A 200,254-nucleotide genomic window follows, 5' to 3' on the forward strand; every position below is an offset into this window, starting at 1 on the left:
GCCGCTGTTCGCTGGATCCGTGCGTCCAGGCCTCGGGCGAGACCTGTCCGGTGGCGGCTTCCTGGATCCGGTCGTCGCCCACCGCTGACGCTGCGGACAGGGCATCGTTCAGGTCCTGCTGGGTGATCGGTTCCAGGAACGGCTGGCCGTCGGGTCCGGGCTGGGTTGAGGCGTGCTTTACCCAGAGGCCGGCATAGCAGTCGGCCTGAAGTTCCACGCGGACGGCACCGGACTCGGGCCCCTGCGGGTCCTGCTGCGCGCGGTCGATGTACCCCAGCACGTTCTGGATGTGGTGGCCGAATTCGTGTGCCACCACGTACTCCTGCGCCAGGGGACCGCCCGAGGATCCGAAGCGGTCCACGAGATCCTGGAAGAACCCGGGATCGAAGTAGGCGGTGCTGTCAGCCGGGCAGTAGAAGGGGCCCACCGCACTGGAAGCCGTCCCGCACGCGCTGTTGACGGCCTGGTCGAAGATCACCGTTTCCGGCTGCGGGTACTGCACGTTGTATTGCTGGAGATACGCCGGCCAGAACGCGTTCAGGCTGTTCACCGTGCCGGTGATCCGGCAGTCCAGCCGCGCGTCGGCGTCGGCCCCCGTGGTGCAGGCCGGCGCCGTGCCCTGGTTCTGATCAGCCGTGCCCGCCCCGCCGGTCAGGCCTTCGAGCAAGGCGGGGTTGACGCCGAGGAGCACAGCTATCAGCAGGACGATTCCGCCACCGATGCCGCCGCCGACCTTGGCCCCACGGCCCATGCCACGCCGGTCCTGGACCTGGGAAGGGTCCAGCTGCACGTTGTCATTGAAGCTCATGAAGTCACAATAGCCCTTAGCGGCACCACCGAAGCGGAGTCCGGCCGGTAAAGTTGGGACGATGCCTTTTCTCGATAGAATCCAGCGCTGGGCCGAAGAACGCCCCCATGACACCGCCGTCGTAGTGGCGGGCAGGCGCCTGCGCTGGGCTGAGCTCCGGGACGCCGCCGCAGCCGCCCTTCCGGAGACAGCTGCCGTCACCGTCCTTGCGGAGGCCAACTCCGTCGACTTCGCCGCAAGGTTCGCCGCAGCCGTTGCCGGCCGGCGGCAATGCGCCGTCCTGGACCCGACCTGGCCGGAGTCCCTGCACCAGGAGATCGTTCAACGGCTGGCAGAGTCGGCCAAGCCCGGCATGGTTTCCGCAGCGGATGCCTTGGCGGACGGGCCGCCGGACTCGACGTTCCTGATCGGACTCACCTCCGGCACCACGTCAGTGCCCAAGGCGTTTACCCGGTCCAGGCAGTCCTGGCGGCAGTCCTTTGACGCGTCCGTTGCGTTCTTCGGCCTCGCCCAGGACGACGTCACGCTCGCGCCCGGGCCCTTGGCCGCCAGCCTTAACCTCTATGCCCTGGCTGAGTGCCTCTACGCCGGCTCCGAATTCCAGACGCTGGAGAGTTTCGACGTCGGTGATGTCCACGCCGCCATTACGCACGACGGCGTGACCCGGCTCATCCTCGTGCCCACCATGCTGCGGCTGCTCAGTGAGCGCGGCCTGACCGGCGGCGTGGATGCCTCCGGCATCCGTACCATCATCTGCGCCGGCTCGAAGCTGGACGCACGCACCCTCGAAGCGGCACGGCGCTGGGCGCCGAACGCCACCATCTTCGAGTACTACGGCGCGTCCGAACTGAGCTTTGTCTCCGGTGTGGGGCTGGCGGCGGGGGAGGTCCTGGACGCCGGGGGAACAGGCATCGGACACCCGTTCCCGGGCGTGGACGTCAGAATCCTGGATGATGAGGGTTCCGAACTGCAGGACGGCGAAGCCGGCAATATCTGTGTCCGCAGCGGCATGGTGAGCAACGGCTACCTGTGGGGTGACGACGGCCAGGCGCTGCGCTCCTTCAACGGCTGGTTCACGGTGGGGGACCAAGGCTACCTCGCCGACGGCGAACTGCACATCCTTGGCCGGCGCGCCGACATGATCCTGACCTCGGGAAAGAACGTCTATCCGCACGAAGTGGAACTCGCCCTGGCGGCCGTGCCGGGGGTGGCTGCTGCGGTGGCCGCCGGAATACCCGATGATCTCCGCGGCCAGCGGGTGGTCGCCGGCGTCGTTCCGTCCCATGGCGGAGTCACGGCCATGCAGCTGAAGGCCGGACTCGAAAACATCCTGCCGCGGGACAAGCGGCCCCACCAGTACTTCGCGCTCTCCGAACTTCCCATCACGGACCGTGGCAAGGTCAGCCGGAACATCCTGCTCGACTGGATCGGCTCCCAGGATCCCAGGGCGCGGCACCTTGACCGCTGACCTGCGGCCCCATGGCATGCCGCCCGGCGACGTGCTGCCTGCGGACCGGCAGCCCGTGATCATAGCGGCGCGGCGTACCGCGGTCCGGCGCGCCAACGGTGCACTGAAGGAACTGCGTGCGCACCAGCTTCTCGCACCGGTCCTGGTCAACCTCCTGGCAGACTCCCACGTGCCGGCCGAAGAAGTCACGGATGTGGTGATCGGCAACGCCGTGGGCGGCGGCGGCAACGTGGCCCGCCTGGCCCTGCTCGAGGCGGGCCTGCCGGTCGGTGTGCCGGGACTGACCGTTGACCGCCAGTGCGGGTCAGGCCTGGATGCCATCGTTCTGGCCGCCCGGCTGGTTGCTGCCGGCGGCAAACCCGTGTATCTAGCCGGGGGAGTGGAGAGCATCAGCACGGCTCCGCTGCGGGCCCACCGGAACGACGACGGCGAGCCTGACTTTTTTGCCCGGGCCCAGTTTGTGCCGCACAGCTTCGGCGACCCGGATATGGGGGTCGCCGCCGAGAATATAGCGGCCCGGTTCACGGTCAGCCGGGAGCGGCAGGATGCCTCCGCGCTGCGCAGCCACCAGCGGGCGCTGGCCGCGGCTAAAGCAGGCTTCTTTGCCGGCGAGATCACCACCCTGGAGACGTCCGCTGGACCCATCAGTGCCGACGACGGCCCCCGCCCTGGCCTGTCCGCCGCGGTTCTCAAGCGGTTCCCGCCCGCCTTTGTGCCGGGGGGCACTGTCACCGCCGGGAACTCATGCTTCGACGCGGACGCCGCTTCCGCCGTCGTCGTTACTTCATTGCAGCGGGCACGGGAACTGGGAGCCACAGACGGGCTCCTGGTGCTGGCCACGGACACTGCCGGTGTGGACCCGGAGCTGCTGGGGATCGGCGCAGCAGTTGCCGCGGCGCGGCTCCTGCAGGCGAGGGGGCTGTCAGCTGCCAGCGTGGACCTGGTGGAATTCAACGAAGCCTTCGCGTCCCAGACCCTGGCCTGCCTGGACCAGTTGGGCATTGATCCGGACCGGGTCAACGTCGACGGCGGGGCGCTGGCATTGGGCCACGCCTACGGGGCGTCCGGTGCGGTGCTGGTGACCCGGCTTCTCGCCCAGGCACGGCGGGCCGGGAACCATGGCTCCCTGGCGCTGGCCCTGATCAGTATTGCCGGCGGCATGGGCACGGCGGCGCTGCTGCGGTATGAGTTGCTGGCCGGAGACCACCTAGACTCCTAAGCCGCACACGACGGACCAAAGACCCGTCAGTCTTCCGCGTCGCCCAGCCCGCGGGCAGCCAGCGCTTCGCCGGTCTGGCGGGCGAAGGCCACGGTGGTGATGAAGACAGGCAGCACGAGGGCACGCGGGTTGCGCTCAAGCCCGCGGGCCCGGGCGGAATCCCTGACGTCTGCAAAGGCGCCGGCGATATACGGGATGCTGCGGAGCATGATGGCGATGGTCAGCGCAAAACGTTCAGGGTCCGCGCCGAAGCGGCGGAATGGCGTGGCCAGCGACACCACGCCGTCCAGGATCCGCTGCATGGGCGTGGTGGCCATCAGCAGGGATGCCGCCACCACGCAGACCAGGATGTTCAGGACAATCCGGGCGGCTGTGGGTCCGCCGAGCTGCCACCACTGGAACAGGCCGATGACCACCAGCACCAGCGCAACAGGACGGACAGCACTCACGAGGCGCCGGGCTCCGGCGCCGGTCAGGAGAAAAAGTGCGCCGAGCGCGGCCAGGACCGCGGCGGAGACCAGCCAGTCGACCACCAGGAAAGACACCAGGCCGCAGCCCACCACCAGCAGGAATTTCAGTGCCAGCGGCGTCCGGTGGATGATCGAATTCCCCGGGACGTAGTTGGCCAGCAGGAAGCCGTGCCCTCTCACGACGCAGCCACTCCGTTGGTGACCAGCGCCCGGTACGCCTCGACTGCCGCCGCCGCGCCGCCGTCGAACACTACGCGCCCTGCCTCCACCACCAGCACGCGGTCCATCTCCAGGGCGAGGTCGAGGTCGTGTGTGGACATCACGATCTGCTGGTCGAGGACGGACAGCGTGCGGCGCAGGAGTTCTCGGTTCCGGAGGTCCAGGAGGGTGGACGGTTCATCCAGCACCAGGACAGCGGGGTTTACGGCCAGCACAGCGGCGAGGGCCATCAGCTGGCGTTCGCCGCCGGAGAGTTCGTAGATGCTTTGGTCCGCGAGCGGCAGCAGGCCGAGGCGCTCCAGGGCCGCTTCAGCCAGCTGGCGGCGCTCCGCCCCGTTGCGGACCGGGCGGCGCAGCGAAAGCTCCACGTCCTCGCGCCCAGTGGGCATCACCAGCTGCGTCAAAGGATCGGTGAAGACGAACCCCACTTGCCTGCGGACCGCACGCACAGCACGGACGGTGTCGGCGCCGTCCACCGACACTGCGCCGGAACTTGGCTGGACCAGGCCGTTAATCATTCGCAGCAGCGTGGACTTACCGGACCCGTTGGCCCCGATCACGCCGATGCGCTGTTCGGTCAGCTCAAGCGTGACGTCCTGGAGCAGGGACTTGGGTTCCGGGCGGTTGTCAACGGCAACGGCCACGGATACCTGCCGGAATGAAATGGTTGCCATGGCGGGACTAGTTGTTAATCCGCTTCACCCGGCGGACCAGGACGTCGGGAAATGCCCGGTGCAGTGCCACGGCGATCACTGCGGCGAGGATGTTCTTAATCACGTCACCGGGGTAGAAGATCAGGTCTGCGAGGAAGGCTTCACCCAGTGACGCTTTGGTGTTCAGGGCGATCCCGGCAACTCCGAGCGTGTGCACGACGGCGATGCTGGTGACCATCGCCGACGCGAAGAACCACAGCGCCCGGGCACGTGTTGTCCGCCGGATCACCACGGTGGCGAACCAGCCTACAACGGCTGCTGCGATGGGGAAAGCAATGATGTAGCCGGCCGACGGCCCGGCCAGGATGCCCAGGCCGCTGCGGCCCTGGCTGAAGATCGGCAGGCCGGCCAGGCCCAGGAGGGTGTACAGGCCGACGGCGGCGAAACCCCGGCCCGGGCCCAGCATCAGTCCGGTGAGCATCACCGCAAGGGTCTGGAAAGTGATGGGGATGCCGAACACGTTCGCCGCGATGCCGGGCACCATGGCGGAGCCGGCAACGAGTGCCGCAAAGACGGCGATCAGGCCGAGGTCGGTGGCGTTCCAGCGGTTCCGGAGGCGGGAAGCGGTGCCGTTGACGGCAGTGTCAGTCTGGCTCATGGGTGTTCCTGTCGTGGTTGTACAAGCGAAGCATGGGGGTGATCCTGACGTTACCGGCCGCCGTCGGACGCCATTTTGTAGGGGACCTACTAAGCGGGACGCCCGGGACTGACGGCAGGGCACAAACGCTGAGTCAACGCACGACGGCGGTGCAGCGGTTATGGGGTCAAGCTGTGGCCGGTAGACTTGGAAAGGCCGTTCTGTCGGCCATTCTGCCGGCTGCTTCCAGACATCACCCGTTGAGCTGCGGCGTTTCCCTGTTGTGAAAGGCCTTACCTGCTGTGATTACTGTCCAGGATCTTGAACTGCGCGCCGGCGCCCGGCTCCTCATGGACCAGGTGAGCTTCCGCATCGACAAGGGCGACAAGATCGGCCTCGTCGGCCGTAACGGCGCAGGCAAGACTACCCTGACCCGCGTGCTCGCGGGCGAAGGGCAGCCCGCCGGCGGCAAGGTGACCCGCAGCGGCGAGATCGGCTACCTGCCGCAGGATCCTCGGACCCCGGACATGGAACAGCTGGCCCGCGACCGCATCCTCTCCGCCCGCGGCCTGGACATCGCCGTCAACAAGCTCAAGCAGACGCATGAGGACATGGCCAGCGAGGACACCGAGATCCAGCGCAAGGCGATGAACCGCTATGACCGGCTGGAATCCGAGTTCCTGGCCGCCGGCGGATACGCGGCCGAGGCCGAGGCCGCCGCGATCTGCTCCAACCTGGCCCTCCCGGACCGGTTGCTGAACCAGGCGCTCAAGACCCTGTCCGGCGGCCAGCGCCGTCGTGTGGAACTCGCCAGGATCCTGTATTCGGACGCCGAAACGATGCTCCTCGATGAGCCCACCAACCACCTCGACGCGGATTCCATCACCTGGCTCCGCGAGTTCCTGAAGAACCACCAGGGCGGCCTGATCGTGATCAGCCACGACACCGAGCTGCTCGAAGCCACCGTCAATAAAGTGTTCCTGCTGGATCCCAACCGCGCCAAGGTCGACTTCTACAACATGAACTGGAAGCGCTACCTGCTCCAGCGCGAAACGGATGAGCGCGCCCGTAAGCGTGAGCGAGCCAACGCCGAAAAGAAGGCCCAGGTCCTCATCGACCAGGCCAACAAAATGCGAGCGAAGGCCACCAAGGCCGTCGCAGCGCAGAACATGGCCAAGCGTGCCGAACGTCTGCTGGGCGGCCTCGAAGCCGTCCGCGCGACCGACCGCGTGGCAGCCCTGCGCTTCCCGGATCCGTCACCCTGCGGCAAGACCCCGCTAACCGCGGACGGACTCAGCAAGTCCTACGGTTCACTGGAGATCTTCACCGATGTGGACCTGGCCATTGACCGCGGCTCCAAGGTGGTTATCCTGGGCCTCAACGGCGCCGGCAAGACCACGCTCCTGCGGATGCTTGCCGGCGTCGACAAGCCGGACACCGGCGAGGTCGTGGCGGGCCACGGCCTGAAGGTGGGCTACTACGCCCAGGAGCACGAGACGCTCGACGTGGACCGCACCGTCCTGCAGAACATGCGCTCCTCCGCCCCGGACATGAACGACGCGGAGGTCCGCAACATCCTGGGCTCGTTCCTGTTCTCCGGAGACGACGTCGACAAGCCCGCCGGTGTGCTCTCCGGCGGCGAGAAGACCCGGCTGGCCCTGGCCACTATCGTGGCCTCAAGCGCGAACGTGCTGCTCCTCGACGAGCCCACCAACAACCTTGACCCGGCCAGCCGCGCGGAAATCCTCGGGGCCCTGAGCAACTACACCGGCGCCGTCGTCCTCGTGAGCCACGATGAAGGTGCCGTCGAAGCGCTGAACCCCGAGCGCGTCGTCCTGCTGCCCGACGGCATCGAGGACCACTGGAACGAAGACTACCTGGACCTGATTACGCTGGCTTAGCCTTCTCGGCGTCCGGTCGGCTTCCGCTTAGCACCGCGCTGGATTTGCCGCGTGCTCGCTCGTTCCTCGCTTAGACGCACGCTACACAAATCCACCGCGTCGCTGCGCTGACAGTCCACTCACCTTGGCGGAGCTAGCGGACTGCCATTTCCGTTGCCTCCGTGATCCGCAGCAGGTCTTCGTAGGTGATGCTGAACATTGAGTTGTGGTCTCCTGCTCCCGCCCAGAGGACTTTGTGGGCTTTGAGGGAGTTGTCCAGGAGTGTCCTGATCTTTTCCGGGTGGCCTACCGGGGCTACTCCGCCTACTTTTGGCTGTTGTTGCAGACGAACGAGCCAGCACGCGGGAAATCACCCGCGTTGCACAGCGAACGCAACCGACGAGGCGAGCGCAACTGAACGGACAGAACGTGCGTCAGTAACCCTGCGCGTCCAGGAGGGCGTCTTCCTCTTCTTCGGCGGTCGCCTTCTTACGCTTGCGGGCAACAGGCGGACGACGGCGGGCTGCCGCAGCGGCGGAGTGCACCGGGCTGCCTGAATCGCGCGACCCATCCTCATCCTCAAGCTCGTCCGCGGCGTCAATCGCGGCATTCCTGGCCTGCTGCCGTGCGGCGTACCCAAAGCCCACGAACATCAGCACCCCAAACGCGAACCACTGCAACGAATAGGACAGGTGCGTGCCTTCTTCGGTGGCCGGCTTCGGGAACGGGAACGGCATGTCAGCGGGGGCGGGAGATTCAGACGCCAACTGCCCGTAAGCGCCGGTGAGTACGGGATAGCCCAATTGGTCCGAGTAAGTGGGGAGATCGATGGATGCAAGCTGACCGTCGGGGGCGCCGCGGTCCAACTGCGGCTCGCCGTGCTTGAGGCGGACGACGGCGGTCACGGGTCCGGCGGGAGGCGCCGGGATGGAATCGGGACTGCCCGGGTTCTTGTTGCCGATGGGCAGCCAGCCGCGGTCGATCACGACGCTTTCACCGGTCTCCAGCTTGAACGGGACAACCACCTCATACCCAGGCTGCCCGTTCAGTGGACGGTTGCGGACAATCCGCTGGCCGTCGGGATCATACGTGCCCTGGAGTTCCACCTGGGTCCATTCCTTCGACGGGTCCAAGGCGGAGAACTCGTCCCTCGCCTCGTCGAAGGAGATGGGTGTGGCGGAATAGTTGGTGACCACGCGGTTGATCTCCGCGAGGGTCTCTGCGCGGCGGTCCATCTGCCAGCGGCCGAGGAAGACGCAGGCAGCGGCAAAGATGGCGGCAAGCAGGAGGTATCCCAGCCACTTGCTGGAAAAGAGGAAGCGGTACATTCAGCCGTCCTGCCCTACCGGCGCCCGGCCTGTGTCCTGCCCCGAATCCAGGACCAGGGTTTCCTTCCAGAGCCCGCGGGTCTGAAGGTAATCTTCCAGCCAGTCACGGTGGTCATCGCAGGCAAGCCAGGTCTTGCGGCGTTCCGGCGTATGGATTTTGGGGTTGTTCCAGAGCAATTGCCAGGAAGCTTCCGAGCGGCAGGCCTTGCGGGAGCACATGGCCGCCATGGCCGGCGGGGGACCAGCGGTCCCTGCAGCCAGGTCAAAAATGTTCATGAGGCGCGCCGTTCCTGTCCTTGCGTGGGTTCGTCGTCGTCATCAATGAGCTCGCCCTGGATGACCGCTGACGTGGATCCGTCCTGTTCCGGCGACCCGGACGGGCTATCCAGCTCGGCAAGCGGGGCCGCGTCCAGCAGCGAGTCGCTGTGGACCTCCGCCTGGTCGCTGCCATTCGCGATCACCACCGCGATCCACGGGAGGAAGACGGCACCGGCGACCATTACGAGTTTGAACCAGCCGTCCACCACAAAAATGAGGATGAGGCAGACCATGCGGATTCCCATGGCCAGCGCGTACTTGATCATGCGCTGGCGCATGTCCTCCGAGTGGGCGGCCGCCGCGTCCGTAATGCTGTGGACCCCGGAATCCCCAGAGAACCTTTCGGGATCTCCGGGCACGGACTGTCCAGCATGGTTTTCAAGGGTCACGGCTGATTGATCACGCTCCAAAGGCTTGCCTCAATTCTCTCACCATCGTCAGTGGTGCCCAAACGCGGGCTAAGATCGGAGGCAGTAAAATCACACCCCGTCCTACCCGCGGCTGCACATGCCGCAGAATCCCGGAGCGTTTTTATGTCTGAAGCAGCTACAGCGGCCCGCAGCGTCCTGATCACCGGTGGAAACCGCGGCATCGGCCTGGCCATCGCGCAGGCTTTTGTGGCCAACGGCGACAAGGTGGCCGTGACTTACCGGAGCGCGTCGGAGCTGCCGGCCGGGATTCTGGGCGTGAAGGCCGATGTGACTGACGAGGCCTCTGTGGATGCTGCCTTCGCCGAGGTGGAAGCTGCCCACGGTCCTGTTGAAGTCCTGGTGGCAAACGCGGGAATCACCAAGGACACACTCCTGATGCGCATGAGTGAAGATGACTTCACGTCCGTGATCGACACCAACCTCACCGGCGCTTTCCGCGTCATCAAACGCGCCTCGAAGGGCATGATTCGGATGCGCAAGGGCCGCGTGGTCCTCATTTCCTCGGTCTCCGGCCTCTATGGCGCGCCGGGTCAGATCAACTACTCGGCCTCCAAGGCCGGTCTGGTGGGCATTGCCCGGTCCCTGACCCGAGAGCTCGGTTCACGCGGGATCACAGCAAACGTTGTGGCTCCCGGATTCATCAACACGGACATGACGGCAGAACTGCCCGAAGCCACGCAGAAGGGTTACCTTTCCAGCATTCCTGCCGGCCGGTTTGCCGAGGCAACGGAAGTGGCGAACGTGGTCCGTTGGATCTCCAGCGACGAGGCGGCCTACATTTCAGGCGCCGTCATTCCCGTTGACGGCGGCCTTGGCATGGGCCACTGAAACTAGCGTGACCGGGCTTGTTTGTGGGGGTCATACAAGCGATTGTGGCGCGAGCGCTGGCATGATGGACTTCAGACCTCAAGCGATTTAGACGCTTCAAACAAAGGAGCCCATATGGGACTGCTGGACAACAAAACCGCCATTGTGACCGGATCCTCACGGGGAATCGGCGCTGAAGTGGCCAAGAACCTCGCTGCCGAGGGCGCCGCCGTCGTAGTTAATTACCGCCAGAAGGCGCCGCGCGCCAACAGGGTGGTCGCAGGAATTGAAGCTGCCGGCGGCCGCGCCACCGCAGTGGGCGCTGACCTCACCACCCAGGAAGGCGTGCAGGCCCTGGCCAGCGCTGCCATGGAGAACTTCGGTTCGCTGGACGTCCTGGTGCTCAACGCTTCCGGCGGCATGGAGTCCGGCATGGCAGACGACTACGCCCTGAAGCTGAACCGCGACGCCCAGGTCAACATGCTCAACGCCGCCGTGCCCCTGATGAAGGAAGGCTCACGCGTGGTCTTCGTGACCAGCCACCAGGCCCACTTCATCAACTCCGTGCCCACCATGCCCGAATACGAGCCCGTGGCCCGCAGCAAGCGTGCCGGCGAGGACGCCCTGCGTGAGCTCCTTCCGAGCCTGGCTGAGAAGGGCATCTCGCTGGTGGTGGTGTCCGGCGACATGATCGAAGGCACCGTCACGGCGACGCTGCTGGACCGCTCGAACCCGGGCGCCATCGAGGCCCGCCGTGCCGAGGCCGGAAAGCTCTATTCCGTGGAGGAGTTCGCTGAGGTTGTGGCCAGCATGGCGACCGCGGACGTCGAATCCGGCCACACGGAATACGCCGGCGGCTCCGACTACTTCGGCAAGGGCGCCGAGTAGCCGTTCCGGGCATCCCGCAAGGGCCGTAGTTGCCCACGCCAAAACCCCATCACCACGACGAGCTCCGGGCAGTACTCCTGCCCGGAGCTTTTGTCTGTCGCGAAGCCCAGTCTGTCTGTCTGTCTGTCTGTCTGTCTGTCTGGGGCATTGTCGAGGGCGTTGTCTATGAGGGCAACGCCGCCTAGGGTTTATGAATGGCACAGCAACCAGAGGTGACAGGCCGTAGCTATCCGGCAGGTGTTCCGTGCTGGGTGGACACCGAGCAGCCCGACGTGGAGGCCGCCATGCTCTTCTATGGCGGAATCTTTGGGTGGGAATTCGAGGACACCGCCCCGTCCGGCGGCACCGGCAGGTACGTCATAGCCACCCTTGACGGCCAGGATGCCGGCGCCATCACGGGCGCCGGAACCGATGCCGCCACGTGGAACACCTACGTCTCCGTCGACGAAGCAGATGCGGCCGCGCGCCACCTGCTCTCCGTCGGCGCAACACTGAAATCGGCCCCTGCCGATGCGGGCTCAGGAGGCGTGCAGGCAGTACTGGCAGATCCCGAAGGCGCCGAGCTCCGCATCTGGCAGGCCCGCGAGCGGCTCGGTGCCCAAGCCGTCAACCTTCCCGGCGGATGGAACTTCAGTGATCTCTACACGACAGACAACGAGGCAGCAGTCGCTTTCTACACGACGGCCTTCGGCTGGCAGTTCGACAACCTGGACTTCGGAATCATGATCCGCCGCCCCTGATACGGTGATCACCTTGAGGCCACCGTGGACCCCAACATCAGGGCTCGCCAGTCGGGCGACCTCGTGCCCCGCGGCTTCGAGGATGCTGTTGCCTGGCTTGCCTCCGCGGCGCCGGGTGAGCGTCCGCAGTGGCACGTGACGTTTACCGTCGCAGACCGGGACCGTACGGCCGAGGATGCGGAGCGCCTCGGCGCCGACATCCTGGGGCAGGACGATACCGAGTGGACGCGCACCGTCCTGATCCGGGATCCCGGCGGAGCCGTATTCACCGCGAGCCAGTACACGCCGCCCACGGGCTGAGCGGACCAGGCTGATCGTCCGGGCTGATTCGACCCGGCCGGCGGGACGGAGCCTGCGGCTCAGACGCCGGCGATGTGGCGCACGGCGTCGAGGTACGGCATGTTGATCGCAGAGTCCGCAACTGCCCGGACCGCAGGTTTGGCATTGAACGCCACTCCCATCCCGGCGGCCCCGAGCATGTCCAGGTCGTTGGCGCCGTCGCCTACGGCAATGGTGTGTTCCATCGCGATTCCTTCTGCAGCCGCCCACTCGCGCAGGTACTTTTCCTTCGCCGCACGGTCGATGACGGCACCGAGCACCTTGCCGGTCAGGGCGCCGTCCACAATCTCAAGTTCGTTCGCCAGCCAGTAGTCCAGGCCCAGATCCTCAGCGATGGGACCCAGGATCTGGTTGAACCCGCCGGACACCACGGCCACCACGTGGCCTGCAGCCTTGAATGCCGCAACCAGCTCAGCGGCACCTTCGCTCAGCTTCACTTCCGCCCGGACAGAATCGACGACGGCGGCCGGCAGCCCTGCGAGCACGGCCACCCGCGCGTGGAGGCTCTGCGCGAAGTCCAGTTCACCGCGCATCGCCGCTTCGGTGACTGCCGCCACTTCCTCCCGCTTGCCCGCATAGGCTGCCAGGAGCTCGATGACTTCCTGCTGGATCAGCGTCGAATCAACGTCCATGATCAACAGCTTCCGCGGAGCCGCACGAAGGCCAGCGGGAACGATGGCGGTGTCCAGGCCATCCTGCGCCGCCTCGGCCACCGCCCGGCGGAGCGCCGAAATGCCGGCGTCCGTGCCATCCGCGACGGCGACCTCGGCAGTGTGGACCTCAAACCGGCTGTCCCCGCCCCTTGATTCGGATTGGAGCGTGGCGCCACTGCCCGTCAGGGCGGAGCGCAGCTTGTCGAGCCCGGAGGCAGTCAATTTTGGGCCATAGCTGACCGCAGTCACGTTCGAAGTCATGGCTGCAATCTTAGCCAGCGGGGGAGAGCCGCCCGAATTGATTGCGCCACGTTGATGGCGAACCCGTGGGCCAGCCAGCAGACGGGCCGTGCCCGGGACTGTGACGGGCGTCGCTGTCCACGTTTCAGTTATCAGTCCGTCCCTGTTTTGTCCTAGTGTCTACTCCTATGAGTGATGTTCTTGAATTGGCCGCCGTCAGCGTTGTCCGTGGGTCTAAGACGCTCCTGAACAAGGTGGACTGGCAGGTCAAGGAGGGCGAGCGCTGGGTCATCCTGGGACCCAACGGCGCAGGCAAGACCACTCTCCTGCAGATTGCTGCAGCCCGTCTCCACCCCACCAGCGGCATAGCCGGCGTCCTGGAGGAAATCCTCGGCTCCGTGGACGTGTTTGAACTCCGGCCCCGCATCGGACTGTCCTCCGCCGCACTGGCCAACCAGATTCCCGGGCACGAAACGGTCCTCAATGTAGTCGTCACGGCGGCGTACGGCGTGACGGGGCGGTGGCGTGAGGGCTATGAGAGGGCTGACGAACGCCGGGCTTTCAGGCTGCTGAATGACTGGGGCATGGGGCCGTTCCTGAACAGGGCTTTCGCGTCCCTTTCCGAGGGTGAGCGCAAGCGCGTCCAGATTGCCCGTGCCCTGATGACTGACCCGGAACTCCTCCTGCTCGACGAACCTGCCGCCGGCCTGGACCTGGGTGGGCGCGAGGACCTGGTGCACCGCCTCACCGAACTGGCCCGTGATGACGCCGCTCCGGCCATTGTCCTGGTCACCCACCACCTCGAAGAAGTGCCGCCTGGCTTCACCCACGCGATGTTGCTCCGTGAATCCAACGTGGTGGCGGCCGGACCCCTCGAGGGTGTGCTCACGGCGGAGCACCTCAGCAAGACCTTCGGCGTGGAACTCGACGTCACAGTCAACGCCGGCCGCTACACCGCCACCGCCCGCCGCTAGGCCACGGCGCCGCCAACCGTGGATCTTCTCAGCAGCATCTTTGTGTTTTTTGCCGGCCTGTGGGCGGGCACCATCAACGCCGTTGTAGGCTCCGGCACCCTGGTCACCTTCCCGGTCCTGATCGCCCTCGGCGTCACTCCGGTGGTCGCTTCCATGAGCAACGCGATGGGCCTTGTGGCCGGCACCGCAGCGGGCGCGTGGGGCTACCGCCGCGAGCTCAAGGGCCGCGGCCTGCAGCTGCTGAAGCTCCTCCCGGCGTCGCTGCTGGGCGGCATCACCGGAGCCTGGCTGCTGCTGCACCTGCCGGAGAAGGTCTTCCACTACGTCGCACCGGTCCTCCTGGTCCTTGCCCTGCTGATGGTGGTGTTCCAGCCGCGGCTGCAGGCCTGGGTCCGCAACCGCGAGGAAAACCCCGAGCACGCCATCAAGGACAAACACCATGGCATCCTCCTGATCGTGCTGGTGTACCTGGCCGGCGTCTATGGGGGCTACTTCGTGGCCGCCCAAGGCATCCTCCTGGTGGGCATTCTGGGCGTGTTCCTTACCGGCACCATCCAGAACGCCAATGCCATGAAGAACATCCTGGTCCTCGGCGTGAACCTTGTGGCCGCAGTGTCCTACCTGCTCTTCGCGTTTGACCGGATCAACTGGCTGGTGGTGCTCCTGATTGCCGTGAGCTCCACGATCGGCGGCCTCCTGGGATCCAAGGTGGGACGGAGGCTGTCCCCGGCTGTGCTGCGGACTGTCATCTTTGCCCTCGGCCTGATGGCGCTGGGCTTTATGATCGCCAACCTGATGAAATAATCAGCCGGTGACAATCCACTACCTTCAATCTGCCGGGGATCCCCGTGTCTCCGACTACACGCAGCTGACGGACGTTCACCTGCGGAAGCTCCGTGAACCGGCTGAAGGAATGTACATCGCCGAATCCTCACGGGTCCTGCGCCGGGCGTTGGCGGCCGGCCACCGGCCAAGGTCGTTCTTCCTGGCGGAGAAATGGCTGGCTGACCTGCAGGATGTCCTCAGTGCCTACCCCGACGTTCCCGCCTTTATTGGCAGCGCTGCCCTGCTCGAAGAGATCACCGGGTTCCACCTCCACCGCGGCGCCATGGCAGCCATGCAACGGCCGGAACCGGTGCCTCTCCACGACTTGCTGGCAGGCGCGCGCCGGGTCGCGATCCTGGAGGACATCGTGGACCACACCAACGTGGGCGCCATCTTCCGGTCGGCCGCGGCCCTGGACATCGATGCCGTCCTGATTTCGCCGCGCTGCGGCGATCCGCTCTACCGCCGCAGCGTCCGGGTCAGCATGGGAACGGTCTTCCAGGTGCCTTGGGCGCGGCTGGAGTCCTGGCCGCAGGACCTGTCGCTGCTTAAGGAAGCCGGCTTCACCGTGGCCGCGTTGGAACTCACCGGGGACGCCGTGGACGTGGACGCGCTTGCCGCACGCAATCCGGACCGGCTGGCCCTGGTGCTCGGTACCGAAGGTGCCGGCATGAGCGCCGAGACGCTTGCCGCCGTCGACCTCGCCGTGAAGATCCCCATGCGCGCCGGCGTGGACTCCCTCAACGTGGCGGCGGCCTCCGCCGTGGCGTTCTGGGAACTCCGGCCCCGCGGTTCGCAGGGTCCGCGCTGATCAGCTATTATTAACAGCTGGCTGTCCTGCGCTTTCTGTCTTGCGGCAGTGAAGCAGACACCAGCCATCCCATTCATACCTGGCAGCTGGCAAAATCCAGTTGTGCGAACAAAGGCCCCATTATGAAGTCTGATATCCACCCGAAGTACGAAGCTGTTGTTTTCAACGACCTGGCTTCCGGCGTCAAGTTCCTGACCAAGTCCACCGTGTCTTCCAAGAAGACCATCGAGTGGGAAGACGGAAACACCTACCCGGTCATTGACGTCGAAATCTCCTCCGAGTCCCACCCGTTCTACACGGGCAAGCAGCGCATCATGGACTCTGCAGGCCGCGTCGAGCGCTTCAACGCTCGCTTCAAGGGCTTCGGCGGCGCGAAGTAATTCACTTCACCCCCCAAGGTTCTTTGGAAAGCCCGCACCGGCAACGGTGCGGGCTTTTTGCGTCCGGGGGTTTTGTCGTTTCGGGGAGCCCTGATCGTGGGGCAGGATGGGTGGCATGACTGCCTCGCCGTTTGCCGCTGAAGACCGCCCCCTCAGCCACCACGGTGAGTACAAAGTCCCCGGCGGCAAACTTGTGGTGGTGGATTTCGACGTTGTGGACGGTGTCCTCGCCGACGTCTCCCTCAGCGGCGACTTTTTCCTCGAACCCGACGAGACGCTGCCTGCCATCAACCGGGCGCTGACAGGACTTCCGGAAAGCACGACCGTGGCGGAGCTGTCCGCGGCCGTCACCGCTTCGCTGCCGCCCGGCGCTGTCCTGTTCGGCTTTTCGGCCGACGCCGTGGCCGTCACGGTCCGCCGCGCGCTGGCGAAGGCCACGGCCTGGACCGACCACCGCTGGAACATCATCGCCCCCACGGTACTGCCCACGCATATCAACGTCGCGCTGGATGAGGTGCTGACCGAAGAGGTGGGCGGCGGCCGTCGCAACCCCACCCTGCGGTTCTGGGACTGGGAGGAACCGTCCGTGGTGATCGGCAGTTTCCAGTCCTTCCGCAACGAGCTGGATCCCGACGGCGTCGCCCGGCACAGCATCACCGTGGTCCGCCGGATCAGCGGTGGCGGAGCCATGTTCATGGAGGCCGGCAACTGCATCACCTACTCCCTGTACCTGCCGCAGACGCTCGTGGACGGGATCAGCTTCGCGGACTCCTACGCATTCCTCGACGCCTGGGTGATGGCCGCCCTCGAGAAAATCGGGGTGACCGCGTTTTACGTGCCCCTGAACGACATCGCCACGGACCAGGGCAAGATCGGCGGCGCCGCCCAGAAACGCCTGGCCAACGGCGGCATGCTGCACCACGTCACCATGAGCTACGACATCGACGCCGACAAGATGGTCGAGGTGCTGCGCATCGGTAAGGAGAAGCTCTCGGACAAGGGGACGCGCAGCGCCAAGAAGCGGGTTGATCCGCTGCGCCGGCAGACCGGGCTGACCCGCACGGAGATCATCGCGGCCATGATGGAAGTGTTCACCGAACGCTACGCGGCGACCTCGTCCGAACTCACTGCCGCCGAGCTCACTGCCGCCCGGGACCGGGTGACCACCAAGTTCGGCGCCGAGGATTGGCTGCACCGGGTCCCGTAAGAGCCTTGCCGGGTGATCTACAGAGCCTGTGCGTTGAGCGCCGTCAGAAGGTGGTTCCGCTGCTCCACAATGATCCGGCGCAGCGCCCGCGGCGCGTCAGAGTTAGCCGTCAGCCAGGCATCCGTGCGGAGCACCACGGCGTGCTCCGCAGGCAAGGTCCCCGCCGGCAGATCCTGCGCCAGGGGATAGAGCCCCCGGACGATCCGGCTGGCGATTTCAATGCTCCTGTTGTCCCAGACACCGCGGAGGCACTCGAAGTACGGCTCCACATAGGGTTCCAGCAGGGCAGCAGAGGCGGTGGCAAATCCAACGATGGTGGCGCTGAGCAGCTGGTTCGACAGCTCCGTCCCCTCCACGGCAGAGGGCCAGGCGGCGGCCTTCACACCAGGCTCCGGACGGGCGGCGAGGGCTGTGGCGTGGCCCGCCCGGCCCGAAGCGGTGGTGTCGCGTTCGAGTTCTGCGTCCAGGTCTTCGGGGGTTGCCTGCCCATTGGCCGCCAGGGCGTGCCAGAAGCTCCAGCGCAGCTCGGCGTCCACGGCCAGGCCGTCCACCACCACCGTGCCGTCCAGAAGGCACCTCAGCCGGGGGAGGAGGGTAGCGTCATGACGGCTGACGGCGGCGAGCGTCCGCGCCCAGGCCAGCTGGTGGTCCGAGCCCGGCGCTGCCTTACCCAGCTGGGCGTCGGCCGCCGCCAGGAAGGCGCCGCGCACCGCGTCGCGTTGGGCCAAGGGGGTGTAGCGTTCGACGGCGGTGGCGGCGTTCTCGAGGATGTTCAGCAGCACGCCGACTCCCGTTTCGGACGGGCCGAACGACGTCACGGCCTCCACGTAGCGGGAGGCCGGGCTTTCCCCGTCGCGGGCGGAGTTCCACAGCGCGGTCCAGCAGAGGGCGCGGGCCATCGGATCGGTGATGCGGTCCAGGGATGCCAAAACTGTTTCCTCGGACACCGGGTCCAGTCGGACTTTTGCGTAGGTCAGGTCATCATCGTTGACGAGCAGGAGGGCGGGCCGCGGCTGCCCGGCCAACTCCGGGACCTCTGTCCGCGCTCCGGCAACGTCCGTTTCGAAACTCCAGGTGCGGACCAGGTCGCCGTCGGCATCGAAGTTGTACGAGCCCACGCGCAGCCGGTGCGGCCGCAGTTGCTCCCGTCCGGTAACGGGGTCCACTGCAGCCTGGACGATCGTTACGGCGCCGAGGACGCCGTCGTGCGTTTCCGTCTCCAGCGACACTGTGGAGATGCCGGAGGTCTGCAGCCAGGCGGCAGCCCAGCCGGCAAGGTCGCGACCGGAAGCAGCGCTGAGGGCCTTCAGCAGGTCCGACAGTGAGGTGTTTCCGTAGGCGTGATCGCGGAAGTACTGCCGTGAGCCGGCGATGAAAGCATCGAACCCGACGTACGCCACCAGCTGCTTGAGTACGGACGCGCCCTTGGCGTAGGTGATGCCGTCAAAATTCTGTTTGGCGGCCTCAAGGTCAGGGATGTCGGCAACGATCGGGTGGGTGGTGGGCAGCTGGTCCTGGACGTAGGCCCACGCCTTGCGCTTGTTGGCGAAGTTCACCCAGGCTGTCTCCCAGTCCGTGGCACGGTCCACACCGAGGGTACCCATGTAGTCCGCAAAGGACTCCTTCAGCCACAGGTCGTCCCACCACTGCATCGTGACAAGGTCGCCGAACCACATGTGCGCCATCTCGTGCATCAGCGTGTTCGCCCGGGCCTGGTACTGCGCGTCGGTGGCGCGGGATGTGAACACGTAGCTTTCGGTGAACGTGACCAGCCCCGGGTTTTCCATCGCGCCCAGGTTGTATTCGGGCACAAAGGCCTGATCGTATTTTCCCCAGGGGTAGGGAAAATCGAAAAGCCGGTTGAAGAAGTCCAGCCCGTTTTTGGTCAGCCTGAAGAGCTCCGCGGCATCGAACGATTCCGCCATGGAAGCCCGGCAGTACAGCGCCAGCGGAACCTCCAGCTGCGTGCCGTCGTCGAGCGTGGCGCTCCAGTGGTCCTGGGCTTTAAAGTACGGCCCGGCGAGCACTGTGGTGATGTAGGTGGACATGGGGCGGGTGGTGGCGAAGTCCCAGCGGCTGGTGGCCGGATCGCTGGTCAGCTGCGTCCGGGCCGCTTCCACGCCGTTGGAGGCCACCTCCCAGCCGGACGGTGCCATCACGTGGAATGTGTACTCGGCCTTGAGGTCAGGCTGTTCAAAGTTCGCGAACACTCGCCGGGCGTCGGCGGGCTCATACTGCGTGTAGAGGTAGCACTGGCCGTCAGCCGGATCCACAAAGCGGTGCATGCCCTCACCGGACCGGCTGTATAGGGCGGTGCCGGTGACGGTGACCTGGTTCTCTGCCTGCAGGTTGTCCAGGCGGATCCGGGAACCGTCCACAACGTCGGCCACGGGCAGCGCCTGGCCGTTGAGGAACACACTGTGGACCTCACCGGCGATGAAATCCAGAAATGTAGACGCCACCTGCCCCTGGCCCGGCACGGCGGCGGAGAAGTGGATAACGCTGCGGCTGATGTAGCCCGCCACGTCCGGGTCTGCTGCCTGCCGCACATCCAGGGAGACGTCGTAACTGTGGGTGCTGATCAGGGCTGACCGTTGAGCGGCTTCATCGCGCTGCAGATTCTCATGTGACACTCAGCTATCTAATCACGGGACCCGGGCGTGCCGGTCCCCATCCGGCTGCCGGCCTAGGCCGTCACCAGCAGGGCCGCTGCCAGGCCCAGCAGCGCGATCAGCAGCCAGGCCGCCAGCGCCGCGAGCAGCGCCCTCGCTCCGGTGTGCAGGAGCGTGCGGATCCGCACGGCCGACCCGAGCCCGAAGAGCGCCGCTCCCAGGAGAATGTCCTGCAGCCCCGCACCGGCGTCGAGCCAGCCGTCCGAGAGCCAGTCCGTGGACCGAAGCGCCACCATGGCCACAAACCCCACCACGAACAGGGGCACCAGCGGCGGCAGCGCATGTTGTCCTGACGTGCTCATGCGGTGGTGCACGCCCGCCACGGCCACCACCGGTGCCAGGAGCAGCACTCGGGTGAGCTTAACGACGACGGCGATGCCCAGTGCTGCGGTGCCGGCGGTCTGCGCCGTGGCCACCACCTGGCCGACGTCGTGCACCGACGCACCCGTCCAGGCGCCGAAAGCGAGGGGGCTCAACTGCAGGGGATGCATCAGCAGCGGCAGAATGCCGATCGCCAGCGTGCCGCACAGTGTCACCAGCGCCACCGGCAGGACAGTATCCGCATGCCGGATCCGCCGCACGGCCGCCATGGCACCGATGGCGGACGCCCCGCAGATCGAAAAGCCGGTTGCCACCAGCAGCGCGGTCTCACGCGGCAGCCGGAACAGCCGCACCAGCAGGTAGGTGCCGCCGAAACTCAGCAGCACCACGCCCGTTATCAGGACCATGGCCAGCCAGCCGAGGCCCAGGATGTCCATGATGCTCACCTTGAGGCCCAGCAGGACGATGCCGCCCCGCATCAGGTGCTTGCCCGCGAAGTCCAGGCCCGGACGCGCCCGTCCGGCGATCCACACCGCCGTGCCGGGCAGGTTCGCGGCGAGCAGGCCCAGCGCCACCGCGACGGTCATGGCGGGCAGGGCCGGCACCACAGCATGTACAGCGAAGGCCACGGCCAGCGCGGGGGTGGCCGTCAGGAGGCCGGGCAGGAGCCTGCCGGAACGTATCGTCGCGTCACGCACGCGGGCCCTCAGGCCGCTGTTCCCGCCCTCGCCGGAGCTCCCGGGATTACTTGATTCTGGCACTCACTAACCTTGCCGGATAGGACACGGATTCAACGAACCGCCGTTGCCTCCCTGCAACACGCCACAATGGATGGCGGTAATGATTTCGAAACAAAAAGATGGTTGGCTAAAGGACATGTCAGACCTATTTCAGGATTACTCCGAGGCCGCCGAACGTACCGGCGCCTACGACGAGATGTTCGCCCCCGGCCAGGAAGCACGCGAGTCGTACGGCCAGGTGGCCGATGCCCTTAGCAAGCTCTCCCTCGCTGACGTCAGCGCCCGGGCGGACTCCATGGCACGGACCTTCCTGGACCGCGGTGTGACGTTTGACTTCGCGGGGGAGGAGCGGCCTTTTCCGCTCGACATCGTCCCCCGCGTTATCCCCGCCGATGAGTGGACCGTGCTGGAAAAGGGCGTGGCGCAGCGCGTCCGGGCCTTGGAAGCCTTCCTCAACGATGTCTACGACAAAATGAATGTGGTGGCGGACGGCGTCATCCCGCGCCAGCTCGTCACCACCAGCGCCCACTTCCACCGCCAGGTGCACGGCTTCGAGCCGTCCGGCGGAGTCCGAGTGCACATCTCCGGCATCGATGTGGTGCGCGACGCCGCAGGCACCTTCCGCGTCCTGGAAGACAATGTGCGGGTGCCGTCCGGCGTCAGCTACGTCCTGGAAAACCGGCGGGCCATGGCCAAGGGCCTGCCCGAAGCGTTTGGCCAGCAGCTCATCCGGCCGGTCGAAGAGTACCCCCGCCGGCTGCTGTCCGCGCTGCGCAAAACGGCGCCCGCCGGCGTCGACGATCCCACGGTTGTGGTGCTGACCCCCGGCGTCTTTAACAGCGCCTACTTCGAACACACACTGCTGGCCGGCCTGATGGGCGTGGAGCTCGTCGAAGGCCGCGACCTCATCTGCCGCGGCAACCGCGTCTACATGCGCACCACGGCCGGTGAGCAGCGCGTGGACGTGATCTACAAACGCATCGATGACGAGTTCCTGGACCCCCTGCAGTTCCGCTCGGATTCCATGCTCGGCTGCCCGGGGCTGGTCAACGCCGCCAGGGCCGGCGGCGTGACCATCGCCAACGCCGTGGGCAACGGCGTGGCCGACGACAAACTTGTCTACAGCTACGTTCCGGACCTCATCCGCTACTACCTCAGCGAGGAGCCCGTCATCGCGAACGTGGATACGTTCCGGCTGGAGGAGAAGGACTCCAGGGAATACGTCCTTGACAACCTGGCTGAGCTTGTGGTGAAGCCCGTGGACGGCTCCGGCGGCAAAGGCCTGGTGATCGGGCCGGACGCCTCCAACGATGAACTCGAGGCCCTGCGCAAGCGGGTCGTCGCTGACCCTCGAGGCTGGATCGCCCAGCCGGTCCTGCAGCTTTCCACCGTGCCAACGCTCGGCGGGGACAAGTTCGGCCCGCGGCACGTGGACCTGCGCCCCTTTGCCGTCAACGACGGCGACGATGTCTGGGTACTTCCTGGCGGACTCACCAGGGTGGCGCTCAAGGAAGGCTCCCTCATTGTGAACTCCAGCCAGGGCGGCGGCTCCAAGGACACCTGGGTGCTGGCAGACTCGCCCCAGGTGCCGGTGGAAACTGTTCCGCGGCCCACCATTTCCATCCGCGAGCGGGTATCCGTCTGGCCCGTGGAGAGCAACTGGCGCGACCGCCAGTCGGAGCAGCAGCAGTGAGCCGGGCCATCGAACCGGCACAAATGTTCACGGGGTCATCCCCACAGATTTCGGACGCGCAGGAGGTCACCGCGAATGCTTAGCCGTATTGCTGAGTCCCTATTTTGGATCGGACGCTACGTGGAGCGGGCCGACGGCACCGCCCGCATCCTGGACGTGCACCTGGAACGCCTGAACCACCTCCCCATGGACGAACGCCGCAGGGTGGCCCAGGAACTGCTCGCAGTGATGGGCGCCCGGCCGCAGAGCGAAGACTTCGGCCTGCCCGAACTCCTCCATGCGCTGGCGTACGACAAAACAAGCGCAACCTCCATCGCCGGGTCGCTGGGAGCCGCGCGCGAGAATGCCCGCCGTGCCCGCGAGACCGTGTCCTCGGGCCTGTGGGAAAGCCTCAACACCACCTACTACGGGCTGAGCCAGCACCGCAAGGACGTGGTGGGGACGTACCGCTTCTGCAACTGGACGCTGGAACGGACGGCCATGGTCAGCGGCCTGGCCGACACCACGGTGAGCCATGACGAAAGCTGGCTGTTCCTGGTATTGGGCCGGTCCCTGGAGCGCGCGGACATGACGGCGCGGATGCTTTCCACCCGGGATGTCCTTTCTGCAGGTATGTCCTGGGTCAACATGCTGCGGTGCGCGGGGGCCTATGAGTCGTTCCTGCGGACGCGCCGGGCCGCGTTCGGGGACCAGCACGCCGCCGAGTTCCTCCTGCTTGACCGGCTGTTCCCGCGGTCCATCGTCTACGCCCTGCGCGACGCTGATGAGTGCCTCGCCAAGCTGGACCCTTCGGCGCAGCGCGTGGGCTTCATCAACGACGCCCGCCGGATCGTGGGCCAGGCCCGTACGTTCCTAGAGTTCCACCGGACGGACGATCTGATGTCCGAACTGCCCGAGCACATGGAACGCGTGCAGAAGGCCGTCTCGCAGGCCTCGGACGCCATTTCCCGTAAATACTTCAATCAGGCAGACGAACTCGCCTGGGTGGGAGAAGTTTCATGACCCGGCTGAGCATCATCCACACCACGGCCTACAAGTACAACAAGCGCGTCACGCTCTCGTACAACGAAGCCCGCATGACGCCGCTGACCGACCCCCAGCAGGTGGTCCTTGAATCCGTGCTCAAGGTCTCGCCGACGCAGGCGGCCGTGAGCAACTACCGGGACTACTGGGGCACGCGGGTCACCGCCTTCGACATGCAGATGCCGCACGACCACCTTGAGGTCGTTTCCAACATCACCGTTGAAGTGCACCGGGCGGAAAAAATCCCGGCTGACGCAGACATCGCCGGCTGGGACGTCCTGGCATCGAAGGAATCGTTGAATACGTTCAGCGACTGGCTGCCGCAGTCCCAGCTGAGCGGTCCCGGTGACGAGGTACTGGGCATCATTCCAGGTGTCGTGGAGGGCAAGAACCCGCACGAGGCCGCCATGGCCATCTTCGAATGGATGCGCGGCGAGATGACGTACATGTCCGGTTCCACCGCGGTTACCACCAACGCCGAGGAAGCGTGGGGACAGCGGCAGGGCGTCTGCCAGGACCTCGCGCACCTCGCCATCGGCGCGCTGCGCAGCTGCGGCATTCCCGCCCGGTACGTCTCCGGATACCTGCACCCGCGGTCGACGGCGGCCATCGGCGAGACAGTCGCCGGCCAGTCACATGCGTGGCTGGAGTTCTGGGACGGCGAGTGGCGCAGCTGGGATCCTACGAACCACAAGCCGGCAGGGGACTACCATGTCACCGTCGCCAGGGGCCGGGACTACCGGGACGTACCACCGCTGAAGGGCATCCTGTCCGGCGGCGGCGGATCGGCGCTCAGCGTGAGCGTGGAAATCACCCGCCTCGCTTAGGCAGTCGGGGGCGTTTCCTCGTCCTGCCCAGGACTACTCCGGGGCTGCCTTGGCCGCTCCGCTGAGCTGGGTCCACCAGGTCATGGGTGCGGTGACTTTGAACCGGCGCCCGGTCACTGTTCCCGGGCTCACCCGGACAAAGGTGTCTTTCTTCCCGGCCTGCCATGGGAAGAGGTACAGGGCTGCGGAGTCCAGGATGCCTTCGGTTCCTGTGATGACCTTTGCCGGTCCCTTGACCACCACGCTCCAGGCCAGGCCGCTGACGGCATCCACGCCGTCGGCCTCCAACGCCACAGCGGCACCTCCCGAGGCGGCGGCCAGCTTGGTTCCAGCGCCGGTGCGGAACACTAATGTTCCGCCGTCCACCGTGTAGTTGATGGGGAAGATGTCAGGCTGGCCGTCCACCAGGACGGCCAGCCTGCCTACCGAAACCGTCCGCAACAGGGCCCAGCATTCGTGGTGTTCCAGGTTCTGGACCTGGGACGTTGGTTCGCTGGACGTTGGTTCGCTGGACGTTGACCCGGTGGACGTTGCTTCGCTGCTCATGCCGCCGAGCCTACGCCCAACGCACCGGAGAGGACAGCGTCCGTCCTACCAGGGGCTGGGCTTGTAGTCCTTGAGGAAGACCCCGTACTGGTCCTCGCCGTTTTCGCCCATCACGATCGGATCGTAGACGCGGGCGGCGCCGTCCACCAGGTCCAGGGGTGCGTGGAAGCCCTCTTCCATAAGCCGGACCTTGGTGAAGTGCGGGCGTTCGTCGGTGATCCAGCCGGTGTCCACCGCTGTCATCAGGATCCCGTCGGCGTCCAGCATTTCCTGGGCGCTGGTCCGGGTCATCATGTTCAGGGCCGCCTTGGCCATGTTGGTGTGCGGATGCCCGGGGCCCTTGTAGGCGCGGGAGAACTGGCCTTCCATGGCGGAGACGTTGACGATGTATTTCCGGTGCGCTGTGGAGCGCTTCATGGCGTCCCGGAGCCTGCTGACCAGCAGGAACGGGGCCGTGACGTTGCAGAGCTGGACTTCCAGCATTTCCAGGGGGTCAACCTCGTCCACCACCTGGGTCCAGCTGTTGATGTCAGCCAGGTCCGGGACGAGCCCGCCGGCGTCGATCGCTGTTCCGGAGGCGATCCGCTCCAGCGAGGCCGAGCCGGTGGAGAGCGCCAGCGAAGTGATGGCGTCGCCGGCCAGAACCGGGTGATCCGTGACACTGCTCGCCAGGGCGAGGGGGTGTTTGTCGTGGGCGTGGCCGAAGGTCACCAGTTCCGGTCCGCCGTTGGCCGGCTCCAGCGCTGCCGGCAGCGGCTCGTCCTCGGCGTCCACCAGGGGTTTGTAGGCGTTGCCGGATCGGCGCACCGTTTGGGCGGCGTTGTTGATGATGATGTCCAGGGGGCCCGCGGCGTTGAGCGAATCCGTCAAGGCCATCACCTGTGACGGGTCGCGCAGGTCGATGCCCACGATGCGGAGCCGGGGCAGCCACTCGCTGCTGTCTTCCATTGCCGCAAAACGGCGTGCGGCGTCTTTGGGGAACCTGGTGGTGATGGTGGTGTGCGCGCCATCCCGGAGCAGGCGCAGCGCGATGTACATGCCGATTTTGGCCCGCCCGCCGGTGAGCAGCGCACGCCGGCCTGTCAGGTCGGTGCGGGCATCCCGCTTGCTGTGGCTGAAGGCGGCGCATTCCGGGCACAGCTGATGATAAAAAGCGTCCACCTGCGTGTAGTGCTTCTTGCAGATATAGCAGGGGCGGGAACGGATCAGGTGCCCGGCCACCTTGCCCGTCGCCGAGGTCTCCAGCTTGTTGCCCTGGGTCTCGTCGTCGATCCGGTCCGGTGCTGCCGTTGCCGTCTGGGCGATGACGGCCCGGTCGGCTTCGGAGATCAGGTCCCGCTTGGTGACGCGGCGGTGACGCTTCACGGCCTTGAACATCTTCCCGGTGGCACGGCGCACCGAGACATAGTCGGGGTGTTCCTCGTCGTAGACGTGGATGGTGTTCAAAACCTTGAGGCAGGCCTGGATTTCCTCAGGCGTCAGATCGGGGGAGCTCATTGTACCGATTTTACAGCCTGGCGAAGATCCAGCCTGACCGTGCCGCCGGGTTCGCAGCCCGGCCAGGCCTGCCAGTACTTCGCTTAGCCCTTGCGGCTGCCGGCTGCGGCCTGCGAGGCTGATTGGGCGTGGACCGCAGCGGCCTGCTCGACTGATTCGCGGAGTTCGGGGTAGTTGGCCGTGGCTGCCTTGACGGCATCCGGTACCAGGTGGAGGTTCTTAGCGGCGAGCGCACGTTCCGCGTCCCCGGGCTCAGGCACCTGCTGGCCCTTGGCGAGCACCGTAATACCGGATTCCGTCACCTTGAACCCGCGGGCGCGGTCCAGGTCATGGTCCAGGCCGATCGCGGCGCCGGCCGGAACCTTAACGTTCTTGTCCAGGATGGCCCGGTTGACCACGGCACCTTCGCCGATAATCACTTTGTCCATCAGGACCGAGTCGATGACCCTGCTGCCGTTCCCCACAAAGACGTCGTTGGACAGGACGGAGCCCTCCACGACGCCGCCGGAGACGACCACGCCGCTGGACACGATGGAGTCCAGGGCGGTGCCCACGGTGTCGTTTTGACCGCGGACGAACTTGGCCGGCGGGGAGATGCTCTGGCGCGTGTAAATGGGCCACTCAGAGTTGTAGAGGTTGAACACAGGCAACGGGGAGATGAGGTCAATGTGGGCGTCGTAGAACGAATCAATGGTGCCGACGTCGCGCCAGTAGGTCCGGTCGCGTTCCGTGGAGCCGGGGATGTCGTTGAGGGTGAAGTCGTAGACTCCGGCGTCACCCTGGCTGACGAAGTAGGGGATGATGTCCCCGCCCATGTCGTGCTTGGTGTCGAGCCGTTCGGCGTCCACGTGAAGGGCATCCACCAGCGCGTCGGCGTCGAAAACGTAGTTGCCCATGGAAGCCAGGAACTGGGTGGGATCAGCGGCCAGGCCAGGAGTTGTGGCGGGCTTTTCCACAAATGCAGCGATCTTCTGCGGGTCCTCCTGGTCCACCTCGATCACACCGAACTGGTTGGCCATGCTCAACGGCTGGCGCACGGCGGCCACAGTGGCCTTGGCGCCGCTCTGCACATGCTGCTCCACCATCTGGGCGAAGTCCATGCGGTACACGTGGTCCGCACCAACCACGACGACGATGTCGGGGTTGGCGTCATGGATCAGGTTCAGGGACTGGTAGATGGCGTTGGCGCTGCCGAGGAACCAGCTCTTGCCGACGCGCTGCTGCGCCGGCACGGACGCCACATAATTGCCCAACTGCGTGGACATCCGCCAGGTCTCGGAAATGTGGCGGTCAAGGCTGTGGGACTTGTACTGGGTCAGGACCACGATCTGCAGGTAGCGTGAATTCACCAGGTTGGACAGCGCAAAGTCGATCAGCCGGTAACTGCCGGCAAAAGGCACTGCAGGTTTCGCCCGGTCTGCCGTCAGTGGCATTAGCCTGTTTCCCTCGCCGCCCGCGAGGACAATGGCCAGGACTCTTTTATTCAACGGCATGGTAGTAGCTCCTGTACGCCTTCGTAACCCCAAACAGTCCGGCATGCCCGGACCCCTTCACACTAGAACAGATAGTGCGGAAGGACTACCTTGGGTAACGTGCGAATAGACATTGTGACTAAAGAGTTCCCGCCCGAGATCTACGGAGGCGCCGGAGTCCACGTGGCCGAATTGAGCAGGGTGCTTAGTAAGCATGTTGACCTGCAAGTTCGTGCCTTCGGGGCACCCCGCGACGCCGATTACCACGGTGCCGGGGTGACCTCCTATTCCGTTCCCGAAGACCTGGGCTCGGCCAACGCCGCCGTCCAGACGCTCGGGGTGGACCTGCGGATCGTGCCGGACGTGGCAGGTGCCGATCTGGTCCATTCGCACACCTGGTATGCGAACATGGCCGGCCATCTGGCGTCCCTGCTCCACGGCATCCCGCACGTATTAAGTGCCCACAGCCTGGAGCCCCTGAGGCCGTGGAAGGCCGAGCAGCTTGGCGGCGGCTACGCATTGTCCTCCTGGGTCGAGAAAACTGCCTACGAGGCGGCAGCAGCGATCATCGCCGTTTCGGAAGGCATGCGCCAGGACATCCTTCGCAGCTACCCGGACGTTGACCCTGCCAAAGTCAGGGTGGTCCACAACGGCATCGACGTCGAATTGTGGCAGCGCGACGAAAACCAGGACGCCGTCCGCGCCCTGGGCATTGATCCGGATAAGCCGAGCGTGGTGTTTGTCGGCCGCAACACGCGCCAGAAGGGCGTGCCTTACCTCCTGCGTGCAGCCGCGAAGCTTCCGGCCGATGTGCAGCTCGTGCTGTGCCTTGGGGCGGCGGATACTCCCGAGCTCGCCGCAGAAACTGCACGCCTGATCGAGGAGCTGCAGAGCCAGCGGACCGGCGTCGTGCTGATCGAACGGATGCTGCCGCGGAACGAACTCATCCAGGTCCTCAGCCACGCCACAGCGTTCGCCTGCCCGTCCATCTATGAACCGCTGGGCATCGTCAACCTCGAGGCGATGGCCTGCGGTGCTGCCGTGGTGGCCAGCGCTACGGGCGGCATTCCCGAGGTGGTCCAGCATGGCGAGACGGGCCTGTTGGTGGACCTGGAGCAGGTCACCGACGGTACAGGCACGCCGCTTGATCCGGAGAAGTTCGTGACGGAATTTGCCGCCGCTCTGACCGAGGTGGTGTCCGATCCCGAACGGGCACGTGCTATGGGCCAGGCCGGCCGCCGCCGTGCGGAGGAGCACTTCTCCTGGGACTCCATCACCGAGACCACCCTCGAGGTCTACCGCTCAGTGCTTTCCTGACGGACGGCAGGAACAGCAGCACTAGTGACCAGACATCGCACGACGGCGCCGCCCCCACCGAGGGGATTGGCGCCGTCGTTCGTACAAAACGCTTGATCCAACGCGGGGTCACAACGTGCCCATTCCGGGGCGTCGGAGGGGCTTGAAGTGACCTCGCGTTGCTTTATCGGGAGGTAGCCGTGCGCGCCAGCAGCACTTTTTCGTCGACGGGTGCGTTGCCGCTGGCCCGCTGTGCCCTGACGTAGGCGCGGGCCTCGTCCTGCCGGGTCTTCTCGGCACCGGTGGCGATCGCCGCACGCACGTGATCATCGCCGTACCCGAAGGCGTCCACAAGGTCCAGGGCATGGGGCCTGATCTTGACCAGGAGCCGGTTAATGTAATCACCCACGGTGCGTGCCCGTTGCATGGAGAGCCGGCCGTTCATCAGGTACCAGGACAGGTTCTTCTCGATCAGCGACAGGCCGAACAGGTCGCGCAGCCAGGTCAGGACCCGCTTGGTGCCGGGGTCCGTGACGTCTTCCAGGGCCGCCGTGAACGCCTCCCATTGCAGGAGCTCGGCGTGGGCCTGGGCAGCATCGATCAGCTCGTTCTGGTGCTGGTTGAAGAGGGCTGCCCCCTTTTCGACGGGCAGCTTGTTGGCGCCCTTCAGGGCCGCCCCGACGTCGGCCACCATGGTCTGGACGCGGTCCGTCAGGAGGGCGCGCTGGCCTTCCTCGTCCCGGAGCGCAATGGCAGCCTTCTGGACTGATCCGGTATCGGCGACGAACTGTGCCACCTGCCGCAGGCCGGTGCGGTGGATCGCCACGCCCGTTGCCTGGGCCACCACGTAGCGTGCAAGGACGCCAAAATCGACATTCCTGAACTCCTTGGCATAGTCGGCCAGGAGGCGCTTGGCCACAAGCTGGAGCAGCACGGTGTTGTCGCCCTCAAACGTGACATAGACGTCCATGTCCGCACGAAGGGAGGCATAGCGGTTTTCGATCAGGAAGCCGGCGCCGCCGCACGCCTCGCGGCATTCCTGCAGGGTGTCAAGGGCATGCCAGGTGCTCAGCGGCTTCAGGGCTGCGGCGAGGGTTTCCAAATCCTGCCGGTCCTCGTCAGTATCGTGGGCGCCGGAAAAGACGTCGTCGAATTTCTGGAGGAGCTGCTCGTGCGCGAAGCCCGCGGCATACGTCGTGGCCAGCCGGGTAAACAGGCGCCGCTGGTGGCGCTGGTAGTCCAGGAGGACCTCTTCGTCAGTGTGTGACGACGCTTTAAACTGGCGCCGTTCGGTGGCGTAGCGGATGGCTGCTGTCAGGGCGACCTTCGACGCCGCCACGGCCGCGCCGTCCAATGACACGCGGCCCTGGACGAGAGTTCCCAGCATGGTGAAAAAGCGGCGGCCGGGGCTGGCAATGGACGACGTGTAGGTCCCGTCAGGTGCCACATCGCCGTAGCGGTTCAGCAGGTTGGTGCGGGGGATGCGGACGTTGTCGAAATGCAGCCTGCCGTTGTCGATCCCGTTGAGGCCGCCCTTGACTCCGTCGTCCTCGCCACCGATCCCGGGCATGAACTCCTTGGTCTGGGGGTCCCGGAGGTCAACGTAGAAGGCATGCACGCCATGGTTGACGCCATTTGTCACGAGCTGGGCGAAAACGACGGCGCCGAGGCCGTCGATGGCTGCATTGCCGATGTAGTCCTTCCACGCAGCGCGGAACGGTGTATGGACCACAAATTCCTGGGTTTTGACGTCGTAGGTCGCGGTGGTGGCGATGCTGGCCACATCGGAACCGTGGCCGGTCTCCGTCATGGCGAAGCAGCCGGGGATCTCCAGGCTCATGATGCCTGGCAGCCAGTTGGTGTGGTGCTGCTGCGTGCCCAGGTGCATCACGGCCGAGCCGAAGAGGCCCCACTGGACACCAGCCTTAATCTGCAGGGACGGGTCGGCGGTGACCAGTTCCTCGAAGGCCGCGATGTTGCCGCCGTGGTCATCGGAACCGCCCAGTGCCAACGGGAAGGCCCGGTGTACGGCGCTGTTGTCCACGAGGTACTTCAACTGGCCGAAGGTTCGCGTCCGGTGTTCGGTGTGCGTCAGTCCTTCAATTTTGTGCAGTGCAGGGTCACTGGCCAGCGCGCGGGATTGGCGACGGGAGTCCGCCCATTTGCCCAGGAGTTGCTCGCCGAGGGCGGCAACGTCGACGGCGGGCTGCACAGCCGAGCCGTAGTTGGCGCTGGGGCTGGTGACCGCTGGGCCCGCAGCGGCTGTGTTCGCTACGGCGGCATTAGCTACGGCTGTATTCGTTACGGCGGCGTCCGGGCCGGTGGGGCGGTCCACTACTTCGGTCATGTCAATGTCCTTCGTTGGTTCTGACAGGAGGGTGTGAGGTTCTTGGGGCGGAATCATGCCGCGCTGGCGGGGCTAAGCTCGGGGGCGATCCCCACGCATAACCAGGCCGTGACCTGGCGGGCCATGGCTTCCTGGTCCGGTTTCGCCGCCGAAGCCGGCGTGCTGAGCCATTGCTCACCGGCATTTCGGACCAGGCCGATGGCCGCCGTGGGCCAGTAGCCGATCACCGCTTCTTTGCCTTCGCCGAGGTGGGTCCGCATTGGCGCGGCGATCATCTCTGCGATGGAATCGAAGAAGTGGCCAAGGGCTCCCGAGATGGCCGCCGATCCCGGGTGGCTGTCCGCATCCACCGGCGCATAGCGGGTGACGAAACTGTAGACATTGGGGCTGGTTTCCGCCATCTGGAGATAGGCAGAAATCATGGCCAGCAGCCCTTCCCGAGGAGTCTGGGCACCCTGCGCCGCTTCGCGGATCTTGCGCTGCATCTGGCTCAGGACAACTTCCCCGACGGCGTGCTGAAGTCCTGCCTTATCGCCGAAATAGCGGTAGAAGACCGACTTTGAGGTGCCGGCGGCCGCTGCAATCTCCTCCATGGAGGCATCGCTGCCCAGCGCGTGGACCGCGCGGCGTGCGGACTTGATGAGCGCCCGGCGTCGTTCCTCCCGGTGGGTCTGCCAGCGGGCCGAACGGCCGTCGGCAATTGCGCCGGCAGCCGGCGTCGGGACTTCTGCGTGGAGGTTGTTCACGATACTCAGCGTATCAGGTACGCTGGGTATCGGTAACCGTCGCAGATCAGAGGAGTCACCCATGTCCGTCAATGGACAGTCCGGCACCGGACCCCACGAATTCGCCAGCCCCACGACTTCCGGCGCGGCGCGTCCAGTCCGCCGGGCCGTAATTGTGGGTGGTAACCGGATCCCGTTTGCCCGGTCCGGCGGGGCCTACACAAAGTCTTCCAACCAGGACATGCTCACCGCCGCACTGGATGGTCTTATCGCCAGGTTTGGCCTCCAGGATGAGCGGATCGGCGAGGTTGCGGCGGGGGCCGTACTCAAGCACTCCCGCGACTTCAACCTCACCCGCGAGGCAGTCCTGGGTTCGGCGTTGTCGGCGGAAACCCCCGCCTACGACCTGCAGCAGGCGTGCGCCACCGGCCTCGAAACGGTTCTGGGCCTGGCCAACAAGATCAAACTGGGCCAGATCGATTCCGCCATCGCCGGTGGTGTCGACTCGGCGTCGGATGCCCCCATTGCTGTCAGCGAAGGCCTCCGCGAGATACTCCTGGACCTCAACCGCGCCAAGACACTGCCCCAGCGCTTGCAGGTACTCAGCCGCCTGCGGCCCAGGGACCTGGCCCCCGATGCTCCGAATACGGGGGAGCCACGCACCGGCCTGTCCATGGGCGAGCACCAGGCGCTGACCACCGCGCAATGGAACATTTCGCGCGAGGCGCAGGATGAGCTGGCTTTCAACAGCCACCGCAACCTTTCCGCCGCGTATGACGCAGGATTCTTCGATGACCTCCTGACGCCATACCGAGGCCTCGCCAAGGACTCAAACCTGAGGGCGGACACCACATTGGAGAAGCTGGCTACACTCAAGCCCGTCTTCGGGAAGAGCCTCGGCGCCGAGGCCACCATGACGGCGGGAAACTCCACACCGCTGACCGACGGGGCCTCCACGGTCCTGCTCGCATCCGAAGACTGGGCTGATGCCCATGACCTGCCGAAGCTCGCCACCGTCGTGGATGGTGAAGCTGCCGCCGTGGACTTCGTCCACGGCAAGGACGGACTGCTTATGGCTCCCGCGTTTGCGGTCCCCAGGCTGCTGGCCCGCAACGGACTGACGCTGGATGACTTCGACTTCTTTGAGATCCACGAAGCCTTCGCCGGGACTGTCCTGAGCACCCTGGCCGCCTGGGAAGATGATGAGTTCGGCCGCACCCGGCTGGGACTTGAGGGTGCCTTCGGCAGCATCGACCGCACCAAGCTGAACGTCAACGGCTCCTCCCTGGCCGCGGGCCACCCGTTCGCAGCCACCGGCGGACGCATCGTGGCCTCGCTGGCCAAGATGCTGCAGGCCAAAGGCACCGTCGAGGGAAGGCCTGCGCGCGGACTTATTTCCATCTGCGCCGCCGGCGGCCAGGGCGTCGTCGCAATACTCGAAGCACTCTAGGGGTACCGGATGACGGATAAATACACCACGCTCGTCAACCAGGGCGTGGGCAAGAACATCGCCAAACGGCTGGGCCTGCCCCAGCCTGCCGTGCTGCGCCGCTTCAAGCCGGGCCAGCCCCTGGTCACCGGCCCCGTCCTCGTCCAGGGCAACACCGCCGGTGCCGACGAACTGGCCGCCAGGCTGCTCTCCTGGGACCTGGACGTCCGGCGCCACGCGGTGCCCCGCGAAAAACTTGGCGCGATCATTCTGGCCCTGGATGAGCTGACCCGGCCCGAGGATCTTGAAAAGCCTGTGCTGTCCGCCGCGGCATCACTGCGTGATCTCGGCCCCAGCGCCCGCGTCATCACCATCTCCCGGCCGGCCGCCGAAACCGCGTCCCCTGCACAGTCGGCTGCCCGGCAAGGCGTCGATGGCTTCCTGCGGTCGCTTGCCAAGGAACTCCGGGCCGGCGCAACAGCGAACGGCATCGTCCTGGCAGAAGGTGTCCAGAGCACCAGCCCCAGCGCCCTGGCCGCCCTTCGGTTCTTTCTGTCCGGCCGGTCGGCATTTGTGGATGGCCAGTTCCTGACTGTGGCAACCGAGCAGGGCCACCTGCCCCCGGACTTCGAGAAGCCGCTCGCCGGCAAGGTTGCCGTGGTCACCGGCGCCGCCCGCGGCATCGGTGCGGCTATTGCCCGGACCCTCCACCGGGACGGGGCCATCCTGGTCCTCGTAGACATCCCGGCAGCCGGGGACCATTTGGCCGCCGTCGCCAACGAAGTCCGCGGCACGGCCCTTCAACTGGACATCAGCCGCGCAGATGCCGGCCAGCGGATCATCGACCACGCCGTGCAGCGTCACGGCCGCCTGGACATCGTCATCCACAACGCAGGAATTACCCGGGACAAGCTGCTCGCCAATATGGACCACGGTCGCTGGACCTCCGTCGTGAACATCAACATCGCCGCCCAGCTCAGAATCAACGAAGCGCTCCTTGCTTCCGAACACTTCCGTAATTCACCACGGATTGTCTCGGTGGCATCCACCAGCGGCATCGCGGGCAACCGCGGCCAGACCAACTACGCGGCGTCCAAGGGCGGCGTGATGGGTATGGTGCGCGCTTCTGCGCCCCTTCTGGCGGCGAACGGCGGGACCATCAACGCGGTGGCGCCCGGTTTCATCGAAACAGACATGACAGCACGGATCCCGTTTGCCGTCCGCGAAGTGGGACGGCGGCTGAATTCGCTGCAGCAAGGTGGCCAACCGTCCGACGTCGCGGAGGCAATTTCCTTTCTGGCGAGCGACGCCGCCGGGGGCATCAACGGCGACGTGCTGCGGATCTGCGGACAGAACCTGGTGGGGGCATGAGTACTGTCCAGCCGGTCATCCTGGGGGAGATGCCGTCCCTGTCCAAGCTCTACGTCAATGCCGCCGCGCAGACCGCGCGGCGGCGCGTGTTGGGCACGCACAACGGATCAAACCTTCCGGTCACTAGCCACGAAGTGCGCGGGGTAAGGGCCGACGTCGGCAACCTCACCGCCTACCAGCACCTCATCGGGCTGACTGCCAGGGACACTCTGCCGGCCGGATACCTCCACGCACTGGCATTCCCGCTGGCCATGAGTGTGATGAACCGCGACGATTTCCCGCTGCCACTCCTGGGCATGGTCCATCTCAGCAACCATGTGGAGCAGAGGTCGCCGGTGCTCTTCACGGAATCCCTGGACATCCAGGCCAGGGTTGAGAACCTCCGGGGCCACCGATCCGGCACGCAACTTGACGTTGTGGCAGAGATCCGCGGCGCGGATACGCCGGACATCAAGTGGACCGGGCGCTCCTCCTACCTGGCCAAGGGCGTGTTCCTCCCCGGCATCGACAAGCCAACGCCCCACAACGGCCAGGCCGATTTCACGCCTCCGGACCCCACCGCGATTTGGCATTTGGGGGTCGACACGGGAAGGGCGTATGCCGCCGTTTCAGGAGACTTCAACCCCATCCACCTGAGCGTGCTTTCTGCCAAGGCCCTGGGCATGCGCCGCTCCATCGCACACGGGATGTACCTTGCCTCGAGGGCCCTCGCGGATGTCGGGCCGGCCAAGGGCGAAGCGTTCACGTGGGATGTCACGTTCGAGGCTCCGGTGTTCCTTCCTGCCCGCGTTGCCTTGGCTATCACCGCCCTGGATATCACCACGGCACAGACGCCTGGCGAAGGCTGGCAGCGGGCCGAATTTGTGGCGTGGAACCCCCGCTCCGGCCGCCGCCACTTCAGCGGCTCCGTGGCACCGATCTAGGACGCCGGCCGCACAGCCCTGAGGACACGGTGCAGGCTCAGGAGGATGGACCCGGACGCTGTCACGGCCGAATCCTCCTGGGCCCGCTCCGCAACCGTTGCCATACCGGCCTCCACCGCCGACTTTGCGGCAGCGAACAGCCGCCGCTGGTCGGCTTCATCCTCACCGTCGAACGAGGCCAGGAGTTCGCCTGTGGCGGTCATGGCCGCGGCCAGGGGCGCACTGTCGTTGAAAGGCACCGTATAAGGTGCGTCGTCTGTCCAGATGACATCGGACAGGACTTCTGTCATGTCCTGGATGTGGAACGTCACCCGCTCCAGGTCACGAAGGTTGCGGTAGTCGAGATCCACATCGCGAGGATGGAGCCGCCGCCGCGGATTGGCGCGCCGGCTCGCATCAGCCTCCTGCACGAGATGGCGGACCGTGCTGGCTGCTTCGGCCAGCTCGGTCGACCGGCGGGACCAGTCCTCATGCTCGGGAGGCCACTTTTCAGTCAGGGCCGTTCCCATGTCAGTCAGTTGCCGCCCGAGGGCCAGCCGGAGTTTGCCCAGGCTGGTGGCCGCCGCGTTGAAGTGCAGGGGAGGAAAGACCAGGAAGTTGACGGCAATGCCCACTACGACGCCGACGCCCATCTGGATGAGGTAGCCGAAGGAAAAGTCGTCCCGGTTGCTTCCCCCCACCAGCAGGACCAGCAGCGCCGCCGTCGGAATCCAATCGCTGCCCGAGCCGATGCGGGGGAGACCGCCGAGCAGCACGCCGAGTCCCATAACGACCGCAACAGACAGCGGTGACGGATCACCGACACTGACCAGCGCAAAGGCGAGCCCGATACCCAGAGCGAGTCCGACGAGCGCCTGGAGACCCTGCCGGAAGGATCCGGCCACGTTGTGGTACATCGACACCAGGGCGCCGAGCGGCGCGTAGTACGGATAGTCGGCAGCGGATCCTGGCATCAGGGGAGCAATGGCGAAAGCGAGGCCGGCGGCCAGAGCTGCCTTCGCCGCCAGCTGCAGGCGCTGTACTGTGAATGCCGACGAGAGACCGGCCACCGAATTCCGCAGGATTCGGGTTCCAGCGGAGGGCCGGCCCTGCGGCTGCGTTTGAGTGTCACCCATCAGCCCCACACTAGGTGCACCCGTGTACTAGGACAAGGCCGACGCCGCCCGCCGGACCTCCGCAGCCAGCCGATGAGCTTTGCCCTGGGTGCGTCCGTCCTCCGCCCGCTGCGGGATGTATCCGAAGCCGAGGCCGTACGCGGGATCGGCGAACCCCAGCGCAGCGTTGGCTCCCTCGTGGCCGAAGGCGCGGTGGCTGCCGAAATTCCGCGACACGTGTGGCTTCATAAAGACCACGGCAAAGGCGTTGTCCAGTCCGGACAGGCGGTCCAGGCCCCACACCTGCTCCTGGGACATGGCGCTGACGGTCTCAGGGGTCAACAAGGGGTCCCGGCCGTCCACACCGGTGATGGCCGCGGCGTAGAGCCTGGCCAGGCCCTCCGCCGTACCCACACCGCCGGCGGCACTCATCCCCGCGGCGCGGACGGCCCGTTGATTGGGAAGTTCCATGATTGTGCTGACTGCCGCGTTGCTGTTAAGCCCATCCAGGCTCAGCGGATCCAGCCATGGTTGAAGAGGATCGACGTCGTAGAGGACGTCACGGTAGCGCGGTTCCAGCTCTTCGGGCAGTCCCAGGAAGAAGTCGATGCCGTAGGCCGTGCGGATGCGCTGGTCATAGAGGCTCTGCAGGCTGGTTGCCGTGACCCGCCGGCAGAGTTCCTCCATAATGATTCCGATGGTGAGGGCGTGATATCCGAAGCAACTGCCAGGACGCCATGCGGGGCTTGTCGCTGCCAACCTTGCCGCGGCCAGGGAGGTGGTGAATTCGTCCAGGGCGATGCCTCCCTCGACTCCCACCAGTCCGGCCTGATGGGACAGGGCTTCACGCACCAGCAAGCGGTCCTTGCCATGGCAACCAAACTCGGGCCAGTAGTGCGCCACCGTCCGGTTAAGGTCCAGCAGCCCGCCCTGGACGAGCAGCGAAATCACCAGCGCCGCCACGCCCTTGGAAACTGAATACGCCCCCGTAACGGAATCGGCGGTGATGTGGGGCCCGCCGGACAGGTCCACGATCTTCACGCCGTCCCGGTAGGCCGCCAGTTGGGCGCTGTACTGCGGATCCGCGGCGAGAAGGGCCTCAAACAGATCCAAAACGCCTTCATAACCGGGTGCTGCAAAGCCAAAAGATTTCTGCATGGGGCTAGCCTAACCGGTTAGAAAGCGCTTTCCCGATCCTAAGCCGCTCCATGGCCGGGGGAAACTTCTTCGCCGGGGCGCACCGGCCCCGGGGGAGTGCCGTCACCGAACGGCCGGCCGCCCAGTGATTCCCTGCCATGGGGCTCCAGCCAGCCCGCCGGATCAGGACCCTGCGGCACCATCCGGGTGGGATTGATGTCCTCGTGGACGATGTAATAGTGCTGCTTGATCTGGACAAAATCGATCGTGTCTCCGAAACCGGGAGTCTGGAAAAGATCCCTTGCGTAGCCCCACAGGGCCGGCAGTTCGGTCAGCTTCTGCCGGTTGCACTTGAAATGCCCGTGATAGACGGCATCGAACCTGGCCAAGGTAGTGAACAGGCGGACATCCGCTTCCGTGATGGTGTCACCCACGAGGTACCGCTGTCCGGTGAGGCGTTCCTCGAGCCAGTCGAGCGCGGCCCACAGCCTGGTGTAGGCCGAGTCATAGGCCTCCTGGGAGCCCGCAAAGCCGCAGCGGTAGACGCCGTTGTTGACCTCGGTGAAGACGCGCTTGTTGACGGAGTCAATTTCGGCGCGGAGGTGTTCCGGGTAAAGGTCAGGCGCCCCGACCCGGTGGAAACGGGTCCATTCGGTGGCAAAGTCCAGGGTGATCTGAGGGAAGTTGTTGGTGACCACCGCGCCGCTGGCAATATCAACGATCGCTGGCACCGTGATGCCGCGCGGGTAATCCGGGAAGCGCCGGAAATAGGCGCTCTGGATGCGCTCGATGCCAAGCACAGGGTCTACCCCGCCCGGATCGAGGTCAAAAGTCCACGACCGGGCATCGTGGGTAGGGCCGGGCTGGCCAAGGGAGATGGAGTCCTCCAGGCCGAGGAGCCTACGCACAATCACGGCCCGGTTCGCCCACGGGCATGCCCGCGCCGCAATCAGCCGGTACCGGCCAGCTTCCACTGGCCACCCCGGCACGCCGTTGACGCCGGGACGGCCGTCGTGGGTGATCCGGTCCTCAATGTAATTCGTGTCCCGGTTGAACTCGGCACCGCCGGTCACATATGCGCCCAAGGTGCTGTGCCCGGTGCTGGTGTGCGTGCTGTCGGCAGCGGTGGCATTCGTGGCCTGCGGCCCGCTCGGAAATTCCTGGCTCATGCGGACCAGCCTAGGCTCCGGCGGCCAGGATTGCCGAGATGGGCTGCCAGGCGACCAGCCAGGAGCCGGCAATAACGACGACAAAGAGCGCGATCCAGATGCCGGAGGGTATGGACGTTGCGCGGTACAGGATATACGCGTCGGAACTGGCCAGCCTGTCACGGCGCCGCAGGTGCACATTGGTGAGCTTCGCGAGATCCCGGACGGCGGCCACAAGCAGGGCCACGCCAAGCACGACTGCAACATGGCAGGTGAAGCTGCTGGGCACAACGAGGACCAACACCCCGCCGCCTGCGACGGCAAGGCCTGTGATCAGCAGCCCCGCGAAGTTCCTGATGAACACGAGCGAAACCAGGAGGATAAGGGTGCCTGTGGCCAAGGCGGCCGGACCCCAGCCGGCAAAACCGGAGGTGACCAGGGCAGCGCCGGTCAGGGCAGGTACAGGATAGCCCCAGAATCCGGACCAGACGGCGGCGGCCCTGCCCCGGCTGTAACTGGTGGTTATGCCTGAGTGGTCCAACCGGAGCCGGATCCCGCTCAGTCTTTGGCCGCTCATAACGGCGGCGAAAGCATGGCCGAGTTCGTGCGTGGCGGTGGCCAGGAGCCCAAAGTACTTCCAGGTGGCACGGGGGATGGACAATGCAGTTGCCAGCGCCAGCACCACAGCCAGTTCGGCCACCGTGACTTGGGGGATGGCGGCACGGCTGAAGGCTTCAACGATCCGTTGCCACAATTGCTCGGGAATCAAGGTCGTTTCCCGCCGCGCCGGGAGTAGTGATTGTCAGCCATATCCCTCTACGGTACTAGAGGGATGGTTCACCACTGTCCTGCCGCCCTGCGGCGCTCAAGGAATCGAGGAATGCCGTGACCACTTTGAAGGAACGCCTGCACGCTGATGTTGTGGTGCACATGAAGGAGCGGAACAAAACCGCCCTGACCACGGTGCGCAATGTCCTGGGCGAGATCGAAACACGGGAGAAGTCGGGAAAGACGCCCATTGTCCTGGACGACGCCCAGGTGACCTCGTTGTTGCAGAAGGAGGCTGCAAAGCGACGTGACACCGCAAGGATCTATATGGAAGCCGGAGAATCCGAGCGGGCCGCGGCCGAGATCGCCGAGGCCGAAATCATAGAAGCGTACTTGCCGCAGCCGCTGACAACAGCCGAAGTCGAGGCGATTGTTGACGAGACCATTGCCGGGCTGCGGAACGAAGGCGTAGAGCCCGGAATGCGTCAGCTGGGCGCCGTGATGAAGCCTGTCACGGCCAAAGTCGCCGGACGCTACGACGGCAAGGCTGTCAGCGAGATCGTCCGCAGCCGTCTCGCCTAAGCGGGTCAGCTCGAGCCTGTTACTCGAGCCTGTTAACCGGAAAGGCACGCCTACTAAACGTGGGCGTGCCTTAACTTCCTGCTGGCGGAACACGGCCGCCACGGAAGAATATCCGGGTTTCTTGAATCAGCCTTCGCAGTCAGTGCAGTAGCTGTGTCCGTCTTTCTGCCGCGCAATCTGGGAGCGGTGCCGGACCAGGAAGCAGGAGTAGCACGTGAACTCGTCCTCAGCCTGCGGGATAACCTGCACGACCAATTCCTCGGCAACGAATTCGCCTCCCGGAACGCCGGCGCCATCCAGCCCGTCGGCCTCATCGAGCTCGAGGACGACGCTGCGGGCGTCCGGAGCATTGGCGGACTGCAGTGCCTCGAGTGAGTTGTCCTGCGACTCCTTGACGTCGGAGCGAAGTTCATCGTAATCGGTTGCCACTTAGGTGTATCTCTTTTCTTTGGTTCGTCTGTCGCGTATGCAACCTACAGCATCCGGCGGGTATTCCCCAATAGCCTGGCAAGAAAATTTCTCTGCGGCGCCAATATTTCCGTGCGGACACCCGCTGGGATCGGCGTCGGGTGACATTGGGCACCATGGTGCCCGGGGCTAAAAGTCAGCGCACGGCGGCCGAGCCGCGAGACCTAGTCAAGGTCCTTAGCCAAGGCCGTGGTCTGAGGCGGGGTAATCCGCCCCAGTCGCTCGTCGAGCGTCACGCGCAGCCGGGCGGCCGCCACCTGAACCCGGTGCTCGGCAGGGGTGACCTTCCTGTCCGGCGCAGAGGCGGCATTCGGGCGTGCGTGCACGTCCTTGTGTTCAGGGGACCCTGCGCTCACGGTCCAGTCACTATCGTCCCCGCCAGGCACGTACTCCCACGCCGCGTCGAACAGTTCAAGCTCCTCGGCACGGGCCAGCTCACTGCCTGCGAGGACGTTTAAGGTCGCAAGCCCCAAGGCCTTGGTTCCTTCATCCTGATCCAGGGCCCGGTCCAGGGCCCACTGGGTGCGTCGCCACCATTCCGCCCGGCTGTCCGCCTCGGTCTTCTGCCGGAGCGCCTGCTCGTCGGCTTCGCGTTTCTGGTCCAGCGCTGTCTTATCGGCTGACGTGCGCTGGGCCAGGGTGCGCCAGTTGATGTAGAAGGCCAGCAGGGCCGCGATCAGGACAGCCAAGGGGCCAAGCCCGGCAAGGATTACCCACCAGTCGGCCGGCCCGGAGTGGACGACGACTTCAAGCGGGCCAGGCGGCGGGGTTGGATTCACGGCTCCAGCTTAGGCCGTCGACGGAAACAGAAAAAACCCCTGAAATCCGTGGATTTCAGGGGTTTTCCCATTTGTGCGCGGAGGGGGACTTGAACCCCCACCCCCTTTCGAGGACTAGCACCTCAAGCTAGCGCGTCTGCCATTCCGCCACCCGCGCAGGTGGTAATTCGGAGATCGTTTCCGCCTTTCAGCGTTTCGCTTTTCTCCGAAGCAGCGAGAAAAACTCTAACACGAACTTTCCGAAAACATGGAATCGGGGCTGATGGGTAGGCTGAGGGCACACGAGAACGCAGGTTGTTTGCAGCCTTCCCACTGCCCAAGGAGTTTCTATGTCTGACATCCGTGCCGAGGATGAAGTTGTCCGGATCTGCCAGGAACTTATCCGGATAGATACCTCGAACTACGGTGACGGTTCGGGGCCGGGGGAGCGGTTGGCCGCGGAATACACGGCCGGGCTGATTGAAGAAGTGGGCCTCGCAGCCGAGATCTTCGAGTCGGCGCCCGGCCGCGCAAGTGTTGTGACCCGGATGGCCGGTGAGGATCCGTCCGCCAGCGCGTTGGTGGTGCACGGGCACCTCGATGTAGTGCCCGCCCTGCGTGAACAGTGGTCGGTGGATCCCTTTGGTGCGGAGCTCAAAGACGGACTCATCTGGGGCCGCGGAGCCGTGGACATGAAAGACATGGACGCCATGATCCTTGCTGTGATGCGGGATTTGGCCAGATCCGGGCGCAAGCCCAAGCGCGACATTATTTTTGCCTTCTTCGCCGACGAGGAAGCCGGCGGTGAGTACGGGGCCCGCTACGCGGTCGACAAGCGGCCCGAGCTCTTCGAAGGCGCAACTGAAGCCATCTCGGAGGTAGGCGGCTTCTCGGCGACCATCGGCGGGCAGCGCACCTACCTCCTGCAGACGGCTGAGAAGGGCATCTCCTGGCTCCGGCTGGTGGCGCACGGCCGGGCTGGCCACGGCTCCCAGATCAATACGGACAACGCCGTCACCCGGCTGGCTGCGGCGGTAACCCGGATCGGCGAATACAAGTGGCCGATTGAGCTGACGCCCACTACGCGGCAGTTCCTGGACGGCGTGACCGAACTCACGGGTGTGGAGTTCGATCCGGACAATCCGGACCGCCTGCTCGACCAGCTCGGCACCGTGGCGCGCTTTGTGGGGGCAACCCTGCAGAACACCACCAATCCCACGCTGCTCAAGGGCGGCTACAAGCACAACGTCATCCCCGAATCGGCCGAGGCCCTGGTGGACTGCCGGACGCTCCCGGGCCAGCAGGACCACGTGCTGGAGGTCGTGCGGGAGCTTGCCGGTTCCGGTGTCGAGGTCAGCTACGTGCACAGCGACGTCTCGCTTGAAGTCCCGTTCGCCGGAAACCTGGTGGATTCCATGATCGACGCCCTGCACACCGAGGATCCGGGGGCGAAAGTGCTTCCCTATACGCTCTCCGGCGGCACGGACAACAAGTCATTGAGCCGGCTGGGTATCACCGGCTACGGCTTCGCTCCCCTCCAGCTGCCCGACGATCTCGATTTCACCGGGATGTTCCACGGCGTGGACGAGCGGGTTCCGGTGGATTCGCTGAAGTTCGGCGCCCGGGTGCTCAACACGCTCCTCACCAATTACTGAGCCGGCCCGGACATGACTCCCGAGGAAGTCCTGCCGGAGCCCTTGCTCCAGGCCATCCGCGGCCGTGCTGCGGGCTATGACCGGGACAACACCTTCTTCTTTGAAGACCTCGAGGAGCTGACCGCCGCCGGCTACCTCAGGCTGTTTGTGCCGGCGTCCGACGGCGGCCTGGGGCTTGGGCTGGCGGCGGCAGCACAGTGCCAGCGGCGGCTGGCAACGGCGGCCCCGGCCACCGCCTTGGCCATCAACATGCATTTGGTCTGGACCGGCGTCGCCCACGTCCTGGCCGCACGGGGGGACCATTCCCTTGGCTTCGTCCTGCAGGAGGCCGCCCACGGCGAGATCTTCGCCTTCGGCAATTCCGAAGCCGGCAATGATTCGGTACTTTTTGATTCAAAAACGGCAGCCGTTCCCCTGCCGGGCGGGGCGTACAGCTTCACGGGTACCAAGATCTTCACGAGTCTTTCGCCCGCCTGGACCCGACTGGGAATCTTCGGCAAGGACGGCCAGGCCAGGGAAGGCGAAGGGGAGCTCGTGCACGGGTTCATCAGCCGGGAGGCCGCGGGCTACGCCATCCTGGATGACTGGAACACCCTGGGCATGCGGGCCAGCCAGTCAAACACCACCGTCCTGGACGGCGCCGAGGTCCCGCCGGAGAGGATCTTCCGCAAACTTCCGGTGGGACCTAACGCCGATCCGCTGATTTTCGCCATCTTCGCGTGCTTCGAGACATTGCTGGCTGCCGTGTACACCGGCATTGGCGAACGTGCCCTGAACCTGGGTGTTGAGGCCGTCAAGCGCCGCACGTCCTTCAAGAATGCCGGCCGCAGCTATGCGCAGGATCCGGATATCCGCTGGAAGATCGCGGAGGCCGCAATGGCCATGGATAACCTCTACCCCCAGCTGCTGACCGTCAGCCGCGATGTGGATGCGCTCGTTGAGCACGGGCCGCAATGGTTTCCCAAACTTGTGGGGCTGAAGGTCAATGCAACTGAAACGGCCCGCCGGGTTGTGGACATGGCCATCAGGGTGAGTGGCGGCTCCAGCTACTTTCGTGGGTCGGAGCTTGAACGCCTGTACCGGGACGTGCTGGCGGGGATGTTCCATCCATCAGACGATGAGTCGGCGCACAACACGGTGGCGAACGCGTGGCTGGGTCCGTTGGAGGACTGAACAGGCCGCTGGCCCGTTAGTCCCTATACGGTCCGCTGGCCGGACAATTCCTACACGGTCCGCTGGACCTGCATCACCCGGCGGCGGAGCCAGAAGCGCCTGCCGCCGCCCAAATACAGCTTGCTGCGTTCCAGCTCCCACTTGCCGTACTCGGAATGCTCCACAAGCCGGCGCCTGGCATCAGGCAGCGAATCGTCAGGGCTGACCGTCAGAACGAGGTACTCGTACTGCCTCAGAATGTCCCGTTCGCGCTGGACCGAGCTGGTGAGAAAATGTTCCTTCATTGCTCTCCATTTTCGTCCTTTTCCGGCTAACGTGAAGGCATGAGCATCGATCCGCGTGTCGCGCTTCAGTCCTTGACAACCGCCTTGGAAGAACACCTTATAGCAGCATCCAACCGGCGTGGAGATGGCGATCCCGCGGTGGAAGCGGCTTTTTTTGCGGTCGCGGATGCTTTCGAGGTTTATGAAGACGCACTCTACGAGGCTTACAGCGAAGTTACACCCCTTCAGGTCTTCGATGATGAAGAAGATGAGGACGATGAAGCCGGCATCGATGACGACGAGGACCTGGAAATTCTCGAGGACTGAGAACTCCACGCCGCCATCGCGGGCAACGACCCAACGCTGCGGCCCTGAACGGCGTCTCCGCCGGCACGGAAACTCAGCCGGGCAGGGAAACGTCCTCGAGCGCGCGGGCAATTTCGGGCGGCAGCCTGGTTAGTTGGGCGGCCATGATTTCTTTCGCCTGCACGGGCGTCCGGGGCCCGATGATGGCAGTGGCCACGCCATGCTGGGACAATAGCCAGCTCAGCGAGACATCCAGCGGTGTCCGGCCCAGGCCCTTGGCCGCCATGGCCACGGCTTCCACTACGCTGGACGGCTGCGCCTCCAGATACGGCTCTACGTAGGGTGCGGAGTCTGTTCTTGCCGCCCGGGAATCGGCGGGAATGGCGCCGCGGTACTTGCCAGTCAGAACGCCACGTCCCAGCGGAGCCCAGGCCATCAGCCCCAGGCCGGCATCTTCGACGGCGGGAACCAGTTCCGCTTCCGCCTTTCGCTGCAGGAGTGAATATTCAGCCTGCGCGGCTACGAGCGGAAATCCGGCCACCGCCGCAGCCTTGGCGCTTTGCCACCCGTTGAAGTTGGAGATGCCCGCATAGCGGGCGCGGCCGCTCCGGAGCGCGAATTCAAGCGCGGACAGGGTCTCGTCCAGCGGGACATTGCCGTCCCATGCCTGGGCAAACCAGATATCCACGTAGTCAGTCCCCAGCCTGGCCAGACTTGCGTCCAGGCCGGTGAGCATCGCGTTGCGTGACGTGTCCACCGTGCGCCGGCCGTCCGACGTCGACATCCCCGCCTTGGTGGAAATGCAGACTTCGGTGCGGGAGACGACGTCACCCAGGAGAGAGCCGATCATCGCCTCGGCGCGGCCGTCGGCGTAAGACGCCGCGGTATCTATAAGTTTTCCGCCACCATCGATAAATGTCCGCAATATCTCCGAGGCGTCCTGTTCGTCGGTATCGCCGGACCAGGACATGGTGCCGAGGGAAAGGGCGGAGACTCGCAATCCACTGTTGCCGACGTAACGCTGCTGCATAGCTGCAAGCTTACGGGGAATCAACAGTGTCCATGACGTAGGGTCTTAGCGTGAACTGGTTTGAGGCGGCCCTGCTGGGCCTAGTGCAGGGACTGACCGAATTTCTACCGATTTCATCGAGCGCGCACCTGCGGATTGTGGGGCAGTTCCTGCCCAACGCATCCGATCCCGGAGCCGCGTTTACCGCCATCACGCAGCTTGGTACCGAAACGGCGGTGGTGATCTACTTCTGGCGCGACATCGTGCGGATCGTCAAGGCTTGGGCGGGATCGCTGACCGGAAAAGTCTCCCGGCAGGACCCGGATGCCCGCATGGGCTGGCTGGTGATCCTGGGCAGCCTCCCCATCATCGTGCTGGGTCTGCTGTTCCAGGACCAGATCGAGTCGGTGCTGAGGAGCCTGTGGCTCGTAGCCACCATGCTGATTGTCTTCGGGCTCTTTCTGGCCGTGGCCGACGCGATCGGAAAGCAGGACCGGGACCTCACCCAGCTCACCTACAAACACGGCATTTTGTACGGCTTCGCCCAGGCCCTGGCTCTTATTCCCGGCGTGTCGCGATCCGGCGGCACCATCACCGCAGGTCTCCTGATGGGCTACACGCGCGAAGCCGCCGCGCGGTATTCGTTCCTCCTGGCTATCCCGGCGGTGTTCGGCAGCGGCCTTTACCAGCTGTATAAGGTGGTCTCCAAGGAAGGCATCACCGGCCCCTACGGCCTTCCGGAGACGGCGCTGGCCACCGTCATCGCCCTGGTGGTGGGCTACGTGATCATCGGTTGGTTCCTCAAGTTCATTTCCACCCGAAGCTACCGGCTCTTCGTCTGGTACCGGATCTTCCTGGGCCTGGCCCTGTATCTCTTGCTCGGTTTCAATGTCATCAGCGCCTAGCCGTAGGCTTAGGCTGTGAAATCCTGGACCTCCCGCCCTGTCCCTGCGCTGCCCGGCGCCATGCCTGCCATCCGGCTGTTCGATACCGCTAAGGGGAGTGAGGTCACGCTCCGGGCCGGGGGAGAGCAATCCATGTACGTCTGCGGGATCACTCCCTACGACGCAACCCACATGGGCCATGCGGCCAGCTACGTGGCCTTCGACCTGCTGAACAGGGCCTGGCGTGACGCCGGCCAGCAGGTTTCCTACGTCCAGAACGTCACCGACGTCGACGACCCCCTGCTGGAGCGCGCGACTGCCACCGGTGTGGACTGGCGGGACCTGGCCGCGAGCCAGATTGAACTCTTCCAGACCGATATGGAGGCCCTGAACGTCCTCTCGCCGGACCACTACGTGGGTGCCGTTGAATCAGTTGACATCATTGTTCCGGCCATCGAACGGCTGGTCCGGCTGGGGCTGGCCTACCGCGTCCCTGGTACGGCAGGGGAGCCCGACGGCGACGTCTACTACGACGTCGAAGCTGCCGGCAAGCAGTCGGTCGCCCCGGATGCCTGGACCCTGGGCTCGATCTCCCGCCTTGGTGAAGCCGAAATGCTGGAACTGTTCGCCGAACGCGGCGGCGACCCGGGCCGGGCCGGCAAGCGGCAGGCCCTGGACCCCCTGCTCTGGCGGGTTGCCCGTGACGGCGAGCCCAGCTGGCCGGGCGGCGAGTTGGGCCAGGGCAGGCCTGGCTGGCACATCGAATGCACGGTCATCGCCCAGCGGTACCTGCCGGCTCCCTTCACTGTCCAGGGCGGCGGCTCTGACCTCATCTTCCCGCACCACGAGATGGGCGCCGGTCACGCCTATTCCCTCGCCGAAGTGCCGCTGGCCCACCACTATGCCCACGCCGGCATGGTGGGCCTGGACGGCGAAAAGATGAGCAAGTCCAAGGGCAACCTGGTCCTGGTGTCCAAACTTCGGGCCGAGGGAGAAGATCCGGCTGCCATCCGCCTGGCCATCCTGGCCCACCATTACCGTTCAGACTGGTCCTGGACCGCTGAAGGGTTTGAAGCCGCGAAGGACCGCCTGGCTGCGTGGCGCAGCGCCGTCGCCACCTCGCCGGAAGGATCGGCCCCCGGCCTGATCGCAGAAATGAGGTCCGCCCTTGCATCTGACCTGAACGCACCGGCCGCCCTGGAAGCTGTTGACCGCTGGGCTGCCTCGGCGGACTCCGCCGCGGCAGCGGGCAGCCAGCATGATCAGGCCCTGGTCAGGGACGCCCTGGACGCCTTGCTCGGCGTCGTACTTTAGGGCTTGTCCCGGCCCCGACGCTTGAGATAGCGCTCAAACTCCCGCGCGATGGATTCGCCGCTCGCCTCCGGAAGATCGGCCGTATCTTTTGCCTCTTCCAGCTGGCGGACGTACGCGGCGATCTCAGGATCCTCGGTAGCCAACTCATCGACGCCGCGCTCCCACGCAGCTGCCTCTTCCGCCAGTTCGTGCGTGTCCAGCGGGACCTGGATCAATTCCTCGACCCGGTGCAGGAGAGCCAGCTGCGCCTTGGGTGACGGGGCCTGGGCCACGTAATGCGGGACGGCTGCCCAAAGGGAAACAGTCGGAAGGCCCGCCAGGAGGGACACTTCGGACAGTACTCCGACGATGCCGACGGGACCTTCATACTGGGATGCTTCAAGGTTGAGGCGTTCCCGCAACACAGCGTCGTCAGAGGACGTGCTGACCGGAATCGGCCTGCTGTGCGGAACGTCTGCCAGAAGGGCCCCCACCAGGACCACGTAGTCCACCTTCAGCGCTTCGGCGTGGACCAGCAGTTCCGCCGTATAGGCCCGCCACTTGTAGGACGGCTCAATGCCCTGGACGAAAATGACGTCCACGTTCGAATCCGGCGCACTGGCCTTGTAGATCCGTGTGGAGGGCCACTTGATCTTGCGTTCCCCCGAGGCGTTCCTTCGGACCGTGGGACGCGTGAACTGGAAATCGTAGTATTCGTCGGCGTCAATGGACGCGACCTTCTTGCCGCCCCAAACCCTGTTCAGGTAGCGCAAGGAATCACTGGCGGCTTCGCCGGCATCGTTCCAGCCTTCAAATGCGGCCAGCATCACAGTAATGCGCTCCCCGTCCGCCACTGGCAGCAGGAACTGCTCCGGTTCAGGTGCGGCACCCGGTTCCGCGGTGTCTCCGTCGAAGCTATTCATCTCATCACCCTACGTCCAAGAACCGGCGCGACGCATTGAATGAAGAGCCAAAAAGTGCGCCGGGGCGCGTGCGCGCCCAAAGGCAATGCTGATATTCGCCGAGGGCGTATCCACCGGCTGGCGTTCAGGTGCGCCCCGTAGACTGGGAACATGCGATCCCTACCCTCCGTTTCCCCGCTCAGAGCCGTTCTTTGGGATATGGACGGCACCATTGTGGACACTGAACGCTACTGGATTGCCGCGGAGCACGCCCTTGTGGAAGCGCATGGCGGCACATGGTCACATGGGCAGGCCATGCAGCTCGTGGGTCAGTCGCTGACGTATTCGGCCGGAATCCTGCAGGCAGCCGGTGTCCGGCTGGAGCGCCGGGAGATCATCGACACCCTGACCTCTGAGGTCATCAGGAGCGTCCGGCACTCTGTTCCTTGGCGTCCCGGTGCGCGGGAACTGCTGGATGACCTGCACGTCGCCGGTGTGCGGTGCGCGCTGGTGACCATGTCGGAGGAGCCGTTGGCCCGCGAAATTGTCGCGAGCCTGCCCAAGCCTTACTTCGAATTCCTGGTCACGGGGGACACCGTCACCCAGGGCAAGCCGCACCCGGAAGCATACCTGAAGGCAGTGGAGCTGCTTCAGGAAGCGGACCCGGACCTGACCGTGGATCACTGCGTCGCCCTTGAGGACTCCGCACCGGGAGTGGCTGCTGCTGTGGCCTCGGGCGTCGCCACCGTCGCCATTCCGCACATTGTCCCGATCCCCGACGATCCCAGGCACACCACCTGGGAATCCCTGGCCGGCCGCACCGTTTCCGAGCTGGAGGCCATCGCCGCGGGCAGCCTGGCCGCCGCGGTGGCTGGATCTGCAATGCCTGTGACGGGGAGCCCGTCATGAGTTCCGCGCCCGCCCCCGCCCGCCGGGAAGGAATACCGCTCGGCAGGATCGCCGGAATCCCGGTCATTCTGGCCTACTCGTGGTTTGTGATCGCCGCCTTTACCGTCATTGTCTACGGACCCCTGCTGTTGGAGCAGAATCCGGTGTTGGGCATTTCCGCCTACTACATGGCGTTCGCGTACGCCCTGCTGCTCCTGATCTCAGTCCTGGTCCACGAACTGGCGCACGCCCTCACGGCCAAGATCTACGGCTGGCCCACGCAGAAGATCGTGCTGAATCTCTGGGGCGGCCACACCCAGTTTGAGAATTTCACGGCGACGCCGGCGCGCTCGGTCATCGTGGCGCTGGCCGGGCCGGCTGCCAACCTGGTCCTCGCCGGCGGCGCCTGGGTGGTCCTCTCCACCACCAGCATGGGCACCGTGGCCGAAATACTCACAAACATCTTTATGTGGGCCAACTTCGTCATCGGCATCTTCAATGTCCTGCCCGGACTCCCGCTGGACGGGGGCAGGATCGTTGAGTCGGCCGTCTGGAAAGCAACCGGGAGCCAGGCCAAAGGCACCGTCGCCGCTGGCTGGGCCGGCCGCGTCATCGTGGTAGCGCTGGGCTTCTGGTTTATTGCCCGGCCGCTGCTGGCCGGTGAGACACCAGATATCAGCCTCCTGATGATCACCGTCCTCGTTGGCGGCTTCCTCTGGATGGGTGCCAGCGCCGCAATCCAGCAGGGCACCCTGCGCGGAAGGATGCATCTGGTCAGCGCCACTGCCCTGGCGGCTCCCGCCGTCGGAATTCCAGCCACCGCGGTGGTGGCGGACATCCGCAGGCTGTCACCGGACGGTTCACGCGCCGTTGTGGTCTGCGGGCCGGATGGACGCCCGCAGGGTGTTGTGGATCCCGGTGCCCTCGCCGCGGTTCCTGACTACGCCGCCGACTCCACGCCTGCCACGGCAGTGTCCTATGCCCTCGCGGCGGGAGCCTACGTACCTGAGTCGTCCCAGGGGCAGGAACTGATCCAGTACCTTTCCCAGCTGGACGGTCACGAATATGCCGTGGTGGACCATCACGGAACGGTCACCGGACTTCTGGCGCAGAACGTGGTGGTGGCCGCCATCACCGGCAAGGCTGACCCGTCAAATAGGCATCCTCAGGGTCAAAGCCGGTAGAGTTACGTGCCGGCCGTGCATTGCCGCCGCGTGGCCGCCCGGACACCCGCCGCCGCACCCGGCGGACCAATTTCGATGCGTGGCCCCACAGTTTTACAGGAGCGAGGAAAATCCATGAGCAGCGAAACTGCCGCCGAAGCCGCAGCACCAACCACCACCGGTGTTGCCGCCAATGGCACCCAGCCGGTGGGAGCTGCCCGCCGCCGCGGGCCTTTCCGTGAAGGCGAACGGGTCCAGCTGACCGACGAGCGCGGCCGCATGAACACGATCTCTCTCGAAAGCGGCGGCGCCTTCCACACGCACCGCGGCTTCCTGAACCACGACGAGATCATCGGAAAAGCAGATGGGTCAGTCGTCGTGAACAACGTCGGCCAGCAGTACCAGACGCTGCGCCCCCTCCTTTCGGACTTTGTCCTTTCCATGCCGCGTGGCGCCGCAGTGGTCTACCCGAAGGACGCCGGCCAGATCGTCACCATGGCCGATATCTTCCCCGGCGCCAGGGTTGTTGAAGCCGGCGTTGGCTCCGGAGCGCTGTCCATCTCGCTGCTCCGGGCCGTTGGCGACAACGGCTACCTCCACTCCTTCGAGCGCCGTGAGGAATTTGCGGACATTGCCCGCGGGAATGTGGAAACCATCTTTGGCGGCCCGCACCCGGCGTGGGGGATCTCCCTTGGCGACTTCCAAGAGGAAGTAGTCCGCAGCGAGGCGCCCGGCTCCGTGGACCGTGTAGTGCTGGACATGCTGGCACCCTGGGAATGCCTCGACGCCGTTGCCACGGTCCTCGCACCCGGCGGCGTCTGGATCAACTACGTGGCCACGGTCACCCAGCTGTCCCGGACCGCGGAAGCCATCAGGGCTGACGGCCGCTTCACCGAACCCGACGCCTGGGAGTCCATGGTCCGCGGCTGGCACCTTGAGGGCCTTGCCGTCCGCCCGGACCACCGCATGGTTGCCCACACCGGCTTCCTTCTGGTCACCCGCCGCCTTGCCGACGGGGTCACCGGCATCTCCGTCAAGCGCCGTCCGTCGAAGACCGGCTTCAACGAAGAAGACGTCAACGCCTGGACACCCGGTGCCGTCGGCGAACGACTGGTTTCCGACAAGAAGCTCCGCCGCGCCGCGCGCGATGCCATTGCCGGCACCAACGTCAAGGACGAACCGGAGATCACGAACTAGTCCACATTTCGGGAGTCTCCAGCAGTACCTGCCAACTTGGGGCTAAGGTCTAAAGAAGAAGAGCAGGAAGGGGCTAATGCACCATGGAGACGCCGAATCAGGACTCCGGACGTACACCGGCGGAGCAGTCGGCCGCCAACGAACTGTCGGCTGCGGACCGGCAGGCCAATGTCCTCCGCGACAAACTCAGGCACATTGACCGCCAGCTGGCAGCCGCCACGCAGAACAACGCCAAGCTGGTCAGCATGCTGGAAGCGGCCAAGGCCGAGATCCTGCGGCTAAAAAATGCCCTGGACCAGGAGGGCCAGCCACCGTACAGCTTCGGCACCGTCCTGCAGCTCAATCCCAGGCGGCTGCCGTCACCGGGCAACAGCGGCCAGGCCGCCACCGAGGAATCGGCCGACATTTTCAACGCCGGCCGGAAGATGCGGGTGGGCATCAGCCCCCTGGTCAACATCAACCAGCTGGCGGTCGGCCAGGAGGTCCTCCTCAACGAGGCACTGCTTATTGTTGCCGGCCTCGGCTACGAACGCGCCGGCGAACTCGCAACCCTCAAGGAAATGCTCGGAACGGACCGCGCACTGGTAGTGGGGCGGGCCGACGAGGAGCGTGTCATCAGGCTCTCCGGAGCCCTGCTCACCGAAAAGCTCAGGGTGGGCGATGCGCTGTCCATCGACTCGCGCACCGGTTACGCCCTCGAAAAAGTGCCCCGCTCCGAAGTGGAAAACCTGGTCCTCGAAGAAGTCCCCGACATCACCTACGAGGACATCGGCGGCCTCGGTCCGCAGATCGAGCAGATCCGGGACGCAGTGGAACTGCCGTTCCTGCACCCGGACCTCTACCGCGAGCATGGGCTGAAAGCCCCGAAGGGAATCCTCCTCTACGGCCCGCCGGGGTGTGGCAAGACCCTGATCGCGAAGGCTGTTGCCAACTCCCTCGCCGCCCGGGCAGCGGAGCGGTCCGGCAATGTGGACCTGAAGAGCTATTTCCTCAACATCAAGGGTCCGGAGCTTCTGGACAAGTACGTGGGCGAGACAGAGCGCCACATCCGCCTGATCTTCTCCCGGGCCCGGGAGAAGGCCTCGGACGGCAGCCCCGTGGTAGTTTTCTTTGATGAAATGGATTCCCTGTTCCGTACGCGCGGAACCGGGATCTCCTCAGACGTCGAGACCACCATCGTCCCGCAGCTGCTGAGTGAAATCGACGGCGTGGAGCGGCTGGACAACGTCATTGTGATCGGTGCATCAAACCGCGAGGACATGATCGACCCCGCCATCCTCCGCCCCGGCCGCCTGGACGTGAAAGTCAAGATCCAGCGCCCCGATGCAGAGGCCGCGGCGGACATTTTCAACAAATACATCACCACGGACCTGCCGTTCCACGAGTCCGACCTCGCCGAACACAGCGGCGACGTCCAGGCGACGGTGGACGCCATGGTCCAGCGCACGGTTGAAGCCATGTACTCCACGGAGAAGTCCAACGAGTACCTGGAAGTCACCTACGCCAACGGCGATACGGAAATGCTGTACTTCAAGGACTTCAATTCAGGCGCCGTAGTCCAGAACGTTGTGGACCGGGCCAAGAAGTACGCCATCAAGGATCTCCTGACACTGCACCAGAAAGGTCTCCGGATCGAGCACCTGCTGCGTGCCGTGGTGGATGAATTCCGCGAACACGAGGACATGCCCAACACCACCAACCCGGACGACTGGGCCAGGATCTCAGGCAAGAAAGGGGAGCGGATCACCTACATCCGCACCATCGTGCAGGGTAAGGCAGGCCAGGAGCCCGGCAAGTCCATCGAAACGATGCCGAACACGGGACAGTACCTGTGACGGCAGCCCCGGAACGCGCCGGCGGGGGAGGGCTCCCGGCCGGCGGGGCCATGCGCGTCATGGGGGCGGAAACGGAATACGGCATCCACGCCCCGTCCGCGCCCGGAGCAAACGCCACCATGATGTCCTCCCGCGTTGTCCAGGCTTATGCCCAGGTGACGCGGCAAAGAGCAGCCGGAGGGGCAGAGACCCGGTGGGATTACACGGACGAGGAGCCCCTCCACGACGCCCGTGGCTGGACCCTGGAACGGGCCTCGGCCCACCCCAGCCAGCTGACAGACCAGCCGCCGGTACTCGACGCCGAAGCGGTGGCGCTTGCCTACGGCCGCGAGGAATTGGAACTGGACGGTGAGGACGAGTCCGGCAGCCTCCTGATGAACATGGTCCTGGGCAACGGAGCCCGCTTGTACGTGGATCATGCCCACCCGGAGTACTCCAGTGCGGAGGTGACCAACCCCCGCGATGCGGTGATCTGGGATGCCGCCGGGGACCTCGTCGCGCTGGCGGCAGTCCGCCGCCTGGCCGCGGATCCCGAGCTGCCCCCGGTCAACCTGTACAAGAACAATACGGACAACAAGTCTGTCTCCTACGGCTCCCACGAGAACTACCTCATGCCACGCTCGGTACCCTTCGGGGACATCGTGCGGGGGCTGACGCCGTTCTTCGTCACGCGGCAGATCATCTGCGGCGCCGGGCGGGTGGGCCTAGGGCAGGACAGCTCCACACCCGGGTACCAGATCAGCCAGCGCGCAGACTTCTTCGAGGCGGAGGTGGGCCTGGAAACCACCATCCGGCGTCCCATCATCAACACCCGGGATGAGCCACACGCCACCGCCGATAAATACCGGCGCCTGCATGTGATCATCGGTGACGCCAACCTGAGCCAATCCTCGAACTACCTCAAGTTCGGCACCACTGCCATGGTCCTGAGCCTGATCGAGGCCGGGCTGGCGCCCAAGGTGGAGGTGCACGAACCCGTCGCAGCCCTCCAGACAGTCAGCCACGACACGTCGCTGACAGCCAAACTCAGGCTGCTGGACGGGCGCCGCGTGACGGCCCTGGACCTGCAATGGATATACCACGAGGCGGCGGCCAAGCTGGCGCAAGACACCGGCGTTGCCGATGCCGTGGACGGGGACGGCCATACGCATCAGGTGCTGGAGCGCTGGGCTGCCACGCTGACCCAGCTCGATTCCGACAGGAACGCGGCGGCCACGTCCGTGGAGTGGTTGGCCAAGCTCTCCCTCCTCGAGGGTTACCGGAACCGCGACAACCTTGCCTGGGGTGACGCGAGGCTCGGCCTCGTGGACCTCCAGTGGGCAGACATCAGGCCGGAGAAGGGACTGTACTACCGGTTCCTGGCACGGAACCGCATGCAGCGGATCGTCGACGACGGAGCCATCGCCGCAGCGATGACCGAACCGCCGTCGGACACTCGTGCCTTCTTCCGCGGACGTTGCATCAGCAGCTTCGGCAAAGACGTGGTGGGGGCCAGCTGGGACTCGGTCATCTTCGACGTTCCGGGCTACGGCCGGCTTCAGCGCGTGCCAACCCGGGAACCCCTGCGCGGCACCAAGGCCCTCACGGGAGGGCTCTTTGCCCGCCACCGGGCGGCCGGTCCGTTCCTCGCCGAACTTTTGGGGCATAACACCGCTCCGCCTGCGGCGTAAACCGCGCCGTCGGGCGGACAGCGTGGCAATATGGGCGTATCAGCAGATCCGCCCGGATCCGAGGATTTAGAGGAGTGATCACCATGGCAGGCCAGGAGCAGCAGAAGCCACAATCACACGACAGCCAGGTCGAGGACGAGATCCCGGAGGCGCCTCCGGCAGCCCCGGAAGCCCAGGCATCGGCCGCCACCCAGGGCGTCGACGACCTCCTGGATGAAATCGACGGCGTCCTGGAATCCAACGCCGAGGAGTTCGTCCGCGCCTTCGTCCAAAAGGGCGGCCAGTAACCCGGTCCGGATGGGTGGCGGAAGCCGCGTCCGGCCGGAATCTGTACCGACGTTGAAGGACCACGTACAAGGAGTGCATCAGTGCAGGAAACAACCGCCAACCAGGTAGCCGGCAACGCGACATCCTCATTCACCGAGCATCTGCAGCGCGACCGTCCGGACCTGCTTCCGTACAACCGTGACATGCCTGCTGCAGCGGCGGCGACAGCTCCGCTGCAGGTACCCCATGCCACGACGATCGTGGCAATGAGCTATGGCGGCGGCGTCCTGATGGCCGGGGACCGGCGGGCCACCATGGGCAACGTCATTGCCAGCCGGCACATCGAAAAGGTGTTCCCGGCCGACAGGTATTCAGTGCTGGGGATCGCCGGCACGGCCGGCATCGCGATTGACCTGACGCGGCTCTTCCAGGTGGAGCTGGAGCACTACGAAAAGATCGAGGGCACCCTGCTGAGCCTCGACGGCAAAGCCAACCGGCTGGGGGCCATGATCCGCGGGAACCTGCCGATGGCCCTGCAGGGACTCGCCGTCGTGCCGCTGTTCGCCGGCTTCGACACAACTGCCGGCGTGGGCCGGCTCTTCTCCTACGACGTCACCGGCGGCAGGTACGAGGAACGCGAGCACCACACGGTCGGCTCCGGTTCCGTTTTTGCCCGCGGCGCGCTGAAGAAGCTCTGGCGGCCCAACCTGGCCGAAGCCGAGGCAGTCTCCGTGGCGGTCGAGTCCCTTTACGACGCGGCCGACGACGACTCCGCCACAGGTGGTCCAGATCCCGTCCGTCAATTGTGGCCGGTGGTGTACACCGTGAACAGGGATGGCGCGCGGCGGATCCCCGAATCCGAGCTCGCCACTGTGGCGGGCAGGATTATCGAAGCCAGGTCCGCCGAACGGCGGGAGGCCTAAGATGACGCAGCAGTTCTATGTCTCGCCTGAACAACTGATGAAGGACCGTGCGGACTTCGCACGGAAGGGCATCGCCCGCGGCAGGTCCGTGGTGGTCATCAGCTGCCAGGACGGTATTGCCCTGGTCGCTGAGAACCCCTCACCCTCACTGCATAAGATCGGCGAGATCTACGACAAAATCGCGTTTGCTGCCGTCGGCAAGTACAACGAATTCGAAAGCCTGCGCCAGGCCGGAGTGCGGTACGCCGATGTCCGTGGTTACTCCTACGACCGCGAGGACGTCACCGCACGCGGGCTCGCGAGTGTCTACGCGCAGAGCCTCGGTGCCGTCTTCACCGCAGAACAGAAACCCTTCGAAGTGGAACTGGCCGTCGCCGAGGTTGGCCCCACGCCGGAACTGGACCACCTCTACCGGCTCACCTTCGACGGGTCCATCGCCGACGAGCACGGCTTCATCGTGATGGGCGGCCAGGCGGAGCGTGTCTCGGCGGTCATCGCCGAGGGCTGGCGACCGTCGCTGCGTTTCGCAGGCGCTGTCCGCCTGGCTACCCGCGGCCTGGCCAGCGGCCCAGACCCGGCCGCTGAACAGGGCGAAGCGGGAGGAACCCTTCCCGCCAAGGCCGTGGAGGTTGCCGTGCTGGACAGGCAGTCGGAGACCTCCCGGGGTTTCCGCAGAGCCTTCCGGCGGCTCAACGATTCTGATATCACGGCGCTGCTTGCTGAGGAGGACTGAGATGGACAAGAGAATCTTCGGTATCGAGACCGAGTTCGGAATCTCGTATTCGAGCCCCGATTCAAGGCCGTTGGCCCCGGAAGAAGTGGCCCGGTACCTGTTCCGCAAGGTGGTCAGCTGGGGACGGTCATCCAACGTGTTCCTGACCAACGGCTCCCGGCTCTACCTGGACGTCGGCTCACACCCTGAGTACGCCACGGCCGAATGCGACGACCTGGCCCAGCTCATCGCGCACGACCGCGCGGGCGAGCTGATCCTGGACGACCTCGTTGACGAGGCACAGGCAAGGCTGGCCGCGGAAGGATTCAACGGCACGGTCTACCTGTTCAAAAACAACACCGATTCGGCCGGCAACTCCTACGGCAGCCATGAAAACTACCTCATCCCGCGCCGCGGCGAATTCTCCCGGCTCGCGGAGATCCTGATCCCGTTCCTGGTGACCCGCCAGCTGATCGCCGGCGCAGGGAAAATCCTGAAGACTCCGCACGGGGCCACGTACGCGTTTTCCCAGCGGGCAGACCACATCTGGGAGGGCGTCTCCTCCGCAACCACCCGGTCACGGCCCATCATCAACACCCGCGATGAACCGCACGCCGACGCCGAATTCTTCCGCCGGCTCCATGTCATTGTGGGCGACTCCAATATGTCCGAAACCACAGCCCTGCTCAAGGTCGGCACCGTGGACCTCATCCTGCGCATGATTGAGGCGGGAGTGATCATGCGCGACATGAGGATGGAAAACCCCATCCGCAGCATCCGCGAGATTTCCCACGACCTCAGTGGAAGGGCGCTGGTCCGTCTGGCCAACGGCCGCCAGCTCACGGCCCTGGAGATCCAGCAGGAGTACCTCACCAAGGTCACGGCCTTTGTTCAGGAGCAAGGGGCCCACAATCCCCACGTACCGTTCATCCTTGATCTTTGGCAACGGACCCTGAACGCCATCGAGAGCGGTGACACCAGCACCATCGACACGGAAATCGACTGGGCCATCAAGAAAAAACTGATGGACAACTACCGGCAGCGGCACGGCCTGGGCCTGGACGCGCCCAGGATTGCCCAGCTGGATCTTACGTACCATGACATTTCGCGGAGCCGCGGGCTGTACTACATCTTGCAGTCCCGGGGTGCGGTTCGGCGGGTTGTGGACGATACCGTGATCAAAGACGCCGTGGACGTGCCACCGCAATCCACGCGGGCCAAGCTGAGGGGCGATTTCGTCCGGCGCGCCCAGGAACTGGGCAGGGATTACACGGTTGATTGGGTGCACCTGAAGCTGAACGACCGCGCGCACCAGACCATCCTGTGCAAGGATCCCTTCCGAAGCGTCGATGAGCGGGTGGATGCCCTGCTGGGCTCTATGGGCTGACGTTCAGGTTCACGGGCTATCCTTGATGGGGCCGTTCCTTGGCCTTGCAGCGGTGCCGGGCGCCTGATTCCGGTTCCGCGTCCACCCTGCCCCGACGAAAGTTCTCTTACGTGCGCCGACTCCTAGCAATCCTGATCCCCGGCCTGCTGCTGCTTACCGCTTGTGGCGGTTCGCCCGCAGCACCGGAACCCACCAGCCAGTCTGCCGGTGACACTGCCAAGTTCGACTCCCTGAAACTGACGGACAACGGTGACCAGAAGGCTCCCGGTGTCGAGTTCTCCAAGCCCCTCGAAGTCACCGAACCCACCATCAAGGTGGTCGCCGAAGGTGACGGTGACCGGGTCAAAGAGAACCAGATCGCAAACATCTCCATCCTCGCGCTCAGTGGTGCGGACGGATCCACGCTGGAGGACACCTTCCCCGGCGAGCCCGAACCACTGCAGCTGAACGAGGAACTGAAGACCGGAAGCCCGGTTATCTACAGCGCGTTTGTTGGCTCCAAGGTCGGCTCGAGCCTTGCCCTGGCCATCCCGGGCCAGGCCGCAACCGCAGAAGGCGCCCCCGCCCAGCCAACGCAGCTTCTCCTGATCAAGGTGCTCTCCACCAAGGACGCACCGCAGACCGTCGCTCCGCTCGCAAAGCCCGAAGGCGAGACTGTCACCCCGCCGGCCGGCCTGCCGACCGTGAAGGACAACGACCAGGGCGTGCCGGAGATCTCCGTTGACGGAATCGCCGCGCCCACAGCACTCGTTTCCCAGGACCTGATCAAGGGCAACGGCGCGGAGGTTAAGGAAACCGACACGTTGACCGTCAACTATGTTGGCGTGAACCTTGTGGGCGGCACTAAATTTGATTCAAGCTTTGACCGCGGCGAGCCGGCCAGCTTCCCGTTGACCGGCGTCATTCCGGGCTGGACCCAGGGACTGGCGGGAAAGACGGTGGGCTCCCGGGTCCTCCTGGTGGTCCCCAAGGACCTCGCGTACGGTGATGCCGGCCAGGGCGAAGCCAAGGGTGACCTTGTCTTCGTTGTGGACATCCTCGGCGTCAAGTAAACAGCAACACATCACCCACCCAAATAATCAAAGGAGCAACCATGTCATTTGGTCAGCGCGATTTCGACCGCCAGAAGCCGGAAATTGACTTCCCGCAAGGCGATGTCCCCACCGAACTGGTTATCACCGACCTCATCGAGGGCGACGGTGCCGAGGCCAAAAAGGGCGACACCGTCTCCACCCACTACGTCGGTGTGGCCTGGTCCACCGGCGAAGAGTTCGACGCTTCCTGGGGCCGCGGCGCCCCGCTGGACTTCCGTGTGGGCGTGGGCCAGGTCATCCAGGGCTGGGACCAGGGCTTGCTGGGCATGAAGGTAGGCGGCCGCCGCCGCCTGGAGATTCCGTCCGAACTGGCGTACGGCTCCCGCGGGGCCGGCGGAGCCATTGGCCCCAACGAAGCGCTGATCTTCGTGGTGGACCTCGTGGGCGTCCGCTGACCGAAGCATCGTAACGCCGGAAGGCGCGGTAACAATCAGGGTTTTGTTTTCCTGTTGGTTGCCGCGCTTTCTGCTTTCCGCGGAGGAGTTTAGTAACGTAGCCAGCGTGTCCGTCTCCCGTACTGAACGCCTGCTGAACCTCCTGATAGCCCTGCTGAACACCAAATACGGCCTGCGCCGGGCAGAGTTGCGGGCGAAGGTCTACCATGACACGTCCGGCAACGACGTGGCTTTCGGCAGGATGTTTGAGCGGGACAAGAATGACCTCCGGCAGTTCGGTTTCGATGTGGAAACCGTCACGGACCTCGGCTGGAGCGAAGATGATCCGGCCACCACCCGCTACCGCATCGGCAAGGAATCGAACCGCCTGCCTGATGTCCAGCTCAGCCCGGGGGAGTGGACCGTCCTCCTCCTGGCGTCCCAGTTATGGGAGCGTGCCGCCCTGGGAACCGCCGCTGCCAGCGCCCTCCGCAAGCTCCAGGCCTCCGGCACCGTGTCCGACGTCGAACTTCCGGTTGGTGTTCAGCCGCGGATCCGGCCGGCGGGCCAGGCCTTTGATGATGTGGTGGCTGCCATGCACGCCCAGCACCCCGTCAGCTTTCCCTACCTGGCAGGCACCACCGGCAAGGAAGAGCAACGGACTGTGGAGCCGTGGGGCCTCGGTAGCCGCTTCGGCCAGTGGTATCTGACCGGCTACGACCGCTCGCGCAAGGCACCGCGCCACTTCCGGCTCTCCCGGTTCACGGGCCCCGTCACGGTGCTGGAGAAGGAAACCTACCCGGCGCCGCCGAACTTCAGTATCCGCGCAGAACTGGACCGGCTTCCGGAGCTCCCGCTCCGGACCGCCGTCGTGGACGTCCGGGAGGGCCGCCTCCTTGGCCTGCGCCGGCGCGCCACGCCGGTTGCCGACGGGAGTGCCGGAACGCCCGACGCCGGCTACGAACGGCTGCAGGTCAACTTCAGGGACGCTGAGGTGCTGGCCGAGGAGCTCGCATCCTATGGCCCGGACGCTGTGGCACATGCTCCCGACGAGCTGGTGGCAGCCGTGCGGCACCGGCTGCGCAACGCTGCCGCCTTCTGCGCCGCTCCCAGCCCTGCATATCTGTTTGCGGACGCACCGCGGGGTCGCGTCATCCGGAAACGCACGTCTGAGGACCAGCTCAAGCGCATGCTGCAGCTGGTGCCGTTCCTGGTCCACAACCAGGGCCTGCATATCCAGGACGTCGCAGCCCGCTTCGGTGTCACGCCCGCGGAGCTGGAAAGCGACCTGCGGATCCTCATCTGCTCCGGCCTTCCCGAGGGATACCCTGACGACCTCCTGGACATCCATTGGGAGGAAGGCCACGTTTACATCACCCAGGACCTGGATCTCAAGAGGCCGGTCCGGTTTACGGTGGACGAGGCCTGCGCGCTGCTGACCGGGCTCGAGACGCTCAATGGGCTTCCCGAACTTGCCGAAGGAGGTGCCCTGGAGTCGGTGACCCTCAAACTGATGGCAGCGGCCGGCGAAGAAGGGCTGCGGGCCGGTTCGCTTGCCGGTCCGGAGGTGGGCCCGTCGGATTCGGCCGTCCTTGACGTTGTCCGTGGTGCAATCCAGGAGCGGTCGCAGCTACGGCTCGTGTACTTCTCCGCCCAGCGCGACCAGGTCTCCGAACGGGACGTGGATCCGCTCCGCCTGTATTCCCTGGACAACACCTGGTACTTCGAGGCCTACTGCCATTCGGCCGAGGGGCTGCGGAACTTCAGGCTGGACCGGGTGCAGGAGGTCCACCCGAACGGAAATCCCGCCTCCACGCAGGTCCGGGCCGGGGAAAGCTTTCCGGCCAAGCTGTTCACGCCCAACGACGACGACACCACGGTCCTCGTACAGCTCACCAGGCAGGGCGCCGGCTTGGCGGACGATTATTACGCCGAACGTGTGGCACCCCTTCCCCACGGCGGCCTCGTAGCCGAGATCCGCTTCGGCAGCACTGCCTGGCTTCCCATGTTCGTGGCCCAGCACGGCGGGGCCGCCCGGATCCTCGAACCTTCCGAGCTGGGGGCGGCAGCGCTGGACTGGATCGAGGCGGCCCTGGCCGGGTACGGCGGCTAGACTCGTCAGCATGCCTTGGTGGTCCTGGATCCTGATCTGGATTGCGCTTATTGCGCTCTCCCTGCTCTTTTATGTCCTCCTGGGCATCCGGCTGTACCGCCAGTTCATGGCGGTAATGAAGGACCTGGGCGCCGCCGGAGCTAAAGTGGCACACCTGGCGCCGGCAGCGGCCACCGTCGATGACGGCTCCCAGCCGCCAGGGTCAGCTCCGCCCGGTGCGGCTGTTTTTGCCTCACCGGCCCAGATGCGTCATGATTACGACGCATCCAAGTCATCCCGCCGGGAGGGCCGCCGCCAGAGGCGCGTCCAGCGTAAGCACGATCGGGGCCAGCCCCAGTCACTTCGCGATCTCAATCTCAGTTAGACGTAGGATGTTGTTAGAGGAAAGGATTTCCCGTGGGAAGACTCTTTGATGGCCCGTGGCCAATTGTCATTATCATCGTCGTTGCGCTGCTGCTATTCGCCGCGCCCAAACTCCCTGCCATGGCCCGCAGCCTTGGCCAGTCCATGCGGATCATCAAGTCCGAGGTCAAGGAAATGAAGAACGACGGCAAAACCGACTCCACCGACACGGCTTCCGGCCCGGTGGAAGGCAAGATCGTTAACCACCCGCCGGCGAAGCCCGGTGAGCCGACCGACGGCACTGACGTTCCGCCGTCGACCCGCGCCTAACCCGAAGTGGCACTGACGCGGGGCCGTAAGTCCAACCCTGAGGGGCGGATGGCTCTTTGGGACCACCTCAAAGAGCTCAAGAACCGGGTGATCAAATCGGCGATTGCTGTGCTGGTTGCCGGCGTGGGCGGCTGGTTCCTTTACGATCCAGTCGTGGCCAGCCTGTCGGACCCGCTGATTTCCATTGCCCGGGATACGGGGCGCACCGCGGTCCTGAACTTTGCGACCATCGCAGATCCTTTTGCCTTCAAGATCCAGATTGCCATCCAGATAGGGCTGGTTATCTCCAGCCCTGTCTGGATCTATCAGGTGTGGGCTTTTATCACCCCGGGTCTGACCAAGAAGGAACGCGGCTACACGCTCGGCTTCATGGCGGCCGCTGTGCCCCTGTTCCTGGCCGGTGTGTTTGTAGCCTGGCTCGTGTTCCCCACCGTGGTCAGGGCGCTGCTACAGTTCACACCCGCCACCGGCGCCAACAACATCTCGGCCACCGACTACCTGACGTTTGCCACGCAGATGTTGCTTATCCTCGGGATCTCTTTTCTGGTCCCCGTGATCCTGGTCGGCATCAACATGGCCGGTGTGGTCAGGGGCCGGACCATCCTCAAAGCCTGGCGGATTATCGTCTTCCTGGTCTTTGTACTGGCGGCACTGGCCGCACCAGGCACGGACGCGCTGTCCATGTTCCTGCTTGCTGCGCCGCTGCTGATTCTGTTCTTCGCGGCGATCGGGCTGTGTATCTTCAACGACAAGCGCCGTGACAAGCGCGTGGCGCAACAGGCTGCTGAGACGGACGCGACAGCCGACATCGCGACGCCCGGCAACGAACTGAAGAACCTGTAGCGCGCGGCGCACTAGGCTTGAGGCATGTCCTCTATTTCCGGGCCACTCTCGCCCTCTGAAAGCTACCGGGCCAGCGCGGAACGCACGGCCGAAGCGGGCACCTACCTCGGCGGGTTTGTCCGCACCCTTGATTTTGAACTTGACGAATTCCAGCGCCTCGCCTGCCGGTCCCTCCAGGACGGCAAGGGAGTGCTGGTGGCTGCCCCCACTGGTGCCGGTAAAACCATCGTGGGCGAATTTGCCATCTATCTCGCTTTGCAACGAAACCTCAAGGCCTTCTACACCACCCCGATCAAGGCTCTGAGCAACCAAAAATTTACGGAACTCTCCGAAAAGTACGGGGCGGAAAACGTCGGTCTACTTACCGGCGACACCAGCATCAATGGCGACGCCCCCGTGGTGGTCATGACCACGGAAGTCCTCCGGAACATGCTCTACGCGGACTCGGACACCCTGGATGACCTCGGCTTTGTGGTCATGGACGAAGTCCACTACCTCGCGGACCGCTTCCGTGGTGCCGTCTGGGAGGAAGTCATCATCCACCTCCCCAGCGAAGTCCAGGTAGCCTCCCTCAGCGCCACGGTTTCCAACGCAGAAGAATTCGGTGCCTGGCTGGATACCGTGCGCGGCGACACCGACATCATTGTCTCCGAGCACCGCCCGGTTCCCCTGTGGCAGCACGTTATGGTGGGCCGGGACATCGTGGACCTGTTCGCCGGAGAAACCACCTTCGACGAAATCGCGCCGCCCGCGGATGCGGAGACCGGAGCTCCACTACCGGTCCAGGAGCGGCTCACCGCGGCCACCAAGGACGCGGACGGGCCGGGGTTCGAGGTCAATCCGGACCTGCTCAAAATGGCCCGCAGCGAAGGCCAGCAAAGTTTCGCCGGACGCTTCGGCCACGGCGGACGGAGCCAGCGCCGGCAGCACCGGCAACGGACAGAGGACCGCCCCCGGCAGGGAGCCCAGCCCGGCGCCGTCCGGAAGGCCAGCCGTCCCCAAGTGATTGCCAGCCTGGACCGGCAGGACCTGCTGCCCGCCATCACGTTTATCTTCTCGCGGGCAGGCTGCGATGCCGCCGTTGCCCAATGTGTCTCGTCCGGACTCTGGCTGACCACGGAGAAGGAGCAGCAGATCATTGCGCAGCGCGTTGACGAGGCCGGGCAGGACATCCCGTCAGAGGATCTGGACGTCCTCGGCTTCTGGACGTGGCGGGATGGCCTGCTGCGTGGTTTCGCGGCCCACCATGCCGGCATGCTTCCCACCTTCAAGGAAGTAGTGGAGAAGCTATTCGTCGAGGGCCTGGTCAAGGCTGTGTTCGCCACCGAAACGCTGGCCCTGGGCGTCAACATGCCGGCCCGCTCCGTGGTCCTGGAGAAGCTCGACAAGTTCAATGGCGAAGCCCACGTGGACATCACCGCGGGGGAGTACACTCAGCTGACCGGCCGCGCGGGCCGCCGCGGCATCGACATCGAAGGCCATGCCGTTGTCCTGTGGCAGCCGGGCACGGACCCTGCTGCTGTTGCCGGCCTCGCCTCGCGGCGTACGTATCCGCTGAACTCAAGCTTCCGGCCGACGTACAACATGAGCATCAACCTGTTGGCGCAGTTTGGCCGCGCACGTGCGCGGGAAATCCTTGAATCCTCCTTCGCGCAGTTCCAGGCTGACCGGTCCGTTGTCGGACTTGCCAAGCAGGTGCGCAGCCGCGAAGAGTCCCTCGCGGGATACGCAAAATCCATGACCTGCCACCTCGGAGACTTCACTGAGTATGCCCGGTTGCGCCGTGAACTGTCCGACGCCGAGAATGTCACCTCCCGCAGCAAGTCCCGGGCTCTTAAGTCGCTGAATGAAGACTCCCTGGCGCGGCTGATGCCCGGCGACGTGGTGGACGTCCCGGGCGGGCGGGCGCCCGGACCGGCGATTGTGCTCAGCTCGGACCACAGCGGCAGGGAGCCGCGGCCTGCCATCCTGACGCTCGACAACCAGCTCAGGCGAATCGGCACCGAGGACCTTGAGGGCCCCATCGCGCCCCTGACACGGATCCGCATTCCGAAGTCGTTCAACGCAAAGGTCCCGAAATCCCGGCGTGACCTCGCATCGTCGGCCAGGAATGCACTGCGCGAGAACCGCCCGCCTGCCCCCGGCCGCAGCACCGATTTTGGCATGGGGTCCGTTTTGCCCCATCAGGAGAAACGCATCACGGAGCTTCGCCGGGCGCTCCGGGCCCACCCCTGCCACGGCTGCAGCGAGCGTGAAGACCACGCGCGCTGGTCAGAGCGTTGGTGGAAGCTGCGCCGGGAGACGGATGCCCTGGTCCGGCAGATCCAGGGCCGGACCAACACCATTGCCAAGACCTTCGATCGCGTCTGCGATGTCCTTTCCGCCTACGGCTACCTGGAAGCGGGAGCTGACGGGCGCCTGGCCATCAGCCCGGACGGCCATCGGCTCCGCCGGATCTACGGCGAGAAGGACCTGCTGATTTCGCAAGCACTGCGGCTGGGCGCGCTCAACGACCTGGACGCCGTCGAAGTAGCGGCCCTGGCCAGCGTCCTGGTCTACCAGGCCAAACGCGAGGACAGGGGCCTCCGCCCCCGGATGCCCAGCGTCTCGCTTGAATCGTCCGTGGATGTGGTGGTCCGGGAATGGTCGGCCCTGGAGGACGTGGAAGAGGCGAACAAACTTCCGCTGACTGCCGAACCGGAACTCGGTCTTGTCTGGCCGATGTACAAATGGGCCAAGGGACGCCACCTCCAGGAAGTGCTCAACGGTACGGACCTGGCGGCGGGCGACTTCGTCCGTTGGGTCAAACAGGTCATCGACCTCCTGGACCAGCTCGCCAAGATTCCCGGCCTGGATCCGCGCGTCTCCAGGCTTTGCGCAGAAGCAATATCACTCATCCGCCGCGGCGTCGTGGCCTACTCTTCCGTACTTTGATGTCCCGGCTCTGATGCACCGGCAGCCTGCCTTCTTCCCCCTAGCCCCAGGAGCTTCGCCCGCATGACCACTGAACGTTCCACCACGCCCGCGCCGCACGAGCGGAAGGTGGTCCTGTACCGCAACGGCTCGGTCTACACAGCAGCAGACCCCTTTGCCACCGCCATGCTCGTTGACGGCGACACCGTTGCCTGGGTCGGCTCCGAGCAGGCGGCATCCTCCATCGCCGACAGTTCCATGGAGATCATCGACCTCCATGGAGCCCTCGTAGCGCCGGGGTTTGTTGACTCCCACGTCCACCTCACGGAAACCGGCATCGCACTGGGTTCCCTCCAGCTGGGCGGGATCCGTTCCGCCCGGCAATTACTCGATGCCGTGGCCGCAGCCAAAGGCGACGGCGCCCTGCTGGGTCATGGCTGGGATGAATCCACGTGGGAGGACCCGGCCCTGCCGGCGCCCGAGGAGCTTGAGCAGGCCGCCGGCGGCAGGCCCGTGTTCCTGGCCAGGGTGGATGCGCATTCGGCGTTGGTCTCTTCCTCCTTGGCTGCCGCCGCCGGGCTTGGCGGGCTGGACGGCTACAGCGCGGGTCCACAAGTGAAGCGGGCCGCCCATACAGCGGCCCGCCAGGAAGCACGGCGGCTCCCGGAGGCCAGCCTCCTGGCCTACCAGCGGCGCGCCCTGACCGAAGCGGCCGAAAACGGTTATGTGGCACTGGCGGAGATGGCCGCGCCGCATATCGGCGGAGTTTCTGACCTCCGCCTTGCCGCCGCGTGGAACACGTCGGCCGGAGACGCCATGCCGGAAATCCTGCCGTACTGGGGCGAACTGGCCACCTCCGAGGAGCAGGCCCGGGCACTGCTGGACGAACTGGGCGTATCCGTGCGCGGCCTGGCAGGCGACCTGAACATTGACGGTTCCCTCGGCTCCAGGACAGCGGCACTGAGGGCCGGCTACAGCGACGCGGCGGGGGAGCGGGGCAGCCTCTACCTCTCGGCAGAGCAGGCCGGCGCCCACCTGGCGGCCTGCTCGCTGCTGGGCATCCAGGGCGGCTTCCACGTCATCGGCGACGCGGGACTTGATGCCGCGCTGGAGGCACTGGAACTCGCGGCCGCCGAAGTGGGCGAACAACGGATCCGTGCCGCCGGCCACCGCTTCGAACATGTGGAAGTCGCAGACCCCAAATCAGTGCAACAGCTGGCCCGCTACTCCGTCACCGTCAGCGCCCAGCCACGCTTCGACGCTGACTGGGGGAACGAAGGCGGCATGTATGAGCAGCGCCTGGGGAGCCGGAGCCGCTCCATGAACCCGTTTGCCTCGTTCTATGCTGCCGGTGTTCCCATCTGCTTTGGCAGCGACAGCCCGGTGACACCGCTGCGCCCGTGGTCCAGCGTGCGTGCCTGCCTGGAACACCACAACCACGCTGAACGGATCTCGGCCCGCGCAGCGTTCCTCGGCCACACCCGCGCGGGGTGGCGGGCAGCAAAGCACCACAACCCGATGGCCGGGCAACTGGTTCCCGGCGCACCAGCCAGTTTCGCTGTTTGGGATGCTGAGGAGCTCATGGTCCAGGTGGCGGACGGCCGCGTCCAGTCCTGGAGCACGGATCCGCGTGCCCGCACGCCCCTTCTCCCGGCACTTGATAACGGCGTGGACCCGGTGTGCCTGCAGACCGTGAAGGACGGCGTGGAGCTGCATTCGAGTCCGGCACTGCGCTCCTGACCGGACACACCGGCCAGCGCCCCCATAAAGCGCCCTATAATAGGTAGTTGCGCCTGACCGCCAGCTACTCCGCTACGGTTCAGCCGCTCCGACTGCTCCCGTCCAGGAAGGCCCTTTGTGCGCGTCCTCACCATCATTCCTACTTACAACGAGCTGGAATCGCTGCCCAAGACTCTTCAACGCCTCCGCGCAGCCGTACCGGCCTCGGACGTACTGGTGGTGGACGACAACAGCCCGGACGGCACCGGTCAGCTTGCGGACGGCTTTGCCGCCGAGGATGCACAGGTTCACGTCCTGCACCGCAAAGGCAAGGCTGGCCTGGGAGCCGCCTACATTGCCGGGTTCAAATGGGGACTCGAGGCAGGCTACGACGTCCTGGTGGAAATGGATGCGGACGGCTCACACCAGCCCGAACAGCTTCCCCAGCTGCTGGAAGCCGTTGAACAGGGCGCGGACCTTGCCATGGGATCCCGCTGGGTTCCCGGTGGCAGCGTGGTCAACTGGCCGCTGTACCGGCAGGCGATTTCACGCACTGGGAGCACGTACGCCCGGCTGATGCTGGGCCTGAAGATCAAGGACGTCACCGGCGGCTACCGCGCCTTCCGGCGGACCACGCTGGAAAAACTGAACCTCGACCTTGTCGATTCAGTCGGCTACGGCTTCCAGGTTGACTTGGCGTGGCGTGTAGCCAAGCTGGGCCTCAGGATCGAGGAACGCCCCATTACGTTCGTGGAGCGCGAGCTCGGAGCGTCAAAGATGAGCGGCAACATTGTTGCTGAGGCCATGGTCAACGTCACCAGGTGGGGCCTGCAGGCACGCTGGAACAAGCTCACAGGCAAGAAGGATCCGGCACAGGGCTGACCTGCAACGCCGTTAGGACAAAAGATAAGGGCCGGGCCGGCAACGTGATCACGTTGCCGGCCCGGCCCTTTCTTAATCGTTCAGATCGCGTCAATCGGTGACGCTATGACCTAGGTGGGAGGCCGTGACCGCCGCTGGGGTCAGGCGCTGCGCCGTTCGCCACGGCGTTCGCGCAGGATGGTCAGCCGGTCCTCGAGGATCTGCTCCAGCTCCGGAAGGGAACGGCGCTCGAGAAGCATGTCCCAGTGCGTACGGACAGCCTTTTCGTTGCTGGTGTCCGGACGTTCGCCATCAACGAGGAGCGCTTCCTTGCCGGTCTTGGAGACCCACACAGGAGGAATTTCAGCCTCTGAAGAGAACGTCACGAAGACCTGCTCGCCGTCCTCGCACCGGTATTCGACGCGCTGGCGCGGAGCCGGCTCAACGCCGGACTCGGTCTCCATGCTCTGCGCGCCAAGACGCATACCCCGCAGGCTGCGATCGCTCATGTTTTCTCCCTCTGGTCGGTTCGCGGAGCAGGACTCCACGCAAGCCGGAACGGCATAACCGCCCCGGACTACTTTGTGCACTGTGCTGCATCATAAGATTCAACGCATTGCGAAGCTTTCTTGTTCCAGCGGATCTGGTCCGACCGGACAAATACTCAATTATACCGGCGTGGGGCCTAGCCGCAAAACGGGAGGGGACCCGCAACCAAGCGCGAATCCCCTCCCGCCCCGTATGGGGCAAATCCGTGTCAGGACCCAGGCTGTTTAGCGGGTTCCTCGTCGAACAGCCCGCCGCCGCCGGCGGTCGGATCAGGATTGGTACCGCCGAGCGCCTGGCCGATGCCCTTAAGTGCCTCGCCAATTTCGCTGGGAATGATCCACAGCTTGTTTGATGATCCCTCTGCGATTTTCGGAAGCGTCTGCAGGTACTGGTAGGCCAGGAGCTTCTGGTCGGGGTTGCCCTTGTGGATGGCGTCAAAGACCTTCTGGATGGCCTGTGCTTCACCGTCTGCGCGGAGGATGGCCGCCTTGGCGTCGCCCTCAGCCGCAAGGATCGATGCTTGCCGCTGGCCCTCGGCCGTCAGGATGGCAGACTGCTTGGTGCCTTCGGCCGTGAGGATCGCAGCGCGGCGGTCTCGCTCGGCCCGCATCTGCTTCTCCATGGAGTCCTGGATCGAGTGGGGCGGGTCAATGGCCTTGAGCTCCACGCGCGAGACCCGGATGCCCCAGCGGCCGGTTGCCTCGTCCAAGACACCGCGCAGCTGGCCGTTGATCTGGTCGCGGGATGTGAGCGCCTCTTCCAGGTTCAGGCCGCCCACAACGTTACGCAGGGTGGTAGTGGTGAGCTGCTCCACGGCCTGGATGTAATTGGCAATCTCATAGGTGGCTGCGCGCGGATCAGTGACCTGGAAGTACACCACAGTGTCGATGGACACCACCAGGTTGTCTTCGGTGATGACCGGCTGCGGTGGAAAGGACACCACCTGCTCCCTCAGGTCCAGGAGCGGCAGGAGCCGGTCCACAAACGGGATCAGGATGGTGAGTCCCGGGTTAAGGGTCCGCTGGTACTTGCCGAGCCGTTCAACGACGCCGGCCCTCGCCTGCGGGATAATCCGCACTGAGCGGACCAAGACAATGATCACGAACACGATCAGGACCACCAGCACAATGGCCAGGGCGGCTCCTCCTGCGTTATCCATACGACTCCTATTCCCCAATTGTTAGGCTGTACTTAGGACTGAGTGGCCTGCTCCGGCTGGGCGGAAACAACAGCCGTGGCCCCGTCGATGGCGGAGACCACTGCCTTCTGTCCGGCAGGCAGGACGCCGCCGGAGGACCGGGCGCTCCAGACATCGCCCCCGATCTTGACGCGGCCGCCGGTGGAGCTGACTGCTTCCATCACCAGGGCCTGCTCGCCGATGAGCCGGTCAATGTTGGTGCGCTGGTCGGCGGGTCCCTTTTTCAGGTGGCTTAGTGCCACCGGGCGGACAAAGGCGATCATCAGCAGTGAGACGACGCAGAACACCACAATCTGCAGCCACAGGTCAGCGCCGGCAAAATCTGCGACGAGCGCGGCAAGTGTTCCGCCGCCGAGCATGATGAAGAACAGGTCAAGGGTGATCATTTCGATCACTGCGAACGCGAGGAAGGCGGTGAGCCACAGGGCCCACCAGTTTTCGCCGAGCCATTCAAACATTCCGTCCCCCTTGACCATTCGGTAGCTGTCTATCTATCCTAGTCCGCCGGAAAGCAGGACGGCAGGTTGCGTGAAGGGCAGCGGTTGAACGTGGCCACGTCGTTACGGTGCGGACGGTGCCGGACGGAAGACCGTGATCCGGAATCGTGCCTCCACCTGGGTCGACACCCCGCTGCTCCCGATTTTGGCGGCAATGGCCGTGCGGTCCAGGTGGTGCCCGGCCGGACCCATGAAGGCCAGGTCAGCCAGCTCGCTGGCCGTCAGCATCATCAGGATATCCAGGTCCCGGGTGGACTCGGCGGCGAAGTGCGGCGAGAGGGAATCTGCCAGCCGCGCGTCCTTGCCGTCCTCGATGGACAGCATCCCTGCCTGGGCGGCTACGGCGGCCAGGTGTCCGGCGCGCGGCGTCACCACCACCAGCCTTCCGCCGGGGCGGAGGACCCTGGCGAATTCGGCGGCGTTGCGGGGAGCGAAGATCACCGTGATGGCGTCGACGGCGGCGTCGGCCACCGGGAGCGGCTGCCACACATCGCAGGCAAGGCTGATTGCCTCGGGGTTGAGGCGCGCGGCGCGACGGAGCGCGAACTTGGAGATGTCGAGCGCGACGGCGGCGTAGCTGGCCGTGCGCCGCTGAACCTCATCCAGCACCACCCTGAGATAGTGGCCGGTCCCCGTACCCGAATCGAGGACCATGAATGGTTCGCCCGGGGTTATCCCGGGCACGACGGCGGCCGCGACGGCATCTGCCAGGGGGCGGTAATGCCCGCCGTCGAGGAAAGCGAACCGGGCCGCCACCATCTCTGCGGTGTCGGCTTCAAAGACTGTCCCCTTGCCCACCAGCAGGTTGAAATAGCCCTGCTTCGCCGCGTCGAAGCCGTGCCCGGATCCGCAGACCAAGGCCTTGTGGGCCGCGTCACCCGGCCCGACCCGGACATCCAGTGCGGCGCCGCACACGGGGCAGCGCAGCGGAGGGCGGGGGCTTGATGGCATACGGACCATCTTAGGGCGGGGAGCGGGCCGGCGCGGAGCCCGCGCGAGTGGTCCGGCCGCATGTTCGCGTGGGGGAAAGCCGCACGTTAGGCTCACGTGGGTGAAGCCAGAACACCTCCCGCTGCTCAATTCCGTCTCCGCGCCGGCCGTTCACCCGGACGGCAGCCGCGCTGTTGTGTCGGTGACCAGGCCGGATTTCACTGCTGACTCCTACGTGGGCCAGCTGTGGAACATCCCGTTGAACCAGGAGCAGCCGCCGCGACGAATAACCAGGGGCTTCCGGGACACCGGCCCTGCCTTCTCTCCTGATGGACTGGTCCTCGCCTTCCTCCGGACGGGCGGACCGTCGTCGAAAGCGCAGCTCGTCGTGGTTGAGGCCGGCGGCGGTGAACCCCAGGTCATTACCGACAGGCTGCTCGGAGTGGAATCCTTCGCCTGGTCTCCTGATTCGCACCGGATAGTTTTCAGCTCCCGCGAGCCCGAGACCGGACGGTACGGCAGCAGCGAAGCCATCACCGCGGAGGCGGAGGCCCCACGGCTGATCTCCTCCTACCAGTACAGGCTGAACAGCGTTGGCTACACGCGCGACAAGCCGCAGCAGCTGTTCATCGTGGACGTCCCGGAACTCGGCGGCGAACCGCTGGCGCCGCCTGCGGCTCCGTCGCTGCCGGAAGCCCGGCAGCTGACGTCGCTCGCCACGGACGCCAGCTCCGGATTTTTCAGTGCAGACGGATCAGCCGTCTACTTTGTGGCAGCACCGCCGGAGAACGACGACGACTTGGCCACCTTGATCTACAGGGTGCCGGTCTCCGGCGGCGACCCCCTCCCGGTGGATAAGGGAGTAGCCGCACCTCAAACCGTCTCGGAAGTCCGGCAGTCCCGGGACGGCAAATGGCTGTTCTACATTGCCCGGGACCTGGGCGGCTCGGGCCGGGACTTCGTGGCACGGAACGCCGTGCTGTACTGCGTAGCGGCCGACGGCGGCATGCCGATTGCGCTGACCGACCCAGAGTTGATGGACGTTGCGGCGCCGGGTGCCCGGATTGAGCTCCGCGGCCCGGACCACGCCCTGGTCCTGAACAACGCGCAAGGCTCGGTTGAGCTCCTTGAGCTGGGGGCGGCGGGCGGGCATGCCCTGCTGGTGCACGGCGACAAGGTGGTGACGGGCGCTGCCTGGGCGGGTGGTTCGCTGCTCGTCGTATTCAGCGATCCGTCTACTCACGGGGACCTCGGAGTGCTCGACGACGGGCAGCTGCGGCTGCTGACAGACTTTTCGGCCGTTCTGCGGACACAGACGGACATTGTGGTTCCACAGGAGCTGACGTTTGAGGCGCCCGATGGCTATCCCGTCCATGGCTGGCTCGTCAGGCCTGCGGGCAAGGGTCCGCACCCGGTCCTGCTGAACATCCATGGCGGGCCGTTTGCCCAGTTCACCGTTGCCCTGTTCGACGAAGCCCAGGTGTACGCGGCTGCGGGCTATGCCGTGCTGATGTGCAATCCGCGCGGCTCCGCCGGCTACGGCCGGGAGCACGGGCTGGCCATCAAGGGCCGCCTTGGCACCGACGACATGGAGGATGTCCTCGCGTTCCTGGACGGGGCGCTGGCCAAATTTCCGGCGCTGGACGCGGGCCGGCTGGGCATCATGGGCGGCTCGTACGGCGGATACCTGACCGCCTCGACCATCGCGCACCACCACAGGTTCCAGGGTGCCATTGTGGAGCGCGGATTCCTGGACCCGGTCAGTTTCGAGGGCTCGGCCGACATTGGCTGGTACTTCGGCAACGAGTATCTCGGCAGCTCAACGGTGGAGCTCGCCGCGCAAAGCCCGTTCGAGCACGTGGGCAACGTGCAGACCCCGACGCTGGTCATCCACAGCGAAAACGATCTCAGGTGTCCGCTGGAGCAGGGCCAGCGGTATTTCACGGCCCTGAAGCGGCGGGGTGTGGAAGCCCAGCTGCTGGTGTTCCCGGGCGAGGACCATGAACTTTCCCGGTCAGGCAGGCCGCAGCACCGGCGTCAGAGATTCGAGCACATCCTGCGCTGGTGGGCCCGGTTCCTCCCGACCGACGCAAATCCGGCAGACGCACCGCCGGAGTGACGCGGAGGCGTGCAGGCGCGTCAGGGGTTCTCGGGCAGGAATCCCAGGGCCGCACGGGCCTTTCCGATCCCCGGCTCGGCCCAGTTGGCGGCGTACTCGGCGTTGGAGCTCAAGGACCTCAACTCGGCGCGGTCAACGTAGAGGGTGCCATGGAGGTGATCGGTTTCGTGCTGCACAATTCTCGCCTGCCAGCCCTCGAATTCCCGTTCCGACGCCAGGCCTCCGGGGGTATCGAACCGGAGCAGCACCCGCTCTGGCCGTACTACCACTGCCTGCAGGCCGGTCAGTGAGAGGCACCCCTCGAAGAACGCGGCGCTTTCCGTTCCGACGGCCGTGTAGTGCGGGTTGATGATGGTGAGGAACTCCAGCGGGCTGCGGTGCCGCAGTGCAGCGGCCTCGGGGTCGACGTCGTACTGGTCCTCAAGGACTGCCAGCTGCAGCGGGATTCCGAGTTGCGGGGCGGCCAACCCCACACCAGGGGCTTCGTGCATCACGTCGCGCATGAGGGCAATCAACTGGTCCAGCTCGGCGGCGCTGATCTGGCCGTCGAAGGACGCGGCCCGCTGGCGGAGTACGGGATTCCCGGCCTGGACGATGGGCGGCAGCGATCCCGCAGACAGGATTTCCTGCACCCGTTCCCTCAGGTGCGCAGGAGTGAATGAAGTAGTCGGTGATACAGGGGTCATGCGGAAAGCCTAGCGGCGGACGCCGCAGGGCGTCGGCCGCGTCGGCTAATGTCGATGCCATGGCTGAACTGATTGCGTCCGAACCCAACGCACTGGAACTTGTCCTGGACTTTATCCGGACCCTGGAAGCCGGCGGTGACGGCGGGGCCATCGGCCGTTTCCTCGCTGCGGACATCGTGTTGGTCGAGGCGCCGCATCTGCTCGCGGCTGAAGGCTCCACGCGGACGCGGGACCAGGCGATGGCTGGCCTCGATCAAAGCGGCGAAGTAGTGGCGGACCAGAAGTTCGGGATCCGCCGCACTACCTGCGAAGGCGGTCGGGTTGTGGTGGAGGCCGACTGGTCGGCGCGGACGCTGATGGACCTGCGGTACTGGGATGCCGGGGAGACCATCCGCGCCCGGACGTCGTCGGTGTTTGAAGTCCGGGACGGCCTGATAATCAGCCAGGACAGTTACGACTGCTACTTCGTGAATTCCTGACCCGGTGCGGGGGTTACTGCATGGTGAACCGGCGGGCCACCAGCCTGTTGGCCGCCGGAATGCCGGACACCGCGCTGACTGCGTGGTTCCTCAACGCCAGGAGCGGCCGCCCCAACGGGCGCCCCAGCGTCATATTCACTTCGGACTGCCATCGCGCTACCGAGGCGGCCTTGCGACGCCGGGCGGAATAGGCGTGCAGGCGCTGGCCAACCGGTTTCCCCGCCAGGGCATCACAGATGATCGGCGCGAGTTCCGCCGCGTCCAGCCAGCCAAGGTTCATGCCCTGGCCGCCGATGGGGCTTATTTCATGGGCAGCATCACCGATCAGGACGGCCCGCCCCGAGACTGATCGGCACGCCACCGTGGAGCGCGGGCTGAAGCTACTGAGCATGGTGTTGGTGGCCGGGTCCGGCCGGATCCCCGTGCGGTGGTGGACCATCCGTGCGAGTTCGACGGCGTCCGGGACCGGTTCGGGCCGGGGAACCCTCACTACCCAGCGGCGGAGTCCGCCCGGCAGCGGAAAGGATTCCACTATCCCTTCGGCTTCGAGGTACAGGACGGCTTCGTTCAGGTTTTTGCCGGTACCTTCGAAATCACCCATCACATAATGGTCGGGATAGGTTCGGGACGTGGCCGGGATGCCCAGCAGGCTGCGCATCAGGGACCGCGAGCCGTCGGCGGCGACCACAAGGCGTGAGGTGATCCGGGTGCCGGCACCGCCTGTCTTGGTGGCGGCAGCACGGACGGTGACCAGTCCGCCGTCGTCCGCTATTCCCGTCACCCTGGCGCCCCTGACGAGCGCCGCACCGTCGAGTTCGTGTACACGCTGCTCCAGCAGGGATTCCGTTGTGACCTGGGCGAGCGACAGGACAAACGGGAAGCGCTCCGAGACCGACGCGAAAGACATTGACCCTACGGTCTTAGCGCCGCTGACTGCAATGCCGCCGCGGATCTGCACGCCGGCATCAACCATGGCGCTGGCCACCGCTGCCCTGTCCAGCGCCGCGAGGGCCGGGGGATGGATGCCGATGGCCCGCGAGTGTTGTTCCCGGTGGAGACGCTGTTCAAGGACCTGGACCGCGACGCCTTCCTGAAGCAGCAGGGCGGCGAGATACAGACCCACGGGTCCGCCGCCGACGATCACCACGTCAGCCATCGGGATGGTCCGGACCGTGCATGAGGACCTGATGGAAAGGGGAATGGCGCGCCACCTGCCAGCCGGGGGGAGCGGCGGCGGTGAGTTCCGCCGGGGTGTAGCTGCGCCTGATCGAGGTCAGGCCGTCCGCTCGGATGAACGAGTCGCGGAAGGGGAGGGCGGCCAGGGAGAAAAGTGCGTAGGCTGCGATGTTCCGGCGGAGGTCGTTGTGCAGGGAAATCCGGCGCCCCAGGGCTTGCGAATCTGCCAGGAGCTGAGCCAGGTCCGCTGGTTGGAGGTGGTGGATGACGTGGTTCGAGATGACGACGTCGAACCGGCGGCCTTCGCGGACCATGTCGGCACTGTCCGCCTGGCGGAACCGGACTGAGACGTGGTGGGGGCGGCGTAACGAGTAGCTGTATGCCCTGGCGTCCGGGTCAATGCCGGTGACCTCGAGCAGCAGTTTGTCCCGGGCGGACCAGAGGGCGAGCTGGCGTGCCAGGTCCCCGCCGCCGCATCCTATGTCGAGGAGCGTGGTTTCAGTGTCGTGGGAGAGGAGAGGGCGAAGCTCGCGGCGGTACAGCTGCCGCCAGCCGGAGAAGAGCCGGTTCACCAGTCCGAATTGCCGGTACGTGAGCTCGAGTTTGGTGGGATCACAGTCCGGCAGATCCATCATTTCCACTGCGTCGGCAGCCCTTTGCCGCATCAGGGACACAGGTCAGACCAGTGACGAGGCCGCCTCTGGCTGCACCGCCCGATTCCCGGTGGCTGCCTGGCGGAGTTTCGTGAAGAGCCCGGTCTCCACCGTGAGTCCGGGGCCGAACGCCATGGAGCAGATGCGTTCCTCACCCTCCACCGGCGGCTGCTCCAGGATGTGCCTGAGGACAAACAGCACGGTGGCGCTGCTCATGTTGCCGTAGTCCCGCAACGTATCCCGTGCCGGAACGAGTTGCTCGTCGGTGAGTTCAAGGCGCGTCTGGACCTTGTCAAGGATGCTCCGGCCGCCGGGGTGGATGGCCCAATGGCGGATGTCCCGGTAGGGGAGTCCACGCAGCGAGGGATCCCTTGTCAGCAGCGGTGCCAGGGCGCCGATGATGTGATCGTCGATGATGTGGGGGACGTAGTTGCCCAGCACCATTTCGAAGCCATGGTCGCCGATGTTCCAGGCCATGGATTCCTCGCCCACCGGCGTAAGGACGGTTTCGAAGTGGTCCAGTTGCATCAGCGCAGGTGCGTCCGGATCGTTCCGGGCCGTAACGATGGCTGCCGCCGCGCCGTCGGCGAACAGCGCCGAACCCATGATGGTGTCGGGATCGTTCGAGGTCCGCACGTGCAGGGAGCACAGCTCGGCACAGACCACCAGGACAACGGCCTGCGGATCTGCTTCGCAGAACGACTTGGCGGCCCGCAGTGCTGGAAAGGCGGCATAGCAGCCCATGAATCCGAGGTGATAACGCTGGACGGCAGGGTCCAGCCCCAACGCACGGACGATCTTATAGTCAGGACCGGGGTTGAAGAATCCTGTGCAGGAGACGGTAATGACGTGGGTTATGTCAAGCAAGGACAGATCCGGGCAGGCGCCCACGGCAGCCCGGGCGGACTCGACGAAAAGTTTGGTGACCTCCCGTGCGAAGAACTCGTTGCGCACCTTGGTGGTGGGGTTCAGGAGCAGGCCCGTAGATGGATCAAAGAACTGCGGATCGTCCGAACGGAACGCCATGGTCATTTCTTCGACGGCGGTATGGCGCGTATCGATGGCGGCTGAATCGAAGCAGGTACTCACCAGCCGCGAGCCCAACCTGGTCAGGCCCGGCTGGGCTGCAAAAACGTCCCGGGCTTCGGTCTGGACCAGCACGGTGGGCGGAACAGCAGTTTCGAGTGAACGCACGTAGACCGTCATTGGTTCATTCTTGGCGAGCACACGGGATTAGACAATGGCCGGGCTGGCCGGGGAGCCGTTTCCTGTGCCGCCGGCCGGTGTTCCGGACACAAAAGCGGGGGCCGGCGAATTGTCCGCCAGCTTGTCGGGCTGGGTGCTGGAGCTGGCTTCGACGCCGGCGTTGGCCAGCCCCGATGACTGAGCGGATGAGGTTGGTACGCCGGTTACGGCGCCATACGCCGAGGTGGCGAGTAGAACCGTGAGCATGCCGGCAGCAGCAGATTTTTTCTGCGCATGCGCCGACCGGTGACTTCAACGGTGCCTTGCTCGGCGCGGAACAGGCCAATCACTGGCGTGTCATTCCATGAGGCATGGATCTTGGGTTCGGGTCAAAGACGACCAGCCGGACCTGACGTGCGGCAACATCCAACGGAAGCCCCGGAGTTGACCGCACAACGTCGGCTTAATGCAGGCCACTCTCCGCTCTCAGATCACGCCGATAATATACATTATGTAAAGCTGTTACGCCTCCTAAGGTGACGCGATCTCAAGATAGATGAAGCATTGGCCTGGTACGCCTCAAGTTGAACCATTGGCTGGCGCGTCTCACTTTAGGTGACGCATCCTGACCGCCGGGATGGCTAGAATCCGGGCTATGGCTCGGCCAGGCCCAGTGGTCCCATCCGGACCACCCCCGGAATGCACAATCCGGAGATGTTAACTGAACGGGATTCGGCTAGCCCGGTTTAGCCCTCGTCGTTGTGATATTCGAAGGTGACCGTTGCCGGTGGGGGAACCGCGGTGCTTCGCCACTCCGACTTCTCTCAGCATTCCCCCGGCTTTCTACGTCAGGCCGCCGGGGCCGGGGTGATCCACGACGGCAAATGTGTTTCAGGCTACGGCAACGACCCCGTTGCCGGGGAGGCCCGGACCTGCCCAGAGCTTCCTAACCGTCATAAGCCGTCTGAAGTGCGGCGATATCAAGCTTCTGCATCCCGAGCATGGCCTGCATTGCCCGCTGGGCACCCTCCGGATCCGGACCGCCAATCAGTGAGCCCAGGACCGACGGCACGATCTGCCAGGAGACGCCGAAACGGTCCTTCAACCACCCGCACTGGCTCTCCGCCCCACCGTCTGTCAGCGCCGACCAGTAGCGGTCCACTTCCGCCTGGTCGGAACAGTCGACCACAAAGGAGACGGCTTCCGTGAAATTGTCCGGCGCTCCCCCGTTGAGTGCCATGAACTTTCGGCCTTCAATCTCAAACTCAACGGTGATGACCTGCCCGGCCTGACCGGGACCGCCCTCGCCGAACCGCGAGACGTCCAGAATCCTGGAGTCGCCGAAGACTGACGCATAGAACTCGGCGGCCTCTTCGGCCTGGTTCTCGAACCACAGGCATGTGGAAATCTTTCGCATGGTTGCTCCTTTCCGGCTAGAGCCTAGTGCGGGGCCGCATCCGGCACAACGGCCGGTGGATGCCGGCTGACCAGCCCCACCGTGTTCCCTTCCGAGTCACGGATGAAGGCCATCCACTCATCGGTTCCTGCCGGACCCAGGGTGGCGTCGCCATGGTGGAAGATCACCTGCGGCAGCGCAACTACCTCTACTCCCCTGCCCTGCAGGACGCTGATGCTGGTCCGGACGTCCTCCGCCTCCAGATAGAGTACCGACGACGGTGCGCCGCGCTCCAGCAAGAGCCGGACGCCTTCCAGATCGAAGAACAGCAGCCCCGGCGGGTCGTAGACCGCCGCTGGCTGCACCCCCAGCAGTTGTGAATAGAACTCCGCGGCCCGCTGGAGGTCGTGTGCCTGCTGGGCCACCTGGATCAGACGCAATGTGCCTCCCGCTTGATGAGCGCCGCTGTTGTCCCGGTCATCATCCTCGTTCCCCCGTACCCCGGCAAGCGTCAGAACCGGGCCTTCGCCCTCGCCGGGTTAGGCTCGAAGCCATGACCTGGACCCAGCACCAATCCTTAACCGGCGGCAGGCGCGCCATCACCGCCGCGGCACTGTCCGACGCCGTCCTCATCCTTGTTTTCGCGGCGATCGGCAGGGACGCCCACCAGCGCGGCGACATCGTCACCGGCGTGTTCTTCACTGCGTGGCCGTTCCTGGCTGGGGCCGCTACCGCCTGGCTTGCGTGGCGGGCGTGGCGGCGTCCGCTGTCCATGGCAACCGGCGTCGTGGTCTGGCTTGGCGCCGTGGCCGGCGGCATGATCCTGAGGGCTCTGACGGGACAGAGCGTAGTACTGGCCTTCGTGGTTGTTGCGCTCTTAAGCCTGGGTTTGTTCCTGGTGGGCTACCGGGCACTTCTTGCACTGGTACGCAGGCTTAGAAAGTCGTGAAGGCGCCGCCGGCCACGCGTCCGGGGCACGCCTGATGGACACGGCCCATGTAATAGGCTGGCATCACCAAAAAGTCTTGCCGGGCACAGCTACGGCCAACAGATCCGGAAGGATTGAACAGTGATCACCGCATTCGTTCTGATCAAGACCGACGCCGCGCGCATCCCGGAAACTGCCGAGGAAATTTCCGCGATCCCAGGCATCAGCGAGGTCTATTCCGTAACAGGCGAATGGGACCTCATCGCCGTTGCCCGCGTCGCCCAACACGAGGACCTGGCTGACGTCATTGCCGACAAGCTGTCAAAGGTGCCTGCGGTGGTTCACACCACTACACACATTGCCTTCCGTGCCTACTCGCAACACGATCTCGACGCGGCATTCGCGCTCGGCTTCGAACAGTAGGATCACTTCCCGGGAAACGATGCGGGCCCGGCCTTACAGCCGGGCCCGCATCCTTTCCTGTCCATATCAAGGCCGCGTTAGCGAAACCCACTTATCGAGGACCGCAGCGGCAGCACCGCTATCAATCGACTCCGCGGCCCGGGCAAGCGCCGAACGCATACGCTCCAGGAACGGGCCCTCGGACGATTCATCAAAGGCCACCAGCCCAGCGGCCGCGTTCAGCAGCACGGCATCCCGCGCTGCGCCGGTCTTGCCGGCCAGGACATCACGTACGACGGCGGCATTCGCCTGTGCGTCCCCGCCACGGAGTTCCTCCACAGTCGCGGGACGGATGCCCAGCCCGGCCGGCTCAAAATTCAGCTCAGAGACAGCGCCGTCGCGGATTTCCCAGACGGTGGAGGGACCCGTAGTAGTCAGTTCGTCCAGTCCGTCGTTGCCGCGGAAAACCAGGCCGCGGCTGCCCCGCTTCGCCAGGACGCCTGCAACCAGCGGAGCCATACGGGCATTCGCCACTCCCACAGCTGAGGCCTGAACAAGGGCCGGGTTGGTCAGCGGGCCCAGGAAATTAAAGGCGGTGGGGATGGCGAGTTCCCGGCGGGGTACGGCGGTGTGACGGAAAGACGGGTGGAACACCTGCGCGAAGCAGAAAGTGATTCCAGCCTCCCCCGCGTTGCGTGCCACCTGGGCCACCGGGAGGTCGAGCCTGACCCCCAGCGCTTCAAGCACGTCAGCCGATCCGGAGGACGAAGACGCTGCACGGTTGCCGTGCTTGACGACCTTCGCTCCGGCGCCCGCAGCAACGAGGGCGGACATGGTGGAAATGTTGACGGTATTGAGCTGGTCCCCGCCGGTACCAACGATGTCCAGCTTCTGACCGGGGATATCGATGGGTGTTGCATGGCGCAGCATCGCGTCCACCAGACCCGAGATTTCGTCCACGGTTTCGCCCTTGGCGCTGAGGGCAACCAGGAATCCGGCGATCTGCGCGGGGGTGGCCTCCCCGGACATGATTCTGTCCATAGCCCAAGCGGTGTTGCCCGCTGTGAGGTCACTACCGTTGATAAGAGCCGATATAAGCCGCGGCCAAGTGTTGCTGTCCGCCGGCGCGGTTGCCTGAGAAGTCACCTTCTGATGCTATCGAGCCACCTCGGACCTGACCAATGTGAACACCGCCGGGAACTTTTCGCAGTGATTTCGCGTCTTTGTAGAAAAAGTCCCCCGAAAAGGCGGTTCGCGTTGGGAACTACGGACTTTTATAGACATAATGTCTATGTGACATCTGCGACCCATGCCCCCAGTACCCCGGCGCACCCCACGCTGAACCGCCCCAATATGGTTTCTGTCGGAACCGTAGTCTGGCTGTCCAGTGAGTTGATGTTCTTCGCCGGTCTCTTCGCCATGTACTTCACGCTGCGCTCCACGAGCGGTCAGATGTGGGCGGAAGAGACAGCAAAGCTCAACTTCCCCTTTGCGCTAGTCAACACGATCGTCCTCGTGGCCAGTTCCTTTACTTGCCAGATGGGCGTCTTCGCCGCCGAACGGCTGCAGCCTCGCAAAACAGGCGGCCCGTTCCAGTTCACCCGCTGGGGCATGAACGAATGGTTCACGCTGACCTTCATCATGGGTGCGTTCTTCGTCGCCGGCCAGGCAACTGAATACGCGATGCTTGTTTCCGAACACGTTTCGCTCTCATCCAACGCCTACGGCTCAGCGTTCTATATGACCACCGGCTTCCACGGCCTGCACGTAATCGGCGGCCTCATAGCCTTCCTCTTCATCATCGGACGCTCGTTCGCAGCAAAGAAGTTCGGCCACTTCGAAGCAACCTCCGCGATCGTCACGTCTTACTACTGGCACTTTGTGGACGTTGTCTGGATCGGCCTCTTCCTGGTCATCTACGTACTGAAGTAGTCAAGCTTTGATTCCTTTTCTACAAGAGGCAGAATTTCAAGAAGCGGCTCACGGAGCCGGCGCACGATCGAATAAAGGAACCACCACGTGAAGGCTCTCTCGCAAAAGCGGCGTCACCCACTCGCAGTAATCGCCCTGCTACTGATGGGACTCCTCGTCACTGGCGGGCTCTACGCCGTTGCCACCACCGTCAACGAAGCCAAGGCTTCCACCAGCGGCTACACCGCCAACGACGTCGAGGAAGGCGGTAAACTGTTCGTCGCCAACTGCGCCACGTGCCATGGCATGGGTGCCAGTGGGACCGCAAATGGGCCCTCCCTGGTGGGTGTTGGTGCAGCTTCTGTTGACTTCCAGGTCGGAACCGGCCGTATGCCCATGCAGATGAACGGTCCGCAGGCGCAAAAGAAGCCTGCACAGTTCAACGACGAACAGACGCGACAGCTTTCAGGATATGTTGCTTCCCTGGGAGCCGGCCCGGCAATTCCTGAAGAAGGCCTGTTGGACGAAAAGGGTGACGCGGCAGCTGGTGGCGAACTTTTCCGCGTGAACTGCGCGATGTGCCATAACGCGGCAGCCGCCGGCGGTGCACTCACCCGTGGCAAGTTCGCTCCCGCCCTTGCCGATGTCTCCGGCAAGCACATCTACGAAGCGATGGTCACCGGACCGCAGAACATGCCCGTCTTCAGTGACACAAACGTCACCCCTGAGGGCAAGCGCGACGTCGTCACCTTCCTGAAGCAGATCGAGGCCAACGGCTCCCCCGGTGGCGCTGACCTCGGCGCCCTCGGTCCCGTCTCTGAAGGCCTCTTCGTCTGGATTGCAGGCCTGGGTGTCATCATCGCCTTCACCATCTGGCTTACTTCCCGGACGTCTTAGGCGCAACGGGAATCTTAAGAACTTCTGCTGCCCAGTCAGCAGTTTGACATTGAAAACTAACCCGGCAGCCGCCGGGACGAGAGAAGGATGAGGCGAATTATGGGCAACCATAGTGACGGCAGTCCGAACCACTCGGGCACCGTAGCTACGGCTGGTCAGAATGAGGTGGAGAAGTTCCAGGATCCTGGAATTCCCCCGCACCGTTTGCGCCTGGCCGACACGGACCCGAAGGCCGCAAAGCGTGCAGAACGGCAGGTCGCTGTACTTTTCGGCGCGTCAGTTGTCGGCACCCTGATCTTCCTGGTGGCGTACTTCGCCATCGACTTGGGCGACGGCACAAGCATCGCCACCATCCGGCTGCAGAACGCACTGCTGGGCCTTGGCACAGCGTTTGCGATGCTCGGCATCGGGACCGGTATTGTGCACTGGGCCAAAGCCCTGATGCCGGACCATGAAGTCTCGGAAGAACGCCATCCCATCCGCACCGAAGAAGACCGCTTGGCGGCGGTCCGGATCGTGGATGACATCGTGGAAGAGACCGGCATCAAGCGCCGCCCACTCATCCGCAACACGCTGCTCGGTGCTGTAGCCCTGGCCCCGCTTCCCGCAATTGCGGTTTTCGGTGACCTCGGCCCCCGCCCCGACCGGGCGCTGGCCCACACCATGTGGGCTCCGCAGGAAGGCAAGCTCAAGCGCCTCACCCGCGACCCCGACGGCACACCCATCAAGGCCTCTGACGTCACCATCGGCTCAGCTTTCCACGTAATTCCTGAGGGCCTGAACGAACTGCCTGAAGGCAAGCTCAACGAAAAGGCCAAGGCTGTTGTCCTGCTGATGCGTTTGGATCCCGCCTCGCTGAATCCCTCGGAAGGCCGCGAAGACTGGAGCTACAACGGAATCGTTGCCTACTCCAAGATCTGCACCCACGTCGGTTGCCCCGTTGCTCTGTACGAGCAGCAGACGCACCACCTGCTGTGCCCGTGCCACCAGTCCACCTTTGACCTCACCAACGAGTGCAAGGTGATCTTTGGCCCGGCCAGCCGGCCCCTCCCCCAACTGCCGATTGCAGTGGATGCCGAGGGCTACCTGGTCGCAACCAGCGACTTCAATGAACCTGTAGGACCGAGTTACTGGGAGCGTGATGAGCATGAGCGCAGCATCAAGAGCTGAAGCCCCCGCCTTCGTCGCCAAGACTAAAGTCGGACGCATCACCGATTTTGTTGACGAGCGAGTCGGTGGATCAGGAATCCTGCGGGAATTTGGACGCAAGGTCTTCCCTGACCACTGGTCGTTCATGTTCGGCGAAGTAGCCCTCTACTCCTTCGTTATCCTCTTGCTCTCGGGCACCTTCCTGACCTTCTTCTTCGATCCGTCCATGGCGGAAACGCACTACGACGGGTCCTACCTGCCGTTGAAGAACGTCGAGATGTCGGTGGCCTACAGCACCTCGCTGGATATTTCCTTCGACGTCCGCGGTGGCCTGTTCATGCGCCAGGTGCACCACTGGGCTGCACTGCTTTTCGTCGCGTCGATCGCCGTCCATATGTTGCGCGTCTTCTTCACAGGCGCCTTCCGCAAACCACGTGAAATGAACTGGGTTGTTGGCAGCGTCCTCCTGATCCTCGCCATGGCAGCCGGCTTCACCGGATACTCCCTCCCCGACGACCTGCTCTCCGGCAACGGCCTGCGGATCATCGACGGTGTCATGAAGGCAATCCCGGTTGTCGGAACCTACATTTCCTTCTTCTTCTTCGGTGGCGAGTTCCCGGGAACGGCTGTTATTGGCCGCCTTTACATGCTGCACATCCTGCTCGTACCCGCGCTCATCCTGTTGATGATCGTCCTGCACCTGTTCATGGTGGTTGTGCACAAGCACACCCAGTACCCCGGCCCGGGCCGCAACGACGGCAATGTGGTTGGCTACCCGCTCGGACCTGTGTACGCAGCCAAGGCCGGCGGCTTCTTCTTCATCGTCTTCGGTGTAATTGCCCTGATGGCGGGCTTCTTCACGATCAACCCGATCTGGAACTACGGCCCTTACGATCCCTCACCGGTATCTGCCGGTACCCAGCCTGACTGGTATATCGGGTTCGTTGACGGTGCCCTGAGGCTTATGCCCGGTGTCATTGGTGATTTCCAGTTCGAGTACGTTGTCTTCGGCTACACCTTGACCCTGAACGTCCTCCTACCGGCTCTGGTACCCGCAGGCATTCTGTTCACGGTGATGTTCATGTATCCGTGGATCGAAAGCTGGATCACCAAGGACACCCGCGAACACCATGTCCTGGACCGTCCGAGGAACGCCCCCACGCGCACCGCTATCGGCGTTGCCGGCTTCGTCTGGTACTGCGTGATGTGGGCAGCCGCTGGTTCGGACCTCATCGCTACGCACTTCCGCGTGTCCCTGAACGATGTGACGTACTGGCTTCGTGCGCTGTTCTTCATTGGCCCGGTCATCGCTTTTATGGTCGCTAAGCGAGTGGCGCTGGCCCTTCAGCGCAAGGACCGGGAGATCGCACTGCACGGCCGCGAAACCGGCCGCATCGTTCGCCTCCCGCACGGCGAGTTCATCGAAGTGCATGCTCCCCTGGATGAGTACAAGCGCTACAAGCTCGTGGGATTCGAATCCCCCGCACCGCTGCCGGCGGTCGCCAACGACCACGGCATTGTGACGCGTAAGGAAAAGCAGCGTGCGTTCCTGTCCAAGTGGTTCTTCGAGGACCGTGTTGCACCGGCCACCCCGGCTGAACTGGAGGCCGCACACGGCCACCCCGCCCACCCAGCGGTGGAGGCCGGCCAGGAAAGCAAGAGCCTCAGCCACTGATTCACAGCAGTTACGCTCCAACAGGAAAGGCCCGGTCCACATGGACCGGGCCTTTCCCGTTGCCGTCGGCACCGTTGCTAGTGGTTGCGATAGCCCAAGGATTGATTTCTGGCAGGCCTCGCACCTGGCCGCTGGAGGGGTACCCATAGCTTGTAGCGGTCGGCACGGTAGTACGAAACTGAGTAGTCCACCATCGCCCGGGCAACAAAGGCGTGCCTCTGGATTTTAAGCAAGGGTGCGCCGACGTCGACGTTGAGCAGGCGCGCCGTAGAGGGGGAAGCGGCCGTCGCTTCGATCATGTCTTCCCCCCACTCCATCACGAGGCCGAACTGCTCACTCAGCACGTTGTAGAGCGATGTTGGGGGCTCGCCGTCCAGGAGACCCGGGACTCGCTGCGCCGGGATGAAGTTCTCGTCCACGCTCATGGGCTCGCCGTCCGCCAGCAGCAGCCGACGGAAACGCACCAGTGGCGTCCCCTCCTCCACCTGCAGTTCGCGGGCCAGGAAGGCGCTGGCGCCGATCTGTTCGAAGCTCAGGACTTTGGCGGCCGGAACCATACCGCGGCGTTGCATCTCTTCGCTGTACGAGGTGAGTTTCACCTGAAGATCGAGTTTGGGCTTCCGTACGAAGGTGCCGAGGCCAACAACCCGCTCGAGGACCTCCTCGCCGACCAGGGCATCGATGGCCTGCCTGACAGTCATCCGGGCCAGCCCGAACCGCAGGGCAAGATCCCGTTCCGAGGGCAGGGCGGATCCAGGCGGACAGGAATCGCTGATGTAGGCCCGGAGGATCTCCCTGAGCTGGATGTAGATGGCAGTCCCGTTGCTGCGGTCAATCTCGCCGGCAACGCCGCGGGCATCAGCAGCCACGGAGGTACGTCCTTGCTTCAGTTTTCACTGTCCAAGCTTAAGGCAAGCAGCGTCGCTGGACTAGACCAGTTCCAGCAACGGACCGCCCCCTACTCCCCCGTTTGGTCGCGCAGCCATCCAGCCGGATATATTGGACAGGAAATTTAGCGATGACGGTTTGGGGGCCGTCAGGAAATGGGAGACACCTTGCCAGTGCATAAGGCCGTTGTGTCAGCGTCAGTCGGCTTGCATGCCCGTCCTGCCGCGATGTTCGTCAGGGCAGTGACCGAAACGGGACTTCCTGTCACCATCCGCAAGGCCGGCATCCAGGGTGTCGACGCCCGCTCCCTGCTGGAAGTCATGACTGCCGATTTCCCCTTCGGCTGCGAAGTAGAGCTTTCAGTCCCCGAGTGCGCCCTCAGCGGATCTGTCAGTCACCGCAACGCCGAGGCGGCCCTGCGGATGCTGGGAGAGCTCCTGGAGTCTCAGGGAGCCAGCTAGCCTCTCCCAGGGCGCATTACCCCGCGACTCCCCGCGCGAAATCGAACGGACAAGAACGACGTCGGGCCCCACCAGAAGGTGGGGCCCGACGTCGTAATTTGCAAAATCTCTGCTGAAGCTCCGCGGCTTCTAGTGGGCGTGGTCCCCACGGCTGTACTCGAAGACCCAACCCACGAGGGCTACGACTGCGAGGCCGGCTGCGATGAAAAGGATCCACCAACCCACTGCGAGGCCCAGGAATCCGCCCGCACAGGCGAGGCCCAGAACCAGCGGCCACCAGCTCCAGGGGCTGAAGTGCCCCTGTTCACCGGCGCCCTCATGGATCTCGGCATCATTGCGGTCCTCGGGACGCATCCCGATGCGCTTGCCGGTGAAGCCAAGGTAGCCGCCGATCATTCCGGAGAGTCCGCCCACCAGGAGGATCCCGAGGGTTCCGACCCATTCACTCCAGTTGGTCAGGAAACCGTAGACCAGGGAAACCGGTACGAAGAAGAAAACTCCGGCTCCAAATATCCATGATTCGATTTTCACTTGGCGGTGTCCTTCTGGTCGGCGTTACCGAGCACCGCTGCTGCGGCTGCAGGCGATTCAACGGTATGTACCTGCGAAAGCTCCGGGTGGTGGAGGTCCAGGGCGGGACGCTCTGAACGGATCCGGGGCAGCGAGGTGAAGTTGTGGCGCGGCGGCGGGCAGGAGGTAGCCCACTCAAGCGACGCTCCGAAGCCCCAAGGATCGTCCACCTCGACGCGCTCGGAGCTGCGCCAGGTGATGTAAACGTTCCAGAAGAACGGAATCAGGGACGCCCCCAGCAGGTACGAGCCTACGGTGGAGAACTGGTTCATCCAGGTGAAGTTATCTTCAACCAGGTAGTCCGCGTAGCGGCGGGGCATGCCCTGCACGCCGAGCCAGTGCTGGATCAGGAACGTAGCGTGGAAACCCAGGAACAGCATCCAGAAGTGGATCTTACCGAGGCGCTCGTTGAGCATCTTTCCGGTCCACTTGGGCCACCAGAAGTAGAAGCCTGCAAACATCGCGAATACCACGGTGCCGAACACCACGTAATGGAAGTGCGCCACCACAAAGTAGGAATCAGAGACTTGGAAGTCCAACGGCGGCGAAGCCAGGATGATGCCGGTCAGGCCACCGAAGAGGAACGTGATGAGGAAGCCGAGGCTCCACAGCATCGGAGTCTCGAACGTCAGGGACCCCCGCCACATGGTGCCGATCCAGTTGAAGAACTTCACACCGGTCGGGACCGCAATGAGCATGGTCATGAAGGCGAAGAACGGCAGCAGCACCGAACCGGTCACGTACATGTGGTGTGCCCACACCGTGACGGACAGGGCTGCAATGGCGATGGTCGCGTAGACAAGACCCTTGTAGCCGAAGATCGGCTTGCGGCTGAAGACCGGTAAGATCTCGGACACAATGCCGAAGAACGGCAGCGCAATGATGTACACCTCGGGGTGGCCGAAGAACCAGAACAGGTGCTGCCACAGGATGGCGCCGCCGTTCTCCGGATCGAAGATGTGTGCACCGAAGCGGCGGTCGGCGCCGAGCGCGAACAGTGCGGCAGCTAGCGGCGGGAAGGCCATCAGCACGAGGATGGACGTCACCAGGGCGTTCCATGTGAAGATGGGCATCCGCCACATGGTCATGCCCGGAGCGCGCATGCAGATGATGGTGGTGATGAAGTTGACTGCACCCAGGATGGTGCCGAATCCGGACAGCGCCAGGCCGAAGACCCACAGGTCACCGCCGATGCCGGGGCTGAACGTGGTGTTGGACAGCGGCGCGTAGGCGAACCAGCCGAACGACGCCGCACCCTGGGGGGTGATGAAGCCGGACACCGCGATGGTGGACCCGAAGAGGAAGAACCAGAAGGCCAGCGCGTTCAGTCGCGGGAAGGCGACGTCGGGGGCACCGATCTGCAGGGGCATGATGACGTTGGTGAAGCCGGCGAAAAGCGGGGTGGCGAACATCAGCAGCATCACGGTGCCGTGCATCGTGAACAGCTGGTTGTACTGCTCTTTGGTCTGCAGGATCTGCATGCCGGGTTCGAACAGTTCAGCTCGGATGAGCAGAGCCATGACGCCACCGAGGCAGAAGAACACAAACGATGCGATCAGGTACATGTACCCGATGGTCTTGTGGTCGGTGGAGGTGATCCAGTTGACGACGATGCGTCCCTTGGACCTAGGAACTACGGGAGCCTCTAGGGTTCCGGCAGGTGCGGTTTGGGTGTAAGTAGCCACGTCGCTCCCCTTACTTAATTTCGTTCAGGTTCGGGTTGCGGTCGTACTCTTCGCCGAGGAGTCCCGTGTTGCCATCTGCCTTGAGCTTGTCCATGTGAGCCTGGAATTCGGCTTCGGAGACAACCTTGACGCGGAACAGCATTTCGGAGTGGTACTCACCGCAGAGTTCGGCGCACTTGCCATCGTAGGTTCCCTCTTTGGTGGGGGTGAACCTGAGGTAGTTGGTCTTGCCCGGGATCATGTCGCGCTTCTGCAAGAAGGCTGGAACCCAGAAAGAGTGAATGACGTCGCGCGAGTTCAGTTCGAGGTCAACCGACTTGCCCACCGGCAGGTACAAAGTGGGAAGCTTTTCCTTGTCGATTTCGCCTCCTGTGAGGTTCGTCTGGACTCCTGCTTCGTAAACATCCTCAGAGACGACGTCGCCGGACTTGTAGTTGAAGTCCCATGCCCACTGCTTGCCGCGGACGTCAACAACGACGTCGGCCGGCTTGGAGCGGTCATCGATGGCCTGCTGGTCGCGGTCGGTGAAGTAGAAAAACACCAGGACCATGAACAGCGGGATGGTCAGGTAGAAGACCTCCAGCGGGAGGTTAAAGCTGGTCTGCCGCGGGAAACCCGTGGTGCCCTTGCGGCGGCGGTAGGCGACAAGGCACCAAACGATCAAGCCCCACGTGATGATGCCCACAACGAGGGCTGCAATCCATGAGTTGACCCAGAGGTCCATGATCCGGTCAGTGTGATTGGTGGTGCCACGCTCGGTGGGCAGCCACCCCTTCTCTACCTCTGGCGAACATCCAGTCAAAACCAACGCGCCGGCAACTGCCAAGCCTGAGATCGTAGTGATCGTTTTGCGTCGGCTGCCGGTTCGGTTCTGCGAACTCACAGACGGCCCTTCCTACTTGTTGCTGTTGCCCGGCCACCCAAGGGGCCGTCCGGGCACACTAAAAGTTTTACTACTCGGTGTAGAGCTTACCGCTCTGCCGGGCGTTTCGCCCACATGTCGGCGCCGTGCCTCCGTGCCGTTTTTGGCGGACGGAAAGCAGGCGCCGGCATCGGGCGAAAGAACCGGGTCAGTGGAACGAATCACCACAGGCGCAGGAGCCACCGGCGTTGGGGTTGTCGATGGTGAAGCCCTGCTTGGAGATGGTGTCCTCGAAGTCGATGCTGGCACCGCTGAGGTACGGCACGCTCATCTTGTCCACGACAACTTCGACGCCGTCATAGTCGCGGACGGCATCTCCGTCGAGGAGGCGCTCGTCGAAGTACAGCTGGTAAATGAGGCCGGAGCAGCCGCCGGGCTGGACGGCAACGCGGAGGCGGAGATCGGTCCGGCCTTCCTGCTCCAGGAGGCTGCGCACCTTGCCTGCTGCGACGTCGGTCAGTTTGACCTCGTGTGCGGCCAGTTCATCGCTGGCAGCGCTGGTGGTCTCGGTGATGTTCTCGTTGGTTGCGGTGCTCATTTGGCCTACCTTAGGACGGTCCTGGCGGCCCCGCGTCAGCGGCGCCTGCCCCTACGGATACGGTACGGGCTATAGCTACATGCTACTTCGGTCAGCCCTGTAGCTCTAACTCCTGACGTAACCAAGCCTGTTCGCTGATTGTTCCCGATGGTGGAGGAATGCCGGCATCAGAGGGGCATGGGATTCAGACCAGGCCTTCTGCGTTCAGCCGGGCGAGCAGCAGCGCCTCGGCGACCACGGCGTTCTTGAAATCACCAATGTGAAGGGACTCGTTGGCACTGTGGGCACGGGAATCGGGATCCTCAACACCGGTCACGAGGATCTGGACGTCCGGATAGACGTCCATCAGGTCCGCAATAAACGGAATCGACCCGCCGATCCCCATCTCCACCGCCGGAACACCCCAGGCCTCCCCCAGCGCCCACATGGCGAACTTCGCCGCCTTGGAGGTTGTATCAGCGAGGAACGACTTTCCGCTTTCCCCGGGAGTGAACACGACCTTCGCCCCAAAGGGTGCATTGGCCTGGACGTGGCGTTGTACGGCTTCCATGGCTGCCGCCGGATCCTGGCCGGGCGCCAGGCGCAGGCTGAACTTGGCACGCGCCCGGGGCAGGAGCGTGTTCGAGGCCACGTCCACGTCGGGCGCATCGAAGCCGATGATGGACAGCGCGGGTTTAGTCCACAGCCGTGCGGCGATGCTTCCGGTGCCGGCGAGCCGGACGCCGTCGAGAACGGAGGAATCAGCACGGTACTCCGCTTCGGCGAGCTCCACGCCGACGTTGTCATTCGATACGAGGCCTTCGATGGCCACATTGCCGTCAGCGTCGTGCAGGGTGGCAATCAAACGGGACAGCAGGGTTGGCGCGTCCAGCACGGGTCCGCCGAACATGCCCGAGTGGACAGCATGCTCCAGCACCTGGACTTCAATGGTTCCGTCCACAAGGCCGCGCAGGCTGGTGGTCAGGGCGGGAATGCCCACCTTCCAGTTGCTGGAGTCGGCCACCACGATCACTTCGGCCCGCAGCAGTTCCCGGTGCGTTTCCAGGAAGGAACGGAAGGTGGGGGAACCAGCTTCCTCCTCACCTTCGAAGAAGAACGTCACACCAAGGCCGAATTCCGTACCCGTAACCTCGGTCGCTGCAGCATAGGCGGCCACATGGGCCATGATCCCGGCCTTGTCGTCAGCAGCGCCACGGCCGTACAACCTGCCGTCCCGTTCGACGGCGGCGAAAGGCTCCGTTTCCCACAGCGCCGCATCCCCCGGCGGCTGGACGTCGTGGTGGGCGTACAGCAGAATGGTCGGCTTTCCTTCGGCGGCCCGTCGGTGTGCGACGACGGCAGGTCCGCCGGGGGTGCCGTCCTCCTTGTTACTGCGCAGGACCTGGACATCCTCAAGGCCGGCGGCGCGCAGCAGTTCCGCTACGGCCTGCGCGCTGGCTTCCAAGGGCGCAGGATCGAAACTCGGCCAGGCGATGCCGGGAATGGCCACAAGTTCCTTGAGCCGGTCGAGGGTTGCGTCGAAGGAACCTGCGACGGACAGCCGGAGTCCGTCCGCGTCGATGGCCGGTGCAGGGTGGCCGGGGCCGGGGGTGTTGGCGTCGGACGGACTGGCTGCTGGAGTGGGAGTCATGGCGAACACAATACCCGCGGCGAATCTCCGCGGGCCGCAAGGTATTCTGTTCACGTGTTCGGACGTAAAAAGGAAGCGCCAACGGCGCAGCAATCAATAGACCAGCAGGCCGCTGAAGCGGCAGCCCGGCAGGATGCCGCGTTGGGCAAGGGTACGCCCACGCCCAAGCGCAAAGCGCAGGAGGCTGCCCGCAAACGGCCCCTGGTGCCGGAGGACCGCAAGGCGTCCAAGGCGGCTGAGCGCCAGGCTGTCCAGGATCAGCGGACGAAAATGCGCCAGGCTCTCGATACAGGTGATGAGAAGTTCCTGCCTTTGCGCGACAAGGGTCCGCAGAAGCGTTATGCCCGCGACTACGTGGATGCGCGGTTCAGCCTGGGCGAATACCTGATGTTCGGCGCCCTCGTATTTGTCATCATTTCCCTGATCGTGCCAGCTTCCAGCGAGCAGATGGTTTATGTCCTGGGCGGTTTCTGGGTGATGTTCCTGGCCGTCTTTGTGGATGTGTTCATTCTGTCCCGGCAGCTCCGCAAGAAGCTCACCGGGAAGTTCGGTGAGGTTGACCGTGGCACCGTCTGGTACGGCTCCATGCGTTCCCTGCAGTTCCGCAAACTGCGCCTGCCCAAGCCGCTCGTGAAGCGCGGGCAATACCCGTCCTGACATGCAGGCCGGGCCAGGCCCCGGCAGCATTCCCCTCTTAGACAACCAAACCCCGGCGGTCCAACCGCCGGGGTTTTGTTGTGTGAGTCAGCGGTTGCGTCGCGCTTTCGCCAGGTCGCGGTTGATCCGTGCCGCCCAGAACGGCCCCTCGTACAGGAAGGCCGTGTAGCCCTGGACCAGCGTGGCCCCGGCATCCAGGCGGTCCTGGACGTCTTTCGCCGTCTCGACGCCGCCGACGGCTACCAGCGTGATCGCGCCCCCGGTGGCCTCCTTGAGCCGGCGAAGGACTTCCAGTGAACGCTGCTTCAGCGGTGCCCCGGACAGGCCCCCGGCGCCGCATTCGACCACTTTCTCAGCCGGCGACGCCAGCCCCTCACGCCCGATCGTGGTGTTGGTGGCGATAATGCCGTCCAGCTTAAGGTCCAGGGCCAGCTTGGCGACGTCGTCGATGTCCTCATCGCTGAGGTCCGGTGCGATCTTGACCAGCAGCGGGACGTGCCGGCCTGCCGCCTTGTCCGCCTCGTCCCCCACCGCGGTCAGCAGCGGGCGCAGTGTCTGGACATCCTGGAGAAGGCGCAGGCCGGGCGTGTTGGGTGAGCTGACATTGACTACCAAGTAGTCCGCGGCCGGCGCCAGGTTCCGGGCGCTGATCAGGTAATCGGCCGCGGCGTCGTCGAGTTCCACCACCTTGCTCTTGCCGATGTTCACCCCGATCACGGGGCGCACGTCAGGGTGCCGGCGCTGCAGGGCGGCGCGTGCCGCTTTGAGGCGCGGTTCGACGGCGGCCGCGCCATCGTTGTTGAACCCCATCCGGTTAATGACAGCCCGGTCCTCGATCAGCCTGAAAAGGCGCGGCTTCTCGTTGCCCGGCTGCGCCTGCCCGGTGATGGTCCCTACTTCGACATGGCCAAAGCCAAGTTCGGTGAGGGCCTCGATGCCGAATCCCTCCTTGTCGAATCCGGCGGCGAGGCCGAACGGGGATGGGAAGGTCAGCCCAAAGGCAGAAGTCTGCAGTGAGGCCGCGGGTGCCGTGAACCGGTGCAGCAGCCGTCCTGCGCCGGAAGTATGGGCAAGTTTGATTCCCTTGAATCCGATCTTGTGGGCGCGTTCCGCGTCCATCCACGAAAAGGCCAGCCTGAAGAATGTCGGATATACGCGCATGGCTCTAGTTTTCCGTCTCGGACGGTCCAGACCAAACCGGGCCGCCATACATGCGGCTCCGGCTAGCATAAAGCCATGAGGTGGCAGCCAGATATCCTCGGTGCTGGTTTCGAAGCCTGCACCTTCGAGGCCGGGGGCGAAGACGGCGTCCAGCGCACCGCCACGCTGGTGCGCTTCCGTCCGGCGAAGGAACCGGCAGCCACCGGCCGGCGCCGGACAGTGCTGTTCCTCCATGGTTGGAGCGACTACTTCTTCAATGTGGACCTGGCGCAGTTTTGGACACACAGCGGCTACGAGTTCTACGCCCTCGACATGCACAACCACGGCCGCAGCCTGCGCCCGGAAACGCCGGGCGGCTACGTGGCGAACCTGGCGGACTATGACGCCGAGATCGAAGCGGCCATCGCCATCATCCGGGCCGACACGCACACGCCGGAACTGGAAGGCAAGGCCTCCCTCACGCTGATGGGCCACTCCACCGGCGGCCTGGTGGCCGCCCTCTGGGTCAGCAACCACCCCGGAGCGGCCTCCCAGCTGGTGCTAAACAGTCCCTGGCTGGAGATGCACGGCAGCTCGCTGGTCCGCCGTGCTGCGTCCACGATGGTGGGACCCGTGGCGCGGTTCCGGCCGGAGGCTGTCCTGCGACTGCCCGAGCGGGGGTTCTACTGGCGGACCATCAGCAGTTCAGCCGACGGCGAGTGGCCGCTTGACGACAGGTTCCGTCCGCCCATGGCATTTCCCCTCCGCGCGGGCTGGCTCTGCGCCATCCTGGCCGGCCACACCAAGGTGGCCCGTGGCCTGGACATCGACGTACCCATCCTGGTGCTGCTGTCCCGGGGAAGCGCCACCGGGCCGTTCTGGTCCGAGGAAATGCGGCGCACCGACGCGGTACTGGACGTCAACATCATCGCCCTCCGCGCCCTGACACTGGGGCGCAGCGTCACGGTGGAACGGATCGACGGCGCGCTCCACGACGTCTTCCTCTCCCCTGCCAAAGTGCGGGCAGACGCCTATGCGCGGCTCGCCCGCTGGCTCCGGGGTTACGGTACGGCTGAACCCGGTGCGGCGTCGACGGCGCCGCCGTAGCGCCGGTCCCGCCGGGCGTAGATTTCGACGGCGTCCCACAGGGTCCGCCGGTCGACGTCGGGCCACAGCGTGTCCATAAAGACGAACTCGGCATACGCGGACTGCCAGAGTAGGAAATTGGAGAGCCGCTGCTCCCCGGAGCTCCGCAGGAACAGGTCCACGTCCGGCAGGTCCGGTTCGTCCAGGTACTTCTGGATGGTTTTCTCGGTGATGGCCCCGGGTTTGAGCCGGCCTGCGGCAACCTCGGCGGCGATAGCCGATACGGCGTCCGTGATTTCCGCCCGGCCGCCGTAATTAACACACATGTTCAACGTGCACGTGCTGTTGCCCGCGGTAAATTCCTCGGCCTCTTCCAGTTCGCGGATCACCGAGCCCCACAGCCTGGGACGCCGGCCGGACCACCGCACGCGGACACCCCAGTCGTCCAGCTGGTTCCGCTGCCTTCGTAGCACGTCCTTGTTAAAACCCATCAGGAAGCGGACCTCTTCGGCTGACCGGCGCCAGTTTTCGGTGGAAAACGCATAGACGCTCACGTATTCGATGCCTAGTTCGATAGCGCCCGCCATCACGTCCAGCAGGGCGGGCTCGCCGGCTTTGTGTCCCTCGATCCGCGGCAGGCCCCGCTGGTTGGCCCAACGGCCGTTGCCGTCCATCACAATGGCAACATGGCGGGGGATGAATTCTGCGGGGATCGCCGGGGCAACCGCGCCGGACGGGTGCGGATACGGTGCCACCACAGGGGTGGTCCGCTGCCGCGAAGGACTCTTCTTTTTTCCCAAGGCCACTGTCAGCCACGCTCCACATGTTTGAGGGATTTCAGGACACGTTCAAGGTGCCATTGCAGGTATACGGCCACCAGCCCCGCAGCTTCCCGTCGGTGCGGCACGTCCGAGCCATCCGCCGTCGTCCAGTCCCCGGTCAGCAGGGCAGCCAGGAGCACGACGGTCTCTGCGGCCGGCGCAGGCGAACCGGGTGGCCTGCAGTCACCGCAGACCATACCGCCGAGCGGAGCCGAAAAGGCCGTATGCGGACCGGGCCGGCCGCAGCGGGCGCAGTCGGTAAAACTTGGAGCCCAGCCGCCGGTGGAAAGGGCACGCAGGAGATACGAATCCAGGATCAGTCCGGGCGCGTGCTCGGCCCGGGACAGCGAGGCCAGCGCCCCCACCAGGAGGTTGTACTGGGCGGTGCCGGCTTCGCCGTCGACGTCGGTGAGTTTTTCCGCAGTTTCGGTCATGGCTGCTGCAACGGTGTAGCGGCCATAGTCTGCGGCGATGTTGCTGCCGTATGCGCCCTTGGCAACAGCCTGCGTGACGATGTCCAGTGTCTTTCCGGAGACCAGCTGCAGGTCGGCAACCATAAACGGCTCCAGCCGCGCCCCAAACTTGCTGCTGGTCCGCCGCACACCCTTCGCGACGGCGCGGATCTGGCCGTGGTGCTTGGTCAGCAGCGTGATGATGCGGTCAGCCTCGCCCAGCTTGTGGGTACGGAGCACCACGGCGTCATCCCGGTAGGACCGGGCAGCAAAGGATTGTTGGACCACGGTTAATCTTCGCACTGAGTTCCGGAAAGCCGGCAATGCCGGTGCGTTGCGCGCCGGGAACCCCGGCGCGCAACGTGTTCCGAATCAGGCCCGGGAATCCCGGATGGCACGGTTGACTGCGGAAATGACGGCCTTGAGCGAGGACATGCTGGTGTTTGCATCAATACCGACGCCCCACAGGACCCGCTCCCCCACGGCACACTCGACGTAGGCTGCGGCCATGGCGCTGCCGCCTTCCGAAAGGGCATGCTCGCTGTAGTCCAGCACCCGGACATCCACGCCGTCCTCGCGCAGGATGCTCAACAGCGCGGCGATGGGCCCGTTTCCGGTGCCCGTGCGACGGGCCTGGACACCGTCAACGGTGAGCGAGGCGTGCAGGGTCATCCCGCCATCGTCATCCGTTTCGGTGCTGACGGAACCGAGTGAGTAACGGCCCCACTGGCCCTCCGCCTGGCTGGAGGGCAGGTACTCGTCCTGGAAGTGCTGCCACAACTGAGCGCCGCTGACTTCGCCGCCCACGGTATCGGTCTTCTTCTGGATGACGCCGGAGAATTCTATCTGGGCGCGGCGCGGCAGGTCCAGGCTGTGTTCGTTCTTGAGCAGGTAGGCCACGCCACCCTTGCCGGACTGCGAGTTGACGCGGATGACGGCCTCGTAGCTGCGGCCCAGGTCCTTGGGGTCAACGGGCAGGTACGGGACCTGCCAGGTGAAGTCCGCGACGTCCTTGCCAGCGGCGGCAGCATCCTTCTCCAGCGCCTCGAAACCCTTCTTGATGGCGTCCTGGTGCGAGCCTGAGAAAGCGGTGAAGACGAGGTCGCCGCCGTAGGGGGAACGCTCGGCGACGGGGAGCTGGTTGCAGTACTCCACGGTGCGCCGGATCTCGTCGATGTCGGAGAAGTCGATCATGGGATCGATGCCCTGGACGAACATGTTCAGGCCCAGGGTGACGAGGTCCACGTTGCCGGTTCGCTCGCCGTTGCCGAACAGGCAGCCCTCAATCCGGTCCGCGCCGGCCAGGTACCCCAGTTCGGCGGCGGCCACGCCGGTACCCCGGTCATTGTGCGGGTGCAGGGACAGGATGATGCCTTCACGCGGGTGCAGGTTCCGGCTCATCCACTCAATGGAATCGGCGTACACGTTCGGAGTGGCCATTTCCACGGTGGCAGGCAGGTTGATGATGACCTGGCTGTCGGCGGATGCCTCGAAAACGTCGGCGATGGCGTTGCAGACCCGGACGGCATAGTCCAGTTCAGTTCCGGTGAACGACTCCGGCGAGTATTCATAGGTGACGTGCGTGTCAACGAGGGTTTCCTCGTACTTCTTGCACAGTCTGGCGCCCTGGAGCGCGATGTCGAGGATGCCGTCCTGGTCCTGGTTGAACACCACACGGCGCTGCAGGACGGACGTTGAGTTGTACAGGTGGACAATCGCCTGCTTGGCGCCGACCAGGGACTCGTACGTCCGCTCGATCAGGTGCTCGCGGGCCTGGGTGAGGACCTGGATGGTGACATCGTCCGGGATGTGGTTGCCGACGATGAGCTGGCGGACGAAGTCGAAATCGGTCTGCGAGGCAGAAGGGAAGCCGACTTCAATTTCCTTGTAACCCATGCGGACCAGCAGATCGAACATCTTCATCTTGCGGGCCGGGCTCATCGGGTCGATCAGCGCCTGGTTGCCGTCACGCAGATCCACAGCGCACCAGCGCGGGGCCTTGGTGATGACCTTGTCCGGCCACGTGCGGTCAGGCAGTTCAACGGTGATCTGATCCTGGAAAGGACGGTAGCGGTGGGCTGGCATTCCGGAGGACTTCTGTGCGTTTCGCATTAGTATCGGGGCCTTTTCTGTGGTTCTTATCTGAAAGGTGGCCGGGCAACACAAACTCCGCGACGAGGGTGGGCCTTGCGCTAAATCGCGTCTGAGGCCTCGCCGCGGCAGCTAAGAAGAAGGAGCTCTGCGCGCACCATTTGAGGGTAGCACGCGTGCGTAAGATGAGAGGGCACCACCGTCCTTATCGTCCAACATGCAGACGCCGCGCCGGTGCCAGCGCCGGCCGCGGCACGTCACACGAAGGAGCATCTGTGCCCATCTCGGGGATCGATCTGTCCAACATTGACCACACCGTCAGGCCGCAGGATGACCTGTACCAGCACGTGAACGGGTCCTGGCTCAAGGCCACGGAAATTCCGGATGACCGGCCACTCGAGGGAACTTTCACCGCGCTGCGCGACGGAGCGGAGATCGCGGTCCGGGACATCATCGAGGAAGCAGCTGCCAAGGGTGAAGCCGCCAGCGGGATAGAACGGAAAGTGGGCGAGCTCTACAACAGCTTCATGGACGAAGCCACAGTGGAGGCCAAAGGCATGGAGCCCATCCGCGGGCGGCTTGCCGAGGTATTTGCCACCAGCACGGTTGCTGATCTCGTGGCCCTGGCCGGGCGGCTGTTCCGGTCAGATGTGTCCGGCCTCTTCTATATCTACCCGGCTCCGGACGCTGGCAACCCGGACCGCATCCTGCTCTACACCGGCCAGGGCGGCCTGGGACTGCCGGACGAGTCCTACTACCGGGAAGAGAAGTTCGCCCCCATGGTCAAGGCCTATGGCGAGCATGTCAGGACCATGTTCAGTCTGGCCGGAGTGGCCGATCCGGAGCCTGCGGCCGCACGCGTCGTTGCCCTCGAAACCAGCCTCGCATCCCACCACTGGGACAACGTCACGCTGCGCGACCCGCAGAAGACCTATAACCTCAAGTCCGCTGAGGAAGCGGCCACCCTGTTCCCGCTCCTTAACACCTGGTTCGAAGCTGCCGGGATCGACGCCGACAAGCGCAACGAGATCGTAGTAAGCACACCGGACTTCTTCAGCGGGGCCGCCGGCCTGCTGGAGTCCGAACCGCTCTCCGTGTGGCAGGAGTGGCTGGCCCTGCGGGTCGTCAACGGCGCCGCGCCGTACCTGTCCTCCGAGTTCGTGGATGCCAATTTTGCCTTCTACGGTACAACCATCAGCGGCACGCCCCGGAACAAGGACCGCTGGAAGCGGGCCGTCGCCGTCGTCGAAGCTGCACTCGGTGAGGCCGTTGGGCAGATCTACGTCTCGAAGCACTTCCCCGAAACCCACAAGGCCCGCATGCAGACCCTGGTGGCCAACCTGATCGAGGCCTACCGGCAGTCCATCACCGGTCTTGCCTGGATGGGTGAGGAAACAAAGGCCGAGGCGCTGCGGAAACTGGAGGCCTTCCGCGCCAAGATCGGCTACCCCGACAAGTGGATCGATTACTCAGCTGTGGAAATCGACCCGCTGGACCTTCTGGGGAACGTTGAGCGGGCCCACAATGCCGACGTCGACCGCCATCTGGATGAGGTGGGCAAACCGGTGGACCTTAACAAGTGGCTCATGACACCGCAGACGGTCAACGCGTACTACCACCCGATGCTCAACGAGATCGTCTTCCCTGCCGCTATCCTGCAGCCACCGTTCTTCACAGCCGACGCCGACGACGCCGTTAATTACGGTGGCATTGGAGCGGTGATCGGCCACGAGATCGGCCACGGTTTTGATGACCAGGGGTCGCAGTTCGACGGCGGCGGCACGCTGCGGAACTGGTGGACCGAGGATGACCGGACGGCCTTTGAGAAGCTCACAGCCAAGCTGGTGGCACAGTACGACGAGTTGTCCCCGTATGCGGCGCCGGGGCACAACGTCAACGGCAAGCTGACGCTCGGGGAGAACATCGGCGACCTTGGTGGCCTGACCATCGCCTACAAGGCTTACCTGCTCAGCCTTGACGGCAAGGAACCGGAAGTTCTGGACGGACTGACGGGGCAGCAGCGGTTCTTCGCGTCCTGGGCAGCCGGCTGGCGGCAGGTGATCCGGTCCGAAGAGGCCATCAGGAGGCTCGCCACGGATCCCCACTCCCCCAACGAGTTCAGGACCAACGCCATCGCCAAGAACCTGGACGCCTTCCATGAGGCCTTTAGCGTGACCGACCAGGATGGCATGTGGATGCCGCAGGACGCTCGCGTCAGCATCTGGTAATCACTCTCCAGGACACACAAGAGGTGGGGCCGTCTGGCCCCGCCTCTTGTGTGTCTACTGAGGTGCTGTCTTCTGAGGTGCTGTCTTCTGTGGTGCGGCCGTCAGTCCTGGACGATCAGCACAGGGTTGGCCTGCTGGCACACGGTATCGCCGGCTGTCTGGTTGACGATGTCCTCGGGCAGGGCGCCACCAGCACCGGCTCCGTAGGTTGCCCCGGTGGTGAAGTCAGTTCCAAGGTAGACCTGGACTCCCGCGACGCGAGGTGCCAACTGGACCTGCGCGGCCGGGATCCCCAGCATCGCAGCCACGTCAGCTGCGACGTCGGCGAATTCCGTACCGTAGTAGACAACGCTCTGCGCCACCGCCGTGGCTTCAAACGGCCCGGATTGGGTGAAGCCGCCGGTGATCAACGCCTGCACGATTTCCTGGGCGCGTCCCGGGACGCCGCTGCCGTTGGCCACGGTGACTGGTTGCAGCGCCTTGTCATACGGCGGCACCGCCGGGGCTGTTTCTGTTGGGGTGGTTGTTGTTTCCGTCGGCGCCGGGGACGGCGTTGTGGGTGCTGTCGGATCCGTGAGGTCCACGTCCTCGCGGAGGGCCGCAAAGAGCTGGGACCCTGCGGGCTCGGCAATCTGCAGGCGGTTGATGTCCGTGACTGCCGGCGTGGTGGGCACGGCCACAAACGCCACCTTGCTGATATCGATGTCCTTGAGCCGGCTACCGATACTCACGAGCGACGGCACGGAGGCCAGCCCCTCATCCACCGTGAGGTTCTTGGTCACAACATCGGCAATGGTCAGCATCTTAGAGGGGTCAGACAGTGTGCCGTCGTCCTTGATCTTGCGCGTGAGGGAGGAAAGGAATCCCTGCTGTGCCCTGATCCGGCCCAGGTCGCCGCCGTCAGCAAAGGCATGACGGGTCCGCAGGAAGGCAAGAGCCATTTCGCCCTGAACGGCGGACGTGCCCTTCGGCAGGCGCAGCCGGGAGTCAGGATCATAGACCGCGTCACTGATGCACACGTCAACGCCGCCCACCGTGTTGGAGAGTTCCTTCACTGCGGTGAAGTCCGCCATCATAAAGTGATCGATCTCCATGCCAGTCAGCTTGTTGACGGTGTCTACGGCGCAGCCGATGCCGGCTTCATTCATGGCCTCGTTGATCATGACACCGCTGCGGGCAGGATACGTCCGCTTGGTCTTCTGGTCGGTGCACTCCGGAATATCGACCAGCAGGTCCCGGGGGAAGCTGATGACGCTGACGCGCTTGTTGTCGGCCGATACGTCCATCAGCATCATGACGTCGGATTTGCCGTAACCTGTTGAGTCCTCCACGGCGCCGTACTCCGCGTTTGCGCCGTCCCTGGTATCAGAGCCAAGGATCAGGATCTGCATCCGGCCCGATTTGTCGTCCGATGGGTTCGCCGCGCCACCGGCGTTCAGCGGTGCCGTGGTGATGTTCGACTGAAACCGCAAATACCAGTAGCCTGCGTAGCCAAGACCGCCGGCAACCAGGATGGTGACCACCGCAGTGGTCACCTTCAGCCAGGCCGGCATCCGGCTCCGGGATCCGAGATGCCGGGCAACGCCGACGGCGGTGGCATCAGCGTGGCGGGACACCGGACCGGTCCCGGCTGACGCGTCAGCTCCGTACTCGCGATTGTCGCGGCCTCGCCCCATGTGTGGTGTACCTTCCTCGAAAAAATTGAATCCGGCCTATTTTAGTTGCCCAGTCTGGGAACTTCCCGACGACCGGCCGGGTAAAGCGAAAGGGGCAGCGTCAGAAGCCGAGCTTGACCAGCTGCTTCGGGTCGCGCTGCCAGTCCTTGGCCACCTTCACATGCAGGTCAAGGTAGATGCGGGCACCGAGCAGCGCCTCGATCCCCTTGCGTGCGTTGGTGCCGACTTCCCGGAGCCGTGCACCGCCCTTGCCGATGATGATGGCCTTCTGGGACGAACGTTCCACATAGAGATTAACCCGGACGTCGAGGAAGGGCCTGTCTTCGGGCCGGCCCTCACGCGGAACAATCTCATCGACGACGACGGCCAGGGAGTGGGGCAGTTCGTCGCGGACGCCTTCGAGGGCAGCTTCCCGGATGAGCTCGGCGATCATCACGGCTTCGGGCTCGTCCGTCAGGTGACCGTCCGGATAAAGGGGCGGCGACGCCGGCATGTGGCTGATCAGGACGTCTGCGAGGGTGTCCACCTGGAAGCCGTCGGTGGCGGAGACCGGGACGATGTCCTTCCAGCCGTCCTCGCCGATGACATCCCGGCCCAGTGCTGCGACGGCGAGCAACTGCTCGGTGAGCGCCTGCCGGTCCACTGTGTCCGCCTTGGTGACGATCGCGATGACCGGCTTGTTGCCGATGGCGGCGAGCTGGGCGGCGATGTACTTGTCGCCCGGGCCGATTTTCTCGTTGGCGGGCAGGCAGAAGCCGATCGCGTCGACCTCGGCGAGGGTGTCGGCGACGAGTTCGTTCAGCCGCTTTCCCAGCAGCGTGCGGGGGCGGTGCAGGCCCGGGGTATCCACCAGGATCAGCTGGGCGTCATCGCGGTGCACGATCCCCCGGATGGTGTGGCGCGTGGTCTGCGGCTTTGCGGAGGTGATCGCCACCTTCTGGCCCACCAGTGCGTTCGTCAGGGTTGATTTTCCTGCGTTAGGCCGCCCCACGAGGACCGCAAAGCCTGCCCTGTAGCCGCCGAAGTCTTTTGCGGCCGAATCCGGGTTGGCCGGACGATTACTTTTCTTGCTCACGTGGAACTCCCTGCTGGGTTGCTTTCGCCTCTTCGAGGAGGTCTTCAAGGTCAGTGTCTGCTTTTGGTACTGCCGAGGCAATGATGTGGCTGACGCGGTTGCGGCGGCCCTCGAGCCGTTCGGCGAGCAGCGAGATGCCGCCCACCACCACGCGGCTGCCCACAATGGGAACGCGGCCCAGGGCCTTGGCCAGCAGCCCGCCCACGGTGTCAACCTCGTCGTCGTCGAGCTCTATGTCGAACAGTTCGCCGAGGTCGTCGATGCTCATCCGGGCGCTCACCCGGTAGGAACCGCCGCCCAGGGCCACGGCCTCGGCGCTTTCGGTGTCATACTCGTCCACGATTTCGCCGACAATTTCCTCGATGAGGTCCTCCAGGGTGACAAGGCCGGCCGTGCCGCCGTATTCGTCGATCACGATGGCAACGTGTGTTGACTCCTTCTGCAGTTCCCGCAGCAGATCGCTCACCGGCTTCGACTCCGGGACATACCGGACCTCGCGGGCCAGGGCTTCGACCGGGGGCTGTTCGTCGTCGGGTCCGAGCTCATGGAGCGTCGCCGCAACGTCCTTGAGGTAGACGATTCCGAGGATCTGGTCCGTGTTGTCGCGGATAACGGGGATCCGCGAATAGCCCGACCGCAGGAACATTGACATGGCCCGCCTGAGGCTGGAGCCGGCGTCGATGCTGAGGATATCCGTCCGGGGCACCATCACGGCGCGCACCAGGGTGTCGCCGAAGTCAAAGACTGATTGGATCATTTCAGCTTCGGTGTCTTCGATCATGTCCGATTCGGATGCGCGGTCCACAAGTTCGCGGAATTCCTGTTCGCTGAAGAACGCGTCATCACCCGCCGGAGCGCCGGGAGCGGCGGCACTGCCCAGCGCCACGAGCCACCCCGGGATGGGTCCGAGGACCCACGTCAGGTACCTGATCAGCGGTGCTGTGGAGCGGACGACTGCGGCCGAATGGAGCCTGCCGAGCTGCCGTGGGGAAACGCCGACGATGACGAAGCCGAGCAGGGCCATGATTCCGGTGGCGGCCAGCCCGGCCAGCCAGACGTTGTCCAGCAGGCTGTGGAGCAGGACGGCCACCGCTACGGCTGAAGCCATCTCGAACCAGACCCGCCAGAACCGCAAGGCCCGGATGTGCGCCACCGGCTGGGCTAGGATGCGCTTCATGGCGTTTCCGCGGCTTTTCAGCAGGGCGTCTTCGGCGTCATGCCGGGAAAGGAACGTGAACGCGGCCTCGGCTGCGGTCAAGAGTGCAGCGGTACCGAGGAACGCCAGGGCCATGCCGACAAGGAGCAGGGGCGTCACTGCGTGGTCTCGGCAGGTGCTTCTTTGCCGGTGAAGCCGGAAAGCAGCTGGCGCTGGAGGCCGAACATTTCTTCCTTTTCCTCGGGCTCTGCATGGTCATAGCCGAGCAGGTGGAGGATCCCGTGCGTAGTCAGGAGCAACATTTCATCCTGCAGGGAGTGCCCTGCGTTGACGGCCTGAACCTGCGCGACCTGGGGGCACACGGCAATGTCACCCAGCATCCCTTGCGGGGTGGGCCGGTCCGGTGTACCGGGGGTCAGTTCGTCCATGGGGACCGAGAGCACGTCTGTGGATCCCGGCTCGTCCATAAGCTCGATGTGGAGCTTTTCCATGGCTGGTTCATCCACCAGGAGGATGGAGAGTTCAGCCTGCGGGTGGATATACAGCTGTTCGAAAACGTACCGGGACAGTGACACAAGCTCCGCTTCATCAACCTGGATGCCGGACTCGTTGTTGACCTCAATGCTCACGCGTTTTCCCCCCGCTTTTCCCGGCTCACCGAGTGTTTCACCTTGTTCCGCTGGAGATCGTCCCAGAGACTGTAGGCACGCACGATGTCACCCACAAGACGGTGGCGGACCACGTCAGTGGAGTCCAGGATGGTGAAGTTCACGTCCTCGATTCCCTGCAGGATCTCCTCCACGATCCGCAGACCTGAGCGTGTGTCGAAGGGAAGGTCCACCTGGGTGACGTCTCCGGTGACCACCATTTTGGACCCGAAGCCCAAACGCGTAAGAAACATCTTCATCTGTGCCGGTGTGGTGTTCTGCGCTTCGTCCAGGATGATGAAGGCGTCGTTGAGCGTGCGCCCCCGCATGTAAGCCAGCGGCGCCACTTCGATGGTCCCGGCGGCCATCAGGCGCGGGATGGCCTCGGGGTCCATCATGTCGTGCAACGCGTCGTACAGCGGGCGCAGGTAGGGATCGATCTTGTCGCTCAGGGTGCCCGGCAGGAATCCCAGCCGTTCGCCGGCCTCGACGGCAGGCCTGGTCAGGATAATACGGCTGACTTCCTTCTGCTGCAGCGCCTGGACAGCCTTGGCCATCGCGAGGTACGTCTTGCCCGTACCTGCAGGGCCAATCCCGAAGATCACCGTGTTCGCGTCAATCGCGTCCACGTAGTTCTTCTGGTTCAGGGTCTTGGGCCGGATGGTCTTCCCCCGGCTGGAGAGGATGTCATGGGTGAGGACGTCCACAGGGTTCTGCAATGACTGGCTGCGGAGCAACGAGACGAGCTGCTGCAACACCGCGGGGCTGATGACTGTGCCACGGGCCACGAGACCGCGAACTTCATGCAGCAGCCGCATGATGCGGGGAACTTCGTCGGCAGGGCCGCTCATGGACAGTTCGTTTCCACGGACGTGGAAGTTAACGGACGGGAACTGCTCTTCTATGTAACGCAAGGCCTCATCATGGCTGCCGAGCGATTGGACCATCTGATCGGAGTTGTCGAAGAGAACCACCTCCGTCCGAACACCGGGAAGTGAATGGGGGAATTCTCCGGCGGCGCGTTCAGTATTGAGCCGGCGCTTTCCGTTCGCTGATTCAGTCATGGTGCTGGCCCGCAGGCCCGTGGTCTCCTCCAGTTCGAAACTTAAATGCCGCCGACTGCTGCGTGGACGGGGCTGTTGCCGAGCACGCCGGAGCCAGCGGAGTCCTTCCATCTTACGCCAGGCGGCGCCTCCCAGCAGCGCCCGGTGGTCTCCGGCAAGGGCTCCCGTCACCGGCCTACTGCGGGACGGTCGGCGTCATTAGGTATCAACTTCATATCGGGCTCATATCGTTCCCGTTGCAGTTGCGCCGCCCGCCCGTATTCGGTCCTTTTGGCGGGGCTGGCTATGCGATGCTGGAAATCAAGGCCGTCGGGGGGACCGGCTCCCGAGGCCCAGGCCTCACCATTTCACCGCCAGGAAGGACAGGGCCACGAGAATGCCGGAAACAGCTACCCCCCTCACTTCCAAACGCGTCGCGCCGCGTTTTCGTCCGCAACGTTTCCTGGGCCTGCTGCCAGCATTCCTCCTTCTCACCGGTTGTATCGCGGAACCCAGCCCTGAGCCCAACCTGACGGCAAACTCCAGTGCTGCCGCCACCGGCTCCCCCGGAGCACCTTCCACCAGTGCGCCCCTGGAAACTACACAGTCCTCGAATAAGGCACCGGTCTACTGGATTGGCCGAAGCAACAGCAACGTGTTCCTATACCGGGAGTTCCGGGACGTGCCGGAGCAGGAGAATCCAGTGACCCGCGCCCTGCGGGCCATGATGTCCGAGAAGCCGCTGGACCCGGATTTCTTCACGCCTTGGCAGGATCCCGAGAAACTCGCCTCGTCCATCTCCGGCAAGAACGTCATTACCGTCGACGTCTCGGAGGATGCCTTTAACAGCAATCTCGACGCCGACATGGCCGGCCGCGCCATTCAGCAGCTGGTCTTTACCGCTACGGCAGCGGCTGCGAGTTCCGGCCTGATCGATTCCGGCCAGCAGATCCAGGTCAGGATCCTGGTGGATAGCCACACCGATTACGTTGCCTTCGACCACGTCCAGCTTGGCGACCCCATGTCCCGAGCTGCCGGAATGGTGGCGCCCGTGTGGATCATCGATCCGCAGGAAGGGACTGATTTGGCCGGCGGAAGCGTCAAGATCACCGGCCGCAGCACCGTTCCGGGCGGTAAGCTCCGCTGGCAGATCCTGCGGGCCGAAGCGAACGGGAACAAGGCGCCCTACCTGACCGGGGAGACCACTGCAGCTGCCGAAGCCGCCCAGTCCGGAGTCTTTACGCTTGCCCTTAGCCTGTCCTCGGGGAGTTACGAGCTCCGCGTTTCGCAGGTGGATGCGGCCGGCACCAGCCAGGAGCTGAATGTGGATACGCGGAACTTCAACGTCCGGTAGCAGCATGCGCAGCAGGCGGCCTCAGGATACCGGGGCTGTCCAGCGTCCCAGTACATCGCTCGCCAGAACAACCGCTGCCGGTCCGGCCGTGGATGACCTCAGGACGTGGTGTCCCAGGAGCGCCGTCACGGCGCCGGCGTCGCAAAGCCGGGTGACTTCGCGAGGACTGATTCCGCCTTCCGGGCCAACGATGAGCAGAATTTCCAGGGGTCCGGCGCCAGCCTGGTTGCCCTGCCATGCTTCCAGGACAGACCGGAGCGGCCGGACCGCGTCTTCGTGCAGGATTACGGCCAGATCCGCTGCCGCCACGGCCGCCCCAAGGCCTGGCGTTTCGACGGCGGCGCGCACCTCGGGGATCCAGGCGCGGCGTGCCTGCTTGGCGGCGGCAGTGACCACGGACTGCCATTTTGCGTGGGCCTTGGCCGCGCGCTCACCCTTCCAGCGGACAATTGATCGCTCGGACTGCCAGGGAACTACGGCATCGATCCCGAGTTCGGTTGCCGTTTCCACGGCCATTTCATCGCGGTCCCCCTTGGCCAGGGCCTGCACCAGCACCAGCCGGATATCGGGCCGGTCCTCCACCACGAGGGCGGAGCATTCCACGGTGAGCTCCGCGGGCGACGCCGAGACAACAGTTCCTGTCAGCCGCTTTCCGGCGCCGTCGGCAATGTCCACTGCTTCTCCGGGAGATAGCCGTTTTACGGTCACGGCGTGGCGTGCCTCCGGCCCTTGAAGGACAAAACGGGCACCGGGCACCAGCTCGTCCAGCGACCCGGCACCGCTGAAGAAAACGGGATTGCTCACCGTTACAGGTTACCGAACCGGTCCCGCAGCTTGGCAAAGACGCCGCCGCTGGCAGCCAGCTTGCCTTCCGTGAACTGCTCGCCCCGCAGCTTCGCCAGCTGCCGCAGGAGATCCTCCTGCGCGGCATCGAGCTTGGCCGGCGTCTCCACCTGCAGATGGACCATCAGGTCCCCGCGGCCGTAACCGCGCAGGTGCGTCACGCCGAGTCCACGGAGCGTGATGATCTCTCCGGACTGCGTCCCTGCCTTGACGTCGATTTCCTGCAGCCCGTCAAAGGTTTCCAGTGACAGCTCGGTGCCCAGGGCGGCGGCAGTCATCGGGATGTGCAGCGTTGCGTGCAGGTCGTCACCGTCGCGCGCGTAGGTGGCGTCGTTGTTGACCCGGAGTTCCACGTACAGGTCCCCGGACGGTCCGCCGGCCGGGCCTGCTTCGCCCTGCCCGGAGAGCTGGATCCGGGTGCCTGTGGCAACACCGGCCGGCACCTTGATGGTGAGCGACCGCCGGCTGCGGATGCGGCCTTGGCCGCTGCATTCGTTGCAGGGGTCCTTGATGACCGTCCCGAAGCCTTCGCAGCTGCCACACGGGGCCGCCGTCATGACCTGGCCCAGGATGGAGCGAACCGCCCGCTGGACCTGGCCGCTGCCGCCGCAGATATCGCAGCGCACAGGGTGGCTGCCTTCGCGGCAGCATGACCCGTTGCAGGTGGGGCAGGTGACGGCTGTGTCCACTTCGAGTTTCCGGTTGACGCCGAACACGGCATCGCGGAGTTCGATCCGTACACTGATCAGCGCGTCCTGGCCGCGGCGGACCCGGGACGCGGGGCCGGAGGTGCCGCCGGCCCCGAAGAACGTGTCGAAGATGTCCTGGAACGCGAAGCCCTGGCCGGAGTATCCGCCGCCGCCGAACCCGTTGTCGGTGCCGTTCTCATTGCCGGTGGTGTCATAGATCCGGCGCTTCTGCGGGTCCGAAAGTACCTCGTAGGCATGGGTCACGGCCTTGAAGCGGTCCGATGCATCGTCCCCGGGGTTTACGTCCGGGTGAAGAGTGCGGGCCAGCTTGCGGTAGGCCTTCTTGATCTCTTCCCCGGTGGCTTCCGGCGAGACTCCGAGGACGTCGTAGTGGCTGCTCAAAGTTCGTATCTCTTCCTTGTTGTACTGCCGGCAGCCGGGCTGCCGGCACTGCTCTTTGTGCCTGGACCGTGGTGTTGCTACGGACCCAGAATTCTTGAAAGGTAACGGGCTACTGCCCTGACGGCGGCCATGGTGGTGGGATAGTCCATCCGGGTGGGGCCCAGCACACCGATTTTGGCGGTGCTGTCTGGTCCGTAGCCCGTGGCCACCACGGAGGCTTCCGCGAGCCCGTCGTAAGGGTTTTCACGCCCGATGCTGACTGCCACGCCCCTGGGATCCTGCGCCATGTCGCTCAGGAGGCGCAGCAGGACAACCTGCTCCTCAAGGGCTTCCAGGACCGGTCCGATACTGAGCGGAAAATCCACGTTGGAGCGGGCAAGGTTCGCCGTTCCGGCCATGACCATGCGTTCCTCACGGCTGTTGTGGGCGAGCGTTTCCAGCCCCTGGGCCAAAGCCTGGGCAGCCGCGCGCTGGCCCGGGCTGACGGACGAAACGACTCCCGGCAACGAGGGGGTCAGCCGGCTCAGCGAGATGCCCGCGAGTGATCCGAGGAAGTGTGTCCGCAACGCGGCGATGGCGTCGTCGCCGAGGTCCTGGCCGACGTCGATCACGCGCTGTTCGACCTTACCGGTGGTGGCGATGAGGACCACCAGGACCTGCCGGGGCGCGAGCAGGACAAATTCGATATGGCGGATGGTGGCGCGGCTCAGATGCGGATACTGCACCACGGCGACCTGGTTAGTCAGCTGCGACAGCATCCTGACGGTCCTGTCCAGGACGTCGTCCAGATCGTCTGCGCCCTCCAGCAGCGACTGGATTGCACGCCGTTCCGCCTGGGAAAGCGGCTTTACCGCTGAAATCTGGTCCACAAACAGCCGATAGCCTTTGTCTGTGGGGATCCGTCCGGCGCTGGTGTGCGGGGCCGTGATCAGGCCGTCGTCTTCCAAGGCCGCCATGTCGTTGCGGATGGTGGCACTGGACACGCCGAGGTGGTGGCGTTCCACGAGCGCCTTGGAACCTACCGGCTCGCGGGAGTGCACATAGTCCTCCACGATGGCGCGCAGTACTTCGAGTTTGCGCGGCTCGCTCATACTCCACCTCCATCCGTGGTCACTGCAGGGTTAGCACTCGACATGCCTAAGTGCTAACAGTCTAATATGAGTCACCCCGTTGTTAGCATTGGTACCGCTCCGGGCGAAATTCCGGGCCAGGATCTAGCGGCAAGGCGGAATCAATCCATGCAGTACCAGAACTGGGGTCCGCAGGAGATCACCGCGCCCGTCAGAAGCGAACTCCCTGAGGTCCCCGTGGAACGTGGCATGGTTCTCGAAGACGCCCAGTCAGGCTGGGTGGGAGCGGTGACCCGGGTGGAGAAGTCCGGCGGAATGCACGTAGTTGCCCTCGAAGACCGGCGCGGCAAGTCCCGGTCCTTCCGGCTCGGCTTCGGCTTCCTCCTGGAGGGACAGCCCATCCGGCTCGTTCCCCCGGCGCCCCGGCAGGCTGCCCCCGTGGTTGCCGGCCGGACAGCGTCCGGCTCAGTCCGCGTGGCCGGCCAGCGTGCCCAGGTTGCCAAGGCGAGCAGAATCTGGGTGGAGGGAAAACACGACGCCGAACTGGTGGAAAAAGTCTGGGGTGACGATCTCCGCGTGGAGGGCATCGTCGTCGAGCCTTTGCATGGCATAGATGACCTGGCCGGTGCGGTGGCCGCGTTCGGTCCCGGTCCGGGCCGCCGGCTGGGGGTCCTGGTGGACCACCTGGTGCCGGACTCGAAGGAGTCACGCATCGCGGCGGCCGTGATGGCCTCCCCCGGCGCGGCGGGGAATGTCCTGATCGTCGGGCACCCGTACGTTGACGTGTGGCAGGCCATCCGGCCCGCTGTACTGGGCATCGAACAATGGCCGGTGGTGCCCCGCGGGCAGGACTGGAAGACCGGCATCCTGGCAGCGTTCGGCTGGCCGCACTCCACCAAGGAAGACATCGGGCTGGGCTGGCAAAAGCTGCTGGGCGCTGTCCGCAGCTACGCGGACCTGGAAGCATCACTGCTCGGGAGAGTGGAGGAAGTCATCGACTTCCTGACGGTGCCTTAACCCCGGATCTGGCTGCTGGCGGCGGCATTTGGTGGCCGAACCAGTATTCTTGGTACTGCGGAGGCTGCAGTTGCTTTCAGTCCGGCATTCTCCAACCCAGCACCATTGCACTTTCGAAGGAAGAAAACCGTGGCACAAAACGCACGCGAGCACCGGGACGATCACGGCGGCCAGGGCCGTTCCGAGTACCAGGGCGTTCCGGCAAATGCGCTGCCCCTGACGGCCAGCGAAGACCGCCAGTGGGCCACGCTGGCACACTTTGGTGGGATCCTCGGCTGTGTTCCGTCACTGCTGATCTACCTGATTTTCCGTGAGCGCGGGCCGTTCACCGCCCAGGAATCCAAGGAAGCGCTGAACTTCAGCCTGCCGCCCACCATTGCTGCGCTGGTGGCCAACCTCCTGGTGTTCATTCCGGTGGTGGGAAATATCTTCGCCGTCATCGCCACCCTGATCTGGATTGCCCTGACATGCTTCTCCGTGGCCGCAGGCATCCATGTCAACAAGGGCCAGCCCCACCGCTACCAGTACAACCTGCGCTGGATCAAGTAGTCCCCACCGTCACCCTAAACCTCCTCCAGGGAACCCTGCGGGCGTGGGCCCACCAGCTTGTCCGGCAGGTCAGCCTGGCAGGATCCTTCGGACCACGGCGTCGGCCAGCAGGCGGCCCTTCAGGGTCAATACCAGCGTGCCGTGGAAGGCAGCCGGTGGCTCCACCAGGCCGTCGGCAATGAGCCCGGCCACGGCGTGACGGCCGTGTTCGCCCAGCGTTGACGTTGCCAGCCCCGACACGAGCCGGGCCTCAAGCATCACGCGCTCAACGTCGCGGGTTTCGGCGTCCAGCGTTTCCCGCCCGGCGGCCGGCGACAGGCCCTGAGCGAGCCGGCCGGCGTAGGCCGTGGGGTGCTTGACGTTCCACCACCGCACCCCGCCGACGTGTGAATGTGCACCAGGCCCGATGCCCCACCAGTCGTCCCCGCGCCAGTACGCGAGGTTGTGCCGGCATGCCTGCTCCGGCGTCCGGGACCAGTTGCTGACCTCATACCAGCTAAGGCCAGCAGCGCCGATCAGCTGGTCGGCGAGTTCGTATTTGTCGGCGTGGTCGTCGTCGTCGATTCCCGGGACTTCACCACGGCGGATCTGGGCCGCCAGCTTGGTGCCGTCCTCAACGATCAGCGCGTAGGCACTGATGTGGTCTGGCTCGTAGGACAGGGCCGTCTCCAGGGAGAACCGCCAGTCCTCCAGGGACTCCCCCGGCGTCCCGTAGATCAGGTCCAGGCTCACGGCCAGTCCGGCATCGCGCGCCCACTGCACCACCTGCGGCACGCGGCTGGGCGTGTGCGTGCGGTCCAGGACCTTCAGTACATGGGGAACGGCAGACTGCATGCCAAAGGAAACCCGGGTGAAACCGGCATCGGCCAGGACCTGAAGGGATGCAGGGGTGACCGAGTCCGGGTTTGCTTCGGTAGTCACTTCGGCGCCGGGTTCCAGGCCCCAGTGCCCGACGGCGGCCGTCAGGATCCGCGCTAGGTCTTCCGCCGGGAGCAGCGTGGGAGTGCCGCCGCCGAAGAAGACTGTGCTCAGCGGCCGGTCCGGGAGACCCGAGTTCCGCAGGACTGTGGCGGCAAAGTCGACTTCGGACACGGCCGTGGTGGCGTAGGCGTCCTGTGACGCCCCGCCGCCCAGCTCGGTGGCCGTGTAGGTGTTGAAGTCGCAGTATCCGCAACGAACAGCGCAGAACGGGATGTGCACGTACAGCCCGAAGGCCCGGTCCGCCGCACCGGCCACTGCCTGGGCGGGCAGCAGACCGTCCGACGGCGCGGGGTCACCGAGCGGAAGAATGCTAGGCATTGCAGGGGCCTCCGGTGTTGCCGGCCACTGTCATCACTACTTCTTGGCCTTGTCCTTGGACTCGTCGGTGGTCAGCGCAGCGATGAAGGCTTCCTGGGGGACCTCAACGCGGCCCACCATCTTCATGCGCTTTTTGCCTTCCTTCTGCTTCTCCAGCAGTTTGCGCTTACGGGAAATGTCGCCGCCGTAGCACTTGGCCAGAACGTCCTTGCGGATGGCGCGGATGCTTTCCCGGGCGATGATCCTGGAGCCGATGGCAGCCTGGATGGGCACTTCGAACTGCTGGCGGGGAATGAGCTCGCGCAGTTTGCCGGTCATCATTACACCGTAGGCATAGGCCTTCTCGCGGTGCGTGATGGCGGAGAAGGCATCCACCTGTTCGCCTTGGAGCATGATGTCCACCTTGACCAGGTCGGCCACCTGCTCGCCGTCGGCTTTCCAGTCCAGCGAGCCGTAGCCCCGGGTCTTGGATTTGAGGATGTCAAAGAAATCGAACACGATCTCAGCGAGTGGCAGCCGGTAGCGGATTTCGACCCTGTCCTCGGACAGGTAGTCCATGCCGCCAATAACGCCTCGGCGGCTTTGGCAGAGCTCCATGATGGCGCCCACAAACTCATTCGGCGCCAGGATGGTGGCAGCCACCATCGGCTCGCGGACCTCTGCGATCTTGCCGGAAGGGTATTCGCTGGGGTTGGTCACATGGACCACCTTCTTGTCCTCCAGCGTCACTTCATACTCCACGTTGGGGGCGGTGGAGATCAGGTCGAGATTGTATTCGCGTTCAAGCCGCTCCCTGGTGATTTCCAGGTGGAGCAGGCCGAGGAAGCCGACGCGGAAGCCGAAGCCGAGCGCGGCCGACGTTTCGGGCTCGTACACCAGTGCGGCGTCGTTGAGCATCAGCTTCTCCAGCGCATCGCGGAGCACCGGGTAGTCCGTGCCGTCCAGCGGGTACAGGCCGGAGAAGACCATCGGCTTGGCATCGGCATAGCCGGGAAGGGAGACTGTGGCAGGCTTGGCAAGGTTGGTGACGGTGTCGCCGACCTTGGACAGGCGGACGTCCTTCACACCGGTGATGAGGTAGCCCACTTCGCCAACCCCAAGACCTTTGGAGGGGGTGGGCTCCGGGGAGCTCACTCCGATCTCGAGGAGTTCGTGGGTGGCCCGGGTGGACATCATCTGGATGCGTTCACGGGGGTGGAGCATGCCGTCAACCACACGGACGTAGGTAACCACACCGCGGTACGTGTCGTAGACCGAGTCGAAGATCATGGCGCGCGCGGGGGCGTTCGGGTCCCCCACGGGGGCCGGCAGATCGCGGACGATCTTGTCCAGCAGGACCTCGACGCCCATGCCGGTCTTGCCGGAGACGCGGAGCACGTCGTCGGGGTCGCCGCCGATCAGGCTGGCCAGTTCCGCCGCGTACTTCTCAGGCTGGGCTGCCGGGAGGTCGATCTTGTTCAGCACGGGGATGATGGTGAGGTTGTTTTCCATCGCCAGGTACAGGTTCGCGAGGGTCTGCGCCTCAATGCCCTGCGCCGCGTCAACGAGCAGCACTGCGCCTTCGCAGGCGGCCAGCGAACGGGACACTTCGTAGGTGAAGTCCACGTGGCCGGGGGTGTCGATCATGTTCAGCGCGTAGCTGGTCCCGTCGAGTTCCCAGGGCATGCGGACCGCCTGGGACTTAATGGTGATACCGCGTTCGCGCTCAATGTCCATGCGGTCCAGGTACTGGGCCTTCATATCGCGGGACTTAACCACCCCGGTGAACTGCAGCATGCGGTCAGCCAGGGTGGATTTACCGTGGTCAATGTGCGCGATGATGCAGAAATTCCGAATGATGGCCGGATCAGTCGCGGCGGGCACCGGGGCGGTGCGGGCCATGGGAGACACGCAGGGTCCTTACTGTTGACATTCGTGCTGTAGACATTCGTGCAACCCCCGCCAGGACGCACCGAAGGCACCCTGCGGCTGGACCGCACATTTGGAACCTCCAGTCTCCCACGTCCGGGCGCATCGTATTGCATTCAGCTCAAACCCGGCACGGTGGCCCGGCGATAGTCTTGGCCCATGCCTATCAACCTCCGCTCCTTGGCCAACGCTTTCCGGACGTCCGTCAGGGTCCTGCAGAAGTTCCGTAACGGGGCAACCCGATCAGCCGGACCGCACCCGCCTGCACCGGCCCGCCATGCGGCGCCGGTGAGGCCGGCCCCGCACGGCGTCTATCCTGGCGACTTTACCGGCGCGGCGTCCATCCAGTACGCCCCGCAGCCCGACGGCAGTCCCGACCCCGGCGAGATTGTGTGGACCTGGGTGCCGTATGAGGAGGACCACACCCGGGGCAAAGACCGTCCGGTTCTGCTGGTGGGCAAGAGCGGACAGTACCTGTTGGGGGTAATGCTCACCAGCAGGGACCATGACCGTGCCGGCAACGGATCCGGAGACTACGTGGACATCGGAACTGGCAGTTGGGACCGCCAGCAGCGGCCCAGCGAGGCGAACCTTGGACGGATCCTGCAGATCAGCCCGGACGCCATCCGGCGCGAAGGTGCAGTTCTGGACCGGAAACGCTTCGATCTGGTGGCTGCAGGCATACGGCGCCGACACAGCTGGAAATAGCCCGCCAAATGGCCAGCTTCCGGGGGGTCTGCTATTCTGTATAGCTGTGTGTCCGTGCAGGTCGACGGCCACTGATGGTTGGCCGCCATAGGTATCCCCACGCCGCTCAGTCAATGGCCAATCTGAAAGCCCTCTAGACCATTTCCGCATTAAAAAGAGAGTTCACACGTGGCTAATATCAAGTCCCAGAAGAAGCGCATCCTTACCAACGAGAAGGCTCGCCTGCGCAACAACGCAGTCAAGTCTGAGCTGAAGACGGCCATCCGCGCCGTCAACACCGCCGTTGAGTCCACCGACAAGGATGCGGCTGCCGCTGCCCTGCTTGTTGCCGGCCGCAAGCTGGACAAGGCTGTCAGCAAGGGTGTTCTGCACAAGAACAACGCAGCAAACCGCAAGTCGGCCATCTCCAAGAAGGTCAACGCGCTGTAAGGTTTCCAGTTCACCTGAACTGATGATTGTGGCCGGCACCCGATGGGTGCCGGCCACACATCTTTAAGCCGCCAGCGTCTCTGCGCCAGAGCCACCTACCGCAGGCGCGATCAGCTGACGTCAGTGCCCGCGCACAGAGGTTGCGATGACGGTCACCGCATGTTCAACGGCATAGACGGGATCACGCGAAAGGCCCTTGACCTGGGCATCGGCCTCGGCGGTGGCCTGGATGGAGCGGACCAGGCCCTCCGGGGTCCAGCGGCGCACATCGCGCTGGGCCTGCTCCACGAGCCAGGGCTGCATGCCCAGTTCCCGGGCGATCTGCGCCGGGGATCCCTGGGCGCCGGCAACTTTGGCCACCGTCCGCAGCTTGGCTGCCAGCGCGGCAACCAGCGGAACCGGATCAGCCCCGGTGGCCAGCGCGTGGCGAAGGGTGGACAGCGCCACTGGACCGTTTCCGGCCATGGCAGCGTCCGCGACCTTGAAGGCCGTGGCCTCGATCCGGCCACCGTAGTAGCGGTCCACCAACTCCGGGGTCACTGCTCCCGTGGCATCCGCGATCAGCTGGCTGCACGCCGCCGCGAGCTCCGAAAGGTTGGCGCCGACGGCATTAACAAGCGTCTGCACGGCGTCCGAGCTGATCTTGCGTCCGGCGGCCCTGAATTCCGTTGCCACGAAAGTGGCCTTATCCGCATCCTTCTTCAGGGGCTGGCAGTCAACTACCGGCCAACCGCCAGCCTTGACGGCATCGAGGAGCTTCTTGCCGCGGACTCCCCCGGCGTGGCGCAGGACGAGCACCGCATCCGGCTCCGGGCGGGCCAGATAGGTCAGTGCGTCGGCCAGGAAGGCATCGTTCATGCCTTCAACGCCTTCGACTTCGATCAGTTTGCGCTCACCGAAGAGTGAAGGGCTGACTTGCATAGCGAGGGTCCCGGCTTCGTACGTTCCGGCCATGAGGCGGCTGACTTCCACGTCGGGAAACGCCGTCCGCACCTGGGCGCGGACGTGGTCCATGGCACGGATGCCGAGGTATTCCTCCGGTCCGCCCACCAGGACGATTTCGGCAGGCGTCACGTCCCGCCAGGTGGCCGTGTTGGACGCCGGAGTCCTGGTACGTGTGGTCTGGGCTGCGGCCATGGTGGATTCCTCCCGGAAATTCTGGTGCAGTGTCTAAGCCTGCCACGGTGGGCCGCCGCCACCAAGCCGGGGCCACGCTGGCCTCGCCCGCGCCGGTCCGGCAAGCACCGCGCCGGCCAGAGCCGGGACACCGTGGCCCCCAGCTGCCGTTCCAGAAAGTCCAGCATCGATTCCGTCCGGGCGTGTAGTGCCAGGACCCAGGGCAACACCTGACGCGGCCGGATAGTCAGCCACACACCGGCGAAGGTCAGCAGGGAGAGCAGCACCATGGTCAGGAGTCCGAACGGGCCCTCGGGCCAGGGCAGCGCAGCCCCCGGCAATCCTGCCGTGATCCGTGCGGTTCCTGCCACTCCGGCGCTGAAAGTGCCTGCCGCGGCGATCAGGACGGTGGCCAGCCACGGCGCGGCAACCACCAGCGGGACGGCTGCCGTTCCCAGCAATGTCACCGGTGCTACCAGCGGGGCTGCCATCAGGTTTGCAAGCAGCGAGTACGTGGAAAACTGGGGCTGCAGGAGCACAACCACCGGGCCGCACAGCAACTGCGCGGAGAGCGGGACGGCCCAGGCGGCGGCTGCCCAGCGTGGAATCACTGCCGGGGTCCAGTCAATCATCCGTCGGCCCAGGACGATGATGCCCAGGGTCGCGAGTACCGACAAGAGGAACCCAATGCTGGTACCGAGGCCGGGGTCGGTCAGGAGCAGGCCCAACACCACGAGGCAGAGGAAACTGAGTCCGCGGCCCGTCCGGCCACCTGCCAGCGATGCCACGGCAATTGAACCCATCAGCGCGGCGCGCAGCACGCTGGCATCCGGGCCCACGAGCACCACAAACATTGCCAGGCCGGTCAGCGCCAGTCCTGCCGCGGGGAGCCGGGGCAGGCGCAGGCTGCGTGCAGCGATCAGCAGTGCACCCAGGACCAGGCTGCAGTTGGCTCCGCTGACCGCGGTCAGGTGGGTCATTCCCACCGTTTTCATCGCGGCATTGAGCCCTTCGTCCAGGGCGCTGGTATCTCCGGTAACCATGCCCGGGAGGAGGCCGGCCGGATCGGCGGCAAGGAAGGACGCAGCGGAGACATACCGGACGCGCAGGTCCTTCGCGACCAGCTGCCAGCCCGGGGCGCTGGCATCATCGACTGCGGCGCTGCTGCCGGTCTCGGAACCGGCACGGGGTGGCAGGGAGGCTGACAGGACAGCGGTTTCCTGCTGGCCTGCGTCCGGTGACTTCAGCTTGCCGGCGGTCCGGACCACCTGGCCGGGCACCAGGTCCCCCCAGCCCTTGCCGCCCATGACCACCACCGGGGCACGGGTGCGGATGACCCGGCTGCTGACGGTGACCTGCTCCGTCTGCGCCGTTACCGACCACCGTTCGGGCGGCCCCGAAGTTCCCGGGACCGTCATGGCCCGCGGCGATCCGGTGACTTCCAGGATGGCCACCACAGAGTTGCCGGCGGCTACAGCTTCGGCAAGCGGCCCGTCGTGGCGTTGCGACGAGGAGACGGCCGAATGGGCAGCGGCGGTCGCGGCCAGCAGCAAGGCAACCGCGGTGGTCATAAGAAAGCTCCGCCGGCCTGCCACCAGCGCCCGGCCGCGTGAGGCCCGGATCAACAGGCACGTGGCCACCAGCACCAAGCCGCAACAGAGCCCCACCAGCGCCACAGGGCTAAGCCAGACGCCGGCGACGGCGGCACTCCAGACGAGGAGGGCGGGCAGTGCCAGCCTGACGTCGGTGCGCCGGCGCGGCGCGGCCGTTGCTGCACTCGATGGCTCCTGGCCCCGGAGTTTCGTCCCGACGCGTTCACCCAGCCTGCGGACCTTCAGCCCCGCGGCCTGGACCCCGGCGGACGTAGTCATGGCGGGCGTATCCACGGGTGCCGGTGCCGTGGGAGCTCCCTGGCCCTGCACGGCCGAGTCAACAAAGCGGCTCCACGGGCTGCGCCTGGCCATCTCAGACGCCTACCAAGGGAAGGAGTGTCTCGAGCATCTTTGGACCCACGCCGTCCACGGCGTCGAGCTCCTCGGTCGATGTGAACGGGCCGTGTTCCTTGCGCCAGTCCACGATCCGCTGCGCCAGCACGGGCCCAACCTTCGGCAGGGCGTCCAGTTCTTCGACGCCTGCTGTGTTGAGGTTGACCTTTCCTCCTTCTGACGCGGTCCCACCGCCGTCAGTCTCCTCCCCCGGTCCCCCGAGTGGACCGGACGAACCGGCGGGGATTTCTTCGCCGGCCTGGGGAACGTAGAGCTTCTGACCGTCCGCCAGCACGGCAGCAAGGTTGAGGCGGTTCAGGTCTGCTGTAGGCGTGCCTCCGCCTGCCGCGGCGACTGCTTCGTGAACCCGGCTGCCAGCGGGCAACTGAACAATCCCCGGCACAGCGATGGCCCCGGCCACATGGATAATGACCGTGCCGGATTGTGGACTTTCCGAGGGCAGTTCGGGCGGCCCGGCCCCGTGGGGCTCCGGGCCTTCGGTTCCTTCCCGAGCAGGCATGCTGCCCTGAGCGGAGACGTCACTGAGTGGCCTGACTTCTGGCTGACCGGCGGCTACTTGTGCCCAGAACCAGACGCTGCCAAGCACCGCGAGTGCGGCGATGAGCAGGGCGACCCGCAGGCCCACCCGCCATCTCAGCGCCGGTCCTGTCCTGCCTGTTCCGGCAGCGGACTCATCAGCAGCCCCCGAAGCGGCGTCGTCACCGGATAGGTAAGTACCGCCGTCGTACTCAAAGACCTTTTCGCCACTGCCGGTGAGCAGAAGCCCCGGGCCGGCTCCGAGCGTGGACTGCAGCCGGTCCCGGGCATGCCGGGCCCCCTGGCGTGCTGCTCCAGCGTCCCGGCGTGACATGCTCCCAACGCTAGGGAAGCAGGGCCGCGGGTGACAGTCCCGGCTACACCTATGTGGAAACTGCTAGGTGTATAACCGCCGGGAAGGTCCAGCTTCGGGACTCGAGCCGCCGCCCCGCTGGAAGATTCAGGAGGCCAGTGACCGGCGGGGCATGAAGCCGCTAAGATTCGCTTACCGTAGAAGCCCTATGAGTTAGTTGGTGGGAGCAATGCAGCTTGACGAGGTCATCGACCAGTTTCATCAGGCGCTAAATCAGTTTGCTAAAGGCAACCCGGAACCCGTCAAGGCCATTTTCTCCCACAGCAGAGATGTCTCCCTTGCTAATCCCTGGGGCCCTCCGGTGGTCGGCTGGGAGCGAGTATCAGGGGCCCTCGATTCGGCGGCGGCACGATTCAAATCTGGACGCGTCATGGCTTTTGATGCCCTCACCAAGCACGTCACAACCGATCTCGCCTGCTTCCTGGACATAGAACACTGGCAGGCCAAGGTGGGAGGAGCCGACAAAATATCAGCATTTGAGCTACGGGTTACGAGCATCTATCGCCTCGAAGGCGACACCTGGGCACTCGTGCACCGGCATGCAGACCCGATCACCACACCGCAGCCCCCGGACGCCGTCTTGAGAAAATGACAGCCGGGAAACGCACCTATAGCGAAACTGCGGGGAGTTCCGGCTCCGGGGCTGCCGGGCCGTCCTCGCCCACGATCACCGCGAGCACGCCGAGCCCGGCGTGGGCTGCCAGGACGGCGGGCAGGGAGCTGATCTGGGCCGGCGGACAGCTTGGCAAGGCGGCAGACAGCCTGGCTGCCAGCGCTTCTGCCTCGACCGGATTCCCGAAGTGGTGGACGGCGAGGCGGGCCTGGCCGTGGGGGCGCGATGCGGCGTCCGCGGCGGCCAGTTCCTCGAGGCGGGCAACAGCTTTGGCTGCTGATCTGACCTTTTCCAGCGGCACGATCTTGCCGTCGTCGACGGCCAGGATGGGTTTGATGGCGAACATGGTCCCCAGCAGCGAGGCGGCCGCGCCGATCCGCCCGCCCCGGCGGAGCTGTTCCAGGCTGGGCACGTAGAAATAGACCTTGGTCCGCGCGAACTGCGCCGCCGCCGCGGCGGCTACGGCTGCGGTGTCGCTGCCTGCCGCGGCTGCTGCCACCGCGGCCTGCACGCCCATGCCCAGTGCCATGCCCACGGTGCAAGAGTCGAGGACTTCCACGGGGATGGTCACCCGGGTGGCCGCGAGCCGCGCCGCGTCCGCCGTTCCGGACAAGCCGCCGGAAATGTGGATGGAGACCACGCCCTCGTAGCCCAGCCGTTCGGCGGCCAGGAAGGCTTGTTCAAACTGTCCCGGTGACGGGCGGGACGTCTTGACCGACGTGCCGCTGGCGAGTGCCAGCGCAATGGTTTCGGTGATGTCGTCTTCGCCCTCACCGTAAATTTCCGCGCCAACCATAACGGGCATCGCGATGACAGTCAGGCGCCCGTCCCCTGCACAGGCATGCACCCAGTCGGCCGGCAGTGCAGCGGCAGAATCCGTCACCACCGCGGTACGGACGACGACGGCGGGCGGGGTGGAGGGTACTGGCACACCGGCGCGCGGTGCGGGACGGAGGGCAGCCAGACGCTCCCGGAGCCAGAGCCACGCGGCGGCGTCACGGTCGGGCAAGAGCGCCTCCTGGTTTAGGGCCGGCCGCCGGTTGGCCCGGCGGCCGGTGTCCCGGACTAGGCCGGGACGATGTTGACCAGTTTAGGCGCTCGCACGATCACGGTGCGGATGCCGCGGCCGTCGAGCGCGCGCTGGACGTTTTCGCTGGCCAGCGCCAGTTCCCGCAGTTCGTCCTGGCCGATCCCGGGCGAGACTTCAAGGCGGTCACGGACCTTGCCCTGGACCTGGACCACCGCGGTGACGGTCTCCTGGACCAGCAGCGCTTCGTCGTACATCGGCCAGCCGGCGTTCGCCACGGACGCGGGGTGACCCAGGACGTTCCACATGTCTTCCGCGGTGTACGGCGCGAAGAGGCTCAGGATGACGGCAACGGCTTCCGCTGCCTCGCGGACGGCGGGATCGGCCCCGCCGGCGCCGGCATCTATAGCCTTGCGGGTCGCATTGACCAGCTCCATCAGCTTGGCCACCACCACGTTGAACTTGTTGGTGTCCAACAGCGCGGCGGCGTCGGCGATGGTGCGGTGCGTGACGGAACGCAACGCGCGGCCACCGGCGGTAACGTCGGCACCGGGCTCGCTGGTGACGTCCTGCGCCAGGCGCCAGGCACGGGCCAGGAACTTTGCGGAGCCCGACGGCGAAACGTCCGCCCAGTCGACGTCGTCCTCCGGCGGGGAGGCGAAGATCATGGTCAGGCGCACGGCGTCCACGCCGAACTTGTCCAGCTGCTCGCTGAGGTCAACGCCGTTGCCCAGCGACTTGCTCATGGCCTTGCCCCCGTTGAGGACCTGGCCCTGGTTCAGGAGCGCGCTGAAGGGCTCGTCGGCGTCGATCATGCCGAGGTCGTGGATGACCTTGGTGAAGAAGCGGGCGTACAGCAGGTGCAGGATGGCGTGCTCCACGCCGCCCACGTACTGGCCGACCGGCATCCACTCGTTGATCTTTGCCGGGTCGAATGGCCCCTCGGTGTACTGCGGGGAAACAAACCGCAGGAAGTACCAGGACGAATCCACGAAGGTGTCCATGGTGTCAGTATCGCGCTTTGCCGGCCCGTGGCAGTTGGGGCAGTCAACGTTGACCCAGGCCTCGGCGGCGGCCAGGGGGGACGTACCCTTCGGGGACAGGTCCTCGCCGCGCAGGTCCGCCGGCAGCCTGACAGGCAGCTGCTCGTCGGGAACCGGAACCTCGCCGCAGGCAGGGCAGTGGATGATTGGGATGGGCGTGCCCCAGAAACGCTGGCGGCTCAGCAGCCAGTCGCGCAGGCGGAAGTTGACGAATTTCTCCCCGGTGCCCTGCTGTTCCAGGATGTCGATGGCAGCCGGGATGGCTTCGGCCTTCGGCAGCCCATCGAGGACGCCCGAGTTGATCAGGGTGCCCTCGCCCGAAGTGGCCTTGCCGGACACAGTGGGATCCTCTTCACCGGTATCCAGCACGGCGCGGACAGGCAGGTCGAACGTCTTGGCGAAGTCGAGGTCGCGCTGGTCGTGTGCCGGGACGGCCATGATGGCGCCGGTGCCGTAGTCGGCCAGGACGTAGTCAGCGGCCCAGACCGGAAGTTTTTCGCCGTTCAGCGGGTTGACGGCGTAGCGGCCGGTGAAGACACCGGTCTTTTCGCGTTCGGTGGACTGGCGTTCGATCTCGGTGAGTGCCTTGACCTGTTCGCGGTAGGCGTCCAAGGCGGCGGCGTGCTCCTCGGTGACGAGTTCGACGGCGATCGGCGCGTCGGCTGCGACAACAAAGAACGTGGCGCCGTACAGCGTGTCCGGGCGGGTGGTGAAGACGGTGACGTCCTTGGCGGGCTTGCCGCCGACGGCCTCGATCACAAAGTTGACGTGGGCACCTTCGGAGCGGCCGATCCAGTTCTTCTGCATCGCCAGAACCCGCTCGGGCCAGTGGCCGCGCAGCTCGTCCATGTCATCGAGCAGCCGGTCAGCGTACTCGGTGATCTTGAAGTACCACTGGTTCAGGGACTTCTTGGTGACGGGGGTGCCGCAGCGTTCGCAGGCACCGTTGACCACCTGTTCGTTGGCCAGGACGGTCTGGTCCTTGGGGCACCAGTTGACCGGGGAGTCCTTGCGGTACGCCAGGCCCTTCTCGTAGAAGCGCTTGAACAGCCACTGGGTCCAGCGGTAGTACTCGGGGTCCGAGGTGTGGACCCGACGGGACCAGTCCGCGGAGATCGCGTAACGCTTGAAGGACGCCGCCTGGGTGTCGATGTTGGCGTAGGTCCACTCGCTCGGGTGGGCGTTGCGCTTGATGGCGGCGTTTTCCGCCGGCAGCCCGAAGGAGTCCCAGCCGATCGGGTGCAGGACGTCGAAGCCCTTTTGCCGCAGGTAGCGGGCCACAACATCACCCATGGCAAAGGCCTCGGCGTGGCCCATGTGCAGGTCACCCGAGGGGTACGGGAACATGTCCAGCACGTAGCGGCGTTCGCGGGAACCATCATCCACAGGCGTGAAAACCTTAAGGTCTTCCCACACCTGCGGCCATTTGGCCTCCATCGCCGCGAAGCTGTAGGCACCCTCTTCGGGTGTTTCCGCCGCCACTGCTGCTGTTCCGGTCTCTGTCTCCGGCTGAACGCTCACTGCTGCCCTCTTCTGTTCTGTTGTGGCATCGGTGCTGCCACAACGGTCTGATCCCCTCTGCTGCCGGCCCGGAAACATGCCCGGACACACAAAAGCCCCTCTCCATGGAGGGGCAGCCGCACGGCAATCCGGTTGTTTCCGGACACCGGGCGGCTAGCTAAGCAGAAGGATCGCACGCATAGGACTACTTTAGCCTACCCACTGCAGGTGGGCAGGCCTAGGTTATGGGAAAGCCAGTCCGGGCCGGGCGCAGGGGCGCGTGGCCAGTGCCGGCACCGTCGAAGTGGACAGTGCCGCCGGGCTCTTTGGGTAACCCAGATCTCTTCGCCAAAGAGAACCCTGTAGCGGGGTGGCTCAAGGGGGTAGGTTCTACCCTTGCCAACCCAGCGCAATCGGTCCACAGTATTGTCAAGTCTGTGGGGAAACTAGACGGTCTCAGGTCGAGGAGCCTGACATGTATTCTTGGCGTTTATGTCCCGCACAACGTTGTGATGGACTGAAAATTCCGTCCATCACCTCTGCGAAGAAGTAGCGAGGGACTAGTCGTGTTTGGCTGGGTTACCCGGTTCAGCATGCAGTTCCGAATCTTGGTTCTCGCCCTCGCGGCGGGCCTTATTACTTTTGGCATCGTAAACGTTCCACATATGGCCGTGGACACCATGCCGGAGTTCGCCCCAGCACAGGTAGAGATCCAGACTGAGGCCCTAGGGCTCTCCGCGGTTGAAGTTGAGCAGCTTATTACCGCACCGATGGAAGCAGACCTCCTCAACGGCGTGGCCTGGCTGGACGAGATCCGCTCGAAATCCGTCCCGGGGCTGTCGTCCATCGAACTGGTCTTCGAGCCCGGCACGGACCTCCTGCGCGCACGCCAGTTGGTCGCGGAACGGATGACGCAGGCGCACGCGCTGCCTAACGTCTCATCGCCGCCGCTGATCATGCAGCCCATGTCCTCCACCAGCCGCGTGGTGATGGTCAGGATGAACTCCAAGGAGCTCTCCGGCATTGAGATGTCGGTCCTGGCCAGATGGAAAATCAAGCCGCGGCTGATCGGTATCCCGGGCGTGGCGAACGTGTCCATCTGGGGCCAGCGCGAACAGCAGCTGCAGGTTGAGGTCACTCCGACGCAGCTGCGCGACAAAGGCATTACCCTTGAGCAGCTAATTAAGACCACAGGCAACGCGGTCTGGGTTTCGCCGTTGAGCTTCCTGGAGGCTTCGACGCCCGGGACCGGCGGTTTCGTGGAGTCGCCCAACCAGCGCCTTGGCATCCAGCACGTCCTTCCAATCCGCACGCCGGCCGACCTGGCCAAGGTCAGCGTGGAGGACACGGACCCGCAGTTGCTTCTGGGCGACATTGCCCAGGTCAAGGTAGACCACCAGCCGCTGATCGGTGACGCCGTTGGGGCGGACGCCGGCCTGATGCTGGTGATCGAGAAGTTCCCCGGCGTCAGCGCCCTGGAGGTCACCCGTCGTGTTGAGGCGGCCCTCAAGGACATGGAGCCGGGCCTCACGGGCGTCCAGATCGATACTTCTGTCTTCAGGCCTGCGACCGGTGTTCAGGACTCCGTCAACAGCCTCGGCCTGGCGCTCCTGATCAGCCTGCTGATTGCGGTAGCACTGTTTTGGCTGCTGTTCCGGTCCTGGCGGGTCGCCGTGATCGCACTCGTGGCCATCGCCACTACCGTCACGACGGCGGCGGTGGTGCTGTTCGCCCAAAACGCAACACTTAACATCACCGTCCTGATAGGAGTTCTGCTCGGCACGTCCGTGATCGTGGGCGACATCGTGGAAGACGTTCAGGCCCACCGACGACAGCGCGCCGTCCGCGAGGCGACGGACGCCGAGGCTACCCCGAGGTCGCGCAGCAGCTACATCGTCCGCGGGGTCCGCACGCCGCTGTTCCACGCATCGCTGATGATGGTGGTCGTCCTCGTTCCGACCCTCTTCGTGACTGGAGTAGGCGGCTCGTTTCTTTCGCCGCTTTTCTGGTCGTTGGCGCTGACGCTGGCCGCCGCCCTGATCGTAGGCTTGTCCGTCACACCGGTACTGGCGTATTTCCTCCTCCCGTCCAAGACCGCGACCGACCGGGAACTTCCCGCCGTCGGACGGGGAAAGGCGTACTACGACCGCGCACTGGGCGGGGTCAACTCCCGGAAGCCCCTGGCGATTGTGGCCATCGTGGTCGTGGGGATCCTTGGCGTCGCTGCCGGCTCGCAACTGGCAGGAAACCGGCCGCTCGTTCCCACCATGCCCGACCGGACCCTGTTGGTGCAGTGGGACACCATGGCCGGGACGTCCAATGACGAAGTCCGGCGGATCGCTGCCCTGGCCTCCGATGAACTCAGGGCCCTCCCGGGGGTTTCGGGCGTCGGCGGTCACGTGGGACGCGCCATCTCTGCGGATCAGGTGGTTGGCAACAGCTCTGCTGAGCTGTGGGTGTCGATCGCACGGGACGCCAACTTCGGCGAAACGGAGCGGGCGGTACGGGACGTGGTCCAGGGCTACCCGGGCATCGCGCACAACGTGCTGAACTACTCCCAACAGACCGTCGGCGACATGCGCTCCAGCCTGGAGCCGGGATTCGCGGTCCGCGTCTACGGAACGGAAATGCCGGTGCTCCGTGAAAAGGCAGAAGAGGTCCGCCAGGCCCTCCAGAAGATTGACGGTGTGAACAACCCGACCATCGACGCTGCCGCCATGACCGCGATCGTAGAGGTCCAGGTCAATCTCGAGGCTGCCCAAAAGTTCGGCATCAAGCCCGGTGACGCGAGGCGCGCCGCTGCGACACTGATGCAGGGCATCGTCGTCGGGAACCTCTTTGAGGAGCAGAAGGTGTTCGAAGTGGTTGTTCGCGGCGCGGTTGGCGTCCGGGATGACCTGACCAGCATCCGTGAGCTGCTCCTTGACGCTCCTAATGGCGGCCACGTCCAACTGGGCCAGGTCGCCGACGTTCGCATGGTCCCCAGCGAAGTTGTTATCCAGCACGATGCCACCTCGCGGCGGATCGACGTCGTGGCTGACGTCAGCGGACGCCCGCTGGCAGATATCCAGCGGGACATCGAGGCGGCCATCCAACAAATCCAGTTCCCGCTCGAACACCACGCCGAGATCCCCACGAAATACAGCCAGCTGCAGGCCGCAGACACCCTGGTTCATGGACTCGGAATGGCGGCCATCCTGGCTGTGCTGCTTCTGCTTCAGACTGCACTGCGGAGCTGGAAGCTTGCCCTCGCCGTCTTCCTGACGCTTCCCGCCGCGATGGCGGGAGCAGCGGTCGCCGCATGGATCGGGGCGGAGTCCCTGTCCTGGCTGTCGCTGACGGCGTTTGCGGCCGTGGTGGCCATCGCTGCACGTAATGCGGCGCTCCTGTCCGCGCGTGTTGACGAACTCTGGCGGGAGTCCGAACAGATGTCACGCACTGACCTGGTCATGACGGCGGCCCGGGACCGGATATCGCCGATCCTGAAATCCGCCCTCATTACGTTCCTCGTGCTGATACCGCCCGCCATCCTCGGCGGCGCGGTAGGCCAGACCCTGATCGTGCCCATGCTGCTGATCCTAGCCGGCGGGCTCGTGACCACAACGCTCGTGGGGATCTTTGTGCTCCCGCTGCTCACACTCTGGTTCGGTCCCCGCACCGAGCCGGAAGAGTGGTCAGAGGTCTACGAATCGGAAGTTCCAGTCACCCCTGTTATGCCGGAAAAGGTGGAAGTATCATGACCAGCAAATGGACCCTGCGGCGCCTGCCAGTGGCGGCCGCTGCCTGCGCAGCACTGCTGTTTTCACTGCCCGCCTGTGCTCAACCCTCAGCCATGGCAGAAACCGCATCTGAAGCGGCTGCCAAGGTGGAAAAGAATGCCACCACCGGCATAGCACGCATCACCCTGAGCGAGCGGGCCATTGAACGGCTGGAGCTGCTCACCGACACGGTCAAGCCGGGTCCGGGGGACGCAGGCGTCCTGTTCCCATACGCAGCGCTGCTGTACGACGCGGAGGGGAAGACCTGGGTCTACATCAACCCCGAGCCACGGGTGTACGAGCGCCAGCCCGTCACGGTGACCAAAATCGAAGCGGGCGCGGTCACAGCCAGTGTCGGCCCAGCTGTTGGAACGCCTGTGGTAACAGTAGCCGCGGCTGAGTTGTTCGGCGCAGAGTTCGTTACGGGCAAATGACATGCGCCGGATAGTCGCGGCAAGCCTAAGGTTCAGATCGATCATCATCGCGATGGCGGCGGCGCTGCTGATGGTAGGCGGCGCCCAGCTCAGCAGTGCCTCGGTGGACGTGTTCCCTGAATTCGCGCCGCCGAAAGTGGAGGTCCAGACAGCCTGCCTGGGACTTACCGCCGCTGAGGTGGAAGAACTCGTTTCGGTTCCCATGGAAGAAGCCTTCAACGGCATCGACGGCCTCCACCACATGCGGTCCAAGTCGGTACCGCAGCTGTCCTCGATTGTGATGGAATTCGAGAACGGCACGGATCTGCTCACTGCCCGACAGTTGGTGTCCGAGCGGATGGCGACGGTCATTCCGACGCTGCCCACCTGGGCGGCGCCGCCGATCATGCTGCAGCCCCTGTCCTCCACCAGCCGGGTCATGAAGATCGGGCTGTCCTCGGACACCCGGTCCCTGATCGAGATGTCAATGATTTCCTACTGGAACATCAGGGCCCATCTGCTCCGCGTTCCCGGCGTGGCAAACGTGGCAATCTGGGGCGAACGTCTCCAGATGCTTCAAGTCCAGGCTGACCCGGCCAAGCTGGCCGCAAACAAGGTCAGCCTGGAAACCGTCATGAGCACCACCGCCAATGCCCTCGACGCCGGCCTGCTCCAGTATTCCACCGGTGCCGTGATCGGCACCGGAGGTTCCCTGGACACACCCAGCCAGACAATTGGGGTCAGGCACGTCCAACCCATCACCACACCTGCGGACCTCGCGAAGGTGGCACTGGAGGATCGTGAGGGGCAGCCCCCGCTCCAGCTGGGCGACGTGGCCAATGTGGTGGAGGACCACCAGCAGCTGATCGGTGACGCCGTCATTAACGGCGGACCGGGTCTGATGCTGATCGTGGAAAAACTGCCTTGGGGCAACACCCTCGAAGTGACAAAGGGGGTGGAAGAGGCCATGAAACAACTCGAGCCCGGCCTGACCGGAATCGCTGTGGACACGGCCATCTTCCGGCCTGCAACCTTCATTGAGGAATCCCTCGACAACCTGGGCGTAGCCCTGCTGCTCGGATGCCTGCTGGTCATCCTGGTATTGAGTGTCTTCCTCTTCCAGTGGCGGACGGCATTGGTCAGCGTCCTGGCCATCCCGTTGTCACTGGTGGCGGCGGCCCTCGTGTTGTATTGGACCGGCGGCACGATCAATACCATGGTGCTTGCGGGGTTGGTGATTGCCGTCGGGGTGGTGGTGGACGATGCCATCATCGACGTCGAGAACATCGTCAGACGGCTCCGGCACCACCGGGCCAGTGGCGCCACCGGAAGCACCGCCAGGGTGGTGGTCAACGCCTCGCTTGAGGTCCGCGGACCGATTGTGTACGCCACGCTGATCATCGTCGCCGCCACGGTTCCGATCTTCTTCCTGGACGGGCTGACAGGGGCGTTTTTCCGGCCGCTGGCCACCTCCTACACGCTCGCGGTGATCGCGTCCATGGTCGTGGCGCTGACCGTCACGCCGGCAATGGCGTACATCGTCCTGCGAAATGCCAAACTGGAGGACCGGGATCCGCCCGTGGTCAGGGTCCTGAAGCGCTGGTACGCCAACGCGCTCCGGCCCATTGTCCGCCGTCCTGTCCCCGGCTACCTGACACTGGCCGCCGTCGGGATGGTCGGCATTGTGGCGGCGCCGCTGCTGGGCCAATCGTTGCTCCCGGAATTCAAGGAGCGTGATTTCCTGATGCACTGGCTCACGCAGCCGGGCACGTCAAACGCCGAGGAAGTCCGCGTCAGTGAGCTGGCCTGCAGGGAACTCATGACGATCCCCGGCGTGAACAACTGTGGGGCCCACACCGGACAGGCATTCAATGCCGATGAGGTGGTGGGCGTCTACTTCGGTGAGAACTGGATCAGCGTCGACCCCGGGGTGGATTATGACCAAACCCTGGCAGCAGTGGCGGCGGTCGTGGACGGCTATCCCGGAATCCAACGGGACGTGCAGACGTACCTCAAGGAACGCATTCGCGAGGTACTCACCGGAACCGGTTACGCCGTCGTCGTCCGTGTGTACGGCGACGACCTTGCGACGCTGCGCCAGGAGGCTGACAAGATCAAAACCATTCTGGGCGGCATTGACGGAGCCATCGGCGCGAAGGTTGCCCTCCAGGCCAACATTCCGCAGATCGATGTGGAAGTGAACCTGGAAGCGGCGAACCGCTACGGGCTGAAGCCGGGCGATGTGCGGCGTGCCGCGGCGACCTTCGTTGCCGGTGAAGAGGTAGGCGACATTTACCGGGACGGGAAGGCCTACGACGTCCAGGTGTGGAGCCCGCCGGAGGCCCGGACGAGTGTCACGAACATTGAGAACCTTCCCCTCGATACGCCGAGCGGGGTCAAGATCCGGATGGCTGATGTCGCCACGATTTCGGTCAAGCCCACGCCCAACGTCATTGAGCGTTCGGAGGGATCCAGGCGCATCGACGTCAGTGCCAACGTCAAGGAAGGTGATCTGGCGAAGGTCGTGGAGAAGCTCAATTCCGATATGGAATCTGTTCAGTTCCCGGTGGGCTACAGCGCGGTTGTCCTCGGCGAATACGCCGAACGCCAGGCCGCATCCCAACGTCTGCTGCTCTACTCCATTGGCGCGGTCATCGTCGTCTTCCTTCTACTGCAGGCTGCTTTCAAGAGTTGGCGGCTGGCCACCCTGGCCATCCTGACCCTGCCGGTGGCTCTCGTGGGCGGAGTGATCGCCGCACACCTCAGCGGCGGAATCCTGTCCCTCGGTTCGCTGGTTGGCTTCCTGACGCTCATGGGGCTCGCGGCACGCAATGGCATCCTGCTCATCAACCACTGCCAGCATCTGGAGCAGTTCGAGGGCATGGCCTTCGGACCCGCGCTGGTGCTTCGGGGGGCTGCAGAGCGGTTGTCGCCGATCCTTATGACCACGCTGGCCACTGCCCTGGCCTTGGTTCCGCTCGTGGTAATGGGTAACATCCCGGGCCACGAGATCGAACATCCCATGGCGGTGGTGATCCTAGGCGGGCTGGTCACGTCGACGATGGTCAACCTGTTCATCGTCCCGTCGCTGTACCTGCGTTTCGCCAAAGGCGTCCGCGGCCGCCGGCACGGGGCACACGAGCTGGAACCCGCGCCTGCGGTCTAGCAGATCCCCACGAGTATGAAAGGCACGTGAGATGGCTTTTCGAGCACATCGGTTCACGGCATACGGGTCCGCATTGCTGCTGGCCTTCGGATCGCTGACAGTGGTGTCGGCACCCACAGCGGGTGCCGCGCCGCCGGCCCGGGAACTCTGCGGGCCCGGCTCCGCGATCAACTTTGACCGTTCGGATTTCCAGGCTTCCCCGCGGATCGATAACAAATGGTTCCCGCTCAAGCCTGGCATGCAGTACACAACGACGGGGACCGTGACCTCCGCCGAAGGGACCAGCACACGCACTGTCGTCCATACAGTCACCGGGCTGACCAAGGTAATTGACGGCGTCAAGACCCGTGTCCTGTGGGACCGCGACTACTCGGACGGCGAACTGGTGGAATCCGAACTGGCCTTCTTTGCGCAGACTGGAAAGGGAACGGTCTGGCTATTCGGCGAATATCCGGAGGAATACGAAAACGGCGAGTTCGCTGGTGCGCCCAGCACTTTCATCAGCGGGCTTGCCAAGGCCCAGGCCGGCATCGCCATGCAGGCCAGGCCCCGGACCGGCACGCCGGACTATGTCCAGGCCTATGCACCCAAGGTTGACTTCCTTGACTGCGGGACAGTTTTCAAGAAGCACCAGCGCGTCTGCGTCCCGACTGGCTGCTACGACGATGTACTGGTGATCGATGAATACAACCCGCTGGAACCGCCTGAGGCAGGCCACCAGCGGAAGTTCTACTCATCCGGAACAGGGCTAGTGAAAGTCACCGCCGTCGGCGGTCCCGACCAGGAATTCATGGACCTCGTGAAAGGGAAGAAGCTGGGCGCCGCGCAGTTCGCGGCCGTCAACACCCAAGCGCTGGAACTGGATGAGCGGGCATACTCAGTCAGCAGAAGCGTCTATGCGAAGACACCGCCGGCTGAACTCGACGGACCCTGACCACCGTGCTGGCGAGGGTTGGTGACCGGGGGTCCTGACCCGCACAAGACCAGGGAGGGCGGCACTCCTCGGGCCGCCCTCCCTGTTCGTTGCTGTCCGGAGACGGTTCGGAGTGCCTAGCGGACGTCCTCGTCGACCCAATCCATGGACTTCGTCACGGCCTTCCTCCACAGGCGCAGCTGCCGGTCCTGCTCGGCCTGGTCCAGTTTCGGTTCCCACCTCTTGTCCTCGGACCAGTTGGACGAGAGTTCGCCGAGGTCCTTCCAGAAGCCGACGGCGAGGCCGGCTGCGTAGGCGGCGCCCAGTGCGGTGGTTTCCACTACCTTCGGCCGGATCACCGGAACGCCCAGGATGTCCGCCTGGAACTGCATCAGCGCGTCGTTGGCAACCATGCCGCCGTCGACCTTCAGTTCAGTGAGCGGAACGCCGGAATCCGCGTTGACCGCGTCCAGCACCTCGCGGGTCTGGAAGGCTGTGGCCTCCAGCGCCGCCCGGGCGATGTGGTTCTTGTTGACGAACCGGGTCAGGCCCACGATGGCGCCGCGGGCATCCGAACGCCAGTACGGGGCGAAGAGCCCCGAGAAGGCCGGAACGATGTAGACGCCGCCGTTGTCCTCAACGGCCGCCGCCAGCGTTTCCACCTCCGGCGCGCTGCTGATCATGCCCAAATTGTCCCGGAGCCACTGAATCAGGGAACCGGTGACCGCGATGGAGCCTTCCAGCGCATAGTGCGTTGGGGCATCGCCGAGCTTGTACCCGACCGTGGTGAGCAGACCGTTCTTCGAGTGAACAATCTCCTCGCCGGTATTGAAGATCAGGAAGCAGCCGGTGCCGTACGTGTTCTTGGCTTCACCAGCCTCGAACGCCGCCTGCCCGAACGTGGCGGCCTGCTGGTCACCCAGGATGCCTGAAACCGGAACTTCGCGCAGCAGCTGAGAGGTGTGCACGGTGCCGTAGACCTCCGAGGAGGACTTGATGGCCGGCATCATGCTCAGCGGCACTCCGAAGATGCCCAGGATCTCCTCGTCCCAGGTCAGGGTCTCCAGGTCCATGAACAACGTGCGGGAGGCGTTGGTGACGTCCGTGACGTGCACGCCGCCGTCCACCCCGCCCGTCAGGTTCCAGAGGACCCAGGCGTCGGTGTTGCCGAAGACGAGGTCGCCGGCTTCCGCTTTGGCCCGGGCGCCGTCAACGTTGTCCAGGATCCACTTGATCTTTGTCCCTGAGAAATACGTGGCCAGCGGCAGCCCCACCTTCTGCTTGAACCGCTCCGGGCCGCCGTCCTTGGCCAGCTCATCCACGATGTCCTGGGTCCGTGTGTCCTGCCAGACAATCGCGTTATAGACGGCCTCGCCGGTGGTCTTGTCCCAGACAACCGCTGTCTCGCGCTGGTTGGTAATTCCGACGGCGGCAATATCGTGCCGGGTCAGGTTCGCCTTGGAGAGGGCGGACGCGATCACTTCGCGGGTGTTGTTCCAGATCTCAGCAGGGTTGTGCTCCACCCAGCCCGCCTGCGGGAAGATCTGCTCGTGCTCCATCTGGCCCGAGGAAACGATGTTGCCGCTGTGGTCAAAGATGATGGCGCGGGAGCTGGTGGTGCCCTGGTCAATGGCGATGACGTATTGGTTCATGGTGACGTCCTTGTCTGTATTTTTGTGTGTGTTTGAAAATGGTTACTAGCCGGCGACGGCAGGCATGATCGCGGGAACCCAGAACGCCACCAGGCCGGCAAGGCTACCGCCGACCAATGGCCCTACGACGGGGATCCAGGAGTAGGCCCAGTCACTGGAACCCTTGCCCTTGATGGGCAGGATGGCGTGGGCGATGCGGGGCCCGAGGTCGCGGGCCGGATTAATGGCATAACCCGTGGGTCCACCCAGGGATACGCCGATGCCCACCACGAGCAGTGCCACCGCCAGCGGCCCCAGGCCCGAGGGCGTCCCGCCGAACGTCAGGATAACGAATACAAGGACAAACGTGCCGATGATCTCCGTGATCAGGTTCCAGGGCGTGGAGCGGATGGCCGGACCGGTGGAAAACGTCGCCAGCTTGTTGGCTTCCACGGGTTCGGCATCGAAGTGCTGCTTGTATGCGACCCAGCAAAGGACAGCACCCAGGAAGGCGCCGAGCAGTTCGCCACCGAAGTAGGTGAACGTGGACGCGACATCCACCGGGACGTCCGGAGCATACTCCTTGCCGCCCTTAACCAGTAGGCCCAGCGTGACGGCCGGATTGAGGTGGGCGCCGGATTTGGCGGCAACGAAAACACCCGCGAAGACGGCGATCCCCCACCCCCAGGTCACCATCAGGAACCCGCCGCTGTTGCCTTTTGTGCCCTTCAGGGCAACGTTGGCCACGACGCCGCAACCCAGCAGGGTGAGCATCGCCGTTCCGAAGACTTCGGAAAGAAAAACAATTCCAAGAGACATCATTGACTCCTCTATTTTCTATTGTGCGGTCCTTCGCGGGTTGAAGGACCGTTGAACCGGAGCGCTTTGACGCCCCGGCTGCAGCCTGGTCTGCCTAGGCGACCAGGCTGTGGATCTGTACGCGGTGGAATCGCTCCAGTACTTCCCGCGCATGCTTGATCTCGTCGGTCTTGGCTGTGGCATCCCAGCCCAGCGGGGCGGACAGGACGTCCGCAACCTCGACAAGAAGTTCTCCGGTGACAAGTCCACGGAAGGCGAGCGACGTACGCCTGATCAGGACATCGATGAGGTGCCCGATCTGCTCGTTCCGGGCCATAAACTCCAGCTCACGGACGCTGAGTTCACGGGTGGAACGGAGCAACCTGTCCGGGCCGGCATCAAGGTAGCGGATCACGTCGTCAGCCCTCGTGCCGTAGCGGGTCAGCAGGACGGCGGAGCGGTCCGCGTCCCGGCCGGCACCCATATGAGCCTTGATCCATTTCTGGACTCCGGCGTCATCCTCGGGGAAGCCGGCGCCGCCTCCGATGGCGAGTTTCGCCGTCGAGACCTTCCGTTCCATCCTCAGCTCGGCAAGCACATCATTTGCCATGTGCTCGGCCAGAGCCCGGAAAGTGGTCCACTTACCGCCCACCAGGCTGAGTACGACGGCGGTTCCTGCGCCGGGTGCCCCGGCAGCCGGGGTGCGCCGTTCAATCCGGTAGTCGCGCGAGACAAACCCCGGCTGGGTGGCGTCGTGGCGTGGCAGCGGGCGGACACCGGAGAACGTGTAGACGATCTGGTCACGCTGCACGGTGATGTCCGGGAAGACGTGGCCGATCAGGTTGAAGAAGTACTCGATCTCCTCATCCGTGCACACTGCGTCCTGCGTCATGTCGGCAAGGACGTCAGTGGTTCCCACCAGGACCCGGTCGCCCATGGGATAGATGAGGACGATCCGGCCGTCCGTGTGCTCAAAGAAGATCTCCCGGCCTTTGCAGGCCTCGAGCAGGACCGGGTGGTCCAGCACAATGTGCGATCCCTTCGTGCCGCCCATAAAGGCCGACGCCGCCCCCATGGCTTCGTTGGTCAGGTCCACCCAGGCGCCGGTGGTGTTGACGATGACGTCCGCGGTGAAATCAAACAGCTCGCCAGTCAGTTCGTCGCGGAGCTGGACCGTGGTGCCGGACTGTGCGGCAGCCCCGCCGAGCGAATGGAGTGCGAGGTAGTTGCTCGCCCGTGCTGTTGAGCTTTCCGGTCCGCCGCTGCCTTGCCCCGCTTTTTCGCCGTCCTGGAGCACATCGAGCGTAAGGCGCTCGGGGTTGTGGACCGAGGCGTCGAAATAGGTGGCTGCGTATTTGATGCCGGGATGCAGCTGCGGCAGCTCGGCGAGGGCACGCTTGCGTCCGCGGAACTGGTGGCGCTGCACGGAGCCGCCGTCCCGGGAGAACGAGTCGTACATACTCAGGCCCAGTTTGATCAGGAAGGCGCCGCGCTCTTTGGGCTTGCCCTGCTGCTTGTGCGTGAGGAACCGCAACGGTGCGGACAGGACGCCGGAAAAAGTGCTGAAGATCGGGATGGTGGTCTGGAGGGGCTTCACATAATGCGGCGCGATCCGCAGGAGGCGGTTGCGTTCCACCACGGATTCGCGGACGAGGCGGAATTCCCCGTTTTCCAGGTAACGGATGCCGCCGTGAATCATATGGGAGGACGCGCCGCTGGCACCCTGGCAGTAATCGCCACGCTCCACCAGGGCCACGTCCACTCCCTGCAGGGCGAGGTCCCGGAAGGTTCCCACGCCGTTGATGCCACCGCCGATGATCAACACCTTGGCGTGCGGACGATTCCGCAGACCCTGCACCGATACGCGCGGCACGGTGCTGTGGGCGGGCGTGGCTCCGCTGTGGCCGAATGTATGTTTGAGTCCCAACACTGCTCCTTGGGTTTATTGGCGTGCGGGCATCCGCCGGATGCACCGTCGTTCTTCAACTATTGTTTGGAGTAATGGAAAATGGAGTCAAGCACTATGCACAAACGTGCAGAATGGAGTCCGAATGACGCTCTCCCGGCACTCAGATGCGCTTCGGGCTGCACAGATGTATTACCTCCAGGACCTGACGATGGACGCGATCGCCCGGGAATTGCGGACATCCCGGTCCACTGTTTCGAGGCTTCTGTCGGCGGCCAGGGACACTGGACTGGTCCAGATCCAGATCCGCAACCCCCTTGATACGGGCCCCGAACTCGAAAGCATGATCCGGCGCGAGTACAACGTGGACGTGCACGTTGTTCCGGTGCTGGAGTCCTTGAACGAGGCGGAAACACTGGACCGCGTGGCCATGCAGGCTGCACGCACCATCGGCCCGCTGGTGGATTCCAATGCGATCATTGGCATCGCGTGGGGTTCCACGCTCAGCGCGGTCAGCAGGCACCTCACCCGCAAGATCACCCATGACACCGTTGTGGTGCAGCTGAACGGCGCCGGAAACATGCACACCACCGGTATCACCTACGCCAGTGACATCATGCGCCGCTTCGGAAGCGCCTACGGAGCCCGGGTGGAACAGTTCCCCGTTCCGGCGTTCTTTGACCACGCCGCCACCAAGACCGCCATGTGGAATGAGCGCAGCGTGCAGCGGATCCTGAACCTGCAGGCCAGGATGAGCATCGCAGTCTTCGGCGTCGGATCCGTGGACGCGGACTACCCCAGCCACGTCTACGCGGGTGGGTACCTGGACGAAAGCGACCTCAAGGTGCTGGCCCATTCAGATGTGGTGGGTGACGTCGCCACGGTGTTTTTCCGGCGTGACGGATCCTCTGACGGCATCGTCCTGAACGAACGCTCCACCGGTCCGGCGCTCTCCCAGCTGCGCCAGGTCCGGCGTCGAATCTGCGTGGTCTCCGGGGCATCGAAGATCAACGGTCTGCGCGGTGCCCTCTCCGCCGGCCTCGCCACCGACCTGATCTTGGATGAAGCCACCGCGCGCCGCCTGGTGGGCTTTGGCGGTGCCGCCCGGCCCAATGGGTAAAGTCAATGCTATGAAAACCTCACCCCGCCTCAGCCTCAACAACGGCGTGCTGATTGACCAGTTGGGATTCGGGCTGTACAAAGTTCCGGCAGCGGAAACATCCGGCCTGGTGGCCACGGCCCTCGGCACCGGATACCGCCACTTTGACACGGCAGCGATGTACGGCAACGAAACCGGCGTGGCGCGGGGGCTCGGCCCCGCCATGGATTCCGAAGGCAGAAGCGGCGGCTCCGGGGAATCCTCGCCCGGCCTGCGGCGCGAGGACGTATTCATCACCACGAAGGTCTGGAACGATGACCAGGGGTACGACTCAACCCTCCGTGCCTTCGATACCTCCATGGTCAACCTCGGCCTGGACTACGTGGACATGTACCTGATCCACTGGCCCTGCGCCAAGCGGGATCTGTTCACCGACACATACCGCGCCCTCGAAACGTTGTACCGCGAAGGCAAAGTCCGGGCCATCGGCGTCTGCAACTTCCAGCCCACGCACCTGGACCGGCTGCTCGAGAGCGCCGAAGTGGTGCCCGCCGTGAACCAGATTGAACTGCACCCGTGGCTCCAGCAGGCGGAGCTGAGGGACAAGCACCACGCCCTGGGCATCCGGACGCAAGCCTGGAGCCCCCTGGGGCGCGGGCACGTGCTGGCGGATCCCGTGGTGCTTGCCCTGGCCGCCGAACATGGCCGGACTCCTGCCCAGATCATCCTCCGGTGGCATGTCCAGCTGGGAAACATCGCCATCCCCAAGGCAAGCTCCGAGGCCCGGATCCGGGAAAACCTGGACGTCTTCGGCTTTGACCTGTCAGACCGCGACATGGCAGCCCTTGCCGAGCTTGACCGCGGTCAGCGCACCGGGTCCCACCCCGACAACGTCAACTAGGACCGAGGGTCATGAAAACCGCCGATCATCAGCCATCCCCTGTGCCCTCCTTCTTCAGCGCCGGGCTGGCCGCCCGCACCCAGGCCGCCGACATCGTGATTAACGGCAGCACCGTGGCGTACTGGACTTACGAACCGATCCAGGCCACACCGGACACCCGCACCATCCTGGTCATCCATGGTTTCCGCGGCGATCACCACGGCCTGCTCCGGGTTGCAGACCAGTTGCCGGAAATGCGCATCATCATGCCGGACCTGCCGGGGTTCGGCAGCTCCGCCGCGTTCGTGTCCGGGAAACATTCGGTGGAGCAGTACGGCACCTTTGTCACCGACTTTATGGCGGCGCTCGGCCTCGGCCCGGACACCGTGCTGTTGGGGCACTCCTTCGGCTCGATCGTCGCCGCCCATTTTGTCGCCACCCACCCGGGTACCGTCACACCGCTGATCCTGATCAACCCCATCGCCATGCCTGCCCTGGAAGGCCCCAAGGGCATCATGACCAAGCTGGCCGTCCTCTACTACCGGTTGGCGGCCCGTCTCCCCCGCCCGCTGGGACTGGCACTGCTGCGCAGTCCGCTGATCGTCAGGGTCATGAGCGAGGCCATGGCCAAGACCGGCAACAAGGACCTGCGCCGTTTCATCCACGGCCAGCACCACGCCTACTTCAGTGCGTTCGCCGACCGGGAAAGCCTCCTCGAATCGTTCACGGCGTCCGTGAGCGGCCACGTGGCAGAGGTTGCCGGGAAACTGACATTGCCGGTGCTCCTGGTCGCCGGCGAAAAGGACGAGATCGCCACCCTGCCGGACCAGCACCGCCTCGCCGCGCTCCTTCCGGACGGCGTCCTCAAAGTCATTCCCGGCGTCGGCCACCTCATCCACTACGAAACGCCCGGACCGGCCGCCGGCTTCATCCGCAGCTTCCTTAAGGACCACCCCGCGTGAAGATTGTCATCGATGCACGATTCACCCGGACCGACCACCACGACGGCATCAGCCGTTACGGGGCCAGCCTCATCGCCGCCACGGCGAAGGTGGCCGAGGTTTCCATGCTTATCAGCGACACGCGCCAACTGGCGCTGCTCCCGGATGTTCCGTACACGTTGATAAACAGTCCGCTGTCCCCGCTGGAGCTGTTCGTGGCCCGCAGGATCAACCCGCTGGGGGCAGACGTTGTGGTGTGCCCCATGCAGACCATGGGCAGTTGGGGGCGCAAGTACGGCCTGGTCCTGACCCTGCACGACCTCATCTACTACGAGCACCCCGCTCCCCCGGGATTCCTGCCGGCACCCGTCCGCGTGCTCTGGCGGCTCTACCACAAAGCGTTCTGGCCGCAGCGCGTCCTCCTCAACCGGGCGGACACTGTGGCCACCATCAGCCGGACCACGGAAGCGCTGATGGCCAAGTACCGGCTCACCAAAAGGCCGGTGCGGATCATCAGCAACGCCCCGCAGCCCGCGCAGGAACCGCGCGACCCTGCCACCGGGGCGGACCATTCGCTGGTGTACATGGGCTCGTTTATGCCCTACAAAAATGTTGAAACAATGGTGGCCGGCATGTCCGAGCTGCCTGATTTCACCCTGCACCTGCTGAGCAGGATCACCGCCGAGCGCCAGGCCGAGCTGGAGATCATGGTGCCGCCGGGTGCCACGGTGGTCTTCCACAACGGGGTCACCGATGACGAATATGCCGTCCTGCTCAAGCGCGCCACCGCACTGGTGAGCCTCTCCCGCGCCGAAGGCTACGGTCTTCCCCTGGTGGAGGCCATGGCCCTCGGCACGCCGGTCATCGCCAGCGACATCCCGATTTTCCGCGAGGTGGGCGGCGACGCGGCAACCTACGTTGATCCCGCATCCCCGGCAGAGTTCGCCGCGGCCGTGCAGAAACTGCGGGACGACGCCCACTGGCGGCAGGTGTCCCGCCGTTCCGTGGCACGTGCGCAGGAGTTCAGCTGGGACGAATCCGCGCAGCAGCTGGTGGACGTGGCCCACGACATCATGGCGCGGCGCAGCCGCTGACTGGTGCCGCCAAAGGAAGCCGCTAGAGGACGTCCACGCCGTCCAGCCTGACCTGGACCGGTTCCGTGGTCCTCTTGGCGGCGGCCGCAGCCCTTGTTGCACGTAACACCCGGGTGACCGTGGCTGCCTGCCCGTACGCGAAGAACAGCAGGGTGCGGGCGTCCTCCACGGCCCCCCCGGCACCCCCGGCTCCCCCGGCGGCTGCTGGACCGGTGAGGACCAGCGGAGCCGGTCCTGCGGTCCGCAGCGTCACGCCGGCGGCGGCCAGCTCCTTCTCCACGGTCCCGGAAAAATGTACGACGGCGGCCCGGGGGCCGGTGACCGAGGCAATCCTGACCGCCGGCGGCAGCTGGAGTTCCATCCGGAGTTTCAGCTCGCGCCGGGCGTACCCGGCCGGGTCCCACCGCAGCAACGCGCCAACAGCAACACTTTCCGTCGCGGTGATGACCACCAGTCCGCCGTCGGACGCCGGGCGTACCAGGGCTGCGGCGTTGAACCAGCGGCGCACGGTGTCCTCCCCGGCGCGGAGGTTCTCCCGGCGGAGCAGGGAGTCGCCGTCCAGGAGCAGCGCCGCAGCGTAACCGCCCTCCGCCACGGGCTCGGCCCCGACGGTGGCCACCACCAAGGCCTTGGCGCTGCCAACATCGGCCTTGATGTTGCCGCCCGAGGACGTAATGACGGGTTTTCCGGGAAATGCCCTGCCCAGCTCTTCGGCTGTGCGCAGGACGCCGGTGGCGCCCTTACGCAGCTTGTGCCCCGCGCAATGGGCACACCGCCACTCCGCTGCCGGCGTGGAACACCAGCGGCATTGCGGGATCGCAGAGCTGCCGGTGGCTCCGGCCAGGGCAAGGGGACCCTGGCAGGCCTGGCAGCGGGCAGGTTCGCGGCACGTCTCACAGACGAGCGACGGCGCGTAGCCGGCGCGGGCCACCTGCACCAGGACGGGCCCACGTTCCAGTCCTTCCTTGGCGGCGCGCCAGGCGGCACCGGGAAGCCTGGCAACCAGTGCCAGGGGGTCGCGCTCCTGCTCGAAGCTGTCCGCCGTGTTCAGCACCCGGGGCACGGTCCGTCGTGCAAACGCCCGATCGGCCTCTACGGGCATGGCCCAGCCGGCCTCCACCAGCCGCTGGAGTTCCGTGCTCCTGGAATGACCCGCCATCAGGCAGGCGGTGCCTTCCTGGTCCGCGCGCAGCAACAGCACGTCGCGGGTATGGGCGTACGGGGCACGCTGTTCGATGTGGAGGTCATCGCCGTCGTCCCAGCAGGCAACAAGGCCCAGATCCCGGACCGGGGCAAACGCTGCAGAACGCGTGCCGATGGCTACGCGCGCGGACCCGGCCAGGAGGCGCAGGAAGTTCCGGTAGCGGGGGGTGGGCCCGTCGTCGGATGTCAGGCGGGCAATATCCTCGGCAGGCAGCACCTCCAGGAGCGCCATTTCGAGCTGGTCCAGGTCCCGGTAGTCCGGCACCACCACCACGGCGCCGCGGCCGGAGGCACGGACTGCTGCCACGGCCGTTGCCATCAGGTGCGGCCATGCTGCCGGGCCGAATCCCTGGAGCGGGTTGAAGACCGCCCGTGGGGATCCGCCGTCCCTCAGGTGCCGGACAAATGCCGGGCCGTTGCGGTAACCGGCCCAGTCTGCTTCTATCCCGGCAGGGACGTCCGGGCCGGTCAAAGCCCCGGCGTGGGCCGGCGGTTCCGGTGACGCAGGCTCTGCTCCCGGCAACGAGAGGAAGTCCTTCTCGAGCCTCGCCATGCGCGGAGGCACCGCGACGCGAAGGACGTCACTGACCGTGCCCGCATAGCGGGCCGCGACGGCGGACACCAGATCCCGGACAGCCGGCGTCAGGACAACGACCGGAGAGACCACTTTCTGCAGCGGTACCAGGGCGTGGCCGGCGTCGGATTCTTCAGTCCGTTCAATGATGAACCCGGACAGGCCCTGGCCGTTGAAGCTGACCTTGACCCGGACGCCGGCCTGTGCGGCCTTGTCCAGTTCGGCCGGCACGCTGTAGTCGAAAGGCCGGTCCAGATGCGGCAGCGGCGTCTCCACGAGGACCCTAGCCACCGGAAGGTGCGCGGCCAGCGGGGGCCTGGACGGCCTGGCCTTCGCCGGGAAGCCCTGCAGCAGCGACAACTGGACGGCGCCGGGAGGGACAGACTCATCAGAGGCCATGGCGGACTGGCCTACGCGTTGAAGAAGGCCTTCAGGTCCTCCACCCGGTCCAGGCGCTCCCAGGTGAAGTCGGGATCGTCACGGCCGAAGTGTCCGTGCGCGGCGGTCTTCGCGTAGATGGGACGCTTGAGGTCCAGGGCATCGATGATGGCACGCGGGCGGAGGTCGAAGATCTCCGCGATGGCGGCGCTGATCCTGGCCGGGTCCACCGTCTCGGTGCCGAAGGTCTCGACGTACGTGCCCACGGGGCGGGCCTGGCCGATGGCGTAGGCAATCTGGATCTCGGCGCGCTTTGCCAGTCCGGCCGCCACGACGTTCTTGGCAACCCAGCGCATGGCGTAGGCAGCGGAACGGTCCACCTTGGAGGGGTCCTTGCCCGAGAAGGCGCCGCCGCCGTGGCGGGCCATGCCGCCGTAGGTGTCCACAATGATCTTGCGTCCGGTCAGGCCGGCGTCACCGACGGGCCCGCCGATGACAAACTCACCGGCCGGGTTCAGGATGTTGGCAGCCCGGGAAATGTCCAGGTTGGCTGCAGCCAAGACGGGCTCAATGACAAAGGCGGCGAGGTCCGCGCGCAGCCGGTCCAGGCTGGTGCCTGCGGCGTGCTGGCTGGAGATGACGACGGTTTCGACGGAGACCGGGACGTCCTTGTCGTAGCCGATGGTGACCTGGGTCTTGCCGTCGGGGCGGAGATAGGACAGTTCGCCGGACTTGCGTACCTCGGTGAGGCGTTCGGACAGGCGGTGCGCGATCCAGATCGGCACCGGCATGTAGGACGGGGTTTCGTCGCTCGCGTACCCGAACATCAGGCCCTGGTCGCCGGCGCCCTGGAGGTCGTAGTCGTCCTCCTGGCGGCCTTCGCGGGCTTCGAGGGAGTTGAAGACACCCCCGGCGATGTCGTTGGACTGCTGTCCGATGGAGACGGACACGCCGCAGCGGGCACCGTCAAAGCCGTTGGCCGAGGAATCGTAGCCGATGCCCAGGATGGTTTCCCGGACGATCTGCGGGATTTCGACGTAGGCGTCGGTAGTGACCTCACCGGCAACATGGACCAGGCCGGTGGTGGCCATGGTCTCCACGGCGACGCGGGACTCGGGATCCGCGGCGAGCAGTGCATCCAGGATGGCGTCACTGATCTGGTCGCAGATCTTGTCCGGGTGGCCTTCAGTGACCGACTCGGACGTGAAGAGCCGGAGGGCGGAGGGCGTGGCCCCGTGGGTGTGGGGAATGTGCAGCGGTAAAGTCACTCAACTACCTTACTGGTTGGGAATCGGACGTCCGGCGGCGTGTGTCCCCGTGCTAAGGAAACGGTGCGTGGCTTTCGGTCAGGCGCGTGGCGAAACGTGGTTCAGCTCATAGCCGACCCGCGTGATGACGGCGGCCGAAACCTCTGTTTTGGTTCCGGCGGCCAGTTGTGGTTCGGCGCCGGAGCGGGCAAGGATGACTACCGAGTTGCTGTCCTGGCCAAAAACCTTGTCCGATCCCACATGATTGACCACCAGGAGATCGCAGCCCTTGCGCTTGAGCTTTGCCTCCGCGTAGGTCAGGACGTCGCCCTGGCCGTCACCGGTCTCTGCCGCGAAGCCCACAATCAGCTGGCTCCGGCGGCTGGCATGGTTTTCGGGAGCGTGGTCCCGGACCTCGACCAGTTCCTGGAGGATGTCCGGGTTCCGGACCAGGGAAATGACGGGGTCCGCGGTGTCATCACGTTTCTTGATCTTGGTGCCGGAGATCTCCGCGGGGCGGAAGTCCGCCACGGCCGCAGCCATGATCACGACGTCGGAATCCGCCGCGGCTGCCAGCATGGCCTCGCGCAACTCCAGCGCGGTCTCAACGGTCACGACGTCGACCCCTGCTGGCGCCGGAACCTCCATATGGGCGGCAACCAGGCGGACCGTGGCACCCGCGTTGCGGGCGGCGACGGCCAGCGCCACGCCCTGCTTACCGGAGGACCGGTTGCCTAGGAAACGGACGGGGTCCAGCGGTTCCCGCGTTCCGCCTGCACAGACTGTGACGGTCCGCCCGGCCAGCGGAAGCTGGTAATCGGACTGGCCCTGGGCGAGTGCCATGGCGGCGTCGAAGATGGCTTCGGGCTCAGGCAGGCGGCCCGGACCGGAGTCGGTGCCGGTGAGCCGGCCGCTGGCCGGTTCCAGGACGGCCACTCCCCTGCTCCGCAGCGTTTCAACGTTGGCGCGGGTGGCGGCGTGCTGCCACATCTCCGTGTGCATGGCGGGGGCAAAGAGTACCGGGCCGCTGGCCATGAGCAGCGTGTTGGTGAGGAGGTCATTGGCTTGTCCGGTGGCCGCGCGAGCCAAAAGATCGGCCGTCGCGGGCGCCACCACAATGAGGTCGGCCTCATGGCCGAGCCTGACGTGGTTGACCTGGTGCACGTCGTCGAAGACGCTGTTGCTGACCGGGTTCCCGGACAGGGCCTCCCACGTGGCGACACCCACAAAGCGGGTGGCTGCCTCGGTGGGAATCACCGTGACATTGTGGCCGGCTTCAGTAAAAAGCCGGAGGAGCGATGCGACCTTGTAGGCCGCAATCCCTCCCCCGACTCCGAGGACTATGCGCACGTGACCTCCGTCAACAGGGCAGTCTGAACTTACTCTGCGGCTTCGATCGGCGTGGAAACGAGCTTGCCTTCGTTGATTTCGCGCAGGGCGATGGACAGCGACTTCTCGTTCAGCTTGGTGTCGACCAGGGGGCCGACGTACTCGAACAGGCCCTCGTGCAGCTGGGCGTAGTAAGCGTTGATCTGACGTGCACGCTTGGCACCGAAGATCACCAGGCCGTACTTGGAATCAGCTGCCTTAAGCAGTGAGTCGATCGGCGGGTTGATGATGCCTTCAAGGTTCGTGGACACGAATTCTCCAAATTCTAACGGGCTGGCTGCTACCGGCTACTAGTGCGGGTGCGGGGTCAGCCCCATGAGTGAAACAAGCTCGTCCGCTGCCCGGCGAACGTCATCATTGATGACGGTGTGGTTAAACTCCGGTTCAGCGGCAAGTTCCAGTTTAGCCGTTTCCAGCCGCTGCTGCTGCTCCTGCTCAGTTTCCGTGCCGCGACCCACCAGTCGGCGGACCATTTCGTCCCAGCTGGGCGGCGCCAGGAACACAAACTGGGCGTCAGGAACGGCCTGCTTGACCTGGCGTGCACCCTGCAGATCGATCTCCAGCAGGACGGACCTGCCGGCCGCGATGGCCTCGTCCACGGAACTCCGCAGCGTGCCGTAGGTGTTCTGGCCGTGGACTACGGCCCATTCCAGGAACTCGCCGGCCGCAACGAGCGACTCGAACTCTTCCTTGGACTTGAAGAAGTAGTGGACGCCATCCTGCTCACCGGGCCGCGGAGCGCGGGTGGTGGCCGATACGGAAAGCCAGACTTCGGGGTAGTTATCCCGGATGTAGGTGGACACGGTGCCTTTGCCAACAGCCGTCGGACCAGCGAGGACTGTCAGTCCCGGTTTCTTGCTCACGTATTCCTTTGCGGCGGAGTTTGGGTTCGGGCGCCTCTAGGAAACGCCCTATTTCTCGTCTATAAAATCTACCAGCGCCTGGCGCTGGTGAATGCCCAGCCCGCGGAGACGGCGGGATGCCGCTATGCCCAACTGCTCCATAATGGCTGCAGCCCTGACTTTTCCGATGCCCGGCAGGGCCTCCAACAGCTCCACCACCCTCATCCGGGCCAGGGCGTCATCCGCGGCGGCGGCACCGATAAGGTCCGCTGCCGACGTCTTGCCGTTTTTGAGGCGCTCTTTGGCGGCCGCCCTGGCGGCCCGCGCGGCGGCCGCCTTGTTCAGGGCCGCCGCGCGTTCCGAAGGAGATAAGGGTCGCAGGCTCATGGAGGACACCCCCGGATTCATCGGCTGAGTCCAAGGCGACCGCCGTTGGACTTGTCCTGAAACCTACCCCTTGGTGGGCGGTGAATCAATGGATGCCAGCATTGAGGGCGCCTATTTGCCGATGAGCCCCTCAAGAGTGCGCAACGCAGCATCACGGAGACCCTGGGTCCCTGGACCGGCAGCCAGGATATCCCGGCTGGACGTCCCCAGGACCTGCGGGTACGCCGCCCCGAAGGTCCGGCGCAGGTCTGCCGGTGTGGCACCCTGGGCGCCCAGTCCCGGGGCGAGGATGGGTCCACGGACCGCCGGGAGGTCCAGGTGCAGGTCAGTCAACGCTGACCCCACAGTGGCGCCGACGACGAGTCCAACGGACCCCAGGCCGCCGGCATAACGGCTGTTCTCTGCCGCTGCCGCCTCGACGATCCGCCGGGCCACGGAGTCGGCTCCGCCCACATGCTGCACGGAAGCCCCCTCCGGGTTGGAGGTCAACGCCAGGACAAATACGCCCCGGCCGTAGTCCGCTGCCAGGTCAAGCGCCGGGCGGAGCGACTCAAACCCCAGGTACGGGCTAAGGGTCACGGAGTCGGCAGCCAGGGACGAGCCGTCCCGCAGCCAGGCGTCTGCGTAGGCAGCCATCGTGGAGCCGATATCGCCCCGCTTGGCGTCAGCAATGGTGAGGACCTGCGCCTGCGTTGCCGCGGCCAGGACCTCTTCCAGGACTGCCATCCCGGCCGAACCGTGGCGCTCGTAGAGCGCCACCTGCGGCTTCACCGCGGCAGCGAGCGAACCGATGGCTTCCAAGACCGTCAGCGAAAACCGCCTCAGCCCTGCGGCGTCGTCGGCGAGTCCCCAGTCCTTCAGGAGTGCCGGGTGCGGGTCAATGCCCACGCACAGCGGGCCGCGGGCCGCCATGGCCGCCCCGAGCCGGGAGCCAAAGGACTCCCGGCCGGCGGGGCTTGATGCGGCGGAACCGGCCTCAGGCATTCTGCGAAACCGCAGACTCGGCCGCCGCGTTCTCCGCAGCTGCCTTCTGGGACGCCACCAGGGCGGCGGCGTGCTCCTGCAGGCTGGTCACTGACCACTCGTAGGTACGCATCGCCTCGATGGCCTGCACCGCCGCGTTGAACTCGGCCACCGTGGTGATGCAGGGGATGCCGATGGAGGTCGCGGCGGCACGCAGGGCGTAGCCGTCGCTGCGGGCCTCGCCGCCGGAGGGGGTGTTGAAGACCATGTCGATCTCGCCGGCGATTACGAGGTCTGCGATGGTGCCCTCACCTTCGGCACTGCTGCCCTCGGCGACCTTGCGGACCGTGCTGGCCTGGATGCCGTTGCGGCGCAGGACGTCGGCGGTGCCGCCGGTGGAGACAATCTCAAAGCCGAGGTCCGAGAGGCGCTTGACGGCCATGATGACCGCCCGCTTGTCCCGGTTTGCCACGGAGACGAAGATCTTGCCTTCGGTGGGCAGGGCATTGTTGGCGGCTGCCTGGCTCTTGGCGAAGGCGGTGTCGAAGTGCTTGTCGATGCCCATGACTTCGCCGGTGGACCGCATTTCCGGGCCGAGCAGCGAGTCCACTACCTTGCCTTCCGGGGTGCGGAAGCGGCTGAACGGAAGCACGGCTTCCTTGACCGATACCGGGGCGTCGAGCGGCAGCGTGGAGCCGTCGCCGGTTTCCGGCAGCATCTTGTAAGCGGTCCGGAGCTGGTGGATGGTGACACCCGTGCCGATCAGCGCGGCGGCCTTGGCCATCTGGACGCCCGTGGCCTTGGAGACGAACGGCACGGTGCGGGAGGCACGCGGGTTCGCTTCGAGCACGTAGAGCACGTCCGAGGCCAGCGCGAACTGGATGTTGATCAGGCCGCGGACGCCCACGCCCTCGGCGATGGCGCGGGTTGCCGTGCGGACACGCTCGATCACGTTGTTGCCCAGGGTGATGGGAGGCAGGACACACGCGGAGTCGCCGGAGTGGATGCCGGCCTCCTCGATGTGTTCCATGATGCCGCCCAGGTACATGTCGGTGCCGTCGAAGAGGGCGTCTACGTCGATTTCGACGGCGTCCTCCAGGAAGCGGTCGATCAGCACCGGGTGGTCCGGCGTGATTTCCGTGGCGTTGGCGATGTACCGGGAGAGGTTCGGCTCGTCGTAGACGATTTCCATGCCGCGGCCGCCGAGCACGTAGGACGGACGGACCAGGACGGGGTAGCCAATCTCGTCGGCGATCTTCTTGGCGTCGTCGAAGGAGACCGCGGTGCCGTTCTTCGGGGCGATCAACCCGGCGTTGTCCAGCACGCGGGAGAACTCGCCGCGGTGCTCGGCGAGGTCGATCGCTTCCGGGGACGTGCCCAGGATGGGGACGCCGGCGTCGGCCAGCTGCTGCGCCAGCTTCAGCGGCGTCTGGCCACCGAGCTGAACAAAGACACCCATCACGCCGCCGGTGCGTTCCTCGGCGGCGATGACCTCGAGGACGTCCTCCAGGGTCAGCGGCTCGAAGTACAGGCGGGTGGAGACGTCGTAGTCCGTGGAGACCGTCTCCGGGTTGCAGTTGACCATAACGGTCTCATAGCCGGCCTTACGCAGCGCCATGGAGGCGTGGACGCAGGAGTAATCGAATTCGATGCCCTGGCCGATGCGGTTGGGGCCGGAACCGAGGATCAGGATGGACGGCTTGGAGTGCAGCGCAATCTCGTCCTCCTCGTCGTATGACGAGTAGTGGTACGGGGTGTAGGCGGCGAACTCGGCGGCGCAGGTATCCACCGTCTTGTAGACCGGACGGATCCCGAGGGCCTGCCGGACACCGCGGACCACGGCTTCGGGGTTGTGCGTGAGGGCGCCGATCTGCTCGTCCGAGAAGCCGTGGCGCTTGGCGCGCTTGAGCATCTCCACGGTCAGGGATCCGGCCTTCCGGATCTCGTGGGAGATCTCGTTGAGCAACTGGAGCTGGTCCAGGTACCAGGGGTCGATCTTGGTGGCTTCGAACAGCTGTTCCACGGTGGCGCCGCCGAGCAAGGCACGCTGGACCTGGTGCAGGCGTTCCGTGGTGGGCCGCTTGGCCTTCTCGATCAGCTCCGGGACTTCCCATTCGGGGACGGAGGTGAAGTCCAGCTGCGAGCCCTTCTGTTCCAGGGAGCGGAGCGCCTTCTGCAGCGCTTCGGTGAAGTTGCGGCCCATGGCCATGGCTTCGCCCACGGACTTCATGGTGGTGGTGAGGGTGTCATCTGCGGCCGGGAACTTCTCGAAAGCGAAGCGCGGAACCTTGACCACCACGTAGTCCAGGGTGGGTTCGAAGGACGCCGGGGTCTTCTGCGTGATGTCGTTCGGGATCTCGTCCAGTGTGTAGCCGAGGGACAGTTTGGTGGCGATCTTGGCGATGGCGAAGCCCGTGGCCTTGGACGCCAGGGCGGAGGACCGGGACACGCGCGGGTTCATCTCGATGACCACTACCCGGCCGGTGTCCGGCTCGATGGCGAACTGGATGTTGCAGCCGCCGGTGTCCACGCCCACCTCACGGATGACGGCGATGGAGATATCGCGCAGCCGCTGGTATTCACGGTCCGTCAGCGTCAGTGCAGGTGCCACGGTGATGGAGTCGCCGGTGTGCACGCCCACGGGGTCGAAGTTCTCGATGGAGCAGACCACCACGACGTTGTCGTTTTTGTCGCGCATCATCTCAAGCTCGTATTCCTTCCAGCCGAGGATGCTCTCTTCAAGCAGCACTTCGCTGGTTGGGCTGTACTGCAGGCCCTGGCCGACGATGCGGCGGAGGTCATTTTCGTTGTAGGCCAGGCCGGAGCCGAGGCCGCCCATGGTGAATGAGGGCCGGACCACCATCGGGTAGCCGAGGTCCTCGGCCGCGGTGAAGGCCTCGTCCAGGGTGTGGATGATGTGGCTGCGGGCCGATTCGGCCCCGCAGCGTTCCACTACGCCCTTGAACTTTTCGCGGTCCTCGCCGAGCTCGATGGCGGCGATGTTCGCGCCGATGAGCTCTACGTTGTACTTTGCCAGCACGCCGTTCTTGTCCAGCGCGATGGCCGTGTTCAGCGCAGTCTGCCCGCCGAGGGTGGGCAGGATGGCGTCAGGGCGCTCCTTGGCGATGATCTTCGCCACCACCTCGGGGGTGATGGGCTCGATGTAGGTGGCATCGGCGAACTCGGGGTCCGTCATGATGGTGGCCGGGTTCGAGTTCACCAGGATGACCCGCAGGCCTTCCTCCTTGAGGACACGCAGTGCCTGGGTGCCGGAGTAGTCGAACTCAGCGGCCTGGCCGATGACGATCGGGCCGGAACCGATGACCAGGACGCTCTTAAGGTCAGTTCTCTTAGGCATTACTTCTTGTCCTCAGTCTTGGAATCGGTGGTGTTCTCTGCGCCGGTTTTGGTGACGGCCATCAGGTCGATGAAACGGTCAAACAGGTAGGCGGCGTCGTGCGGGCCGGCTGCGGCTTCCGGGTGGTACTGCACCGAGAAGGCCGGGATGTCCAGGCACGCGAGGCCTTCAACGACGTCGTCGTTGAGGCTGATGTGGCTGACCTCAACGCGGCCGTAGCGCTCCTCGGGAGCCTGCGTGGCGCCGTCGAGCGGTGCGTCCACGGCGAAGCCATGATTCTGTGAGGTGATCTCCACCTTGCCGGTGCGGCGGTCCAGGACGGGCTGGTTGATGCCGCGGTGGCCGTAACGGAGCTTGTAGGTGCCGAAGCCCAGGGCGCGTCCCAGGATCTGGTTGCCGAAGCAGATGCCGAAGTACGGCAGCTTCTGGTCCAGGACGGAGCGCAGCAGCTTGACCTGGGCGTCTGCCGTGGCGGGGTCGCCGGGGCCGTTGGACATAAAGAAGCCGTCCGGGTTGACGGCCTTGACGTCCTCGAGGGTGGAGGTTGCCGGCAGGACATGGACGCGGACGCCGCGCTCGGCGAAGCGGATGGGGGTCATGGCCTTGATGCCGAGGTCGATCGCGGCAATACTGAAGCGCGGCTCGCCGTCCCAGCCGTGGTCCTTGGGGTCCACCACGTAGGCTTCGCTGACGCTGACTTCCTCGGCCAGGCGGGCGCCTTCCATCGGGGCGCTGGCCAGGACCGCGTCAACGAGTTCCTTGTCCGTGGCCTTGGCGGCCGCACCCGAGAAGATGCCGGCGCGCATGGTCTTGTGCTCACGCAGGTGGCGGGTGATGGCACGGGTGTCCACGCCCTGGATGCCGACGATTCCCTGCTCGATGAGTTCCTCGTCCAGGGAGCGTTCGGAGCGCCAGTTGGAAGGGCGGCGGGCGGCGTCGCGGACGATGTAGCCGGCCACCCAGATGCGGCGGGACTCGGCGTCCTCGCTGTTCACGCCAGTGTTGCCGATGTGCGGCGCGGTCTGCACCACCAGCTGGCGGGCGTAGGAAGGATCGGTGATGGTTTCCTGGTAGCCGGTCATGCCGGTGGCGAACACTGCCTCGCCCAGGGCAGTGCCCTGCGCGCCGTAGCTGGTGCCGCGGAACATGCGGCCGTCCTCCAGGACGAATACCGCCGGTGTGGGAACCGTGGTGGAAAGGGCTGCTGGTGCCGCAGTCTCTGCTTTTGCTGTCGCTGTTTCTGTCACTGTCTTACTTTCCACTCTGGGGATCCGCCTGGGGGGCTGCGGCGATCAATTGCTGAAGGGAGTCATAGAGGGCGTCCTTGTCGGCGGCCCGGCGGGTCCGGAAGCCCGTGTCGAGTTCGTGCGTTCCAAGGTCCCAGGTGAGGACCAGGAGGCCGTCCTTCTCCACGAATTTGCCGGCCATTCCGCTTTCCTGCCGGACGGCGGTGAGGCTTCCGGCCGGGATGTAGAGCGCCGGGGCACCGGTTCTGTCGAAGAGGACGCCGTGCGGGTACACGCTAAGGACGGCATTGGTCCGGATGCCAAGCCGGTGTACCGCGATGCGGTCCAGCCAGTCTCCGGCGGTGGTGGACGCAACGTACTGGCCGTCGGCCCCGGCGAGCGGCACCCCGGGCGCCTGTGGCACGTCGGGCAACCGGCCGACGTCGGCCTGCCGCCTGAGTCGGTTGCGCCAGCCTACCCAGATCATCAGCAGGACGACGGCGATGAGCGCGGCCGTGATGAGGCCGGTGAGTAGTTTGGTGTCCATCAGGAGGCGCCTGCCGCGGACGGTTCGCGGTACGGCGTGTTGAGCTGGCCGTCCAGGACGGTGGGGTGGCCCTTGTAGAACGTGGCCACCACCTTGCCCGGCAGCTCCAGGCCGGCGAACGGGGAGTTGCGGCCCATGGTTGCCATCTTGGCTGGGTCAACGGTCCACCGGGCAGCCGGGTCCACCAAAACAATGTTGGCGGGTTCGCCGGCGTCCAGTGGACGGCCCTGGTCCGCCACTCGGCCGATCAGGGCCGCCGCGGTGGAAGTCACGCGGGCGAAATCGGCCCAGGTCATGAGGCCGGTTTCGATCATGGTGTGCTGGACCACGGACAGCGCGGTTTCCAGCCCGGTCATGCCCATCGCGGCCTGCGCCCACTCGCATTCCTTGTGCTCGCTCGGGTGCGGGGCGTGGTCGGTGCCCACCACGTCAATGGTGCCGTCCGCCAGGCCGGCGCGCAGTGCCTGCACATCTGCATCCGTCCGCAGCGGCGGGTTGACCTTGTACACAGGGTTGTAGCTGCGGACCAAGTCGTCGGTGAGCAGGAGGTGGTGCGGGGTGACTTCGGCGGTGACGTTGATGCCGCGTTCCTTGGCCCAGCGGATGATCTCCACGGAGCCGGCGGTGGAGACGTGGCAGACGTGCAGGCGGGAGTCCACGTGCTGCGCCAGCAGGACGTCACGGGCGATGATGCTCTCCTCGGCCACCGCCGGCCAGCCGGTGAGTCCCAGGACGGCGGAGACGGCGCCCTCGTTCATCTGGGCCCCGGCGGTAAGGCGGGGTTCCTGCGCGTGCTGGGCCACCACGCCGTCGAACGCTTTGACGTACTCCAAGGCGCGGCGCATCAGCACCGGATCATGGACGCAGATGCCGTCGTCGGAGAACATGCGGACCTGGGCACGGGAATCTGCCATGGCACCGAGTTCGGCGAGCTGTTCGCCGGCCAGGCCGACGGTCACGGCGCCGACGGGACGCACGTCCACCCAGCCGGCCGCGCGGCCCAGGCTGTGGACCTGTTCCACCACACCGGCTGTGTCCGCCACCGGGTTGCTGTTGGCCATGGCGTGGACCGCGGTGAAACCGCCCAGGGCGGCGGCGCGGGTGCCGGTCTCCACGGTTTCGGCATCTTCGCGGCCGGGTTCGCGCAGGTGCGTGTGCACGTCCACCATGCCGGGCAGTGCCACCAGGCCGGCGGCTTCGATGACGGCGGCGCCGTCCACGTCTGGGTGGGTGGCAGCGGCTGCGCCCCGGGCGGCGATGATGCCGGCACTGATGAGCAGGTCCTCGGCCCCGGCGCCCAGGATTGATGCGCCGCGGATCAGGTAGGTTCCGTTGTTCTCTGCCATCAGTTGCTCTCCTTGGTGGAATGGTTGCGGGCCGCGCCCGCTGTGGCGGCTGGTTCGCGGGTATCCCCGGAGAGCAGCAGATAGAGGGTGGCCATCCGGACCGAGACGCCGTTGCGGACCTGTGCAAGCACAGTGGAACGGGGCGAGTCGGCGGCGGCGGAGGAAATCTCCAGGCCACGGTTCATGGGTCCGGGATGCATGATGATGGTGTCCTTCAGTCCCAGGCTGTCCAGCGCCCGGAGCCGGTTGTCATCGAAGCCCCAGCGGCGCGAGTATTCGCGGGTGGACGGGAAGAACGAGGCGTTCATCCGCTCGCCCTGCACGCGCAGCATCATCACGGCGTCCACACCCTGCGCCAGGGTGTCATCCATGTCGTAGCTGACCTTGCACGGCCAGTGTTCGACGCCGATGGGCAGCAGGGTGGGTGGCGCCACAAGGGTGATTTCGGCGCCGAGCGTGCGGAGCAGCCAGACGTTGGAGCGCGCCACGCGGGAGTGCAGGACGTCCCCGGCGATGGCTACGCGCATGCCTTTGAGGTCCGCCCCGGTCGAGGCAGAGCCGGCCAGCTGTGACCAGTGCCGGCGCATGGTGAAGGCATCCAGGAGGGCCTGCGTGGGGTGTTCGTGGGTGCCGTCGCCGGCGTTGATGACGGCGGCGTCGATCCAGTCCGTCGCGGCGAGCCGGTGCGGCGCGCCCGAGGCCCAGTGGCGGATCACGACGGCGTCCGCGCCCATGGCTGCCAGCGTTTGGGCCGTGTCCTTGAGGGATTCGCCCTTGGAGACGGAGGAGCCCTTCGCGGCGAAGTTGATGACATCGGCGGACAGCCTCTTGGCGGCCGCTTCGAAGGAGATCCGCGTGCGGGTTGAGTCTTCGAAGAAGAGGTTCACCACGGTGCGGCCGCGGAGGGCCGGGAGCTTCTTGACCTCGCGGTCCCCGACGGCAGCCATTTCCTCGGCGGTGTCGAGGATGCGGATGGCGTTGGCCAGGCTGAGGTCTTCAGTGGAGAGGAGGTGTTTCACGCGCCGCCCTCGATAACCACTTCGTTGACTACGGAACCGTCGGCTGCGGTGTCGGTTTCCTCCAGGCGGACCCGGACCTTCTCGGCGGACGAGGTGGGCAGGTTCTTGCCCACGTGGTCGGCGCGGATGGGCAACTCACGGTGGCCGCGGTCGATCAGCACAGCGAGCCGGACGATCCGGGGACGGCCGAGGTCGATGATGGCGTCAAGGGCGGCACGGATAGTGCGGCCGGAGTACAGGACATCATCGATGAGCACCACAACCTTGTTATCGATTCCCGTTCGCGGGAGCTGTGTGGGGTACGGCGGCCTGGTGGGCTGGTGGGAAAGGTCATCGCGGAACATGGTGACGTCCAGCTGCCCGACAATGGCGGTGGCGTCCACGGTGGCGTCCGCGGCCGCAATCTTGTGTGCGAGGCGGACGGCCAGCGGGTAGCCGCGGCGCGGAATGCCCAGCAGAACCAGGTCCTTGGACCCTTTGTTGGCCTCAAGGATCTCGTGGGCGATTCGAGTGAGTGCACGGTCGATGTCCGCCTGGTTGAGGACAACCCTGGCTGGAACCGGTGCGTTTGTGACAGAAGTCAAACTCTCGTCTCCCCTTTCCCCGCCTCACGGGACGGAATTAAAAAAGGATCATTTGCGTCTCAAAATTACCACATCGGCAGGGGCATCATAGGCTTCCAGTATGTCCATGCACCCTCATCAGCCGGGTTCCGGCCAGGCCGGCGGGCCGGCCGGCCCACCGGATCCTTTCCCCACGCAGGCGAACCCCAGCTGGATGGGCCGGGTTGAACCGGAGTACTACCGGCCCGCGCCCGGAACCAACGCGGCCAGGCTGCCGCCGCTGGGGCCTCCGCAGGCAACCCTGGCTGGCCGCCGGCCCGCAGGCCTTCTGGCACTCACGGTGGGCGGCGCCGCCCTTGTTTTCCTGAGCCTGTTCCTGGTGGTGCCGTTCTTAGTGGCCAACATCGGCGTGGGCGGGTTCCTGGCAGGGTTTGTGCTGTCACTGATCCCGCTGTCCGCGGTGCTCCTTGCGGTTTATCTGATCGACCGGTGGGAACCGGAACCCAAGCGGCTCCTGGTCTTCGCGTTCACCTGGGGCGCTGCGGTGTCCATCGCGGTCACGCTGCTCATCCAGCCGTTCTTCGCCCTGACTTTCCAGTTCAGCGAGGTGGCTGACTTCCAGACGTTTATGGCCACCGTCCAGGCGCCTGTAGTGGAAGAGTTTGCGAAGTCCCTGGGCCTGCTGATGATCCTGCTGCTGGCGCGCAAACACTTCGACGGTCCGGTGGACGGCATAGTCTTCGCCTTCACCATCGCCGGCGGCTTCGCGTTCACCGAAAACATCCTCTACTTTGGCCGGGCCATCGCTGAATCCGCCAACCCGGGAACGGATCTGGCCCAGGTCTTCCTCCTCCGCGGCGTGATGTCACCCTTCGCCCATGCCATCTTCACGGGGTCCACCGGCCTCATCATGGGTTTCGCCGCCCGCCGCTGGCACTCCGGAGCCTCGGTGCTGGCCTTTGTCATCGGGCTGATCCCCGCGATGCTGCTGCATAACCGGTGGAACAGCATGGGCGCGGGGTTCCTGGCGGAATACATCCTGGTCCAGGTGCCCATCTTTGTGCTGGCCGTTGTGGGCATCGTCCTCCTCCGCGTCGCTGAAAACCGACTCACCCGCCAACGGCTGATGGAATACTCCGCGGCTGGCTGGTTCAGCCCCGCCGAGGTGGAACTGCTGGCCACCCCGCGCGGCCGGCGGACCGCCCTGCAGTGGGCGGCCGGCTACCACCGCCGCCCGCAGATGAAGGCGTTCCTCCACGCTGCCACCCAGCTCGCCTTCATCCGGCAGCGTATCCTCAGCGGCCGCGACGTCCGGCTGCACCAGATGGAGGAGCAGCAGCAGCTGCAGCGGATTCTGTCCCTGCGCGCCGCCGTCGCGGGCTGACTCGGGCGCCGTTCGGTTCCTCCTGTTCGGTTCCTCCGGCTAGGTTCCCCGGAGAGCCTCCTGCAAAGCCGTCATTGACAGTGCCTCATCAAGGACTTTGCCGAAGTTCGCCGCATCGTGGGCGAACCGGCCCAGGAAGAGCCCGGAGACGCCGTCGAGCGCGGGCAGCAGCCCTGGCCTGGCCGACCCGCCATAGATAACCGGCGGGTCCCCCAACGCGTCACCTGCCTCGTGCGAATGGGCAGCCAGCAGCGTCCGCAGTGAACGCACCACGGCGGCGACGTAGCCTGCATCGGCGGGCTCCGTTGCGCCAATGGCCCAGACCGGTTCGTAGGCGATCATGAGCCGGGATGCCAGGGCCCAGTCACCGCCGACCGCCTCGTCGATCTGCTGATGGACAAATGCAGCCGCTCCGCTGGCTCCGGTCCCGCTTTTTTCACTGCGTGTGTCCTCGCCCACGCACAGCAGCGGGGTGATGCCGGCGTCGTCGGCTGCCTTGACTTTCCGGGCGATCATGGTGTTATCCTCGCCGAAGTGCCGCCGCCGTTCGGCGTGGCCGATCTCCACGAGGCTCACCCCAAGCTCGGCCAGAAGCGACGGCGACACCTCACCTGTCCACGGGCCGTCCGCCCAGCCGCAGTTCTGGGCTCCCAGCAGAAGCGGTGATCCTGAGATGACGCCGCTGGCGGCCGGAAGGACCGGGAAGGAAGGGATCACAAACGGGACCACCCGCCCGGCCGCAAGGGCCGGACGGGAGTCGACTTCATGCTGTATGCGGGCGAGCCAGTCCAGGCAGTCCCGGTATCCCATGTACATCTTGGTGCTGACGCCGATGTAGAGGATCTCCGGGGTGCCGCTCTGGTCCGCGCTGCTGCATTCAGTCATGGTGTCCGGTCACTTGTTGTCGAGCAGATCGTCGGCCTTGTTGCGGAACCTCTTCGTGGCGTACATCATGATGGCCGCCAAGAACGGAAGGACACCCAGGGCGTACACGCCCATGGTGCCGGTGTCCGATGCGGTGACCTGGTTGACCGTGGTCCGCAGGATGGGGGCCACGAAACCGCCCAGGTTACCCAGCGAGTTGATCAGGCCGATGCCCGCAGCGGCCGCCGTTCCGGTGAGGAACGCCGTCGGGTAGGACCACGCGATGGGACCGATCGAGAGGAAGCTGCACACCGCGAGCGTGATGAAGATGATGCCCAGCGCCGGGAGGTGGTTGGAGCCCGCCCAGGCGGAGCCGAAGATGCACAGGCCGGTGGAGATAAACAGCCCGGTGCCCCAGACACGGCGGCGGACGATGGTGTTGGCCGCCTTGCCGATGAAGTAGCACGCGAAGATGCCGAAGAACCAGGGGATGGCGGCCAGCAGGCCCACTTCGATGCCCACCTTCTGCCCGGTGAGCTGTGCCACCTGCTGCGGCAGGTAGAACGTCACGCCGTAAACGGCGATCTGGAGGCAGAAGTAGATGGCGGTGAAGTACCAGACCTTGCGGTTCTTCATGGCGGCGAGGACACCGCGGGGGCCGTCCTTTTCCTTGACCCCGTCCTCGAGGGCCATAACGTCCAGCAGCGCCTTCTTCTCGTCCTTGTCCAGGAATTTCGCGTCTTGGGGGGTGTTGATGAGGAAGAAGTAGGCGGCAATACCGGCGAGTACTGCCAGCATGCCTTCAACGAAGAACATGACCTGCCAGCCGGCAACGCCGGGAACCTGGTCGCCGATGTTGATGAGCCACCCCGACAGCGGGGCGCCCATCATCTGGGAGAACGGCTGGGCCAGGTAGAAGATGGCGAACATCTTGACGCGGACCTTGTTGGGGAACCAGGCGGCCAGGAACATGATGACGCCCGGGAACAGGCCGGCCTCGGTCACGCCGAGCAGGAAGCGCAGGATGATGAAGGAGGTCTCGCCCTGGACGAAGGCGAAGCAGGCCGAGACGATGCCCCACGTGATGGCGATGCGGGCCAGCCACACCTTGGCGCCGAACTTGGTCAGCAGCAGGTTGGAAGGGATCTCGAACAAGGCGTAGCCGATGAAGAAGATACCGGCACCCAGGGCATATGCGCCGGCGGTGATGCCCCTGTCCACTTCAAGTGCTGCCTCGGCGAAGCCCACGTTGGTGCGGTCCAGGAAGGCCACGACGTACAGGATGACGAGCATCGGCATCAGCCGGAAGGAGGCTTTGGAGATCGCCGATTTGAGGACCGGTGAATCCAGTAACTCCTTGGTGGCATTTGTTCCAGTGGTGACAGTCATTCAAACTCCTCGTTGAGTAAGCAGGTGAGCAAATCAGTGGAAGGTGGAGCGGTTAGAGCGAGAATGCGATGAGTATTGCGCCGATCAGGCAGGCGAACACGCCCACGGCCAGGTAGATTCTGCGTTCCTTGGTCCAGGTGCCCATGGTGGTCCTTCCTAGTGCATGTAGAGTCCGCCATCCACGTTCAGTGTCTGGCCGGAGATGTATCCGGCGTCCTCGCTGATGAGGAAGGCGATGGCTGCTGCGATGTCGCGGGTGGATCCGACGCGGTTGACCACGAGGTCCTTGGTGAGTTCGTCTTTGCGTTCCTGGCTGAGGGTGCCGCCCATGATGTCCGTGTCGACAGGGCCGGGGGAAATGGCGTTCACCGTGATGTCGTACTCCCCCAACTCGCGGGCGGTGGCGCGGGTCAGGCCGATGACCCCTGCCTTGGCCGCGGAGTACGGCGTTTTGGAGAAGGTGCCGCCGCCGCGTTGGGCGGACACGGAAGAGATGTTCACGATGCGTCCGATCCGGTTCTTCGCCATGGATTCGGCGACGCGGCGGGTGGCGTAATGGACACCGTTGAGGTTGATGCTCATTACGCGGTCCCATTCAGCGGCGTCCAGTTCAAGATACGGAACAGGTGAGCTGACGCCGGCCACGTTGGCCAGTGCGACGACCTGCGGCAGCTCTGCTTCGATCGAGTCGATAGCTGCGCGGACGGAGGCTTCGTCGCCGACGTTGGCGCCGACGCCGTGGGCCTTCACGCCGTACTGGGCGGCGATTTCCTTGGCGGCGGCTTGGGACTGGGCGTCGTCCAGGTCGATGATGCCGATGTTCCAGCCCTGGGCGGCCAGGTAGCCGGCCGTGGCGCGGCCGATACCGCGTTCGGAGACGGCGCCCGTGATGATGGCGGTGCGTTCAGCAGGGAAAGTGGCCATGGAAATGCTCCTTAGTTGATGGGGGCCGGGCCGAGCTCGTCGATGAGCTTCTGCATGGCCACGTAGGCCCGGTTGCGGTAGGCGATGAGTTCCGGGGTGCGTTCGGCCGGGACGTTGAGGAAGCCCGCGCCGGACTTGGTGCCGAGTTTGCCCGCTTCCACCAGGTCACTCAGGATCTTGGGCGTGGCGAAGCGTTCCGGGAATTCGGTCTGCAGTGACTTGTAGCAGAAGTTGTACACGTCCAGGCCGGCCATGTCTGCGATGGCGAACGGACCGAAGAACGGCAGGCGGAAGCCGAAGGTGGTGCGGACCAGGGTGTCCACGTCCTCAGCGGTCGCGATTCCCTGCTCCACGAGCTGCGCGGCCTCGTGGAACAGGGCATACTGCAGGCGGTTCAGGACAAATCCGGTGACGTCTTTGACCACCGCGGTCTGCTTGTTGGCGGCATGGACCAGATCCCGGACGGCGCCGATGGTGGCGGCCGAAGTGCCTGCATGCGGGATGATCTCCACGCCAGGGATAAACGGGGACGGGTTCGAGAAGTGCACACCCAGGAAGCGCTCCGGGTTGGCGACCGGCTCGGACAGCTCCGCGATGGAGATGGTTGACGTGTTGGAGCCGATGACGGCATCGGCCCGGGCAGCGGCGCTGATCCGTGCCAGTGTCTGGTGCTTGATGGCGATGACTTCGGGTACGGCTTCTTCGATGAAGTCGGCACCCGCCACGGCTTCCTCGATGTCCTTGGCGACCCAGAGGTTCTGCTTGAGGATGGCGGTGGAACCCTCGGGGAACAGACCGTCGGCGACGAACTGGTCGGATTCGGCCAGCAGCCGGTCATAGTTCTTCTGCGCCACCTCGGCGGAGACGTCGGCCAGGGCGACGCGGGCTCCGCCCAGTGCCAGGACCTGGGCAATGCCGCCGCCCATGTAGCCCGATCCGACGACGGCGATCTTGCGTGAGCTGTTAGGTGTTGTGGTCATGATCAGACTGCCTTCGTGTATGCGGGCTCATAGGAGCAGATGGCGTCGACCTTGCCGGCGGACGCTGAACTTTCATCAAAGCGGTACTCGAGCCACTCGCCCACGAGCTTCTTGGCGAGCTCCAGGCCGATGACCCGCTGGCCCAGCGTGAGGACCTGTGCATTGTTGCTGAGGACGGAGCGCTCCACGGAATAGCTGTCGTGGGCCGTCACCGCACGGATTCCGGGTACCTTGTTGGCCGCGATGGCAACTCCCAGTCCCGTTCCGCAGATGAGGAGTGCGCGGTCCGCTTCGCCTTCCGCCACTTTACGGGCGGCATTAACCGCGACGTGCGGGTAGGCGGTGGCATCGTTGGCCCCAACGCCGATGTCCAGCACGGCGGCAACGCGGCTGTCTGCCGTGAGCAGCGCCTTCAGTGCTTCCTTGTACTCGACGCCGGCCTCATCGTTGCCGATGACGATGCGCCAACCTGCGTGGGTGTTCATGTTGTTGCTCCTTTTCCGGCCGCGTAAGCCAGTTCAGACTGAACCAACCCTGGCTCCGTGAAGTTTGGCTCCGCCAGGCCAGAGTGGATGTATGCGGCAATCCGTTCGGCGATCAGTCCAAAGGAGACCGCGCCGGGGTCGGGGTGCCCGAGGCTCTTTTCGGCCAGCGGACGGGCGCGGCCCTTGAGCGGGCGCAGTTCCGCCGTTTTGGCAGCCGCCGCCCGGGCAGCGACTGCGGCTGCGGTGAGAGACCCTGCGAGGGAGTTGCCGCCGTCGGACTCCCGGAGGAACGCCTCCCGGAAGGGCAAGAGCGCGTCCACCATGGTCTTGTCGCCCGGCTCGGCCTTGCCGAGCTCGGTAATGGCGCCCACCAATGCGGTCACGGCGGCGATCGCGTCCTCAATGGTGTAGGTTTCCCGGTTGCCCAGGGCAAGTCCAGACGCGATGATTGCAGATCCCCACAGTGCGCCTGAGGTGCCGCCCGCGCGTTCGCTCCAGGCTTCTCCGGCTGCTTCAAGCACGCGTCCCACCGACGCGCCGGACTCTGCGGCCTGTGCCGCGGCGTCGGTTGCTGCCTCCACGCCGCGGCGCATGCCGATGCCGTGGTCGCCGTCGCCGGCTATGGCGTCCAGGTTGCCCAGTTCCTCTTCGTGTTCGACGACGACTTCCCGCACTTGGGCGAGCACGGCGGCTGCCAGCCGGCCCAGGTCCGCTGCTGCCGCCGTCGTTTCTTCCACTTCGCCGGCGACGGCGTCTTCCGGTCCGGTCAGCTGGCGGCGGGCACGCGGAGCCAGGTTGCCCTTGCGGTAGGCCGGTGAGTCTGCTGGCGCGGCCCAGTAGCGTTCGAGTTCCTCATCCAGCCAGAACAGCGTGAGGGATAGCCCGGACATGTCCAGGCTCGTGACCAACTCGCCGCATTCCGGTTCCACCACGGTCAGTCCGGCGTTGACGAGGAGTCTCTCGATCTTGCCGAACAGGAGGAAAAGTTCGTCGTACTTGACGGTACCGAGGCCGTTGACGATGGCCACCACGCGGCTTCCGCGGTGATCCGGAGTGTCCGCGAGGAGGCGCGAGACCAGCAGTTCGGCGAGTTCGGACGCCGTGGGCATGGGATGTTCCGAGATGCCCGGTTCCCCGTGGATGCCCAGGCCCAGGGACATCTGGCCTGCCGGGACGTGGAAGAGCGGTTCGCTGGCGCCGGGCAGGGTGCAGCCGTCGAAGGCCACGCCGAGCGAACGCGTTCGGTGGTTGGTCTTGAGGGCCAAGCGCTCGACGTCGTCAAGGTTCAGTCCCGCTTCGGCGGCGGCACCGGCGATCTTGAACACCGTGAGGTCGCCGGCGATGCCGCGGCGCTTCCCGATCTGGTCGGTCGGTGCACTGGCGATGTCGTCCGTGACGGTGACCGTGCGGGTCTCGATGCCCTCTGCGTTCAGGCGCAGCTGCGCCTGACCGAAGTGAAGGACGTCGCCCGCATAGTTGCCGTAGCTCAGCAGCACTCCCCCGCCGGCATTTGCCTCTTTGGCCACCCGGTAAATCTGCCCGGCAGCCGGTGAAGCGAACATGTTGCCGCAGGCCGAGGCCGTCGCCAGCCCTGGACCCACGAGTCCGGCGAAAGCCGGGTAGTGACCGGAGCCGCCGCCTACCACCAGGGCAACCTGGCCGGCGGGGACTTCGGTTGACCGGACCACTCCGCCATCAACGCGTGCAACGTAACCGCGGTTGGCGGCGACGAAGCCGTCCAGTGCATCGTCCGCAAAGTCTGCGGGGTTGTCGAAGATTTGTGTCATGGCTTTTCCTTAGACGCCAGCGAATTCCGCGGCGGGCAGTTGCCGGCCCTGGGTAACCTGGCTCTGGCCCAGCGCATAGCCATCGGTCTTGGGCAGGATGTGGCGGCGTAGGTACTCCTGGTTGCTGGCCGTAACGCTGAGTCCGTCTCCGCCGTAGTGTTCGGTGCAGAGGATGCCCTGGAAGCCTACGGACAGTGCAACCTTGAAGGCTTCGCGGTAGTTGATGAGGCCGCTCTCCATCGGGGCGGGCATGGTGATGTAGCTGTCCCGCGCCACGTCCTCGTCCCGGATGTAGTTCTTCATGTGCCAGTAGTTCGAGTACGGCATGGTCTTGGCTACCATTTCGCGCCAGTCCTCGATGGGCCGGTGCAGCCGGATCAGGTTGCCGAGGTCCGGGTTGAGCCCAACATTGGCCAGGCCGATGTCCTGCACCAGCTGTATCGAGGAGTCCGCCGTGCCGAGGTAGGTATCCTCGTACATCTCCAGGGAGAGCAGGACACCGGCGTCTGCTGCGTGCTGGCCCAGCTCACGGATGCGGGAGACTGCCTTGCACCACACTTCCTTGTCCCCCACCGGGTCCTTGTAGCCCTCAACGGTCCAGAACCACAGCTGCTTCTGCTGCTCCGGGGTAATGGCTTGGTGCAGTCCAAAGGAGACTACTTCGCAGCCGAGCTCGGCGGCTGCGTCGATGGTCCGGTGGCTGTAGGCGAGGTTGTCGGCCCAGTCCGTCTGGTGGATCACGCTGCGGCGGATGGCGGAAATGACCGGGATCCCGATGCCCACATTGTCTGCAGTCTGCTTGAACTCGGCGAGCCGCTCCTTGCTCAGATCGCCGGGACGGACCCAGCTGTCGGTCAGGTCAGCGTTGGCGAAGCCGGCTTCCTTGACCTCGGTCAGGACTTCCGCCCAACTGGACGCATCGGCGTCGTTGATTTGCATTCCCTTGCCGTCAGTTCCCGGAAACTGCAGCAGTGCTGCGGTGATGGGCCAATTCTCAGCTGTGTAAGCCACGATGCTTCACTCCCTCGTAATCATCTTTCCTATAGGATCTACTATCAAAAAAGAGTTGTCAAGATCACATCCCTGAGTGGGCCCCGCCCAGCCGGGATTAGCTTTCCGGGGCGTCGGCAATGGCCCGGGAACGGACCTTGCGGATGTGGTCCGCCATGGCTGCGGCTGCTTTGTCGGGATCGCCGGTGGTAACGGCAGCCAGGACTGCCTCGTGTTCCGCGATGGCGTGCTCGGCATCCGTAATGCCCACGCCGCCGAAGAGCCGGAACCGTTGGACCTGTCCCCCGAGGGCTGAGTAGGCGGCCTCCATAAACTGGTTTCCGGTTTGCCGCGCAATCAGCTGGTGGAACCTCTCGTCCGCCTCGAGGTAGTCCTTGAACTCGGCAAACGAAGGTCCCCGAGGTGCGGATTTCAGGTCCTCGACGGCCTTCCCGAGCTCGGCCAGGCCATGCTGGTTGATGCGTTCACAGGCCAGCCGGGCGTTGACGGGCTCGATTGCCAACCGCGCCTCCATCAGCTCCGCAAAATCCTCCTGCGTAAAAACGGGAGCCACGCGGTAGCCTTTCAGCGCCACCCTCCGGACCATTCCGGTGTGCTCAAGCCGTGCAAGGGCCTCGCGGACCGGAGTGGGAGAAACGTCCAGTTCGCGGGCCGTCCCGTCAATGCTGACCACGGCTCCGGGCGCCAGCCGGCCATCCATAAGGGAGGCCAGGAGTTCCGCGTAAACGTGGTCCGCCAGCACCTCGCGGCTGACCGCGCGGCCGGTCCTGCGGGGGCCGGTCTGGTCATCTGTGCTGCTGCCGGCGCGTGGGCCTGTGGACGCGTTTTGCATAGTCAGATCCTATAGGAAGCGCCGGTCAGCGATCGTTTCCGGGTACGCAAAGAGCCCCGGCCAGGTGGACCTGGCCGGGGCTCTTCACGACGCCGTGCGCGGGCTCTTTACCCGCCGCCGTAGCAGCTCAGGCCAAGAGGGAGGGCTTCAGCTGCTGCAGCCGGCCCAGGAGGCCGTTGATGAACGACGGCGATTCATCCGTTGAGAGCGTCTTGGACAGTGCCACTGCCTCACTGACCGCGACACCGTCGGGAACGTCGTCGTTGTACAGCAGTTCCCAGGTGCCGATCCGCAGGATGATGCGGTCCACCGAAGGCATACGTTCCAGGGTCCAGCCCTGGGAATAGGTCTCGAGGAATTCGTCGATGGCGGTCTGCTGTGAGACGACGCCTTCCACGATTTCCAAGGTGTACGGGTTCACGATCTGGTCTGTCAGTTCGCGCCGGGACCTGAGTACATCGAAGGCGGAAACCGAGCGCTGCTCGGCCTCGAAGAGGACATCCAGTGCCCTGTTACGGGCCTTACCGCGTGCGCTCACTACTCGCTGACCCGGCCGAGGTAGCTGCCGTCGCGAGTATCAACCTTGACCTTGGTGTTGTTCTCGACGAACAACGGAACCTGGATCTCGTAGCCGGTTTCCAGCGTTGCGGGCTTGGTGCCAGCCGAGGAGCGGTCGCCCTGCAGGCCAGGCTCGGTGTAGGTGATCTCGAGGACAACGCTGGGCGGAAGTTCGATGTAGAGCGGGTTGCCTTCGTGGATGGCGATGTTGACCATCTGGTTCTCCAGCATGAAGTTGGTGGCGTCACCAACAGTGGCGCCGGAGACAGTGAGCTGGTCGAAGTCCGAGGTGTCCATAAACACGAAGTCGGCGCCGTCCTGGTACAGGTACTGGTAGTCCCGGCGGTCAACCGTGGCGGTTTCGATCTTAAGGCCGGCGTTGAACGTCTTGTCTACAACTTTGCCGGACATCACGTTCCGCATCTTGGTCCGCACAAACGCGCCACCTTTGCCGGGCTTGACGTGCTGGAATTCAATGATGTTCCAGAGCTGGCCCTCGAGCTTCAGGACCGTTCCGTTCTTGATGTCGTTAGTGGTTGCCACTGGTATCCTCTGGTTTCTATCTGTCTGGTCAGTTGTCAGACGTTCTATGCCGGCCAGGCAAGCCGAACGGCCCGCCAGCGCGTGTTTATCAAAAATCCAAGAACCATTCTACCGGTAAAACCCGGGCGGCTTGCGTCCGGGCCTCCCGGCCACCCACCTCAGAACCGGATAGGCGTGTCAGCAGGCGAGATCCAGGACGTCGCGGGCCCGCTGAAGGGCAACGGTGGACGAGTAGATCTGCGCGGCATCAGCCGATTGCGCAACCCGAAGATCCAGTGCCCGGGCAAAGGCTTCTACCGCGGCGGACGTGTGTCCGGCGGCGTACTGGGTCTTGCCCAGGTATTGCAGTACCAGTGCTTCACGGTCAGTCCCTTGGAACTCAGCGAGTAACTGCCTGAACAAATCAAGGGCGCGGTCGGTGCGGTGGGAGACACGCAGTACCTCGGCCTCGAACGTGCGGAGCCGGAAGGACTCAGGGTCCTTGAAGCGGGCCTCCGCGAGCAGTTCGGCCGCCTCCGCAGCATGCCCTTCCACGATCAGGACGAAAATCTGGTCTGACGGGTCCGCGGACGCCGCCAGGGCCGCGCGGCAGGCGTTCTCGTTGACGATCTCCGGCAGCAGGGAGACCGGGTTGATCCGGATTCCGGGGAAGCCAGCCTCGGGCCAGTCGCTGGTGCCCGCCACGTCGCCCTGCATCAGGAGGCGATTTCCTGGTAGGCCGCGAAGAGCAGGGACGTGTCCGGGACATCCAGGATGCCCGGCTTGGCGATGCCGTCCAGAACCACAAAGCGCAGGAGGTCCCCGCGTGATTTCTTGTCGCGCCGCATGCCGTCCAGCAGTCCCTGCCAGCGGTCTCGCCGGTATGTGACCGGGAGGCCCAGTGTTTCCAGGATGCTGCGGTGGCGGTCGGCGTCCACGTCGCTGAGCCGGCCAACGCTGCGGGCAAGTTCAGCGGCGAACATCATGCCCACCGATACTGCCGCGCCGTGCCGCCAGGAGTACCGCTCCACCAGTTCAATGGCGTGGGCCAAGGTGTGGCCGTAGTTAAGAATTTCGCGCAGCCCGGATTCCTTGAGGTCTTCCGAAACCACTTTGGCCTTGACCGCGATAGCGCGTTCGATAAGTTCGCGCAGGGCGTCCGATCCGGGGTCGGTGGCCGCCGCCGGGTCCTTTTCGATCAGGTCAAGGATGGCCGGATCTGCGATGAAGCCGCACTTGATGACTTCAGCCATCCCGGAAATGATTTCATTCCTGGGCAACGTGTAAAGGGTGTCCAGGTCCACCAGCACTCCGGCCGGGGGGTGGAAGGAGCCCACCAGGTTCTTGCCCTCAGCCGTGTTGATGCCGGTCTTTCCACCCACGGAAGCATCCACCATGCCCAGCAGGCTGGTGGGCATGTGGATGACCTTCACGCCGCGAAGCCAGGTAGCCGCCACAAAACCGGCCAGGTCGGTGACGGCCCCGCCGCCCACTGCCACGATGGCGTCCGAGCGCGTGAAATCGTTCTGGCCCAGGACCTGCCAACAGAAAGCCGCGACCTGGATGTGTTTGCCTTCTTCGGCGTCCGGGATTTCCGCGGTCAGCGAGGTGAAACCCGCTGCAGCCAGCTCATCGCGGACCGTGTCACCGGTGAGCCGCAACGCACGGGGATGGATGACCAGCACACGCCGGACCCGCTCCCCCAGCAACGCCGGAAGGTTCCCCAGCAGACCGCGGCCAACTACGACGTCGTAATTCTGCCCAGCGGATTCGCCGGTGACCTTGATGACTGTTGAATCGACGCTCAATTTTCAACTTCCTGTTTGGCGGCCGCGTAGTCACGCAGCGCAACTTCGAGCCGGTGTCCCAGCTCGCTGACCGAGCCCTGGCGGACATCCACCACAAGGTTGGCCAGCCGTTCGTAAACGGGTTTCCTGGTAATAAACAGAGCGGACCATCGGGCCATGGCATCGCCGGCGAGTAGCGGCCGACCCGAGTTCCGGGCGATGCGGCTGGCCACGGTTTCCTCATCACATTCGAGGTACACCACAGTGCAGCGGCCCAGGAGCTGCTGCGTGCCGGAATCCAGCACGGCGCCGCCACCCAAGGAAATCACGCTGGCCGCGCTTTCTGCATGCTCCACCGCGCTGGCAACGGTCCGGGCCTCGATCTCCCGGAACGCGTGCTCGCCGCGGCCGGCAAAAATGGAGGCGATGCTGCCATGGGCTTCCACGATCAGGTTGTCCGTATCGACGAAGGGCACGTCCAGCAGCTTGGCCAGCTCGTGGCCGATCGCGGACTTTCCCACCGCCATGGGTCCGATGAGGACAATGGGCCGGTCGCCAGGCACACCGGCCTTACGGCTCCTTGGCACTAGTGGCCGATCGAGTCCAGGGATGCCGGAATGTTGTCCAGGTAACCCTTGATGTTGCGGGCGGTCTCCGCCACGGAGTCACCGCCGAACTTTTCGGTGACGGCTTCCGCCAGAACCAGCGCAACCATCGCCTCGGCCACCACGCCGGCAGCCGGCACGGCACAGACGTCGGAGCGCTGGTGGTGCGCCTTGGCAGGCTCCCCCGTGCTGACGTCAACCGTGCGAAGGGCGCGGGGCACCGTGGCGATGGGCTTCATGGCCGCTCGCACGCGCAGGACGTCGCCGATGCTCATGCCGCCTTCAATGCCGCCGGCCCGGTTGCTGGTCCGGATGATCTTGCCGTCCGCGTCCTTGACGATTTCATCGTGGGCAGCGGAGCCGCGGCGCGCAGCTGTCAGGAAACCGTCGCCAACTTCCACGCCCTTGATGGCCTGGATGCCCATCAGGGCGGCGGCGAGGCGCGAATCAAGCCTGCGGTCCCAGTGGACATAGCTGCCCAGTCCCGGCGGCAGTCCGTACGCGAGGACCTCCACCACACCGCCCAGGGTTTCGCCTTCCTTGTGGGCGGCGTCAACCTCGGCCACCATGGCGTCTGAGGTCTCGCGGTCAAAACAGCGCAAAGGATCGGCGTCGAGCGCAATCACGTTGGCTGGAACGGGCAGCGGACGGCCCTCGGGCACGGTCACACTGGCGATGGAGACGGTGTGGCTGACCAGTTCGATGCCGAGCGCCTTGAGGAACTGGGACGCCACAGTGCCCATGGCGACCCGCGTGGCGGTCTCCCGGGCGCTAGCGCGTTCCAGGACGGGCCGGGCCTCGGTGAACCCGTACTTCTGCATCCCGGTGAAGTCTGCGTGGCCCGGACGGGGCCGGGTCAGCGGTGCGTTGCGGGCCTGGTCCGCCAGGATTTCCGGATCCACCGGATCGGCAGCCATGATCTGCTCCCACTTGGGCCATTCGGTGTTGGCGACCTGGACGGCCACCGGGCCGCCCTGGGTCAGGCCGTGGCGGACGCCGCCGAGAATGGTCACGACGTCCTGCTCGAACTTCATCCGGGCGCCCCGGCCGTAGCCAAGGCGGCGGCGTGCCAATGAATCGGCGATCTGCCCGCTGGTGAGTTCAACACCGGCGGGGACGCCTTCAATAATTCCCATCAGGGCCGGACCATGGGATTCACCGGCAGTCAACCAACGCAACATAATTTCCATCCTGCCACGTATGGCGGTCAGAACGCCCGTCGGGGAAGGCCGACTGAGTCGCACATCACATCTATGACAGACGCATTAACGTCGTCACCGCGGCCGGTGAACAGGCGAACCTGTTCCACCGCCTGGTACAACAACATTTCGAGCCCGGGCACCACCGCACCGCCGCCGGACTGCCACGCCGACGCAATCTGGCTGGGCCACGGATCATAGGCCACGTCCAGGAGGACACCGGGTGTTCCGGTTCCCAACGCGGCGATCTCCGCCGCCAGCCCGTCCGCTGCGCGCGGCGGGAGCGTGGAAATTACGACGTCGGCACTTGCGGTCGGAACGGCGGCTTCGGTCAGCGGCCGGACGGCTATGGAAAGGCCTACTCCGGCCGCGGCGGCGCGTGCTTCGTCGGCCCGGGACGTATCCCGGACGAACACCTGGGCGTGCTGCGTGCCCAGATCCTTCAGCGCGGCCACTGCGGCTGCGGCTGTACCGCCGCCGCCCAGCACCACCGCGGCGGGGCTGGCCGCCACTCCGGCGTTAAGGACAGCGTTGACGATGCCGGCGACGTCGGTGTTGTAGCCGATGCGCCTGACGGAACCCAGGTCTTCCTCGAAGGCGACGGTGTTGACCACGCCCAGCGTCCGTGCCACGCCGCGGACTTCGTCCACCTCGGCAAACATGCCTGATTTCAGGGGCATGGTGACTGAGAGTCCACGCCAGCCCTGCTGCGTCCTGACCTGTTCCATAAAGGCGGGCAGAGCCTGCTCGGTCAGGTCCAGGGCCGTGTAGGCGATGTCCATCCCGAGTCTGCCGTAGGCCGCCAGGTGCAGGGCCGGGGACTTGGAGTGGCTGATCGGATGGCCCAGGACGGCGGCCCGGAGACTCATGTGCAGCGGCCCACGTTGGCCTGGCACCAGGTGTTGTACTGGTTGACGTAGACGTTGTGTTCGTCGAGCGTCTTGGAGAACTTTGTCTCCTTCGTGTCCAGGTTGATGGTTACCCAGTACAGGTAGTCGTTGGTTTTGGGCTTCGCCGCCGCATCGATGGCGGTCTTGCCCGGGGAGCCGATGGGGCCCGGCGGCAGGCCCGGGTTGGCGTAGGTGTTGTACAGGTTGGATTTGTCCCGGCGCTCTTCATCGGTGAAGTTGAAGCTCTTGGTGCCCAGCCCGTACGTCACGGCAGAATCCACCTGCAAATATCCGGAGGTCTGGTCATTCGGCTTGAGGCGGTTGTAGATGGCCCCGGCAACGTCGCCGTACTCAGCCTGTCCGCCCTCAGCCTGGACAATGCTCGCCACGATCACAGCTTCATACTGCTTCGCCGGATCGGAGATGCCCTGTGCCACCAGTTCGTCCGTGGTTACTTTCACCAGCGACTGGAGGATGTCCTTGGCCGGTGTGCCAAGCGGGAAGCGATACTCCCCCGGAGCGAGGAAACCCTCAAGGTTTTTGGCGTTGGCTGGGAGCCCAAACTGCGCGGGAGCGTTGCTGAGCTCCTTCAGTTGCTGCAGCGACACACCGGAGCCTTCTGAGATGGCCTGAAGCGACTCGCCGACCCTGAGACCGGCACTCAAAGCGAAGTAGATGACCTTGCTCTTGTCGGTGCCGAGCAGGACGCTGACGGCGTCGGAGTTTTTCATTTCCATCTTGAACGCGTAGTCCCCCGGCGACAGCGTTCCGCCGGAAGAAGCAAATGCCTGCAGGAAAGTGTCAGCATTTGCCACAACTTTCCCGCTTTCCAGTCTGGTGGCCACGGAGCGCGTACCTTCACCTGGCTGGACCGAAACTATGACTTCGCCCGTGCCGGGGCCGGGGTAGTCGGCCGCTTTATCGTTTCCCAGCAGGGGCTTCAGGAACTGCGCGCCCACGGCGATCGCTGCCACGAAGACCACAAGTGTCAGGAACAGGGCCAGGAGGCGGCGCCGGCGCCGCACCTTCTTGGAGGGCTTCGCCACTACGGGAAGCGCGACTGCGCCAGCGAACAGGCCGGTGTCGGGGTGGTGATCATCAAGGTAGTGGTCATCGGCATGGTGATCATCGTGGTGGCCTGCATCGTGGTGTTCTTCGTCCGGATAGTGGTGCCCGGCGTCATGGAGCGCTTCGTCAGGGTGGTGGTGCCCGGCGTCGTGCGCTTCATGAAAGTGCTGGTCTTCGGGGTGGTATTCCTGAACCTGGGCTTCGTCCGGCTGGTGGTCTGCGGCCGGACCGGCGTCCTGGATGGAAGGCGGCGTTTCCGGGACTGTGGGGACGGCCGGCTGCGGCTCCGGATCCGGTTCAGGCGCCTGAACCGGTTCGGCCGCCTGGACCGGAACGGGGGCAGGCGCAGGAGCGGGGGCAGGAGCGGGGGCAGGAGCGGGAACAGGAGCCGTCACAGGTGGGGGCGCATCCTGCCCCGTTTCGTAGGCCTGCTCGGGAACCACATCGCTGCCTCCCGTGTGCTTCTCCAGGGCGCGGAGCTCTTTTCGGGTCAGCGGCCTGGCGCCATCGTTGCTCGTGGCGCCTGAGGCGTCGTCGTTACTGGACGGGCTCACTGTAGCCTTCCGTGTTCTGAGATCGGGTCGTGCCTTCCGGGGCCGCATGCTCGGGCTGGACTGCCGAACCTGCTCCGGATGGCCGAGTACGGGGCGGCGCAGTCACGCGGCTGCCAACGTCCGTTCCCCTGGCTTTTTGCATGTCGATGGCGTGCTGGAGGATGCCTGCCGCCGCGACCTGATCCACCACTTTACGGTGGTTCCGGCTGCTCATGCCAGCTTCGTGCAGGTTACGGTGCGCCGTAACACTGCTCAGGCGCTCGTCGACCAGGTTGACCGGAACATCCATTCCCCGGGCAACGAACTCCGCGACCAGCAGTTCGGCGTAGTCGGTGGCCATCCTGGCAGAGGCGTGTTCCTCGCCCTTCATGGTGCGTGGCAGCCCCACGAAGACCTGGACGGCGCCCAGTTCCCCAGCGAGGGACGCGATGACACGCACGTCGGAATTCTTCTTGGCGTTGCGGTCCAGGGTCTTGTGCGGAGTGGCCAGGATTTCGTCCCGGTCGCAGAGGGCCACGCCCACGCGGACGGTGCCGACGTCTACCCCCAGTTTGATGCCCTGGGGGTAGCCGGCGGCGCCAGCGGATTCTGTCACGGGTTCCCTAGCGCCGGGAGATGGCGTCCACAACGGCGGCCAGCGCCGGTGCGACCTTGGCGGCGTCCGTGCCGCCACCTTGGGCGACGTCGTCCTTGCCGCCGCCGCCGCCGCCGAGGATTCCGGCCGCGAGCCGGACCAGGGCCCCGGCCTTCACGCCGGCTTCCCGGGCTGCCTCGTTGGTGGCCACCAGGATCATGGGCCGGTCATTGCTGACACCGGCCACTGCCACGGTGGATGCTGCCGAACCGAGGCGGTTGCGCAGGTCGAGGGCAAGGTTGCGGATGTCGTCAGCGCCGCCGATCTGGCCGGCGTCGTGTGCGATGACCTGGACGCCGGCTGCGTCCCGGGCTGTGCCCACGAGGTTTCCGGCCGCCGCGGCGATCTGTTCCTTGCGCAGGCGGTCGAGTTCCTTCTCCGTGGCCTTGAGCTTGTTCAGCGTGCTGGCGATTCTGTCGGCGAGCTGACCGGAAGGCACTTTGAGCATCTCGGTCAGTTCAGTCACCAGGGCGCGCTCGGCGGCCAGGTGGCGGAAAGCATCCATGCCCACGAACGCCTCCACACGGCGGTTTCCTGAACCGACTGACTGCTCGCCGAGGAGCGACAGGCTGCCGATCAGGGACGTGTTGGCTACGTGCGTGCCGCCGCAGAGTTCCCGGGACCACGCGCCGTCGATCTCCACAACACGGACTTCGCTGCCGTAGTTTTCGCCGAAGAGCGCCATGGCGCCCAGCGCCTTGGCCTCGGCCAGGCCCATGACCTTCGTGTCCACGCGGAAGTTGTTGCGGATGGCGAGGTTGGAGACTTCCTCGATTTCCGAACGCGTTGCGGTGCTGAGGCCTTCGCCCCAGGCGAAGTCGAAGCGCAGGTAGCCGGCCTTGTTGTAGGAACCGCGCTGGGTGGCCTCGGGGCCGAGGATCTGGTGCAGGGCGGCATGGACGATGTGCGTGCCGGTGTGGGCCTGCTCGGCGGCGTGGCGCCGCTCGCGGTCCACGGCTGCGCGGACCAGTGAGTCGGAGCCGATCTCGCCTTCGCGGACGATTGCCTTGTGGACGCTCAGTCCCTTGATGGGGCGTTGGACGTCCAGGACCTCGACCACGAATCCGTCACCGGTGATGAGGCCGGTGTCAGCCGACTGGCCGCCCGCCTCAGCGTAGAACGGGGTCTCCGCCAGGACGAGTTCAATCTCGTCGCCGGTGGCAGCATGCCCCACGTTCTGTCCGCGGCTGAGGATGCCCCGGACCCGGGACTCGCCATCCAGGTCGGTGTATCCGGTGAAGACGGTCTCGCCCTGGGCCAGCAGCTCCTGGAAGGCGCTGAGATCGGCGTGGCCGCCCTTCTTGCCCTTGGCGTCCGCCTGGGCACGCTGGCGCTGTTCGAGCATCAGGCGGCGGAATTCCGGCTCGTCGACCTTGAGTCCGGCTTCTTCCGCCATCTCCAGGGTGAGGTCGATCGGGAAGCCGTAGGTGTCGTGCAGGGCGAAGGCATCTGCACCGGACAGCGACGTGCCGGCGGCCTTGGACTCCGTGACGGCGTCTTCGAGGCGGGCGGTACCTGAAGCGATGGTGCGCAGGAAGGCCCGCTCTTCGGCATAGGCGATCCGGCTGATGCGGTCAAAGTCCGTCGCCACGATGGGGTAGACGCCCTTCATGGCATCGCGTGAGGCGGGGAGCAGGTCCGGCAGGCAGGCCTTTTCGACGCCGAGCAGGCGCATGGAACGCACGGCGCGGCGGATCAGGCGGCGCAGGACGTAGCCGCGGCCCTCGTTGGACGGGGTCACGCCGTCGGCGATCAGCATCAGGGCCGAACGGATGTGGTCACCGACAACGCGCATGCGGACGTCGTCCGTGTGGTGCGGATCCTCAGGTGTTTCGGCCGAGGTGTACTCCCGGCCCGACAGCTCGGCAGCCTTGTCGATCACAGGCCGGACCTGGTCGGTCTCGTACATGTTCTCGACGCCCTGCAGGATCATCGCGAGACGCTCCATGCCGAGGCCGGTATCGATGTTCTTTTTGGGCAGCTCGCCGACGACGTCGAAGTCGTCCTTGGAGCGGACGTTGTCGATCTGATACTGCATAAACACCAGGTTCCAGATTTCAACGTAGCGGTTTTCGTCGGCGATGGGACCGCCCTCGACGCCGTAGGCAGGGCCCCGGTCGTAGTAGATCTCCGAGCAGGGGCCTGCCGGGCCCGGCTGGCCGGTGTGCCAGTAGTTGTCGGCCTTGCCCATACGCTGGATGCGCTCGGACGGGACGCCGGTGTTCGTCAGCCACAGCTCCTTGGCTTCGTCGTCCTCTTCGTAGACCGTCACCCACAGCAGTTCCGGCGGAAGGCCGTAGCCGCCGTCGTCCACGCTCTTGGTGAGCAGCTCCCAGGCGTACTTGATGGCGTCTTCCTTGAAGTAATCACCGAAGGAGAAGTTGCCGCACATCTGGAAGAACGTGCCGTGGCGGGCGGTCTTGCCCACTTCCTCGATGTCGCCGGTCCGGATGCACTTCTGGACGCTGGTGGCCCGGGCGAAAGGGGCCTCTTCGCGGGCAGTCAGGTAAGGGATGAACGGGACCATGCCGGCCACGGTGAACAGGAGGGAGGGGTCGCTGGAGACCAGCGAGGCGGAGGGAACCGCGGTGTGTCCTTTGCTGACAAAAAAGTCCACCCAGCGCTTTGTGATCTCCTGCGACTTCATGAGCTGATTACATACCCTTCTCGGTTCACGCGTTGTGCCACGCATGACTTATTGATTCAGACGGCAGTGCCGGCAAGCGGCGGCTGCTGGTTTAATTCCCGCGCGTTTTTCCCGCGCGTTCAGCGGCGGGCTGCATCCTGGGAGTCGATCCCGAGAGCGCCCCGAAGGTCCGTCTCGCGCTCACTCATTCCGGCACGCACGGCATCGGCGAAGTCGTACACGCCGTCAGCCAGCCGGCCCACCGCGCGGTTCAGGCCTTCCGGCCCCAGGTTGGACTGGGCTTCGCTGATCTTGCGGAACGCAATGACTCCGATGGCCACGCCGATTCCCATCCAGACAAATCGTTTCATTTCAGTTCTCCGGTGGCTTAGCGGCTGCGGCGGCCGGGTGCGGGCTTCTTGCGGTTGGCGAGGGCGGAACGCACGCCGTAGCTGAAGGCTGCCACCTTGATCAGCGGTGAACCGACTGTCGCTGCAACGAGTGAGGACAGTGCGGAAAGGTTTGCCGACGCATCCGAAACGTTGGAGGCGATGCCATCCACTTTCTTCAGCTGCTGGTTGGTGGTGTAGACGGTCGCGGTGACTTCGTCCATCAGCGGCGTGGCGCCGTCGCTGAGGGAGCGGATGGAGGTCCGAACTTCCTCCAGCACACTGCCGAGCTTCAGGATGGGCACGGCGAGCAGCAGCACCAGGAGCGCGAACACCCCGGCTGCGATCAGGCCGGCAATATCGCCACCAGACATAGACGTTCATCTCCTTGAAACTGACGTGGATCTTTTACGTCCGCGCACGCTGCCTTGATGCGTTCCGCAGATGTCCCCCAAGTACCTTACATACAAAGAAGCCCGTGGCGCTTGCCACGGGCTTCTTTGGATACGCTGCTGGGATTTAGCGTGCGTAGAATTCGACGACGAGCTGCTCTTCGCAGGTTACGGGAACCTCGGAGCGCTTCGGGCGACGGACCAGGCGGGCCTGCAGGGCGTCAAGCTTGACGTCCAGGTAGGCCGGAACCTGGGGCAGGACGTCGCGGTGTGCGCCTGCTGCTGCAACCTGGAGCGGAACCATGGTTTCGCTGCGGGTGTGGACGTGGACAAGCTGGCCTTCGCTGACGCGGAAGGACGGGCGGTCAACGCGGATGCCGTCAACCATGATGTGGCGGTGCACAACGAGCTGGCGGGCCTGGGCGATGGTGCGGGCGAAGCCGGCACGCAGCACGAGGGCGTCGAGACGCATTTCGAGCAGTTCGATCAGGTTTTCACCGGTCAGGCCCTTGGTGCGGCGGGCTTCTTCGAAGGCGCGGGTCATCTGGGCTTCGCGGATGCCGTACTGGGCGCGCAGACGCTGCTTTTCGCGCAGACGGACGGCGTAGTCGGAGTCCTGCTTCTTGCGGGCACGGCCATGCTCACCGGGGCCGTACGGGCGGCGCTCCATGTACTTGGCGGCCTTGGGGGTCAGAGCAATGCCGAGTGCACGCGAGAGGCGTGCTGTACGGCGAGCACGAGTGTTGTTAGCCACTTGTGTCCTTCCAATATCTGCGGTGTGTCAGTGTTACTGGCCTCCATAATGGAGAGCATCGGCCAACCGCTGCCTTTTGCTACTGGGCACAGGGCTACCCCACGAAACAGCAGAAATACTGAAAGATGGGGAGATTGCGTCCGCGCCTTGCCAGACAACGAACAATCTTAGCAGGATTCGGCTGCATTCCCACACTCCGCCGGCCGCTCCGGCCGCCGCTCCCCCGCGTCACTCCGGTGGCATTATTGCCGGGGCCACTCCACCGACGACGCCGGTCAGTTGCCGCGGATGATCTTGCGCAGGCGTTCGAGGCGGACGGCGATGTCCCGTTCCGCACCGTTGGCGGTGGGCTCGTAGTAGTCCCGACCCACCAGATCATCCGGCGGGTACTGCTGGCTGGCCACGGAATGGGGGGCATCGTGGGCGTACTTGTAGCCGAGCCCGTGGCCCAGCTGCTTGGAGCCGGGGTAGTGCGCATCACGCAGGTGCGCCGGGATCCCGTTGCCCAGGCCGGCACGGACATCCGCGACGGCCTTGTTGATTCCCATGTACGCGGCATTGGATTTCGGCGCGGTGGCCAGATGCACCACGGCTTCGGCCAGGACGATCCGCCCCTCGGGCATGCCGATCAGCTGGACTGCCTGGGCGGCGGCGACCGCCGTCTGCAGCGCTGTGGGGTCCGCCATTCCCACGTCTTCCGCCGCGGAAATCACGATGCGCCGGGCAATGAACCTCGGGTCCTCCCCTGCCTCCAGCATCCTGGCAAGGTAGTGCAGTGCGGCGTCCACGTCGGAGCCGCGGACCGATTTGATGAAGGCGCTGGCGACATCGTAGTGCTGGTCCCCGGCGCGGTCGTAGCGCACGGCAGCCACATCCAGGGCGCGTTCGGTGTGCTTGAGTTCCACGGTGACCAGCGAGTCGGCAGCGGCGTCGTCCGCATCGCCGAAGGCCACGCCCGCTGCTGCTTCGAGGGCCGTCAGGGCGCGCCGGGCGTCGCCGCCCGCGAGCCGGACGAGGTGCGCCACGGCCTCGGCCGTGAGCTCCACTTTTCCGTTCAGGCCGCGTTCGTCCGCCACGGCGCGCTGCAGGAGCCCTTCAATGTCCGCCTCCGTCAGCGGTTTCAGGGTGAGCAGGAGGGAGCGGGACAGCAGTGGCGAGACCACCGAAAAGGACGGGTTTTCCGTGGTTGCTGCTACGAGCACCACCCAGCGGTTTTCGACGCCGGGCAGCAGGGCATCCTGCTGGGCCTTGTTGAAGCGGTGGATCTCGTCGAGGAAAAGCACAGTGGTGGTCTTGTACAGGTCCCGCGCTGTCAGGGCTTCGTCCATAACCCGCCGGACGTCCTTGACGCCTGCGGTGATGGCGGACAGCTCCACGAACTTCCGCCCCTTGCCCTTGGCGATCACGTGCGCCAGCGTGGTTTTTCCGGTCCCGGGCGGTCCCCAGAGGATCAGCGAGCTGGGCCCCGCGGGACCCAGGGCGTCGGTGCCGGCCGCCAGCTGCCGTAACGGCGATCCCTGCCCCAGCAGGTGCTGCTGGCCCACCACGTCATCCAGGGTGCGTGGCCGCATCCGCACGGCCAAGGGACTGCGGGGCGCGGCGGTACGGCCGGACGACGACGGTTCGTCAGTGTCGTCGTCGTCATTGCCATGCCCTTGGGCGAAGAGATCATCCACATAGATAGGCTACTCATTAGTTCACTGCCCCACTTCCGCCCTCCATGCAAGGGATCCCGCCATGAGCGCACGCAGTACCCCCGGCGGCGCCGGCCGGCCGGGGTCCGTCAGGACCGCGTTTGTGTCCGGCGGACGCCTGGCCGGATGGGCGGCACGTTTCGGTGCCGCGCACGGCGGCTTCCGGATCAGCGATGACGACGACGGTGTGCGGCTGGTGGCGGCCGACGGCACCACTGCGTTGATCCAGGCGCCCTGGCCACCTGACGGAAGGCCGGGACGGGGCGCCGATCCGCTGGAGCGCCTGGCCTCCGTCGCCGCCCAGCCCCGGACGGCCGGCCTGGTGCTCGTGCGGCGCGGCGGCTATGCGGTGGCCGTGGCCAGGGAAGGCATCCTGCTTGCGTCCAAGACAGGCTCCCGCTACGTGCAGTCCCGGACGGCGGCTGGTGGCCAGTCCCAGCAGCGGTTTGCACGCCGCCGGGCCAACCAGGCTGACGAGCTGGTGGAGAAAGTGGCAGCACACGCAGCAACGGTCTTCGGCGGCCAGCAGATCGAGTATCTTGCTCCCGGTGGGGACCGGACCCTGGCCGGGCTGGTCATGGACCAACCGGCGCTGAGGCGCTACGCCTCAGTCCCCCGGCTGGATTTCCTGGATGTGCCCGATCCCAACGGCGCGGTGATGCGGAAGGCAGCAGCGGATGTCTGTGCCGCGCGGATCGAGGTAGCGGACGCGCCGGATTGAAACGGGCCTGCTTCCTAGGTCAGGGTCCAGGAGCGTTTCGACAACCCGTACCAGAACCCGTCGATTGCAGTCTTCGCGTGCAGTTCACCGGAGCCATAGGCTGCGCCGAGCCCAACATAGAGCGGCGCCCAGTGCTCGCTGCGCGGGTGAGCCTGCCGGGCGGCTGGGGCCTTGTTCAGGAAATCGAGGATGGCGTCGACGTCGCCGCGCGCCATGGCCTCTTCGGCCCAGTGGTCAAACTCGCTCGAGGCTGCCGGCGGCGCAACGTCTGGCCCTCCGGACGGGCTGAACCAGCGGAGATTGTGAGTGGTGAACCCGGAACCGACAATGAGGGTGCCGCGTTCGCGCAGCGGTGCCAGCGACATGCCGAGGTTAAACAGACCCTGCGGATCGAGGGTGGGTATGGACATCTGGACCACCGGAACATCTGCTTCGGGGAACATCTCCTTGAGAGGCACGTAGGCTCCGTGGTCCAGCCCACGGCTCTCATCGCGTTCGACATGATGGCCATGCCCGGCCACCAGCCGTTCCACCTCCGTGGCGAGCCCCGGAGCCTGCGGTGCGTCGTACGTGACGTCGTAGTACTTCTGCGCGAAGCCGCCAAAGTCATAAACAAGGCCTGGATCCCGCTGGGTGGCGCTCAGCGTAACGGGGGCGTGTTCCCGTGCGCTGACACCATCAGGATGTCCTTGGGCTTGTTAAAGGTGCCGGACCAGTCGTGAAGCTGCCGTGTCCAGGTAGCGTCGTCGGCAAGCGGCGGAGCACCGTGGCTGAGAAAGAGAACCGGAGACAGGCCAAGTGTTTGTGTCACGGAACCATGCTACCTTTTTTTATTGAATCTTAAAGCATTAATAGTTATCCACAACCGGCCGGCGGTGACAAGCGCCGGCCACCCCTTCCTGCCTAGACTCCCCAGCAAGGGGCCGCTGCCGCGGCCCGGATCAGCTGCCGGGGGAAGATATGAACTTACGAATGAGACTGGCTGCCGTTGTGGCAGCGCTGACACTGTTTTGCACCGCCTGCACCGACGGCAGCTGGCTGGACCGGACCCGCCTGTCGTTCCACACCGGGGGCATCGACACCGCACTGGCCAGCGAAGACCGCACCAGGAATTCACTGACAGCAATGGCTAGCCGGGGGCAAGAAGTCCTCGCCGTCCTGGACATCACCACGTCAACTTCGACGGCCACCGCGCTGCCTACTCCCCAGACAACGGCGCCTCCTGGCAACCAGTCTTGTTTGATGGCCAGACAGATCCCGGCATGGCGCTGGCCAACAAGCCCACCGCCCGCCAGGGCCAATGGCTCCTGCTCGGGCACCGCAATGGAGAGGTCTTCGCCTTCACCAGCAGTAACGGCACGGACTTTAGCCTTCAGCCGGAACCAATTCTTGAAACCTCCGCCACCAGCCTGAACGCAGCCGTGGGCATGGCCCAGGGCTGGCTCCTCGCCACAACACCCGACCGCGAATCCGGCGGCACGGTTATTACGCTCTATCAGAGCAGCGACGGATCAGCTTGGACCGCCCGGGACGGGACAGCTGCCGGGCTGCCCCGTCCGCACTGCACCTTCCATCCCCTGAACATGGCCGCGGGCCCAGCAGCCGTGCTTCTCGTGGGGCAGGAAAACGATCCCAGCCGTCCACCATTTTCACGCGCCTTCTCCTCCACCGACGGCGGGAATAGTTGGCAGAATGCCACACCGGACAGCTCGGGTGTGGGTCTCCTCGGCAACGCCCTCTGGGGGTATCTACGCGGAGAGAAGATCAGCCAGGCTCAGACCTGGTTGATCGACCACCAGGAGCCTAATGGATTGTTCACGGGACATCTGTTGCGGGACCCGTTACCACGACTTACAACTGTGGTTCACTCTGGCCGTGTGCCGGACACTCGGCCGCATGCCGCAGCCCTGAGCCGGCGCCGCGCAAGAACTGCCCTGCGCAAAGCCGCGAGGATGGACGGCCCGGGACCGCAAAGAGCGAAAAGGCAATCCCTAGGAGGGTTCCCTCCGCACCGGTAGCGGTTATTCCTCGTGCTTAACCTTGTGAACGCGGGTAACAACGGTGGGGCAGGGTACCCGCTGCAGGACCGCATGAGCGGTGGAACCCAGCAAGAGCCTGCTGAACCCGCCGCGTCCACGGCTGCCTAGGACCAGCAACCGTGCGCTGGCTGCCGCATCCACTAGCGCCTTCGCGGGATCCTCGTCATTTTCGAGCCGCTGATGTACTACGAGGTCCGGATACTTGTCCGTGAGGCCCGCGACTGATTCAGCCAGGACGATCTTGTCCTCTTCTTGAATCGCCTCGGCCAGGCCTCTGCCAGGCATCCCACGCTGAATCCACCAGGCGGGGCGCCGGAAAGCCAGCACCGCGGTGAGCTCGTCCCCCTCGCGGTCCGCTTCTGCCGCTGCCAGTGCAACAGCCTGGAGTGATTCCTCAGAGCCGTCCACGCCGACCACAACTCCCCGACCCTCCGGGCCCTGGCCTTGCGGAATGACGGCCACCGGGCTATCCGATACCATGACCACCTGCAGCGCGCGGTCCGTCATGGGTCCTCCGTCTGCCCAGTTCCGAGTGTGTGATCCGATGACCACCATGGACGCGCTTTCGCAGGCGGCTGCGATCCTGCCTCAGGCCGGCACGACGCACGTGTGGAGCGCGCGAGGTCCGCAGCCCGGGTTGAGCAGGAAGCCTGCGACCAGGACACACGGTTGTTGGAACAGGCAAGCCGTGAGGCCGCTGCGCTGCAGGAGTCGGGCCGGGACCGTATTCCCGCAGCCGTCGGCAGGGGTGTTGACACGTTACCGAGCCCGCAGAGTGCCGGACAGAAATGAAAGCGATTGGGTCGCGGTCTCTGTTCGGGCCCGATCCATGGCCAGGCGCCGTTCGGCGCCGGAACCAGCCGGCGCATGGCCGCCCTGCCGACTCTGCAAAGTGCCCTGCCCCTAAGCCGACTGACCAGCGTCGTGCTCTACCTGTCTTCAACCGGGCTTTCGTCCCGGTGGGGACCGTTTTGGTGCCGTTGCCAGTACCCCCACCGGAAGCGGTCCAAGCGGCGCCGGAGGGGCGGTTCATGCGCGAACTCGACGCGGAACGTCACCAGGGACATTGCAACGCGGCGTCGAAACGATGACCAGCTGGCGAAGGGCCGCGCGGAAACCCCGACCCGCAAGGTGGGGTCGTAGATAACCGTCATGTCCGGTCGCAGGCGGTAGGAAATATCGAAGTCATCATGGACATCGGCGTTGTCCCGGACCACGATGGTGCGGATTGCCGCCCAGACACCCCGCCGCAGCGCAAAGTTGGAACCAAACACCGGCGGATGGCCCATCAGGAAGCCAACGACAGTGAAATAGCCTTCCAGGAACAGGTACCGGCCCGTCCAGCGGACCAAGAGGTTCCCGCCGTAAAAATCAGCGGGTCCAGTGACAGCCGTGAGCGGCCCGGATGCCTGAAGGATCCGCTCCACGTGCTCAAGCCAGTCTTGGGGCGGCCTGGAGTCGGTGTCCAGCCTGGCGATGATCTCCCCCGCTGCGGCATCAAAATCGGCAGCAGCCGTTGCCGGAATGCCTGGCAGGTCCACAGGTATGCGCCTCACGCCGGCCGTGGCGCAGATGGCAGATGTGTCATCGCTGCTTGCGTTGTCCACCACGATGATTTCATCGGCAGGCCTGCTCTGTTGGGACAGCAGGGCGAGGCACGTTTTCAGCTTTGGAGCGTCATTGCGGGTGGGGATGATATCCGAGACGGTGGGCATGGCGCGGCCTCCTTTGGCGGTCAACCGGCAAGCCGGGCGCCGGCCGGCCTGGAAATCCCGATGGTCGGGGTCGGGGTACGTCAGGGCGATCGGGTATTCCTGGAATGTCCTCCAGCAGCTTCCGGGGAGCCGCCTCGTCCTCCTCGATCCGTTCGATCAGGAACTCGACAATGTCCAACAGCGAGAGCCCGCCCCACTGCCAGCGAAGCGGCACTCGTTGCCCACTAAATGCACGAGGAGCGGGATCACGAGGAAGGCAACGATCACTTGCGCCGTCATTGTCAGCACGGCCGACCAGCCGCCGTCGAGCGTCGGATCCAGCCCAGATGGCATTCTAGGCGTCTGCCATGCAGCCGGCTGTCCGGCGGGCCCAGACAACGTTGAGGCGGCGGCGGGCACGGGACCGAAGCTCGGCCGAGGCATCGACGGGCCGCAGCGCTCAGTACCGCTCAGGTTCGTCTCCCAGTTCAAAATGGCGACCACTAATGTGTGTCGGCGTGATCTCGACATAGGTGTATTTCCGCGTCGGAATCCACGGTTTGAGCGGGAGCTTGTCAGCCTCATCAATCTCAGACTGTGACTCGATGACTCTGNCTTTCCGGGCTCCGGCGACGACCAGATCGGCAGTGGCCCACTCTTATGCAGTTTGGGAATGTTCGGAACCGTCAAGCCAACGACCACTACGCATAGCCCAGCGCCGGGTACGTCGGTTCCGACTTCCAAGGGAGAGACCAAAACGGTGGGCGGACTGCGTGCCCCCACATTATCGATAACGGCTATCCGTGCCCGGTTTCTCCAGGGGCCGGGTGCCTCCCACGGGCGGGGCGGACCGCGGGTACGCGGATCCGGAGGCTTGCCAGGTATGCGCCGACGCCCATGATGGCGAAACCAGCGACGCCCAGAAAAAGTGCCCGAGTGGCGATGCCCGCCAGGAGGACCAGGCATCCGACGACGATGACAAGTGCCACCGTTGCGACGAGTCGTCCCGGCACCGTTTGGATGGCGCCGGAGCCCATCTTTGAGGCGAGTTTCGGATCTTGTAGCTTGAGTTGCTCGGCGATCTGGTCCAGCGTTCTTTGCTCACGTTCCGAGAGCGACATCATTGTCTCCTGCCATGTCATTTTCGGTATAGGCGGGGTGCATTTGCCCAGTCATCGCGGCTGTCCCGGACGCCGACTGAGCGTATATAGCCGAAACGGATGTCCGTAGTCGTCTTCACTCTTGCCCGACTCGCCCGTCGGGATTCACCGCGGATCCTCGATGGAGACCTGTTCCAGATGCTCAGGCACCCGGGCCCGCCAGCCCAGTTCCCGTTTGATCCGGATGCGCAGGGCATCTGATGCTTCGGGTTCGCCGTGTGTGATGTAGGTCATGCGGGGCTCCTTCTCTGCCCCCTTCATCCACGCAATGAGGCCGTCGGCGTCGGCGTGGGCGGACAGGCTTTCCATCTGGATGACTTCGGCACGGATCTTGACGTCCTCGCCGTAGACGCGGAGCTCACGCTCCCCGGCGGCGAGGATCGCGCCGCGGGTGCCGCCTGCCTGGTAGCCGCTGAGGATGATGGCGTTCTTCGGGTCCGGTCCGTAGGCTGCGATGTGATGCAGGATCCTGCCGCCGGTCAGCATGCCGCTGGCCGAGATGATGATCATCGGGCCGCCACGCAGGTTCAGCAATTTGGACTCATCGGCGGTGCGGGTGAGTTTGGCCAGCTTGTACATGTTCTCGTATTCGTCCTGCTTGAGGTGGTGTTCCTCGCGGTGCCGCTGGTACATTCCGGAGGCGTCGATGGCCATGGGGCTGTTCAGGTATACCGGGATGTCCGGGATCGCGTTCTTCCTGCGGAGCCGGGACAAGTACAGCATGAGCGTCTCAGCCCGGCCGACGGCGAAGGCCGCGAACATGATGACTCCGCCGCGTTTCGCGACCCGGGTGATGATCTCCCCCAGTTGCTTCTCCGGATCCACGCTTGAGTGTTTCCGGTTCCCGTAGGTGGATTCCGTCACCAGCACGCCGGTCTCGCCAAGCGGGCGCGGCGGATACATGAAAGGATCGTCCGCTCGGCCCAGATCCCCGGTGAAATGCACGGAGTGGGAGCCGATCCGGACGTGGACCTGCGCGGCCCCCAGGATGTGACCTGCGGGCAGGAACGTCAGTTCCATGCCGCCGCCAAGCTCCAGCGGGTCGTCGAAACCATGGATGGTGAAACTGTTAAGGGACTTCACGGCGTCAGCCGCCGTGTAGAGCGGAAGCGGCGGGCTGTGCTTGGACGATTCGCGGTGGAATGCGAACCTAGCCTCTTCTTCCTGCAGATACCCACTGTCGGGGAGGAGGAGCGTGCAGAGTTCGATGGTGCCCTCGGTGGCGTACACAGGACCTCCGAAGCCGTCCCGGACCAGTGCGGGAACGTATCCCGTGTGGTCCAGGTGCGCGTGAGTCAGGACCACGGCGTCGATGGAATGCGGCGGGACGGGGAAGGGGGCACGGTTGCGTTCGCGGCTGCGTTTGTAGCCCTGGAAGAGTCCGCAGTCGACCAGCACGCGCTTGCCGCCGGATTCGATCAGGTACCTGGAACCGGTGACGGTATCGGTGGCTCCGAGGAACCGGAGGGTCGGCTGCTGGTGTTTCATGGTGCTCCCGTCCGCTGCCCATTTCTACCCCAAGCTTCCGCCCACGACGGGTCCGCACGTAGGGCCGAAAGTCACTTCCGGAACGACGGCGGCGAACGCCCGCCGTCGTCGTCGTCCGGAGCGCCCAGCAGTTCAGGCACCGGGCGCTGCTGATCCCGGTGCTGGCCTGCTCAGCCGCGGGCGGCGAGGTAATCGATGAGTCCTTTGACGGTAGCCACCGCGGGGTAGTCGCGTTCGGGAATGTCGACGCCGGTGACTGTGTCAATGGTTTCCACGAGCCGCAGGAAGTCCAGTGAATCGAGTTCGAGGTCCTGCCGCAGCCGGGAATCCTCGTCCACGTCCGCCATGTCCACATCCGGTGCGACCTTGCCGATGGCGGCATGGACCGCCTCGCGGGCGTCCTGTTCGTTCATAGCTCCTCCGGTTTTTGCAGCAGCTCTTCGATGCGGGCGAGGTAGCGGCCCCCGCGCAGGCCGTCGCTGACCCGGTGGTCAGCCGAGAGGGTGGCAATGACGGCGTGCCGCACCCCGAGCATTCCGTTCTGCGCCCAGGGCTGTTCCATCACGCGGCCGAAGCCGACCATGGCGACCTGCGGGGGATAGATCACGCCATAGACGCTCTCGACGCCCAGGTCCCCGAGGTTGGTCACGGTGATGGTCGGATCCGCCATTTCGGCACGCTGCAGCCGGCCGGCACGCGCGCGGCTAACAAGGTCGCGCAGCTGCTCCATCAGCACCTCCACGGGCAGTGTGTCGGCGTCGTGGATCGCAGGCGCCACCAGCCCGCCCTGGCGGAGGGCCACCGCGACGCCGAGGTGCACCGAGGCGCTCGGCCGGAACCCGCTGTCGCCGTAGAAACCGTTGACCTCCGGCACGTCTCTGGCCGCAAGCGCCGCAGCCTTGAGCAGAAGTGCGGAGGGGACGAGCCTGGCGGCGACGGGACGCTGGGCGTTGACGGACTGCATCCAGTCGACGGCGGCACGCAGGTCCAGGGTGGTGCTCAGGTAGTAGTGCGGAATGGTCTTCTTCGAGCGCGACATCAAGGCGCCGATGGCGCGGCGCAGGCTAGCCAAACGCTCGCGCGCCTCCGAAGTCTTCCCCGTGACAGGCTCTTCCGGCGCTCCCTTCGGGGGCGCGTGCAGGGCGGGAGAGGAAACCTCGGGGACCAGCGCCTCCGCATGACTGCCCGCGGCGCGGTGCACGTCCGCCTCGGTCACGGCGCTCTGCGGGCCGGTGCCGGAAATGGTGGCGAGCTCGACGCCGAGTTCGGCGGCGAGCCGCCGCGCCCGGGGCGAGGACCGTACCCGGCTGCCGGGGCGGGCGGCGACGGCATGCTCCACGTCCGCCCGGGTGATAACCCCGCCCTTGCCGGTGCCGTGGATCTTGGCGGTGTCCACTCCCAGCCGGTGCGCCAGGTGCCGGACCGGGGGCGCGATCGGGGCGGCTTCTTTCGGGGCTGCTGTCTCGGGGGCTTCGGGGGCGGCAGCCTTCGGCACAGCCGTTTTCGAAACAGCAGCCTTAGCCGTCGCCCGGGCCGGGGGCCCCTCATGGGCCGGCGGGCCGGTCTCGGCCGGGGTCTGCGTGATCCGGGCCAGCGGGGTGCCCACCGGCACCGTTTCGCCGATGTCGACCAGGAGATCCGCAACCACGCCCTCCTGGAAGGACTCCACGTCCATGATGGTCTTGTCGGTGTCGACGACGGCCACCAGATCCCCGCGGCGCACGTAGTCGCCGGGCTTGACCAGCCACTCGACGAGCTTGCCGTGCTCCATGTCGGCCCCGAGGGAGGGCATCAGGAACTCACCCACGGGCCCCCGCCGCCTCCTGGGCCGCGGCGACGATCCGCTCTACGGAGGGCAGGGCGGCCAGTTCCATGTGCTTGGAATAGGGGATCGGCACCTCGGCGCTGCAGACCCGGCCCACGGGCGCGTCCAGGTCAAAGAAGGCGTTCTCGGTGATCCGGGCGCTGATTTCCGCCGAAATACTCCCGCTGCGCCACCCCTCGTCCACCACCACTGCCCGGTGCGTCCGGGCGACGGATTCGAGGATGGTGGCCTCGTCGAGCGGCCGGAGCGTGCGCAGGTCCAGCACCTCGGCGTCGATGCCTTCGCCCGCGAGCTGCTCGGCGGCGTCGAGCACGGCGGGAAGAGTCCCGCCGTAGGTGATCAGCGAAATGTCACTGCCATGACGCCGGATCGCGGCGGAGTCGATGTCCACCGGGCCGGCGTTGTCGTCGAGTTCACCGGCGACGTTGTAAAGCGAGCCGTGCTCGAAGATCAGCACCGGATCCGGGTCCTCGAGCGCCGTCCAGAGCATCCCGCGGGCATCCTCAAGGGTGGCCGGGACGAGGATGCGCAGGCCGGGGACATGCGCGTACCAGCCTTCAAGGCTGTGCGAATGCTGGGCGCCCAGCTGGCGGCCGGCACCGGTGCTCATCCGGATGACCAGCGGCACGTGGAACTGCCCGCCGGACATGTGCAGCAGGGATGCGGCGTTGTTCACGATCTGGTCCAAGGCGAGGAGGCTGAAGTTGACGGTCATAATCTCCACGATGGGCCGCATCCCGCCGAGCGCCGCGCCGATCCCGGCGCCGACGAACCCGGACTCGGACAGCGGGGTGTCCCGGATACGCCCAGGGCCGAATTCCTCCAGCAGCCCCAGGCTCACCGCGAACGATCCGCCGTAGGCCCCAACGTCCTCGCCCATCAGGAACACGCGCGGGTCGCGCTGCATCGCGTCGCGGATCCCGGCCCGCAGCGCCTCCCGGTAGCTGGACTTCATGGTGCGCTCCGCTCGCTGTAGACGAAGCGCGTGAGTTCCTCCACCGGCTCCAGCGTCCCCGCTTCGGCGAAGTCGACGGCGGCGGCGACCTCCGCCTCGGCGTCCGCCTGCAGCTGCGCCCACTCTTCCCCGGCAAGCTGGCCCGCCGCCTCCATGCTGCTGCGGAGCAGGGTGATCGGGTCCCGCTCCTGCCATCTCAGGACCTCGGCCTTCTCGCGGTACCGTTCGGGATCGAACATCGAGTGGGCGCGGAAACGGTAGGTGCGTAGTTCCAGGAAATGCGGGCCGCCGCCGGACCGGACGGCGTCCACGGCGCGGCGTGCGGCCTCCTCAACGGCGAGGACATCCATTCCGTCCACGGCCCAGGCCGAGATCTCGTAGCCGGCGGCCTTGAGCGCGATGTCCGTCTGTGATTCCGAGCGGCCCAGTGCGGTTCCCATGGCGTAGAGGTTGTTTTCGCAGCAGAACAGCACGGGCAGTTGCCAGAGTGCGGCGAGGTTAAGGCTTTCGTGGAACTCGCCTTCCGCGACGGCGCCTTCGCCGAAGAAGCACACGGTGACGTTGGAGCGTCCGGCCATCTTATCCGCCAGTGCCAGCCCGACAGCGAGTGGCAGCCCGCCGGCGACGATCGCGTTTCCGCCGTAGAAGTGCGTGGCGGCGTCGAAGAGGTGCATCGATCCGCCACGTCCGCGGCAGCAGCCCTCCACGTAGCCGTACATTTCGGCCAGGATCGCACCCGCGGCGACGCCGCGGAGCAGGGCGTGGCCGTGCTCCCGGTAGGTGGCGACGAGAGCGTCGTCCGGGGACAGGGTCTCCAGGACGCCCGCCGCGACGGCTTCCTCACCGATGTAGACGTGCAGGAAACCGCGGATCTTCGCGGCGCTGTAGAGCTCGACGCACTTTTCTTCGAGCTGGCGCACACGGAGCATCTGCAGCAGCAGGTGCCGGCCGTGCTCCGGATCCAGGGGGCTGCGTGTCGGGGACATGGGGCCGGTCACTTCTGATCCTCCGGCGGGGCCTTCGGAGGGGAAGCCTCGGGGGAGGACTCGATGGTTGAGGTATCGCCCTCCGGCAGGCCAAGCTCGCGGGCCTTGAGCAGGCGCCGGAGGATCTTGCCGCTGCGGGTCTTGGGCAGCGCGGTAGTGAAGTCCAGCAGCCGCGGCGCCACCGCCGGGCCCAGCCGCTTGCGGGCGAAACCGATGATGTCCAGCTGCAGGGCCTCGGAGGGTTCCCAACCCGGACGGAGCTCCACGAAGGCCTTGACCACCTCGCCGGCCACCGGGTCCGGGACGCCGATCACCCCGGCCTCGGCCACGGCCTCGTGCTCTATCAGGGAACTTTCCACCTCGAACGGGCCGATCAGGTGCCCCGAGGACTTGATCATGTCATCGCCCCGGCCGACAAACCAGTAGTACCCGTCGGCGTCGCGTTTCGCGAGGTCCCCGGTGAGGTACCAGCCGCCCACGAAACAGCGGCGGTAGCGCTCTTCCTCGTGCAGATACCCGCGGAACATCGAAGGCCAGCCGGGCCGGAGCGCCAGTTCGCCCACCGTATCAGGCACCGTCACGAGCACCGCCTCACCGTCGCGGACAATCGGCTTGTCCTGGTCATCGCGCGCCACTAAGGCAGCCCCGACGCCGGGCAGCGGCCGGCCCATGGAACCGGGCCGGATCTCCGTGGCTGCGTAGTTGGAGATCATGATCCCACCCGTTTCGGTCTGCCACCAGTTGTCGTGTACGGGCTGGCCGAAGGCCTCCTGGCCCCAGACCACCACTTCCGGGTTGAGCGGTTCCCCCACGCTGGCGACGAAGCGCAGGGCGGATAAATCGTGGCTTTGGGCGCGTTCCGCCCCGGCCTTCATCAGCATCCGCAGGGCGGTGGGGGCGGTGTACCAGACGGTGACGCCCTGTTCGGCGAGGATCCTGTACCACCGGTCGGCGTCCATTTCCTCCTCGTCCACGATCGTCGTCACCCCGTGAGTGAGGGGCGCGATCACGCCGTACGAGGTGCCGGTGACCCAGCCGGGATCGGCCGTGCACCAGTAGACGTCCCCGGGATGCAGGTCCAGGGCGAAGCTGCCGGTCGCATGGTGGGCGGTGACGGCGTCGTGCACGTGGATGACTCCCTTCGGTGTCCCCGTCGTGCCACTCGTGAAGTGCAGCAGGGCCATGTCCTCGGCCTGCGTCGCGGCAATCTCCCCGTCCGCCGGGGCTTCCCGCATCAGTGCGGCGAGGTCCAGGGTTCCCGGTTCCGGATCGCCCTCGGCGTCTATCAGCAGCACATGCTGAAGCTCCGGGAGCGAATCGCGGAGCTGCGCGATCTTCTTGCGGTACAGCACCCGCGTCGTGACCAGCGCCCGGCCCGATCCCAGGTGCAGCCGCTGACGGACCGGTTCGGGGCCGAACGCGGAGAACAGCGGGCAAAAGACGCTGGCGTTCTTGAACGTGCCGAGCACCGCAATATACAGGGCCGGCCCGCGGCCGGTAAGCGAGAAGACGCGCTCCCCGCGCCCGATTCCCAGGCTGCGCAGCACGCCGGCGAAGCGGTTGGTCTGCCCGGCCAGCTCCGCGAAGCTGAAGGAATGGGTGCTGCCGTCGGCCCGGACGAAACGCAGCGCCTCGCGGCCGGCGTGCTCACCGGCGGCATGCCGGTCCACCGCCTCGTAGGCGATGTTGACGCCCCGGCCACCAGGCAGCCCTGACAGGGCGCGCCGGGCTTCATCCCAGGAGAACGCGGCACACGCCGCCTCGTAGTCCACCAGGTTCGGCCGGACCGGGAAACCGGAGATGTCCTTGGAAATCGTGGGCCAGCGGGTCGATGGTGCGGTTCCTGCCGTCATGGTTCCATCGGACTCCTGCCCGGCAATACTGCCTAGAGTAGAAAGTCCCGCGCACAGGGTCCTGACCGGGTTTTCGGCAACCGGCAGGGGCGCGCAGCACCCCTGCCACGGGATCGGGCATTAGTTGACAGCCGCGGCCCCCACTACATACCGGGGCCTTTCAGAACTGCCCTGATTCCTGTAGCGTCTGCTCATCGGACGCCAGCCGCAGCGCGGGAAGGGATGGGTCGAGCTGTCAATATCTCATCCGGACGGTGAAACCTGGTTGCATGAGCTGCAGCATGACCCGCTGAAGCCACTGCTCAGTACCGCTCAGGTTCGTCTCCCAGTTCAAAATGGCGACCACTAATGCGTGTCGGCGTGATCTCGACATAGGTGTATTTCCGCGTCGGAATCCACGGTTTGAGCGGGAGCTTGTCAGCCTCATCAATCTCAGACTGTGACTCGATGACTCTGGCGGTGCCCTCCACCACTACGCTCCAAGCCGCGTCGTCGACCACTTCGTCCACCTCGAAGGCCACTCTTTCATTCACCGTCAGTTCGGCCAGCTTCGTTCCCGGATTTGTACGCATAAGCAACACCCCGTCGTGCGCGAGGAAATTGATGGGGTAGATGTCGGGCTAGACGATATGAAGTGAGGGGTGCAGGTCCTGGCCCGTCCGGGACCGGCCATTATCGCCGGGCGGTCCCGCAGCGCCGGCTTCGGTGTAATCCGTGGCCGTTTGTGTGGTGGGCGGCGCTGCGGGGCCTGGTCCCCGGCGGTGATGTCCTTTATCCGGGACGGGGCAGGTATCGGCAAGAGGGGTCTGGGGGCCGGGGCCTTCTGTTTCACAGGGTCCGTGGGTTGCCATCATCGGCTCCCTTGGCCTGACGGCTCGTCGGGGGTGCAATGGTAGTGCCACATGTGAAGTTTGGGAGGTCCCGGCTATGTTTGAGCATACTTTCATTGGTCTGGATGTTCACGCGGTCAACGTCGTGGGCCTTGCCCTGAACCCGGCCACCGGTGAAATCAGCACTCACTCCATGGCTTCTGATCCTGCCGTGGTCCTGGAGTGGGTCCGCCGGTTCGAGCCGCCCGTCAAGGTCGTCTACGAATCGGGCCCGACCGGGTTCGTCCTGGCCCGGTACTTGCAGGCTGCGGGCGTCAACTGCGTCGTCGCTGCGTCCTCCAAACTGCTGCGGGCCCCCGGGGACCGGGTGAAAACCGACCGGCGCGACGCCCGGGTGCTCGCCGAGATGCTCGCGGTCGGCTCGGTCACCGAGGTGCGGATCCCGGACCCGGAAGAAGAAGCCCTGCGGGACCTGTCCCGGCTGCGCTCCGGCACGGCCAAGGACCTCGCGCACGCCCGCCAGCACGTGAACGCCATCCTGTTGCGCCACGGCATCCGCTACCCCAAAGAGACCAGATGGACGCAGGAACACGGCCTGTGGCTGCACCGCCAGCGCTTTGCCGAACCGGCGCTGCAGTTCACCTACGAGGCCGATGTCGAGCAGGCCGAACTCCTCGCCGGGCACCTCAAACGCGTCGACAGGCAGGTGATCGCCACGGCCGCGGCGTGCCGCTACGCCCCGGTGATTGACGCGTTGATGTGCCTGCGCGGCATCCAGGTCACGACCGGGTTCGGGCTGGCCGTGGAGATCGGGGACTGGACCCGGTTCACCGGTTCCTCGATCGGCTCCTACCTCGGGCTGGTCCCCAGTGAGGACTCCTCGGGCCAATCCCGGCATCAGGGTCCGATCACCAAGGCCGGGAACACCTATGCCCGCAAACTCCTCATCGAGGCCGCCTGGCAGCACAGGCGCCCCTACGCCCGGCCCGGGGAACGGCTGCTGCGCCAGTTCGATCTCGTCGCCCCGGCAACCCGGATCCGCGCCCTGGAAGGAAACCGCCGGCTCCACCACAAGTGGGAAGTCTTTGATGAACGGCACAAAATGTCAGTCAAGGCCAACACCGCGATCGCCCGCGAACTTGCGGGCTGGTGCTGGTCCCTCGCCGCCCCGCTCCAGCAAGGAGAACGCATGAACGCGGCCTGACAAGAACGTGCCCCCGGGCTGTGGTGGAAGTGAGATGGCAGCACGCGGAGCTAACCCGAGACTGGGCTATGAGCAGACGGGCCTCAACTGTCGACGCTCGAAACTAGACCACCGATACGCTCCAGCCGAACACATCGTCATGCGGTAACCAACCCGCGAATATCAGCCTGACACTGCAGTCGAGAAAAGACTCGCCAACACCGAAACCACAACCGGCCGGCACATAATGAGCGGCCCCTGGAACCAAAAAGCCAGGAGCCGCTCACCTCTGCCTCTTGACAACGGGGCCTACATATCAGCCCACAGCACAAACGGCAAGGCGACCGTGCTGACATCGTCCCAGCACGTTCCATGCTTGTTCATCGGATAAAACTGTTGCCGGACGTTCATCACTTTCCATGCCATGACCTCCTGAACACTCGGGACGGCCCTCCTGCCTAATAGAAAGGGGCAGGAAGCCGTGATGGCGAACGTTGAAACTGGGAGGCGAACGGTCCTGGCAGCCAAGGTCCTGGTAAGGGCACTGCGGCGACCTGACCGCCGTCGACAGCGCAGCCTTCACCGGAAGGGTCTGTTTGACCTCATCATTGCCACAACCGGCGGATCTACCGCGCGCAGCGTGGACACCGTACCGTCGTCCAAGCCCAGAGCGATCCTATGCTCCGGTGACTGGATTGTGCGCAAGCCCGGCAGTTTCTCCACCGTCAATGACGAATTGGGNGAAAGCTCCATCTCGTAGCTCGAGTCTTCCGGTCATCAGCCGCGCCAAACAGGGCCGGAAGACTCCCTACAGTCGCCTGCTGCGGCTGTGCTGTGCCGCTGGACGACTACGGGCAGAGTCGCTTCAGCCAAACGAGGCCGAACGCGCCTCAGCCGGGTGGGGTGCCTACCTGGCGGCGCTAACCCCGGCGGGGAACCCTAGGGGCAGTCCGTGCGGCGGGCGGGCTGATCCCCGCCGACGCCGGTTTGCTCGCCGTCGTCGGCGAGGCCATGGTTCCGGCGTTCGCGCGCCCTAAGGGACACATCGGGCTGGTCGCCAAAGAGCTCGCCATCTATCCGGACCTCTATGCACGGGGAAAACCTGCGGTTCTTCGGACGCCTCCAGGGCGGGAGTCCTTCGTCATCGAAACAATTTCTTTGGCCCCGCACCCTGCCGTGCTTTGAGTCTCCTCCAGAGTCATGCCGTGGTGGGCCTGTCAGTAGGGCCAAAGGTCACGCCTGGAAGCTGCAGCTGCGGGCTGGGGACGGGGGCCGGTTCAGATGCAGACCGCGTGATGATTGTGGGACAAGGCAACCGCATGAGGACCTTTTCGGCTATGGACCCGATGGGTTTCCGAAGTCCGCCCCGTCCCCGGCAGCCAATCACCAATAAGCTGGCCTGTGCTGCGTCTCGCATGAGCACATCGGCAGGCGAGTCATCCGATTCCAGCGCTTCGCGGACACGGAGTCCCGGAAAGAGCTCCCGGATGCGGCCGGCTGCTTCTGAGATAAGTGCCCGGGGATCAGGCTCACGGCTGTGACCTATTCCCGTCCTGCCTCCTGCGTTGGCTGGAGGCAGCGTTTTCGACACCGCATNAGGGGCAGGAAGCCGTGATGGCGAACGTTGAAACTGGGAGGCGAACGGTCCTGGCAGCCAAGGTCCTGGTAAGGGCACTGCGGCGACCTGACCGCCGTCGACAGCGCAGCCTTCACCGGAAGGGTCTGTTTGACCTCATCATTGCCACAACCGGCGGATCTACCGCGCGCAGCGTGGACACCGTACCGTCGTCCAAGCCCAGAGCGATCCTATGCTCCGGTGACTGGATTGTGCGCAAGCCCGGCAGTTTCTCCACCGTCAATGACGAATTGGGCGCCGGTGACGAAGCTGGATTCCGCGCCCGACAGATGGAGCACCAACTCTGCGATTTCCTCCGGTCGGCCTACCCGATTAAGGGCAACGTGCGAGGTATTGAGTTCGAGACCCTCGGTCATGGGGGGTCAGGACGGCGCCAGGGTGCACCGAGTTGACGCGGATGCCGTAGCGGGCGAGGTCCAGTGCTGCGCTCTTGGTCAGCCCGGTGACGTCGAATTTCGACGCCGTATAGCGGGCCGACGGTTGGATCAGGAGGATATTGCCGGGGCGAACTGCTTCGGCGGGGATGTCTTCCGGCGGCAGGCCCCGCAGTTCGCAGTGGGCTGTGTGCGGCACGCGCTCGAGCAGGGACTTGAGTTCCCGGGTGGCCCGGCCTTGGGCGATCTCTTCCAGGGCTTCGCCTCCAGCGAGCATGAGTACGATGATCAGGGCTGCCACGTACTCCCCTACAGCCACGGTCGCGGCAATGGCAGTTACCGCCAGGAGATCAATCCCCCAACGGCCGCTGCGTAGCGCCTTGACCATGGAGCCGGACCGGATGATGGCAACCACAATGGCGTAGGCACTTGCTGTCCATCGGGCTGCCGGGTCCTCCCCCAGTGCCAGCAACAACCAATAAGCTGGCCTGTGCTGCGTCTCGCATGAGCACATCGGCAGGCGAGTCATCCGATTCCAGCGCTTCGCGGACACGGAGCCCCGGAAAGAGCTCCCGGATGCGGCCGGCTGCTTCTGAGATAGCCGGCTGCTTCTGAGATAAGTGCCCGGGGATCAGGCTCACGGCTGTGACCTATTCCCGTCCTGCCTCCTGCGTTGGCTGGAGGCAGCGTTTTCGACACCGCATGCAGCACTGTCAGTCCCTCTCCGGTCCGGCTCGCCTCCTCCGCCGCCATCTTAAGGGCAATTTCGGAGTCAGCCGATCCGTCGACGCCGACCACCACTCCGATATGGTTCGTCGCCGCTGGCGCGGGAATGACTGCGACGGGACTCCGGCAGAGGACTACTGCCTGAAAGCTTACCGACCCGAATCCCTCCCCTCGCCCGTCTGCGGAACGGTCCGAACCGAGAACCACAATCTCGGCGCCAACGGACAACAGGCTCAGCATCGGTGCCGGCTCGCCCGGCTGCCAGCTGGTGAGGATTTGCAGCGTCGGATGCCGCGCGGCCAGCCGGTCACGCGCAAGGCCCAGCAGCACCTGCGCCTCGGCCACGGCCTCCACGTACTGCGCCGGCACCCTGTAGTACGAGGATTCGGGCACCACCCGCACCAAATGCAGCCGGAGGCCTAGCCGGTCCGCCCTCTGCGCAGCCCAGTCCGCAGCCCCTCCGCCTGTGCTGGAGCCATCAACCCCCGCCAGGACCTCATGCGCCTTCA

186 protein-coding genes, 1 tRNA gene and 2 pseudogenes (1 of these 189 only partly in view) are annotated in these 200,254 nt (G+C 65.2%); 73 read left to right on the forward strand and 116 right to left on the reverse strand.

Annotated features, from left to right (window positions below):
• On the reverse strand, positions 1 to 808 hold the 5' portion of the coding sequence (gene ypfJ / locus NG698_RS02305) for a KPN_02809 family neutral zinc metallopeptidase (RefSeq protein WP_252598791.1). Its footprint begins 74 nt before the window's first position; only the first 808 of its 882 coding nucleotides appear in the window; the start codon lies at positions 806 to 808; its stop codon lies beyond the left edge, outside the window.
• Between the two features lie 61 nt (positions 809 to 869).
• On the opposite strand from ypfJ, the gene NG698_RS02310 reads away from it, so the two are divergent.
• Together NG698_RS02310 and NG698_RS02315 are read left to right on the forward strand one after the other, a co-directional pair.
• Positions 870 to 2,276: a class I adenylate-forming enzyme family protein gene (locus tag NG698_RS02310; protein WP_252607950.1), complete on the forward strand. Its 1,407-nt coding sequence runs from the start codon at positions 870 to 872 to the stop codon at positions 2,274 to 2,276.
• 16 nt (positions 2,277 to 2,292) lie between these two features.
• Complete coding sequence (locus tag NG698_RS02315; protein WP_252608017.1) at positions 2,293 to 3,495, forward strand: thiolase family protein; 1,203 nt, start codon at positions 2,293 to 2,295, stop codon at positions 3,493 to 3,495.
• Positions 3,496 to 3,521: 26 nt separating this feature from the next.
• Here NG698_RS02315 and NG698_RS02320 read toward each other — a convergent pair whose 3' ends face one another.
• From NG698_RS02320 to NG698_RS02330, 3 genes are read right to left on the reverse strand one after another with little or no spacing between them, the layout of a single operon-like run.
• Positions 3,522 to 4,145: an energy-coupling factor transporter transmembrane component T family protein gene (locus NG698_RS02320; RefSeq protein WP_252598793.1), complete on the reverse strand. Its 624-nt coding sequence runs from the start codon at positions 4,143 to 4,145 to the stop codon at positions 3,522 to 3,524.
• The gene (locus NG698_RS02325) at positions 4,142 to 4,858 is read right to left on the reverse strand and encodes an energy-coupling factor ABC transporter ATP-binding protein (protein WP_252598794.1); all 717 of its coding nucleotides are present in this window, start codon (positions 4,856 to 4,858) and stop codon (positions 4,142 to 4,144) included. The genes NG698_RS02320 and NG698_RS02325 overlap by 4 nt, the downstream gene beginning before the upstream one ends.
• A gap of 7 nt (positions 4,859 to 4,865) precedes the next feature.
• Positions 4,866 to 5,495, reverse strand: coding sequence for a biotin transporter BioY (locus NG698_RS02330; protein ID WP_252607951.1), 630 nt, complete (start codon positions 5,493 to 5,495; stop codon positions 4,866 to 4,868).
• A gap of 281 nt (positions 5,496 to 5,776) precedes the next feature.
• Here NG698_RS02330 and NG698_RS02335 point away from each other — a divergent pair, with 281 nt between their 5' ends.
• On the forward strand, positions 5,777 to 7,375 hold the full coding sequence (locus NG698_RS02335) for an ABC-F family ATP-binding cassette domain-containing protein (protein ID WP_252607952.1): 1,599 nt from the start codon (positions 5,777 to 5,779) through the stop codon (positions 7,373 to 7,375).
• A gap of 133 nt (positions 7,376 to 7,508) precedes the next feature.
• Here NG698_RS02335 and NG698_RS02340 read toward each other — a convergent pair.
• The 4 genes and pseudogenes from NG698_RS02340 to NG698_RS02355 all read right to left on the reverse strand — a co-directional run.
• Positions 7,509 to 7,685, reverse strand: a pseudogene (locus NG698_RS02340) (YbaK/EbsC family protein); the annotation flags it as partial.
• A 103-nt stretch (positions 7,686 to 7,788) separates the two neighbouring features.
• Positions 7,789 to 8,682, reverse strand: a complete 894-nt coding sequence (locus NG698_RS02345) for an SURF1 family cytochrome oxidase biogenesis protein (protein WP_252598797.1) — start codon at positions 8,680 to 8,682, stop codon at positions 7,789 to 7,791.
• Entirely contained in the window at positions 8,683 to 8,958 is a 276-nt protein-coding gene (locus NG698_RS02350; RefSeq protein ID WP_058932504.1) for a hypothetical protein, read from the reverse strand. It lies immediately after the preceding gene.
• Positions 8,955 to 9,389, reverse strand: coding sequence for a DUF3099 domain-containing protein (locus NG698_RS02355; RefSeq protein ID WP_252607953.1), 435 nt, complete (start codon positions 9,387 to 9,389; stop codon positions 8,955 to 8,957). Before NG698_RS02355 ends, NG698_RS02350 begins: the two co-directional genes overlap by 4 nt.
• 144 nt (positions 9,390 to 9,533) lie before the next feature.
• Between NG698_RS02355 and fabG the strand changes: the two genes are divergently transcribed.
• The 4 genes from fabG (at position 9,534) to NG698_RS02375 (ending at position 12,166) form a co-directional block, all read left to right on the forward strand.
• Complete coding sequence (gene fabG, locus NG698_RS02360) at positions 9,534 to 10,259, forward strand: 3-oxoacyl-ACP reductase FabG (protein ID WP_104061453.1); 726 nt, start codon at positions 9,534 to 9,536, stop codon at positions 10,257 to 10,259.
• 114 nt (positions 10,260 to 10,373) lie between these two features.
• Positions 10,374 to 11,126, forward strand: a complete 753-nt coding sequence (locus NG698_RS02365; RefSeq protein WP_252598799.1) for an SDR family oxidoreductase — start codon at positions 10,374 to 10,376, stop codon at positions 11,124 to 11,126.
• A gap of 194 nt (positions 11,127 to 11,320) precedes the next feature.
• Positions 11,321 to 11,866 carry a VOC family protein gene (locus NG698_RS02370; protein WP_252607954.1) on the forward strand — a complete coding sequence of 182 codons (546 nt, stop codon included), beginning with the start codon at positions 11,321 to 11,323 and terminating at the stop codon, positions 11,864 to 11,866.
• Between the two features lie 24 nt (positions 11,867 to 11,890).
• The gene (locus tag NG698_RS02375; protein WP_252607955.1) at positions 11,891 to 12,166 is read left to right on the forward strand and encodes a VOC family protein; all 276 of its coding nucleotides are present in this window, start codon (positions 11,891 to 11,893) and stop codon (positions 12,164 to 12,166) included.
• 59 nt (positions 12,167 to 12,225) lie between these two features.
• Here the strand turns inward: NG698_RS02375 and serB are convergent, their stop codons facing one another.
• A complete protein-coding gene (gene serB / locus NG698_RS02380) occupies positions 12,226 to 13,119 on the reverse strand; it encodes a phosphoserine phosphatase SerB (RefSeq protein ID WP_104061456.1) in 894 nt (297 codons plus the stop codon).
• Positions 13,120 to 13,286: 167 nt separating this feature from the next.
• Between serB and NG698_RS02385 the strand changes: the two genes are divergently transcribed.
• From NG698_RS02385 to lplAB, 5 genes are all read left to right on the forward strand, one after another.
• On the forward strand, positions 13,287 to 14,072 hold the full coding sequence (locus NG698_RS02385; protein WP_058932497.1) for an ABC transporter ATP-binding protein: 786 nt from the start codon (positions 13,287 to 13,289) through the stop codon (positions 14,070 to 14,072).
• 18 nt (positions 14,073 to 14,090) lie between these two features.
• Positions 14,091 to 14,876, forward strand: coding sequence for a sulfite exporter TauE/SafE family protein (locus NG698_RS02390; protein ID WP_252598802.1), 786 nt, complete (start codon positions 14,091 to 14,093; stop codon positions 14,874 to 14,876).
• A 7-nt stretch (positions 14,877 to 14,883) separates the two neighbouring features.
• Positions 14,884 to 15,708 carry a TrmH family RNA methyltransferase gene (locus NG698_RS02395; RefSeq protein WP_252598803.1) on the forward strand — a complete coding sequence of 275 codons (825 nt, stop codon included), beginning with the start codon at positions 14,884 to 14,886 and terminating at the stop codon, positions 15,706 to 15,708.
• Positions 15,709 to 15,830: 122 nt separating this feature from the next.
• Positions 15,831 to 16,088, forward strand: coding sequence for a type B 50S ribosomal protein L31 (locus NG698_RS02400; protein ID WP_056339888.1), 258 nt, complete (start codon positions 15,831 to 15,833; stop codon positions 16,086 to 16,088).
• Positions 16,089 to 16,203: 115 nt separating this feature from the next.
• Positions 16,204 to 17,295, forward strand: coding sequence for a lipoate-protein ligase LplAB (gene lplAB / locus NG698_RS02405; protein WP_252598804.1), 1,092 nt, complete (start codon positions 16,204 to 16,206; stop codon positions 17,293 to 17,295).
• Between the two features lie 17 nt (positions 17,296 to 17,312).
• Here lplAB and pepN read toward each other — a convergent pair whose 3' ends face one another.
• Together pepN and NG698_RS02415 are read right to left on the reverse strand one after the other, a co-directional pair.
• Entirely contained in the window at positions 17,313 to 19,928 is a 2,616-nt protein-coding gene (pepN, locus tag NG698_RS02410; RefSeq protein WP_252598805.1) for an aminopeptidase N, read from the reverse strand.
• 53 nt (positions 19,929 to 19,981) lie between these two features.
• Positions 19,982 to 20,998 carry a YeiH family protein gene (locus NG698_RS02415; protein ID WP_509908522.1) on the reverse strand — a complete coding sequence of 339 codons (1,017 nt, stop codon included), beginning with the start codon at positions 20,996 to 20,998 and terminating at the stop codon, positions 19,982 to 19,984.
• Between the two features lie 166 nt (positions 20,999 to 21,164).
• Between NG698_RS02415 and NG698_RS02420 the strand changes: the two genes are divergently transcribed.
• From NG698_RS02420 to NG698_RS02430, 3 genes are all read left to right on the forward strand, one after another.
• Complete coding sequence (locus NG698_RS02420; protein WP_252598807.1) at positions 21,165 to 22,721, forward strand: circularly permuted type 2 ATP-grasp protein; 1,557 nt, start codon at positions 21,165 to 21,167, stop codon at positions 22,719 to 22,721.
• A gap of 75 nt (positions 22,722 to 22,796) precedes the next feature.
• On the forward strand, positions 22,797 to 23,723 hold the full coding sequence (locus tag NG698_RS02425) for an alpha-E domain-containing protein (RefSeq protein WP_056339904.1): 927 nt from the start codon (positions 22,797 to 22,799) through the stop codon (positions 23,721 to 23,723).
• Complete coding sequence (locus tag NG698_RS02430) at positions 23,720 to 24,571, forward strand: transglutaminase family protein (RefSeq protein ID WP_104061463.1); 852 nt, start codon at positions 23,720 to 23,722, stop codon at positions 24,569 to 24,571. The genes NG698_RS02425 and NG698_RS02430 overlap by 4 nt, the downstream gene beginning before the upstream one ends.
• 33 nt (positions 24,572 to 24,604) lie before the next feature.
• Here the strand turns inward: NG698_RS02430 and NG698_RS02435 are convergent, their stop codons facing one another.
• The 3 genes from NG698_RS02435 to glgC all read right to left on the reverse strand — a co-directional run bounded on the left by NG698_RS02435 (position 24,605) and on the right by glgC (position 28,107).
• The gene (locus tag NG698_RS02435; protein WP_252598808.1) at positions 24,605 to 25,117 is read right to left on the reverse strand and encodes a pyridoxamine 5'-phosphate oxidase family protein; all 513 of its coding nucleotides are present in this window, start codon (positions 25,115 to 25,117) and stop codon (positions 24,605 to 24,607) included.
• A gap of 45 nt (positions 25,118 to 25,162) precedes the next feature.
• Positions 25,163 to 26,614: an SDR family NAD(P)-dependent oxidoreductase gene (locus tag NG698_RS02440; protein WP_252607957.1), complete on the reverse strand. Its 1,452-nt coding sequence runs from the start codon at positions 26,612 to 26,614 to the stop codon at positions 25,163 to 25,165.
• An 83-nt stretch (positions 26,615 to 26,697) separates the two neighbouring features.
• Complete coding sequence (gene glgC / locus NG698_RS02445; RefSeq protein ID WP_252598810.1) at positions 26,698 to 28,107, reverse strand: glucose-1-phosphate adenylyltransferase; 1,410 nt, start codon at positions 28,105 to 28,107, stop codon at positions 26,698 to 26,700.
• Positions 28,108 to 28,206: 99 nt separating this feature from the next.
• Here glgC and glgA point away from each other — a divergent pair, with 99 nt between their 5' ends.
• Positions 28,207 to 29,403 carry a glycogen synthase gene (glgA, locus tag NG698_RS02450; protein ID WP_058932487.1) on the forward strand — a complete coding sequence of 399 codons (1,197 nt, stop codon included), beginning with the start codon at positions 28,207 to 28,209 and terminating at the stop codon, positions 29,401 to 29,403.
• Positions 29,404 to 29,566: 163 nt separating this feature from the next.
• On the opposite strand, the gene NG698_RS02455 is transcribed toward glgA, so the two are convergent.
• Positions 29,567 to 31,729: an acyl-CoA dehydrogenase family protein gene (locus tag NG698_RS02455; RefSeq protein WP_252598811.1), complete on the reverse strand. Its 2,163-nt coding sequence runs from the start codon at positions 31,727 to 31,729 to the stop codon at positions 29,567 to 29,569.
• A 53-nt stretch (positions 31,730 to 31,782) separates the two neighbouring features.
• Positions 31,783 to 32,475 carry a TetR/AcrR family transcriptional regulator gene (locus tag NG698_RS02460; protein ID WP_374209896.1) on the reverse strand — a complete coding sequence of 231 codons (693 nt, stop codon included), beginning with the start codon at positions 32,473 to 32,475 and terminating at the stop codon, positions 31,783 to 31,785.
• Between the two features lie 61 nt (positions 32,476 to 32,536).
• Here NG698_RS02460 and NG698_RS02465 point away from each other — a divergent pair, with 61 nt between their 5' ends.
• Genes NG698_RS02465 through NG698_RS02475 form a run of 3 tightly spaced genes read left to right on the forward strand, consistent with a single transcriptional unit; the run spans position 32,537 to position 36,177 of the window.
• Entirely contained in the window at positions 32,537 to 33,904 is a 1,368-nt protein-coding gene (locus NG698_RS02465; protein ID WP_252598813.1) for an acetyl-CoA C-acetyltransferase, read from the forward strand.
• A 9-nt stretch (positions 33,905 to 33,913) separates the two neighbouring features.
• A complete protein-coding gene (locus NG698_RS02470) occupies positions 33,914 to 35,254 on the forward strand; it encodes a 3-oxoacyl-ACP reductase (protein WP_252598814.1) in 1,341 nt (446 codons plus the stop codon).
• On the forward strand, positions 35,251 to 36,177 hold the full coding sequence (locus tag NG698_RS02475) for a MaoC family dehydratase (protein WP_252598815.1): 927 nt from the start codon (positions 35,251 to 35,253) through the stop codon (positions 36,175 to 36,177). Before NG698_RS02470 ends, NG698_RS02475 begins: the two co-directional genes overlap by 4 nt.
• Here NG698_RS02475 and NG698_RS02480 read toward each other — a convergent pair.
• The 4 genes from NG698_RS02480 to NG698_RS02495 form a co-directional block, all read right to left on the reverse strand.
• Entirely contained in the window at positions 36,174 to 37,226 is a 1,053-nt protein-coding gene (locus NG698_RS02480; protein WP_252598923.1) for an FUSC family protein, read from the reverse strand. The genes NG698_RS02475 and NG698_RS02480 overlap by 4 nt on opposite strands.
• Positions 37,227 to 37,319: 93 nt before the next feature.
• Positions 37,320 to 38,429, reverse strand: a complete 1,110-nt coding sequence (locus NG698_RS02485) for a serine hydrolase domain-containing protein (RefSeq protein ID WP_252598816.1) — start codon at positions 38,427 to 38,429, stop codon at positions 37,320 to 37,322.
• A gap of 38 nt (positions 38,430 to 38,467) precedes the next feature.
• Positions 38,468 to 39,577, reverse strand: a complete 1,110-nt coding sequence (locus tag NG698_RS02490; protein ID WP_252607959.1) for a glutathione S-transferase family protein — start codon at positions 39,575 to 39,577, stop codon at positions 38,468 to 38,470.
• A gap of 10 nt (positions 39,578 to 39,587) precedes the next feature.
• Positions 39,588 to 40,325, reverse strand: a complete 738-nt coding sequence (locus tag NG698_RS02495; protein ID WP_256470726.1) for a M50 family metallopeptidase — start codon at positions 40,323 to 40,325, stop codon at positions 39,588 to 39,590.
• A gap of 116 nt (positions 40,326 to 40,441) precedes the next feature.
• Between NG698_RS02495 and NG698_RS02500 the strand changes: the two genes are divergently transcribed.
• Positions 40,442 to 40,906: a GatB/YqeY domain-containing protein gene (locus NG698_RS02500; protein ID WP_252598818.1), complete on the forward strand. Its 465-nt coding sequence runs from the start codon at positions 40,442 to 40,444 to the stop codon at positions 40,904 to 40,906.
• 126 nt (positions 40,907 to 41,032) lie between these two features.
• Here the strand turns inward: NG698_RS02500 and NG698_RS02505 are convergent, their stop codons facing one another.
• The 3 genes from NG698_RS02505 to NG698_RS02515 form a co-directional block, all read right to left on the reverse strand.
• Positions 41,033 to 41,335, reverse strand: a complete 303-nt coding sequence (locus NG698_RS02505) for a DUF4193 domain-containing protein (RefSeq protein WP_056339942.1) — start codon at positions 41,333 to 41,335, stop codon at positions 41,033 to 41,035.
• 203 nt (positions 41,336 to 41,538) lie between these two features.
• Positions 41,539 to 42,153 carry a hypothetical protein gene (locus tag NG698_RS02510; RefSeq protein WP_252598819.1) on the reverse strand — a complete coding sequence of 205 codons (615 nt, stop codon included), beginning with the start codon at positions 42,151 to 42,153 and terminating at the stop codon, positions 41,539 to 41,541.
• A 74-nt stretch (positions 42,154 to 42,227) separates the two neighbouring features.
• Positions 42,228 to 42,310: transfer RNA gene (locus NG698_RS02515), tRNA-Leu, on the reverse strand.
• 172 nt (positions 42,311 to 42,482) lie between these two features.
• Here NG698_RS02515 and NG698_RS02520 point away from each other — a divergent pair.
• On the forward strand, positions 42,483 to 43,787 hold the full coding sequence (locus NG698_RS02520) for a M20/M25/M40 family metallo-hydrolase (protein WP_252598820.1): 1,305 nt from the start codon (positions 42,483 to 42,485) through the stop codon (positions 43,785 to 43,787).
• Positions 43,788 to 43,799: 12 nt separating this feature from the next.
• Positions 43,800 to 44,960, forward strand: coding sequence for an acyl-CoA dehydrogenase family protein (locus tag NG698_RS02525; protein WP_252598821.1), 1,161 nt, complete (start codon positions 43,800 to 43,802; stop codon positions 44,958 to 44,960).
• 50 nt (positions 44,961 to 45,010) lie between these two features.
• Here NG698_RS02525 and NG698_RS02530 read toward each other — a convergent pair whose 3' ends face one another.
• Complete coding sequence (locus NG698_RS02530) at positions 45,011 to 45,244, reverse strand: DUF5703 family protein (RefSeq protein ID WP_056339951.1); 234 nt, start codon at positions 45,242 to 45,244, stop codon at positions 45,011 to 45,013.
• 39 nt (positions 45,245 to 45,283) lie between these two features.
• Here NG698_RS02530 and NG698_RS02535 point away from each other — a divergent pair, with 39 nt between their 5' ends.
• On the forward strand, positions 45,284 to 45,550 hold the full coding sequence (locus NG698_RS02535) for a hypothetical protein (RefSeq protein ID WP_056339953.1): 267 nt from the start codon (positions 45,284 to 45,286) through the stop codon (positions 45,548 to 45,550).
• Positions 45,551 to 45,623: 73 nt separating this feature from the next.
• On the opposite strand, the gene NG698_RS02540 is transcribed toward NG698_RS02535, so the two are convergent.
• Positions 45,624 to 46,559 (reverse strand): aldo/keto reductase, encoded by a 936-nt coding sequence (locus NG698_RS02540; protein WP_252598822.1) that lies wholly within the window; start codon positions 46,557 to 46,559, stop codon positions 45,624 to 45,626.
• Between the two features lie 50 nt (positions 46,560 to 46,609).
• On the opposite strand from NG698_RS02540, the gene NG698_RS02545 reads away from it, so the two are divergent.
• On the forward strand, positions 46,610 to 47,443 hold the full coding sequence (locus tag NG698_RS02545; protein WP_252565374.1) for an undecaprenyl-diphosphate phosphatase: 834 nt from the start codon (positions 46,610 to 46,612) through the stop codon (positions 47,441 to 47,443).
• 15 nt (positions 47,444 to 47,458) lie between these two features.
• Positions 47,459 to 48,736 (forward strand): cysteine--1-D-myo-inosityl 2-amino-2-deoxy-alpha-D-glucopyranoside ligase, encoded by a 1,278-nt coding sequence (gene mshC, locus NG698_RS02550; protein ID WP_252598823.1) that lies wholly within the window; start codon positions 47,459 to 47,461, stop codon positions 48,734 to 48,736.
• Here mshC and NG698_RS02555 read toward each other — a convergent pair.
• Positions 48,733 to 49,638 carry a PAC2 family protein gene (locus NG698_RS02555; RefSeq protein ID WP_056339966.1) on the reverse strand — a complete coding sequence of 302 codons (906 nt, stop codon included), beginning with the start codon at positions 49,636 to 49,638 and terminating at the stop codon, positions 48,733 to 48,735. The genes mshC and NG698_RS02555 overlap by 4 nt on opposite strands.
• Before the next feature lie 198 nt (positions 49,639 to 49,836).
• On the opposite strand from NG698_RS02555, the gene NG698_RS02560 reads away from it, so the two are divergent.
• The 18 genes from NG698_RS02560 (at position 49,837) to NG698_RS02645 (ending at position 70,269) form a co-directional block, all read left to right on the forward strand.
• Entirely contained in the window at positions 49,837 to 50,526 is a 690-nt protein-coding gene (locus NG698_RS02560; RefSeq protein ID WP_252608019.1) for an HAD family hydrolase, read from the forward strand.
• Positions 50,523 to 51,689, forward strand: a complete 1,167-nt coding sequence (locus NG698_RS02565) for a site-2 protease family protein (RefSeq protein ID WP_252607960.1) — start codon at positions 50,523 to 50,525, stop codon at positions 51,687 to 51,689. Before NG698_RS02560 ends, NG698_RS02565 begins: the two co-directional genes overlap by 4 nt.
• A gap of 114 nt (positions 51,690 to 51,803) precedes the next feature.
• A complete protein-coding gene (locus NG698_RS02570) occupies positions 51,804 to 52,865 on the forward strand; it encodes a tRNA (adenine-N1)-methyltransferase (RefSeq protein ID WP_252598825.1) in 1,062 nt (353 codons plus the stop codon).
• A gap of 83 nt (positions 52,866 to 52,948) precedes the next feature.
• Positions 52,949 to 54,700, forward strand: a complete 1,752-nt coding sequence (arc, locus tag NG698_RS02575; protein WP_252607961.1) for a proteasome ATPase — start codon at positions 52,949 to 52,951, stop codon at positions 54,698 to 54,700.
• Positions 54,697 to 56,370 (forward strand): depupylase/deamidase Dop, encoded by a 1,674-nt coding sequence (gene dop / locus NG698_RS02580; protein ID WP_374210072.1) that lies wholly within the window; start codon positions 54,697 to 54,699, stop codon positions 56,368 to 56,370. The genes arc and dop overlap by 4 nt, the downstream gene beginning before the upstream one ends.
• Before the next feature lie 83 nt (positions 56,371 to 56,453).
• Complete coding sequence (locus NG698_RS02585; protein ID WP_056339984.1) at positions 56,454 to 56,657, forward strand: ubiquitin-like protein Pup; 204 nt, start codon at positions 56,454 to 56,456, stop codon at positions 56,655 to 56,657.
• Positions 56,658 to 56,738: 81 nt separating this feature from the next.
• On the forward strand, positions 56,739 to 57,560 hold the full coding sequence (gene prcB / locus NG698_RS02590) for a proteasome subunit beta (protein WP_252607962.1): 822 nt from the start codon (positions 56,739 to 56,741) through the stop codon (positions 57,558 to 57,560).
• A gap of 1 nt (position 57,561) precedes the next feature.
• Positions 57,562 to 58,293, forward strand: a complete 732-nt coding sequence (gene prcA / locus NG698_RS02595; protein ID WP_248760570.1) for a proteasome subunit alpha — start codon at positions 57,562 to 57,564, stop codon at positions 58,291 to 58,293.
• 1 nt (position 58,294) lies between these two features.
• A complete protein-coding gene (pafA, locus tag NG698_RS02600; RefSeq protein WP_056339994.1) occupies positions 58,295 to 59,659 on the forward strand; it encodes a Pup--protein ligase in 1,365 nt (454 codons plus the stop codon).
• A 110-nt stretch (positions 59,660 to 59,769) separates the two neighbouring features.
• Complete coding sequence (locus NG698_RS02605; protein WP_252598828.1) at positions 59,770 to 60,711, forward strand: FKBP-type peptidyl-prolyl cis-trans isomerase; 942 nt, start codon at positions 59,770 to 59,772, stop codon at positions 60,709 to 60,711.
• 41 nt (positions 60,712 to 60,752) lie between these two features.
• Positions 60,753 to 61,148 (forward strand): FKBP-type peptidyl-prolyl cis-trans isomerase, encoded by a 396-nt coding sequence (locus NG698_RS02610; RefSeq protein ID WP_056340002.1) that lies wholly within the window; start codon positions 60,753 to 60,755, stop codon positions 61,146 to 61,148.
• Positions 61,149 to 61,254: 106 nt separating this feature from the next.
• Entirely contained in the window at positions 61,255 to 63,240 is a 1,986-nt protein-coding gene (locus tag NG698_RS02615) for a helix-turn-helix transcriptional regulator (RefSeq protein WP_252598830.1), read from the forward strand.
• Between the two features lie 10 nt (positions 63,241 to 63,250).
• Entirely contained in the window at positions 63,251 to 63,604 is a 354-nt protein-coding gene (locus NG698_RS02620; RefSeq protein WP_252565389.1) for a hypothetical protein, read from the forward strand.
• Between the two features lie 32 nt (positions 63,605 to 63,636).
• Complete coding sequence (tatA, locus tag NG698_RS02625; protein WP_056340008.1) at positions 63,637 to 63,912, forward strand: Sec-independent protein translocase subunit TatA; 276 nt, start codon at positions 63,637 to 63,639, stop codon at positions 63,910 to 63,912.
• Between the two features lie 48 nt (positions 63,913 to 63,960).
• Entirely contained in the window at positions 63,961 to 64,755 is a 795-nt protein-coding gene (gene tatC / locus NG698_RS02630; RefSeq protein ID WP_252598927.1) for a twin-arginine translocase subunit TatC, read from the forward strand.
• A gap of 24 nt (positions 64,756 to 64,779) precedes the next feature.
• Complete coding sequence (locus NG698_RS02635) at positions 64,780 to 67,689, forward strand: DEAD/DEAH box helicase (protein ID WP_252607963.1); 2,910 nt, start codon at positions 64,780 to 64,782, stop codon at positions 67,687 to 67,689.
• Positions 67,690 to 67,752: 63 nt separating this feature from the next.
• Positions 67,753 to 69,408, forward strand: a complete 1,656-nt coding sequence (locus NG698_RS02640; RefSeq protein ID WP_252607964.1) for an amidohydrolase — start codon at positions 67,753 to 67,755, stop codon at positions 69,406 to 69,408.
• A gap of 117 nt (positions 69,409 to 69,525) precedes the next feature.
• Positions 69,526 to 70,269: a polyprenol monophosphomannose synthase gene (locus NG698_RS02645; RefSeq protein WP_252607965.1), complete on the forward strand. Its 744-nt coding sequence runs from the start codon at positions 69,526 to 69,528 to the stop codon at positions 70,267 to 70,269.
• 140 nt (positions 70,270 to 70,409) lie between these two features.
• Here the strand turns inward: NG698_RS02645 and NG698_RS02650 are convergent, their stop codons facing one another.
• The 4 genes from NG698_RS02650 to NG698_RS02665 all read right to left on the reverse strand — a co-directional run bounded on the left by NG698_RS02650 (position 70,410) and on the right by NG698_RS02665 (position 73,443).
• Entirely contained in the window at positions 70,410 to 70,757 is a 348-nt protein-coding gene (locus tag NG698_RS02650) for an RNA polymerase-binding protein RbpA (RefSeq protein WP_003802221.1), read from the reverse strand.
• A gap of 248 nt (positions 70,758 to 71,005) precedes the next feature.
• On the reverse strand, positions 71,006 to 71,956 hold the full coding sequence (locus NG698_RS02655) for an SPFH domain-containing protein (RefSeq protein ID WP_056340024.1): 951 nt from the start codon (positions 71,954 to 71,956) through the stop codon (positions 71,006 to 71,008).
• Positions 71,957 to 71,988: 32 nt separating this feature from the next.
• The gene (locus tag NG698_RS02660; protein ID WP_252607966.1) at positions 71,989 to 72,453 is read right to left on the reverse strand and encodes an NfeD family protein; all 465 of its coding nucleotides are present in this window, start codon (positions 72,451 to 72,453) and stop codon (positions 71,989 to 71,991) included.
• 102 nt (positions 72,454 to 72,555) lie between these two features.
• Positions 72,556 to 73,443, reverse strand: coding sequence for a methyltransferase domain-containing protein (locus tag NG698_RS02665; protein WP_252598834.1), 888 nt, complete (start codon positions 73,441 to 73,443; stop codon positions 72,556 to 72,558).
• A gap of 100 nt (positions 73,444 to 73,543) precedes the next feature.
• Between NG698_RS02665 and NG698_RS02670 the strand changes: the two genes are divergently transcribed.
• Positions 73,544 to 75,541, forward strand: a complete 1,998-nt coding sequence (locus NG698_RS02670) for a S9 family peptidase (RefSeq protein WP_252607967.1) — start codon at positions 73,544 to 73,546, stop codon at positions 75,539 to 75,541.
• A gap of 20 nt (positions 75,542 to 75,561) precedes the next feature.
• Here NG698_RS02670 and NG698_RS02675 read toward each other — a convergent pair whose 3' ends face one another.
• Positions 75,562 to 76,227, reverse strand: coding sequence for a peptide deformylase (locus NG698_RS02675; RefSeq protein ID WP_252598836.1), 666 nt, complete (start codon positions 76,225 to 76,227; stop codon positions 75,562 to 75,564).
• Between the two features lie 59 nt (positions 76,228 to 76,286).
• Here NG698_RS02675 and NG698_RS02680 point away from each other — a divergent pair, with 59 nt between their 5' ends.
• Entirely contained in the window at positions 76,287 to 76,706 is a 420-nt protein-coding gene (locus NG698_RS02680; RefSeq protein WP_252598837.1) for a nuclear transport factor 2 family protein, read from the forward strand.
• Positions 76,707 to 76,719: 13 nt separating this feature from the next.
• Here NG698_RS02680 and NG698_RS02685 read toward each other — a convergent pair whose 3' ends face one another.
• The 6 genes from NG698_RS02685 to NG698_RS02710 all read right to left on the reverse strand — a co-directional run bounded on the left by NG698_RS02685 (position 76,720) and on the right by NG698_RS02710 (position 81,556).
• On the reverse strand, positions 76,720 to 77,862 hold the full coding sequence (locus NG698_RS02685; RefSeq protein ID WP_252607968.1) for an FAD-dependent oxidoreductase: 1,143 nt from the start codon (positions 77,860 to 77,862) through the stop codon (positions 76,720 to 76,722).
• Positions 77,855 to 78,514 carry a class I SAM-dependent methyltransferase gene (locus tag NG698_RS02690; RefSeq protein ID WP_252608021.1) on the reverse strand — a complete coding sequence of 220 codons (660 nt, stop codon included), beginning with the start codon at positions 78,512 to 78,514 and terminating at the stop codon, positions 77,855 to 77,857. The genes NG698_RS02685 and NG698_RS02690 overlap by 8 nt, the downstream gene beginning before the upstream one ends.
• A 45-nt stretch (positions 78,515 to 78,559) precedes the next feature.
• A complete protein-coding gene (locus tag NG698_RS02695) occupies positions 78,560 to 79,741 on the reverse strand; it encodes a type III polyketide synthase (protein ID WP_252598839.1) in 1,182 nt (393 codons plus the stop codon).
• Between the two features lie 27 nt (positions 79,742 to 79,768).
• A complete protein-coding gene (locus NG698_RS02700) occupies positions 79,769 to 79,987 on the reverse strand; it encodes a hypothetical protein (RefSeq protein ID WP_252598840.1) in 219 nt (72 codons plus the stop codon).
• Between the two features lie 679 nt (positions 79,988 to 80,666).
• On the reverse strand, positions 80,667 to 81,137 hold the full coding sequence (locus tag NG698_RS02705; RefSeq protein WP_252607969.1) for a VOC family protein: 471 nt from the start codon (positions 81,135 to 81,137) through the stop codon (positions 80,667 to 80,669).
• 23 nt (positions 81,138 to 81,160) lie between these two features.
• Positions 81,161 to 81,556 (reverse strand): VOC family protein, encoded by a 396-nt coding sequence (locus NG698_RS02710; RefSeq protein WP_252607970.1) that lies wholly within the window; start codon positions 81,554 to 81,556, stop codon positions 81,161 to 81,163.
• Between the two features lie 113 nt (positions 81,557 to 81,669).
• On the opposite strand from NG698_RS02710, the gene NG698_RS02715 reads away from it, so the two are divergent.
• A complete protein-coding gene (locus NG698_RS02715; RefSeq protein WP_252598846.1) occupies positions 81,670 to 82,065 on the forward strand; it encodes a DUF3054 domain-containing protein in 396 nt (131 codons plus the stop codon).
• 120 nt (positions 82,066 to 82,185) lie between these two features.
• Complete coding sequence (locus NG698_RS02720) at positions 82,186 to 82,467, forward strand: Lrp/AsnC family transcriptional regulator (RefSeq protein WP_252598847.1); 282 nt, start codon at positions 82,186 to 82,188, stop codon at positions 82,465 to 82,467.
• A gap of 66 nt (positions 82,468 to 82,533) precedes the next feature.
• Here the strand turns inward: NG698_RS02720 and trpD are convergent, their stop codons facing one another.
• Positions 82,534 to 83,592, reverse strand: a complete 1,059-nt coding sequence (trpD, locus tag NG698_RS02725; protein ID WP_252598848.1) for an anthranilate phosphoribosyltransferase — start codon at positions 83,590 to 83,592, stop codon at positions 82,534 to 82,536.
• A gap of 147 nt (positions 83,593 to 83,739) precedes the next feature.
• On the opposite strand from trpD, the gene ctaE reads away from it, so the two are divergent.
• From ctaE to qcrB, 4 genes are all read left to right on the forward strand, one after another.
• Entirely contained in the window at positions 83,740 to 84,378 is a 639-nt protein-coding gene (ctaE, locus tag NG698_RS02730) for an aa3-type cytochrome oxidase subunit III (protein ID WP_445260432.1), read from the forward strand.
• A gap of 87 nt (positions 84,379 to 84,465) precedes the next feature.
• Entirely contained in the window at positions 84,466 to 85,254 is a 789-nt protein-coding gene (gene qcrC, locus NG698_RS02735; RefSeq protein WP_252598850.1) for a cytochrome bc1 complex diheme cytochrome c subunit, read from the forward strand.
• Positions 85,255 to 85,353: 99 nt separating this feature from the next.
• The gene (gene qcrA, locus NG698_RS02740; protein WP_252598851.1) at positions 85,354 to 86,424 is read left to right on the forward strand and encodes a cytochrome bc1 complex Rieske iron-sulfur subunit; all 1,071 of its coding nucleotides are present in this window, start codon (positions 85,354 to 85,356) and stop codon (positions 86,422 to 86,424) included.
• On the forward strand, positions 86,402 to 88,078 hold the full coding sequence (gene qcrB, locus NG698_RS02745) for a cytochrome bc1 complex cytochrome b subunit (RefSeq protein ID WP_252607971.1): 1,677 nt from the start codon (positions 86,402 to 86,404) through the stop codon (positions 88,076 to 88,078). The genes qcrA and qcrB overlap by 23 nt, the downstream gene beginning before the upstream one ends.
• A gap of 77 nt (positions 88,079 to 88,155) precedes the next feature.
• On the opposite strand, the gene NG698_RS02750 is transcribed toward qcrB, so the two are convergent.
• Positions 88,156 to 88,947: a GntR family transcriptional regulator gene (locus NG698_RS02750; protein ID WP_252607972.1), complete on the reverse strand. Its 792-nt coding sequence runs from the start codon at positions 88,945 to 88,947 to the stop codon at positions 88,156 to 88,158.
• Positions 88,948 to 89,133: 186 nt separating this feature from the next.
• On the opposite strand from NG698_RS02750, the gene NG698_RS02755 reads away from it, so the two are divergent.
• Positions 89,134 to 89,427, forward strand: a complete 294-nt coding sequence (locus NG698_RS02755) for an HPr family phosphocarrier protein (RefSeq protein WP_252607973.1) — start codon at positions 89,134 to 89,136, stop codon at positions 89,425 to 89,427.
• A 129-nt stretch (positions 89,428 to 89,556) separates the two neighbouring features.
• Here the strand turns inward: NG698_RS02755 and NG698_RS02760 are convergent, their stop codons facing one another.
• From NG698_RS02760 to NG698_RS02780, 5 genes are all read right to left on the reverse strand, one after another.
• Complete coding sequence (locus NG698_RS02760) at positions 89,557 to 89,958, reverse strand: cytochrome c oxidase subunit 4 (protein WP_185260590.1); 402 nt, start codon at positions 89,956 to 89,958, stop codon at positions 89,557 to 89,559.
• Positions 89,955 to 91,682 carry an aa3-type cytochrome oxidase subunit I gene (gene ctaD / locus NG698_RS02765; RefSeq protein ID WP_252598854.1) on the reverse strand — a complete coding sequence of 576 codons (1,728 nt, stop codon included), beginning with the start codon at positions 91,680 to 91,682 and terminating at the stop codon, positions 89,955 to 89,957. Before ctaD ends, NG698_RS02760 begins: the two co-directional genes overlap by 4 nt.
• A gap of 10 nt (positions 91,683 to 91,692) precedes the next feature.
• Positions 91,693 to 92,565, reverse strand: coding sequence for an aa3-type cytochrome oxidase subunit II (ctaC, locus tag NG698_RS02770; protein WP_252598855.1), 873 nt, complete (start codon positions 92,563 to 92,565; stop codon positions 91,693 to 91,695).
• Between the two features lie 187 nt (positions 92,566 to 92,752).
• On the reverse strand, positions 92,753 to 93,142 hold the full coding sequence (locus NG698_RS02775) for a HesB/IscA family protein (RefSeq protein WP_056340087.1): 390 nt from the start codon (positions 93,140 to 93,142) through the stop codon (positions 92,753 to 92,755).
• A 184-nt stretch (positions 93,143 to 93,326) separates the two neighbouring features.
• Positions 93,327 to 94,772 carry a dipeptidase gene (locus NG698_RS02780; RefSeq protein ID WP_252607974.1) on the reverse strand — a complete coding sequence of 482 codons (1,446 nt, stop codon included), beginning with the start codon at positions 94,770 to 94,772 and terminating at the stop codon, positions 93,327 to 93,329.
• A 54-nt stretch (positions 94,773 to 94,826) separates the two neighbouring features.
• Here NG698_RS02780 and NG698_RS02785 point away from each other — a divergent pair, with 54 nt between their 5' ends.
• Positions 94,827 to 95,429: a DUF3043 domain-containing protein gene (locus NG698_RS02785; RefSeq protein ID WP_252607975.1), complete on the forward strand. Its 603-nt coding sequence runs from the start codon at positions 94,827 to 94,829 to the stop codon at positions 95,427 to 95,429.
• An 87-nt stretch (positions 95,430 to 95,516) separates the two neighbouring features.
• Here NG698_RS02785 and NG698_RS02790 read toward each other — a convergent pair whose 3' ends face one another.
• The gene (locus tag NG698_RS02790; protein ID WP_252607976.1) at positions 95,517 to 96,590 is read right to left on the reverse strand and encodes a quinone-dependent dihydroorotate dehydrogenase; all 1,074 of its coding nucleotides are present in this window, start codon (positions 96,588 to 96,590) and stop codon (positions 95,517 to 95,519) included.
• A gap of 75 nt (positions 96,591 to 96,665) precedes the next feature.
• On the opposite strand from NG698_RS02790, the gene NG698_RS02795 reads away from it, so the two are divergent.
• A complete protein-coding gene (locus NG698_RS02795; RefSeq protein ID WP_252607977.1) occupies positions 96,666 to 97,676 on the forward strand; it encodes an alpha/beta hydrolase in 1,011 nt (336 codons plus the stop codon).
• On the opposite strand, the gene NG698_RS02800 is transcribed toward NG698_RS02795, so the two are convergent.
• From NG698_RS02800 to leuA, 3 genes are all read right to left on the reverse strand, one after another.
• Positions 97,631 to 98,461 carry an isoprenyl transferase gene (locus NG698_RS02800; RefSeq protein WP_252598860.1) on the reverse strand — a complete coding sequence of 277 codons (831 nt, stop codon included), beginning with the start codon at positions 98,459 to 98,461 and terminating at the stop codon, positions 97,631 to 97,633. The genes NG698_RS02795 and NG698_RS02800 overlap by 46 nt on opposite strands.
• A gap of 2 nt (positions 98,462 to 98,463) precedes the next feature.
• Complete coding sequence (recO, locus tag NG698_RS02805) at positions 98,464 to 99,216, reverse strand: DNA repair protein RecO (protein ID WP_252607978.1); 753 nt, start codon at positions 99,214 to 99,216, stop codon at positions 98,464 to 98,466.
• An 84-nt stretch (positions 99,217 to 99,300) separates the two neighbouring features.
• The gene (leuA, locus tag NG698_RS02810) at positions 99,301 to 101,040 is read right to left on the reverse strand and encodes a 2-isopropylmalate synthase (RefSeq protein ID WP_252607979.1); all 1,740 of its coding nucleotides are present in this window, start codon (positions 101,038 to 101,040) and stop codon (positions 99,301 to 99,303) included.
• A gap of 254 nt (positions 101,041 to 101,294) precedes the next feature.
• On the opposite strand from leuA, the gene NG698_RS02815 reads away from it, so the two are divergent.
• Entirely contained in the window at positions 101,295 to 103,247 is a 1,953-nt protein-coding gene (locus NG698_RS02815; protein ID WP_252607980.1) for a M13 family metallopeptidase, read from the forward strand.
• Positions 103,248 to 103,348: 101 nt separating this feature from the next.
• Here the strand turns inward: NG698_RS02815 and NG698_RS02820 are convergent, their stop codons facing one another.
• The 5 genes from NG698_RS02820 to NG698_RS02840 form a co-directional block, all read right to left on the reverse strand.
• The gene (locus NG698_RS02820) at positions 103,349 to 104,923 is read right to left on the reverse strand and encodes an LCP family protein (protein ID WP_252607981.1); all 1,575 of its coding nucleotides are present in this window, start codon (positions 104,921 to 104,923) and stop codon (positions 103,349 to 103,351) included.
• 100 nt (positions 104,924 to 105,023) lie between these two features.
• The gene (gene era, locus NG698_RS02825) at positions 105,024 to 105,998 is read right to left on the reverse strand and encodes a GTPase Era (protein ID WP_056340115.1); all 975 of its coding nucleotides are present in this window, start codon (positions 105,996 to 105,998) and stop codon (positions 105,024 to 105,026) included.
• Positions 105,982 to 107,313: a hemolysin family protein gene (locus NG698_RS02830; RefSeq protein ID WP_252598864.1), complete on the reverse strand. Its 1,332-nt coding sequence runs from the start codon at positions 107,311 to 107,313 to the stop codon at positions 105,982 to 105,984. Before NG698_RS02830 ends, era begins: the two co-directional genes overlap by 17 nt.
• Positions 107,310 to 107,783, reverse strand: coding sequence for an rRNA maturation RNase YbeY (gene ybeY, locus NG698_RS02835; protein ID WP_160671087.1), 474 nt, complete (start codon positions 107,781 to 107,783; stop codon positions 107,310 to 107,312). The genes NG698_RS02830 and ybeY overlap by 4 nt, the downstream gene beginning before the upstream one ends.
• Positions 107,780 to 108,865: a PhoH family protein gene (locus tag NG698_RS02840; RefSeq protein ID WP_252607982.1), complete on the reverse strand. Its 1,086-nt coding sequence runs from the start codon at positions 108,863 to 108,865 to the stop codon at positions 107,780 to 107,782. The genes ybeY and NG698_RS02840 overlap by 4 nt, the downstream gene beginning before the upstream one ends.
• Before the next feature lie 376 nt (positions 108,866 to 109,241).
• Here NG698_RS02840 and NG698_RS02845 point away from each other — a divergent pair, with 376 nt between their 5' ends.
• Positions 109,242 to 110,198 carry a GerMN domain-containing protein gene (locus tag NG698_RS02845; protein ID WP_252607983.1) on the forward strand — a complete coding sequence of 319 codons (957 nt, stop codon included), beginning with the start codon at positions 109,242 to 109,244 and terminating at the stop codon, positions 110,196 to 110,198.
• A 21-nt stretch (positions 110,199 to 110,219) separates the two neighbouring features.
• On the opposite strand, the gene NG698_RS02850 is transcribed toward NG698_RS02845, so the two are convergent.
• The 3 genes from NG698_RS02850 to hrcA form a co-directional block, all read right to left on the reverse strand.
• Positions 110,220 to 111,002 (reverse strand): 16S rRNA (uracil(1498)-N(3))-methyltransferase, encoded by a 783-nt coding sequence (locus NG698_RS02850; protein ID WP_252607984.1) that lies wholly within the window; start codon positions 111,000 to 111,002, stop codon positions 110,220 to 110,222.
• 2 nt (positions 111,003 to 111,004) lie between these two features.
• Complete coding sequence (dnaJ, locus tag NG698_RS02855) at positions 111,005 to 112,132, reverse strand: molecular chaperone DnaJ (RefSeq protein ID WP_252607985.1); 1,128 nt, start codon at positions 112,130 to 112,132, stop codon at positions 111,005 to 111,007.
• A gap of 77 nt (positions 112,133 to 112,209) precedes the next feature.
• Entirely contained in the window at positions 112,210 to 113,223 is a 1,014-nt protein-coding gene (gene hrcA / locus NG698_RS02860) for a heat-inducible transcriptional repressor HrcA (protein WP_252607986.1), read from the reverse strand.
• A 147-nt stretch (positions 113,224 to 113,370) separates the two neighbouring features.
• On the opposite strand from hrcA, the gene NG698_RS02865 reads away from it, so the two are divergent.
• Both NG698_RS02865 and NG698_RS02870 read left to right on the forward strand, forming a co-directional pair.
• On the forward strand, positions 113,371 to 114,219 hold the full coding sequence (locus NG698_RS02865; RefSeq protein WP_252607987.1) for a DUF3097 domain-containing protein: 849 nt from the start codon (positions 113,371 to 113,373) through the stop codon (positions 114,217 to 114,219).
• A 129-nt stretch (positions 114,220 to 114,348) separates the two neighbouring features.
• Positions 114,349 to 114,768 (forward strand): DUF4870 domain-containing protein, encoded by a 420-nt coding sequence (locus tag NG698_RS02870; protein ID WP_252575353.1) that lies wholly within the window; start codon positions 114,349 to 114,351, stop codon positions 114,766 to 114,768.
• A gap of 69 nt (positions 114,769 to 114,837) precedes the next feature.
• Here NG698_RS02870 and hemW read toward each other — a convergent pair whose 3' ends face one another.
• On the reverse strand, positions 114,838 to 116,067 hold the full coding sequence (gene hemW, locus NG698_RS02875; protein ID WP_252607988.1) for a radical SAM family heme chaperone HemW: 1,230 nt from the start codon (positions 116,065 to 116,067) through the stop codon (positions 114,838 to 114,840).
• 36 nt (positions 116,068 to 116,103) lie between these two features.
• Positions 116,104 to 117,957: a translation elongation factor 4 gene (gene lepA, locus NG698_RS02880; protein ID WP_252598871.1), complete on the reverse strand. Its 1,854-nt coding sequence runs from the start codon at positions 117,955 to 117,957 to the stop codon at positions 116,104 to 116,106.
• A 177-nt stretch (positions 117,958 to 118,134) separates the two neighbouring features.
• On the opposite strand from lepA, the gene NG698_RS02885 reads away from it, so the two are divergent.
• A complete protein-coding gene (locus tag NG698_RS02885) occupies positions 118,135 to 118,683 on the forward strand; it encodes a type II toxin-antitoxin system PemK/MazF family toxin (protein ID WP_252607989.1) in 549 nt (182 codons plus the stop codon).
• Between the two features lie 168 nt (positions 118,684 to 118,851).
• Positions 118,852 to 119,112 (forward strand): 30S ribosomal protein S20, encoded by a 261-nt coding sequence (gene rpsT, locus NG698_RS02890; RefSeq protein WP_056340153.1) that lies wholly within the window; start codon positions 118,852 to 118,854, stop codon positions 119,110 to 119,112.
• Positions 119,113 to 119,232: 120 nt separating this feature from the next.
• Here the strand turns inward: rpsT and holA are convergent, their stop codons facing one another.
• The 3 genes from holA to NG698_RS02905 are packed head-to-tail and all read right to left on the reverse strand — an operon-like array spanning position 119,233 to position 123,084.
• The gene (holA, locus tag NG698_RS02895) at positions 119,233 to 120,249 is read right to left on the reverse strand and encodes a DNA polymerase III subunit delta (protein ID WP_252607990.1); all 1,017 of its coding nucleotides are present in this window, start codon (positions 120,247 to 120,249) and stop codon (positions 119,233 to 119,235) included.
• Complete coding sequence (locus NG698_RS02900; RefSeq protein ID WP_252607991.1) at positions 120,183 to 122,192, reverse strand: ComEC/Rec2 family competence protein; 2,010 nt, start codon at positions 122,190 to 122,192, stop codon at positions 120,183 to 120,185. The genes holA and NG698_RS02900 overlap by 67 nt, the downstream gene beginning before the upstream one ends.
• A 1-nt stretch (position 122,193) precedes the next feature.
• Positions 122,194 to 123,084: a ComEA family DNA-binding protein gene (locus tag NG698_RS02905; protein ID WP_252598875.1), complete on the reverse strand. Its 891-nt coding sequence runs from the start codon at positions 123,082 to 123,084 to the stop codon at positions 122,194 to 122,196.
• A 208-nt stretch (positions 123,085 to 123,292) separates the two neighbouring features.
• On the opposite strand from NG698_RS02905, the gene NG698_RS02910 reads away from it, so the two are divergent.
• Positions 123,293 to 123,715 carry a YybH family protein gene (locus NG698_RS02910; RefSeq protein WP_252607992.1) on the forward strand — a complete coding sequence of 141 codons (423 nt, stop codon included), beginning with the start codon at positions 123,293 to 123,295 and terminating at the stop codon, positions 123,713 to 123,715.
• Between the two features lie 16 nt (positions 123,716 to 123,731).
• On the opposite strand, the gene NG698_RS02915 is transcribed toward NG698_RS02910, so the two are convergent.
• Positions 123,732 to 124,745, reverse strand: a complete 1,014-nt coding sequence (locus NG698_RS02915; RefSeq protein ID WP_252598877.1) for a DegV family protein — start codon at positions 124,743 to 124,745, stop codon at positions 123,732 to 123,734.
• Positions 124,746 to 124,801: 56 nt separating this feature from the next.
• Positions 124,802 to 127,327 carry a leucine--tRNA ligase gene (gene leuS, locus NG698_RS02920; protein WP_252607993.1) on the reverse strand — a complete coding sequence of 842 codons (2,526 nt, stop codon included), beginning with the start codon at positions 127,325 to 127,327 and terminating at the stop codon, positions 124,802 to 124,804.
• 572 nt (positions 127,328 to 127,899) lie between these two features.
• Between leuS and NG698_RS02925 the strand changes: the two genes are divergently transcribed.
• The 4 genes from NG698_RS02925 to NG698_RS02940 are packed head-to-tail and all read left to right on the forward strand — an operon-like array spanning position 127,900 to position 135,577.
• Positions 127,900 to 131,046 carry an efflux RND transporter permease subunit gene (locus NG698_RS02925; protein ID WP_252598879.1) on the forward strand — a complete coding sequence of 1,049 codons (3,147 nt, stop codon included), beginning with the start codon at positions 127,900 to 127,902 and terminating at the stop codon, positions 131,044 to 131,046.
• Positions 131,043 to 131,498 (forward strand): hypothetical protein, encoded by a 456-nt coding sequence (locus tag NG698_RS02930; RefSeq protein WP_252598880.1) that lies wholly within the window; start codon positions 131,043 to 131,045, stop codon positions 131,496 to 131,498. Before NG698_RS02925 ends, NG698_RS02930 begins: the two co-directional genes overlap by 4 nt.
• 1 nt (position 131,499) lies before the next feature.
• Positions 131,500 to 134,643, forward strand: a complete 3,144-nt coding sequence (locus tag NG698_RS02935; RefSeq protein ID WP_256470733.1) for an efflux RND transporter permease subunit — start codon at positions 131,500 to 131,502, stop codon at positions 134,641 to 134,643.
• Between the two features lie 31 nt (positions 134,644 to 134,674).
• On the forward strand, positions 134,675 to 135,577 hold the full coding sequence (locus tag NG698_RS02940; protein ID WP_252598882.1) for a hypothetical protein: 903 nt from the start codon (positions 134,675 to 134,677) through the stop codon (positions 135,575 to 135,577).
• Between the two features lie 116 nt (positions 135,578 to 135,693).
• On the opposite strand, the gene glpK is transcribed toward NG698_RS02940, so the two are convergent.
• The 3 genes from glpK to NG698_RS02955 form a co-directional block, all read right to left on the reverse strand.
• Positions 135,694 to 137,208, reverse strand: coding sequence for a glycerol kinase GlpK (gene glpK, locus NG698_RS02945; protein ID WP_104060713.1), 1,515 nt, complete (start codon positions 137,206 to 137,208; stop codon positions 135,694 to 135,696).
• A gap of 45 nt (positions 137,209 to 137,253) precedes the next feature.
• Complete coding sequence (locus tag NG698_RS02950) at positions 137,254 to 138,006, reverse strand: MIP/aquaporin family protein (RefSeq protein WP_252598929.1); 753 nt, start codon at positions 138,004 to 138,006, stop codon at positions 137,254 to 137,256.
• 94 nt (positions 138,007 to 138,100) lie between these two features.
• Positions 138,101 to 139,912, reverse strand: a complete 1,812-nt coding sequence (locus NG698_RS02955; RefSeq protein ID WP_374209939.1) for a glycerol-3-phosphate dehydrogenase/oxidase — start codon at positions 139,910 to 139,912, stop codon at positions 138,101 to 138,103.
• Between the two features lie 124 nt (positions 139,913 to 140,036).
• On the opposite strand from NG698_RS02955, the gene NG698_RS02960 reads away from it, so the two are divergent.
• From NG698_RS02960 to NG698_RS02975, 4 genes are read left to right on the forward strand one after another with little or no spacing between them, the layout of a single operon-like run.
• On the forward strand, positions 140,037 to 141,011 hold the full coding sequence (locus tag NG698_RS02960; protein ID WP_252598883.1) for a sugar-binding transcriptional regulator: 975 nt from the start codon (positions 140,037 to 140,039) through the stop codon (positions 141,009 to 141,011).
• A gap of 10 nt (positions 141,012 to 141,021) precedes the next feature.
• Positions 141,022 to 141,891 (forward strand): aldo/keto reductase, encoded by an 870-nt coding sequence (locus NG698_RS02965; RefSeq protein ID WP_252607994.1) that lies wholly within the window; start codon positions 141,022 to 141,024, stop codon positions 141,889 to 141,891.
• Positions 141,892 to 141,902: 11 nt separating this feature from the next.
• Positions 141,903 to 142,832 carry an alpha/beta fold hydrolase gene (locus tag NG698_RS02970; RefSeq protein ID WP_252607995.1) on the forward strand — a complete coding sequence of 310 codons (930 nt, stop codon included), beginning with the start codon at positions 141,903 to 141,905 and terminating at the stop codon, positions 142,830 to 142,832.
• Positions 142,829 to 143,905, forward strand: a complete 1,077-nt coding sequence (locus tag NG698_RS02975; RefSeq protein WP_252598886.1) for a glycosyltransferase family 4 protein — start codon at positions 142,829 to 142,831, stop codon at positions 143,903 to 143,905. The genes NG698_RS02970 and NG698_RS02975 overlap by 4 nt, the downstream gene beginning before the upstream one ends.
• 22 nt (positions 143,906 to 143,927) lie before the next feature.
• Here the strand turns inward: NG698_RS02975 and NG698_RS02980 are convergent, their stop codons facing one another.
• From NG698_RS02980 to pyrR, 13 genes are all read right to left on the reverse strand, one after another.
• Complete coding sequence (locus NG698_RS02980; protein WP_252607996.1) at positions 143,928 to 146,081, reverse strand: primosomal protein N'; 2,154 nt, start codon at positions 146,079 to 146,081, stop codon at positions 143,928 to 143,930.
• An 11-nt stretch (positions 146,082 to 146,092) separates the two neighbouring features.
• Positions 146,093 to 147,328 (reverse strand): methionine adenosyltransferase, encoded by a 1,236-nt coding sequence (gene metK / locus NG698_RS02985; protein WP_252598888.1) that lies wholly within the window; start codon positions 147,326 to 147,328, stop codon positions 146,093 to 146,095.
• A 78-nt stretch (positions 147,329 to 147,406) separates the two neighbouring features.
• The gene (gene coaBC / locus NG698_RS02990; protein WP_252598889.1) at positions 147,407 to 148,657 is read right to left on the reverse strand and encodes a bifunctional phosphopantothenoylcysteine decarboxylase/phosphopantothenate--cysteine ligase CoaBC; all 1,251 of its coding nucleotides are present in this window, start codon (positions 148,655 to 148,657) and stop codon (positions 147,407 to 147,409) included.
• A gap of 29 nt (positions 148,658 to 148,686) precedes the next feature.
• Positions 148,687 to 148,947, reverse strand: a complete 261-nt coding sequence (gene rpoZ / locus NG698_RS02995; protein ID WP_056340218.1) for a DNA-directed RNA polymerase subunit omega — start codon at positions 148,945 to 148,947, stop codon at positions 148,687 to 148,689.
• Between the two features lie 39 nt (positions 148,948 to 148,986).
• Positions 148,987 to 149,559 carry a guanylate kinase gene (gene gmk, locus NG698_RS03000; protein WP_058932377.1) on the reverse strand — a complete coding sequence of 191 codons (573 nt, stop codon included), beginning with the start codon at positions 149,557 to 149,559 and terminating at the stop codon, positions 148,987 to 148,989.
• Positions 149,560 to 149,607: 48 nt separating this feature from the next.
• On the reverse strand, positions 149,608 to 149,925 hold the full coding sequence (mihF, locus tag NG698_RS03005; RefSeq protein WP_168223552.1) for an integration host factor, actinobacterial type: 318 nt from the start codon (positions 149,923 to 149,925) through the stop codon (positions 149,608 to 149,610).
• A gap of 111 nt (positions 149,926 to 150,036) precedes the next feature.
• Positions 150,037 to 150,909 (reverse strand): orotidine-5'-phosphate decarboxylase, encoded by an 873-nt coding sequence (gene pyrF, locus NG698_RS03010; protein WP_252598891.1) that lies wholly within the window; start codon positions 150,907 to 150,909, stop codon positions 150,037 to 150,039.
• Positions 150,902 to 154,246, reverse strand: coding sequence for a carbamoyl-phosphate synthase large subunit (carB, locus tag NG698_RS03015; protein ID WP_252607997.1), 3,345 nt, complete (start codon positions 154,244 to 154,246; stop codon positions 150,902 to 150,904). Before carB ends, pyrF begins: the two co-directional genes overlap by 8 nt.
• The gene (carA, locus tag NG698_RS03020) at positions 154,246 to 155,517 is read right to left on the reverse strand and encodes a glutamine-hydrolyzing carbamoyl-phosphate synthase small subunit (RefSeq protein ID WP_374209989.1); all 1,272 of its coding nucleotides are present in this window, start codon (positions 155,515 to 155,517) and stop codon (positions 154,246 to 154,248) included. The genes carB and carA overlap by 1 nt, the downstream gene beginning before the upstream one ends.
• Positions 155,498 to 156,019 (reverse strand): PH-like domain-containing protein, encoded by a 522-nt coding sequence (locus tag NG698_RS03025; RefSeq protein WP_252598893.1) that lies wholly within the window; start codon positions 156,017 to 156,019, stop codon positions 155,498 to 155,500. Before NG698_RS03025 ends, carA begins: the two co-directional genes overlap by 20 nt.
• Positions 156,019 to 157,365 carry a dihydroorotase gene (locus NG698_RS03030; RefSeq protein ID WP_252607998.1) on the reverse strand — a complete coding sequence of 449 codons (1,347 nt, stop codon included), beginning with the start codon at positions 157,363 to 157,365 and terminating at the stop codon, positions 156,019 to 156,021. Before NG698_RS03030 ends, NG698_RS03025 begins: the two co-directional genes overlap by 1 nt.
• Complete coding sequence (locus tag NG698_RS03035; protein WP_252607999.1) at positions 157,365 to 158,384, reverse strand: aspartate carbamoyltransferase catalytic subunit; 1,020 nt, start codon at positions 158,382 to 158,384, stop codon at positions 157,365 to 157,367. The genes NG698_RS03030 and NG698_RS03035 overlap by 1 nt, the downstream gene beginning before the upstream one ends.
• Complete coding sequence (pyrR, locus tag NG698_RS03040) at positions 158,381 to 158,968, reverse strand: bifunctional pyr operon transcriptional regulator/uracil phosphoribosyltransferase PyrR (protein ID WP_252598896.1); 588 nt, start codon at positions 158,966 to 158,968, stop codon at positions 158,381 to 158,383. Before pyrR ends, NG698_RS03035 begins: the two co-directional genes overlap by 4 nt.
• A gap of 100 nt (positions 158,969 to 159,068) precedes the next feature.
• On the opposite strand from pyrR, the gene NG698_RS03045 reads away from it, so the two are divergent.
• Positions 159,069 to 160,331, forward strand: a complete 1,263-nt coding sequence (locus tag NG698_RS03045) for a PrsW family intramembrane metalloprotease (protein WP_252608000.1) — start codon at positions 159,069 to 159,071, stop codon at positions 160,329 to 160,331.
• Between the two features lie 39 nt (positions 160,332 to 160,370).
• Here the strand turns inward: NG698_RS03045 and NG698_RS03050 are convergent, their stop codons facing one another.
• The 22 genes from NG698_RS03050 to NG698_RS03155 form a co-directional block, all read right to left on the reverse strand.
• Complete coding sequence (locus NG698_RS03050; protein ID WP_252608001.1) at positions 160,371 to 161,216, reverse strand: triose-phosphate isomerase family protein; 846 nt, start codon at positions 161,214 to 161,216, stop codon at positions 160,371 to 160,373.
• A 9-nt stretch (positions 161,217 to 161,225) separates the two neighbouring features.
• Positions 161,226 to 162,584, reverse strand: a complete 1,359-nt coding sequence (locus NG698_RS03055) for an MFS transporter (protein ID WP_252598899.1) — start codon at positions 162,582 to 162,584, stop codon at positions 161,226 to 161,228.
• A gap of 156 nt (positions 162,585 to 162,740) precedes the next feature.
• Positions 162,741 to 163,508 carry an SDR family NAD(P)-dependent oxidoreductase gene (locus NG698_RS03060; RefSeq protein WP_252608002.1) on the reverse strand — a complete coding sequence of 256 codons (768 nt, stop codon included), beginning with the start codon at positions 163,506 to 163,508 and terminating at the stop codon, positions 162,741 to 162,743.
• An 11-nt stretch (positions 163,509 to 163,519) separates the two neighbouring features.
• Entirely contained in the window at positions 163,520 to 164,488 is a 969-nt protein-coding gene (locus NG698_RS03065; RefSeq protein ID WP_252598901.1) for a 3-hydroxyacyl-CoA dehydrogenase family protein, read from the reverse strand.
• Positions 164,489 to 164,490: 2 nt separating this feature from the next.
• Positions 164,491 to 164,973 (reverse strand): ribose-5-phosphate isomerase, encoded by a 483-nt coding sequence (locus NG698_RS03070; protein WP_252598902.1) that lies wholly within the window; start codon positions 164,971 to 164,973, stop codon positions 164,491 to 164,493.
• The gene (locus NG698_RS03075; protein ID WP_252598903.1) at positions 164,970 to 166,760 is read right to left on the reverse strand and encodes a dihydroxyacetone kinase family protein; all 1,791 of its coding nucleotides are present in this window, start codon (positions 166,758 to 166,760) and stop codon (positions 164,970 to 164,972) included. Before NG698_RS03075 ends, NG698_RS03070 begins: the two co-directional genes overlap by 4 nt.
• 9 nt (positions 166,761 to 166,769) lie before the next feature.
• Positions 166,770 to 167,771 (reverse strand): sugar phosphate isomerase/epimerase family protein, encoded by a 1,002-nt coding sequence (locus tag NG698_RS03080; protein WP_252608003.1) that lies wholly within the window; start codon positions 167,769 to 167,771, stop codon positions 166,770 to 166,772.
• A gap of 97 nt (positions 167,772 to 167,868) precedes the next feature.
• Positions 167,869 to 168,603, reverse strand: coding sequence for a GntR family transcriptional regulator (locus tag NG698_RS03085; RefSeq protein WP_252598905.1), 735 nt, complete (start codon positions 168,601 to 168,603; stop codon positions 167,869 to 167,871).
• A 127-nt stretch (positions 168,604 to 168,730) separates the two neighbouring features.
• Entirely contained in the window at positions 168,731 to 169,141 is a 411-nt protein-coding gene (gene nusB / locus NG698_RS03090) for a transcription antitermination factor NusB (protein ID WP_056340263.1), read from the reverse strand.
• Complete coding sequence (gene efp / locus NG698_RS03095) at positions 169,141 to 169,704, reverse strand: elongation factor P (protein ID WP_056340266.1); 564 nt, start codon at positions 169,702 to 169,704, stop codon at positions 169,141 to 169,143. Before efp ends, nusB begins: the two co-directional genes overlap by 1 nt.
• Before the next feature lie 177 nt (positions 169,705 to 169,881).
• Positions 169,882 to 170,400: a tetratricopeptide repeat protein gene (locus tag NG698_RS03100; protein ID WP_252598906.1), complete on the reverse strand. Its 519-nt coding sequence runs from the start codon at positions 170,398 to 170,400 to the stop codon at positions 169,882 to 169,884.
• Entirely contained in the window at positions 170,400 to 171,491 is a 1,092-nt protein-coding gene (aroB, locus tag NG698_RS03105; RefSeq protein ID WP_252598907.1) for a 3-dehydroquinate synthase, read from the reverse strand. The genes NG698_RS03100 and aroB overlap by 1 nt, the downstream gene beginning before the upstream one ends.
• Positions 171,488 to 172,057: a shikimate kinase gene (locus NG698_RS03110; protein ID WP_374209938.1), complete on the reverse strand. Its 570-nt coding sequence runs from the start codon at positions 172,055 to 172,057 to the stop codon at positions 171,488 to 171,490. The genes aroB and NG698_RS03110 overlap by 4 nt, the downstream gene beginning before the upstream one ends.
• On the reverse strand, positions 172,057 to 173,256 hold the full coding sequence (gene aroC, locus NG698_RS03115) for a chorismate synthase (protein WP_058932358.1): 1,200 nt from the start codon (positions 173,254 to 173,256) through the stop codon (positions 172,057 to 172,059). The genes NG698_RS03110 and aroC overlap by 1 nt, the downstream gene beginning before the upstream one ends.
• Before the next feature lie 26 nt (positions 173,257 to 173,282).
• The gene (locus tag NG698_RS03120; RefSeq protein WP_252608004.1) at positions 173,283 to 174,143 is read right to left on the reverse strand and encodes a shikimate dehydrogenase; all 861 of its coding nucleotides are present in this window, start codon (positions 174,141 to 174,143) and stop codon (positions 173,283 to 173,285) included.
• Positions 174,140 to 175,786 (reverse strand): endolytic transglycosylase MltG, encoded by a 1,647-nt coding sequence (mltG, locus tag NG698_RS03125; protein WP_252608005.1) that lies wholly within the window; start codon positions 175,784 to 175,786, stop codon positions 174,140 to 174,142. Before mltG ends, NG698_RS03120 begins: the two co-directional genes overlap by 4 nt.
• Positions 175,770 to 176,381 carry a Holliday junction resolvase RuvX gene (gene ruvX / locus NG698_RS03130; RefSeq protein WP_252598910.1) on the reverse strand — a complete coding sequence of 204 codons (612 nt, stop codon included), beginning with the start codon at positions 176,379 to 176,381 and terminating at the stop codon, positions 175,770 to 175,772. Before ruvX ends, mltG begins: the two co-directional genes overlap by 17 nt.
• Before the next feature lie 7 nt (positions 176,382 to 176,388).
• Positions 176,389 to 179,067 carry an alanine--tRNA ligase gene (alaS, locus tag NG698_RS03135; protein WP_252598911.1) on the reverse strand — a complete coding sequence of 893 codons (2,679 nt, stop codon included), beginning with the start codon at positions 179,065 to 179,067 and terminating at the stop codon, positions 176,389 to 176,391.
• A 119-nt stretch (positions 179,068 to 179,186) separates the two neighbouring features.
• On the reverse strand, positions 179,187 to 179,417 hold the full coding sequence (locus tag NG698_RS03140) for a DUF6167 family protein (RefSeq protein WP_252608006.1): 231 nt from the start codon (positions 179,415 to 179,417) through the stop codon (positions 179,187 to 179,189).
• Between the two features lie 17 nt (positions 179,418 to 179,434).
• Positions 179,435 to 179,809, reverse strand: a complete 375-nt coding sequence (locus tag NG698_RS03145) for a DUF948 domain-containing protein (protein WP_252598913.1) — start codon at positions 179,807 to 179,809, stop codon at positions 179,435 to 179,437.
• A gap of 145 nt (positions 179,810 to 179,954) precedes the next feature.
• Complete coding sequence (rpsD, locus tag NG698_RS03150; RefSeq protein ID WP_058932352.1) at positions 179,955 to 180,581, reverse strand: 30S ribosomal protein S4; 627 nt, start codon at positions 180,579 to 180,581, stop codon at positions 179,955 to 179,957.
• Between the two features lie 275 nt (positions 180,582 to 180,856).
• On the reverse strand, positions 180,857 to 182,257 hold the full coding sequence (locus tag NG698_RS03155; RefSeq protein ID WP_058932351.1) for a replication-associated recombination protein A: 1,401 nt from the start codon (positions 182,255 to 182,257) through the stop codon (positions 180,857 to 180,859).
• Positions 182,258 to 182,318: 61 nt separating this feature from the next.
• On the opposite strand from NG698_RS03155, the gene NG698_RS03160 reads away from it, so the two are divergent.
• Positions 182,319 to 182,996: an acVLRF1 family peptidyl-tRNA hydrolase gene (locus NG698_RS03160; RefSeq protein ID WP_252608007.1), complete on the forward strand. Its 678-nt coding sequence runs from the start codon at positions 182,319 to 182,321 to the stop codon at positions 182,994 to 182,996.
• 14 nt (positions 182,997 to 183,010) lie between these two features.
• Here the strand turns inward: NG698_RS03160 and NG698_RS03165 are convergent.
• Positions 183,011 to 183,807, reverse strand: a pseudogene (locus tag NG698_RS03165) (dioxygenase family protein).
• A 424-nt stretch (positions 183,808 to 184,231) separates the two neighbouring features.
• On the opposite strand from NG698_RS03165, the gene NG698_RS03170 reads away from it, so the two are divergent.
• Positions 184,232 to 185,014 (forward strand): hypothetical protein, encoded by a 783-nt coding sequence (locus NG698_RS03170; RefSeq protein ID WP_252608008.1) that lies wholly within the window; start codon positions 184,232 to 184,234, stop codon positions 185,012 to 185,014.
• 3 nt (positions 185,015 to 185,017) lie between these two features.
• On the opposite strand, the gene NG698_RS03175 is transcribed toward NG698_RS03170, so the two are convergent.
• The 10 genes from NG698_RS03175 to NG698_RS03220 form a co-directional block, all read right to left on the reverse strand.
• On the reverse strand, positions 185,018 to 185,542 hold the full coding sequence (locus NG698_RS03175; RefSeq protein WP_252603977.1) for a universal stress protein: 525 nt from the start codon (positions 185,540 to 185,542) through the stop codon (positions 185,018 to 185,020).
• Positions 185,543 to 185,964: 422 nt separating this feature from the next.
• Entirely contained in the window at positions 185,965 to 186,750 is a 786-nt protein-coding gene (locus tag NG698_RS03180) for a glycosyltransferase family A protein (RefSeq protein WP_252608009.1), read from the reverse strand.
• Between the two features lie 776 nt (positions 186,751 to 187,526).
• Entirely contained in the window at positions 187,527 to 187,853 is a 327-nt protein-coding gene (locus tag NG698_RS03185; protein WP_252603670.1) for a DUF3040 domain-containing protein, read from the reverse strand.
• A 141-nt stretch (positions 187,854 to 187,994) separates the two neighbouring features.
• The gene (locus NG698_RS03190; protein ID WP_252603673.1) at positions 187,995 to 189,377 is read right to left on the reverse strand and encodes an MBL fold metallo-hydrolase RNA specificity domain-containing protein; all 1,383 of its coding nucleotides are present in this window, start codon (positions 189,375 to 189,377) and stop codon (positions 187,995 to 187,997) included.
• Between the two features lie 170 nt (positions 189,378 to 189,547).
• A complete protein-coding gene (locus NG698_RS03195) occupies positions 189,548 to 189,790 on the reverse strand; it encodes an acyl carrier protein (RefSeq protein WP_252603674.1) in 243 nt (80 codons plus the stop codon).
• The gene (locus tag NG698_RS03200; protein ID WP_252603677.1) at positions 189,787 to 191,184 is read right to left on the reverse strand and encodes a dihydrolipoamide acetyltransferase family protein; all 1,398 of its coding nucleotides are present in this window, start codon (positions 191,182 to 191,184) and stop codon (positions 189,787 to 189,789) included. Before NG698_RS03200 ends, NG698_RS03195 begins: the two co-directional genes overlap by 4 nt.
• A complete protein-coding gene (locus tag NG698_RS03205) occupies positions 191,177 to 192,157 on the reverse strand; it encodes an alpha-ketoacid dehydrogenase subunit beta (RefSeq protein ID WP_252603679.1) in 981 nt (326 codons plus the stop codon). The genes NG698_RS03200 and NG698_RS03205 overlap by 8 nt, the downstream gene beginning before the upstream one ends.
• Positions 192,154 to 193,143, reverse strand: a complete 990-nt coding sequence (gene pdhA, locus NG698_RS03210) for a pyruvate dehydrogenase (acetyl-transferring) E1 component subunit alpha (protein WP_252608022.1) — start codon at positions 193,141 to 193,143, stop codon at positions 192,154 to 192,156. The genes NG698_RS03205 and pdhA overlap by 4 nt, the downstream gene beginning before the upstream one ends.
• An 8-nt stretch (positions 193,144 to 193,151) precedes the next feature.
• Positions 193,152 to 194,996, reverse strand: coding sequence for an acetate--CoA ligase (acsA, locus tag NG698_RS03215; protein WP_252603682.1), 1,845 nt, complete (start codon positions 194,994 to 194,996; stop codon positions 193,152 to 193,154).
• A gap of 302 nt (positions 194,997 to 195,298) precedes the next feature.
• Positions 195,299 to 195,610, reverse strand: coding sequence for a pyridoxamine 5'-phosphate oxidase family protein (locus NG698_RS03220; protein WP_308293011.1), 312 nt, complete (start codon positions 195,608 to 195,610; stop codon positions 195,299 to 195,301).
• A gap of 313 nt (positions 195,611 to 195,923) precedes the next feature.
• Here NG698_RS03220 and NG698_RS03225 point away from each other — a divergent pair, with 313 nt between their 5' ends.
• A complete protein-coding gene (locus NG698_RS03225; RefSeq protein ID WP_252608011.1) occupies positions 195,924 to 197,030 on the forward strand; it encodes an IS110 family RNA-guided transposase in 1,107 nt (368 codons plus the stop codon).
• Between the two features lie 1,177 nt (positions 197,031 to 198,207).
• Here the strand turns inward: NG698_RS03225 and NG698_RS21905 are convergent.
• The 4 genes from NG698_RS21905 to NG698_RS03240 all read right to left on the reverse strand — a co-directional run.
• The gene (locus tag NG698_RS21905) at positions 198,208 to 198,684 is read right to left on the reverse strand and encodes a universal stress protein (protein WP_374210073.1); all 477 of its coding nucleotides are present in this window, start codon (positions 198,682 to 198,684) and stop codon (positions 198,208 to 198,210) included.
• A gap of 131 nt (positions 198,685 to 198,815) precedes the next feature.
• The gene (locus tag NG698_RS22085) at positions 198,816 to 199,001 is read right to left on the reverse strand and encodes an SDR family oxidoreductase (RefSeq protein ID WP_252608012.1); all 186 of its coding nucleotides are present in this window, start codon (positions 198,999 to 199,001) and stop codon (positions 198,816 to 198,818) included.
• Positions 198,958 to 199,494: an SDR family NAD(P)-dependent oxidoreductase gene (locus tag NG698_RS03235; RefSeq protein WP_252608013.1), complete on the reverse strand. Its 537-nt coding sequence runs from the start codon at positions 199,492 to 199,494 to the stop codon at positions 198,958 to 198,960. Before NG698_RS03235 ends, NG698_RS22085 begins: the two co-directional genes overlap by 44 nt.
• 50 nt (positions 199,495 to 199,544) lie before the next feature.
• The coding region (locus tag NG698_RS03240) for a universal stress protein (protein WP_252608014.1) at positions 199,545 to 200,254 on the reverse strand (710 nt) is incomplete at its 5' end.

It is taken from the genome of Pseudarthrobacter raffinosi, from assembly GCF_023913735.1.
In the GTDB taxonomy this organism is placed as follows: Bacteria; Actinomycetota; Actinomycetes; order Actinomycetales; family Micrococcaceae; genus Arthrobacter; species Arthrobacter raffinosi.

Excerpts from the sequence above, each read along its gene's own strand:
- NG698_RS02560 (WP_252608019.1), top strand. The coding sequence starts at position 49,837 with ATGGACGGCACCATTGTGGACACTGAACGCTACTGGATTGCCGCGGAG.
- NG698_RS02470 (WP_252598814.1), top strand. The coding sequence starts at position 33,914 with ATGACGGATAAATACACCACGCTCGTCAACCAGGGCGTGGGCAAGAAC.
- NG698_RS02425 (WP_056339904.1), top strand. The coding sequence starts at position 22,797 with ATGCTTAGCCGTATTGCTGAGTCCCTATTTTGGATCGGACGCTACGTG.
- NG698_RS02780 (WP_252607974.1), bottom strand. The coding sequence starts at position 94,772 with ATGACTCCCACTCCAGCAGCCAGTCCGTCCGACGCCAACACCCCCGGC.
- NG698_RS02400 (WP_056339888.1), top strand. The coding sequence starts at position 15,831 with ATGAAGTCTGATATCCACCCGAAGTACGAAGCTGTTGTTTTCAACGAC.
- NG698_RS02885 (WP_252607989.1), top strand. The coding sequence starts at position 118,135 with ATGCCTATCAACCTCCGCTCCTTGGCCAACGCTTTCCGGACGTCCGTC.
- NG698_RS02525 (WP_252598821.1), top strand. The coding sequence starts at position 43,800 with ATGACTCCCGAGGAAGTCCTGCCGGAGCCCTTGCTCCAGGCCATCCGC.
- qcrB (WP_252607971.1), top strand. The coding sequence starts at position 86,402 with ATGAGCGCAGCATCAAGAGCTGAAGCCCCCGCCTTCGTCGCCAAGACT.
- NG698_RS02435 (WP_252598808.1), bottom strand. The coding sequence starts at position 25,117 with ATGAGCAGCGAAGCAACGTCCACCGGGTCAACGTCCAGCGAACCAACG.
- NG698_RS02310 (WP_252607950.1), top strand. The coding sequence starts at position 870 with ATGCCTTTTCTCGATAGAATCCAGCGCTGGGCCGAAGAACGCCCCCAT.
- NG698_RS02325 (WP_252598794.1), bottom strand. The coding sequence starts at position 4,858 with ATGGCAACCATTTCATTCCGGCAGGTATCCGTGGCCGTTGCCGTTGAC.
- NG698_RS02935 (WP_256470733.1), top strand. The coding sequence starts at position 131,500 with ATGCGCCGGATAGTCGCGGCAAGCCTAAGGTTCAGATCGATCATCATC.
- NG698_RS02660 (WP_252607966.1), bottom strand. The coding sequence starts at position 72,453 with ATGTTTGAATGGCTCGGCGAAAACTGGTGGGCCCTGTGGCTCACCGCC.
- NG698_RS02840 (WP_252607982.1), bottom strand. The coding sequence starts at position 108,865 with ATGACTGAATCAGCGAACGGAAAGCGCCGGCTCAATACTGAACGCGCC.
- NG698_RS02980 (WP_252607996.1), bottom strand. The coding sequence starts at position 146,081 with ATGGCCTCTGATGAGTCTGTCCCTCCCGGCGCCGTCCAGTTGTCGCTG.
- NG698_RS03070 (WP_252598902.1), bottom strand. The coding sequence starts at position 164,973 with ATGAACACCCACGCAGGTTGGCGCATCGTCATCGGCAACGATGAGGCC.
- NG698_RS02330 (WP_252607951.1), bottom strand. The coding sequence starts at position 5,495 with ATGAGCCAGACTGACACTGCCGTCAACGGCACCGCTTCCCGCCTCCGG.
- NG698_RS03225 (WP_252608011.1), top strand. The coding sequence starts at position 195,924 with ATGTTTGAGCATACTTTCATTGGTCTGGATGTTCACGCGGTCAACGTC.
- NG698_RS03085 (WP_252598905.1), bottom strand. The coding sequence starts at position 168,603 with ATGCAAAACGCGTCCACAGGCCCACGCGCCGGCAGCAGCACAGATGAC.
- NG698_RS03045 (WP_252608000.1), top strand. The coding sequence starts at position 159,069 with ATGTCCATGCACCCTCATCAGCCGGGTTCCGGCCAGGCCGGCGGGCCG.
- NG698_RS03180 (WP_252608009.1), bottom strand. The coding sequence starts at position 186,750 with ATGCCCACCGTCTCGGATATCATCCCCACCCGCAATGACGCTCCAAAG.
- NG698_RS02430 (WP_104061463.1), top strand. The coding sequence starts at position 23,720 with ATGACCCGGCTGAGCATCATCCACACCACGGCCTACAAGTACAACAAG.
- NG698_RS03030 (WP_252607998.1), bottom strand. The coding sequence starts at position 157,365 with ATGGCAGAGAACAACGGAACCTACCTGATCCGCGGCGCATCAATCCTG.
- NG698_RS02650 (WP_003802221.1), bottom strand. The coding sequence starts at position 70,757 with ATGAGCGATCGCAGCCTGCGGGGTATGCGTCTTGGCGCGCAGAGCATG.
- leuA (WP_252607979.1), bottom strand. The coding sequence starts at position 101,040 with ATGCGAAACGCACAGAAGTCCTCCGGAATGCCAGCCCACCGCTACCGT.
- NG698_RS03050 (WP_252608001.1), bottom strand. The coding sequence starts at position 161,216 with ATGACTGAATGCAGCAGCGCGGACCAGAGCGGCACCCCGGAGATCCTC.
- NG698_RS02365 (WP_252598799.1), top strand. The coding sequence starts at position 10,374 with ATGGGACTGCTGGACAACAAAACCGCCATTGTGACCGGATCCTCACGG.
- NG698_RS02845 (WP_252607983.1), top strand. The coding sequence starts at position 109,242 with ATGCCGGAAACAGCTACCCCCCTCACTTCCAAACGCGTCGCGCCGCGT.
- NG698_RS03140 (WP_252608006.1), bottom strand. The coding sequence starts at position 179,417 with ATGAAACGATTTGTCTGGATGGGAATCGGCGTGGCCATCGGAGTCATT.
- NG698_RS02530 (WP_056339951.1), bottom strand. The coding sequence starts at position 45,244 with ATGAAGGAACATTTTCTCACCAGCTCGGTCCAGCGCGAACGGGACATT.
- NG698_RS02455 (WP_252598811.1), bottom strand. The coding sequence starts at position 31,729 with ATGACCGAAGTAGTGGACCGCCCCACCGGCCCGGACGCCGCCGTAACG.
- NG698_RS02640 (WP_252607964.1), top strand. The coding sequence starts at position 67,753 with ATGACCACTGAACGTTCCACCACGCCCGCGCCGCACGAGCGGAAGGTG.
- NG698_RS02655 (WP_056340024.1), bottom strand. The coding sequence starts at position 71,956 with ATGGATAACGCAGGAGGAGCCGCCCTGGCCATTGTGCTGGTGGTCCTG.
- NG698_RS02965 (WP_252607994.1), top strand. The coding sequence starts at position 141,022 with ATGAAAACCTCACCCCGCCTCAGCCTCAACAACGGCGTGCTGATTGAC.
- NG698_RS03065 (WP_252598901.1), bottom strand. The coding sequence starts at position 164,488 with ATGACCACAACACCTAACAGCTCACGCAAGATCGCCGTCGTCGGATCG.
- glgC (WP_252598810.1), bottom strand. The coding sequence starts at position 28,107 with ATGCCGTTGAATAAAAGAGTCCTGGCCATTGTCCTCGCGGGCGGCGAG.
- NG698_RS02930 (WP_252598880.1), top strand. The coding sequence starts at position 131,043 with ATGACCAGCAAATGGACCCTGCGGCGCCTGCCAGTGGCGGCCGCTGCC.
- NG698_RS02715 (WP_252598846.1), top strand. The coding sequence starts at position 81,670 with ATGACCTGGACCCAGCACCAATCCTTAACCGGCGGCAGGCGCGCCATC.
- NG698_RS03145 (WP_252598913.1), bottom strand. The coding sequence starts at position 179,809 with ATGTCTGGTGGCGATATTGCCGGCCTGATCGCAGCCGGGGTGTTCGCG.
- alaS (WP_252598911.1), bottom strand. The coding sequence starts at position 179,067 with ATGAAGTCGCAGGAGATCACAAAGCGCTGGGTGGACTTTTTTGTCAGC.
- hemW (WP_252607988.1), bottom strand. The coding sequence starts at position 116,067 with ATGCCTAGCATTCTTCCGCTCGGTGACCCCGCGCCGTCGGACGGTCTG.
- arc (WP_252607961.1), top strand. The coding sequence starts at position 52,949 with ATGGAGACGCCGAATCAGGACTCCGGACGTACACCGGCGGAGCAGTCG.
- pyrF (WP_252598891.1), bottom strand. The coding sequence starts at position 150,909 with ATGCCTGAGGCCGGTTCCGCCGCATCAAGCCCCGCCGGCCGGGAGTCC.
- NG698_RS02960 (WP_252598883.1), top strand. The coding sequence starts at position 140,037 with ATGACGCTCTCCCGGCACTCAGATGCGCTTCGGGCTGCACAGATGTAT.
- NG698_RS02465 (WP_252598813.1), top strand. The coding sequence starts at position 32,537 with ATGTCCGTCAATGGACAGTCCGGCACCGGACCCCACGAATTCGCCAGC.
- NG698_RS02635 (WP_252607963.1), top strand. The coding sequence starts at position 64,780 with ATGTCCTCTATTTCCGGGCCACTCTCGCCCTCTGAAAGCTACCGGGCC.
- NG698_RS02940 (WP_252598882.1), top strand. The coding sequence starts at position 134,675 with ATGGCTTTTCGAGCACATCGGTTCACGGCATACGGGTCCGCATTGCTG.
- NG698_RS02690 (WP_252608021.1), bottom strand. The coding sequence starts at position 78,514 with ATGGATCTGCCGGACTGTGATCCCACCAAACTCGAGCTCACGTACCGG.
- NG698_RS02695 (WP_252598839.1), bottom strand. The coding sequence starts at position 79,741 with ATGACGGTCTACGTGCGTTCACTCGAAACTGCTGTTCCGCCCACCGTG.
- tatC (WP_252598927.1), top strand. The coding sequence starts at position 63,961 with ATGGCTCTTTGGGACCACCTCAAAGAGCTCAAGAACCGGGTGATCAAA.
- NG698_RS02475 (WP_252598815.1), top strand. The coding sequence starts at position 35,251 with ATGAGTACTGTCCAGCCGGTCATCCTGGGGGAGATGCCGTCCCTGTCC.
- hrcA (WP_252607986.1), bottom strand. The coding sequence starts at position 113,223 with ATGAGCGAGCCGCGCAAACTCGAAGTACTGCGCGCCATCGTGGAGGAC.
- NG698_RS02680 (WP_252598837.1), top strand. The coding sequence starts at position 76,287 with ATGGCTGAACTGATTGCGTCCGAACCCAACGCACTGGAACTTGTCCTG.
- NG698_RS02610 (WP_056340002.1), top strand. The coding sequence starts at position 60,753 with ATGTCATTTGGTCAGCGCGATTTCGACCGCCAGAAGCCGGAAATTGAC.
- NG698_RS02665 (WP_252598834.1), bottom strand. The coding sequence starts at position 73,443 with ATGCCATCAAGCCCCCGCCCTCCGCTGCGCTGCCCCGTGTGCGGCGCC.
- NG698_RS02705 (WP_252607969.1), bottom strand. The coding sequence starts at position 81,137 with ATGCGAAAGATTTCCACATGCCTGTGGTTCGAGAACCAGGCCGAAGAG.
- NG698_RS02540 (WP_252598822.1), bottom strand. The coding sequence starts at position 46,559 with ATGCAGCAGCGTTACGTCGGCAACAGTGGATTGCGAGTCTCCGCCCTT.
- NG698_RS02490 (WP_252607959.1), bottom strand. The coding sequence starts at position 39,577 with ATGAGCCAGGAATTTCCGAGCGGGCCGCAGGCCACGAATGCCACCGCT.
- pafA (WP_056339994.1), top strand. The coding sequence starts at position 58,295 with ATGGACAAGAGAATCTTCGGTATCGAGACCGAGTTCGGAATCTCGTAT.
- NG698_RS02820 (WP_252607981.1), bottom strand. The coding sequence starts at position 104,923 with ATGGGGCGAGGCCGCGACAATCGCGAGTACGGAGCTGACGCGTCAGCC.
- NG698_RS03100 (WP_252598906.1), bottom strand. The coding sequence starts at position 170,400 with ATGCAGGGCGACGTGGCGGGCACCAGCGACTGGCCCGAGGCTGGCTTC.
- glpK (WP_104060713.1), bottom strand. The coding sequence starts at position 137,208 with ATGAACCAATACGTCATCGCCATTGACCAGGGCACCACCAGCTCCCGC.
- NG698_RS02795 (WP_252607977.1), top strand. The coding sequence starts at position 96,666 with ATGAGGTGGCAGCCAGATATCCTCGGTGCTGGTTTCGAAGCCTGCACC.
- NG698_RS02350 (WP_058932504.1), bottom strand. The coding sequence starts at position 8,958 with ATGAACATTTTTGACCTGGCTGCAGGGACCGCTGGTCCCCCGCCGGCC.
- NG698_RS02700 (WP_252598840.1), bottom strand. The coding sequence starts at position 79,987 with ATGCTCACGGTTCTACTCGCCACCTCGGCGTATGGCGCCGTAACCGGC.
- prcA (WP_248760570.1), top strand. The coding sequence starts at position 57,562 with ATGACGCAGCAGTTCTATGTCTCGCCTGAACAACTGATGAAGGACCGT.
- NG698_RS03160 (WP_252608007.1), top strand. The coding sequence starts at position 182,319 with ATGAGCGCACGCAGTACCCCCGGCGGCGCCGGCCGGCCGGGGTCCGTC.
- holA (WP_252607990.1), bottom strand. The coding sequence starts at position 120,249 with ATGGCCGCAGCCCAGACCACACGTACCAGGACTCCGGCGTCCAACACG.
- NG698_RS02910 (WP_252607992.1), top strand. The coding sequence starts at position 123,293 with ATGCAGCTTGACGAGGTCATCGACCAGTTTCATCAGGCGCTAAATCAG.
- NG698_RS02570 (WP_252598825.1), top strand. The coding sequence starts at position 51,804 with ATGAGCAGCGAAACTGCCGCCGAAGCCGCAGCACCAACCACCACCGGT.
- NG698_RS02315 (WP_252608017.1), top strand. The coding sequence starts at position 2,293 with ATGCCGCCCGGCGACGTGCTGCCTGCGGACCGGCAGCCCGTGATCATA.
- NG698_RS02385 (WP_058932497.1), top strand. The coding sequence starts at position 13,287 with ATGAGTGATGTTCTTGAATTGGCCGCCGTCAGCGTTGTCCGTGGGTCT.
- acsA (WP_252603682.1), bottom strand. The coding sequence starts at position 194,996 with ATGACGGCAGGAACCGCACCATCGACCCGCTGGCCCACGATTTCCAAG.
- NG698_RS03190 (WP_252603673.1), bottom strand. The coding sequence starts at position 189,377 with ATGAAACACCAGCAGCCGACCCTCCGGTTCCTCGGAGCCACCGATACC.
- NG698_RS02565 (WP_252607960.1), top strand. The coding sequence starts at position 50,523 with ATGAGTTCCGCGCCCGCCCCCGCCCGCCGGGAAGGAATACCGCTCGGC.
- NG698_RS02970 (WP_252607995.1), top strand. The coding sequence starts at position 141,903 with ATGAAAACCGCCGATCATCAGCCATCCCCTGTGCCCTCCTTCTTCAGC.
- NG698_RS02900 (WP_252607991.1), bottom strand. The coding sequence starts at position 122,192 with ATGGCCAGGCGCAGCCCGTGGAGCCGCTTTGTTGACTCGGCCGTGCAG.
- NG698_RS02485 (WP_252598816.1), bottom strand. The coding sequence starts at position 38,429 with ATGCAGAAATCTTTTGGCTTTGCAGCACCCGGTTATGAAGGCGTTTTG.
- NG698_RS02925 (WP_252598879.1), top strand. The coding sequence starts at position 127,900 with ATGCAGTTCCGAATCTTGGTTCTCGCCCTCGCGGCGGGCCTTATTACT.
- NG698_RS02345 (WP_252598797.1), bottom strand. The coding sequence starts at position 8,682 with ATGTACCGCTTCCTCTTTTCCAGCAAGTGGCTGGGATACCTCCTGCTT.
- NG698_RS02520 (WP_252598820.1), top strand. The coding sequence starts at position 42,483 with ATGTCTGACATCCGTGCCGAGGATGAAGTTGTCCGGATCTGCCAGGAA.
- pdhA (WP_252608022.1), bottom strand. The coding sequence starts at position 193,143 with ATGTCCCCGACACGCAGCCCCCTGGATCCGGAGCACGGCCGGCACCTG.
- carB (WP_252607997.1), bottom strand. The coding sequence starts at position 154,246 with ATGCCTAAGAGAACTGACCTTAAGAGCGTCCTGGTCATCGGTTCCGGC.
- serB (WP_104061456.1), bottom strand. The coding sequence starts at position 13,119 with ATGACTTCGAACGTGACTGCGGTCAGCTATGGCCCAAAATTGACTGCC.
- NG698_RS03175 (WP_252603977.1), bottom strand. The coding sequence starts at position 185,542 with ATGACGGACCGCGCGCTGCAGGTGGTCATGGTATCGGATAGCCCGGTG.
- NG698_RS02535 (WP_056339953.1), top strand. The coding sequence starts at position 45,284 with ATGAGCATCGATCCGCGTGTCGCGCTTCAGTCCTTGACAACCGCCTTG.
- NG698_RS03025 (WP_252598893.1), bottom strand. The coding sequence starts at position 156,019 with ATGGACACCAAACTACTCACCGGCCTCATCACGGCCGCGCTCATCGCC.
- NG698_RS02905 (WP_252598875.1), bottom strand. The coding sequence starts at position 123,084 with ATGTCACGCCGGGACGCTGGAGCAGCACGCCAGGGGGCCCGGCATGCC.
- NG698_RS02865 (WP_252607987.1), top strand. The coding sequence starts at position 113,371 with ATGCAGTACCAGAACTGGGGTCCGCAGGAGATCACCGCGCCCGTCAGA.
- NG698_RS02440 (WP_252607957.1), bottom strand. The coding sequence starts at position 26,614 with ATGAGCTCCCCCGATCTGACGCCTGAGGAAATCCAGGCCTGCCTCAAG.
- NG698_RS03195 (WP_252603674.1), bottom strand. The coding sequence starts at position 189,790 with ATGAACGAACAGGACGCCCGCGAGGCGGTCCATGCCGCCATCGGCAAG.
- NG698_RS02775 (WP_056340087.1), bottom strand. The coding sequence starts at position 93,142 with ATGAGCACCGCAACCAACGAGAACATCACCGAGACCACCAGCGCTGCC.
- mihF (WP_168223552.1), bottom strand. The coding sequence starts at position 149,925 with ATGAGCCTGCGACCCTTATCTCCTTCGGAACGCGCGGCGGCCCTGAAC.
- NG698_RS02585 (WP_056339984.1), top strand. The coding sequence starts at position 56,454 with ATGGCAGGCCAGGAGCAGCAGAAGCCACAATCACACGACAGCCAGGTC.
- NG698_RS02370 (WP_252607954.1), top strand. The coding sequence starts at position 11,321 with ATGGCACAGCAACCAGAGGTGACAGGCCGTAGCTATCCGGCAGGTGTT.
- NG698_RS03060 (WP_252608002.1), bottom strand. The coding sequence starts at position 163,508 with ATGGCCACTTTCCCTGCTGAACGCACCGCCATCATCACGGGCGCCGTC.
- NG698_RS02420 (WP_252598807.1), top strand. The coding sequence starts at position 21,165 with ATGTCAGACCTATTTCAGGATTACTCCGAGGCCGCCGAACGTACCGGC.
- lplAB (WP_252598804.1), top strand. The coding sequence starts at position 16,204 with ATGACTGCCTCGCCGTTTGCCGCTGAAGACCGCCCCCTCAGCCACCAC.
- aroC (WP_058932358.1), bottom strand. The coding sequence starts at position 173,256 with ATGTTGCGTTGGTTGACTGCCGGTGAATCCCATGGTCCGGCCCTGATG.
- NG698_RS02555 (WP_056339966.1), bottom strand. The coding sequence starts at position 49,638 with ATGAATAGCTTCGACGGAGACACCGCGGAACCGGGTGCCGCACCTGAA.
- NG698_RS02790 (WP_252607976.1), bottom strand. The coding sequence starts at position 96,590 with ATGCGCGTATATCCGACATTCTTCAGGCTGGCCTTTTCGTGGATGGAC.
- NG698_RS03055 (WP_252598899.1), bottom strand. The coding sequence starts at position 162,584 with ATGACTGTCACCACTGGAACAAATGCCACCAAGGAGTTACTGGATTCA.
- NG698_RS03205 (WP_252603679.1), bottom strand. The coding sequence starts at position 192,157 with ATGAAGTCCAGCTACCGGGAGGCGCTGCGGGCCGGGATCCGCGACGCG.
- fabG (WP_104061453.1), top strand. The coding sequence starts at position 9,534 with ATGTCTGAAGCAGCTACAGCGGCCCGCAGCGTCCTGATCACCGGTGGA.
- NG698_RS03120 (WP_252608004.1), bottom strand. The coding sequence starts at position 174,143 with ATGAGTCTCCGGGCCGCCGTCCTGGGCCATCCGATCAGCCACTCCAAG.
- NG698_RS22085 (WP_252608012.1), bottom strand. The coding sequence starts at position 199,001 with ATGACCGAGGGTCTCGAACTCAATACCTCGCACGTTGCCCTTAATCGG.
- NG698_RS03075 (WP_252598903.1), bottom strand. The coding sequence starts at position 166,760 with ATGACACAAATCTTCGACAACCCCGCAGACTTTGCGGACGATGCACTG.
- NG698_RS02675 (WP_252598836.1), bottom strand. The coding sequence starts at position 76,227 with ATGACCCCTGTATCACCGACTACTTCATTCACTCCTGCGCACCTGAGG.
- NG698_RS02685 (WP_252607968.1), bottom strand. The coding sequence starts at position 77,862 with ATGGCTGACGTGGTGATCGTCGGCGGCGGACCCGTGGGTCTGTATCTC.
- qcrA (WP_252598851.1), top strand. The coding sequence starts at position 85,354 with ATGGGCAACCATAGTGACGGCAGTCCGAACCACTCGGGCACCGTAGCT.
- NG698_RS02950 (WP_252598929.1), bottom strand. The coding sequence starts at position 138,006 with ATGTCTCTTGGAATTGTTTTTCTTTCCGAAGTCTTCGGAACGGCGATG.
- NG698_RS03185 (WP_252603670.1), bottom strand. The coding sequence starts at position 187,853 with ATGATGTCGCTCTCGGAACGTGAGCAAAGAACGCTGGACCAGATCGCC.
- NG698_RS02620 (WP_252565389.1), top strand. The coding sequence starts at position 63,251 with ATGCCTTGGTGGTCCTGGATCCTGATCTGGATTGCGCTTATTGCGCTC.